The organism is Microbacterium sp. ARD32 (genome assembly GCF_031844385.1).
Taxonomy (GTDB): domain Bacteria; phylum Actinomycetota; class Actinomycetes; order Actinomycetales; family Microbacteriaceae; genus Microbacterium.
The window spans coordinates 337,123-562,921 of sequence record NZ_JAUZVD010000002.1 but is presented as its reverse complement, the minus strand read 5'-3'; the positions used below and the strand labels follow the sequence as shown (position 1 = coordinate 562,921).

Genomic DNA, 225,799 nt, shown 5'->3' with positions numbered 1-225,799 from the left:
CCTTCTCACTCGGCTTGAGGATGACGGCGTTGCCGGCGGCGATCGCGACCGGGAAGAACCACATCGGCACCATGGCGGGGAAGTTGAACGGACTGATGATGCCCACCACGCCCAGCGCCTGCTTGATCGAGTAGACGTCGATGCCGGTGGAGGCGTTCTCGCTGAACTCGCCCTTGGTCAGGTGCGGGAATCCGCAGGCGAGCTCGACCACCTCCTGCCCGCGCAGGATCTCGCCCATCGCATCGGAGAGCACCTTGCCGTGCTCGGACGTGATGATGGCCGCGAGCTCGTCGCGTCGCGCGTTGAGCAGCTCGCGGAACGCGAACATCACCGTCTGCCGCTTCGCGATCGAGTAGCGGGACCACTCCTCGAAGCCGCGCTGCGCGGTGCTGATAGCCTGCTCGATGACGGCCTCGTCGGCGAGGGCGAGCCGACTGGTGACCTCGCCCGTCGCCGGGTTGAACACGGGTGCGGTGCGGGCGCCCTCCGGCACCCGCTCCTCGCCCTGGATCCAGTGTCCGGTGGTGCGCAGTGCGGTGTCTGTGATCGTCATACTCTCTCCTTCAGTGTGTGCTCGCCGAAGCTGTCGGCGGAGGGTGCTGACGCGGATGCAGGATGGACCAGGCGCGCCGCCGCGTCGACGGCTCCCCAGACGTCGCCGTCGGCGGGGAACAGCAGGGTCCGTCCCACCGTCAGCCCGCGGACGCCCGGGAGGGCGAGGGCGTGCTCCCAGGAGGCGAAGCGCGCGTCGGCATCGCCGCCGTCGTCGCCGCCCAGCAGCAGCGTGGGAAGCGTCGTGGCGGCCATGACGCGCTCCATGTCGGCCACCACCGGGATCTTCAGCCAGGTGAACGAGCTGTCCGCGCCGAGCGCCGACGCGATCGAGATCGAGCGGATCACCGCGCCGGCGCTGAGGTCGTTGACCACGCGACCGTCCGTCCGGACGCTCATGAACGGCTCGAGCATGATGGGCAGGCGCGCGGCGGCGGTGGCGGTCACGGCATCCGCCGTCGCGGCCAGCGTGCGCACGGTGGCCGGATCCTCGAGATCCATGCGGATCAGCGCCTTGGCGAAGTCGAGTCCGCGGTCGATCATGCTGTCGACGTCGTACGCGGTGCGGCGATCATCCATCTCGAAGGATGCGCCCTGCAGGCCCCCTCGGTTCATGGAGCCGACGACGACCTTGTCGTCGAGCAGGCCGAGCACGGCGAGGTCGTCGATGATGTCGGCGGTGGCGAGCACGCCGTCAACGCCGGGATGACTGAGGGCCGTCGCCAGCCGCTCCAGCAGCGTGTACCGATCGGCCATCGCCATGCTGTCCGTGCCCACGCCCAGTGCACCTCGCGCGGGATGGTCGGCGGCGACGATGAACAGCCGGCCGTCGCCGCGCAGCACCGGGCGGCGGCGGCGCGAGCGCAGCGCCGACGAGAGCGACTCCGGCTCGCCGGCCCGCGTGTCGCGCAGCCGGGCGAACTCGTGCGGTGTGATCGCGGGCATCTCAGGCTCCCTGCAGCAGTGCGTTGACTTCGGAGGCGTCGGGCATCGCCGTCGAGCACTCCCGGCGACCGGCGACGAACGCGCCGGCGGCGTTGGCGAAGGTGATCGTCCGCTCCAGGCTCCACCCTTCGAGCAGACCGTGACACAGTGCCCCGCCGAAGGCGTCGCCTGCGCCGAGGCCGTTGACGACGTCGACGTGGCGGACGGGAACCTCCACGATCTCCTCGCGGGTTCTGGCCAGCACGCCCCTGGGCCCCTGCTTGACCACCGCCAGCTCGACGCCGCGCTCGAGCAGGGCATCCGCCGCGCGCAGCGGCTCGTCCTCGCCGACCGCCACGCGGCACTCCTCCCTGTTGCCGACCGCGACGGTCACCTGGCCGAGCACCTTCTCGAGCTGCGCCGTCGCGTCGGAGGCGCGCTCCCAGAACATCGGGCGGTAGTCGAGGTCGAGGATGGTCTGCCGGGTGCGGTCCCGCACGTCGAGGGCCCGCAGGTGCGCCGCCCGGCTGGGCTCATCGCTGAGGCCGGATGCCGTGACCCAGAGGATGCGGGCATCGCGCACCGCCTGCAGGTCGAGCTGCGCGGTGTCGATGTTCATGTCGGGAGCCTTCGGATCGCGGTAGAAGTACAGCGGGAAGTCGTCCGGCGGGTAGATCTCACAGAACGTGATCGGCGTCTTCAGCTGAGGATCCGTGGAAACCAGACGATCGTCCACACCCAGCCGCCGCAGCTCGCGGCGCACGTACCGACCGAACGGATCGTCGCCGACGCGCGAGATCAGGGCGACGTCGTGCCCGTACCGCGCGTTCGCCACCGCCACGTTCCCGGCGGTGCCGCCGAGGTACTTGCCGAAGGTGCTCACATCCTCCAGGCCCACACCGCTCTGAAGCGGATAGAGGTCCACGCCGAGCCGTCCCATCACGAGAACCTCAGGACTGTCGCCCATCATCACGCTCCATTGCCATTGCCGATCTTTGTCCTGACAATATCACATACAATCGTTCGGGCGGCAAGTCCTGCGGGTCGATTCCCTTCGCATCCCCGGTTTCGGGCGGCATGGCGATACGATTGTCCTGACAAATCAGGACGCAGGGTCCGTAGACGGAGGGGAAGCCGCATGGCGAGCGACGAGACGGTCTGGCCCGACGAGTTGTTCCGCGATCTGGATCGGTCCGGCCCCGTGCCGCTGTACTTCCAGGTGTCGCGTCGGCTCGAAGGCGCCATCCAGTCCGGGCAGATACCCCCCGGTGCCAGGCTCGAGAACGAGATCGAGATCGGCAGACGACTGGGGCTGTCCCGCCCGACCGTCCGGCGCGCCATCCAGGAGGTCGTCGACAAGGGCCTGCTCGTCCGTCGGCGCGGCATCGGCACTCAGGTCGTGCAGGGACAGGTCACCCGGCAGGTGGAGCTGACCAGCCTGTACGAGGACCTGCGCAGCACGAAGCACGAGCCCACGACGCACGTGCTCGCTCATGATCTGCGTCCCGCCACCGAGGAGATCGCGCAGCACCTCGGCGTCGCCGTCGGGTCGCCGGTGCTCTATCTGCGACGACTGCGGAGCACTGACGGCATCCCGGTCGCCGTGATGGAGAACTACCTGCCGGAGCCGCTGTCGGACATCTCCCGTGAACTGCTCGAGGAACAGGGCCTCTACGGCATTCTGCGCAGCCGCGGCGTGACCATCCGGGTGGCCACCCAGCGCATCGGCGCACGCAGCGAGCACGGCGACGAGGCGGGACTGCTCGATGTCCCCCCCGGCAGTCCGCTGCTGACCATGCAGCGCACCGCGTACGACGCCGCCGGCAGCGCGGTCGAGTTCGGCGTGCACTGCTATCGGCCCGACATGTACAGCTTCCAGACCACTCTCGTCGCCAAGTGACGCGAGCAGCGGACAGCGAGACGGCGGGCGCACGGAGCGAATCCGCCCGCCCGCCGTCTCGACGGGACTAGCTGCACATCTAGCGCTTGTCGGCCAGGCAGCTGGAGAGCTCCTCGGCCGTGTAGAAGAAGCTGCCCTCGCTCATCGGCTCGCACGCCCCGCCGAACGCGGTCTCCTGCTCGTTGTACAGCATTCGCACGATGATGTCGTCGTCGGATGCCCCGCGGAAGACGTCCCACTGGATGTTGGCCGCCATCGGCGCGACCTGGGCGCCGCGCCACGGGTTATCGTCGTAGGTGAACAGCTGGTCGTCGGGCTGCTGCTTCGTACTGCCTGGCAGCTCGAGCAGGGCAGCCAGCGGCACGATCTCCTCCGCGTGGGCGAACCGGAACTCCGCCGCGGGCGCGTCCTCGCCTGCGGCCACCGCCTCGACGGAGCTCAGGAACGCGTCCACGAGCACGTGCGACATCCGGTACGTGACGTCGGATCCCTCGAAGGCGGGACCCTTCTTGTAGAAGTCGCCACCGTCGGAGAGCAGCGCGAACGGCGCGGCATCCTCGTCGGACATGTAGGCGCTCATGTCGACGTCGGCATCCTGAGCCATCCCCGGCGCGATCACGTAGAGCTCGTACACGTAGGAGCCGGCATCCACGACGCTCTCCAGGTGCTTCTTGCCCTTCCCGCTGTCGACCAGGTCGAACTCGCCGTCGTCGATCCGCTTGACGAACTCGGGGGTGAAGAGCTTGCCCACCACGTCGCGTGCGGCGGTGGCGATCTCGGGAACCTCCTCCAGCGCGTCCTCTGCGGACTCCAGCTGCTCCGAGTCCTCGTACTCGAGATACGCCGGATCGGAGTCGTGGAAGTACAGCAGCGCCTTGTCCTCGGCCTGCGGCTGGATCACAGATGCGAGGTCGGGGTCCTCCTGCTCCAGGCCGGCGACGAAGCTGTCTGCGCTGTCGACGGCACGGTCGACGCCGGACGAGACGATGCTGATCGGGTTGCCGTCGGCCACCGCGCTGTCGAACAGGGGCCGCATCCGGTCGACGACTCGACGGGCGATGCCCTTGTGCTCCTCCGCGCCACGGGCGCTCAGCGAGCCATAGCCGATCTTCTCGTGCACGGCGATGACCTTCTGCAGGTCGGCACCGAACTTCTCACCCAGCTCCGTCAGTCCGCCGTCCTTCTCGGCGATCTGCCACAGCTGCCACAGCAGGTCGTCGTACTTCTTGCTGGAGAGCAGCCGGGATCCGTGCCGCCCGACGTGCTCGACCAGCACCGGCTCATACCCCTCGGGAGCCTGCTGGTAGGTCGAGGCGTCCTGGAACGGCTCGTACACAGCCTTCGTGCCGAGAAGGTTGCCGTTCGTGCGCGCAGTCGGGCTGGGGCTGGGGTCGGGCGTGCCGGGATCCGCTTCCGCCGCAGGCGTCTGCACCGAGCACCCCGCAAGCGCGACACCCACCAGCATCACCGCCGCTGATCGTCCGAGCCTTCGCGATCGAGTGGACATGGGACTCCTGTTCTCCGCCTCAGCGGATCTGTGCGTCCGCCCGGACACAGCATCGTGCCCCGTGATACGAACGCTACATGTCAGGACAATAGGATGTCAGAAGTTTTCTGTCAAGAGATGCCGATGCGCATGACGAGCCCCGCCCGCGACCCACCGGGTCGAGGACGTGCGGCCAAGCGGGTCACCCCAGCGGGTCGGCGAGCAGGCGCTCGAACGCGGCGTCGGCGGCGCCGATCAGCAGCCGGTCGGCGCCGAGCGCGGCCGAGGACAGCTCCAGGCGCTCGGCGATCACGTCGAACGCGCGGCGTCGCACCTCGTCATCGAACGCGTCGCGGTCTGCGTCGCGGAGGATGCCGAGAAAGCCGCCCAGCACGATCATGGACGGGTTCAGCACGTTGGCGGCGTTGCCGAGAGTCGCGGCCAGGATGCGGCGCTGACGCCGCACCTCGACCGCCACCGCGGGGTCGGTCGCCGCGGCGAGCGCGGACTGCAGAGCGTCGTCATCCGCGGCGTCCAGACCCGCGACGTCGAGGAGCCGCTGGCGGTTGACCTCGTTCTCCAGGACCCCGCCCTCCACCCGGCGGTCGGCGGCGTCGGCCATGCTGGCGGCGGTCTGCCCCCACTCGCCGGCGTAGCCGCCCGCGCCGCCGATCAGCTGGCCGTGCAGCACGAGCCCCCCGCCGATGCCGCTCGCGCCGCCGTTGAGATACACCACGTCGCCGTGCTCGCGCGCCGCTCCGAACAGGCGCTCCGCCCTGGTTCCGTACGAGGCGTCGTTGCCGACCGCGACCGGAAGCGCGAGCGCCTGCCGCAGCGGACCGGCGATGTCGGCATCCTGCCAGCCCAGATGGGGCGCCAGCCGCACCACGCCGTCCTCCGCGCGCACGAGTCCGGGCACGGCGACGCCGGCGCCCACCAGACGGCATCCGCGCAGAGCATCCGACCGCCACCTCTCGACGGTGCGCGCGACGATGCCCACGACCTCGGCGACACCGGGCGAGGAGACGGCGATGCGCTCCCGCACGCGCACCGTGCCGCCGAGCGACACCGCGCCGATCTCGATCGCGTCGATCTCGGGGTTCACGCCGACGGCGATCACCTTGTCGCTCGCGGCGACGATGGGCGACGGGCGTCCCACCCGGCGAGTCGGATCCGGGTCGTGCTCGCACACGAGTCCGGCGTCGGTGAGCCGCGACACCAGGTCGGACACGGTGGAGCGGTTCAGCCCCGTCTCGGCCGTGATCACCGCGCGCGAGCGCGGTCCGCCATGGTGCACCAGACGCAGCACCGCGCCGAGGTTCGTGCGGCGCACCCCCTCCACGGTCGTCGCGCGCTCGCTCATCCCCTCAGATTACCGATCGCCGACGCCGACGCCGGTTCATCCGCGATCACTCGAACGACACCGACACCAGCCGGGCGTCGGCGCCGGTCACCTCGTGCACCGCGCCGGTCAGCTGCACGCTCGCCGGCGCCGTCGCGGAGCCGGGCAGCGCGCGGTGCGCGCGCGCCTTCTCGTTCGAGATGGCTCCTCCGGTGGTGGACGACAGGTCGGACTCCGGCGCCTGCGCCTCGGCGTGCGAGGCCGCCCACACCAGTACCTCGCCCGGCTCGACCACGCGCACCAGCCGGCGATCGCTGAACGCGAAGCGCGTGGCCGGAACGTCGAAGCGCACACGACGGCTCTCGCCCGGTGCCAGCTCGACGCGCGCGTAGCCGAGCAGCTGCGCCACCGGCCGCGTGACGCTCGCCACCGGGTCTCGCCCGTACAGCTGCACGACCTCGGCCGCGGCGGTTCCGCCGGTGTTGCGCACCGTGACCGCCGCCGTGAACCGGCCGTCGGTCGCCGCCTGCTCGGACACCTCGAGATCGTCGTAGGCGAAGGTGGTGTACGTCAGCCCGAAGCCGAACGGACGCAGCGGGGTGGGGTCGGTCGCCGTCACGTCCGACGGGCCGCCCAGGATCGGATGCAGGTAGCTGTACGGCTGCGAGCCCGACGAGCGCGGCAGGCTCACCGGCATCCGCCCCGACGGCGCCACCGCACCGGTGAGCACGTCGGCGATCGCCTCGCCGCCCGCCTCACCGGGGAAGAACGACTGCAGCACGGCCGCCGGTCGCGCGCCGTCGCCGTCGAGCGCCCAGTCGATCGCGTAGGGGCGCCCGGTCAGCAGCACCATCACGACGGGCGTGCCCGTCGCCGCCATCGCCTCGACCAGCTCGCGCTGCACGCCGGGCAGCTCCAGCGACTCGACGTCGTTGCCCTCGCCGACCGTCCCCCGGCCGAACAGCCCGGCCTGATCGCCGACGACCACCACTGCGACGTCGGCGTCCGCCACCGCCTCGACGGCGGCCGCGATGCCGGAGCGGTCATCGCCCTCCACCTCGCAGCCGGCGACGTGCACGATCTCGGCCTCGGGCAGCGCGGAGACCAGGGCCTCGCGCACCGTCGGGATCTCGAAGCCGAGCTCGTAGCCCGGGTGATGCGCCAGCACGTGGTTGGCGAACGAGTAGCACCCCTGCAGAGCGGCTGCGCGGTCGGCGTTCGGCCCCACCAGCGCGATGCGCTCGGCGGACGCCGCCAGCGGCAGCGCCCCGTCGTTGCTCAGCAGCACGAGCGACTCGGCCGCCAGCCGGCGGGCCGCGGCTCGATGCCGAGGCGTGTCGAGGTCGATCGTCGCGGGCGGCTCGTCGTCGAAGGCATCCGGCTCGAGCAGCCCCAGCTGCTCCTTCTGCAGCAGCACGCGGGTGACCGCGCGATCGAGGTACGCCTCGTCGAACACGCCGTCCCGCACGCGCCGCAGCAGCGGCTCGAGGTAGGCGTCACCGGAGGGCAGCTCCACGTCGATGCCGGCCGTGAGGGCCAGCTCGGCGGCCTCGCCCCGGTCGGCGGCCACCGCGTGCATGACCTCGAGGAACGCGACGGCGAAGTAGTCGGCCACCACCACCCCGTCGAAGCCGAGCCGCTCCCGCAGGATGCCGGTGAGCAGAGCGGGATCGGAGGCCACCGGCACCCCGTCGATCTCGGCGTAGCTGTTCATCACGCTGCGCACGTCGCCGTCGCGGATGGCCATCTCGAACGGCGGCAGGAACACATCCGCGACCTCGCGCGGCCCGGCGGAGACCGGAGCGTGGTTGCGCCCCGCCCGCGACGCGGAATAGCCGAGGAAGTGCTTGAGCGTGGCGTGCACCCCAGTCGACTGCAGACCCCGCACGTAGGCGGTGCCCACCGTGCCCACCAGATAAGGGTCCTCGCCGATGCACTCGTCGACCCGGCCCCAGCGCGGGTCGCGCACCACGTCCAACACCGGGGCCAGGCCCTGGTGCACCCCCAGTTCCCTCATCGACTCGCCGATCAGCGCGCCCATCTCGGCGACCAGCTCGGGGTCGAACGACGCACCCCAGGCCAGCGGCGTGGGGAACGTCGCGGCCTTCCAGGCGGCGAGCCCGGTGAGGCACTCCTCGTGCACGAGCGCGGGGATCCCGAGCCGTGTCTCGCTCTTCAGCCGGCGCTGCTCCCGCCACAGCCACGCCGCGCGGTCGGCCGGGTCGACCGGACGCGTGCCGTAGACGCGCGTGTAGTGGCCGATCCCGTGCCGGGTGATCTCGGCCAGGGCATCCGGACCGCCCTTCTCACCGGACATCTCGTTCTGCATCGGGGCGACGACCTCGCCGCCCTGGTCGAGCCAGTAGCCCACCAGCTGCGCGGCCTTCTCCTCGAGCGTCATCTCTGCCAGCAGCGCGCTCACCCGCGGCGAGGCCTGCGGGAAGGCGGGGATCTGCGAGGTCATGGCGGCCTTCTCCGTGATCGTGTCGTACGTCATCCCTCAGCCCTTCACCGCACCGGTCAGACCGCCCACGATGCGGCGCTCGAACAGGCTGAAGAAGACCAGGGCGGGCAGCATCGACAGCGAGGTGTACGCGAGCACGCGAGCCGTGTCCACCGAGTACTGCGAGGCGAAGTTCTGCACGCCCAGCGGCAGCGTGAACAGTCCCTGGTCGCTGAGGATGAACAGCGGCAGGATGTACCCGTTCCAGGCGCCGACGAAGGCCAGGATGCCGACGGTGATGACTCCGGGGAGGCTCAGCGGCACGACCATGCGCCAGAAGAAGCCCAGGCGCGAGGCGCCGTCGATGGATGCCGCCTCCTCCAGCTCCTTCGGTATCGCGCGCAGGAACGGCACCAGGATGATGATCGTGGTCGGCAGCGCGAAGGCGATCTGCGGAAGGATGATGCCCGCCAGGCTGTTGACCAGTCCGAGGTTGCGGATCAGGATGTACAGCGGCGTGATCGCCACGGTCACCGGGAACATCAGCCCGGCGGCGAACAGCGCGTACATGACGCCGCGTCCGCCGAAGTCGTAGCGCGCCAGCACGTAGCTGGCCATCACGCCGAGCACGACCGCGCCCGCCGTGGTGCCGACCGCCGAGATGGTGGAGTTGAGCATGGCCGTCCAGAACTCGGAGCTGGCCAGCACGTCGCCGTAGTTGCCGATCTGCCAGGGCGTCGGGAACCCGGAAGGATCGAGCGTGATCTGCGAGTTCGTGCGGAACCCGCCGATGATCACGTACAGCACCGGGGTGATGCAGACGGTGACCAGCACCAGCGCGACCAGGTAGACGGCGGGGCTGCCCCACTTCACGCCCGTCTCGCGCACGCGGCGAGGCCGCTTGGGTCCGATCGCCTGGATGGCGACCCGCGTGTTCAGACTCTCGGCGCTCACTTGCGCCTCCTTCCGCCGTCACCGGTCAGGGCGCCGTCGGTGTCGCGACGCAGCACGAAGCGCTGATAGATCAGGGCCACGATGAGGGTGATGATGAACAGCATCACCGCGACGGCGTTGCCGTAGCCGTAGCTGCCGGCCAGGTGGCCGTTCTGGTACATGTAGGTGGCCATGGTGGAGGTGCCGGCGGTCGCGGCGATGTACTGGCCCCAGATGATGTTGACGAGGTCGAACAGCTGCAGCGATCCGATGATCGACAGGAACGCCCAGATCCGGATCGTCGGCCCCAGCAGCGGCACCGTGATGCTCCACTGGATCTTCCAGAAGCCGGCGCCGTCGATGGCGGCGGCCTCGTAGAGCTCCTCGGGAATCGACTGCATGCCGGCGAGCATGAGGATCACCGCGAAGCCGAGGTACTTCCAGGTGATGATGATCATCAGCGACCACATGGCGATCGCCGGGTCGGCGATCCAGGACTGCTGCAGGAAGCCCAGGCCCCACTTCTCCAGCAGGGAGTTCAGTGCGCCGGCATCCTGCAGCATCAGGCTCCAGCCGATGCCGACGATGACCTCGGAGATCACGTACGGCACGAAGATCAGCACCCGGATGAGCGAGCGCCCGCGGATCTTCTGATTCAGCAGCAGGGCGAACAGGATCGCGATCGGGCCCTGCAGCAGCAGCGAGAGCACGACGATGATGCCGTTGTGCAGCACGGCCGCGCGGAAGGTCTCGTCCTCCCACATCATCCTGTAGTTGTCGAGTCCGATGAACTCGGTGGGCCAGCCGAAGCCGTTCCACTTGAAGAAGCCGTAGAACGCGGCCATCGCCACCGGCAGGATGACGAAGCCGACGAACATGATGAGCGCGGGTCCCGAGAGGAGCGCGATCTCGCCGCGCTTGCGCCAGTCGGCCCGCGGCGAGCGCCGCTCCGGGGCGGGCGTCGCGCCCGCCCCGGAGACGGTGTCCCTCTCAGGCACCGACGTGCTCTGCAGTGCCTGGGTGTCGTGCATGGTGCGGGTCAGCCCCTCGCCTGCGCCTTGGTGACGGTGTCGACGAGCTTCTCCGGGCTGCCCTGGCCTGCGAGCATCTCGACGACGCTGGTGTTCAGCGCGTTGCCGACGTTCTGGCCGAGAGCGGTGTCGAGCCACAGCGCCACGTACGGCGCCTTCTGGTAGGCCTCCATCAGGGGCTTCAGCGACGGGTCGGTGACCGCACCGGTCGCCTCCTGCGAGGCGGGGATGGTCTGGAACGCCACCGCGTACTTCTCCTGCCATTCCTTGGAGGAGACGAAGTTCAGGAACTTCTCGCACGCCTCCGGCGAGTCCTTCGAGCAGGAGTAGCCGTCCATGCCGCCCATCATCGCGCCGGGAGCACCGTCACCGCCGTCGACCTCCGGGAAGGGGAACCAGCCCAGGTCGGGCAGCGGCTGCTCGTCGGGCGTCAGGCTGGCGATCACGCCCACGTCCCAGGCGCCCATCAGCTCCATCGCCGCCTTGTGGTTGGCGATCAGGCCGGCGGAGGAGTTCGCGCCCTCCTGCGGGTCGGTGGTCAGGAAGCCCTTGTGGAACGGCTCGGTGCCGGCGAAGTCCTTGAAGTTCTGCGCGGCCTCCAGCCAGCACGGGTCGGAGAAGTCGGCCTTGGTGGCGAGGTTCTCGATCAGCCCCTGATCGCAGGCGCGCAGGGCGAAGAAGTAGTACCAGTGCGCTGCCGGCCAGGCCGCCTTCGCGCCGAGGGCGATCGGCTGGATGCCCGCGGTCTTGAGCTTGGCGACCGCGTCGTCCAGCTCGTCGAACGTGGTGGGCTCGGACGTGATGCCGGCCTGCTCGAACAGGTCCTTGCTGTAGAAGAAGCCTCCCGGCAGCACGGCGCTGGGCATGCCGTAGATCTTGCCGTCGACCGTGAACGCGCTGAACGGCGCATCGCCGAACGCCTTCTTCACGTCGTCGTCGATCAGGCCGGTGAGGTCCTTGACCTTGTCGGCGCTGACGATGTCGGCGAGCTTGCCGCCGCCGCGAGCCATGAAGATGTCGGGCATGTCGCCGGAGTTCACGGCGGTCTGCAGCTTGCCGTCCATGTCCTCGTTCTGGATCGACGTGACCTTGATCTTCACGTAGGGGTTCTCCTTGGTGAACGCCGCTGCGGCATCCTCCCAGTACTGCTTGCCGGGGCCGGTGGTGGAGTTGTGCCACATCGTGAGCGTGGTCTTGCCACCGGCGCTCGGGTCGTCGCCGCCGCCGGAACAGGCGGTCAGTCCGAGCATTCCCAGCGTCGCCACGGCCGCCGCGGCGGCGACCCATGCTTTCCGGATCTTCATGCTGTGTGTCTCCTCTTCGAGTGTTCAGCCGCCGGTCACCCATTTGTTGCCGACTGCACCGAATGTGCTTCGCGCCTACTCTGACATCTTCACGTCGGCCTGTCAATCGTTATCGATAACGTTTTCCACCGATACAGTGGATGCATGACGCCTCGCCCCACGATTCACGATGTCGCCCGCACCGCCGGCGTCTCGGTCGCCACGGTCTCGAAGGCGATCAACGGCCGCGATGGCGTGGCGCCGGCGACGCTGGCACACGTGCTGGGCGTCGTGGAGGAGCTCGGCTACGCCAGCTCGCTGGTGGCGACCTCGATGCGCCGGCGCCGCACGAACGTGATCGGGGTGCTGGTCGCCGAGTTCGAGCCCTTCGCGCTGCAGCTGTTGCAGGGCGTGTCCACAGCGCTGCAGGGCACGCAGTACGACGTGCTCGCCTACGCGGGAAGCGTCTCGGCGGGCGAGCACCGGGGCTGGGAGCAGCGTTCGCTGTCGCGCCTGGGCGGCACCCTGATCGACGGGGCGATCGTCGTGACGCCCACCTCCACCCCGGCCGACGCCTCGGTGCCGATCGTCGCGATCGATCCGCACGAAGGCCCGGACGGCCCGTCGACCGTGAGCGTGATCAACGTCGACGGCGCGCGCGCCGCCACCGAGCACCTGATCGCGCTCGGCCACCGCCGCATCGGCCATCTGCGCGGGCGCAACGACCTGATCTCGGCGCAGCAGCGCGAGCAGGGCTACCGCAGCGCGCTTGCCGCCGCCGGCATCCCGTTCGACCCCGCGCTGGTCGCCGAGGGCGGCTACCGCGCGGCCGACTCCACCGCCGGTGCGCACGCGCTGCTGGACCTGCCGCATCCGCCCACCGCGGTGTTCGCCGCCAATGACCTGTCCGCCCTCGAGATGATCCGGGTGGCCGGCGAGCGGGGCCTGCGGGTGCCCGCCGATCTCTCGGTGATCGGCTTCGACGACATCCCCGACGCCGCCTCGCACGTGCCCCAGCTCTCCACGGTGCGCCAGCCGCTGACCGAGATGGGTGCCGCGGCCGTGCGCGTGCTGCTGAGCATGCTGGACGGCGGCGACCGCGAGGACGTGCGGATGCCGGCCGAGCTGAAGGCGCGCGAGTCGACGGCCGCGCCCGGCCGGTGACCGGCGCCGGAGCGACCGGCTCCGGTGTGGAGGTTCGGCATTGCATCCAGCATCCCCTCCTGATATGTTCTTGCCTACAACATTTCACCGACGTCGCTGAAGGCGGACCATCATGACACTCACCCCCACCAAGGCCGACCGGTTCTCGTTCGGACTCTGGACCATCGGTTACAACGGCACCGACCCGTTCGGCGGCCCCACCCGTCCCGCACTCGACGTCGTGCACGCCGTCGAGAAGCTCGCAGAGCTCGGCGCGTACGGCCTCACCTTCCACGACGACGACCTGTTCGCGTTCGGATCGACGGATGCCGAGCGGCAGAAGCAGATCGATCGCCTGAAGGGCGCCCTGGCCGACACCGGCCTGATCGTGCCGATGGTGACCACCAACCTGTTCAGCGCCCCGGTCTTCAAGGACGGCGGCTTCACCTCCAACGACCGCCAGGTGCGCCGCTACGCGCTGCGCAAGGTGTTCCGCCAGCTCGACCTCGGCGCCGAGCTGGGCGCCAGGACCTTCGTCATGTGGGGCGGCCGCGAGGGCGCCGAGTACGACTCCGCGAAGGACATCCAGGCGGCGCTGGAGCGCTACCGCGAGGCCGTCAACCTGCTCGGCGACTACGTCACCGACAAGGGCTACGACATCCGCTTCGCGATCGAGCCCAAGCCCAACGAGCCCCGCGGCGACATCCTGCTGCCGACCCTCGGCCACGCCATCGCGTTCATCGACTCGCTCGAGCGTCCCGAGCTGGTGGGCCTGAACCCCGAGGTCGGCCACGAGCAGATGGCCGGCCTGAACTTCACGGCCGGCATCGCCCAGGCGCTGTACCACGGCAAGCTCTTCCACATCGACCTGAACGGCCAGCGCGGCATCAAGTACGACCAGGACCTGGTGTTCGGACACGGCGACCTGAACAACGCGTTCTCGCTCGTCGACCTGCTCGAGCACGGCGGACCGAACGGCGGCCCCGCCTACGACGGCCCGCGTCACTTCGACTACAAGCCCAGCCGCACCGAGGACGAGGCCGGTGTGTGGGAGTCGGCCGCCGCGAACATGCGCATGTACCTGCTGCTGAAGGAGCGCGCGGACGCGTTCCGCGCCGACCCCGAGGTGCAGGAGGCGCTTGCCGCGGCCAAGGTGGGTGAGCTGTCGCAGCCCACCCTGAACGAGGGCGAGAGCTACGACGACTTCCTCGCCGACCGCAATGCGTTCGAGGACTTCGACGCCGACGCGTACCTGGGCGGCCACGGCTTCGGCTTCGTACGCCTGCAGCAGCTGGCCACCGAGCACCTGCTGGGCGCTCGCTGAGTTTCACCCGCTTCCTTCGCCGAGACCCCTCCGGGTCGCCGAGACCCCCTCGTGTCGACGCGACTGCGGAGGGGTCTCGACAAGGCGGAGGGGTTTCGGCGACAAGACGAAGTGAGAGGATGCCGGACATGGCACTCGTGATGGGCGTCGACTCGTCGACGCAGTCCTGCAAGGTCGTGATCGTGGATGCCGGCACCGGCGCGGTCGTGCGCACCGGCAGGGCATCGCACCCGGAGGGCACCGAGGTGGCCCCCGATGCCTGGTGGACTGCACTGCAGGCGGCGATCGCGGATGCCGGCGGCATGGACGACGTCGAGGCCTGGTCGATCGGCGGTCAGCAGCACGGCATGGTCGTGCTCGACGAGCACGGCGCCGTCATCCGCGATGCGCTGCTGTGGAACGACACCCGCTCGGCCGGCGCGGCGGCGGACCTGATCGACGAGTTCGGTGCGGCCGCGCTGGCGGAGCGCACCGGACTGGTGCCGGTCGCGTCGTTCACGATCACCAAGCTGCGCTGGCTGCGCGACGCCGAGCCGGAGCACGCCGGGCGCGTCGCCGCGGTGGCGCTCCCGCACGACTGGCTCACCTGGCGACTGCGCGGATACGGACCATCTGGCACTGGCGAGAACTCGCCGCTGGACGAGCTGATCACGGATCGCTCGGACGCCTCGGGCACCGGCTACTGGAATCCGCGGACCGGCGAGTACGACCGGGAGCTGCTGGTCGCCGCGCTCGGGCGCGATGCCGTGCTGCCGCGCGTGCTCGATGCATCCGAGTCCGTGCGCGACGCCGACGGGCGCGCGGTGGGCCCCGGTGCCGGTGACAACGCCGGAGCCGCACTGGGCGTGGGTGCCGGCCCCGGCGACGTGGTGGTCTCGATCGGCACCAGCGGCACGGTCTTCGCGGTCAGCGAGCAGCCGGTGCACGACGACAGCGGCGCGGTCGCCGGGTTCGCCGATGCGGCGGGCGGCTTCCTGCCGCTGGTCGCGACGCTGAACGCCGCGCGGGTGCTCGACGCCATCGCCCGCCTGCTCGGCGTCGACCACGCCGAACTCTCCCGCCTGGCCCTCGACGCGCAGCCGGGCGCGGGCGGCCTGACGCTGCTGCCCTACTTCGAGGGCGAGCGCACGCCGAACCTGCCGGATGCCACCGCCGAGCTCACCGGCATGACGCTGGGGTCCACCACCCGCGAGAACCTCGCCCGTGCCGCGGTCGAGGGCATGCTCTCGGGCCTGGGCGCCGGCCTGGACGCGCTGCGCGACCAGCAGGTGCCGCTCGCGCGCGCGCTGCTGATCGGCGGCGGCGCGCAGTCCGAGGCGGTGCGGCGGATCGCGCCGGCAGTGCTCGGCATCCCGGTGGAGGTGCCGGCCCCGGCCGAGTACGTGGCGCTCGGCGCAGCCGCGCAGGCGGCCTGGGCGCTCAGCGGGTCGCGCCCCGCGTGGTCGTTCGCGAAGGACTGATCAGCGCGCGGCGATGGTCCACGAGGCCGTGTGCTGCTCGCCGGGCTGCAGCACGATGAGTCCTGCGCCCGAGTTGAACGCGTCGGGTGCGCACGTCATCGGCTCGACGGCGAGCCCCACGCGGTGGGTGGCGTCGTCGGCGGGCGTGTCGGCGGTGTGGATCTGCACCCACGGGCACGCCTGACCCCAGCTGACCGTCGTGGCGGTGCCGTCGGCGTCGCGCACCTCCACGACCGTGCGCCCGTCGGTGCGGGTCAGCCCGGTGAACGCGTGGTCGATGAACGTGGCGCCGATCGTGCGCGGCGATCGGAAGTCCCACTGCGGGTGCGCGTCGACGGATTCCACCGCCAGCGGGATCAGCCGGTCCTCGGTCACGGTCAGCACCTCGGATGCCGGAAGGGTGAGGGTCCAGCGGTCCACCGCGCCCGTGCCGTGGCCGTCGCCGGCGACGATGTAGGGATGCGGACCGGTCCCCCACGGCGCGGCGTCGGCACCGAGGTTGCGGCCGGTCACCGACTGGCTGAGTCCGTCGGCGTCGATCCGGTACTCCACCTGCACCTCGACGCGGAACGGGTACCCCGCCTGCGGCGGGACGACGGTGCTGAGCACCACGCGGTCCGCCTGGGCCGTGCGCACCTCGAACTCCGCCCAGCACACCAGCCCGTGCAGCGCGTGCCCGCGGGAGGGCTCGGTGAGCGCCAGCTCGTGCTCGGCGCCGTCGAACGCGTAGCGTCCGTCGACCACCCGGTTGGGCCAGGGTGCGAGCGTGCTGCCCCGGTAGGCGGGGCGCACGTCGTCGGCGGCGAAGGGCACGACCAGATCGCGCCCGTCGTGCGTGAGCGTGCGCAGGGTCGCGCCGATGCCGGCGATCTCGGCGCGGTACCCGTGCCCCTCGATCACCAGCTGCCGCCCCGACCGCGGAGTCATCACAGCCCCTGCGCCAGGCGGTAGTAGGCCTGGTTCCAGCGGACCCGCTGCTGGAACTCCGGCAGCGTGGTGGACTCGTCGATGACCAGCAGCTCGAGCTCGGCCATCTCCGCGAAGTCGCGGAATGCCTCGATGCCGACCGCCGTCGACATCACCGTGTGGTGCGCGGCGCCGGCGGTCAGCCAGGCGGCGGCGCTGGTGGTGAAGTCGGGTGCGGGCTTCCAGACCGCACGGCCCACCGGGAGCTTCGGCAGCGCGGCGCGAGGCTCGACGTTCTCGACGACGTTCGCCGTGAGGCGGAACCGGTCGCGCATGTCGCTCAGCGCGACGACCACCGCGGGGCCGGGGTGGGCGGTGAAGACGAGCCGCACCGGGTCGTCCTTGCCGCCGATGCCGAGCGGGTGGATCTCGAGGGTCGGCTTGGCGGCGGTGAGCGAGGGCGACACCTCCAGCATGTGCGCGCCGAGGATCAGCTCGTCGCCCGGCGTCATGTCGTAGGTGTAGTCCTCCATCAGGCTCGCGCCACCCGGCAGGCCTGCGCCCATCACGTTCGCGATGCGCACGAGCACCGCGGTCTTCCAGTCGCCTTCGGCGCCGAAGCCGTAGCCTTCGGCCATCAGGCGCTGCACGGCGAGTCCCGGCAGCTGCTTGAGTTCGCCGAGGTCCTCGAACGAGGTGGTGAAGGCGCCGAAGCCGCCCTCCTCCAGGAACGAGCGCAGCCCGATCTCGATCGCGGCGCCGTCGCGCAGCGACTGGTGCCGCTCCCCGCCGCGGCGCAGCTCGGGGGCGACCTCGTAGAGCTCCTCGTATTCGGCGACGAGGGCGTCGATGTCCGAATCGGATGCCGCGGCGACGGCATCCGCGAGGTCGTTCACGCCCCAGGTGTTCACCTGCACGCCCAGGCGCAGCTCGGCCTCGGTCTTGTCGCCTTCGGTCACCGCGACGAAGCGCATGTTGTCGCCGAAACGCGCGAGCTTCAGCGAGCGGGACGCCGCAAGTCCTGCCGCCGCGCGCTGCCAGGTGCCCAGCTCCTGCCGCACGCGCGGGTCGCTGACGTGGCCCACGACGGTCTTGCGCGGCACGCCCAGCCGGGTCTGGATGTAACCGAACTCGCGGTCGCCGTGCGCGGCCTGGTTCAGGTTCATGAAGTCGAAGTCGATGTCGGCCCACGGCAGCTCGACGTTCGCCTGCGTGTGCAAGTGCGCGAGCGGCTTCTGCAGCGCGTCGAGCCCGGCGATCCACATCTTGGCGGGGCTGAAAGTGTGCATCCAGGCGACCAGACCGATCACGCGGTCGTCGGCGTTGGCCTCCAGCGCGATGCGCTTGATGGCCGCGGAGTCGGTCACCACCGGCTTCCAGACGATCTTCACCGGGAGCTCGGATGCCGCCTCCAGTGCATCTGCGATGGTGCGGGACTGCTCGGCGACCTGCGCGAGCGTCTCTGGCCCGTACAGGTGCTGGCTGCCGGTGAGGAACCAGACCTCGTAGCCGTCGAGGGAGGTGGTGAGCGGGGTGCGGGTCATGAATCGTCCTTCAGGCTGTGGGTCAGATGGCGGCGACGGCGGCGGCCTCGGCCGCCAGGCCGGCGTGGTAGCGGTCGAGATAGGTCGCGTAGCCGGCGACATCGGCGGGGTCGGGCTCGGCGATGCGGATGTCGGCGTCCGCGAACACCCGCTCGTCGAGATACGCGGTGAGATCCTGGTCGGGGCCGGTGCCGGTGCCGGTGCCGAGGTAGGCCGCGAGCACCGCGATGCCCCACGCCCCCCCCTCGGATGCCGTGTCGCCGACGGCCACGGGAGCATTCAGCGCTCCGGCGAGGAAGCGCTGCGCGACCCCGGCCGTGCGGAACATCCCACCGTGCGCGAACATGCGCTCCAGCGCCACGCCCTCGCCCTGCAGCACGCGCATGCCCAGGCTCAGCGTGGCGAACACGCCGTACAGCTGCGCGCGCATGACGTTGGCGAGCGTGAACCGGCTGTCGGGCGTGCGCACGAACAGCGGCCTGCCCTCGTCGAGTCCGACGATCGGCTCGCCGGCGAGGTGGTTGTAGGCCAGCAGCCCTCCGGCATCCGCCTCGCCCTCCAGCGCCTCGCGGAAGAGGGTCTCGAACACGGCATCCGCCGAGCCCGCGTTCCCGGATTCGCGGCTTCCGGACGCCTCGGCGAACCGCGCGAACATGCCCACCCACGCCGCCAGCTCGCTGGCGCCGTTGTTGCAGTGCACCATCGCGACGGCGTCTCCGGCCGGGGTGGTGACGAGGTCGAGTTCGTGATGCACCTCGGCCAGCGGCCGCTCGAGCACGACCATCGCGAAGATGCTGGTGCCGGCGCTGACGTTGCCGGTGCGCGGCGCGACGGCGTTGGTGGCGACCATGCCGGTGCCGGCATCGCCCTCGGGAGGGCACAGCGGGATGCCGGGGCGCAGTGCACCGGTGGGGTCGAGCAGCGCGGCGCCGGCGGCGGTGAGGGATCCGGCGTCCGCGCCGGCCACGAGCACCTCGGGCAGCAGGGCGCGCAGGTCGCCTGCGGTGTGGGCGTCGTAGCGGGCGATGAGGCCCTGGTCGTAGTCGCGTGCCGCCGAGTCGATCGGGAACATGCCGGAGGCGTCGCCGATGCCCAGCACCCGCCGGCCGGTGAGCTGCCAGTGCACGTATCCTGCGAGCGTGGTGAGAAAGCGCACGTCGGCCGCGTGCGGCTCGTGATCCAGCTGCGCCTGCCGCAGATGGGCCACCGACCAGCGCAGCGGGATGTTCACGCCGAGCAGCTCGGTGAGCTCGGCGGCGGCGGGCCCCGTATTGGTGTTGCGCCAGGTGCGGAACGGCGTGAGCAGGTCGCCCGCGCCGTCGAAGGCCAGGTAGCCGTGCATCATCGCCGAGACGCCGATGGCACCGAAGGTGTCGGGGCGGATGCCGTGCCGGTCGTAGGCGTCGGAGACCAGGCCCGCGTACGCCCCCTGCAACCCTGCCCAGATCGCATCGACCGGATAGGTCCAGAGCCGGTCCTCGAAGCGGTTCTCCCAGTCGTGGAAGCCGGTGGCCAGCACCTCGTGGGTCTCGGCGTCGATCAGGCAGGCCTTGATGCGGGTCGAGCCGAGCTCGATGCCCACCGCCGTGCGGCCCGCGCGGATGGCGTCGGCGGCCGTGCGGGTACCCTCTGCGGCCGTGCTCATCGCCGCGCGTCCGTGCTCTGCCCGTACACGTTCTGGTACCGGTCGTACAGGCTGTCGATCGCCTCCTGCGGGATCGGGATGAGCGGTCCGGCCTCGCGGGCGTGATGCACGGTGCGCGCGACGTCCTCGACCATGACCGCGGCCTTCACGGCATCCTTGGCATCCGTCCCGATCGTGAACGGGCCGTGGTTCTGCATCAGCACCGCGCGGCTGCGGTGACCGCTGAGGGTCTCGACGATGCCGCGGCCGATCGAGTCGTCGCCGATGATGGCGAACGGGCCGACCGGGATCGGTCCGCCGAACTCGTCCGCCATGGCGGTGATCACGCACGGGATCTCCTCGCCGCGCGCGGCCCACGCCACCGCGTAGGTGGAGTGCGTGTGCACCACGCCGCCGACCTGCGGCATGTTGCGGTACACGTAGGCGTGCGCGGCGGTGTCGCTGGAGGGCGAGCGGTCGCTGCCGGGCGTGCCGGGGATCACGTTGCCGTCCAGGTCGCAGAGGATCATGTTCTCGGGCGCGAGGTCGTCGTAGCTCACGCCGGAGGGCTTGATGACGAACAGATCGGCGTTCGGGTCGTCGCCGGTGCGCACGCGCCCGGAGACGTTGCCGCCGGTCCAGACGACCAGGCCGTAGCGCACCAGCTCGCCGTGCAGGCGGGCGACATCGGCGCGCACGGCGGCGATGGCCGCCTCGATCTCAGGAGTGAAGGTCGTCATCGGATCCTCTCGGGTCGTGTCGTCGCGGGGACGGGCGTCGTCGCGGAGACGGCTGCCGTCCCGACGACACGTGTGACCGGTCACAGTCATTGTGACATCGAGCCGCGCCGCCCGTCAACAGCGCACGCTCGTCGAGTGCACAGCATCGCCTCACCGCGCGGGCGGCGCGACGGACGCGCGCTGCACGAGCACCGGAGCGACCGGCTCGACGGCGTCGTCCGCGTCGCCGACCAGCCGGGCGACCGCCAGCCGGGCGAGCTCGGCGAAATCCTGCCGCACCGTGGTCAGCGCGGGCGCGTAGTACTCGGCGTCCGGAACGTCGTCGAAGCCGACCACGCTGATGTCCTCGGGAACGCGGATGCCGAGCTCGCGCAGCCCTCCGAGCAGCCCGAGCGCCATCTGATCGTTCGCGGAGAACACCGCGGTGACCTGGGATGCCGCGACGGCCGCGGCCGCACCGTGCCCGGAGCGCGCCGTCCAGTCCCCCGCCAGCACGGGCCCCGGTGCGAGACCCCGCCCGGCCAGCTCCTGCGCGAAGCCCGCCTGCCGGGCCTCGGCCTCGAGCCAGTCCGCCGGCCCGGCGAGGTGGGCGATGCCGCGGTGCCCGGCATCCGCCAGGCATCCCGTCGCCAGCCGCGCACCGGCGACCTGGTCGACGGCGAGCCCGCGCCGGTCGTGGCCGGCGCTGTCGCGTCCGGCACTGTGCAGGGTGACGGTGGGGATGCCGATGTCCATTGCATCCAGCGTCCGCAGCGTGCGCGCGTGCGGGGCGACGACCACCAGCCCGTCCACGCCCTGACCGAGCAGGTGCTCGATGGCCTCGCGCACGGTGTCGTCAGCGGCGGAGTCGGCGAAGACGGCCGAGACCCAGTATCCGGCGGCTCGCGCCGCGGACTCGATGGCCTCGATGCTGCGGGAGGGCCCGTAGTGCAGCGCGGCCTGGGCCAGCACGCCGATGGTGCGCGAGCGGCGGGTGCCGAAGGCGCGGGCCACGTTGTTCATGCGATAGCCCAGCTCGGCCACAGCCGCCAGCACGCGCTCACGGGTCTCGGGGGCGACATCGGGATGCTCGTTCAGCACGCGCGACACTGTCTGACGCGAGACGCCGGCACGGGCGGCGACATCGCGCACCCCCACGGCGCGTGCACTGAGACCGGTCACGCGCACGAGTCTAGACCCCTGCGAGGGGGCGTCTGGGAACATGATGGCTCTCGGACTTGCATCTCAAGCCGCTTGAGGTCCCAGGGTGGAGCACATGACCCAGACACACGAAGAACTGCATCTCATCGGCGACGTCGCGCGCCGCACCGGACTCAGCGTCAGCGCCATCCGCTACTACTCCGACGAAGGTCTGGTCGTGCCCGCCGACCAGACCGACGGCGGGCACCGCCGCTACGACGCGGCGGCGATCGCCCGGCTGGAGTACATCCGCACCCTGCGCGATCTGGAGACCGGACTGGACCAGGTGCGCCGGGTGCTGACCGGCACCGTCGAGCTGCGGGATCTGCTCGCCGAGCACCTCGAGGTCGTCGAGACCCGCACGCACGACCTCCAGGCCAAACGAGCGGTGCTGCGCGCCCTCGTGCGCAGCGAGAGCACCCAGGAGCGCGCGCGGCTGCTGCAGCGGCTCGTGACGATGTCCGACGCGCAGCGCCAGAACCTGGTCGACGACTTCCTCACCGAGGTCTCGCAGGGGATGCCGGCCCACGTCGCCGACCGGCTCCGCGAGGCCCATCCTGAGCTTCCCGCCGATCCGTCACCGGAGCAGCTGGATGCCTGGATCGACCTCGCCGAGCTGCTGCAGGACGACGACTACCGCGCGGTGACGCGGGAGTATCTGCGGGAGACCTACGCCTCCGAGATCGGACGGCGGATGGCGCAGCCGGACATCCAGGACTTCGTCCGCAGCGCCGGCGACGAGCTGATGCCGAAGCTCGCCGCCGCCTGCTCCGCCGGTCTCTCCCCCGAGGATTCGCACGCGACCGACCTGGCGGAGCGGTTCGTGCAGCAGGCGGCCGCCGCAGCAGGGGTTGGCGCCGACGACGACCTGCGCAGCCGGCTGGCGGCGCGGTACCTCGAGGTCGACGAGGTGCTCACGCAGACGCTCGAGCACGACGGCTATCGGGCATCCGAAGGACGTTATCTCGAGCTGGTCGCCGTCATCAACGGCACGCCAGCGCCCGAGGCATCCGTGCGCGGCGACCTCGACCTGAGCGGCTTCGGCGCCTGGCTCTCCCGGGCGATCCTCGCCGGCCCGGCCCGCCGGGCCGGCGAGTGAGCCGCCGGGCTACTCCTTCTTGCGGGTCACCGCGCGCTGCAGCAGCACGAACACCAGCAGGATGCCGCCGGTGATGATCGTGGTCATCTCAGGCGGGATGCCGCCGTCGCGGGTGATCAGCACGTTCATCAGGCCGAGCACCAGCGCGCCCACCACCGAGCCGAGCACGTACCCGTACGCGCCGGTGAGCACCGTGCCGCCGATGACGGCCGCGGCGATCGCGTCGAGCTCCCAGCCGATGCCGGTGATGTTCTGCGCGGTGCCGAGCCGCGACGTGTACAGCACGGCCGCCAGCCCCGACAGCGCACCGCTGATGACGTAGACCAGCACCTTGGTGCGGTGCACCGGCAGGCCCATCAGCAGCGCCGAGCTCTCGGAGCCGCCGATCGCGTACACCGTGCGGCCGGTGCGCGTGCGGTGCAGCACGAAGAACGCCGCGAGCACGACCAGCACGGCCATCACGACCGCCGGCGTGATCGTCAGGTCATTCACCTTCGGACCGTCGATGATCTTGATCTTGTCGCCGATCCAGCGGATGGGCGAATCCGCGGCCAGACGCTCGGGCTTGGTGCTCAGCAGCGAGGCCAGCCCCCTGCCCAGGAACATCATGGCGAGGGTCGCGATGAACGGCTGCACGTTGAAGTAGCGGATCAGGATGCCCGAGACCAGGCCGAACGCGGCGCCGATCACGATCATCGTGACGATCACCAGCAGGGGGTTCCATCCCGCCTCGGCCAGCATCACCCCCGCCACCGACGAGAACGCGATGATCGAGCCGACCGACAGATCGATGCCGCCGGTGATGATCACGAAGGTCAGCGCGACGGCCAGCACGATCAGGTGCGTGTTGTTGATCAGAAGGTTCGACAGCGTGCTGGCCTGCACGATGCGCCCGTACGCGGTCTCCCCGTAGACGATCATGCCCACGAAGATGATCACCGATGCGACGGTGGGCAGCACCGACGGGTTCGCCGTGATCAGGCGGCGGACGCGCGTGATCGCGCTGGGCGTCGCGGTGCTCGCGGGGGTCATGGTCGCGGTGCTCATGCCGCCACCTCCTCTCTCGCTGTCGTGGCAGACGGGTCGGCCTGCCTGCGTCGGCGCCGCTGGAACCAGGCGCGCACCCGCTGGGACTGCAGCAGGCAGATCGCGATGATCACGAGCGCCTTGAACGCGGGGGTGGCCGACGAGGAGACGCCCAGGAACAGCACGGTCTTGTCGAGCGTGGCGATCAGCAGGGCGCCCACGAAGGCCCCCGAGAGCGAGAACTTGCCGCCCATCAGGGATGCGCCCCCGATCACGACGGCGAGGATCGCGTCGAGCTCGAGCTGGTAGCCGGTGCGGGAGATGTCCACGGTCATCACGCTGCCGACCGACATGATCCCGGCCACGCCGGCCAGCACGCCGCTGAGGATGTACGCCGTCAGCAGCAGCCCCTTGGGCTTGATGCCCGCCATCCGGCTGGCGCGCGGGTTGATTCCGATGGCCTCGATCATCAGGCCCAGCGCGCTGCGCCGCACCACCCAGCCGACGGCGATCACCACGGCGAGCGCGAGCAGGAACACCACCGGGATGCCGACCAGGTAGCCGTTCGCGATCCAGCGGTACGGGTCGTTGGAGGCGGCCGTGTTCTGCCCGCCGGTGATCACCTTGGCGATGCCGCGCCCGGCGAGCATGAGCACGAGCGTCGCGATGAACGGCTGCAGCCCCACATAGGCGACGAGGATGCCGTTGACGGCGCCCAGGATGCCGGTGATCAGCAGCGACAGACCCACCGCGGCCAGTGCGGCGCCGAGGGAGGACGAGTCGCCCGCGCTGCGCAGGAACTCCATCGACACCGCGCCGGAGACGGCCATCAGCGATCCGACCGAGAGGTCGATGCCGGCGGTGGCGATCACCAGCGACATCCCGATCGCGATCATCATGATCGGGGCGGCCTGGCGCAGGATGTCGATCAGGTTCCCGACCAGGTTGCCGTTGTTCGGGTTGATCGAGACGGCGAGGTAGCCGGGATCCTTGATCACGTTCAGCACGAGCAGCGCGGCGATGGCCACGATGCCCCAGAAGAACGGCTTGTGGATCACGTCCCGCCAGAAGGACGAGGTGTTCGCGGAGGTCATCGCGTCTCCTGCTCTGCGGTCGTGTGCTCTGCGGTCGCAGCGTCGTCTGCGATCGTATCGGGCAGCGCTCCGGGGGTCTGCTCGAGGTCGTCAGCGGCCGCGCCGGCGCCGTGCGCCGCGATGACGTCGACGATCTCCTGCGCGGTGACGCCGGGACCGTTCTGGATCTCGCCGATCTTGCTGTGGTCCTTCAGCACGACGATCCGCTCGGAGAGGCGCACCACCTCCTCGAGCTCGGAGGAGACGAACACCACGGCGACGCCGTCCTCGGCGAGCTGCGCGACGGCCTCCTGGATCTCGGCCTTGGCCCCGACGTCGATGCCGCGCGTCGGCTCGTCGAGGATGAGCAGCTCGGGCTCGGTGGCCAGCCAGCGCCCCAGCAGCACCTTCTGCTGGTTGCCGCCGGAGAGGTTCTTGATCATGCGGTTCGGGTCGGCCGGTCGCACGTTCAGCTCGGTGATGTACTTCCGGGCGATGGCATCCTGCTCCTTGCGCGGGATCGGCCGGGCCCATCCTCGCTCGGCCTGCACCGCCAGGATGATGTTCTCGCGGATGGTGAGGTCGCCGACGATGCCCTCGTCGCGCCGGTTCTCGGTCGAGAACGCGATGCGCTTGGCCAGTCCGTCGGCCGGCGAGCGCAGGTCGGCGCGGCGGCCGCGCAGGGTCATGGAGCCCTCGTCGAGGCGGTCAGCGCCGTACAGCAGCCGGGCCAGTTCGGTGCGACCGGAGCCGAGCAATCCGGCGAAGCCGACGACCTCGCCGGGCCGGATGTCCAGATCGGTGGCCTCGACCGCGCCTCGGCGCGCGATGCCGGATGCCGACAGCAGCGGCTCCTCGTCGGCGTCGCGCGGCGTGGTGCGACGGTTGCCGCCGAGGGAGGTGAGCGAGTCGAGGTCCTTGCCGATCATCTTCGAGATGAGCGCGTGCCGGTCGAGCTCGCGGGTGAGGTACTCGCCCTCGTAACGACCGTTGCGCAGCACGGTGAGCCGGTCGCTGATCGCGTAGATCTGGTCGAGGAAATGCGAGACGAACAGGATCGCGACGCCCTGGTCGCGCAGCGACCGCATGATGGCGAACAGGCCCTCGACCTCGGCGGCGTCGAGGCTGGAGGTCGGCTCGTCGAGGATGAGCACCTTGGCCTGGATCGCCATCGCGCGGCTGATCGCCACGAGCTGCTGCAGGGCTATGGAGAGGGTCGAGAGCGGCTTGTGGGTGTCGAGGTGCTCGAGGCCGAGCCTGGCGAGCGCCTCGGTGGCGGCACGGTGGGTGGCCCGCCAGTTCACGCCGAACGGCCCGCGCACCTCGTGCCCGAGCATGACGTTCTCGCCGATGGACAGGTTCGGCGCCAGGTTGACCTCCTGGTACACCGTCGAGATGCCGGCATCCTGGGCATCCCCCGTCCCGCCGAAGCGGCGCTGCTGGCCGGCGACGACGATCTGCCCGGAGTCGATGCCGTACACACCGGTGAGCGCTTTGATGAGCGTGGACTTGCCCGCGCCGTTCTCGCCCATCAGGGCGTGCACCTCACCGGGGAACAGCCGGAAGTCGACGCCGTCGAGCGCCTTCACCCCCGGGAACTCGATGCAGATGCCGCGCATCTGCACGATGGGCGCTTCTTCGGTCATCGCCGTCTCTCTCGTCGTCGTGGGACGCGGATGCCGGGTGGCACGCGAGGCGCCACCCGGCCGCCGATCAGTACTTGCGGTCCGCGAGCACGGCCTGGGCCGCCTCGGCGGAGTCGAAGGCCTCGCTGGGGACGATGATGTACGGGTCGACCTTCTCGCCGTCCAGCGCCTTCTTCACCACGTCGAGCGCGGTCTCGCCGAAGAGCGGGTTGTACTCGTGCACGTAGCTGAGCTTGCCGTCGGCGAGCGCCTGGATGGCGTTCTTGGTGCCGTCGATGGTGGCGATCTTGATGTCGGTGCCGACCTTCAGCCCCGCCTCCTCGGCGGCCTGCGCGGCGCCGAGCCCCATCTCGTCGTTCTGCGCGAACACGAACTGGATGTCGTTGCCGTTGGCCTTCAGCATGGTCTCGAGCACGCTCTTGCCCTCTTCGGTGGACCAGTTGGCCGTCTGCGCGTCGACCTTGGTGAGCTTCGAGTCGCCCAGGCCCTCCTCGAAGCCCTTGTTGCGCTCGTTGACGACGCCGACGCCGGCCGGCCCCTCGAGCACGACGTAGTTGCCGCCGTCGGGGAACGTCGTCGCCGCCCACTCGCCGACCTCCTTGGCGACCTCGACGTTGTCGGGGGCGATGCGGGTCACGTACAGGCTGCTGTCGTCGGGCTCGATGCCGCGGTCGAGCAGGATCACGGGGATCTCCGCCTCCTGGGCGAGCTTGAGGGAGTCCTCCCAGCCGGTGGCCTCGGTCGCCGACAGCAGGATCACGTCGACCCCCTCGTCGACGAAGGCGGTGAAGCTGTCGATCTGGGACTTCTGGTCGAGGTTGGCCGCCGGGGCGTAGCTGAGGTCGTAGCCGGCGTCCTCGGTGAACGTGTCCTTGATGTTCTGCTCGTTCGCCTGACGCCAGCCGCCCTCGGGGCCGACCGCGACGAACCCGACACTGATCAGGTCGCCGTCGGATGCTCCGCCGTCGCCGCCCTTGTCGCCGGTGTCGGCGCTCGAGCATGCGGCCAGGCCGAGCGCGAGGGCGCCGGCGGCTGCGAAGCCGAAGACCGTGCGGATGTGCTTCTTTGCAGACATTGTTCTCCTCCTTGAGAGACCGGGGCGCGTGCCCGGATGGACCTCGGGGCGGTCCGTGCAGTTCGATCGCAGGACTCACGGGAGTGTGTCCTGCGAGGGATGTTACCGGGAACATTTTTCGGAACACAACCCTTCCTGGAACAACAGCCTCCTCCGTTACCCAAACGTTGTTACCGCGCACACGCGGTCAACCAGCGTCCGACTGCAGCTCCGCGGCGATCATCTCCACGACGGTGTCGACGGTGACGCCGGGGCCGTTGCTGAGCTCGCCGATCTTCTCGCGGTCCTTCAGCACCACGATGCGGTCACTGAGCCGCACGACCTCCTCCAGCTCCGACGAGATGAAGACCACGGCCATGCCCTCCCCCGCGAGCTGGCTGATGCGCCGCTGGATGTCGAGCTTGGCCGCGATGTCGATGCCCTTGGTCGGCTCGTCGAGGATCAGCACGTGCGGGCGGACGGCGAGCGCGCGGGCCAGCAGCACCTTCTGCTGCGTTCCTCCGGAGAGCTGCTCCACCGGGCGCTGCAGATCGGCCGGATCCAGGTGCAGTGCGTCGACATAGGTCTCGATGAGCGCCGCCTGCTCCGCCTGGGAGATCGGCCGCGTCCAGCCGCGCAGCGCCTGCAGGGAGAGCACGATGTTCTCGCGCGCCGTGAGCTCGGGGACGATGCCGTCCCGGCGACGGTTCTCGGTGGTCATGGTGACCCGCCGGCGCAGCGCCGCGGACGGGGAGCGCAGCGACACGCGGTCACCGGCCACCCACAGCTCCCCGCCGTCCGCGTGGCTGTCCCCACCCATCAGCGACGCCAGTTCGGTGCGTCCCGAACCCCGAAGGCCCGCGAAGCCGACGATCTCGCCGCGATGCACCTCGATGTCGGTGGCCGCCAGCACTCCGCGCCGGCTCAGTCCCTCGGCGCGGAACGCCGGCTCACCGTCGGCAGCGTAGTGGTGCGCCTTGCGCTCGGAGCCGAGCGCACGCAGGCTCTCGATGTCCTTGCCCAGCATCTGCGAGATCAGGTCGGCGCGCTCCAGGTCGCGCGTCGCGGTCTCGTCGACTCTGCGGCCGCCGCGCAGCACGGTCATGCGATCACTGATCGCGAACGCCTGCTCGAGGAAGTGCGAGACGAACAGGATCGCGACCCCGCGGTCGCGCAGCCCGCGGATCACCCGCATCAGGGTGCCCACCTCCGCCTGGTCCAGGCTCGAGGTCGGCTCGTCGAGCACGAGCACGCGCGGATCGTCGACGACCGAGCGCGCCAGCGCCACCAGCTGCTTCTGCGCGGGCGAGAGCGCCGACAGGTGCGTGCGCGGGTCCAGGTCGTGCAGCCCCAGACGACCCAGTGCCTCGGCGGCATCCGCTCTGGTGCGGCGCCAGTCGATGCCGACGCGGCCGCGGCGCTCCCTGCCCAGCATGACGTTCTCGCCCACGCTGAGGTTGGGGCTCAGCTGCGCCTCCTGGAACACCGTGGCGATGCCGGCCGCACGGCTCTCGGCCACGCCCGAGAAGCTGCGCTCCTCGCCGTCGACGATCACCGTGCCGGCGGCGGGCCGGCACGTGCCGGTCACCACGCCGATCAGCGTCGATTTGCCCGCGCCGTTCTCGCCCATCAGCGCGTGCACCTCTCCGGGGAACAGCCGGAAGTCGACGTCGTCGAGAGCGCGCACCCCGGGGAACTCGACGACGATCCCGTCGAGCCGGACCAGCGGGGGCACCGGATCGGTCGTCATGACCGCTCCCTCGGACGGGCGCTCGACTCGCGCACGACCAGCTCGGTCGGGATGCGGGTGAACGATGGGATCTCGCGCTGCTCGATGGCCGCACGCAGCATCTCCACCACGGCGACGCCGAGCGCCTGGAAGTCCTGCCGCACCGTGGTCAGCGGCGGCAGGAAGTGCCGGGCCAGCGGAACATCGTCGAAGCCGGCCACGCTGATCTCGCCCGGCACATCGAAGCCGCGCTCCCGCAGCCCGTGGATCAGGCCGATCGCGGTGTCGTCGTTGGCCGCGAACACCGCCGTGTACTCGGGGAGCCGCGTGATCCCCCGGGCGAAGTCGTAGGCGAAGTCGGCCGACCAGTCGCCGACGACGATCGGCCGCTCGCGGATGCCCCAGGATCGCGCCCTGGCGTGGAAGGCGCGCTCCCGAGCGCGGGCATCCAGCCAGTCCAGGGGCCCGGAGATGTGGAGGATGTCACGGTGGCCGAGCGCCACGAGGTGATCCACCAGGAGGGTCGTGCCCTGCTGCTGATCGATCGAGACGGTCAGGAAGGCGGGATCGGCGTCGGCCTTGACCACCAGCAGCGGCACGCTCAGCGCCACCCGGCGCAGCGCCGCGATCGACGACGAGCGGGGCGCGACCACGCAAATCGCGTCGACTCCCTGGGTGAGCAGGCTGTCCACGGCATCCGGCGGCGTGAGCGCGTCGCCGTCGTGCAGGGCGATCGGCGTGACGGAGTATCCGGCCGTGCGGGCCGCCAGCTCGACCGCGCGCAGGATGCTGATGGGCCCGAACGCGACAGCGCTCTCGACGATCACGCCGATCCGCTGGCTGCGCTGGGTCGCGAGCGCCCTGGCGACGAGGTTCGGGCGGTAGTCGAGCTCTTCGATCGCCTCGAGCACGCGTCGTCGGGTCTCGGGCTTGATGTTCGGGTGATCGTTGAGCACCCGCGACACCGTCATGTGCGAGACGCCGGCGATCGAGGCCACCTGCCGGATGTTGGGCTTGTCGGATCCGACGTTCGCCACCTGCACCTCCGTCGGTCTCGCGTCGCGTCATGTTACCGGGAACCGCGCGAGCGCGGCAATGCGCAGCCCGGCCGCGCGCCGGTGCCGACGCGTCGAAGCCCGCTCAGAGGCCGAGCCGCTCCACGTACTCGTTGACGAACCGGCGCTCGGGATCGTACCGAGCGCGCAGCGCCGCGAAGTCGTCCCAGCGCGGGTAGCGGCTGCGCACCTCGGCGCCGTCGAGCGTGAACACCTTGCCCCAGTGCGGGCGGGCGGATGCCGGCAGAGCCGCCTCCAGATCGGGCAGCAGGGCGCGCACGGCCTGCTCGTCGGGCTTCCATGTGAAGTGCAGGGCGACGGCATCCCGCTCGTGAGCCATGCTCAGCCACAGGTCGTCCGCACGCATCGTGCGGATCTCGTTGACGAACAGCAGCGGCGCGATGCGGTCGGCCAGTGACCGCACGGCCTCGATCGCGGCGACGGCGTCGGAGCGCGGCACGAGGTACTCGCTCTGGATCTCCGCTCCAGCCGACGGCGTGAACGCCAGGCGGAAGTGCGGCAGCCGCTCGAACCAGGCGCCGGGGACCCCGCGCTGCTCGGTGCACGCCACGGGATCGACGCCCAGGATCGGATGCCGTTCGCCGTCGGCCGGCACCGCGCCGAGTGCGCCGGCGAGGGCGGCCCGCTCGCCCGCCCGCTCCTCGGGAACGCGCTGCTTGACCCAGAGCAGGTCCGCCGCGTCGGTGCGCTGCCAGTTCGAGAACAGGCTCACGCTGGTGCCGGCGCCGGTCACGGCATCCAGGTCGGCGAGGATCGCGTCCCAGCCGGGATGGTCGTACACGTGCTGCGCGACGGCGTAGGCGGGCTCGACATCGAGGGTGACGTCGAGCACGACCCCGAGCGCGCCGAGTCCGACGACGGCGCCGGCGAAGTCGGCATCCCCCCGGCGCAGCCGCCGGATCTCGCCGGATGCGGTGAGCAGCGTGAGTCCGCGCACCGCGGAGGCCAGGGTTCCGATCGCGTCGCCGGATCCGTGCGTGCCGGTGGTGACGGCGCCGGCGACGGAGATGTGCGGCAGCGAGGCCAGGTTCGCCAGGGCGAGCCCGTGCGCTTCGAGCACCGGGGCGATGTCGCCGTAGCGCAGCGCGCCGCTGACGGTCACGGCGTCGCGCTGCTCGCTGACCTCGATGACCGCCGGCATCCGGTCCAGGACGAGCTGCGTGCCCGCCGTGTCGGCGATGTCATTGAAGCAGTGCCGGGTGCCCAGCACCCGTACCGGCCCACCGGCGGCGAGCGCGTCGCGCACCTCGTCAGCTGAGGTCGGATGCACGACGGATGACGCCCGATATGCGAGGTTGCCCGCCCAGTTGCGTTCGATGCCCATGCAGTCATGATGTCACCTCCGGATTACATCGATGTACAGCGGACGACGGCGCCGTCCGCGCGACCCTGCCCGCGCTGAGCTGGTCGGTGATCGAGCTGGGCTAGGCGCTCGAATCGCGCGAATTGCTGCATCCGCGTGCCGGATAGAGCGATTCGCGCGATTCGAGAGCTCAGCGGGTGACCTGCGCCGCGCTCCGCTCCACGGCCGGCACGAGCACCTCGCGGCACCAGGTGCGGAAGTCCGTGGGTGCGAGGGTCGCCCGGGGCCAGTCCGCGTCGTAGATGCCCTCGTCCTGCGAGGCGAACATCTCCACCGTGTCACGGACGGCCTGCTCGCTCGCGCCGCGGCTGCGCAGCATCGCGGCGAAGTCGGCCATGGCGACCTGCCGATACTCGACCGACCGGCCCAGCTCGTCGCCGATCACCCGCGCGATCTCGGCAGGTGTGAGCCGGTCGGCGCTGAACACCGGGACGTTCTGCTGGCCGGTCCACGACAGGTCGGTCAGCAGACCCGCCGCCTGCGCGGCGATGTCGCGGGTGGCGATCATCGCCAGTGGCCGGTCGGCCGCACATGTCAGCGACAGTGCGCCGGTCCGGACGATGGCATCCGCCTGACCGACGAGGTTCTCCATGTAGAACGGGAGCGAGACCGCACGGTAGGCGGCTCCGGATGCCTCCAGCTCGGCATCCATCTCGAACGCGGCCGACAGCAGCCCGGCCGGCTTCGCCCATCCGTGCCCGGCGCTGGTGACGGCGACGACGTGACCGACGCCATGGCGGCGGATCGCGGCAGCTCCCGCGCGCGCGAAGTCGAGGTAGTGCTCCTCTGCGCTGGGAGCGGACGGGTTCGGCGGAACGAGCCAGAACAGCGCTTCGGCGCCGACCAGCGCGCGGTCGAGCACTGCAGCATCCGCGTGCGACCCCTCGACGATCTCAACCCTGTCGCGGACGTTCTCGTCGAGGTGCGCGGCGTCGCGGACGATCACGCGAACGGCGCTGCCCTCCTCGAGCAGCTGCGTGACCAGCTGACGGCCGATCCGGCCGGTGGGTGTGGTGACGACGATCAAGCTTCCTCCATAAAGTGAACCCGAATTCCGGTTCCGAATATAGCCGAGGCGGCTCTCTCGGTCAACTACAGTGAAGACATGGCCGCTGCTGAACGCTCTCTGCGCGCGGACGCGCGACGTAACCGCGAGGCGGTGCTCGATGCGGCGGCCGAGCTGTTCGCCCAGGACGGCGAGAACGTGCAGATGGACCAGATCGCGGCGAGGGCCGGCCTGGGTGTCGGCACGCTCTACCGGCACTTCGCCGACAAGCAGGCGCTGCGCGCGGCGATCATCGGCCGCCGGTTCGAGACGGTGACACGGCTGGCGCGCGAGGCCGAGGAGGAGGATGACGCCTGGACGGCGTTCGAGACGCTGCTCGTCGGCTATCTGGAGTCCGTCGAGCCGGACACGGCGTTCCGCTTCTCGATCCTCTCCGCCGAGGAGCCCACCTGGGCCGACATCGAGAGCGAGAAGGACGCGTTCCGCACGATCATGACGCGCATCTGCCGTCGCGCCGTCGAGGCCGGGCACCTGCGAGCCGACTTCGACGCCGACGACTTCATCCTGATCACGCGCGGCGCGATGGCCAACATGTCGGGGCACGGCGGCTGGCGCCGGCATCTGACGCTGCAGCTCGAGGGCATCCGCGTCGTCTGAGCCCCCAACGTCTCGAGTCGCTCGGGTTGGCGCCTTGCGGTGCCGAATGCAGCGACTTGAGCGATTCGAAACGGCTCACGACAGCGCGATCGCCGACCACGACACCGGCGGGAGGGTGACGGTGAGGACGCCGCCGGCGAGCGCCGCGCCGTCGAGCTGCTTCAGCCCCACGCGGTTCTGGTCGGCCAGGGTGTTCTTCGCGTACACGTCGTCGTCCCACAGCGTGACGGCCTCGTCGATCGCGGAGACGCCGAGTGCGGACGTGTCGATCGTGACGGTGATCGCCTCGGTGCGGCTGCGGTTCACCAGGAAGACCGCCGACTGCGAGCCATCGGTGGTGGCGACCGCGTCGACCAGCGGCGCGTCACCGTAGACCTTCGTCTGGTACATCCCCGCCTCGATCCGGGGCGTGAGGATCTCGCCCTTGGCCAGGCGCGAGGTGACCGAGAACGGGAAGAACGTGGTCTGCCGCCAGGCGTCACCGCCGGGCTCGGTCATGATGGGCGCGATCACGTTGACCAGCTGCGCGAGCGAGGCGGAGGCCACCCGGTCATGGTTCTTCAGCAGGGTGATCAGCAGGTTGCCGAGCACCACGGCATCCGCCACCGAGTACACGTCCTCGAGCTGTCGCGGCGCGTACCGCCACTCGTCGTTGACCTCGTCGGAGGCCTGGTGCTCGTCGAGGTACCAGATGTTCCACTCGTCGAAGGAGAGCTTGATCTTCTTCTTGGAGCGCAGCTTGTTGCCCACGTGGTCGGCGGTGGCGACGACCGTCTCGATGAAGTACTGCATGTCCAGCGACGACGCCAGGTATGAGTCCAGGTCGCCGCCGCGCTCCTGGTAGTAGGCGTGGCAGGAGATGAAGTCCACGTGCTCGTAGGCGTGCTCGAGCACGGTCCGCTCCCAGTCGCCGAAGGTCGGCATCGACGAGCCCGACGATCCGCAGACGACGAGCTCCAGGGAACGATCGGCCGCCTTCATGGCCTGGGCGGTGCGCGCGGCCAGCTTGCCGTAGTCGTCGGCGGTCATGTAACCGGTCTGCCACGGCCCATCCATCTCGTTGCCCAGGCACCACATGCGGATGTCGTGCGGCTCGGGCGTGCCGTTGGCGATGCGCTGGTCGCTGAGCGCCGTGCCGGAAGGGTGGTTGCAGTACTCCAGCAGGTCGAGCGCCGCCTCGATGCCGCGGGTGCCCAGGTTCACGGCCATCATCAGCTCGGATCCGATGAGCTTGAGCCAGCGCGAGAACTCGTCCACACCGACCTGGTTGGTCTCCAGCGAATGCCAGGCGAGATCGCGCCGCACCGGGCGGCTCTCGCGCGGCCCGACGGAGTCCTCCCAGCGGAAGCCCGAGACGAAGTTGCCGCCCGGGTAGCGGATCGTGGTCGTGCCGAGCTCGCGCACCAGGTCGACGACGTCCAGGCGGAAGCCGTCCTCGTTGGCGGTGGGGTGGCCGGGCTCGTAGATGCCGTCGTACACGCAGCGGCCGAGATGCTCGACGAAGGAGCCGAAGATGCGGCGGTCGATGGGGGCGACGACCGCGGTGCGGTCGATGGAGATGCGCGCAGTGGTCATGGTCGTCCTCTCCGGGCCCTCTGAGGAGACCGCGTGGCGCCGCTCTCGGTCGGCGGGCTATACAACGTTGTAGACATTCAAGTCCAGAGATCAGGAGCCTGTCAACATCGGCATCTCTCCCGCTGTTCTCGCGTCAGACGGCAGATACGGATTCGCGCTCGACGACGCGGAAATCGGCCAGCAGTGTGCGCGGCGCGGCAGTCGTCCGGCCCGCGATGCGCTGGAGAAGTGTCGTGACAGCGGTCTTCGCTATCCAGCCTCGACCGGGATCGATCGTGGTCAGCGCCGGAAAGGAGAACTGCGCTTCGTCGAGATCGTCGAACCCGATCACCGAGACGTCGTCGGGAACCCGAAGACCCGCCTGTCTCAGCGCCCGCATCGCACCGAGCGCGAGCGTGTCGTTGAAGCCGAACACGGCATCGAGAACCGCCCCGCGCGCCAGAAGCTCGCGCATGGCGTCCGCCCCGTTCGCGCGATGCCAGAACGTGGTGCGACCGACGATGTCGTCGTCGTAGGGTATGCCGGCAGCTTTCAGCGCTTCGCGGTATCCGCGCATCCGCAGCGTCGCGGAGCCCATGCGCTCGCCGTCGTGCGCGCCGATGACGGCGATGCGACGGCGACCGCGGGCGATCAGGTACTCGGCGGCGGCACGCGCGGCCTCGACGTTGCGCATGGTGATGTGGTCGGCGGGTCCTTCGAAGACCCGCTCTCCCAGCAGGACCATCGGATACGGCACGTCGAGCGCCCCGACATCCTCCGGCCCGACGCCCAGCGGACTGAAGATCAGTCCGTCGGTGAGTTTGAGTCGCGGACTGCGCAGCAGATCGAGCTCGCTGTCCCTATCCCCGCCGGTCTGCTCGACCACCACGACCAGTCCGGCCGCCTCGGCCTCGCGGATGACCTGTGCGGCGAGCTCGGCGAAGTAGGCCAGACTCAGATCCGGCACAGCGAGAGCGATGACACCCGTGCGCCCCGAGCGCAGGTTGCGGGCGGTGAGGTTGGGAGTGTAGCCGAGCTCGGCGATCGCGGCCTCGACCCTCGCGCGCGTGGCCGGACGGATGTGGGGGTAGTCGTTGATGACGTTCGACACGGTCTTGATCGAGACCCCGGAGAGCCTCGCGACGTCGTGCAGCGTCACGGCCATGCGACTCTCCCCGTCTCCCGGTCACAGTCACCCTATAACGTTGCAGAGCAGGCTCCCGACGGAAAGCAGGACACTCATGCGCATCGCCCTCACCGGATCGTCCGGCAAGCTCGGCAGCGTCGTCGCCCGCGAACTGCGCGCGAACGGATGGGACGTGGTCGGCATGGATGCCGTCGGCACGCGCGGCCCGGACTTCGTGCAGGTCGACCTCACCGACTACGGGCAGGTCGTCGACGCGCTCACCGCGGTGGGCGACCGCCACGACGGCATCGACGCCGTCGTGCACCTCGGCGCGATCCCCGCTCCCGGCATCCGCAGCGACGTCGCCACGTTCTACAACAACATGCCGGCCACCTTCAACGTTTTCTGGGCCGCCGCGCGACTCGGTATCCGCCGCATCGTGTACGCGTCCAGCGAGACGGTGCTGGGTCTTCCGTTCGACGTGCCGCCGCCCTACATCCCGGTCGACGAGGAGTACCCGCCCCGGCCGGAGTCGGTGTACTCGCTGGTGAAGACGCTCGAGGAGCAGCTGGCGCGGGAGCTGGTGCGCTGGCATCCCGACCTCTCGATCACGGCCCTGCGTTTCTCGAACGTGATGGTGCCCGAGGATTACGCCGAGTTCCCGTCCTTCGACGCCGACGCGCGTCAGCGCAAGTGGAACCTGTGGGGCTACATCGACGCGCGCGACGGCGCGCAGGCCGTGGAGCGCGCGCTGCAGGTCGCAGCCCCGGGCTTCGACCGCTTCATCATCGCCGCGGCGGACACGGTGATGTCGCGCCCGAACACCGAGTTGATCGCCGAGGTCTTCCCCGATGTGCCCGTGACGCGGGACGTGGGCGAGCACGAGACGCTGCTCTCGATCGATCACGCCCGGGAGGTGCTGGGGTACGAGCCTCGGCACTCCTGGCGCGACCACGTCTGACGGCGGCAACCAGCGAGAACTCTCGCGAGTCATCCGCGACCACGAGACCTTTTGGGTCGGCAAGGCCCCGTTACGCGATCGTGACCTGTCGCGCGCGCAGGGTCTGCGACGCCCCGACGCGCGACTCAGTCAGCCGCCTCTTCGGGGCGCTCTTGCACGTCGATCGCGGCGGTGTCGGGCTCGTACTCCTGGATGTGCCGCTCGTCGGGGCCGTTGTAGGCCGACAGCGGACGGATCAGCGCGTTCGAGGCCTGCTGCTCGAGGATGTGCGCGGTCCAGCCGGTGATGCGGGCGGCGATGAACAACGGCGTGAAGGTGAGCGTGTCGAAGCCGATGAGGTTGTACGCCGGCCCCGAAGGGTAGTCGAGGTTCGGGTAGATGCCCTTGCGCTCGACGAACTCGCTCTCCAGCTTCTCGTACAGCTCGGCGACATCGGGCCGGTCGTAGTGTTCGACCAGCGAGTCGAGCGCCGCCTTCATCGTCGGCACGCGCGAGTCGCCGCGCTTGTACACGCGGTGCCCGAAGCCCATGATCTTGCGCTTCTCGGCCAGCGCCCGCTCCAGCCACGGCACGACCTCGTCGGCCGAGCCGATCTCGTCGAAGATGTGCATGACGGCCTCGTTGGCCCCGCCGTGCAGCGGTCCCTTCAGCGCGCCGATGGCGCCGACGACCGCCGAGTACAGGTCGCTGAGCGTCGAGGTGATCACGCGCGCCGTGAAGGTCGACGCGTTGAACGAGTGCTCGGCGTACAGGATCATCGAGCGGTTGAAGGCGTCGACGACCTCCTGCTGCGGCTCCTCGCCGAACGTGAGCCACAGGAAGTTCGCCGCGTAGTCGAGGTCGTCGCGCGGCTCGATCATCGCCTGCCCGCGCCGGCGGCGTTGACCGTAGGCGACGATGGCGGGCAGCACGGCGAACAGCTTCAGGCTGCGCTCCAGGTTCTGCTCGGGCGTGCCCACGGCATCCAGCACATTGCCCGTGCCGGCCGTCTCGATCGCGCCGATCACGCTGACGGCGGTGCGCACCTCGTCCATCGGATGCGAATCCAGCGGCAGCGCGTCGATGGCATCCTTCACCTTCGGTGACAGCGCCCGGTGCGCGCGTTCGGTGGCGCGGAAGTCGGCGAGTTCGGATGCCGTGGGCAGCTCGCCGTGCCAGAGCAGGTAGGCGACCGCCTCGAAGGACTGGGTGGCGGCGAGCTCCTGAACCGGGTAGCCGCGGTAGAGCAGGCTGTTCGTCTCGGGGTTGACCTTGCTGATGGCGGTCGCATCGGCGACGACGCCGGCGAGGCCCTTCTTGATGTCCTCGGTCATGCTGTGCTCCCTTGCGTTGCGTTTCGACTCGCCTCCGGCTCGCTCAACGACCGGTGGGCTTGGTGATCTCGAAGTTGAAGACTCCGGAATCGAAGTGGTTGTACGACTCGTAGTCGATGAGGTCGTACAGGTCGGCCCGGTGCTGCATCTCGCCGAGCCGGGAGGTCAGGTGCCCCTCCTCGTTCAGGGTATCCAGTGCACGGCCCGCCGCGCCCATCGCGATGCGCAGCAGCGACACCGGCCAGATGACGATGTTCACGCCCACGTCGCGCAGCTGATCGACCGAGAACAGGTCGCTCTTGCCGAACTCCGTCATGTTCGCCAGGATCGGCACGTCCACGGCATCCCGGATCGCAGCGAACTCGTCCAGCGACCGCATCGCCTCGGGGAAGATCGCGTCGGCACCGGCATCCACCAGTGCCTTCGCCCGGTCCTTCGCCGCTCCCAGGCCGTCGACGGCGGCGATGTCGGTGCGCGCCATGATCAGGAAGTTCTCGTCGCGGCGGGCATCGACCGCGGCGCGGATGCGCTTGACGGCCGTGTCCGAATCGACCACGGCCTTGCCGTCGAGGTGCCCGCAGCGCTTCGGGTTGACCTGGTCCTCGATGTGGGCGCCGGCGATCCCGGCATCCTCCAGCGTCTGGATGGTGCGCGCGACGTTCATCGGCTCGCCGAACCCGGTGTCGGCGTCGATGATCGCCGGCAGCTCGGTCATCCGGGCGATCTGCTGCCCGCGGCCTGCGACCTCGGTGAGCGTCGTCAGGCCGATGTCGGGCAGCCCCAGGTCGGCCGAGAGCACGGCGCCCGAGATGTAGACGCCCTCGAAGCCCTTCTGCTCGATGAGGCGGGCCGACAGCGGGTTGAACGCGCCCGGGAACCGCAGCAGCTCGCCGGACGCGAGCCGTTCGCGGAACCGCCGCCGCTTCTCGTGGGCCGGAGTGGATGAGTACAGCATGTGAATTCTCCTTCACACCCGTCTATGTGGCGCTAATGGCCCCGGAAAGGCTGGAATCGGGGCCATTCGCGACACATAGACGGGTAGGTAGGCGGGTCAGAACAGGCCGCGCGGAGCCTCGGGAGCGGATGCCAGCACCCCGGCCTTCGCGATGATGGAGAGCTCCCCCACCTCGGCGGCGGTCAGCTCGGGCAGGCGCTGCACGAGCTCCAGGAAGCGTTCGATCTCCTCGGTGTCGAGCACCGGGTCCGCGAGGATGCGGAACTTGCGGATGTACTGCTCACGGCCGAACGGCCGGGCGCCGAGCGGGTGCGCGTCGGCGACGGCGATCTCGTCGACCACGGTCTCCCCGTCGGTCAGCGTGATCTCCACGCGACCGCCGAACGCCTTCTCGGCGGGATCCGTGGAGTGGTAGCGGCGGGTCCACTCCGCATCCTCGGCCGTGCTGACCTTGTGCCAGAGCTCCACGGTGTCCTCGCGCTGGGCGCGCTCTGGCAGGTAGGAGGACACGTGATCCCAGGTGCCGTCCTGCAGGGCGACGGCGAAGATGTACGGCACCGAGTGGTCCAGCGTCTCGCGCGAGGCGGTGGGGTCGTACTTCTGCGGATCGTTCGCGCCCGAGCCGATCACGTTGTGGGTGTGGTGGCTGGTGTGCAGCACGATGCTCGCGATGTTCGCGGGGTCGCGCAGCTCGGGGCGCGCGGTGCCCAGCCTGCGGGCGAGGTCGATGATCGCCTGCGCCTGGTACTCCGCGGAGTGCTCCTTGGTGTACGTGTCCAGGATGCCGCGCTTCGGCTCGCCGGATGCGGGCAGCGGCACGTCGTACGACGCGTCCTTGCCGTCCAGCATCCAGGCGATCACGCCGTCCTCGCCCTCGTAGATCGGGCTGGGACTGGTCTGTCCGCGCATCGCGCGGTCGACCGCCTCGACGGCCATCTTGCCGGCGAACGCCGGGGCGTGCGCCTTCCAGGTGGAGATCTCGCCCTTGCGGCTCTGGCGGGTGGCTGTGGTGGTGTGCAGGGCCTGCCCGATGGCCTGGTAGATGGTCTCGGCGTCCAGGCCCAGCATGGTGCCGATGCCGGCGGCGGCCGAGGGACCGAGGTGGGCGACGTGGTCGATCTTGTGGGCGTGCAGCGAGATCGCGCGCACCAGGTCTACCTGGATCTCGTAGCCCGTGGCGATGCCGCGCACCAGAGCGCGCCCGTCGCATCCGACGTGCTGGGCGACCGCGAGGATCGGCGGGATGTTGTCGCCGGGGTGCGAGTACTCGGCGGCCAGGAACGTGTCGTGGTAGTCGAGCTCGCGCACGGCGACGCCGTTGGCCCACGCCGCCCACTCGGGGCTCGTGCGCTCATCGAGCGCGGCGCCGAAGACGGTCGCCCCCTTTCCGCCGGTGGAGACGGGATGGCTGAAGGCCTGCGCGCGGGCGGCGACGATCGGGCCGCGGGTGAGGGATGCCGCGGCGACGGACGCGTTGTCGATGATGCGGTTGATGATCATCTCGACCACCTCGGGCTCGACCTCGACGGGGTCGACGGCGACCTGGGCGATCTTCCATGCCAGCTGCTCCTCGCGGGGCAGCTCCTCTTCGGAGCGGTAGACGCGGACGTGGTGGGTGATGGTCATGAGGTTCCTTCGTTCCGGAGCGATTCGAGGATGCTGTCGAGGGCGTTGTGCAGGTGGACATGGGTGGCGTGCGCGGCGAGTTCGGCATCGCCGGATGCCAGCGCCCGGGCGATCAGGAGATGCTCGGATGCCGAGGCCGCCAGGCGCTCCGGCTTGTCGCGCGCCATGCGCCGCACGCGCACGAGGTGGGTGCGCACGGTGCGCAGAGCGGAGGTGAGGTAGTCGTTGCCGTGCGATGCGTCGACCTGGGCATCCAGCCGCGCGATCAGCGCGTAATAGGCGTCCCGCCCGAGATCCCCGGACAGCTCGACCCGCGAGAACTCGGCGGCGAGCGCGGCGAAGGCCGACGCATCGCCGCGCTGGGCGGCGAGCCGCGCGGCGGTCTCCTCCAGCGCGCGGCGGATCTCGAACAGGGAGCGGATGTCGTCGGCATCCAGATCCGCGACCACCGTGACGCGCGGCGACTGCTGCACGGCCAGGCCGTCGGCGGCGAGCCGGCGCAGCGCCTCACGCAGTGGCGTGCGGCTGACGCCGAGGCGCTCCGCCTGCTCCACTTCGGCGAGCACGGCGCCGGCGGGAAGAGCGCCGGATTGGATCTCGTCGAGCAGGATCGCGTAGGCGCGGTCGCTCGCGCGAACGGACTCCACGGTGATGCTCATGCGCTCAGCGTATACACAAAAGCGTCCCGTCGCGAGCATCCGCTGTTCTGAACGCATCTGCGTATACATAAAGATCCTCGAATCTCCACTTGCGCGCCAGCTACTCAGTGCTACTATGTACCAGTAATAAGTGACACTGAGTAGTGAGAGGAGGGCGTGATGGGAAAGCAGCTGACCGAGATGCTCAAGGGCACCCTGGAAGGCATCGTGCTCGCACTCCTGTCGGACAGACCGGCGTACGGATACGAGATCACCACCCAGCTGCGCGAGCGCGGCTTCGAGGAGATCGCCGAGGGCACCGTGTACGCGCTGCTCGTGCGCATCGAGCAGAAAGGGCTCGTCGACGTCGAGAAGGTGCCGAGCGAGAAGGGTCCGCCGCGCAAGGTGTTCACCCTCAACACCCGGGGCGAGCAGGAGCTCGCCGAGTTCTGGACGACCTGGAGCCTGCTCGCGGACCGCATCGCACGGCTCCGCATCCCCGCATCCGAGAACCCGTCCGACGGAGAGAACTGACATGGCCATGAGATGGATCGAAGCGCTCACTGGATCGCTCGAGCAGAAGAAGCAGTACCGGCATGACAGGGCGCGCATCGACGGGCTCCCCGAGCCCTACGGCAGCGCCGCCAGGGCGATGCACCGCTACCTGCTGAGCACCAGCGGCATCGTCGACGGCGACATCATCATCCGGATGCTCACCGACCTCGCCGATCTCTGGGAGGCCGCCGCCGTCGACAGCACGCCGGTGCACGACATCGTCGGAGACGACCCGGCCGACTTCGCGGACACGTTCGCCAAGGCGTACGCGGCCAGGGAATGGCAGGACAAGGAGCGGGCACGCTTCACGCAGGCGATCGAGGATGCGGAGCGGGGGACGGAGTCATGACGGCGTCGCCCGGAGAGACGGCGATCAGCGTCCGCGGCATCGAGAAGTCCTTCCCAGAGCTGCACGTGCTGCGCGGCGTGGACTTCACCGTCGAGCGCGGCAGCATCTTCGCCCTGCTGGGCTCGAACGGCGCGGGCAAGACCACGCTGGTGCGCATCCTGTCGACGCTGTCGAAAGCGGATGCCGGCACGGCCACCGTGCACGGCTTCGACGTGGCATCCGAGCCGCTCGGCGTGCGCCGGTCGATCAGCCTGACCGGGCAGTTCGCCGCGGTGGACGAGATCCTCACCGGCCGCGAGAACCTCGTACTGGTGGGTCGTCTGCGTCATCTCGCGGATCCCGGAGCGGTGGCTGACGCGCTGCTGGCGAGGTTCCGGCTGACGGATGCCGGGGGCAGGCGCGCCGGCACGTACTCGGGCGGCATGCGCCGCCGGCTCGACATCGCGATGAGCCTGGTCGGCGACCCCGAGGTGATCTATCTCGACGAGCCGACGACGGGTCTCGATCCGGAGGCGCGCATCGAGGTGTGGAGCGTGGTGAAGGAGCTGGCGGATGCCGGTCGCACCGTGCTGCTGACCACGCAGTACCTCGAAGAGGCCGAGCAGCTGGCCGACCGCATCGCGATCCTGCACGAAGGGCGCATCCTCGCGAACGGCACGCTCGCCGAGCTGAAGCAGCTGCTGCCCGCGGCGAAGGTCGAGTACATCGAGAAGCAGCCCACGCTCGAGGAGATCTTCCTCGCGCTGGTCGGGCCGTCATCTGACAGGGCTGCAGCATGAACGCCATCGCGGACACGGCCACCCTCACCGGCCGGTCGCTGCGGCACATCCTGCGCAGCGCCGACACGATCATCACCACCGCGGTCACCCCGATCGCCCTGATGCTGCTGTTCGTGTTCGTCTTCGGCGGGGCGCTGCGCCAGAGCATCGGCGACGGCAGCTACGTGAACTATCTGCTGCCCGGCATCCTGCTCATCGCCATCGCCTCCGGCATCGCCTACACGGCGTTCCGGCTGTTCACCGATCTGCAGAGCGGCATCTTCGAGCGGTTCCACTCCATGCCGATCTCGCGATCGAGCGTGCTGTGGGCGCACGTGCTCACCTCGCTGGTCGCGAACGGCATCACCCTGGCGATCATCTTCGCGGTCGGCCTGCTGATGGGCTTCCGCACCGGCGCGAGCGTGTGGGCATGGCTCTCTGTGATCGGCATCCTGGCCCTGTTCACCCTGGCGCTGACCTGGCTGGCCGTGATCGCGGGGCTGTCGGCGAAGACCGTCGACGGCGCGAGCGCGTTCAGCTACCCGCTGATCTTCCTGCCGTTCATCAGCTCGGCCTTCGTGCCCACCGAGACCATGCCCGGACCAGTGCGCTGGTTCGCCGAGCACCAGCCGGTCACCTCGATCGTGAACAGCATTCAGGCGCTGTTCGCCGGCGAGCCGGTGGGGTCGGACATCTGGGTCGCGCTGGCCTGGTGCGTCGCCATCCTGGTCGTGGCGTACCTGTTCGCGATGCGCGCCTATCGGCGGCGGATCGGCTGAGGGTCGACGGGTGACGGCTCCACCGAAGCGGATGCCTCGACCGCAGCCGGCTCGCCGAGCTTGACGACCACGACGCCGACGAGCACCAGCACACCACCGATCAGCTGGATCGGCGCGGGGAGCTGGCCCAGCAGCATCCAGCCGAACAGCAGCGCGGCGACGACCTCGGCGAGCGCGACGAAGGATGCCAGTCTCGAGCCCAGTATCCGGGTCGAGGCGATCCCGAGCACATACGCGAGCGCTGTGGCGAGCAGCCCGATGGCGACGACCGGGACGAACCAAGGGACCGTTCCGAAGCGGTAAGCGACGTCGCCGAAGGTGAACGCCATCGGCAGGATGCCGACCACCCCCGCGACGGTCAGGCCGACGGCACCCAGCAGCAGGCCGACCCCGGCGAGCGCGATCGGCGGCAGGCCGGTTTCCGCGCGCGCCGAGAGCACGAAGTAGGCCGCCGCGCCCACCATCGCCGCCAGAGCCCAGAGGATGCCGCGCGCGTCGACCCGCGCACCGGTGAGGACGTCGAGCATCAGCACGAGTCCGGCGAACGCGATGACGGCGCCCAGGATGCTGCGCCCGGTGGGCTTCTCGCCGCGGCGCACCCAGAGCCACAGCACCACGGCGACCGGGGCGGTGTACTCGATGAGCAGCGCGATGCCCACATCCATCACCGCCACCGCCTGGAAGTAGCACAGCTGCGTGGCGGTCACGGCGAGCAGTCCGTAGGCGAGCACCATCCCGGCATTGCGGCGCAGCACGGACCAGCGGCCGCGCAGCGAGATGATCGTGGGCACGAGCAGGATGAGCGCGGCCACCCAGATGCGGGCGGTCACGGCGGCACCGGGCGTCCAGCCGGCATCGATCAGCCCGCGCGCCCAGGGCCCTGACATGCCGAAGGAGAGCGCTGCGCCGAGCGCGACGAGAAGGCCGACGCCGACACGCGAGCGCACCGCGTCATGTGCAACATGCTTCATGGGAGATGACACTATTCTCGACGCATGTAAGATGTCAACATGATCTTCACCAATGACACGGAAGAGGCGCTGCGCACCGCAGTGGCACTGGTGAACTCCGCGGAGGATCCCGACACCCTCGTCAGCCGGGACGACTACGAGACCTTCCTGGCGGAGAATCCGTACACCGGCCGCATCGACCGCGACGAGGTCGAGCTGCACAGCATCCGCGCCCTGCGTCCGCGCCTTCGCACCATGCTGCTCGCTCCCCGCGACGAGATGGTCTCCCACGTCAACGCAGCCCTGGCCGACGTCACGCTCACCCCTCGGCTGGCCCGCCACGACACGATGGACTGGCACCTGCACGCCGTCGCCGACGACCACCCGCTGGCCGAGCGCGTGCTCATCGAGACCACGATGGCGCTCATCGACGTCATCCGCGCCGACGAGGGCAGCCGTCTGGCCGTGTGCGACGACGCCGAGTGCCAGGCGATCGCCCTGGATCTGAGCCGGAACCGCTCCAAGCGCTACTGCTCCACCACCTGCGCCAACCGTAACGCCGTGGCCGCGTACCGTGCGCGGCAGGCGAAGGGCTGATTCGTACGCCCCGGTACCCTCGAAGCATGAGTGAATGGGTCAGTTCCGCCATCCGCGTGCTGGAGGCGGACGGCAACCGCTCCGCCGACACGCACCTGCACCTGTTCCCGCTGCCGGCCGACTGGGGCATCGACCTGTACCTGAAGGACGAATCGGTGCATCCGACAGGATCGCTCAAGCATCGCCTGGCGCGCTCGCTGATCCTGTACGGGCTGGTCAACGGGCTCATCGACGAGGGCACCACGCTGGTGGAGTCCTCCAGTGGCTCGACCGCGGTGAGCGAGGCGTACTTCGCGCGCATGCTCGGGCTGGAGTTCATCACCGTCGTGCCGCGCTCCACCAGCCAGGAGAAGATCGACCTGATCGAGTTCTACGGCGGGCGCTGCCACTTCGTCGACCACGCCTCGGAGATCTCCGCCGAGGCGCGCCGGCTGTCCTCCGAGTGCGGCGGCCACTACCTCGACCAGTTCACCTTCGCCGAGCGCGCCACCGACTGGCGCGGCAACAACAACATCGCCGAGAGCGTGTTCAGCCAGCTGGTGCAGGAACGGCATCCGATCCCCCGCTGGATCGTCGTCGGTGCGGGAACCGGCGGCACCAGTGCCACCTTCGGCCGCTACGTGCGCTACCGCCGGCACGCCACGCAGATCGCCGTCGTCGACCCGGAGGGGTCGGCGTTCTACGCCGGGTGGAAGGGCGAGACGGATGCCGTGGGCGAGCCCTCCCACATCGAGGGCATCGGCCGCCCGCGCGTGGAGCCGTCTTTCGTTCCGAGTGTGATCGACGAGATGATCCAGGTGCCCGACGCGGCATCCGTGGCCGCCGTGCGGCTGCTGCGCGAACGCACGCTGCACTGGGCGGGCGGCTCGACGGGCACGAACCTGTACGGCGCATTCGAGCTGATCGCACGGATGCGGGATGCCGGTGAGACCGGCAGCGTCGTCACCCTGATCTGCGACAGCGGAGTCCGCTACGCGCAGACGTACTACTGCGACGACTGGGTCGCCCGGCAGGGCTGGGACCTCGCCCCGCATCGCGACCGGATGGAGCGGTTCCTCGCCGGCGGGAGCTGGGCCTGAGCCGACGCGCCGCTGGATCCGAGCCGGCGCGCTGCCATAACTCCGGAGATCCGAGCCGGATTCCGGCCGCAGAGACCAGATCGCACCCCGAGCGGCAGATTTCTCCGGAGTTGTGGCGCAGTCGCGATCATCACCCGGCTACAGTGAGCGCATGACCACGCTCATCCTCACGGTCGCGGGAGCGGATCGCCCCGGACTCGTCTCCGCCGTCGCCGATCTCACGGGCGCCTACGGGTGCAACTGGGAGAACAGCAGCCTCGCCGAGCTCACCGGCACCTTCGCCGGCGTCATCCAGCTGACCGTCGCGGACGACCGCGTCGACGAGCTGCGCGACGCCCTGCGCGGGCTCGACGGGATGCTGGCGGTGACCGTGAGCACCGGATCCGACACGAGCCCGGCGCTCGAGGAGCGGCACGTGTCCGTCACGGTGCTGGGCGACGACCGCCCCGGCATCGTCCGCGAGGTCTCCGGCGTGCTCAGCGCGCACGCGCTCAGCATCCGCAGCATGACGACCGAGACGCGCGACGCGGCGATGGCGGGCGGGCGCCTGTTCGAATCGTCCGTGACGGCGTCGGCACCGGCATCCGCCGATCTGGACGCGCTGCGCGCCGACATCGAGCACCTCACGCACGAACTGCAGGTCGACATCAGCATCCTGTGACGCCGACTCCGGATCTCGGGATCCGGAACACCCGCACCGGCGACCGACCCCTGTGCCACAGTGGGGAGTGCGCTGCCGCCAGACGCAGCCGGAATGCCGAGGATGTCCATGTCCGATGACCGCGACGCACGCGTGATCTCCGCCCTCACCGCTGAGCTGCCGGAGGGCTCCGTCGTCACGAACCCCGACTCGCTGCAGGCCTACCGCCGCGATCGCGCCGAGGACCCGGATGCCGGCACTCCGCTGGCCGTCGTGCGGGCGACGAGCACCGAGGACGTGCAGGCGGCGGTGCGCATCGCCGCGCGCGAGGGCGTGGGGATCGTGCCGCGCGGAGCCGGCTCAGGACTGTCCGGCGGCTCGTCCGCGGTGGACGCGGCGATCGTGATCTCGCTGGAGCGGATGCGGGAGATCACGATCGACCCCGCGCTGCAGATGGCCGTCGTGCAGCCGGGGGCGTTCAACGGGCAGGTGAAGGCCGCGGCATCCGAGCACGGCCTCTGGTACCCGCCCGACCCGTCCTCGCAGGAGTTCTGCTCGATCGGCGGGAACATCGCCACGAACGCCGGCGGCCTGTGCTGCGTGAAGTACGGGGTGACCACGGACTACGTGCTGGGACTGACGGTCGTCCTCGCGGACGGGCGGGCGGTGAAGCTCGGCGGCCCGCGGCTGAAGGACGTCGCCGGACTCTCGCTCACCAAGCTGTTCGTGGGCAGCGAGGGCACGCTGGGCATCGTCACCGAGGCGGTGCTGCGGCTGGTGCCGGCGCAGCGCACACCCACCACGCTGGTCGCGATGTTCCCGACCGTGGAGGGCGCGATCCGGGCCGTGGTCGACATCAAGGCGGCGATGCGGCCGTCGATGCTGGAGTTCATGGACCGGATCACGATCAACGCCGTCGAGGACCTGATGCGCATGGAGCTCGATCGCGAGGCGGCCGCGATGCTGATCGTGCAGTCCGACGAGCCGGTCGAGGTGGCCGCCGCGCAGATCGAGGCCATCGAGCAGACCTGCGGGCTGCACGGGGCATCCGAGGTGTACGCGACCAGCGACCCGGTCGAGAGCGAGGCGCTGATCGAGGCGAGGCGACAGGCGATCCCCGCGGTCGAGAGACGCGGCGCGCTGCTGCTGGAGGATGTCGGTGTTCCTCTGCCGCGCCTGGGCGACCTGATCGACGGGATGCGAGCGATCGCCGAGGCGCGAAGGGTCGAGATCGCCGTGGTCGCGCACGCCGGCGACGGCAACACGCATCCGCTGATCGTGCTGGATGCGGCGGATGCCGCACAGCGGGCCGCGGCCGAGGTCGCCTTCGGCGAGGTGATGGCGCTGGCCATCGAGCTGGGTGGGACGATCACCGGCGAGCACGGCGTGGGGCGGCTCAAGCAGCCCTGGCTCGCCGACTACCTGGGCGAGGACGTCCTGGAGCTGAACCTGCGGATCAAGAAGGCTCTCGACCCGCAGAACATCCTCAACCCCGGCGCCGTCTTCGGCTGAGTCCTCGCCGCTCCTGGTCACCCCGGCATGCTGAGCCGGAGCCCCAGGGGTCTCGCGGTCTCAGACCAGCCGCGCCTTCGGCGAGACCGAGTACGTGTCCTCGGGGTCGCTGTTGACGACGCCGTCGAGGGCGGTGTCGATGGCCGCCATGGTGTCGGCATCCAGCTTCACGCCGGAGGCCTTCACGGTCTCCGCCAGCTGCTCGGGACGCGAGGCGCCCACCAGCGCGGCGGCGACGTTCTCGTTCTGCAGCACCCACGCGATCGCCAGCTGCGGCATCGACAGCCCCGCCTCGGCGGCGATCGGCTTCAGCCGCTGCACGGCCTCGAGGATGTCGTCCTTCAGCAGTCCCTCGATGAAGTGCGCACCCGAGTGCGGATCGGTGGCACGCGAGCCGTCGGGCACCGGCTGCCCCGGCAGGTACTTGCCGCTGAGCACGCCCTGCGCCATCGGCGACCAGACGATCTGCGAGATGCCCAGGCTCTGAGCGGTGGGGACGACCTTGCTCTCAATCACGCGATGCAGCATCGAGTACTGCGGCTGGTTCGAGATCAGCTGGAAGCCCAGCTGCTTCGACAGCGCATGCCCCTCGCGCAGCTGCTCGGCCGTCCACTCCGAGACGCCGATATAGAGCGCCTTGCCCGCGCGGACCACGTCGGCGAACGCCTGCATGGTCTCTTCGAGCGGGGTCTCGTGGTCGTAGCGGTGCGCCTGGTACAGGTCGACGTAGTCGGTGCCCAGGCGCTGCAGCGAGCCGTCGATCGACTCCATGATGTGCTTGCGGCTCAGTCCGGTGTCGTTCGGACCCTTCGGGCCGGTCGGGAAGTAGACCTTGGTGAAGATCTCCAGGCTCGCGCGGCGCTGACCGGCGAGCGCCTTGCCGAGCACGACCTCGGCGGCGGTGTTGGCGTAGGTGTCGGCGGTGTCGAAGGTGGTGATGCCGGCATCCAGCGCCGCGTGCACCGTGGCGACGGCCGCCGAGTCATCGACCTGCGACGCGTGCGTGACCCAGTTGCCGTAGGTGATCTCCGAGACCTTGAGACCGCTGTTGCCGAGATAGCGATAGTTGACCATGGTTCCACGCTAGTGGCCCGCAGCGGCCTGCGGGCCCGCGACGACCGCCGCCCTGTCGCGGAACCCGTCGGCGGTCACCCGATCGAGCTCGACCTGCTTGCGGATCGCCGCCGTCCGCTCGTACAGCGACGGGTCGCCGTAGCTGGTGAGCACCTTCACGAGCACGGGCAGCAGCTCGATCATGAAGAACAGCGCCGCGATCAGCCAGTGCGCCCACAGGATCGCCGGCTCCTTGTCGGACAGCCGGTTCAGCCCGGTGATCTGGCTGAGCAGCCCCACGGCGCCGGCATTGCCCTGCGCGACCGCGTCGGCGCGCGCGTTGTACGCGGCGAGCGCGGACTCGTAGGTCTTCTTGGCCGCCGGAAGCTGATCCTTCGCCTGCTCGCGGTTGGTGGATTCGGATGCCGAGGTGTTGGCCTTCTCGGCGGTCTCGGCGGCCGACAGGTCGTCGTTGGCGTCACGCAGCTGAGCGGCCAGTGCGTCGTAGGTCTGCTGGGCCTGGGCGAGCTGCGCCTTGGCGGCATCCGAGCTGGAGCCCTGCCCATGCACGCCGGTGCAGCCGGGCACGGTGCCCGCGCCCTCGCCGGTCAGCTCGCACTGATACAGCGCACGGGCCGAGTCGATGACCTTCTGCTGCTCGGCCATCTTGGCGGTGATGCCCTCGACGGTGGACTGTGCGGCCGTGGTGGACGCGGATCCGGAGTCGGTGCCTGCGACGATGCCGGTGGCCGCCTGGTTCTCGAGCGCGGAGACGCGCTCGGTGGCCGCATCCAGGGCCTTCTTCTCGGGCCCCTTCTCGAGGGCGGTCTGGTCGGACTGCGACCGGGTGATGTTGGTGGATGCCACCTCGCGGGCGATGTCGTTGTGGAACACCTGCAGCACCAGCGGCTCGGCCACCAGGAAGCCGATCAGCGCAGCCATCGCCACTCGCGGCGCCGCCAGCGCGATGAGCCGGCCGATGCTGCGCGACGACGACATGGTCGAGGTCAGGAACCGGTCGAGGTTGAAGATGATCGCCGCCCACACCAGCGCCAGCGGTACGGCGACCCAGATCGCCACCTGCACGCCGGTGGTCAGCGCGAACAGCATCGAGATGGCCGAGACGAGGGCGGTGCCCAGCAGCACGAAGAACATCTGCACGAAGCGGGGCGTCTCGCCGGGAACGCGGTCCAGGATGAGGCCGTCGGCGCCGCCGAGGATCGCGAGCGTGCGCAGCCGGGAGCCGGGTGCGCGCGGGGTGCGCTCCGGCTTCGGTCGGTCGCGGCGCTTCGACGGGCCCAGCGACCCGTCGTCCAGCGACCCCTCCTCGGGCGACGCATCGCCGAGCGACCCGTCCTCAGGCGACCCGTCCTGCGCGGGTGCGCCGGTGGGCTCGAACGTGCGCAGGAAGTCGAGGTCGTCGTCGGTCACGGTGCCTTCCGGGGAGCCGGTCTCGAACGAGATCCGCCCCTGGGAATCCATCCGACCAGGGCGATGCGCGGAGTAGGACATCCTTCGAGAGTAGGAAACAGCGGCTGTGGGACTGCCGCACGAAGCCTGCGAGCCGCTCACAGGTAACGCGTGCGCGGGCCTCCAGGATGCGGAGATGCGGATGCCCTGTCAGGCTGGTGGCCATGAAGACTCTCCTGCTCGCGCGACACGCGAAGTCCGACTGGGGGCTGCCGGGCGTCACCGATCACGACCGGCCGCTGAACTCACGCGGCCTGCGGGACGCTCCGGCCATGGCCGCACGGCTCGCCGAGGAGGGCGTCCCCCTGCGGCGCATCGTGTCGAGCACCGCCGCCCGCGCGCGCGGCACGGCCGGGGAGTACGCGACGATCTTCGGCCTCTCGGTGGTGGAGGAGGAGGCGCTGTACGCGGCATCCGCCCGCACTGTTCTCGAGGTCGCCGCCGCGATCCCGGACGACGTCGACGTGGCGATGATCGTCGGCCACAATCCGGGCATGACGGATGCCGTGACCGAGCTGACCGGCGCCTCCGTGGAGCTGCCCACCTGCGCGGTCGCCGAGTGCGCCGTCGACATCGGCTCCTGGGCGGAGCTGATCGAGGGGTCGGGGCGGATGCTGCGCCTGCGCACCCCGAAGGACGCCTGAGCGGCGCGAGGACCGACCTCAGGCCATCGCCGCGGCGGCGACCTCGTCCTCGGTGGTGGCGACCAGCTGACCGCAGGCCCCGTCGATCTCCTTGCCGCGGGTGTCGCGCAGCGTGGTGGGGATGCCGGCGTCGTTCAGCCGGCGCACGAACTCGTCGGTCACCTCGCGCGTCGAGGCGGTCCACACCGACTCCGGCGTGGGGTTCAGCGGGATCGGGTTCACGTGCACCCAGCCGCGGCCGCGGGCGTTGAGCTTCTCTGCCAGCAGGTCGGCGCGCCAGGCATGGTCGTTCATGTCCTTGATGAGCGCGTACTCGATGGACACGCGACGGCCGGTCTTCTCGTAGTACTCGCGCGCCGCGTCGAGTGCCTCGTCGACCTTCCAGCGCGAGTTGACCGGGATCAGCTCGTCGCGCAGCTGGTCGTCGGGCGCGTGCAGCGACAGCGCGAAGGTGACCGGGATGTTCTCATCGGCCAGCTTGCGGATGGCCGGCACCAGGCCCACCGTCGACACGGTGATGCCGCGCGCGCTCATGCCCAGTCCGTCGGGCTGCGGCGCGACCATGGTGCGCACGGCGTCCATCACGCGCTTGTAGTTGGCCAGCGGCTCGCCCATGCCCATGAACACGATGTTGCTCACGCGCTCCATGGAGTGATCGTCCGACCGCTTCCCGCCGAGCTCGCCGTTCGCGATCGCACGGTTGGCGCGCACGATCTGCTCGATGATCTCGGCGGTGGACATGTTGCGGGTCAGGCCCGCCTGCCCGGTGGCGCAGAACGGGCAGTTCATTCCGCAACCGGCCTGCGACGAGACGCACAGCGTGATGCGGCCCGGGTAGCGCATGAGCACCGACTCGACCAGCGCTCCGTCGTGCAGCCGCCAGAGGAACTTGATGGTGTCGCCGCGGTCGGTCTCCAGCCGGCGCACCTCAGTGAGCAGCGGCGGCAGCATCCCGCCGACCAGCTCCTCGCGCTGCGCGGCCGGCAGGTCGGTCATGTGCGCGGGGTCGGAGGTGTAATGCGTGAAGTAGTGCGTCGACAGCTGCTTGGCGCGGAAGCCAGGCAGGCCCAGCTCCTTCACCTTCTCGACGCGCTCGGCCGGGGTCAGATCGGCCAGGTGCACGGGCGGCTTGCCGCGCTTGGGGCTGGCGAACTGCAGCAGCGGACGACCCTCGGCATCCTTCTTCTGCGTCCATCCTTCCGTGCGCGGACGCGTCTGGCGGACGCCGGTGTTCGCGGGGCGCACAGGAGAAGTCTCGGTCATCCTTCCAGGGTACGGGCTGGCTGGTGGGAGGAGGCTGGGGCGCCGGTGCGGTGCGCCGTTGACCCGCGCACCACCAGCGCGGTGGGAAGCTCGACCCCCTGCGCGGCGGGCTCCTTCCCCTCGATTCCCCGCACCAGCATCCGCACCGCCGCCGCACCCATCTCGCGGAGGGGCTGTCGGATGGTGGTCAGCGGCGGATGCAGCCAGCGCGCACCGCGCACGTCGTCGAACCCGACCACCAGCACGTCCCGCGGCACCTCGAGGCCCGCATCGGCGATGGCCCGGTACGCGCCGGCGGCCATCTCGTCGTTGCACGCGAAGAGCCCGATCGGTCCGTGGCCGTCCAGGTCGCGCAGCGCCCGTGCGGCGGCCCGCGCCGCCGCCGCTGCGCCCCAGTCGCCGTCGACCCGCAGCACGCGCGCGTCCGGAGCGCGCCTGCGCACCGCGGACGTGAAGCCGTCGACACGGGCACGGCCGAACCGGTACGACGGGGTGCCGCCGATCAGGATGAAGCGTCGCGCGCCGCAATCGATGAGGTGGTCGGCGGCCGCCGCGCCGCCGACCCGGTCGGTCGTGCGGATGCTGGGAAGCGGGGCGTGCGCTTCGCTGGGCGGATCCAGCAGCACCAGGCGGATCCCCGCCTCCCGCATCAGCGCGAGCTGCGCAGTCGTCGGCGTCATCAGCCCGACGATCACGCCGGCCGAGCCCCGGGTGCGGATGCGGTGCGGCCAATCGTCCTCGGCATCCGAGCGGTCGGTGGTGAGGACGAGGTCGTGACGCAGGACGGCGGCCGCGGTGCGCGCTCCCGCCACCACCTCGTCGGTGTACGGGTCGTGGAAGTGTCCGAAGACGAGATCGATCACGCCGGCGGCCGAGTCGCGCGGCCTTCCACGCGACTCGCCCGCGAACGTGTAGCCCAGCGCCGCCGAGGCGCGCAGCACGCGCGCACGGGTGTCGGCGGACATGTCGCCGCGCCCGCGCAGCGCCCGCGACGCGGTCGAGACGCTGACACCTGCTTCCTCGGCGACGCGAGCGAGGGTGACGCGGCGCGGGAGAGGCATGCGATTATTTTGCGCAATTTCTGGCCCATCCGCTACCGCACGTGGCAGTGTTTCCTGCGATCCGCACACGGTGCCGCATCCGACAGCCGACGCACCGAAGTGGAAGGAGCACGATCATGACTGCGACCCGAAAGGCGCTCGTCGTTCGAGGAGGATGGGACGGACACCATCCCGTTGAGGCGACGGACATCTTCATCCCCTTCCTGCAGGAGAACGGGTTCGAGGTGCGCGTCGAGGAGTCGAACGAGGTCTACGCCGACGAGTCCGCGATGGCCGGCACCGACCTCATCGTGCAGTCGGTGACCATGTCGGAGATCTCCGACGATGCTCTGAAGGGGCTGCGCCGGGCTGTGGAGCGTGGCACCGGAATGGCCGGCTGGCACGGCGGGATCGCCGATTCCTACCGCAGCAGCTCCGATTATCTGCAGCTGATCGGCGGGCAGTTCGCCACGCATCCCTCGAAGCATCCGGATGCGCGTGCAGGCGACGAGTCCGACAATTTCCTCCCCTACACGGTCGAGCTGACCGAGCTCGGCCGCCGGCACGAGATCATGGCCGGCCTCGACGACTTCGCGCTCAACACCGAGCAGTACTGGGTGCTCACCGACGATCTCAACGACGTGCTCGCCACCACGACCCACCCCGTGCAGCCGTATCACCCGTGGCACCGCCCGAGCACCTCGCCGGCCGTCTGGACCCGCGAATGGGGTGCAGGACGCATCTTCGTGGCGACGCCGGGACACAGCCCCGAGGTGCTGCGCGATGACAACGTGCGCATGATCATCGAGAGAGGAATGCTGTGGGCGAGCCGCACGGTATCGGAATAGTCGGACTCGGAGTCATCTCCGCGCAGTACCTGGAGACGCTCGGCACCCACCCCGGAGTGCGCATCGCCGCGACCGCCGATCTGGACGTGGCCAGGGCGGCGGCGGCCGCGGAGCGGTTCGACGGATGCCGTGCGCTGACCGTCGACGAGCTCGTCGCCGATCCGAGCGTGCAGACCGTGCTGAACCTGACCATTCCCGCCGCTCACGCAGAGGTGGCGCTGGCCGCGCTCAGCCATGGCAAGAACGTGTTCGGCGAGAAGCCGCTGGCTCCCAGCATGGCGGCGGCGAGTGAGATCGTGGCGGCTGCCACGCCTTCGGCGTGGGTCGGCTGCGCGCCGGACACCGTGCTCGGCACCGGCATCCAGACCGCACGCGCCGCGGTGGACGCCGGCGAGATCGGGCGTCCGGTGTCCGCGGTCGCCACCTGGGTCTCCTCGGGGCACGAGGCCTGGCATCCGAACCCCGACTTCTACTACCGCGAGGGCGGCGGACCCCTGCTGGACATGGGGCCGTACTATCTGACCTCGCTGTTCCACCTGCTCGGCCCGGTCAAGCGCGTCTCGGGCGCCTCGTCGAGGCCGAAGACGGTGCGCCGGATCGGTTCGGGACCGCGAGCCGGTGAGGACATCCCCGTCGAGATCGATACCCACGTCACCGGCGTGCTCGAGCACACCGACGGGGCGATCTCGACCGTGACGTTCAGCTTCGACGCCGCCGCCACGCAGGCCGCGCCGATCGAGGTGCACGGCGAGACCGGCACGCTCTCGCTGCCCGACCCGAACATGTTCGACGGCGAGGTGCGGCTGCGCCGGCCCGGAGAGGGCGGCTGGAGCACGGTGCCGACGAACGCCGGCTACGAGAACGGCGGGCGCGGCATCGGCCTGCTCGACTTCGTGGCAGGCGGTGCGCGCTCCGAAGGGTCGATCGCCCTGCACGTGCTGGAGATCATGACCGCACTGCTGGAATCGGCGCGGATCGGCGAGCGCATCGAGCTCACGACCACAGCCGCGCGGCCTCCGCTCGTGCCGCTGATCGCCGAGCGGAAATGGCGGATGCTGAGACCGGCGGCCCGCACGCGGTGAGGCCGGCATCCGGCGACCCGGCGACCCGGCGACCCGGCGACCGTGCGAGACTGATCAGCGCCCCTGACGCGCGGGCACGCCCGCAGGGCGCCGACTCGACAGGAGGCCCGGATGCTCGACCTCGCGCCGTGGGCCTGGATCCTGCTCGGCCTCGCCGCGCTCCTCGCGGGCCTCGGCAAGACCGCGATCCCGGGCAGCGGCACCCTGGTGGTGGTGATGATGGCCGCCGTGCTGCCTGCCCGCACGTCGACGGCGGCGACCCTGCTGCTCTTCATCGTCGGTGACGTGTTCGCGCTGATCGCGTACCGGCGGCACGCGCACTGGCCCACGCTGCTGCGGCTCGCTCCGGCGGTGGTGGCGGGACTGGTCGCCGGATTCCTGTTCCTGGCGTGGAGCGACGACGCGATGGTGCGCCGCACGATCGCGGTCATCCTGCTGGCGATGATCGCGATCACGCTGTGGCGGCGCCGACGGGCGCGCTCGACGACCGTCGGTCGCACCGCTGCCGTGGGCTACGGCACGCTCGCGGGCTTCACGACCATGGTCGCGAACTCCGGCGGACCGGTGATGTCGATGTACTTCCTCGCCACCCGCACGCCGGTGAAGGTGTTCCTGGGCACCTCGGCGTGGTTCTTCGCCATCGTGAACCTGGCGAAGGTGCCGTTCCTGGCCGGCATCGGGCTGATCACGCCGTCGGTGCTGCTGGCGGATCTGGTGCTCGCGCCGCTCGTCGTGGCGGGGGCGCTGATCGGCATCCGCCTGGCGAAGCGGATGCCGCAGCACCTGTTCGACCGGATGGTGATCGTGCTGACGATCGCCGGCTCCCTCTACCTGCTGTTCTGACGCTCAGTCCAGGAAGATGTCCGGGAAGAGCCGGTCGTCGGGGGTGCCGGGTACGGCCGCGTACTTCGAGAAGTCCGTGACCCCGGCATCCGAGAGCACGTCCTCCACGATGAGCGTCTGGCCGGTGCGCTCGCGCGCCGGCGTGGTGAGCACCTCGTAGGCGGCGTCGGCGTAGATGTCGGCGGTGCGGCTGGCGGCCATCACCCGCTCCCCGCCGAGCAGGTTCTGCACGGCGGCGGTGGCGATGGTGGTGCGCGGCCACAGCGTGTTGGCGGCGATCCCGGCATCCGCGAACTCGGCCGCCAGGCCCAGCGTGACCATCGTCATGCCGTACTTCGCGAGCGTGTAGCCGGTGTGTGCGCCCAACCACTTGGGGGTGAGGTTCAGCGGCGGCGACAGCGACAGGATGTGCGGGTTCTCGGCCTCCTGCAGCTGCGGGATGGCGGCGCGGGAGAGCATGAACGTGCCGCGCACGTTGACGTCCTGCATCAGGTCGTACTTCTTGGCGGCCAGGTCGGCCGAGGGCGAGAGGTCGATGACGCTGGCGTTGTTGATCACGATGTCCACGCCGCCGAACTCCCCCTGCGTCTTCAGCACCGCCTCGGTGATGTCGTCGTCGTCGCGCACGTCGCCGACGATCGGCAGCGCCTTCCCGCCGGCGGCGCGGATCGCCTCGGCCGCGGTGTGCACGGTTCCCTCGAGCTTCGGATGCGGGGTGTCGGTCTTCGCGAGCATCGCGACGTTCGCGCCGTCGGCGGCGGCACGCAGCGCGATGGCGAGACCGATGCCGCGGCTGCCGCCCGACATCAGGATGGTCTTTCCTGCGAGAGTCATGGGTTCTCCTTGCTGACTTTCGAATCGCTCAAATGGCTGTATCTCAGCGCGAGATGGAGCCATTTGAGCGATTCGAACGAGATGGGGGTCACTTCGGGGCCATGCGGATGGCCCCGTCCAGGCGGATGGTCTCGCCGTTGAGGTAGCCGTTGGCGACAATGTGCTCCACGAGAGCGGCGTACTCGTCGGGCCTGCCGAGACGGGACGGGTAGGGCACCTGCTGCCCGAGGGAGTCCTGCGCGGCCTGCGGCAGGCCGGCGAGCATCGGCGTCTCCATGATGCCCGGGGCGATCGTGCACACGCGGATGCCGTAGCGGGCCAGTTCGCGTGCGATCGGCAGGGTCATCGCGTGCACGCCGCCCTTGGAGGCCGAGTAAGCGGGCTGCCCGATCTGCCCGTCGAAGGCCGCGACGCTGGCGGTCGAGACGATCACGCCGCGGTCGCCGTCGTCGGTGGGCGAGTTCTGCGCGATGACGGCGGATGCCTGGGAGATGACGTTGAACGTGCCGACCAGGTTGATGCGGATGATGCGCTCGAACGCCTCGAGGTCAGCGGGGCTGCCGTCCCGGTCGAGCACCTTGGCCGGCGGGGCGATGCCCGCGCAGTTGACCACCACGCGCAGGGGAGCTGCGGCCTGAGCGGATGCCACGGCTGCGGCCACCTGCTCGACGCTGGTGACGTCGGCCGGTGCGAACGTGCCGCCCAGCTCGGCGGCGAGCTCGTCTCCCGCTGAGCTCGGCAGATCGACGATGGTGACCTGCGCTCCGGCGGCGGCGAGGCGGCGGGCGGTCGCGAGTCCGAGGCCGCTGGCGCCGCCCGTGATCAGCGCGCCCTGTCCTGTGATCTGCATGTGTTCTCCTTCGAACGGCACTCCGCACGCGGGAGGGTCGCCCCGCGCTTGCGACTGAGTCTCAGCATACGTGGTTCTGAGTTCCCTCGCTGGCGGGATCGCCGCCGCGAGGGGGATGCTGAGCACATGGAACTTCGTCGCAAACGAGCCTACGACACCGCCTCTGCCGAGGACGGGTTCCGCGTGCTGATCGATCGGCTGTGGCCGCGCGGCGTCTCAAAGGAGCGCGCCGCGATCGACCTGTGGGCCAAGGACATCGCCCCGAGCACCGAGCTGCGGCACGACTGGCATGCGGCGCCGGATGCCGATTTCGAGACCAACGCCCAGCGCTACCGCGACCAGCTGGCCGACGAGAGCGCGCCCGCCCTGAAGGCGCTGGTGCGGGAGCTGACCGGACGCCCGGTCGTGACGCTGGTGTATGCGCTGCACAACACGGAGCACAACCACGCCGTGGTGCTGGAGGGCGTGCTCAGGCCGCTGCTGGAGTGAGCGTCCCGCACGGACGACACGTCAGGATAGGAGCATGTCCATCCCTGCAGCGCCCGTCGACATCCCCGCCCGCGTGCACGAGCTGGCCGACGGCGCCACGCTCGAACCGGTGTGGGCGAACGACATCGGCGGTCTGACGTTCCGCGCGCGTCCGGCCACCGGGCATCCGTTCTACATCAAATGGGGGCCGCGCAACGACGAGTGGAATCTGCGCGACGAGGCGGAGAGGATGAGCTGGGCAGGACGCTGGATCCGCGTGCCCGAGGTGATCGACCAGGGCCAGGACGCCACCCACGAGTGGCTGGTCACCAAGGCGATCGACGGGCAGAGCGCCGTGCATCCGCTCTGGGAGGCGCGCCCTGAGATCTCGGTGCGCGCAGTCGGCGAAGGGCTGCGAGCGCTGCACGATGCGCTGCCCGTCGACCAGTGTCCCTGGGACTGGGCGGTGGAGAGTCGCATCGCGAACGCCGCGGCCCGCGGCATCCGCGTCCCCGAGCGGTTCCACGACGCTCCGCCGATCGACCGGCTGGTCGTCTGCCATGCGGATGCCTGCTGCCCCAACACTCTGCTGGACGACGAGGGACGGTGGGTCGCCCATGTCGATCTCGGCCTGCTGGGCACCGGCGACCGCTGGGCCGACCTCGCCGTGGCATCCATGAGCACGGAGTGGAACTACGGCCCCGGCTGGGAGGACGCGCTCATCGACGCCTACGGGGTCGACCCCGATCGCGAGCGGCTGGCGTTCTACCGCGACCTCTGGAACGCCACCTGAGTCGCATCCGCGCCTGCGGCAGCACCGAATCGGCTACCTGAGCAGCCCGTCCCAGGCCGCCTCCAGCGCCGGATCGACGCGCTGCAGCTCGGGGTGCGCGTCGTGCCATGCGATGATCTCGTCGGCGGCACGGTGGAAGGCGATCACGGGGTTGAAGTCCGGCACCAGCCGCCGGATCTTCGCGTTGTCGAAGACGACCGAGTGCGCCATGTCGCCGGTGAGCTGCCCGGCGCGGTCGGGCAGCGCCTGCTCGATCGCGGCGCTGGTCGCGTAGCGGAGCTTCGGCTCGGCGCCGGCGGCGCGGCCGAGGATGCCGTAGATCTCGTTCCAGGTGTAGGCGAAGCCGCTGGTGATCTGGAAGGTGTCGCCGTAGGCGAGCGGGTTGCCCAGCAGCCCGACGAACCCGACGGCGAAGTCGTCGGCGTGCGTGAGGGTCCACACCGATGTGCCGTCGCCGTGCACCACGATCTCCGCACCGCGCCGGATGCGGTCGATCGCCGTCCAGCCCCCGAACGCCGGGATCGACCACTTGTCGTACGTGTGCGACGGACGCAGCACGGTCACGGGGAGGTCGCGCTCGCGGTAAGCGGCGGTGAGCAGCTCCTCACAGGCGATCTTGTCGCGCGAGTACTGCCAGAACGGATTGCGCAACGGAGTGGACTCGGTGATCGGCAGGTGCGCGACCGGCTTCTGATAGGCGGATGCCGAGCTGATGAACACGTACTGGCCGGTGCGGCCCTCGAAGCGGTCGATGTCGCGCTGCACCTGGTCGGGGGTGAAGGCGATCATGTCGACCACGACGTCGAACTCACGGCCGGCGAGCGCGGCGTCGACGGCGCCGGCATCCGCGATGTCGGCCGTCAGCGCCTCCACGCCTTCAGCGGGCGGGCGGCGGGATCGTCCCCGATTCAGCAGCGTCACCTGCATGCCGCGCTCGGCTGCGAGCGTGCTCGCAGCCGAGGAGATCGTTCCCGTCCCGCCGATGAACAGCACCGTCACAGTCATGCACTGCACTCTATCCGCGCTGCGGCGGTCGAGTGGCGGATCGGCGTGCGCGATCGCCGGTTCAGCTCCAGACGAATCGGAAGACGCCGGATGCCACGGCCGCGGCGATCGCGATCGCCATGATGGCCGTCCCCCCGCCCAGCGCCACCGCATCGCGTCGGTGCAGCCGGGACTCGCGCGACCACGTGCGCGGGATGCCGGAGCCGAACCCGCGCGCCTCCATCGCCATCGCGAGTTTGGTGCCGCGCCGCACGGCGAACACGAGCAGCACGAACGCCATCGAGAAGAATCGCCGCACCGCACCCCGGTCGCCCACTCCCCTGGCGCGCCTGGCCAGCCCCATGGTGCGCCAGTCGTCGAGGAACAGCCCCAGCATCCGTGCTCCGGCCAGCACCCCCAGCACGAACCGGCTGGGCAGGTGCGCGACCTGCGCGAGCGCGTCGCCGAGCTCGGTGGGGTCCGTGCGCCCGAACAGCAGGATGGTGGGCAGTCCCAGCGCGACCACCCGCAGCATCACAGCCACCGCCAGCGCGACCGAGCCCTCGCTGATCGCCGCGATCCCGAACCGCCAGAACACCTCTCCCTCGGGGGCAGCGTACAGCAGCATGCTCAGGCCGGCGATCGGCGACAGCAGCGCGATCGGCAGCAGCCGGCGCAGCACGGTGCGCACGGTCAGGCCGGTGAGCGGCAGGCACATCAGCTGCAGTGCGATCGCCACCAGCGGGCTGACCGGGTCGATCGACGCGAACAGCGGCACCGACAGCAGCAGCGCGAGCACGAGCTTGGTGACGGGGTTGACGCCGTCCAGCCAGGCGCGGGCCTGCGTCGGGACGGTGGATGCCGCGGTGCGCGCCCGCATGTCGGTCATCTCGTCCCTCCGGGGCCGACGGGGGCCAGCTCGAGCCGCTGCCCGCCCAGGTGCCGAACCACCGCCGCATCGTGGCTGACGGCGACCACCGTGCGGCCCGCGGCGACCTCCTGCTGCAGCAGCTCGACGATGCCGATCCAGCCGCGCCGGTCCTGCCCGAAGGTGGGCTCGTCGAGCACGATCACCTGCGGCGCGGAGGCCAGCACCGTGGCCACCGACAGCCGGCGCTTCTGCCCGCCGCTGAGCGTGAACGGGTTCGCGAGCGCGAGGGGTGCCAGCTGCAGCCGCTCGAGCAGGTCGTCGGCGATGGCGCGGGCCTGCGCCTCGGTCTTCCTCAGCGCCCGCGGACCCACGGCCAGCTCGTCGCGCAGGGTGCGCGCGAGGAACTGGTGCTCGGGCTCCTGGAACACCGTGCCGATGCGAGTGAGCAGCTCGCGCGAGGTCCAGCGCGACGGGCGGCGTCCGGAGCGACCCTCCAGGTCGGATGCCGCGGTGACGACGCCCTCGAGCTCGGGCAGGAGTCCGGCGAGCGTGAGCGCGAGCGTGGATTTGCCGGCACCGTTCGGCCCCGTGATCACGGTGGCGGCGGCCCTGAGTACCCGCAGCTCCAGCCCCTGCTGCACGGCTGTGCGCCCGTCACGGGAGACGGCGAGCGCGTCCGCCGCGAGCACGGCATCCGCGCCCGAGGGCGCCGGCCCGAGCTCCGGAAGCGGGATGCTCCGATCGGGCACCCACACGCCGGCCTCGGCCAGCGCGTCGCCGTGGCGCCCGAACACCTCGGCGGGCGAGCCGTCTGCCAGCAGCCCGCCGTCGGCGGCCAGCACGATCACGCGGGTGAGCAGATCGGCCCAGACCTCGGTGCGGTGCTCGACCACCACGAGGGTGGCGCCCGTGGCATCCAGCACGCGCCCCACGCTCTCGCGCACCTCGCGCACGCCCTCCGGGTCGAGGTTGGCGGTCGGCTCGTCCAGCAGCAGCAGGCCCGGCCGCATCGCGAGCACCCCGGCCAGCGCGAGTCGCTGCTTCTGCCCGCCGGAGAGCGCCCCGGTGGGCTGCGTCAGCGGCACGTCCAGCCCGACGGCGTCGAGCGCCTCGGTCACCCGGCCGGGGATCTGCTCGGCGGGTACGCCGAGGTTCTCGCATCCGAACGCCACGTCGTCGCCGACCTTGGAGAGCACGACTCCGGCATCCGGATCCTGCAGCACCAGGCCGATCGTGCCGCGACGCGACGCGGGAGCGACGCCGTCGACGAGCAGTGAGCCGGTGCGCTCCCCCTCGTCGGCGTCGCCGAGCACGCCGGCGAGCCCCGCCAGCAGCGTGGACTTGCCCGCCCCGGATGCTCCGAGCAGCAGCACCCGCTCGCCGGGTTCGATCGTGAAGTCGACGTCGCTCACGGCCGGCAGGCGACGCCCCGCGTAGCGCCAGCCCCATCCGTTCGCGGTGACGCGAGCCGGGGCAGTCACTCTCAGACCTCCTGGCGCGCTTCCCGGCCCGCGGCGAACCGGCTGAGCGCACCGGTGGCGGCCAGCGCGCGCACCAGCAGCCAGCCGACCACGCCGGCGAGCACGGCACCGGAGATCGCCACGGCGCCCAGGTAGATGGCGTTGAACTCGAACGACTTGAGGAAGTTCGGCGACGAGCCGTAGAACATCTCGAAGATCCATGCCGCCACGCCCGCGCCGACGCCCGCGAGCATCGCGACGGAGACCGTGAAGCGGCGGTACAGGAACAGCGCGAAGATCAGCTCGGCGCCCAGGCCCTGCACGAGGCCCGACAGCACGGTCGAGACGCCCCACACGTTGCCGATGAGCATGGAGATGATCGCTGCGACGACCTCGACGACCAGCGCCGCACCTGGCTTGCGGATGACCAGACCGCCGATCACGCCGCCGATCAGCCAGATGCCCACCGCGATGCCGCCCAGGCCGGGGGTCACAGCGTCGGCGGCGCCGAACCACGCGCCTCCGACGAAGTTCCAGCCCGCGAAGATCAGGCCGGTCGCCACACCGAGGACGGCGGCCACGACGATGTCGACGACCCGCCAGCGCGAGCTGCGGGCGGCGGGTGCCATGGTGGCCCCGGTGACGGATGCGGATGCAGACGTACTCATAGGAACTCCTCCCTGCGCCGGCATGATCCGGATCAGGTTCGACGGTCGAAGCGCGGTTCGCTTCCTCTCAGCCCGGCACACCGGACTCCCGTGGTTGTGCCACCGATTCTAGTCGGAATCTTCGGGGTGTTGGTTGGTAGCGTGTATCGGGTGACTGCCTCCCCCGAGTCCACGCGTCCGGCCACGCGCCGCTCCCTGCGCGAGACCGCGCGTACTCGAGCGATTCTGGCCGCACCCGCTCCCGTCGCCGACGAGCGGGACACCGGCGCGGAGGAGCCCGGACTCGACGAGCTCGCCCCGGCTCTCACGTGGGCCGATGAGCAGCATCCGACCACCGCGCTGGCGTGGCTGGATCCCGAGTCGGTCACGGCCGCTCCCGGTTCCGTCTCGGTGGCCGCGAGCGCCCCGCCGCTGTTCGCCGGCTCGCACCTCACCCCCGCCTGGCGGCGGGCGCGGGTCGCGATCCCGCTCAGCGTGATCGTCGCGCTGTGCGCGACCTACGCCGGGGGCACGCTGCTGGCGCCGCTCGACAACGTCGCCCCCGTCCTGCGGACCACGCCGGTGCAGATCGCCGCCGCGCCGGTCGCCACGGTCGCCTGGCCCGAGATCGGCAGCGCTGCGGTGGCGGTGCAGGGCATCGCGCCGGTCTCGTCCACGACGGAACGGGATCAGATCGCGAGCATCTCCAAGATCGCGACCGTGCTGATGGTGCTCGACAAGCTGCCGCTCAAAGTGGGTGAGCAGGGCCCGGAGTTCGCGTTCACCTGGCAGGACCAGCGCGACTACCAGCGGTACCGATGGCGCAACGAGTCGTCCCTCGACGTGCCCGTGGACGGAACCCTCACCGAGTACCAGATGCTGCAGGGCGTGCTGCTGGGCTCGGCGAACAACTACATCGACCGCCTGGCGGATGAGCTCTGGGGCTCGAAGCAGGCCTTCGCGGATGCCTCGGCGATCTGGCTGCGCGACCACGGCATCGACGGCATCTCCCTGGAGTCGCCGTCGGGCTTCGACACGGACAACGTGGCCTCGCCCGAGGCGCTGCTGCGGCTGGGCGAGCTGGCGATGCGCAATCCTGTGCTCGCCGAGATCGTCGGCACGCGCTCGGCCGAGATTCCCGGCGTGGGCCTGGTGCAGAACACGAACCGGATGCTCGACGACCCCGGCGTGATCGGCATCAAGACCGGCACGCTGGACCACTGGAACCTGCTGACGGCCAAGGAGGTGACGGTCGGCGACACCACGGTGCGCCTGTTCACCTCGGTGCTCGGGCAGGACAGCAACGACGACCGTCTTGCCGTCACGCGCGGGCTGCTCGCCGGCGTGGAGAAGACGCTCGCCGAGCAGCCGGTGTCGGTACCCAAGGGCACCGTGGTGGGCAGCGTCACGACCGAGTGGGGTGACGACGTCGAGGTGGTGACGGATGCCGCGGTGCGGGTCGTCCTGTGGAACGGCGCGACCGCGAGTGCGAGCACTGACCTGAAGCTCGGCGACGAGACCACGGCGGGTTCCGCGGCGGGCACGCTGACCGCGAAGGGACCGATCGACAGCGCCGAGACGCCGGTTTCGCTCGCGAAGGATGTCACCGCGCCCAGCCCGTGGTGGCGCCTCACGCATCCGCTCGAGCTCTTCGGCGTCGACGAGCAGTAAGCGCCGGGCAGGATCCCGCGGCTACTTCAGCAGTGAATCTCATGCAGGACGACGACTGATACAGATTCCCGTCGAAACAAGAATTGTTGTTCCATTCGTTTCGGCTGTTATTGATGGCCGTAGACCACGGGCCCTCTGCCAATCACCTCAGTCGCAGAACGCCCGCCCCGTTGTCTCGGGGCGGGCGTTCTGCGAGGTGGGATCGGCCGTCAGGCGCGGTCGGGGTCGGATGCTGCGGACTCCGCCGCGCGCACGGCCTCACCCAGCTGCTCGGCATCCGGCGCTTCGGCGATCGCCTCCTCGGCGGCATCCGCCGCATCCCCGGCGACGATGACCGGCGTGGCGCCAGTGAGCGCCTCCTCGGCATCGATGTCGGTCGCGGCCTGCTCGAACTGCGACTGGTACAGCCGCCAGTACGCGCCCTGCTTGGCGATCAGCGTGTCGTGGTCGCCCTGCTCGACGATGTCGCCGTGCTCCATCACCAGGATGAGGTCGGCGTCGCGGATCGTCGACAGACGGTGCGCGATCACGAACGACGTGCGGCCCTGACGAAGCGCCGCCATGGCGTGCTGCAGCAGCAGCTCGGTGCGGGTGTCGACCGCACTGGTCGCCTCGTCGAGGATGAGGATCGACGGCTTGGCCACGAACGCGCGGGCGATCGTGATCAGCTGCCGCTCACCGGCCGACACGTTGGACGCGTCCTCGTCGAGGACGGTGTCGTAGCCCTCCGGCAAGGAGTGCACGAACCGGTCGACATAGGTCGCCTCGGCCGCGGCGACGATCTCGTCGTCGGTGGCGTCCTCCTTGCCGTAGCGGATGTTCTCTCGGATGCTGCCCGCGAACAGCCACGGATCCTGCAGCACCATCCCGGTCCGGCGACGCAGATCCTTCCTGGACATCGCGGCGATGTCCTGCCCATCGAGCAGGATGCGTCCGGAGTCGAGCTCGTAGAACCGCATGATCAGGTTGACCAGCGTCGTCTTGCCCGCACCGGTGGGACCCACGATCGCGACTGTCTGCCCGGGCTCCACCCGGAACGACAAGTCGGTGATCAGCGGGCGGTCCTCGCTGTACGAGAACGCCACGTGATCGAACTCGATCACGCCTCGGCCGCCGTCGACGGTGGGGGCGTCCTCGGCATCCGGCTCCTGCTCATCGGCATCCAGGAAGTCGAACACCCGCTCGGCCGAAGCTGTGCCCGACTGCACCACCGCGGCCATGCCGCCCAGCTCGCTGAGCGGCTGGCTGAACTGCTGCGAGTACTGGATGAACGCCTGCACGTCGCCGAGGCGCAGCCCGCCGTTCGCGACCATCAGCCCGCCGAGCACCGCGATGCCGACGTACTGCAGGTTCCCGATGAAGGTCATGGCGGGCATGATGATGCCCGACAGGAACTGCGCCTTGAAGCTCGCCTGGAACAGCTCTTCGTTCTCGGCGTTGAAGCTGTCCATCGCCTCCTGCTCGCGACCGAACACCTTCACCAGCGCGTGGCCCGAGAACGCCTCCTCGACGCGGGCGTTCAGACGGCCCACCTTGCGCCACTGGATGCCGAACGCCTTCTGCGAGCGTGGACCGATGACGCCGAAGATGACAGCCATCAGCGGCAACGAGATCAGCGCCACCAGCGCCAGCTGCCACGAGATGGAGAACATCATCACCAGCACACCGACCACGGTGAGCACGGAGGTCAGGGCGCCCGAGAGCGACTGCTGCATGGTCTGGGTGATGTTGTCGATGTCGTTGGTCACGCGCGAGATCAGCTCACCGCGCTGCACCTTGTCGAAGTACGACAGCGGCAGTCGGTTGATCTTGGCCTCGACGTCCTCACGCAGGCGCCACATGGTGCGGACCATGATCACGTTGATCACGTAGCCCTGCAGCCAGCTGAGGATGGACGAGAGCACGTAGATCGCCAGCACCGCGACGATGATCCAGCGCAGCGCCTCGAAGTCCACGCCGTCGCCGACCTTGAACGGGTCCATGGCCGCGATCATGTCGGCGAACTCGTCCTGCTTCGCCTGACGCATCAGCTCGACGACCTGGTCCTGCGGCATGCCCTTCGGCAGCGCCTGCTCGCCCTCGCCGAGCGAGCGCGAGGTGAAGCCCTCGTAGACGATGTTCGTCGCCTGACCGAGGATCTTCGGCGCCGCGACAGACAGCACCACGCCGATGGCGCCGAACAGCGACACCAGCGCGAACCACCAGGCCGACGGCCTGAGCAGCCCGATCATGCGCCGGAAGCTGGGCCCGAAGTGATCGGCCCTGCCCGGCGCGGGGCCGCCGAACATCCCGCCACCGCTCTGGCGCGCCTTCTCCGCCTGCTCGGATTCCTCCCGCTCGACGTCCGTCACTTCCGCGCTCATGCGTCCACCCCCAGCTGCGACTCGACGATCTCCTTGTAGGTCTCGCTGGATGCCAGCAGCTCGTCGTGCGTTCCGACACCGACGACCTTCCCGTCCTCGAGCACGACGATGCGATCGGCATCCGTGATGGTCGACACGCGCTGCGCGACGACGATCTTGGTCACGTCGGGCAGCTCCCGCCAGAGCGCCTGCCGCAGGCGGGCGTCGGTGGTCAGGTCCAGAGCCGAGAACGAGTCGTCGAAGACGAGGATCCGCGGCCGGTGCACGATGGCCCTCGCGATGGCCAGACGCTGACGCTGACCGCCCGAGACGTTGGTGCCGCCCTGCGCGATGTGCGAGTCCAGCCCGTCGGGCATCGCCTCGACGAAGTCACGACCCTGCGCGATCTCGAGCGCGTGCCAGAGCTCCTCGTCCGTGGCGTCCTCGCGGCCGTAGCGCAGGTTCGACGCCACCGTGCCGGTGAACAGGAACGGGCGCTGCGGCACCAGGCCGATGCCCTGCCACAGTGTGTCGAGGTCGGCCTCGCGCACATCCACGCCTCCCACGCTGACCGCGCCGCCGGTCACATCGAACAGCCGCGGGATCAGCGAGACCAGCGTGGTCTTGCCTGCTCCCGTGGAGCCGATGACCGCGACCGTCTCGCCGGGCTCGGCGTGGAAGCTGACGTCGGTGAGCACCGGCACCTCCGCGCCGGGATAGGTGAACTCGGCGTGGTGGAACGCCACCGCGCCGGGAGCCGGGAACTCCTTCGCGCCGTCGGACGGACGGGTCATCGACGACTCGGCGTCGAGCACCTCGCCCACGCGCTCGGCGGAGACCGCCGCACGCGGGATCATCATGGCCATGAAGCTGGACATGATGATGCCCATCATGATCTGGCCGATGTACTGCATGAACGCGAAGATCGTGCCGACCTCAGCATGCCCGGCGTTGATCTCCACGCCGCCGAACCAGATCACCGCCACGACGGTCACGTTCAGCACCAGCATGAACAGCGGGAACATCAGCACGAACAGCGATCCGATGTTGCGGCCGAGCACCATCAGGTCGGTGTTCACCTCGCGGAAGCGCCGCTCCTCGATGCGCTCACGGACGAAGGCGCGGACCACGCGCACGCCCGTCAGCTGCTCGCGCATGATGCCGTTGATGCCGTCGAGCTTGCGCTGGTTGGCGCGGAACAGCGGCACCATGCGGCCGATGATCAGCACGGCGATGATCAGCAGCAGCGGCACCGACACCGCGATCAGCCAGCTCAGGCCGACATCGGTCTGGATGGCGTAGATGATGCCGCCGATCGCCAGCAGGGGCGCGGTGACGAACATCGTCGCCCCCATCATCGCCAGCATCTGCACCTGCTGCACGTCATTGGTGTTGCGGGTGATCAGCGAGCCGGCGCCGAACTGCGACACCTCTCGCTCGGAGAAGCCGCTCACACGCGCGAACACGTCCGAGCGGATGTCGCGTCCGACGGCCATGGCCATGCGCGCCGCGAAGAGCGTGGCCAGGATCGAGGCGACGATCTGGCCGAGCGAGACGAGCAGCATGAAGGCGCCGCGACTCCAGATGTAGTCGATGTCGGCCACGGAGACGCCCTTGTTGATGATGTCGGCGTTGATCTGAGGCAGGTTGAGGGAGGCCATCACACTGGCGAACTGCAGCACCACGACGATGAACAGCAGCCACCAGTATCTGGACACGTATCTGACGAGGAGTTTTCCCAGCACAGGCGGACTTCCTTTTGGGATCGGGGCCGAGATTCGGCCACATAGTAGAGTGCCACGGCTCACCGACATCCGTATCCCCCGCAAGGGGGACTTTCACTGAAAGCGAAACTTCGTCGGGATCGGGGCGTCCTGCTCTTCGCGGGTCCCGACTCGCGGCCTCACGGCGCGTGAGCCCGCGAAGTGGGACCCGCGAACACCGCTCAGCGTGCGGACGCGATGATCTCCCGGAGCCTGGCGACGTGGGCGGCGGCGACGCGCTCGCTCGCATAGGTGACGGCGCCGGCACGCGGGGCATCCAGCAGCGAGCGGTCGGCCTCCAGGCGCAGTATCAGCTCGGCCAGGCCCGCTGCATCCGGCGTCGGCGTGCCCAGCGCGGCATCCCCGAACTCGGTGGCCAGCACAGGGTCGCTCACGATCACGGGGCGGCCGTGCGCGAACGCCTCCAGCGCCACCATCGGCTGATTGTCGAAGCCCAGTGAGGTGATGAGCGCGGCATCCGCGGCATCCATCAGCTCCGCCACGCACTCGCCGGACACCGGCCCGTGGAACGTCACACCCGGCACCGCCCGATGCGTGCCGCCGGCCACGTCCAGGTGCACGCGGCCCTCGCCGAGGCGCGACACGACCAGGCTCATGGCATTCAGCGCTACCTCCACGCGCTTCTCCGGCGCGAAGCGCGCCACCCACAGCAGCCGCAGCGGACCGCCGGGCGCGGGCTCGCTGATCTGCAGCGGCTGCGCCACGTTCGAGAACGCCTCCACCCGTCCGGCTCCCGCAGCGCGCAGCGCGTCGGCCTGATGGCGAGAGGGGGAGAGCACGACGTCCGCGCGCTGCGCGATGCGCAGGGTCATGGTGCGCAGGGCGTTGTTCAGCGCATGGCTGCCGGTGAAGCGATCACCGGCGCGGATGCCGGTCAGCGCACCGTGCACGCGGGAGACCACCGGCGCGAATGGCGCGAGCATCGCGGGTGCCCGCCAGAAGAACGTGTGCACGGTGTGCAGCACCGGGATTCCGAGCCGCTCACCCGCAGCGAGCGCGGCCGCCGCGAGGGCGAATTCGGAGTGCACGATGATCGCACCCACATCGTGTCGGCGCGCCGTCGCGGCCACCAGCGGCTCGAGGTCACGGGCCCGGCCCAGCAGCGGCAGGTCCAGAACCGGGACCGTCCCGCGGCGAGGAAGCGCGACGGTCACCACACCGTCGGCCGTGAGCCCATCGGCATCCGGAGCCAGCACCACGACGGGCACGCCCTCGTCGGCCAGCGCCCTGGCCTGCCGCACGAACGCGGTCTGCGCGCCGCCGAGATAGGCCAGCGAATAGTCGCACACCAGCAGGACAGCAGAACCGGATCGCATGCCAGCGAGTCTATTCGCGGCTTCGCGGGGCCCATACTGCGGGCTCATGCGGCCGGCCACCCTTCCTCTGCCCGTTCGCGGGTCCCGCTTCGCGACCTCACCCACGTCGAGACCGCGATTCGGGACCCGCGACGTGGATGCGGGCGGCGCTCAGTCGAACAGCGGCACGTCCGGCACGAACTCGCGGGCGAGGGCGCCGGCGTCCTCGGGCAGGTCGGCGATCGTCGCGGGGTTCCACTTCGGGTCGCGATCCTTGTCGATCAGCTGCGCCCGGATGCCCTCGACCATGTCCGGGTGCGTGGCGAACCACATGATCCGGCGGTACTCGCCCTCCAGCGCGTCGCGCACACTGCGCATCTGGCGCGCCTCGCGCACGGCATCCAGCGTCACCGCCAGTCCGGTCGGGGCGAGCTCACCCAGCACGGCGAGCGCCGCCGCGGCATCCGGCTCATCCGACGACCGCAGGCGCGACGCGATCTCGCCCACGGTGCCGGCCGAGAACGCAGCGTCGACCCAGCCGCGCGCGGCGAGCGCCGGTGAGGGGTCGGGTGTCTCGTCGAACAGCAGCACCAGCTCGTTCGGCGTGCCCGGATCCGCGCGCCAGGCCAGCGCCTCGCGCAGGGCGTCCAGGCGGTCGGAGGGCACGTAGTGATCGGCGAAGCCGAGCTGCACGGCATCCGCTCCGGTCATGCTCTGCCCGGTCAGCCCGAAGTACTCGCCCAGCCGGCCAGGGGCGCGACCCAGCAGCCAGGTGCCGCCGACGTCGGGGGTGAAGCCGATGCGCGTCTCGGGCATCGCGAGCTTGGAGCGCTCGGTGACGATCCGCACCGCCGCGTGACCGGCCAGGCCGATGCCGCCGCCCATCGTGATGCCGTCCGCGAAGGCGACCACGGGCTTGGGGTACTCCGCGATCAGTGCGTTCATCGCGTACTCGGCACGGAAGAACTCCGCCACCCCGCCCGGATGTCCGCCGAGCAGCTGCTCGTACAGCGCCCGCACGTCACCGCCCGCGCAGAGCCCCCGCTCACCCTCTCCGTCGATCAGCACGGTCTCGATGTCGGGGTCGTGCGCCCACGCCTTCAGCGCCTCGGTGATGCGCATGATCATGTCCAGATCGAGTGCGTTGATCGCCCGCGGGCGGTTCAGCGTCACCCGTCCGAGCGAGTTCTCGGTGCGGACCAGGACAGTGGCGGCTTCGGCATCAGTCACGTCCGTCAGGCTACTCCGAGTGGAGCATCTACCCGATCTCTGCGCGGGAAACCCTGATTCACAGGGTTTTCCGAGACAATGGAAGGAACCGTCCGCGACAGGGAGAGGACACCATGCCCGAAGGACAGGTGCTCGAGTTCAACGGCGTCACCAAGCGCTTCGGCGCCGTGACGGCGGTCGCCGACCTCTCCGTACGCGTCGAGCCGGGTGCGGTCACCGGCTTCCTCGGCCCCAACGGCGCCGGCAAGACCACGTCGCTGCGGATGCTGCTCGGCCAGGTGCGCCCCACGAGCGGCACCGCCACCATCGGCGGCTCCGCGTACTCCGACCTTCGTCAACCGCTGCGCACCGTGGGCGCCGTGCTCGAGGAGGCCGCCTACCGTCCCCGCCGCACCGCCACCCGCCAGCTGCTGGCGGCGGCGAAGGCCAACGGCATCCCGACGTCCCGCGTGGACGAGGTGCTGCAGCTGGTCGGCCTGCAGGACGACGCCGACACCCGCCTGGGCAGCTATTCGCTGGGCATGCGGCAGCGCCTGGCCGTGGCATCCGCGCTGCTGGGCGACCCGGGCGTGCTCGTGCTCGACGAGCCGGCCAACGGGCTCGACCCCGAGGGCATCCGCTGGATGCGCCTGCTGATGCGGCGCCTGGCCGATGAGGGGCGCACCGTGCTGGTCTCGTCACACGTGCTGAGCGAGATCGAGCAGGTCGCCGACGACGTGGTGGTGCTCTCGAAGGGCCGGGCGGTGTTCTCCGGCTCGATCGAGAAGCTCGCCGACCCCACCGGCGGCGCTGTGATCGTGGATGCCGAGAACCGGGCGCAGCTGATCACCGCGCTCTCCGCCGCCAAGCTGAACTTCGACGTGCTGCGCTCCGGCGTGACCGTGCGCGACTCGGATGCCGCCGCCGTCGGCGCCATCACCGCGGCGGCCGGTGTGCCCCTCACGCTGCTGCAGCAGCGCGGCCCCAGCCTGGAGGACGTGTTCCTCGATCTGGTGTACGGGCGCCGTGCGGACAGTCCGCGACTGGATCAGGTGGCCAATCGCGTCGCGCATGCGGAGGATGCCCCGGCCGCGCCGGCGCCCGAAGGTGATGACACCGCGAGCGTGGTCGCTGAGGACTCGCACGCCGCCGCGGACGCTCCCGTCGAAGAGGTCGCCGTCGCCGAGGACGTGAGTGCCGACGCGGATGCCGTGGCCGACCCGGATGCCGTGGCCGACCCGGATGCCGTGGCCGACCCGGATGCGGTGGTCGACGCGGGCGCCGAAGACGCGGATGCCGACGAAGAAGCGACGGTCGACGGCGCCGAACCCGATCAGGACGCCGAGCCCGGTCAGGGCGCTGAGGCCGGTCAGGCCGCCGAGCCCGACACGGAGGAAGCCCAGCACCACGAGCCCGAGCCCGAGTCCGAACAGCAGCGGCCCGGCATCCTGCCGCACGCCACCGGGGCGCTGCGGATCTCGCCGCTCAGCGACACCGCGACGTTCACCGAGCTGATCACCGGCATCCCGGCATCCGCCTCCTCGCCGGAGGCGGCGAGCGCTGCCCCGCCGACCGAGGCGATCCCGGTGTCCACGCCCTCGCTGTCCTCCGACCCCGATGACGACGATGTGGTCGACGACCTGCCGGCGGACGACCCGCGTCTCGCCGCTATGCGCGCCTCGCTCTCCAGCGCGGCCAGCCGCTTCTTCAGCGGTCCGGCGCCGGACTATCCCTACGGCAGCGGGGCGGATGCCGCTGACGAACAGGCTCAGACCGAGGCATCCGTGCGCGACGACGACCAGCACCGCGACTGACCGCAACGCGACTGACCCGACCGGCGACTGACCCGCCGCGCGTCGGTCAGGCCGGGCGGGGACGGATGACCGGCCGCTTGCGCGGCGTGGCCACCGGCACGGATCCCGTGGCGATCTCGGTGACGTCGGCGGGCTCGGCGCTCACTTCCAGGCGCAGCGCCTGCATCAGCGCCAGCCCGTGCCGTGTGGTGAGCACCAGTCGCTGATACTTGTCGTCGCCCTCGAGGTCGACGACCACGCTCGGCCGCCGCTTGCGGATCAGCACGAAGTCGGTGGTGCCCGCGCCCTTCCAGGTGCCGGCCGCCAGGATGCCGGGGATGTACGTTCCCGGCCCCGGCACACCGCGCAGCCACGTCCACGCGTCGTCGGTGAGCTGCACGCGGGTGATGTGCTCGCGCTCCACGCGCACGTTCTCGCGGTGGAACGTCGACGCGCGCTCGATCGGGGACAGGACCACTTCGAGTCGCGTCTGATCCAGCAGCAGCGTCACCATTCCCCCAGTCTGCCAGCGCACTCCGGCAAGTTGACGGCGACTTGCTCACAAGGCGGCAACGATCCCCGATCCGTCTTCGAGATCAGGCGACGGCGGATGCTGCGGCGGCCGCCGCCGCGGGCAGCGCGGCCTCGATCGCGGCGAGCTCCTCGTCGCCATGCGCGGCGGTGAGGAACCAGGCCTCGAACACGCTCGGCGGCAGCGCTATCCCCTGCTCGCGCATGGCGTGGAAGAACGGCGCGTAGCGGAATGCCTCCTGGGCCTGCGCCTCCGCATAGGTCGTCGGGGCCTCGGCGGCGAACGCGACGCCGAACAGATTCCCGGCGCGCGGCACGGAGTGCGCCACCCCGGCATCCGTCAGCGCCGCGTCGAGGGCATCGGCCAGGCGGGATGCCGCGGCATCCACCTTCGCGTAGACCTCGGGCGTCGCGAGTCTCAGCGTCGCGAGTCCCGCCGCGACCGACAGCGGGTTCCCCGACAGGGTGCCCGCCTGGTACACCGGACCGACCGGGGCCAGCAGCTCCATGATCTCGGCCCGTCCGCCGAGCGCGGCCAGCGGCATCCCGCCGCCGACGACCTTGCCGAAGGTGACGATGTCGGGCAGGTACTGCTCGCCGGCATCCTGCTGCAGGCCCCAGTACCCGGCCGGATGCACACGGAACCCGGTGAGCACCTCGTCCAGGATCATCAGCGCGCCGTGCGCGTGCGCGGTCTCGGCGACCAGCCGGTTGGAGCCGGGCAGTGGCGCGACCACCCCCATGTTCGCGGACGCCGCCTCGACGATCACCGCGGCGATGCGGTCGCCGTGCTCATCGAACACCGCCGCCAGGGCATCTGGGTCGTTGTAGTCGATCACCAGGGTCTGGGCCGCGATCGCAGCCGGCACGCCGGCCGAACCGGGCAGCGCGAGCGTGGCGACGCCGGAACCTGCGGCGGCCAGCAGGCCGTCGGAGTGGCCGTGGTAGTGACCGGCGAACTTCACCAGCAGGTCCCGGCCGGTGGCGCCGCGGGCCAGGCGGATGGCGGTCATCGTGGCCTCGGTGCCCGTCGACACCAGGCGCACGCGCTCCACAGGGCGGGCGTCGCCGACCTGCACGCGGTCGGCGATCAGCTGGGCCAGCTCGACCTCTCCCCCGGTGGGGGCGCCGAAGGACAGACCGCGGGCCGCGGCATCCTGTACGGCCCGCACGATCTCCGGGTGCGCGTGTCCGAGGAGCGCCGGGCCCCAGGACGCCACCAGGTCGATGTACTCCGCGCCCGCGGCATCCATCACGTGCGCGCCGTGGGCGGATGCCAGGAAGCGAGGCGTCCCGCCCACGGAGCCGTACGCGCGCACCGGCGAGTTCACCCCGCCCGGGATCACCGCGCGGGCAGCGTCGAACAGAGTGTCATTGCGGTCGGTCATGCGGTTCAGCCTACGGATGTCGACTATGCGCACGCCCCAGGTCGGCCTGCGCGGGTCGAACTGCCAGCGCTTTCCATCCGACAGCACCTGGGCGCGATGGAAAACGTCGGCCCGCACACCTCCGCACCAGCGCTTTCCATCCGGTAACACTGGGACGAGATGGAAAACGTCGGCCTGCACACCTCCGCACCAGCACTTTCCATCCGGCAACACCCGGGCAAGATGGAAAACGTCGGTGGGAAGGCGTGCGCACCGGCGAAAAGCATCTCGCGGACCGCAGACCGCGGCACAGCAGGCGACGCGCCCGCAGCGCCCGACGCGTGCGTTCAGAGACCCTGGAGGTACCGCGCGGCCTCGACAGCCCAGTAGGTGAGCACGGCGTCGGCGCCGGCACGGCGGATCGACAGCAGCGATTCCAGGATCGCGGCGCGACGGTCGATCCAGCCGTTCGCGGCGGCGGCCTCGATCATCGCGTACTCGCCCGAGACCTGGTACGCCCACACCGGTACGTCCACGGCGTCGCGCACCTCGCGCAGCACATCCAGGAACGCCATCGCAGGCTTCACCATCACGATGTCGGCGCCCTCGTCCACGTCGAGCAGCGCCTCGCGCACGCCCTCGCGACGATTTCCGGAGTCGAGCTGATAAGTGCGGCGGTCGCCGGTGAGCTGGGAGTCGACGGCCTCGCGGAACGGCCCGTAGAAGGCGCTGGCGTACTTGGCCGCGTAGGCGAGCAGCAGCGTGTCCTGGAAGCCCTCCGTGTCGAGCGCCTCGCGGATCGCGGCGACCTGGCCGTCCATCATGCCGCTCAGTCCGAGCAGCTGCGACCCCGCGCGCGCCTGCGCGAGCGCCATGGAGCGGTAGCGGTCGAGCGTCGCGTCGTTGTCGATGCCGCCGTCGGCGCCGAGCACCCCGCAGTGCCCGTGGTCGGTGAACTCGTCCAGGCACAGGTCCGTCTGCACGACGAGCGCGTCGCCCACCTCGGCCGCGACCGCCTCGGTCGCGACGTTCAGGATACCGGCCGGGTCGTCCGCACCGGTGCCGTCGGCGTCGCGCACCTCGGGGATGCCGAACAGCATGACCCCGCCGATGCCCGCGTCCGCGGCATCCGCCGCCGCCCGTCGCAGCGAGTCCAGCGAGTGCTGCACCACGTCGGGCATGGAGCCGATCGCGGCGGGCTCGGACAGGTTCTCCCGCACGAACATCGGCAGCACCAGCTGCCGCGCCTCCAGCGAGGTCTCCCGCACCAGCGCGCGCACCGGGGCGGACTGCCGCAGCCGGCGCAGCCGGGTGCCGGGATAGCCGGTCACGACGTGAACTCGTCCGCGGCGAACTCGTCGGCCGCGTGCGGCAGCGTGAAGTGCGAGACGGTCTCGATCAGGGCGTCGACGGTCTGCTTGTCGGCCACGACCGAGATCGGCAGGCCGGCCTTCTGCGCGTCCTTGGCGGTGCGCGGGCCGATCGCGGCCAGCAGCGTCGAGTCGGGGATCTCGGGGAACTGCTCGCGCACCTGGCTGGCGACCGAGCCGCTGGTGATGAGGATCGCGTTGATCCGGCCGTTCTCCACGTCGCGGCGGATGCGATCGGTGACCGGCACGCCCACGGTGCGGTACGCCACCACGCTGTCGACGTCATGACCGGCCTCGCTGAGCATCACCGACAGCACCGGCTTGGCGATCTCGCTGCGCAGCGACAGGACGCGGCGCGGCTCGGGCTCGAGCGCGATCATCTGCTCTGCCATTCCGGCCGCCGAGTTGTCGAGCTCGGGCACCAGCGCCACGTCGTAGCCGACGGCGAGCAGAGCGGCGGCGGTGGTCTCGCCGACCGCGGCGATCTTCGTGCGGCGCGGGACGTCGACCCGGTGCGCGAACAGCACGTCGACGGTGGTCGCGCTGGTGACGGTCAGCCAGTCGTAGTGGCCCTCCTGCAGGCGCTCGAGGGCGGCATCCAGGGCATCCTGGTCGGTGGTGGGGGCGAAGTTGATCAGCGGGGCGACCACGGGAACTGCTCCCTGCGTGCGCAGGCTGGCGGCGACGCTGTCGCCCCAGGGCCCCCCACGGGGCACCAGAACTCGCCAGCCGTCCAGCGGCCGGTGCGTTTTCGTTTCGGAAGCAGTCATCAGGATCACTCTCGCGGGAGAAGGTCGGCCGCTCCCTGTTCGAGCAGCCGATGGGCCGCAGACATGCCGATATCGCGGATCGCGTGCATCGGGTCTGCACCATCGGCAGCACTTGCTCCGTTGCCACTGCCGTTCCGACGAATATACCCCCCGTTCAGGGACTCCGTGACGTCGAGTCCGATCCGACCGGTCCCGTTCGGGTCGTAGACGGCGCTGCGAACGCGGATGCTGTCGCCCGTCACCTGTGCGTGAGCGGCCATCGGCGCCTGGCATCCGGAGTCCAATCCGGCCAGGATCGCGCGCTCCACGGTCACCGCGATGCGAGTGTCCTCGTCATCCAGCTCGGCGAGAGCCGCCAGAAGCTCGGCCGGCGCATCCGTCCGCGTCTCGACCGCCAGCGCGCCCTGTCCCGGCGCGGTCGGCCATTCCGCCAGTCCCAGGTACTCGCGCTGCAAGGTCGATTCCGAGCCGAGTCGGCTCAGCCCGGCGGCGGCCAGGATCACGGCGTCCAGTTCGCCCGAGGCGACGCGCTCCAGACGCGAGTCCACGTTCCCGCGGATGTCGACGATCTCGGCGTGCGGCGCACGGCGGCGCACCTGCGCGATGCGTCGCGGAGAACCCGTGCCGACCTTCGCACCACGCGGCAGCTGGTGCAGCGGCGTGCCGTCGCGGGTGATCGCCACGTCGCGCGCATCCGCCCGCACCGGGGTGGCGGCGATCACGAAGCCGTCGGGCTGCTCGGTCGGAAGGTCCTTCAGGGAGTGCACCAGGATGTCGCACTCCCCCGCCGCGAGCGCCTCGCGCAGCCGGTTGGCGAAGACGCCGGTCCCGCCGATCACGGAGAGGGATGCCCGGTTCGTGTCCCCCTCGGAGACGATCGGCACGAGTTCCACGGGGCGGCCGGCGACCTTCGCGAGGGCGTCGGCCACGTGCCCGGACTGCGCCTGCGCGAGCGCACTGCGGCGGGTGCCGAGACGGATCGGGGCGGTCACTGCAGCACGTCGGCGATCTCGTCGAGCCGCAGGCGGCGCCCGGTGTAGAAGGGCACCTCCTCCTTCACGTAGCGGCGGGCCTCGGTGTAGCGCAGGTCGCGCATCAGATCGACCAGCTCGGTCGGATCGTCGGCCTCGAGCGGCAGCAGCCACTCGTAGTCGCCGAGCGCGAAGGCCGCGACCGTGTTCGCGGTGACGCCCCGGTGCGCGGCGCCCTTGCGTCCGTGATCGGCGAGCATGCGGCGACGGTCGTCGTCGGAGGCCAGGTACCACTCGGGCGTGCGCACGAACGGGTACAGGCACAGCCAGCCCTTGGCGGGAACGCCGCGCAGGAACCCGGGCACGTGCGCGCGGTTGAACTCGGCGTCGCGATGGATGCCCATCACGTTCCACACCGGCAGCAGCGGGCGCAGCAGGTCGGTGCGGCGCAGCCGGCGCAGCGCGCGCTGCAGCTCTTCTGCGGTGTCGCCGTGCAGCCACACCATCAGGTCGGCGTCGGCCTTCAGCCCGCTGACGTCGTAGAAGCCGCGCACCGCGACGCCTGACGCCTCGATGTCGGCGACGATGGTCTCCAGCTCGACGGCATCCGTGGCCGTCACCGGCGAGGCGGGGTTCCGTCCCCAGACGGCCCACAGGGTGAAACCTGCGGCGGCGGATTCGGAGGGGGTCACATCACGAGCTTCCGGCATGCCTCCAGTCTGCCCCCTTCCGCGGGGCAGGGCGTAACCGCCGGAGCGCCGACCCGGACTACCGCGAGATCGCGCGGGCGATCACCCAGACCAGCCCGCCGACGACGGCGGCGGCGCCCGTCACGGCGGCGGCCGCCCCGATCGGGTTGCGCTGGGCGAAGGCGCGGGCCCTGCGGATGCCGCGCTGCGACGCCTGCTCGACCCGGCGGGGCACGTTGCCCTTGATCTCGATCGCGGCCAGTGCCGCCTTCAGCTCGGCGCGAGCGGATGCCACCGGATCGACGATCCCCGACGGGACCACGGTGCGCGACAGCGGGGTGCCCGGCAGCGGGGTGCGGTTGGGTTCAGCGGTGGTCATCGTCGGACTCCTTCATCAGCCGGACGTCGGTGGCGATGGCCTGCCCCGGGTTCTCGCGCTTCACGACCTTGCGGAAGCGCAGCACGCCCAGCACCGCGAACACCGCGATCGCCAGGAGCAGAAAGACGAACACGGCGAGCGCGGCCAGCCAGGCCGGCCACCACGAGGCCAGGCCGATGATGCCGAAGGCGAGCAGCACCGGGATCGCCCAGAACAACAGGAACAGCACGATGACGAACCACAGGCTGCCCATGCCGGCATCCTTCGCCGTGCGCGACACCCACGCCTTGGCGGCGTTGATCTCGGCGGTGACGAGATTGCGCACCAGCTCGGGCAGGTCGCCCAGCAGCGTCAGCAGGCTGTCATCGGCTCGGTCGCGGTATCCGCGGGTCATATCACTCCGCCTCTGACGTCGTCTTCTTCGCAGCGCCCGAGGCCTTCGCCGTGCTCTTGCGCGCGGCGGGCCTGCTCGCCGCGGGCTGCGTCGCTGCCGTGGTCGTGTCGGCCTGCTCGACGCCGCGGGCGGTGGCGTCGGATGCGGCGTCGACGACATCTCCGGCGGCCTGCTTGACCGCATCCACGCCCGAGTTGAACCGCTGCTCGGCCGTCCCGGCGTTCGAGACCGCCTTGACCACCTTGACAGCGCCGGTCCACAGGGCGCCGGGCACGGCGGCCGCCTGGGCCTTGGCGATCTCCTGCACGCGGACGACCTGCTTCTGCACCGGATCGAGGTGCCACAGCTTCAGCCACTGCGTCTTGATCTGCTCGTAGCGCTCGCGCCCCGCGCGCGTGCCGAGCACGTATCCGGCGCCGAGCCCGACGACGAGTCCGATCTTCCCCTTCATGGGAGCCTCCTGACCTTGTTGCGGCGTCTTCGCCAGAGGCGGAACCGTCTTGCCCCCGAACGATCGTGTTCCAGGGTAGTCGCATATTCCCGATTCGGCATCTACCCTTGCGCGCACCGCGGTGCTGGAGTATGGCGGTGTCTGTCAGCGCGCCCAGAGCAGCTGCCCGCGCAGCCGTTCGGCCTCGGCGATCGCCTCCGGCACGACCTGCGCCAGTCCGGTGCCCGACAGCCACGCGCCCACCACTGCCAGCCGCGGCGTCTCGCGCACGCGCTCGCGGACCGCCGCACGACGTGCGGCCGCCCCGATCAGCGAGGTCGGCTGGGACTGCACGAAGCGCGCCCGATGGGCGGCGCGCAGCTGCTCGGGCCGCAGCGTGACACCGAGCAGGGCGGATGCCTCGGACAGGGCCAGCCGGGCGGCCGCAGCGTCGTCGAGCGAAGCGGTCGCCGCGTCCTCCCCCTGCGCACCGAAGGAGACCCGCACGATGTGCCGGCCGGCGGCGGCCCTGCGCAGCCAGCCCCACTTCGCCGTGGAGTGCGTGAGGGCCTTGGCCGTGCGGCTGCCCGGCACCGTCAGCACGCCGCTGCCTCGCGGGGCGGAGTCGAGCTCCGGAGCATCCAGCAGCAGCGTGACGATCTCGATCTCCGGTGCGGCGCCCGGGTCGCTCAATCCCGCGAGATGAGGTGCGAGCAGCTCGCGTGCAGCGGGTTCGGCAGTCGCCACCACCACGGCCGTCGCCGCCAGCGGGTCGGATGCGGGCGGCTCCTGGGGTGCCGACGGCGGGGTCGCAGACGGCAGCTCGCCCTCCGCGTCAGGCGCAGGCGCAGCCCCGGCGGCATCCGCAGCGCTCGCAGCCAGCTCGACCGTCCATCCCTCCCCGTCGCGTGCCAGTCGCACGGCACGGGAGCCGGTGCGCACGTCGCCGCCGAGCTTCTCCAGGTCGGCGCGGAGGGCGTCGACGAGACGGCCCATGCCGCCGTCGATTCCGAGCACGGCGGCTCCCGGCGCCTTGCCTGCCCGCTCGCCCTGCAGGCTGAGCACGGCGCCGCTGAGCGATCCGACCCGGGTGAGAGCAGCGCTCAGCCCCGGGGCGGCCGCGTCGACGTCGACGTCTTCGGGCTGCGCCGAGTAGACGCCGGCTGTGACGGGGGCGACCAGGCGGTCGCGCACGCGCGCGCCCATCCGCGTGGTGACGAGCTTGCCGAGGCTGCGCTCGTGGCCGATGGTCAGCGGCGGGCGCAGCCGATCGAGGTGCGCGCGCCAGGCACCGCGCCAGCCGATGATCGCGCGGACGTCCTCCTGGAACGGATTGCCCGGGATGCCGAGCAGTCCGCCCTTCGGCAGCGGGGCATCCGGGGCGTCCGGGATGCCGCTCAGCCAGGCACCGCCGCCTTCCGGAGCGACGACCGCGTCGGAGAGGCCGAGGTCGTCGACCAGCGTGCGCACATGACCGCCGCGGGTGGCGAAGCTCTCGGCACCGGCGTCGACGACGATGCCGTCGAGTTCGGCGGAGCGGATGCTGCCGCCCAGCTGCGCCTCGGCCTCGAGCAGGGTCACTCGGATGCCGAGCTTCGCGCACTCACGCGCTGCGACGAGTCCGCCGATGCCGCCGCCGATCACGACGACGTGCTGTTCGGCGGCGCGGGCGGCGAGGTCGGCCGGATGCTCGGAGCTCATGGATCCATCATTTCATCCGGTTCTCGGGCGTCGCCCTGGCGCCGGGATCTCAGAGCTCGCCGTGGGCGAGGCGCACGATGCGGGTCAGCTGGTCGGGATCGGTCTCGGGCGGGACGCCGTGTCCGAGATTGAGGATGTGCCCCCTCGCGCCGCGTCCGCGAGCGATCACGTCGCGCACATGCCCCGCGAGCACCGGCCACGGGGCCTGCAGCAGCGCGGGATCGATGTTCCCCTGCACGGCGACGTCGGGTCCGAGCGCGGCGACCGCGTCGTCCAGCGGCATCCGCCAGTCCACCCCGACGGCGGATGCTGCGCCGTCGAGCTTCATATCCGCCAGGAACGGGCCAGTGCCGACGCCGAAGTGGATGCTGGGCACGCCGATCCCGTCCAATGCGGCGTGCGAGTGCGGCGCGACGTGCGCGCGGTAGTCGGCCGGGCTGAGTGACCCGGCCCAGGAGTCGAACAGCTGCACGACCGATGCCCCGGCGTCGCGCTGGATCTCGAGGAACCGCCTCGAGACGCGGGAGAGCCAGCCGGCCAGCTGCGCCCAGGACTCCGGGTCGGCGTGCATCATCGCGCGGGCGCGCAGATGCTCCTTGGACGGGCCGCCCTCGATCAGGTACGCGGCCAGCGTGAACGGCGCCCCGGCGAAGCCGATCAGCGGGGTCTCGCCCAGCTCGGTCGTGACGATGCGCACCGCCTCGGCGATGGCGGTGCCGTCGAGGTCGGCGGGGTCGATCGCGGTGATGCGCGCCACGTCGCCGGCGGTGCGCACGGGGTTCGCGAACACCGGTCCGCGGCCGGGCTCGATCTCCACCTCGACGCCGGCCAGGCGCAGCGGGATCACGATGTCGCTGAAGAACACCGCGGCGTCCACGCCGTGCCTGCGCACCGGCTGCAGGGTGATCTCGGCTGCGAGGTCGGGGGTGAGGCAGGCATCCAGCATCCGCGTGCCGACCCGCAGCTCGCGGTACTCGGGCAGCGACCGCCCCGCCTGCCGCATGAACCAGACGGGGGTTCGCTCGACGGTCTCACCGGCGAGCGCGCGCATCAGATCACTCATGCTCCGATTCTTCCAGCGCAGGCTATGCACGCGGTCAGCGACGCTTCGACAGGCTCAGCGACCCAGGCACGCGGGCACCGCCTCGGAGGTCGTCCATAGCGACGAGGCGTACTCTGTCAGCGTGCTGCTCTGCGTCACGGCGAGTCACAAGACCGCCACCTTCGACCTGCTCGAACGCCTCAGCCGCAACCCCGACACCGTCGCCCCGACCCTGGTCGAAGCCGGCGCGCAGGGAGCCGTCGTGCTCGCCACCTGCAACCGCTTCGAGACCTACGTCGAGACCGACGGGTTCGACGCGGGTGCGGTGCTGAATGTCGTCGCGCAGGCCACCGGCATCCCCTCCGCCGACCTCGACGGCTCGTACCGCGTGATCGAGGACCGTCGCGTCGCCGAGCACCTGTTCGCGGTGGCATCCGGTCTGGAATCCGTCGTCTCGGGCGAGGGCGAGATCGCGGGTCAGGTGCGGCGCGCGCTCACCAGCGCCCGCAAGCAGGGCACCACCTCGCCCGCGCTCGAGCGCCTCTTCCAGCGCGCCAGCCAGGCGCAGCGCAAGGTGAAGAACGTTACGGCGCTGCAGCGCGCCGGCCGCTCCCTGGTGCGGCTCTCGCTGGAGCTCGCCGACAGCCGGATCGCCGACTGGGACGCCGAGCGGGTGCTGCTGGTCGGTACCGGCGCCTACGCCGCGGTCACGCTCGCCACGCTGCGCGAGCGCGGCGCGTCCGACATCTCGGTCTACTCGCCCTCGGGGCGGGCCGAGCTGTTCGCCAAGAAGCACGGCATCCGCGCTGTGCTCGCCGACGACTATGCCGCGGTCGCGCGGCGCTCGTCTCTGCTGATCACCTGCACGACCGCCACCGAGCCGGTGCTGGGCCCGGCGCAGCTGGAGCGGCCGGCGGGCGGTGCCGCCTCCGTCGGCTCAGCCACCCAGGTGACCTGCCCTGTCGCACATTCGTCATCGCAGCTGGTGATCGATCTGGGGATGCCGCGCAATGTCGATCCCGCCGTCGCCCAGCTGGAGGGCGTCGCGCTGCTGGATCTTGAGACCATCCGCCTGCACGCGCCGCTCGAGGAGCTGCAGGCGACGGATGCCGCTCGCGCTATCGTGCGCGAGGCGGCCGAGGACTTCCACACGGTGGGCTCCCGCGCCGCCGTGACGCCTGGTGTCGTGGCGCTGCGCACGCACATCTTCGGTCTGCTCGAGGCCGAGATCGAGCGTGCACGGAACCGTGGCGACGAGGACGGGCTGGTCGAGCAGGCCATGCGGCACCTGGCCGGCGTGCTGCTGCACACCCCGACCGCCCGCGCCCACGAGCTGGCCGCCGACGGTCGCGGCGACGAGTTCCTCTCCGCGCTGCAGACGCTGTACGGGCTGGTTCCGGATGCCGCGGGCGCGACGTCATCGGCATCCGAGATCGCCTGACCGCCGGACCTCTGCCTTTCGGTGCCCTGGCCCGTGGCCGTGCGCTTCCCGCGGAGAAGTGCTCCTGCCGCGGAGGATTTCCCGGATTCTCTCCGCGCGAAGCGCACATCTCCGCGGCAGGCGCACACGACGATGGTCTCGGCAGGCGACACTGGATGCATGCCGCCGAGATCGCGGCTGTCAACGGCGACCCGCATGTCAGAACGCAATCGTCGGCTTCGGCAGCCGCCACTACCGCTACCCCACCGGCACCGAGGGCGACATGCCGCTGCTGGCATTCGCGCCGCGCAGGGCGGCATCGACGATCTACCTGGAGTCGACGGCCACCCACGCCGACGAACTCGCCGCCCTCGGGCCGCACACCACCGGCGTCGGATGCCTGTACATCAAAGACCTCGACGAGATAGATCTCCGGCTGACCGCTCACTGCCCGGAACTGTAGACCCGCGTCGTCCCACGCACCGGGCGGGCGGCCAGCACGATCGCGAGCACGCCGAGGAATCCGACCGCGCAGACCCCGAGGAAGCCGAGCAGGCTGAGAATTCCGACAAGCGCGTTCTGATCGACCGCCTCGATGGGACCCATCAGCAGTCCCACGCTCAGCAGCCGCATGGCCACGACAGCGGCCAGCGCCCACAGCGGAGCCCACCTCCACGCATGCGGAATCACTCCGATCCGGCCGATCTGCACCACGGCGATCAGCGCCAATCCCAGCGAGACGACCTCGGTGCTGATCCCGACCATCCCGATCAGCTGCGCCCCGGCGTTCCCGTCGACCATGTCGCCCATCGGGTTCGACGGCACGATGAGCTCCTGCAGCAGCGGCGCGGCCGGCAGCCACACCGCGAGAGCGATCAGCGCGACCGTGCCGAGTGGTCGTCGCGCGGTGACGCTGCCCGATGCGCCGAGTCCGATCGCGAAGACGACCAGTCCGGCCGTGAAGAGCAGGTCGGGCACGAACTCGAAGCCGCCGGCGCCGGGCACGGAGGTCGCCCACAGGTGCAGCAGAGCGGATGCCGTCAGCAGCCCGCCGCCGAGCATCCAGGTGCGCCTGCGTGACGCAGCATCCGAGACACCTGCATCCACATCGACCATGCCCGCCACCCTACCCGCGGGCGCCGTCGCGCATCCGAAAGAACGCGTCAGCCGCGAGCGACGCGCTCTGCCTCTTTGGCGGCGACGATCTTGCGCAGACCCGAGCTGGAGAAGCGGTGGTTGCGGCTGTTGAAGTACAGCTCGATGCCGGCTTCCTCGCAGTACTCGCGGCCGGTGAAGTCGCGGTTCTCGTACTCGTCGCCGACGATGCGCACGTCGAGCTTGAAGGAGCGCAGGATGTCCTCGAGATCCTGCTCGGTGGAGTACGGGACGATCTCGTCGACGTACTCGCAGCCGCGCAGCTGGATGTAGCGCTCCACGACGGTCTGCGTCGGGGCGTTCTTCTCGGGGCGGTCGAGCGTCGGATCCATCTGCAGGCCGCAGATCAGATAGTCGCACTGCCGCTTGGCCTCGGCGAGCATCATGATGTGCCCGGCGTGCAGCAGATCGAAGGTCGAGAACGTGATCCCGATCCGCGGTCCGGGGTTGTAGTCCTGGTGCTTCTTCACAGCGGTATCCGTCATCCTGCATCCCTTCGCCGCGCCCCCACAGCGCATCACAAGGATTCTATCGGGCGTGGATGCGCACACACCTCCCCGCCCACGCACCCGCAGGTACGATGCCAGCATGCCGACCACGCTCGACCCCGGCGCCCCCGTGCGCTTCGGCGCCAATTACACGCCGTCGAAGGACTGGATGCACTCGTGGCTGTCTCTGAACCTGGACGACGTCCGCCGCGACTTCGCCGGTCTGGCAGAGCTGGGTCTGGATCATGTGCGCATCTTCCCGCTGTGGCCAGTGCTGCAGCCCAACCGCACGCTGATCCGCGAGCAGGCCGTCGCCGATGTGCGCGCCGTGGTGGATGCTGCGGCCGAGTTCGACTTGGACGCCAGCGTGGACGTGATCCAGGGGCACCTGTCGAGTTTCGACTTCATCCCGTCCTGGCTGTACACCTGGCACGACAAGAACATGTTCACGCACCCGGAGGCGCTCAGCGGTCAGGCGGCTCTGGTCGAGCGGCTGGGTGCGGCGCTGGCGGATGCCGACAGCTTCCTGGGCTTCACGACCGGCAATGAGACCAACCAGTTCTCGGCCTCGGTGCACCCGTCGCCGTGGCCGCTGACCACCGCTGACGCCGAGAACTGGATCACGACGCTGCTGGATGCCGCAGAGCGCAGCGCCCCCGATCGGCAGCATGTGCACAGCGAGTACGACGTGGCCTGGTACCTGGATGGCCATGCGTTCACGCCGGCCCTCGCCGCACGGCTGGGGGCGATGACGACCGTGCATTCCTGGATCTTCAACGGCACCGCACAGCGCTACGGAGGGCGCTCCACGGCATCCGATCGTCACGCCGAGTACCTGATCGAGCTCTCTCGCGCGTTCGCGACCGACCCCGGACGCGTCACCTGGCTGCAGGAAGTGGGGGCGCCGTCGAACTGTCTTGCGGATGCCGAGACTCCGGACTTCCTGGAGGCGACGGTGCGCAGCGCCGTGCGCACCGAGAACCTGTGGGGCATCACCTGGTGGTGCTCCCACGACGTGAGCAGGGCGCTGGCCGACTTCCCCGAGCTGGAGTACTCGCTGGGGCTGATCGAGAACGGCGGTGCCGCGAAATCCATCGGCCGTCGCTTCGCCGAGATCATCCCCGAGCTGCGCGAGCGCCGTCCCGCCCCGGCGCGCACGCTGGGCATCGTCATCGAGGTGGACGAGACGGACCTCCCCGTCAGCCGCGCCGCGATGAGTCCCGGCGGCGCGATCTTCCAGAGTTGGGTGGACGCGTGCGAGGCGGGTGCGGATCCGGCTTTCATCACCTCGACGGATGCCGCGGATGCCGCCATGCTCGCGAACCGGGGCATCACCGAGCTGATCCGCCCCGACCTGGCCACCGGATCGCGCACCTACGCGTCGAGCAACACCGTCGTCGGCCCCTCCGCCTCCGCCTGAATCGCAAGGAGCGCCACCGTGCACGAAGAGACCTCGCTCACCGTCGGCCGCGTGAACCGCGTCCTCACCGAGCGCGTCCGTCCCGCCATCCACTCCGTCCGAGTGCCGCTGGAGATCTCCGCGCACGCACTGCCCGGCGAGCCGATCACTCCCGCCGAGGGCCTCGCACTGGAGTACCAGCCGTTCGAGGCCGGCAGCATGTGGGGCCCCGCCTGGGGCACGACGTGGTTCCGCGTGCGCGGTGAGGTCCCGGCCGAATGGGCCGGCAAGCGCGTCGAGGCGATCATCGACCTCGGCTTCGACATCAACATGACCGGGTTCCAGTGCGAGGCTCTCGCCTACCGCCCCGACGGCACGCCGCTGAAGAGCATCAACCCGCGAAACCAGTGGCTGCCGATCGATGCCGCCGCCGGACATGCGGTGGAGTTCTACCTGGAGGGCGCCTCGAACCCGGTGCTGCTGGACTACCACCCGTTCCTGCCGACGCAGGAGGGCGACATCCGCACCTCCTCCCCCGAGCCGCTGTATCGCGTGCGGCACATGGATCTGGCCGTGTTCGAGGAGGCGGTGTTCGACCTGTCCCTCGACCTGGAGGTGCTGCTCGAACTGCAGGCCGAGCTGCCCGAGACCTCGCCCCGGCGCATGCGCATCCTGCAGGCGCTCGACGACGCGCTCGACGTGCTCGACCTGCAGCGCATCGTCGAGACCGCGCCCCTCGCCAGCCAGCAGCTCGCCGATGTGCTCGCCGCGCCGGCGGATGCCAGTGCCCACCGCATCGCCGCGATCGGCCACGCGCACATCGACTCAGCCTGGCTGTGGCCGGTGCGCGAGACGATCCGCAAGGTGGCTCGCACCACGTCGTCCATGACCACGCTGATCGACGAGCAGCCCGAGTTCCTGTACGGCATGTCCAGTGCGCAGCAGTACGCCTGGATCAAGGAGCACCGCCCCGAGGTCTTCGCCCGGGTGAAGGATGCCGTGGCCGCCGGGCGCTTCCTGCCGCTGGGCGGCATGTGGGTCGAGTCCGACACGGTCATGCCCACCGGCGAGTCGCTGGTGCGCCAGTTCTCGTACGGCCAGCGCTTCTTCGAGCGCGAGTTCGGCATCCGCTCCAAGGGCGTCTGGCTGCCCGACAGCTTCGGCTACTCGCCCGCCCTGCCGCAGCTGATGCGCCGGGCCGGCTTCGAGTGGTTCTTCACGCAGAAGATCTCGTGGAACCAGCGCAACGTGTTCCCGCACCACTCGTTCCTGTGGGAGGGCATCGACGGCTCGCGCATGTTCACGCACTTCCCGCCGATGGACACCTACAACTCCCAGCTGAGCGGGATGGAGGTCGCCAAGGCCTCCCGCCAGTTCAAGGAGAACCGGGTCGCCACCATGTCGATAGCGCCGGTCGGCTGGGGCGACGGCGGCGGCGGCACGACCCGCGAGATGACCGGCAAGGCCGCGCGCATGGCGTCGCTGGAGGGCGCCGCGCAGGTCGAGTGGAAGCATCCGGATGCCTTCTTCGACGACGCCAAGGCCGAGCTGACCGACCCCGCGGTCTGGGTCGGCGAGCTGTATCTGGAGCTGCATCGCGGTACCCTCACCAGCCAGCACGCCACCAAGGCGCTGCACCGCTGGGCCGAGCAGGCGCTGATCGAGGCCGAGCTGTGGGCGACGACAGCATCCGTCCGGCTCGGCTCCGAGTACCCCCACGACGAACTGGACCGGCTGTGGCAGCTGGTGCTGCTGCACGAGTTCCACGACATCCTGCCCGGCACGTCGATCGCGTGGGTGCACCGCGAGGCTGTCGAGGTGCTCTCGGATGTGCTGTCGGATGCTGAGAAGCTGTCGACCGCGGCACGTCAGGCGCTGGCGGGCGAGGGCGAGCGCGAACTGGTGTTCACGCCGACCTCCGTCGGCGGCGGGCAGGCGCTCGGTGCGGCGTTCGTCGACGGTTCCCCGGTCATTGAGCGAGCCGCAGGCGAGACGAAACGCGTTGAGCGCCCTTCGACTCGCTCCGCTCGCTCAGGACCCGCTACGCGAGTCGGAGCGACCCTCACCGAGGCGCCTGACGGTTTCATCCTCTCCAACGACCTCGTCACCGTCACGATCTCGCCCGAGGGCCTGATCGCCTCGGCGATCGACACGGCATCCGGCCGCGAGACGATCCCTGCCGGAAAGCCCGCCAACCTGTTCCAGCTGCACCAGGACTTCCCGAACATGTGGGATGCCTGGGACATCGACCGGTACTACAAGAACCGGGTCGAGGATCTCACCGCGGTGTCGTCGATCGAGGCATCCGTCGTGGACGGCACCGCCGTCGTGACGGTGAAGCGCGCGTTCTCCGAATCCGAGATCACGCAGACGATCATGCTGCCCCCGGGCTCGCGCACGGTGCTGCTGCGCTGCGACATCGACTGGCACGAGACCGAGAAGCTCCTCAAGCTCGCCTTCCCGCTCGACCTGTTCGCCCGCGAGACCCTGGCCGAGACGCAGTTCGGCTTCCAGCGCCGGGTGACGCACGTGAACACCAGCTGGGAGGCCGCGAAGTTCGAGACCTCGATGCACCGTTTCGTGCTCGCGCAGGAGGATGACGGCTTCGGCGTCGCGCTGGTGAACGACTCGATCTACGGCTACGACACCAGCCGCGACGTGGACGGCGACGACGTCACCACCACCATCCGCCTGTCCCTGCTGCGCGCGCCGCGGTTCCCCGACCCCGACACGGATCACGGCCACCACGAGATCGAGGTCGGTCTGGTGATCGGAGCGGATGCCGAGATCGCCACCGCCGAGGGCATCCGCCTGAACGCTCCCGCACACGTGGTGCGCGGCGGGAACGAGGTCGAGCCGCTGGTCTCGGCGACCGGCAAGGGCATCGTCGTCTCGAGCGTGAAGCTGGCCGACGACCGCTCGGGCGACGTGATCGTGCGCGTGTACGAGTCGCTGGGCCGCCGCACGCGCGGCGCACTGGACGTCGGGTTCGAGCACAGCGGCATCCGCGAGGTGAGCCTGATCGAGGACGAACTGGAGTCGCCGCGCACCGGCGGTGAGCTCACGCTGCACCCGTTCGAGGTGCGCACGCTGCGCATCGCGCGCGACTGAGCCGCAGCACCCGCTCCCCTCTCCCTGAGTGACGCTGCCCGGAACAGGAGAACAGCCGAGAACCGGAAGATTCTCGCCGGAATTCTTCGGTTCCGGGCCGTTCTCCTGTTCTCAGCCTCAGGTCGGAGGGGCGGCGCCGCGCGACGGAGTCGCGGTGATCAGGCGCCGCGCAGGCGCTCGGCGAGGTACGTCTGCAACTCGGCCAGCGGCACGCGCTCCTGGCCCATGGTGTCGCGGTCGCGCACGGTCACGGCGTCGTCGTCGAGCGAGTCGAAGTCGACGGTGACGCAGAACGGGGTGCCCACCTCATCCTGGCGGCGGTAGCGGCGGCCGATCGCGCCGGCGTCGTCGAAGTCGACCGTCCACTGCCCCCGCAGGCTGTCGGCCACCGACCGTGCCAGCGGCGAGAGGCGCTCGTTGCGCGAGAGCGGCAGCACGGCCACCTTGACCGGTGACAGGCGCGGGTCGAGCTTGAGCACCGTGCGGGTGTCGGTGCCGCCCTTGGCGTTGGGCACCTCCTCCTCCACGTAGGCGTCGACGAGGAAGGCCATCATCGCGCGCGTCAGTCCGAACGACGGCTCGATCACGTGGGGCGTGTACCGCTCGCCGGATGCCTGGTCGAAGTACGTCAGCGACTGACCGGACGCCTCGGTGTGACTGGACAGGTCGTAGTCGGTGCGGTTGGCGACGCCCATCAGCTCGCCCCACTCCGAGCCCTGGAAGCCGAAGCGGTACTCCACATCGATGGTGCCGGCGGAGTAGTGCGCGCGGTCCTCCTTCGGCACGTCGAACTGCCGGATGTTCTCGGGGTCGATGCCCAGATCGATGAACCAGTCCCAGCACGCCTGTACCCAGTGCTCGAACCACTCCTTCGCCTCGGCCGGCGGCACGAAGTACTCGATCTCCATCTGCTCGAACTCGCGGGTGCGGAAGATGAAGTTTCCCGGCGTGATCTCGTTGCGGAACGCCTTGCCCACCTGGCCGATGCCGAACGGCGGCTTCTTGCGCGACGCGGTGAGCACGTTCGAGAAGTTCACGAAGATGCCCTGCGCGGTCTCGGGGCGCAGGTAGTACAGGCCCGTCTCGTCGTCGACGACGCCGAGGTACGTCTTCACCAGACCGGAGAACGACTTCGGCTCGGTCCACTTGCCGCGCGTGCCGCAGTCGGGGCACACGATGTCGGCCATGCCGTTCTCGGGCTGACGGTTCTTCTTGGCCACGAAGGCCTCGATCAGGTGGTCCTCGCGGTGGCGCTTGTGGCACTGCAGGCACTCCACCAGCGGGTCGCTGAAGGTGGCGACGTGGCCGGATGCCTCCCACACGCGCTTGGGGAGGATGATCGACGAGTCCAGGCCCACCATGTCGCCGCGTCCGCGCACGAAGGTCTGCCACCACTGCCGCCGGATGTTCTCCTTCAGCTCGGTGCCGAGGGGCCCGTAGTCCCATGCCGAACGGGAACCGCCGTAGATCTCACCCGCTTGGAACACGAACCCGCGGTGGCGGGCGAGGGCGATGACCTTGTCAAGACGGGACTGTTCGGCCACGGTGGCTCCAATGGTCGCATGCTGCGGGGTGTGGTGCCCGTGAACACGGGCGCCACCATTCTATCCGCGGCGCTGCGAGCGCGATCTCCTCACGCGACGCGTCGCCCGCGTCGCGATGAGGGTCACGCAGTGAAGAGGTAGCCCCGGTCGGTGTCGAAGCCGGCGATGCGCCGGCCCTGATCGAGCTGCTCCTCGATGTCGGCGCGCAGGCGCAGACGCCACTGGTGCGCGGCATCCGGATCCGAAACCCGCATCGACTCGACGTCGGAGGGGATCTCGACGGTCGCGACCACGGCATCGGATGCCGGGGGCCTGGCGATGTCGGCGAGCGCCCACTCCACGTCCAGCCGGTCGCTCTCGTCGCCCGCGTCTCCACCGCCGAAGATGCCGTAGCGGTTGACCGAGTAGCCGGTCACGCGGGCGCCGAGCACGGTGAGGAAGAAATGGGCGTTGCGGGCGACGAGCGGGTCGTAGGTCCAGGTGACCCGGCCGACCTCGCGCGAGAACGCCCACTGCCGCTGGTGCTCCTTGAGCTCGCGCCCCCAGCCGCGGCCGCGGTACTCCGGCAGCAGCGCCGTGATGTGCGAGTGCATGGTGCGGCGGGCGGGCACGCCGAAGAACGCGACGGACGCCCCGACCATGCGCTCCGCGCCCTCGGAGTCGTCGAACAGCCCCACGACGTAGTTGCCCGACTGCTGCAGCGCGCGCAGCGTGCCGGCGTCGATGACGCGTTCGGGGCCGCGGATGGAGTCCAGCAGCTCCTGGGCATCGATGATCAGTTCAACAGTGTCGAGATCTCGAATCGTGCGCACGAACCCAGTCTGCCTCAGCTGAAGAACTTGATCGACATCGGGTACTGGTAGAACTCGCCGTTGCCGGCCTTCACGGCGGCGATGACGCTGAAGACGACGTTCAGCACGGCGGCCGCGATGATGATCAGCACGCCGATGCCGACGATCGCCAGCACACCGCCCACGACGAAGGCGATCAGCAGCGTCAGCTGGAAGTTCAGTGCCGTGGCGGTGTGCGCCCGCACGAACGGCCCGCGATCCTTGAGGAGCAGATAGCCGATCAGCGCTGCGAAGAACTCCAGGAAGATGCCGCCGATGTGCACCAGCACGGACCACATCTTCTCGTCGGAGGGGCTCATGGGCTGCGGCGCGGCGTAGTACGGACCGGGCGGCGGCGGTGGCACGTTGCTCATGCGCTCACACTAGCGGTCCGGCCCGGCGGCTCGCCCGAATGCTCAGCGATGCGGGAACGTCTCGCCGCCGCCTGCGGCGAGCGCGTCGGCGACGATGCGCAGGTGCTCCTCCCCCATCTCCACCGGGATCGGCGGCAGCATGTCGTCCCAGAACGCGAGCGCCGCGCCCCGGCCCTGCATCATGCCGGCGGGACGGGCCAGCGCCCACAGGTGCAGGTGCGCGGAGCCGTCGTTCCAGCGCGCGAAGTGGCAGCGCGCGACGCCGGGGATGCTCTTGACCGCCTGCGAGATGCGCTGCATGAGCGGACCGTAGGCGGCCAGCACCTCGTGCGGCGCGTTCTCGAGCAGCCAGTGCTCACGGGGCGCGATGGCGCCGAGGAACGGCAGCCCGCTGAACTCCCACCCGGCACTGACCTTCCAGTGCTCGTCCTGCCAGATGATGTGCGGGCTGGGCTTGCAGGTGTTGCAGCTCTGCGGGTCGACCTCCCCGCCGCGCGGCTGCTCGGGCACGAGCATCGGCTCCAGCGGGCGCATCGTGATCTGCTCGAACGCCCACGGCAGCCCTTCGGTGAGAGCCGTGGCATCCATCCGCTCGCCGATGGGAAGTCGGGCGTGGTAGGCGGATTCGACCGGATGCTGCTCCTGCTCACGCGCGTCGCTCATGCCTCCATGGAATCACGTCCGGGCATGCGGGCTGGGATGTTCGCCTTACGCGCCTCGTCACACATGCGGACGTCGTAGCTCCACAGCTCGTGCGCGGCCAGCGCGGTCGCTGTCGCCAAGTGCACGGCGTCGAGTGAGCGCAGCAACGGTGTTCCGATCGAACGCGCGAACTCGATGACGAGCTCCGTGATCGGAGCCTGGCCGATGCCGTCCATGATGTTCGTGAACGCCTCCGCAGGATCTGCGATCAGCTCGACCGAGCGTCTCTTCAGCGCACGTGCGATCTCGACTCTCGTCAACTGCGAAGTCACGAACAGCACTCCGTTCGAACTGGCGCCCGCCATCTCGCGGACCAGCGCACGGGACTCCGGCTCGGGCAGACCTCGCTTCAGCGCAGCACTCGTGTCGACGTAGATGAGCCTCATCAGACCCGATCCTCTCGATCGATCAGATCCAGGACGGTCATCCCTTCAGCCAGGCGGAACTGCGGTTCGATGACTCGAGGCGGGTTGTCCGGGGGAATCACCCAGTCCGGGTACGCCACGGCGTGCCGATTCTCCGCGAGTCCGAGATGCTCATCCACCGCGCGACGCAGGATCTCCTGCTGGCTGAGACCGGTGCGCTCGGATTCCGCCTTCAGCGCGGCCGCCGCTTCGGGCCGCAGTCTCAGATTCATGGCCATGCGATCATGGTACCGATCGGAGCCGACAGTGGTACCGAAGTCCGGCGCCCGCCCTCGCGCGGCAGCTCATCCCGCGCGGCGCAGATATCCGCCGCGCGGGAGGATCCGAGCAGCGCGAAGCCTCAGCCGAGCGTGCGGCCGTCCGGATCGCCGGGGCGCGCAGGCCGCAGGCGATCCGGCGCCGGCCACGGCAGCGTGAAGCGCGCCGAGGGCGGGCGCTGCATGTCGCCGAAGTCGTCCACCTTCACCACGACGCGTCCGGGTGTCTCGCCGTCGGACGGCGTCACCTCCACGAAGCGCACGCGAAGCGGATCGGGGGCCTCGCCCTCCAGCATCCAGACGTCGGCGAGCCACGCCAGTCCCACCTCGTCGAGGGCTGCCTCGGCGTCGAGCCAGTCGACCGGGGCGGATGCCGTGCGGCCGAGCACGTCGATCGCGACCCAGTCCTCACCCTCCGGGCTGATCCAGCCGAGCAGCTCGCCGTCGTCGCGGCGGTGCGGGGTCCAGTCTGCGGGAAGCATGCCTCGACGCTATCCGAGACACCGGTCCCTCGACAGGCTGTGGCCACAGGAGAGCGGGAGGTCACACTACAGAGGGATCCCTGATCGATACCGCAGGGTGATCCCCCGGTGACGTCGCGCTCTCTACTGTGACCTCACACCCACGAACGAGGAGCACGACCTTGCACACCACACTCTCGACCCACGCTCCGGCACGACGCGCGCGGCGCGATGCCCCTGCCCCGCGCTCGCACGCCCGGCTGCGCACGACCGCACTGATCGTCGCAGGCGCCGTGGCGATGCTCGCCGTCAACGCCGTGGCATCCGCCGTGCGGCATCCGGTCGCGAGTCTCCTCGTGGGCGGCGTGCTGGCGGTGGGCATGATCGCGCTCTACGTCTGGGCCGGCATCCGCTTCGAACGACGCACCGTCACGGAGTTCGCACGGCGCGGCGGGCTGCGTCACGTGCTGACCGGGGTGGCGATCGGCGTGGGCCTGGCCGCCGCGACGATCGGCATCCTCGCCCTGTTCGGTGCGTACCGGATCACCGGCTGGGGATCGATCACGGGCGCGCTCGTCGCGGCGGGCACGATGATCGCGGTCGCGGTCTCCGAAGAGGTCTTCTTCCGTGGCATCGTCTTCCGTCTGCTGCACAGCAGGTGGGGAGCGGTGATCGCGCTCATCGTCTCCTCGGGCCTGTTCGGGCTGATCCATCTCCTGAACCCGGGCGCCACGCTCGCCGGCGCACTGGCGGTCGCCGTCGAGGCCGGTCTGCTGCTGGGCTCCGCCTACCTGCTCACCGGCTCGCTGTGGCTCGCGATCGGCCTGCACTTCGGCTGGAACGTCGCGATCGGCGGCATCTTCGGCGCCGTGGTCTCCGGCTCGGCCGCCTCGGGATCGGGCTCCTCGGACTCACTCGTCGCGGCGACGACCGCCGGCCCGGACTGGCTCACCGGCGGCGGCTTCGGCCCTGAGGCGAGCATCGTCGCGGTCATCGTGTGCGTCGCGGCGACCGCCGGGATGCTCGTCACCGCGCGCCGCCGTGGTCGCATCTGACGGTCAGGTTCATGAGGCCGGGTCCCGCCTGCGGCGGCACCCGGCCTTCGCGGCTACGCGGTCAGGGCGATGTACTTCTCCTCCAGGAACTCCAGGATTCCCTCGGAGCTGCCCTCGCGCCCCAAGCCGCTCTGCTTCACGCCGCCGAACGGTCACGGCCGGCACGACCACGGAGGTCGGCGACACGGTCGCATGGCTGCTGAGCGACCGCTCGACTCACCTCAGCGGGGTCGTGCTCCCGATCGACGGCGGGTTCGTCGCCTGATGGAGGAGCCGACGATGATGTCAGGTGCGAGCGACGACACCGCCGACCGCTCGGCGATCTTCGACCTCGTCAGGCGGGAGCGGTTCGCGCGCGACCAGCGGCGGTTCGACGTGATGAGGGACTGCTTCCACGACAACGCCTGGGTGCGCACCACCTGGTACGACGGCATCGGCGGACAGGCCTACGTCGATTCCACCCGGGAGCTGCTCGGCGATGTGAACGCGCAGACGTACTCCGGCAAGCACTGGGTGCTCCCCGCCCTCGCTCGCGTCAACGGCGATCGCGCGCTCGTGGAGAGCCCGGCGAAGATCTTCAGCCGCTATGACGACATCGGCGGCATCCCCGCTGACATCCACAGCTACTGCCGCTTCTTCTCGCGCGTGGTGCGACAGCACGGCACGTGGAGGCTGCTGACGTTCCACGTGCTGTTCGAATGGGACGAGCTGCGCCCGGTGGTGCCGGGCCAGGTTCCTCAGCTCGACACCGATCTGCTCGGCTCGATTCGTCCGTCGTACCGCTACCTCGGATACGCGCAGACCCTGCGCGGCGTCGACGTGAACGACCGTCTTCTCGGGGACGACCGCTGGGCCGACCTGGTGGCGTTCCATCGCGGTGAGGACGAATGGCTCGGCGGGGCCGGCGCGATCGATCAGCCGCGGTGATGCCCCTTCAGTGGGTGTACTCCATGAGGTCGGTCCCGAGCACGCGGAACGCCTGGTGCGCGCGCAGGCGGTGGCTGATCGACAGGTCGTCGAAGCACACCGTCAGCGCGTAGGCGACGCCCGCGCGCGGACCGGCGAGCACGCCCGCCTCGGCGCGCACGCCGCGGTCGCGGCCGGTCTTGTTGATGAACAGCAGTCCGTGGGCGTCGTGCTCGTGCGCGAACGGGTCCAGGCCGGTGGCCGCCGCGACCAGGCTGAGGTCCTGGTTCAGGCTCAGCCACTCCGACACCTGCGAGCTGACGCTCGCGTCGACGACCTTCGAGTTGACCAGCGCCGAGAACAGCTGCGCGAACTCGCGAGTGGTGCCGACGGCCACATGCGGGGCGTCGTCGGGTCCGCGCGTGTCGCGGAAGCGATCGAGCAGCGCACTGCGCGGCATGCCCAGGCTCACCATGCGGGCGCGCACCTGATCGTGCCCGACCGCATCGAGCAGCGCGTTCGCGGCGTTCGGGTCGCCGGTGGCGGCTGCCAGCACCGCGAGGTCGATCAGCGGCAGCGCCGGCGCGCGCAGGCTGCGCCACAGTCCGGAGCCGGTGACGAAGCCGTCGGTCGTGCGATCCACGATGCGCAGCGCGTCGAGCGCGCCGGCATCCAGCGCCGCCGCCGCCTCGACCAGCACGGGCACGACTCCCAGCCCCGCGATCGGAAGCGGAACGTGGTCGTCGCCCGAGACGATGGTGCGGCCGGTGTCGAGGTCGGTCGCATGCACCGACACCTGGGCACCCGAGGTCGCCAGCTGCTCGAGTGCGCGCAGCGTGGAGCTGAACGACCGGCGGCCGACCGCAGCGCGCCGCGGCATGCGCCGGCCGGCGCGCTGCGACCTGTGCGACGCGGCGACGAGCCCCTCGGCGGCGCGGCGCGCACCGTCGGAGGGCTCGGGGACCGAAGCAGACGCGGAATTCACCCAGGATTCCTCACGGCAGGAGTGGGCGTCGGTGACCGGAGGCCCGCGCGGGGGAGCTGGGGAATCCGACCGACTCGGCTATCGTAGCCCCGCCCGCCGCTTGCGCGGCAGGCGGGGTCGATGCGTTCACCAGATCGTGACGCGGCGGTCCTTCGGCAGGTGCAGCCGGTCGCCCTCGTTCACGTCGAACGCGTCGTAGAACGCGTCGACGTTGCTGAGGATCTGGTTGCAGCGGAACTCGTTGGGCGAGTGCGGGTCGACCGTCAGCAGGCGGATCGTCTCGGCGTCGCGGCTCTTCTGCTGCCACACCTGCGCCCAGCTCAGCAGCAGGCGCTGGATGCCGGTGTAGCCGTCGATCACCGGCGCTTCGCCGCCTTCGAGCGAGAGCTCGTACGCCTTCAGCGCGATGCCCAGGCCGCCCAGGTCGCCGATGTTCTCGCCGATCGTGAGCGCGCCGTTGACGTGGTGCTCGTCGCTCAGCCCGAGCGGCACGAGCGCGTCGTACTGCGCGATGAGCGCCTTGGTGCGCTGCTCGAAGGCCTCGCGATCGGCATCCGTCCACCAGTCCTGCAGCCGGCCGTCGCCGTCGTAGCGGCTGCCCTGGTCGTCGAAGCCGTGCCCGATCTCGTGGCCGATCACGCCGCCGATGCCGCCGTAGTTGGCGGCCGCGTCGCGCTCGGGGTCGAAGAACGGGTACTGCAGGATGGCCGCAGGGAACACGATCTCGTTCATGAACGGGTTGTAGTAGGCGTTGACCGTCTGCGGAGACATGAACCACTCGTCGCGGTCGATGGGCTGCCCCACCTTCGCCAGCTGGCGGTCGTGCTCGAACACCGTCGCGCGCCGCGCGTTGCCGACCAGGTCGGCGGGGTCGATCTCGACGCCGTCGTAGTCGCGCCACACGTCAGGATGCCCGATCTTCGGGCGGAACGTGGCGAGCTTGTCCAGCGCCTTCTCCCGGGTCTCCGGGCTCATCCACTCCAGGGTCCGGATGCTCTGCCGGTACGCCTCGATCAGGTTGCCGACCAGCTCGTCCATGGCGGCCTTCGCGGCCGGCGGGAAGTGCCGCTCGACGTAGATGCGGCCGACCGCATCGCCGAGCGAGCCCTCCACCAGCGAGACGCCGCGCTTCCAGCGCTCGCGGATCGACGGAGTGCCGCTGAGCTCGGTGCCGTAGAACGAGAAGTTCTCATCGACGATCTCGTCGGTCAGGTAGCCGGCCAGGCCGTGCACGATCTTGGCGCGCAGCCATGCCTTCCAGTCGTCCAGGCGCTCCTCGGCCAGCAGCGCGCCGAGACCCTCGAAGAAGCTGGGCTGGTAGACCACGAGCTCGTCGAACGGATTGGATCCCTGCGCCTGTCGGAGGGCGGCCGGGGCCACGGCATCCCGCCACGGGGACAGGTCGACGCCGACCAGCTGCTGGAACTCGTCCCACGTCTTCAGGTTGTAGGTCTTCACGGCGTCGCGGGAGGCGACGTTGTCCCAGTGGTGCCCGGCGATCTCGTGCTCCAGGCCGAAGGCGCGGTCGGCGGTGCCGCCGGCATCCGCCACCCCCGCCAGGGCGAGGATGCGCTCGAGGTGGGCGCGATACGCGGCGCGGGTCTCGGCGAAGCCGTCCTGGCGGTAGTAGCTCTCGTCGGGAAGGGAGAGACCGGCCTGCACGACGAACGGCACGTAGCGCTCGGGGTCGCCCGGGTCGGGCTCGACGAACACGCCGATCAGCGCGGCGACGCCTTCGCGATCGAGGTTGCCGATCGCGGAGAGGAAGGAGCGGATGCTGTCGATGGCGTCCACCTTCGCCAGCTGCTCGTGCAGCGGAGCCAGCCCGAGCGCGGCGATGCGCTCGGTGTCCATGAAGCTGGTGTACAGGTCGCCGACCTTGCGGTTCAGGGTGCCGGCCTCGGCATCCTGCGACTCCTCGATGATGGCGCGCACGTCCTTCTCCGCCTGCTCGGCGAGCAGGTGGAAGGACCCCCAGCGCGCCTTGTCGGCGGGGATCTCGGCGCTCTCCAGCCATGCGCCGTTGACGTGGCGGTAGAGGTCGTCCTGGGGACGGATGTCGGAGCGGAACTCGCTGATGGCAAGGCCCGAAGGCAGAACGTCAGTCATGGGTTCAACCCTATGCGCCGCCGCCGACGCGGACATAGGATTGCGGCAGGCGTTCACCGGGATGGGAAGTCCGTGCGGGGCGGGAGGCGACGTCGGAAGGGGCGTCTGCCGTGCGCGGACTTGGACAGTATCTGGTGCTCTCCGGTGCGGCTCGCGCGGAGGATCTCGCAGCGACCATCGAGGCGGTCGGCGACGGAGAGGCGCTCGCCCGACGTCTGCTGCAGGAGCGTCGGGTCACCGAGCAGCAGGTGGCCGAAGCGGTGTCGATGGCGACCGGGCACCGGTTCATCGACCTGAGCGAGTACGAGTTCGATCCCGAGGTCATCGCGCTGGTCCCCGAATCGCTGTGCCGTCGGTACCGGCTGCTGCCGCTGCGCCTGCGCCGGCAGCGACTGATCGTCGGGATGGTCGACCCGACCGACATCATCGCGCTCGACGATGTGGCCAGCGTGACCGACCTGCGCATCGTCCCGGTCGTGGTCGCCGAGGACGCCCTGGGCCGCGCCTTCGAGCGCTTCCTGCGCTCGGACAGCGAGCTGACCGACCTGTCGGAGCAGATGGGCGAGTCGTCGACGACGTCGCAGGTGAGCTTCACCGAGCAGCTGGATGACCAGGATGCCGATGCCCCGATCGTGCGCTTCGTCAATCTGCTCATCACCCAGGCGATCAACGATCGCGCCAGCGACATCCACATCGAGCCCGGCGAGCAGCACCTGACGGTGCGCTTCCGCATCGACGGCGTGCTGCACGAGATGCAGCGAGCCGACCGCAGCACGCAGGACGGCGTGATCTCGCGCCTGAAGATCATGTCGTCGATCGACATCGCCGAGAAGCGCGTGCCGCAGGACGGACGCATCTCGGTCATGCACGATGGGCGGGCCGTCGATCTGCGCGTGGCGACGCTGCCGACGGTGTGGGGCGAGAAGATCGTCATGCGCATCCTCGACAACGGCGGCCAGAACGCCACCATGAACGATCTGCTGTTCTCCACGGTCAACGAGCGCACCTTCAAGGCCGCGATCACCCGTCCGCACGGCATGGTGCTGGTCACCGGGCCCACCGGGTCGGGAAAGTCCACCACGCTGTACACGGCGCTGCGCGAGGTGGCGAACCCGCGCGTGAACGTGATCACCGTCGAGGACCCGGTGGAGTACCGCATCCCCGACATCAACCAGGTGCAGGTGAACCCGCGGGCGGGCCTGACCTTCGCCGCGGCGCTGCGCTCGATCCTGCGCGCCGACCCGGACGTGGTGCTGGTCGGCGAGATCCGCGACCGGGAGACGGCGCTGATCTCGGTGGAGGCGGCGCTGACCGGGCACCTGGTCATGTCGACCCTGCACACCAACGACGCGCCCAGCGCGCTGACCCGGCTCACCGAGATGGGCACCGAGCCGTTCCTGGTGGCCACCGCGCTGACGGCCGTGGTCGCGCAGCGACTGGCCCGGCGCCTGTGCACGCGGTGCCAGATGCCGCTGGAGACCGACGAGGAGTCGCTGCGCGCCGTGGGGATGCCCGAGCACCTGCTGCGCGGAGCCAGGGTGAGCCGCGCGGTGGGCTGCTCGTCGTGCTCGAACACCGGCTATCGCGGCCGGGTGGCGGTGCACGAGGTGATGAACGTCACCGAGCAGATCGAGCACGCGCTGGTGACGCACGCGACCGGCGGCGAGCTGCGCGAGATCGCGATCTCGCAGGGCATGGTGCCGCTGCGCGAGGACGGCTGGGCGAAGGTGGCCTACGGCATCACCACGATCGAGGAGATCCTGCGCGTCACCGTGTGACGGATGCGGGCGCGGCGAGCGAAGCGGCGTCAGCCCTGCTTGGCCATGTCGCCGTAGAGGGTGAAGATCGGCATGTACAGCGAGATCACCATGCCGCCGATGATCACGCCGAGCCCCACGATCAGCACCGGCTCGATCAGCGACGACAGCTGCTCGGTGGCGGACTCGACCTCGTCCTCGTAGAACTGGGCGATGCTGGCGAGCATCTCGGCGAGCGTGCCGGACTCCTCGCCCACGGCGACCATCTGCGCCACCATCGGCGGGAACACCTCGGCCTTCGCGAGCGGCCCGGCGAACGAGCGCCCGGCGCGGATCGAGTCCTGGATGTCGCGCACGGTCTGCTCGATGCGCCAGTTGTTGGAGGCCTGCCCGACGATCGCGAGCGCCTGGATGATCGGCACACCGGCATCCAGCATCATCGACAGATTGCGGGCGAACCGGGCGACGGCCATCTTCGTGACCAGCGGGCCGAAGATCGGCAGCCGCAGCTTGATCGGATCGACCACGCGCCGGTACGCGTCGGTGTACCTGTTGCGGCTCCACCACACCAGCCCGGCGATCACCAGCACCGCCAGGATCGGCAGGATCCACAGCATGTTCTCCGACAGCGTCACCAGGATCTGGGTGGGCAGCGGCAGGGCGCTGCCCAGCCCGGCGAACATGTTCTTGAACACCGGCACGACGAAGGTGATCATCGCCAGCACGCCGAGCACGGCGATGATCAGCACCACCAGCGGATAGGTCGTCGCGGAGCGGATCTTGCCCTGCAGGTCGGCCTGCTTCTGATAGTTCTCGGCGACCGAGTCGAGCGCCTTCCCGAGGAATCCGCCGGTCTCGCCGATCTGCACCAGCGAGACCATCAGCGGCGGGAAGATCTGGGAATGCCGGGCGAGGGATGCCGACAGCGACGAGCCGCTCTCCACGTCGGCCTGCACCAGCACCAGCACGCTCTGCAGCTCTTTGTCGTCGGCCTGCTCGGCCAGCACGGTCAGGGTGCGCAGCAGCGGCAGGCCGGCGTTGACGAGCGCGGCCATCTGCCGCGAGAACACGGCCAGCGTGGAGGCCGGCACCCCCTTGCGCAGCCGCGGGAGGGTGATCTCCATGTGCAGGCCGGTCTTCGAGACCAGGCCGACATGCAGCGGCGTGAGCCCCTGCGCGCGCAGCTTGGAGACCACGACGGCGTCGCTCGGGGCATCCATCGTGCCCTTGACCGTGCGCGAGGTGGCGGGGTCAAGCGCCTGGTACTCGTACTCCTGGACGACGGCCATCACGAGCCCCATTCACTGAGCTGGGTGCCGCCGGCGAAGCTGGACCACGACTCGGCATCCAGATCGGCGGGGCGCACGCGCACGCCCTCGAGCGAGCTGGGATCGGTGGCGAAGGTGCGCGCGACCGGGGCGGCGATGGCGCCCTCCGCGACCAGGCGACGCAGATCCTGGTCGAGTGTGTGCATGCCGACCGAGGCGCCCGCCTGCATGGTGGAGTACAGCTGCGACACCTGCCCCTCGCGGATCAGGTTGGCGACGGCGGGCACGTTCATCATCACCTCGGTGGCGATCACCCGACCCTGCGACTGCGCGCGCGGCAGCAGCGTCTGGCTGATGATGCCCTGCAGGGTGTCGCCGAGCTGGGTGCGCACCTGCGCCTGCTGGTCGGCGGGGAACGCGTCCACCAGCCTGTTGATGGACTTGGCCGCTCCCTGCGTGTGCAGCGTGGAGAGCACCAGGTGGCCGGTCTCGGCGGCCGAGAGCGCGGTGGAGATCGACTCGCGGTCGCGGAGCTCGCCCACCAGGATCACGTCGGGGTCCTGTCGCAGCACGCGCCGCAGCGCCTCGGAGAAGGATGCCGTGTCGCTGCCCACCTCGCGCTGGTGGATGAGCGCGCGCTTGGACTCGTGGTGGAACTCAATCGGGTCCTCGATGGTGACCACGTGCACCGGACGCGTGCTGTTGATCACGTCGACCATGGCGGTGAGGGTGGTCGACTTGCCGGATCCGGTGGGGCCGGTGACCAGCACCAGGCCGCGGGGCCGCAGCGCCAGGTCGCGGGCGACGGCGGGGGCGCCCAGCTGCTCGATGGTGAACACGCCGCCGGGCACGAACCGCAGCGCCATGGCGATGTCGCCCTGCTGCCGGAACACGTTCACGCGGAAGCGGCCGATCCCGGGGGTGGCGTAGGCGAGGTCGACCTCCTGCCGGGTCTCGAACTCCTCGCGCTGGGGCGCGTTCATCAGCGCGAGCGCCGCCGCCTCGGCCCACTCGCGGCTGAGTCGCTCGCCGTACCCGGGAATGCCCGTCAGGTCGCCGTCGACGCGCATCAGCGGCACGGATGCCGCCGTCAGATGCACGTCGGACGCTCCGGCGCGGGCGGCGGTTCCGAGCAGTTCGCCGAGCTGGTCCAGGATCATCGTGCACTCCCATCGGTCTGCAGGAACGTGATCGCCTCGACGCGCACGTCGAAGCCGCCCGACCCGTCGGTGACGGTCGTCTTGTCCACGGCGAGCAGCCGGCCGGAGCCGCGCAGCCCGTCCAGGAACGTGGTCACGGCGTCCATGGTCGGCGCGGTCACGGCGATCGTGATGCGCACCTGCTGCCGTCCGGATGCCGCGGGCGCGGGCGCCGACGCGGCGCCGCCGCCGGCTGAGGACGGGTCGGTCGCGGCATCCGGCGTGTTCATCGACGCGGTGCCGCCGGCCGCGGCGGGATCGGTGGTGTCGGATGCTTCGGCATCCGCTGCCGCATCCGCCGGGGCCGAGGGCTGCTCGGCGACGAGCCCCGCGCGGGGCGGCGTCGGCCGCGGTTCGAACGCGGTCAGTTCACCGCGGCCGATGCTGGTGATCTGGGCCTCGGCGCGGGTCGCGGCGGCGTCCACGATCGCGAAGGCCTGGTCCAGCAGCGGGGCGGTCGGGATCTGCGCGCGCAGGTCGGCGACGGATGCCTCGGTCTGCGGCATCCGCTCCTTCGCCTCGGTGAGCGACTGCACCTGCTGCTCGTACGTGCGGTTGGTCGCCTGGGCCTGGCCGGTCTGCTCCAGCGCGGTGGTGCCGCCGCTGATCAGCGGGAGCACGCCGAGCAGGATGCCGAGCGCGAACACGGCCGCGCACACGAGCCCTCCGATCAGGGCGACGAGCTGCTTGGTCATCGGTCGGCCTCCTTCTTCTCCGCGAAGCTGCCGGAGTACACCGTCTGGTCGAAGGTGATGTCGATCGTGTACAGGTAGCCGTCGGCGCCGCTGGTGGCGACGGAGCTGGCATCCGCTCCCGCCACGCCCTCCACGGCCCGCAGGGCCCGGGCGTACGGGGCCATCTCGCGCGGCGTGGGGCTGGCGAGGGTGATGGTGCCGGTGAGCCCCACGGCCTGCTGCGCGGCCTCCTTCGCGGCCTCGGCGTCGGCGCCGCCGCCCTGCGGCACGGCGCCGACCGTGAGGTCGAAGCCGACCAGCTGCACGTCGGCGGGCAGGGCGCCGCTGATCCGGTCGAGCACGGCTGTCCAGCCGAGGTCGGACCCCATCGCGTCGGCCCGGTACGCGATCAGGTCGCGTTCGGTCTGCAGCGTGCGGCTGACCTCGGACAGCTCGCCGATCTCGCCGATCAGCGCGGTGGTGCGCTCCTGCTCGCCGGTCAGCCCCTGCTGGGTGTACAGGTTCCAGGCGTAGGCGCCGCCGATCAGGGCGGTGGTGAGCATGAGCGTCGCGATGACCGCGCGCCCCCACACTCCTGTCAGCCGCTCGCGCTCGCGGCGCTCGAACTCCGAGCGCGGCAGCAGGTTCACCTGGGGGATGTCGCCCACCTGAAGGGCCGTTGCGCGCGCCATCACTTCGCCTTTCCGAGGGCCAGCCCGAGCGTGCCGACCAGGTTGAGCGCCATGTCTCCGACGGGTTCGGCGCCGCGCACCTCGGCGACGTCGCCGAGCCCGATCTGCCGGATCGGCACGGGGAGCGCGTCGGCCAGGCCCGAGGTCACGCCGCGCACGGTCGAGCCGGCGCCGCAGAGCAGCACCTGGTCGACGGATGGCGCCTGCGGGCGGTTCGCGTAGAACGCGAGCGTGCTGCGGATGCGGCCGACCAGCTCGGTGACGGTGCGGTGGCCCAGGTCGCCGCGCAGCTGCCCGCGCAGCGCGCTGCCGGCCGGGGCGGGCGAGGCGGCCGGGGCGTTCAGTGCGCTGGCCGCGACCCGTGCCGGGTCGAGCAGGTCGGCCGCGTCGTACTGCAGCGGAGCCGGTTCGTCGGAGGCGGATGCCCCGGCATCCGACGCCACCAGCGCGCGGCGGCGCACCACCGCGTTGGTCTCGAGGTCGACCGGGGTGATGCGCACGAACTCAGGGATGCCGTCGCGCAGGATGAGGATCTGGGTGGTGTGGTCGCCGATGTGCACGACGGCGACGGTGCCCTGCGGCGCCACGCGGGCGGCCGCGCGGGCCAGGCCGAACGTGGTCAGGTCGACGTTCATGATGCGCACCTTGGCGCGGTCGAACGCCGCCATCATCCCCTCGACGGTGTCGGCGACGGCGGCCACGAGCAGCCCGTGCATGCGCTCGCCGTCCTGCGCGGTGGGGTAGTAGTCGAGCACCGCCTGGCTGACGGGAACCGGCAGCAGGTCCTGCACCTGGAACGGCAGCGCCTGGCGCAGCAGCTCGGGCGCCATCACGGGCGTGGTGTACTCGCGCACGAGCACCCGCCGGCTGGCGACGCCGAGGGTGGCGGTCTTGGCCTTGATGCCGGCGGTGCTCCACAGCTGGCGGATCGCGATGGCGACCGCGCCCTCGTCGAGCACCTCGGAGTCGCGGGCGGAATCGGGCAGCAGCGGCACCTCGCCGTACGCGATCACGTGCGGGTTGCGGTCCAGGCTCACCTCGACCGCGCGCACGCTCTCTTCGGTGATCTCCACCCCGACTTGACTCTTCGCCATCGTTCTCTTCCCTCTTCGCCTCAGTGCGGGCCTCAGCCCAGCAGCCCCACGTACCAGCGGCCGATCGGCTCTCCCACGAGCAGTCCCACCCAGGCGCCGGCCAGCATCCACGGGCCGAACGGGATGCCGCTGCCGCGCTTCGCGCGGCCGATCGCGATCAGCGCGATGCCGAACGCCCCGCCCAGCGCGAACGCGGCGAACGCGCCGACGGCGAGCGCGCCCCAGCCGAACCAGCCGAGCACCGTGCCGACGAGCCCGGCGAGCTTGACGTCGCCGCCGCCCATGCCACGCGGGCTGATCCACCGCACCAGCGCGTACAGCAGGTACAGCGCCGTGCCGCCGATCAGCGCCCGCACCAGTCCCCACCACTCCCCCGCCTCTTGGGTCGCGGACTGGGTCGCTGAGTCTGTCGAAGCGCCGCCCCACACCCCCAGCGCGGTCGTCGCCACGATCAGCACCGCCACCGCCGCCCACCCGGGCAGCACGATCGCGTTCGGCAGCCGCTTCACGTCCAGGTCGATCAGGGTCAGCACCACGCTCAGCGCGGCGAACAGCTCCAGCACCGCGAGCACTCCCCAGAACCGCACGGTTCCCAGGTCGTTCGTCGCAGCCACTCCCACGGCGACGCCGGCGAACAGCATCCCGGTGCCGAGTTCGACCAGCGGGTAGCGGATGCTGATCGGCATCCGGCAGTCGGCGCACCGACCCCGCAGCGTCAGCCACCCGATCACGGGCACGTTGCGCCACCACGCGATGGGCGCGTCGCAGCCCGGGCAGCGGCTCTCGCGCGTGAGCGGGATGCCGGCGGGCACGCGGTACGCGACCACGTTCAGGAACGACCCGATGGCCAGCCCGAACACGCCCGCCCACACGGCGACGAAGGTGGTGGTGGGGGTCACGGCACGTCCGTCTGCGAGATCCGCTCGCCGAGCACGGCATCCGCGGAGCCGCCACCGGATTCGGGAGTGGTCCCGGCGACCTGACCGGGCAACGCGATAGGAGCACCCCAGAACTGCAGGCCTCCGCCGTAGTCGAAGCTGCCTCCGTAGAAGGTGCCGCGCCACGCGTCGTTGTTCATGCCGGCCACGTCGATCTTCCCCGGTGTGTACGCCATCGCTGTGACGCCTTCGCCGATGACCGTGCCGTTGATCTTGATGCTGCCGGCGTGCGAGGGGATGTCCGGGATCTGGTTCTTCGTGCAGTTCGTCGAGCAGAACGGGCTTCCGGGGGTCTTGGCGTCGTCCACGATCACCCACACGTGGGGGGTGGTACCGGGTGCCGCCTTGATCGTGAGCTGGGTGAGGTCGAAGGTCTTGGCCGCCAGGACCAGGTCGTGCGAGAGGGTGATCGTCGGGGTGATCCCCATGTTGGTGCTCAGCTCGTTGCAGGCGCGAGCGTCGATCGCGACCGTGCCCGCTGCGGACCGCGCGGTCAGGTCGGTCCATCCGGTACCGGGCCAGGCGTTGAAGGAGTTGCACGTTCCGGCGCCCGAGCCCGAGTTCACGAGCTTCGTCTCGGCGAAGCCCCAGTCCGCGCTGTCGTATGCGTAATCGAACCACGAGAAGCCGAGGGCCTTGAAGTCGAGGGCGTCCGGCTTGTCCGAGTTCTGCGCGATCGTGCCGCCCACGGGGCCGCTGCGCGTGATGACACCGCCGGTCGTGACGTCTCCTCCGACGCTCCCGTTCTGCAGGTTCAGGTCGCCGCCGACCCACAGGTCCTTGTCGATCCGCCCGTCAGCGCGATAGGTCGTTCCCGCCTTGGCTGCCGTCACGTTCCCATGCACGTGCGTGTCGTTCTGCTGAGAGTTGTAGAGCCCGTTCACGTGCACGTCGCCGGCGATGTCGCAGTTGCCCGAGGTCTTGAAGTCGCCCGAGGCGATGATGTTGCCTGGAACGGTCGCCATGCAGGTGAAGCCGCCACCGGGGATGACCAGGCTCAGCAGATCGTCGTTGACGCCGGCGTGCGAGACCACCTCTTTGGTGAAGGTCGTGTTGGCGAAGAAGATCATGTCGGCACCGGTGCCCGGCGCGGTGGTGACGATGTACTTGTACGTGGCGTCGGTCACCGTTCGACCGGAGCCGGCTTCGCCGGTGGCCCGGAAGGTCACCTGGTCTCCGGGTCCGCAGATCGTCTCGACCTTGTAGGTCGCTGCGCTACCCGTCGCGACGGGCGCCTTCGCCACGTAGCCGGGCTTCGACGGGCAGTACCCGCCGTCGGCGATCGCCTGGCTCACGGCGACGGCGAGACCGGCATCCGCCGCCGCGCGCGACTCGGCGGTGCTGCGCGAGCCGACAGCGCTGGTCATGGTGTTCAGCACCAGCGCGGCGACGGTCACCGCGACGGTCATGAGCACGAACATCACGATCATCACCACCACGAGGGTGGCGCCGCGATCATCGGCGGTGGCGCGCTCGCGGGCGCGTGCGAAAGTCAGCATGTCACTCCTGCCGGATCGCCGTCGACCTGCCCCTGAGGGGCGAGGCCCCCGGCGATGGTCACGGACTCCTGAAACCTGATCGTGTAGTCGACGCTCTTGGTCGGCACGTCTTCGACAGCCGGGGCAGCCGGGGCGAAAGTCGCCGACTCGACGTCGGCCAGCGTCGTCCATTCCCCATCGAGATCGAGCGGGGCGCTGTCAGAGGTCGTGTACTGCAGTGCATCGCCGCTCACGCGCCAGGCGCGGCACTGGATAGTGGTGGCGCTGGTGACGACGGTCGCGACGAGCGTGTGATCGCCGACCGTCCGCAGGGCGACGGCGTTGCGCGCGCTCTGCTGCAGCGACGCTGAGACGGCGTTCGCGCTGCCGGTGGCGCGGTCGCGGTCGGCCGTGGCGGTCTGCGACTGCCAGCCGTTGATGAAGATCGCCGAGACGAGCAGCAGGAACACGGCCGCCAGCGACATGTAGATGATCAGCTCGACGAGCGTGATGCCGCTCTCGTCGTCGTGAAGCCGCTGCCTGCTGGTCATCCGCGCACCATCACCTTCGTGACGATCTTGACGAGAAGCTCGTCGTCGGACTCGCGGAAGACCTTCACGGTGACCGTGCCCGTTCCTTCGCCTGCGCAGTCGATCTCGCGCGTTGCCGACAGTCCGGCCGAGCGCAACTGCTCATCGTGGTGATAGCCGCTGAGGTCGTCGCAGGTCTTCGCGTTGGCGGGGCTGTTCGGGAAGTCGGCGCGGATCGGAGCCAGCTCGGCGGCGGCGACGTTGTTGGCCGCGACGAGGTCGCGGTTGACGACGCTGGTGCCGGTGGCCTGAATGAGCAGCGGGAGAACGCCGAGCGCCAGCACTGCGAGCAGCAGCATGGCCACGACGATCTCGATCAGACCCACACCGTCGTCGTCTCGGGTATCAGACGACATTGCGGTCCTTGTTGAAGGGTGTTGCGGTCCCCGTGGGGAAGGTGCGAGCGGAGGCCCGAGAGTACGGGCCTCCGCTCAGGAGAGTTCAATCAGTCGTCGGCGGCGCAGCCGGGACCGGCGGTACCGGAGGCTGTCGTGTCCTTAATCGACGTCGCTGTGACGCACAGCGTCTCCAGCTTGTCGACGGTGCCCGTGAATGTGTACTTCTTGGAAATTTCGTCTGCCTCGACCGGCAGAGCACCGGTCCCGCCCTGGGCGAGGTCGGACGCAATCTGTGTCGCGACGTTTGCTGCAGCCGCCTCAGCTGCGCTCTCCTCGGCCGCGTGCTGCAGGTTTCCAACCAATGGGATCGCGACGGCCACCAGGATGCCCAGGATGACGACGACGATGATGAGCTCGATCAGAGAGAAGCCGGCTTCGCCGCTCTCCTCGCGCTCGCGCTTCTTTGCCTCGATGAGACGACGGATGGTACGCATGACTAAGTCAGCTCTCCGGGATGACGCAGACGGGTAGCCCTGATTGCGAGCAGGCGCAGTCGACGGGGGATCCGACGGCGTTTCCCAGCCCCAGGTCGGAATCGCCGTCACCCCTCAGTTGGTGCGATTCCTGAACAAATCTTGGCGGCTGCTGTGGATGTTCGCAAGTGTGCGATCATCACGTTCGGATCACGACTGTCCGGCCCACCTTGCCCGCCGGCCCTCACGCTGTCATGGACCGGTGCTCGATCCCACGGCGCAGCCGCTGTGCGGCGCCGTGCCCGCCAGCTTGTCCTCGGTCCACGCGAACGCGTCGGCGATCGCGGGCGAGTTCGGCTGGACGAGACCCAGATGATCCACGCCCCGGTACGCCCGGTAGTCCACCGCACTGCCCTCGGCGCACAGCTTCTGCGCGAACACGGTCTGCATGTCGGAGCCGACCAGCTCGTCGGCCGTGCCCTGCCCGACGAGCACCGGCACCTCGGCCGACGCTGCGGGCGGGATGTTCTGCGTCAGCCGGTTCGCCAGCGGGCCGCTCGCCGGATCGGCGCGGGTAGATCTCGCTGTACGCCGAGACGACGAACGAGGCGAAGATGCTGCCGCCGCGCGACCGGCCCAGCCCGTCGACGAAGTCGTTCACGTCGCTGACCGGCGCGAGCGCGACGGCTCCCGCCAGCGGAACGTCGGGCGCGTAGTCGTCCGCGATCGCCTCCGACCAGAGCGCAGCGCCGCCGCCCTGCGAATGCCCCCACGCGACGGTCTGCTGCGACAGCCGCGCGTTCTCGAGCCCGCGCGCGGCGCGCACGGCATCCAGCTCGGCGCGCGCACTGTCGGCGCCGACCAGATACGGGTGCGGCCCCTGCGTGCCCAGCCCGATGTAGTCGGTGGCGACCAGCGCCCACCCGTGCTCGATGATCCCGTCGAGCACGAACAGCGCGCCGGAGCCGAAGGGGTCGGCCGCCAGCGACGGCGCGCAGCGCCGGTCGAATCCGGTGGTGCCGTGATGCCACGCGATCACCGGATGCCGTTCCCCCGCCCGCGGCACCACGACCAGCCCGCTGGCGACAGCCGCACTGCCGTCGCCGTGGGTGGTCGTGTACAGGATGCGCCAGGCCCGGGCATCCTCGGGCACGCCGCGGGTGAACGGCTCGGCGCGGATCAGCTCGCCGGCTTCGCCGGGAACGCTGCGCGGTGCGACGTAGAAGTCGTCCACCACCGGCGCGCCGCCGCGCAGCGCCACGCTGACGATCACGGCACCGGCCGCGAGCGCGACCACGCACACCGCGCCGATCGTGCGCATCCACCGGCGCGCGATCGTGTCGCGACGCGTCTTGCGGTCTGCGTCGTGTTCGGGCGAGCGCCTGCCGCGCAGCATCCGCCACAGCGCCGCGACGCCCGCGAACGCGAGCGCCGAGCCGAACACCGCACCCACCACCAGCAGCGTGACGTCGGGCCAGACGAGGCCGAGGATGCCGAAGGCGACACCGGCCACGCCCAGCAGCGCCTCGGCGATGCGGCGGTCGAGCGGCCGCGGGGCGGTGTGGATGCCGGCGGTGCCGACGGGGCGGATGCTGACGGCGACGCTGATCGCGCCGCGGACGATCAGGGCGACGCCCGCGATGACGGCGAGCCCGCGGACGGTGAGATCCGGCAGCAGCAGCACGACCCCGCCCGTGATGATCAGCAGCGCGCCGACCGGCACCCGCACCGCCGCGCGGAGGATGACGGGGAGCATCAGCTCGAGCAGGCCGGCCAGCACCAGCCCCGCGCCGATCAGCAGGGCGAGCACGTCGAGCGCCGTGGTCGGATGCACGATCAGCACCGCACCCACCAGGACCGCCGCAGTCGCGAGCACGGCCGTGACCGGCTTCGGCAGCCGCCGCACCAGCCGCAGCCACGGCCGCTCGGTCGCGGGAGAGGGCGTGGCGGGAGTCACGGCGTCAGCCTACCCAGCGGTGCTGCGGGCGGTGCGTGCAGTGCGTGCGGTGCGGCGCGTCAGGGGTGATGCGGATGCCGAACCGGATTCAGCGTCGGAACCACCGGCGCGGGCGGGTGCGTCTTGTCGGCGATGCGGATGCCGATTCTGTGCGCTCCGAAGATGCAGCATCCGGTTGCCGTGTCTGCGCGACCCGGCGGCGCTCGCGCCAGGCGACCACCTCCGCGTCGACGTCGCGGGTGCTCGTGACCACCGGCGGGCCGCCGAGCAGCTGCCGGCGCGCGTCGATCACGCGACGATTGAAGTCCTCGACCACCTGCCGCACGTCCTCCTCGCGGCCGAGCAGATCGAGCTCGTCGTTCAGGCCGCGATCCTCCACCCGCAGCATCAGCGCGGGCGGGCCGAGGCCGGACAGGTTCTCGGTCTCGATCTTGCGGCGGATCCACCAGTCCGGATCGTCGTGCGTGCCCAGGCCCTGCAGCGGCTTGCCCGCGCCGGGCAGGTCGTCGAACGCGCCCTGGCGGATCGCGAGCTGAATGGCCGTCTCGACGAACTCCTCCTTGTTCTGGGCGTTCAGCACCATCGGCGCCTCGGCAGGGGTCTCGGCGGGCTCGGTCTCGCCGGCATCGCGGCGCGCACGGTACCGCGCGGCGCTGCTCATCGCATCGGACATCGGATCACCTCCGGTGGTTCCAGGGTACGGTGTCGTGGGTGGGATGGCATGAGTCGTATTTTTGTTCGGTAGTTTGTTGGTTGGTGGCGGTTCATTTTCGTATAAATGGTTGACAGGCGTCGAGATCGCTCGTATCGTTGAGGCATGTCAGCCGCCCTGGACAACCTGCACGAGGCCGTGTCGGCCGTCGATGCGGTGTGGGCGGATGCTGATGGTCCCGACGCATTCGAACGGACAGACCTCCTGAGCCTGAACGCGACGCTCGCCACGGCCCGGCATGCCCTGGAAGCCCTGCAGGCCGAGGTCGCCGCCGGTATCGCACACGAGTCCCGCTCGGAGCTGGGCGCCGACTCCCTGGCGAAGCAGAACGGATATCGCAACGCTGCCGCGCTGATCGCCACGACGACCAGCGCCTTCACGCGAGAGGCGTCTCAGCTGGTCAAGGTCGGTCAGGCGGCTGCCCCGCGCACCAACTTGGTCGGCGAGCGTCTGCCGGCCAAGTACCCCGCCGTGGCGTACGCCCTCGACGCGGGCAACCTGAGCGCTGCCGCACTGGCCATGATCGTCGAGTTCCTCGATCGCATCCGCATCGGGCACGGAGATGCTCTCGTGGCCGAACTGGAGCAGGTGCTGGTCGAGCGGGCCGTGGGGCTGTCTCTCGACGAGGTGCGTCGCATGATCAAGCACGCCGAAGCCGTCGTCGAAGAGGACAAGCTCGAAGAGCGCGAGCAGCAGCGCCGCGAACGCCGAACTCTGAGCATGTTCGAACGGGATGGCAACCTGCACGTCAACCTCATCACGCCTGTCGAAGAGGGTGCGGCGATCCGCGCCGCCATCGACGGGTACGTCAGCGCTCAGTTCCAGGCTCGCAGGGATGCTGAGCAGTCATCCTCTCCCGACGATCCGGACGCGCTCGACGCCGATCGGCGCACGGTCGCCATGATGCGCGCGGACGCCATCGCCCTGTTCTGCGAGCACGTGCTCGGCTGCGAGAGCAGCAACGTCCCGGTCTCCGGTGCCACCGTGATCGTGCGGGTCGACGCCGACGACCTGCAGACCGGCACGGGCCACGGAACCATCGACGGAATCGACCAGCCCATCAGCATCGCTGCGATCCGGCGAATGGCCGCCGCGGGCGGCGTGATCCCGTGCGTGCTCGACGGCGAGGGCGAGATCCTCGACTGGGGGCGCGAACGGCGCCTGTTCACTCGCCCCCAGAAGCTGTCCCTCGTCGAGCGGGACGGCGGATGCGCCAGATGCGGACTCCCGCCCCACATGACCAAAGCCCATCACATCGAGTGGTGGAAACGCGATCAGGGTGCGACCGACCTTGCCAACGGGATCCTGCTCTGCGAGTCCTGTCACCACCGCATCCACGACAACGGGTGGGAGATCCGCATCGACAACCCGCCCGGCGCCGGCACACGGCGGCGACGAGGGACCGGATTCAACGTGAAAGCGAAGGTGTGGTTCATCCCGCCTGCGCATGTCGACCCCGCTCGCACCCCGCAGCTCGGTGGCCGGGCCCGCTACGACATCGCGGCCTGACCGCCCCTGCGTCGCTGCCCAAACCCCTGCGTCGCTGAGCTCGTCGAAGCGTCGCGGCCACGCCATAGGCTCTTGTCGTGGCATCCTCCGCATCCGCTCCCCCCACGCTCAACCGCGAGATCCTGCACCTCGCGGTGCCCGCGCTGGGCGCGCTCGTCGCCGAGCCGCTGTTCCTGATCCTCGACGCGGCGATGGTCGGCCACCTCGGCACCGTGCCCCTCGCCGGCCTCGGCATCGCGAGCGCGGTGCTGCAGACGATCGTCGGGCTGATGATCTTCCTCGCGTACTCCACCACGCCCGCCGTCGCCCGCCGATTCGGCGCCGGCAAGCCGGGAGACGCCGTGTCGGTCGGCATCGACGGCATGTGGCTCGCCCTCGGCCTCGGCGCCGTGCTCGCCATCCTCGGCGCCGTGTCGACCGGACCGCTGGTCGCGCTCTTCGGGCCCGCCGACGCCGTCGCGGCCGAAGCGCGCACCTACCTGACGATCTCGATGTGGGGTCTGCCGGCCATGCTCATCGTCTACGCCGCCACCGGTCTGCTGCGCGGCATGCAGGACACCATCACCCCGCTGTGGATCGCCGGACTCGGCTTCGGCGCCAACGCGCTGCTCAACTGGATCTTCATCTACGGCTTCGGCTGGGGCATCGCCGGCTCGGCCTTCGGCACCGTCACCGCGCAATGGGGCATGGTCGCCGCCTACGTGCTCGTGATCCGACGCCTGGCCATCCGCCACGGCGCCTCCATGAAGGCGCAGAGCGCCGGGCTGCGCGGCTCCGCCCTCTCCGGCGGCTGGCTGTTCCTGCGCACCGTCAGCCTGCGCATCGCCCTGCTCGCCACCGTGGGCATCGCCACCGGCATCGGCACGCGGGAACTCGCCGGATGGCAGATCGCGTTCACCATCTTCTCCACCGCCGCGTTCGCGCTCGACGCGCTGGCCATCGCCGCGCAGGCGCTGATCGGCAAGAGCCTCGGCACCGGCGATCTGGCGCAGGTGCACCGGGTGCTGCGGCGCACCACGGCCTGGGGAGTGTGGTTCGGCGTGCTCGTCGGCGCCGCCATCGCCGGCCTCTCCGGCGTGCTGGGGATCCTGTTCACCGGGGATGCCGCTGTCGCCGCCCTCGTGCAGCCCGCCCTCATCGTCCTCGCGATCGCGCAGCCCGTCGCCGGCGTCGTGTTCGTGCTCGACGGCGTGCTGATGGGCGCGAATGACGCGCGCTACCTGGCCGTGGCCGGCCTGCTGAACCTGGTGCCGTTCCTGCCCGCGCTGTGGATCATCTCGGCCACCGGCGTCGACGCGGCCGCCGGGCTGCTGTGGCTGGCCATCGCGTTCTTCGGGATCTACCTGCTCGCGCGGCTCGCCACCCTCGGCTGGCGCGTGCGCACCGACCGGTGGACCACGATCGCCGCCTGACCCAGCACCGCCCGCCCGCCGCGCCCTCCCGCCGTGGAAGCACCGTCGAGACCCCCTCTGATTGCCGAGACCCCCGCTGCACACGTCAACAGCAGGGGGTCTGGACAACACGAGGGGGTCTCGATGAATGACGAGACAGGGTGAATGATGAGGCAGCGCGTCAGCCCACCTCGCCGGCGGCGACCGTCTCGGCCAGCATGTGCACGCGCGGCAGATGATGGGCGCCGTAGAAGTCCGCGGAAGTCAGGCGCGCAGCATCCGACTCATCCTGCGTCGCGTGGCGCAGCACCGCGACCACCGCCAGCCCGTGCATCCAGCCACCGGCCAGCGTGCCCAGCAGCATCAGGTACGGCACGCTCACGCCATACGCGTCGCGCGACGGGCCGAACTCGAGCACGGAAGCCGTCGCCGCCCGCGCCGAGGCCACCGCACGCTCCAGACGGTCGGCCGTGCGCGCGGCGACCGGGTTCGCGAGCGCGCGCAGCTCGGACACCGTCGACGAGATCTGCCCGAACAGCTGCTCCGCGACCGCACCGCCGTCACGGAGCACCTTGCGGCCGATCAGATCGTTCGACTGGATCGCCGTGGTGCCCTCGTAGATCGGCATGATGCGTGCATCGCGGTAGTGCTGCGCGACCCCGGTCTCCTCGATGAAGCCCATCCCGCCGTGCACCTGGATCGCGTCGCTGGTCAGCGCCACGGCATCCTCCGTCGCCCAGCCCTTCAGGATCGGCACGAAGAACTCGGCCAGCGCCTGCGTGCCGTCGGCGTGCGCCCGGTCGAACAGGTCGCCCAGGTACACGCCCAGCGCGCGCATCGCGAACAGGCGGCTCTGCATCGACAGCAGCAGTCGGCGCACGTCCGGATGCTCGGCGATCGGCGCGCCCGCCGGACGGCCCTGCACCGCGCCCTGCAGGCGCCCGTCCGCATACGCACGAGCCTGCTGGTAGGCGCGGTCGGAGATGCCGGTGGCCTGAAACCCCATGCCCGCCCGCGCGGAGTTCATCATCACGAACATGCCCGCGAGGCCGCCGCCGACCTCGCCGACGAGATACCCGGTGGCGTCCTCGTAGGAGAGCACGCAGGTGGGGCTGCCGTGGATGCCGAGCTTGTGCTCGATCGCCACCGTCGTGACGGCGTTGCGCTCCCCCGGGTTCCCGGCGGCATCCGGCAGGAACTTCGGCACCACGAACAGCGACAGCCCCTTCGCACCGGCCGGCGCATCCGGCGTGCGCGCGAGCACCAGGTGCACGATGTTCGGCGCGATGTCGTGATCGCCCCAGGTGATGAAGATCTTCTGTCCTCTGACGCCCCACGACCCGTCGTCGCGCGGAGTGGCCATGGTGCGGATCGCACCCAGGTCCGTTCCCGCGTCGGGCTCGGTGAGGTTCATCGTGCCGGTCCACTCGCCCGAGACGAGCTTGGTCAGGTAGGTCTCCCGCAGCTGGTCGGATGCCGCGGCATCCAGCGCATGGATCTGACCGGCCGTCAGCAGCCAGCACAGCGCGAACGCCGCGTTCGACGCGTTCCAGAGCTCGCCGAGACCGGCGCGGATCGAGCCGGGCAGGCCGTCGCCGCCCGCGGACTCGGGCGCCTCGGCGCTGATCCAGCCCGCCTCGACGAACGCCCGATACGCCTCGGCGAACCCGGCGGGCAGGTGCACCTGACCGTCTTCCAGGCGCGCGCCCTCCTGGTCGCCGACGGTCTCGAGAGGGGCCAGGACGGATGCCGCGAACTCGCCGGCGCCCGCGATGATCTCGGTGGCGTCCTCGGCGCTGAACGCGCCGCCGGTGCCGCGCGCGACCAGGTCGAGGCCGAACGCCTCGCCGAACAGGAAGCGGTAATCGTCGACCGGGGGGACGTAGTCGGATGCCATGGCGGACTCCAATCCGTGTGAGACTGAGCGTCAGTTTACGCGAGACTGCGTTTCAGTGGAACGAGGCGTTCATCAGCGCCTCGACCGGATAGACGGCGACATCAACGCGCTGATGAAGCACACCTTCGGCATCCAGCGCGATTGACCCGCGCGGCAGCGCTCAGGCGTACCGGCGGCACCACTCGTACATGACGACGGCCGCCGCCGCGCTCGCGTTGATCGAGCGCGTCGATCCGTACTGGGTGATCTCGATGTGGCCGGATGCGACGGCGAGCGCCTCTTCGGAGAGCCCGGGCCCCTCCTGGCCGAACAGCAGCGCGCAGCGTTCCGGAAGCTCGGCCCGATCGACCGGCACGGCCTCGCCCACGTTGTCGACCGCGATGATGGGGATGCCCTCGCCGGCAGCCCACGCCGCGAAGGACTCCACATCCGGGTGATGCACCACGTGCTGGTAGCGGTCGGTGACCATGGCCCCGCGCTTGTTCCAGCGCCGCCTCCCGATGATGTGCACCGTGTCGGCGAGGAACGCGTTGGCGCTGCGCACGATCGAGCCGATGTTCATGTCGTGCTGCCAGTTCTCGATCGCGACGTGGAACGGATGCCGCTGCAGATCGAGGTCGGCGACGATGGCATCCATCCGCCAGTACCGGTAGCGATCGATCACGTTGCGAGTGTCGCCGCGCTCCAGCAGCTCGGGGTCGTACCAGCCGCCCTCCGGCCACTCCCCCTGCCACGGGCCGACCCCATGGGTCGTGCGCTCGGGAGTCGGTTCGGGTGCCTGCTCTTCCACGTCGCAAGGCTATCCCGCGCCGCCCTCCCCCTGCCGAGAACCGGGGAACGGCCCAGCGCGACGGTTCGACATCTTTAGGCATGCCGAAAACTCGGCTAGGGTTTCGGTGTGCCGAAATCATCGCGGATGCCGGGGCGCGGGCTCAGCCTGCTCGGACCGGCGCTCGTCGCCGGCGTGGCGTACCTCGATCCCGGAAATGTCGCCAGCAACATGACCGCGGGCGCCCGCTACGGGTATCTGCTGGTGTGGGTGGTGGTGGCCGCCAACGGTATGGCCTGGCTGATCCAGTACCTGTCGGCGACGCTGGGCATCGTCACCGGCCGCAGCCTGCCCGAGGAGCTCGGCGCCCGCATCCGGTCGCCGTGGGCCCGCCGCGCGTACTGGCTGCAGGCCGAACTCGTGGCGATGGCCACCGATGTGGCCGAGGTGCTCGGCGGCGCCGTCGCGCTGAGTCTGCTCTTCGGCATCCCTCTGCTGCTCGGCGGTGTCATCACCGGGGCCGTGTCGATGGTGCTGCTGGCCGTGCACTCCCGTCGCGGGCCCCGGCACTTCGAGTTCGTGATCATCGGGCTGATGGCGACCATCGTCGTCGGCTTCATCGCCGGACTGTTCGTCGCGCCGCCGGATCCGGCGGGGGTCATCGGAGGGATGCTGCCGCGCTTCGCCGACAGCGGCTCAGTGCTGCTGGCGGCATCCATCCTGGGCGCGACGATCATGCCGCACGCCATCTACGCGCACAGCGCGCTCGCGAGGGACAGGTTCGCCTCGACGGGCTCAGCGCGCCAGGGCACCGGCCCGACCCACCGCATCCGCACCCTGCTGACCGCGACCCGCTGGGACGTGACGATCGCCATGGTCATCGCCGGCTCGGTGAACCTGGCGATCCTGCTGCTGGCCGCTGCGAATCTCGCGGGCCAGACAGGCACCGACTCGCTCGAGGGTGCGCACGCGGCGATCACCGCGAACCTCGGCGGGCTCATCGGCACCCTGTTCGCGGTGGGACTGCTGGCATCCGGCCTCGCATCCACCTCGGTCGGGGCATACGCCGGCGCCGAGATCATGCACGGCCTGCTCACCATCCGCATCCCGCTGCTGGTCCGCCGGCTGATCACGCTGATCCCGGCGCTGGTGATCCTGGGCGTCGGTTTCGACCCCACGCTCGCACTGGTGCTCAGCCAGGTGGTGCTCTCGTTCGGCATCCCGTTCGCGCTGATCCCGCTCCTCTCTCTGACCGCCCGCCGCCGCACGCTCGGCGAGCACGCCAACCGGCTGTGGACGACGGTCCTCGGCATCCTGTTCTCGGCGCTGATCATCCTCCTGAACGCGGTGCTGCTCTGGCTGGTGCTGACCGGCTGAACGGTCAGCGCAGGGCGGCGGAAGGTAGGCTCGAAGCCATGCCCGCCACCCCCGCCCGCACGCACCGCGACGACTCTCAGGCTCGTCGCGCGATGCGGCTGTGCACCTGGTTCGCGCTGATCGCCGGTGCGCTGGGCGTGGTGCTCATCGCCTGGCCGCACCTGCTGCCGGCAGGCGGCCCGTGGGTGCAGCTGGTGCTGGGAGCGCTCACTCTGTTCCTCGCGTTCCGCGCCCGCGCGATCGGCACCCGCGGCGTGAACGACTACGACGGGCGGCTGTCGCTGCTGGCCGCGATCGCCGGCTTCGCCATCCTGTTCTTCGCCGGGAACGCCGCCTTCACCGTGCTGGCGTCACTGGGATCCTGACATGCCGTCCCCCGCTTTCGACGACTACCTCAAGACCGTCTACTCGCACACCGAGTGGCAGGACGCTCCGATCACGCCGTCGCAGCTGGCAACCGCGCTGGGCATCGCGCCGTCGAGCGTGACCGAGATGGTCAAGAAGCTCGCCGCCGCTGGGCTGGTCTCGCACCAGCCGTACGGCGCGGTGCGGTTGACGGATGCCGGTCGCGACCGCGCCCTGCACATGCTGCGCCGTCACCGGCTGATCGAGACCTGGCTGGTGCGCGAGTTCGGCTACGCCTGGCACGAGGTGCACGACGAGGCCGAGGTGCTCGAGCACACGATCAGCGACCGGCTGCTGGAGGGCATCGACCAGCGCCTCGGTCGTCCGCGCTTCGACCCGCACGGCGACGCGATCCCGGATGCCGAAGGCCGCGTCGACCGCGAGCCGTTCGTGCTGCTCGCCGATGCGCCCGCCGGGCACACCGGCCGGGTGCTGCGCGTGAGCGACCGCGACCCCGAGCTGCTGCAGTCGCTCGAGGACGCCGGGATCGGCGTGGGCGTCGAGCTGACGGCATCCGAGACCGGCATCCACCGCGATGGCGCGCCCGCAGCGCTTCCCGACGGCGCCGATCGGGTGATCTGGCTCAGCGCATAGCTGCGCGATCTAGGCTGTCACCGTCGCGAGAGGAGTCCGATGACACAGCAGGACCTGTTCTTCATGGTGATCGTCGTCATCGGCCTGGGATCGTTGAGTCTGCTGACCATGCAGCTGCTCAAGCGCCCCCGACGCGACGATCGCGGCGAGTGGTACCGGGGCCCCTGGGACGACGACGACCGGCGCCCGCGCGGCCCGGGGAACCCGCGCGACCCGAGGAACCCGCGCGGGAAGCGCTGACCCGGGCCGCGCCCCGTCAGGACTTGACCGACCCGCTCATCAGACCGCCCACGAAGTACTTGCCCAGCACGATGTAGACGATCAGCGTCGGAATCGACGCGATCAGCGCACCCGCCATCGATGCGCCGTAGTTGGACAGCTGCGCGCCCTGCGACAGGTTCACCAGCGACAGCGAGACCGGTCCCTGATTGGCATCCGAGAGGAACAGCGCGAACAGGTAGTCGTTCCACGCCGAGGTGAACTGCCAGATGATCGTGACCACGAACCCGGGCAGTGACAGCGGCAGGATGATGCGCCAGTACGAGCCGAGCATGCCGGCGCCGTCCATGCGCGACGCCTCCATCAGCTCCTCGGGAACGCCCTCGTAGTAGTTGCGGAAGATCAGCGTGCAGATCGGCAGACCGTAGATGATGTGCACGAACAGCAGCGTGATGATGCTGGACGGCAGTCCCAGCGAGGTCTTCAGCTGCACCAGCGGCACCATGATCGCCTGATACGGGATGAACATGCCGAACAGGATCAGCGTGAACACGACGTTGGCGTAGGGGAACTTCCAGCGCGAGAGCACGAACCCGTTCATCGAGCCGAGCATGGCCGAGACGAGCGCGGCGGGGATGGCCAGCAGGAACGTGCGGCCCAGGGGAGCTGCCAGCGCCTCCCACGCGGTGGCCCAGTTGCCGAAGCCGGTGTTGCCATCGGCATCCGCCTGCCACGGCCACAGCGACGGCCACACCCACGACGTCACGGCGCTGACGTCGGACGGCGGCTTCAGGCTGGTGACCACCAGCACGTACACCGGCATCAGCACGATCACGATGAACAGCAGCAGCAGCACGTACTTGGTGGTGCGGCCGACCCGGGCGCGGGTGCGGTGCGCGGTGGGGATGCTCGCGCCGGTGCCGGCGCGGCGCTCGATTCCGGTTGCGACGCTCACTTGCGCGCCCTCCTCTCGGCGCGGGCCGTGGAGATCAGGTACGGCACGATGAAGATGCACACCAGCAGCAGCAGGATGGTGGCGATGGCGGATGCCTTGCCGTACTCGCCGCCGGTCAGCGCGGTCCACATGTACGTCGCGGGCACCTCGGTGATGTACACCGGGCCGGTGACCGCCATGATCAGGTCGAAGACCTTCAGCGACATGTGCGCGACGATCACAAGGGCCGACAGGGCCACCGGATGCAGCTGCGGGAAGACGACGTGGCGGTACAGCTTCCATTCGCTCGCGCCGTCCATGCGGGCGGCCTCGCGCAGCTCGTCGGGAACGCCGCGGAAGCCCGCCAGGAACAGCGCCATCACATAGCCGGCCAGCTGCCAGATCGCGGGCAGCGCCATGGCGGCCATGCCCCACAGCGGCTGGTTGTACCAGTCGTTCTGCAGGCTGCCGAGACCCACCGACTGCAGCAGGCGGTTCAGTCCGCTCGCGCGATCGCCCTGAGCCGAGCTGAGCAGCCAGCGCCAGACCACGCCGGATGCCACGAACGAGACGGCCATCGGGAACAGGTAGATGGAGCGGAAGACGCCCTCGGCGGTGACGCCCTTGTCGAGCATCCAGGCCCACAGGAAGCCGAACACCATGGTCCCGACCATGAAGCACACCGTGAAGATGCCCAGGTTCGCGAGCGAGTGCAGGAAGCGCGGCTCGGTGAGCAGGTCGGTGAACTGCTGCAGGCCCACGAACTCGGATGCCGTCAGGGCGGAGTCCTTGGTCATGGCCGTGTAGAAGTTCTGGCCGATCATCACGTACACGAAGATGCCCAGCAGCACGATCGTCGGTGAGATCAGCAGCAGCGGCGGTCCCCAGTTGCGGATGCCCTTGCGCATCGGCGCCCTCCTTCAGACGGGAATGTCCGAGGGGCGGCGCCGACGCGCCGCCCCTCGGATGCTGTGGATGTTACTCGCCCAGGCCCTTGGCCTGCGCCTGCACCAGTGCGTCCTGCAGCGTCTTGCCGTCCTGGGTGGAGACGAACTGACCGATCGCCGAGGTGATGTCGTTCAGCCACGAGACCTTCACGGCCGCGCCGTGGGCCAGCGAGCTGACCACGGTGTCCTTGGCGAAGGAGTCCATCGCACCCTGCTGGTACTCGGGGTAGTCGGCGGCGTCGGCATCCGTGCGCGCCGGGATCGAGCCCTTGGCGAGGTTGAACGCCTTCTGCCCGTCGGCCGAGCTGATCGTCTTCAGCCAGTTCTTCGCGCCGCCGGCGTGCGGGGCGCCCACCGGAAGGGTGAACGAGTCGGCCAGGAAGTCGAACGTGCCGTCGGTGCCCGGGGTCGGCCAGGTGGTGTAGTCGGTGCCGTAGGTCTTGCCCTTGGCGTCGAACTCGGCCAGGGCCCAGTCGCCCATCACGTTGTAGGCGGCGGTGCCGTCGATGACCATGTCGGTCGCGACCGGCCAGTCCTGACCGGTGCCGTCGGTGTTGGCGTAGGAGAGCAGCTCGGTGTAGTCCTCGATCGCCTTGGTGACCTTGGCGTCGTCGAACTTCGTGGAGCCGTCCCACAGACCCTGGTAGCCCTCGGCGCCGAGGTCGGCGAGCAGCACGTTCTCGAACAGCTGCACCTGCGTCCAGTCGGTCGCCACGGACAGCGGCGTCTCGACACCGGCATCCTTCAGCTTCTTCATGTCGGCCAGCCAGGCGTCGATGTCGGCGGGAGCCGTCTTCGGGTCGATGCCGGCCTTGGCCAGCACCTCGTTGTTCACCCACACGACGTTGGCGCGGTGGATGTTGCTGGGCACCGAGTAGATCTTGCCGTCCACCGTGAGGCGGTCGATCAGCGTCGACGGGAACACGTCGTTCAGGCCGTTGTCCTTGTAGAACGAGCTGAGGTCCTCGATCTTGTTCGCCTCGATGTAGTCGGTCAGCTCCGCACCGGCGTGCGCCTGGAACGAGTCCGGCGGGTTGTTCGCCTTCAGGCGCGACGCGAGGGCGTTCTTCGCGTTGGAGCCCGCGCCGCCGGCCACGGCCGCGTTGACGAACTTCGTGTCGGGGTACTGCTCGCCGAAGACCTTGACGAGCGCGTCGAGGCCGGTCTTCTCAGAACCGGATGCCCACCACGTGAACACCTCGACCTGGCTGGCGTCGTCGGAGCCGCCCTTGTTGCCGTCGCCGCCGTCGCCCGCGTTGCCGGAGCAGCCGGCGAGCGCGAGAGCCGCGACGCTGAGACCCGCTACTGCTGCGAGTGCCTTGCGCATGTGATCCTCCATCGGATGAAGACGGCCTGCCGTCCGCGGGCCTTGTGCCATCGAATATGAAAACGTTGCCAAATGCAACCGGAGCGCGGTCACAACCCGGTAACGCCGCCTGCCGGAGCCTGTTCCCCGGAGCCGCGCTCGACCAGCCGGGTGCCCAGCACGATGCGGCGGTCCGGGCCCACCAGTCCCGCGATGCGATCCAGCAGCAGGTCGGCGGCCGCCTCTCCGATCGCCCACGGATCCTGCGCGATGCTCGTCACCGGCGGGGTCATCAGCTCGGCCAGATCGAAGTCGTCGAAGCCCACCATCGCCGGATGCGCGTCCAGCAGCCGCAGCGCCTTGAGCACCGCCTTGGTGGTGCGGCTGTTGGTGGTCACCAGCGCGGTCGGCGGGTCATCCAGCGACGCCAGCTCGCGCAGCGCCTCGACGCACACGTCCACGTCGTCGTCGACGGCCACGATCAGCTCGGGCCGCGTCGGCAGCCCGGCATCCCGCACCCCCTGCCGGAACCCGGCCTGCCTGCGCTCGGAGGTGAACCTCCCCGCCGTGTGCGCCAGGCACGCGATGCTGCGATGCCCCGCCCGCGCGAGGTGCGCCACCGCATCCGCCGCGCCGCGCTCGTTGTCGACGATCACCAGGTCGGCGCTCAGCCCGTGCGGCGGCCGGTCGATGAACACGATGCGCGTCCCCGCGGCCTTCTCCGCGGCGAGGAACGACACGTCGGCCTCCTCGTGCGCGACGACGATCAGCCCGTCCAGGCGCCTGCTCAGCATGCGTCGCAGCACGCGCTCGCCCTCGGCCGGGTCGTCGCCCGTCGAGGCGACCAGCACGAGCAGGTCGCGCTCCTGCGCGCGCTGCTCGATCGCGAAGACCACCTCGGCGTAGAACGGGTCGGAGATGCGCGTGACGACCACGCCGATCGTGCGCGCCGAGCCGGTGCGCAGCGTGTGCGCGAAGTCGTTGCGGCTGTACTCGAGCTCGGCGATGGCGCGCTCCACCGCCCGCGTCCTGGTGCGGCTCACCCCGCCCTTGCCCGCGACGACGCGCGACACGGTCGACAGGCCGACGCCCGCTCGGGCGGCCACGTCCTTCATGGTCGGCCGGCCCGCGGCGTCGACGCTCTCGTCGTTCGACCTCGCCACACAGAGAACCATGGCATGAAAACGTTGCCAAGTCCATGTCCCCAGTCGCGTCTACGCTCGTCACGACGACCGACGCGGAGGTGACACGGAGGTGACACGGAGGTGCGGATGGGTGCTCTCGACGACGGCGAGCGTGTGAGTGCGGCGGATGCTGCCGCCTGGCGCGACTGGCTACAGACCCACCACGCGTCGGCGAGCGGGGTCTGGCTGCTGAACGTGCGCGGCGCGGTCACCGACGGCGTCGGCTACGAGGATGCCGTGCGCCAGGCGCTGTGCTTCGGCTGGATCGACGGGCCGGTGCGCACATTCGCCGAGGGCTCGGTCGGCCAGTGGTTCTCACCGCGCCGGCGCGGCAGCGGCTGGGCGGCGACGAACAAGGCCCGGCTGGCCGAGCTCGAGGCGGCGGGGCTGCTGGCGCCCGCCGGCATCCGCGTGATCGAGGCGGCGAAGGCCGACGGGTCGTGGACAGTGCTCGACGGTCCCGAGGCCGGCATCGAGCCGGACGATCTCACAGCGGCGCTGGACGCCGTGCCCGCCGCGCGTGCGGCGTGGGATGCGTTCCCGAAGTCGGCCAAGAAGCTCGGCCTCACGCAGATCGCCACCGCCAAACGTGCTGAGACGCGTGCCGCGCGCATCGCGAAGATCGTGGCGGATGCCGCGGTGGGGCGCAGGCCCTGACGATTCATCCCGCCACGCGCTGATCCATGCGATGCTGCGGCGAGGAGGACTCACGCGCAATCCGACAGTGCCGGTTTCCGCCGGCCTGCTGCACGACCCGCGGGCCTACTTCCAGGCGCTGACCGACTATCGAGCGGGCGATGTCGATGCCATCGTGCACGCGGTGACGAACGCGATGTTCGCGGCGATCCGCAACGGCCGCAGACTGGCGAGCGATCTCGCCGACATCCGCGACGAGTGGGCGGCCACCGTGCGCTCCCGCAGCGGCTCCTCCGCGCGGCGGCTGATGGATGCCCTGCTAGCCCAGCCCGTCATCACGACGAAGACCGCGGCGGACGCCCTGAGCGTCAGCGAAGTGGCGGCGAGTACAGCGATCAATCGTCTCGCGGATGCAGGCGTGCTCACCAAAGCATCCGGCAGAGCCCGCTATCGCATCTGGCAGGCGCCCGAAGTCATCGCCGCCCTCGACGATTTCGCCGAACGCGCACGCCGGGGACGGATCTGACTACTGCGGGTCCAGGCCCAGGTCGTCCAGGTCGTACGCGGCCAGCCACTGCAGGCCCTCCGCCTCGATCGCGGCCTGCGCGCCGGTCTTGCGGTCGACGATCACGGCGACGGCCACGACCTCGGCGCCCTCGCGGCGCAGCACCTCGACGGCCTTCAGCGCGGACTGACCGGTGGTGGAGGTGTCCTCCAGCACGATGACGCGCTTGCCCTTGACATCCGCGCCCTCCACCTGGCGGCCGCGGCCGTGGTCCTTGGGCTCCTTGCGCACGACGAACGCGTCGAGCGGACGGTCGGATGCCACCGACGCGTGCAGCACCGAGTTGGCGATCGGGTCCGCACCCAACGTCAGCCCGCCGACGGCCGAGATGTCGTGGTCCTTGATCAGGTCGAGCATGATGCGCCCGATCGCGGGTGCGGCCCGGTGGTCGAGGGTGAGTTTGCGCATGTCGACGTAGTACGTCGCCTTCTTGCCACTGGAGAGCGTGAAGTCGCCGTGGAACACCGCCTCGGCGGTGATGAGGTCGAGCAGGGCCTGGCGGTCGGCGGCGAGATCGGTCACGGCATCCAGTGTATTCGGGACTGGTCACCGCCCCCGCGCGCGGTTAGCGTGGCAGCAGGAGGTCAGAAATGTTCTCATACGATCCCTACGCCGCACTCGCCGAGTTGCGCCCCGTCGCCCCGCTGGAGCTGACCAGCCCCGACTTCGCCGCCGGAGGCTCCCTGCCCGTGTTCGCCTGGTCGTCCGACCGGGGCGGGGAGGACCGGCATCCGGCTCTGGAGTGGTCGCAGCCGCCCGCGGGCACCCAGAGCTTCGCGGTCTCGTGCTTCGACCCGGACGCCCCGACCGGCTCCGGCTTCTGGCACTGGGCGGCGTACGACATGCCCGCTGACACGCGCCGGCTGGAGTCCGGCGACGGCAGGGCCGCGAGCCTGCCGGAAGGCAGCCGGGTGCTGCCCAACGAGGCCCGGCTGGAGCGCTACATCGGCGCCGCGCCACCCGAGGGCACGGGCGTGCACCGGTACTTCTTCGTGGTCGACGCGCTCGACGTCGATCACCTCGACCTCGAACTCGGTGCGACGCCGGGCGTGCTGGGGTTCAACCGGCACTTCCACACGCTGGCCCGCGGCATCCTGATCGGCACGGCCGACCCCGGCGAGCGGTGATGCGCGGGCCGGCTCTGTCTGCCGCCCCGAATAGGCTGGACGCATGCGTCTGGCCACCTGGAACATCAACTCGATCCGCACCCGCGTCGGGCGCGCCGTCGACTTCGCCGTGCGCGAGGACATCGACGTGCTGGCGCTGCAGGAGATCAAGTGCACGCCCGAGCAGTTCCCGTACGCGCCCTTCGAGGAAGCCGGGTACCAGGTCGAGGTGCACGGCCTGAACCAGTGGAACGGCGTCGCGATCGCCAGTCGCGAGCCGATCACCGACGTGTCCACCGCGTTCGCCGGCATGCCGGGGTTCGCCAAGGGGCACGACGGGCCGGATGCCCCGCTCGAGGCGCGCGCGCTGGGCGTGACCGTCGGCGGCGTGCGCGTATGGAGCCTCTACGTGCCCAACGGCCGCTCACTCGGCGACCCGCACCTGGCGTACAAGCTGCACTGGCTCGAGGCGCTGCGCACCTCGACGGCCGCTGAGATCGCGGCGGATCCGAACCGCCCGCTGGCCCTAGTCGGCGACTTCAACATCATCCCCTTCGACGTCGACAACGGCGACCCCGGCATCGTGATCGGCCGCTCCACGCACGTCTCCCCCGAGGAGCGCGCGGCGTTCTTCGCGCTGGAGACCGCCGGCGTGCGCGACGTGGTGCGCCCGCTGATCCCGGAGGGCTTCACCTACTGGGACTACCAGCGCCTGAAGTTCCCACGCAACGAGGGCGTGCGCATCGACTTCATCCTCGGCTCGGATTCCTTCGCGAGCGCCGTGACCGCAGCATCCATCCACCGCGACGAGCGCAAGGGCGCACAGCCCAGCGACCACGTCCCCGTGGTGGTCGATCTGGACCTCGGCGACGATGACGGTGACGACCTGCCGATGATCTTCGCGTGACCCGTCGTCTCGCTTCGCTTGCTCAGGGACCGGTGAAGCTGATCGCCACCGACCTCGACGGCACGCTGCTCGGAGTCGACGGGGTGGTGTCGACCCGCACGCGTGCCGCATTGGATGCCGCGAGGGATGCCGGGATCGCGACCATCCCCGTCACCGCGCGTCAGCCGATCGGGCTGCGGCCCATCGCGGCGCAGGCGGGGTTCTCGGACTGGGCGCTGTGCGGAAACGGAGCGTACGGGGTGCATCTGACCACCGGCGAGCACCTGTTCGCCGAGGAGATCCCGCCCGCCGTGCAGCAGGAGCTCGCCGCGGCGCTGAACGAGGTGCTCCCCGGCCTGGTGTTCGCGAGCGTGCGCGATGCGGGCGAGCTCTTCGTCGCGCAGGAGGGCTACGCCGATCTCGCGCACGTCAGCGACCACAAGCGCGCCCCTGAGACCATGGGCGGCGTCCCGCTGGCCGATGTGCTGACCGCCCCCAGCCTGAAGCTGGTGATCCGGCATCCGTCCGTCCCGATCCCCGACGTGTTCGCGGCGCTTCAGTCGCTGGGCCTAACGGGTTTCGCAGCGACACTGTCCGGGGCGCCCTTCGTCGAGGTGATGGCGCAGGGCGTCAACAAGGCGACCGGCGTCGCGCAGGTGTGCACACGGCTCGGCATCGAACGCTCGGAGGTGCTCGCCTTCGGCGACGCGCTGAATGATCTGGAGCTGCTGCAGTGGGCCGGTCACGGCGTCGCCGTCGGCAATGCCATGGACGTGGTGCGCGAGGAGGCCGACGAGGTGGCGCCGTCCAACCTGCAGGACGGCGTCGCGCAGGTGATCGAGCGGATGCTGGCCGGCTGACGCACACGCCGTGCAGCATCCGCCACGCGACGGATGTGCGCCCGCGGCATCCGCTCTACGGTGGGAGGATGCCGGAGAGAACCTTCACGCGCACGCCGACCGAGCGCGAGCTGCGCCAGGATCTGCTGCTCGCGGGCGTGATGCTCGTCGGAGGCGTGATCAGCGCCGGACTCTCGACGGTGGCCGGCGTGTACGGCGACCAGCAGGCGCCGATGTGGTCAGCGCTCGTGCTGGTGCTCGTGGTCTCGGCCCCGCTCGCGCTGCGCCGACGTCACCCCGCCGTGGTGGCCGTGATCGTCGCGCTGGCGATGTTCACGGGAGTGACGCTGCACGTGCCAGAGACGTACGTCATCAACATCGCGCTGTTCGTCGCGCTGTACACGGTCGGTGCGTGGATGCGAGACCGGCGCGCGGCGGCCCTGGTGCGCATCGGCATCATCTCGGGGATGTTCATCTGGCTGATCATCGTGATGTACCGCGACGCCATCGCCGAGGCGGGCAAGGCCGACATGGCAGCGGGGCTGTTCTCCCCCTATGTCGCGTTCATGATGATCCAGCTGCTGCTGAACATGCTGTACTTCGGTGGCGCCTACTACTTCGGCGAGCGCTCGTGGCAGTCCGCGGCGCAGCGTCATGCGCTCGAGCAGCGCACGCGCGAGCTCGAGGCCGAGCGCGAGGTCACGGCCGCGCAGGCCGTGGCGCTGGACCGGGTGCGCATCGCGCGCGAGCTGCACGACGTGGTCGCCCATCACGTGTCGGTGATGGGCGTGCAAGCGGGTGCCGCGCGGCTGGTCGTGGAGCAGGATCCGGCGCAGGCGAAGCGGATGCTGGCGGGCATCGAGGATGCTTCGCGCGAGGCGATCGGCGACTTCCGGCAGCTGTTGGAGACGCTGCGCGCCCCCGGTGACGGTATCGCGGACGACGCCCCCTCCACCTTCGGCCTCGACGACATCGAGCGCCTCGCCCAGGCGTCTCGGGATGCCGGGCTGCCCACCGACTACACAGTGGTCGGTGAGCCGGTGCCGGTCTCGAGCACCGTAGGCGTGAACCTGTACCGCATCGCGCAGGAGGCGCTCACGAATGCCCGTCGGCACGCGGGTGTCGGCGCGACCGCCGATGTGCGGGTGCGGTACGACCCGGCCGCCGTGGAGCTGGAGGTCGTGAACACCGGCCGCGCGATCGGCGCGCTGCGCCCGGGGCTGGGCCAGCTGGGCATGCGTGAGCGCGCTGCCGCATCCGGCGGCACGATCGAGCTGCTGCCCCGCCCCCAGGGCGGATTCCGGGTTCGGGCGAACGTGCCGCTGGGGGCCTCCTCCGCAAACCGGGAGGTGGTCGGATGATCCGGGTGCTGCTGGTCGATGACCACGCCATGCTGCGTGCGGGTTTCCGCACCATTCTCAGCACGCAGCCCGACATCGAGGTGGTCGGCGAGGCCGGCACAGGCGCCGAGGCGGTGCAGCTCGCGGCGCGCGTGCACCCTGACGTCATCACGATGGACGTGCAGATGCCAGACATGGACGGCATCGAGGCCACACGGCGTATCCTCGCGGACCCGGCGATCACGGCATCCATTGCGATCGTCACCACCTTCGACCGCGACGAGTACCTGTTCCAGGCGCTGGATGCCGGTGCCGGCGGCTTTCTGCTGAAGAACGCCGGCCCCGAGGAGCTGATCACGGCCGTGCGCGCCCTCGCCGCCGGCGACGGCATCCTGGCCCCGGAGGTGACCCGTCGCGTGCTGGCACGCTTCGCGAGCCCTCCACGCCGACTCGCCGACGATCCCCCGGCGCAGACGACCGGCTCAGCAGCCCAGGACGGTGCGGACTCGGTGGCACGGTGGCGTCACGGCTCATCCATCCTCGCCGAACCGCTCACCGAGCGGGAGGGCGAGGTGCTGACGCTGATGGCGGATGCCCGCAGCAACGCGGAGATCGCGAGCGAGCTGTTCATCGGCGAGGCCACCGTGAAGACCCATGTCTCGCGCGTGCTGCAGAAGCTGGGCGCCCGTGACCGCGTGCAGGCCATCGTGCTGGCGCACCGGCACGGCCTGACCTGACCCCGCGACGCCGCGATCAGACGTGCTTGCGGGCGGCTTCGACGCGGGCGATGAGCGTGAGGAACGACTGCAGGTAGAAGCTCAGGAACTCCTTGGTGCTCGGGGCCGTGACATCGCCGTCGGCGTCGATGAGGCCGGGCGTCAGTTGGATGAAGCCCTCGGGCTGCCCCATGGTCACGGCGTTATAGTGGCCGAGGATGGCGCGCAGGTGCTGCTGCGCGGCCGCGGTGGCGATGCCGCCGCCCGAAGCGCCGATGACGGCGACCGGCTTGCCGTCGAACGAGGCCTGACCGTAGGGGCGCGCCGACCAGTCGAGTGCGTTCTTCAGCACACCGGGGATGGAGCGGCTGTACTCGGGGGTGACGATCAGCACGCCGTCGACGTCGGCGATGGCCTGCTTGAAGTCGAGCGCGACCTGCGGGAAGGCGCCGTCGAGGTCAGGCGAGTAGAACGGCAGGTCCTTGATCGCGATCTCACGGAACTCCACGCCCTCCGGTGCGAGCTTGGCCAGTGCCGCAGCGAGCGTGCGGTTGATGGAGGTGCTGGAGAGGCTGCCGACGATGTAGCCGATGGTTGTCATGAAGGTCTTTCTCGAGAGATTCGGGGTACGGCGTGGTTCAACCCACCGGAAGTCGATTCTATTCCCGCGCATACAAATTTCTGATCCTCCCCCGCGCGGGGCTCGCGAATCCGCCGCAAGGGGGATGTCGGACACGGCGCTGGTTCGTAGCGTGGAGACATACGCCGTGCTGGGCGAAGGCCGCACTGAGCGAACGCCGCACTGAGCGAACGGAGAGACCAAGTGACCACAGGCGAACTGCACCTGAAGGGCATCACCAAGAGCTACGGCTCGCGGCTGGTGCTCGAGAACATCGGATTCGACGTCGAGCCGGGCCGGTTGACCGGCTTCGTCGGCGGCAACGGCGCGGGCAAGACCACCACCATGCGCATCATCCTGGGGGTGCTCGCGGCCGACGCCGGCGAGGTGACCCTCGACGGCGCCCCGGTCACCTCGGCCGATCGCCGTCGCTTCGGGTACATGCCCGAGGAACGCGGCCTGTACCCGAAGATGAAGGTGCTCGAGCAGGTGGTCTACCTGGCCCGGCTGCACGGCTTCGGCAAGGCGGATGCCACCAGGCGCGCCACCGCGCTGCTTCAGGAGCTCGGGCTCGGCGAGCGCCTGGACGATCTGATCGAGTCGCTGTCGCTGGGCAACCAGCAGCGCGCGCAGATCGCCGCGGCTCTCGTGCACGACCCGGAGGTGCTGATCCTGGATGAGCCGTTCTCGGGGCTGGACCCGCTGGCGGTCGACGTGGTGGCCGACGTGCTGCAGCGGAGGGCTGCGCAGGGTGCTGCCATCCTGTTCTCCTCGCACCAGCTCGATGTGGTGGAGCGGCTGTGCGATGACCTGATCATCATCGCCGGCGGCACGATCCGCGCCGCCGGCACCCGTGACCAGCTGCGGGCTCAGCACTCCACGCTGCGCTACCAGCTCGACTCCGCGGGAGATGCGGGCTGGCTGCGCAGCGAGTCCGGCGTGACCGTGATCGACTTCGAGGGCGGGTCGGCGCTGTTCGACGTCGACGCGCCGGAGACGGCTCAGCGCGTGCTGCGCGAGGCCGTCGGCCGCGGCGAGGTCACGAACTTCGCCCCCCAGCATCCGTCCCTCGCCCAGATCTTCAAGGAGGTCATCCGATGAACGCTTCGATTCCCACGCCGCAGCCGAGCAAGAACACGTCCTCGCTGGTCTGGCTGGTCGCCGAGCGCGAGATCGGCTCCAAGCTGCGCAGCAAGGCGTTCATGATCTCCACCGGCATCCTGCTGCTGATCGCGCTGGCCGGCGTGCTGATCGGCGGCTTCATGAGCAAGTCGCCCACGCCGGACGAGATCGCCACGACCGCGCAGACGACCCAGACCGTGCAGGCGCTGCCGAATGTGAACGTGACCGAGGTCGCCGATCGGCAGGCCGCGGAGAAGCTCGTGCGCAATGAGAAGGTCAGCGCGGCCGTGCTTCCCTCCGACGACGACCCGACCGGCGTGGTGATCCTGGCCAAGAAGGATGCGCCGACCAATCTGATCATGTCACTGTCCGTCTCCCCCAAGGTGGAGATCCTGGAGCCGGCGACGACCAACGCGCTGCTGCGCTACCTGGTGGCGATCGGCTTCGGCGTCGTGTTCCTGATGGCGGCGTCCACATTCGGGTCGACCATCGCGCAGAGCGTGGTGGAGGAGAAGCAGACCCGCGTGGTGGAGCTGCTGATCTCTGCGATACCGACACGCGTGCTGCTGGCCGGCAAGGTGATCGGCAACACCATCCTGGCGATGGCGCAGATCGTGCTGCTGGCGGCGATCGCGGTCATCGGGCTGATCGTCACCGGGCAGAACGAGGTGCTCGCCGGGCTCGGCGCGCCGGTGCTGTGGTTCGCGATCTTCTTCCTGTTCGGGTTCGTGCTGCTGGCATCCCTGTACTCGGGCGCCGCCGCGATGGTGTCGCGGCAGGAGGACATCGGCTCGACGACCATGCCGCTGATGATGCTGGTGATGGCGCCGTACATCCTGGTGATCATCTTCAACGACAACCCGCTGGTGATGACGATCCTGTCGTACATCCCGTTCTCGGCCCCGGTGGCCATGCCGGTGCGGCTGTTCGTCGGCGAGGCGATGTGGTGGGAGCCGCTGCTCTCGCTCGTGATCCTGCTGGCCTCGTGCGTCGGCGCGATCCTGGTGGGCGCGAAGATCTACGAGAACTCGCTGCTGCGGATGGGGGCGCGGGTGAAGCTTGGCGAGGCGCTGCGCGGCTGAGGGATGCTTCGACCGGCTCAGCAACCCAGAACGCGCCGGGTCGCTGAGCCGGGCCCACGCGCCCCCGAGGGTCCGGCCGACGCGGAGCGGCGGTCGGAGTGGGGCGTGGGGATCGAAGCGCCGGGAATATGCACGTGCATACACCTGTTGACGTATCAGGACGATGAGGTCCGGCAGCATCCGCACCACTGAAAGGCCTCATCCGATGAGCATCCCCGTCCTCGACCGCACCGCCCAGACCGAGCACCCCGTCCTCGACGTGCTCGCCGACCGGTGGAGCCCGCGCGCGTTCGACGCCGAGACCCCGATCGACGAGGCCAAACTCGCCTCCGCGCTCGAGGCCGCCCGCTGGTCGCCCAGCGCCAACAACTCGCAGCCCTGGCGCTTCGTCGTCGCCCGCCGCGGCAGCGCGCTGCACCACGGCATCCACTCCGCGCTGATGGGCTTCAACCAGGCGTGGGCGGGCAACGCCGCCGTGCTGATCGTGGCCGTCGCCGAGACCGCCACCGAGGACGGCACCCCGGTGCACTACGCGAACTACGACCTCGGCCAGGCGGTCGCCCACCTGTCGGTCCAGGCGCACCACGACGGCCTGGTCGTGCACCAGATGGGCGGTTTCGACCGCGAGGCGATCCGCCCGCTCCTCGGGCTGGACGAGCGCTTCGCGCCCGTGAGCGTGATCGCCCTCGGCGAGCTCGGCGACGTCGACGCGCTGCCCGAGCCGCTCGCCCAGCGCGAGGTGGCGCCGCGCGTGCGCCGCTCGATCGACGAGACGGTGCTGCTCAGCGCCTGACCCGCTTGCTGGGGAGCCCTCATTTCACGAGGCGAGCGTCGACACGCTGTTTCGCGACGCCCGCACCCTCTCGGTGGACGCGATGCACGACGGCGCCGTCGATCTCGGTCAGGAACTCGACCGGGGTCGCACCCGAGTACAGGACTGCCGTGCCCTCTTCGAGACCGAATCCGGTAGGCAGAGCGCCTGACGCGACTGCCCGCTGCAGAGCCGGTCGGCGATCGGGCTGCGAGTCGTAATGGACGCCGAGCGCGTACGGCACGAGAGCAAGCCCGTCATCGATGACCGACACGGGCCCGAAGGTCGACGTCGGCCCGCCAACGTGCCAGCAGAGCGCGCCCGCCGACGTGCCGGCGAGGAGGATCCCCGACTCCCACGCCTCTCGCATCACCTCGTCGAGCCGGTGCGTGCGCCACACCGCCAGCAGATTGGCCGCGCTGCCGCCGCCCACCCACACCAGATCGCTGTCGAGCACGGCCTCGCGCAGGTCGGGCTGATTGCGCCCGAAGAGCCGGACATGGACGGCATCCACTCCCGCTCGCGTCGCGGCGGCGAGCTCGCGGCCCTCGTCGACGCGCTGGTCGCCCGAGGCCGTGTTGACGAACGCCACGCGGATGCGGCGCCCGCTGACGCCGGTCAGCTCGAGCGCATGCCGCTGCAGCGGGCTGAACTCGACATCTCCCCAGCGAGCGGCGCTCCAGCCGCCGCACGTGGCGAGGATCCGCCGCTCGGTCATGCCGGCCGCACCGCGTCGGCGTTCCAGGCACGCACCGAGATTCCCTCGAGCGACGCCCCGCCCGCATCGAAGGCCACGCGCCGCGTCGCGCCGGCCGCGAGGCCGAACGCGTTGTCGTCGAGCACGTGCCCGACGTCGTGCGGAAAGCCGTCGATGAGCACGAGCGGCGCAGGATGCGGGCCGAGGTTGCTCACCACGAGCGCGTCGCCCTCGATCCGCGCGGCGAGCCGTGTGCGCGGCAGGTCCCGCAGCGGGGAGGTGCCGTCGGCGTACGGCGCGAGCAACTCCGCCACCGTCCGGTCGGCCAGGCTGTCGAGCGGCTGTTCCTCGAGCTCTCGCACCGCGGCGCTCTTGGGCTGGTGGTTGAACGGGTACCAGGCCGACGAGACGAAGGCTCCGTCGGCCGCTGTCAGCTCGACCGAGAGCACGAGGGGATCAAGACGCACGCCCGCGAGTCCGACGGCGAGCTCGAAGGCGTCCACGCGGCCGTCGGCGCCGATGTCGGTCTGTTCCGCACGCGTCGCGATCACCCGCAGGTCGGCGTCGTACAGCCGGACCTGCAGCCGCAGACCGGGCACCTCGGCGGGGGTGTCATTGGACACGTGGATGCCGGCGCGGAAGGTGTCGCCGGCCGCCCAATCGAGCCGGTCGTACACCGCGTATGCCGACAGCGGGGCCCCGAACTGCTTCGCGCGGTAGTACGAGAGCTTCGGCACGCCGTAGTAGTCGATGACGGCCCACGACGCACCGGGGAACGCCTCGCCGACCTTGTAGAACCAGTACGCCGACGTGTCGGTGCCGCTGTGGGCGCGGATGCGCTCGGACGCGAACCTCAGCGCGTCGCCCTGGGCCAGCTGCGAGTACTCGATGAAGGTCGGCCAGTCGCGGATCGGCCCGAAGTGCGCGTAGCGCGCCTGCTTGAACAGGTCGAAGAGGGAGAACTGCGCCTGGTGCTGCAGGATCGCACCGTGCTCGAGCGGCGGCCACTGCTCGAGCAGCGCCGGGTCCAGAAAGCGGTGCATGCTCGGGAGATCGCACTGGCTCGACAGGCCGTACTCGCCGAAGACGGGCGGCACGTGATCGCGGTACGCCTCGATCGGCATCCCCTCGTGGTAGACGCCGTAAAAGTGCTCGCTCCCGCCCCACGGGTCGGTCCGGTGGAACGGCCGCGACGGGTCGTATTGCGCCGCGCGGCGCCCGATGACGGTGAGCAGGTCGTCCGACGTGATGGTCGCGGGCTGCTCGTTGCCGCCGCCCCACATCACGAGCGAGGGGTGGTTGCGCAGCCGGCGCACGATGCGTCCGGCCTGCTCGTCGATCGTCGCGAGGTCCGCGCCGGTGGAGTCGAGTCCGAACGTGAGGGGGAACTCCTGCAGCACGAGGATGCCGCGTCGATCGCACTCCTCGTAGAATTCGTCGCTCTCGACCGTGCCACCGCCCCACGCGCGCAGCATCTGCAGGTTCGCACGCACGACGAGGTCGAGGATGTGCCGGTCCACATCGAACCCCCGCCGGGCCATGGGATCGGTCCAGCACCAGTTCGCGCCCTTGAGGAACAACTCGCGCCCGTTGACGACGAACTGCCAGTCGTACGTGTCGGGACCGCTGCGCGCGGCGAGCGCGCGCATGTGGACCGTGCGGATGCCGAACGCGGCGTCGACCGACTGCCCGGCGCCCGAGATCTCAACGGAGTACAGCGGCTGCTCGCCGTACCCGAACGGCCACCACGGCTGCGGCGAGGTGATGTCGAGCTCGACCTCGTGGCGCGTGAGCGGCGCGCGTGCCGCGACCTCGACATCCGCGCGGGCCACGACGACACCCGCGGGATCGCGCACGACCACGCGCAGCGGCAGATCGCCGTCACCCTCGTCGTGGCGCGCGACGTCCCACTGCACGCCGACGCGGGCTGCGGTATCCGTCAGCTCACGCGTGGTCACGAACGGATCGGCCAGCTCGATCCTGGGGACGGTCTCCAGGCGCACGCCGCGCCAGATTCCGATCGAGATGAGGTGCCCGTAGTGCCAGCCCCAGCCGGGCGACGGCTTCATCACGCCGTGCCAGTCGCGCGGCGGCGGGTCGATGCGCACCACGACCTCGTTCTCGGCGTTGATGCGCACGAGAGCTGTCACGTCGACCTCGGGCCCACCGTACATACCGGTGTGCCGAGCGACCGGCTCGCCGTTGAGGTACACCGAGGCCGCGTAGTCGATGCCGTCGAACGCGAGGCGGATGCCGCGTCCGGCCCAGTGCGCCGGCACGGTGAACCTGCGGGCGTACCACCACTCCTGCTGCTCGACGCGCGTGCGGCGGAAGAACCACGGCCACTCGGAGGGCTCCCCATGCTCGACGAGCTCGGCGTGGGTGTTGTCGTCGAGGAGCGGATCGGGAATGACGCCGGCCGCGACGAGGGCGCCCTGCACAGTGCCGGGCACGGTCGCCGCGATCCAGGCGGAGCGATCGGTGTCTTCGCGGTGCCAGCCGACCGGCTCGCGCCGTGCCGCCTCCGACCGGTCGCCCGCCCACCGAGCGATCGAGAACTCACGTCCCGGGTGCGAGCCGGCGAGCAGCCACTCGCCGTCGAGCGAGAGCGTCTCTCGCGCGGCATCCCCCACCGGCGCAGGGTCGCGCGAGACGTCGCGCGCCACGACACGTGCGCGCCGCGGGATGACGGCAGCGTGCACGTCGGTGAACCGGTCGCCGAACAGCGGGGAGGCCCGCCAGCGTCGGCGTTCGGCGTCTTCGAGTGACGCGTCCACGCGCTACTTCACCGCACCCGCGTACAGACCGCTGACGAAGTAGCGCTGCGCGAAGGTGAAGATCAACAGGATCGGCAGGCTCATGATGAGCACGGCCGCCATGATGTTGCCCCAGTCCGCGAGGTACTGCGCCTTGAAGTACAGCACGCCGGTGGTGAGCGTCCGCTTTCCGGGGTCGGTGAGGAACAGCTGCGGCACGAGATAGTCGTTCCAGACTCCGACACCCTGCAGCACCCAGAACGTCGCGATCGCGGGACGGGCCAGCGGCAGGAAGATCTTCCAGAAGAGCTGGAAGTAGCCGGCACCGTCGATCGTGGCCGCCTCGACGATCTCTTTGGGGACCTGGCGCATGAAGGCCGCCATCAGGAAGACGCCGAACGGGATCGCGCCGGCGATGTAGATGAGGATCACACCTGCGTAGTTGTTGATGAGCCCGAGGTCGCGCACGACGCGGAACTGCGGCACCAGGGCGAGCTGCATGGGCAGGAAGATCCCCGCCGCGATGAGCAGGTACACCCCGGAACCGATGCGCGTGGCCGCACGGACGATCGCGTACGACGCGAGGGCGGCGACGATCGTCGCGATCGTCATGCTCACGACGGTCAACAGGATCGAGTTGGCGAACAGGTTAGTGAAGTCCGCCTCGACCCATGACGTGATGAAATTGTCGAACGTCGGCTGCTGCGGCAGTCCCGTCGGGTTGGTCAGCACTTCGAGGTTCGGCTTGAACGCCGTGATGACGATGATCACGATCGGATAGATCATCAGGATGCTGAGCACGATCAGCAACAGGTTGACCGGCACCCGCCGCGCCACCCGAAGCACGTTGCGGTTGGTCATCGGTCATCCTCCGCGATCTTGTTGTTGAGCTTGTTCTGCAGGGCGGCGATCACGATCAGGACGATCAGGACGAGCACCGCCATCGCCGACGCATAGCCGAAGTTGTTGTTGACGAGTCCCTCTTGGAAGACCTGCGTCATGTAGAGCTGCGTGGAGTTGCCCGGCCCGCCCTTCGTCATGAGATACACCGTGTCGAACGCGCGCAGGGCCCCATTGATCGCCAGCACCAGCACCAGGCCGATCGACGGGATCATGAGCGGCAGCGTGATGTAACGCAGCGTCTTCCACCCCCGCGCGCCGTCGACACGAGCGGCCTCGAGGATCTCGGACGGGATCGTGCTCAGGCCGGCAAGGAAGATCACGATGTTGAAGCCGAGACCGCTCCACAGGTCGACGAGGATGACGCTGTACAACGCGAGGTCGTAATTGCCGAGCCAGTCCTGTGCCAGGGCGCCCAGCCCGATGTTGCGCAGGATCGTGTTGAACGTCCCCGAGGTGGGGTCGTACATGAAGCTCCATGTGAAGACGATCGCGACGGGACTGATCACCATGGGCGCGAAGAAGATCGCGCGGTAGATGTTGCCGAGCATCAACTGCCGGTGAAGCAGCACCGCGATGAGGAACGCCAGGATCGTCTGCACCACGATCTTGAAGAAGGCGTAGATCGCGGTGTTCCCGACGGCCTCCATCAGCACCGGATCGCCCGAGAAGATGCGCACGAAGTTGTCGAGGCCGACGAGCTCCCACGGCCGATTGAAACCTCGCGCATCGGTGAAGCTCGCGACCGCGACCTGGATCATGGGGTACACCGTGAACAGGAGGTAGAGGATCAGCGCCGGAGAGACGGCGATCCAGAACTTGCCGGCCGAACTGCGGTCGGTCCAGAGCCAGCGCTTCAACGAACGCGTGGTTCCAGGATCGTCGACCGCGAGTACGCGAACGTCGTCTACGCGTGTGCTCATGTTCGATTCCGTTCGTCTGCGGGCCACCGCGTCATGGCATCGTCCTATCGTCCTCGACCGGGGGTTGTGTAGCGATACTACACGATTGGGTCCGCTCGGACGAATCGAGCTGCTTACAAGTGCCGATGTAGTGGAGGTAGCTGCCTTCCAGCCACGTCAGGCGCTAGTTTCGCTACTTGAGCACGGCGACGGACCGCCCGGGCAGCGAGATTCCGGAGGCGTGGGCGGACGCCGCTGCACCGTCAGGACGACGGACCTCGACCTCCTGCGCGAGCCCGGCGACGGAGATCGTGCAGGCGTCCTCGGCGTAGTTCGCGACGACGAGGCAGGGCGCGCCCGCCGCATCCCGCCAGACAGCGGTGCGCAGGTCGCCGACGCCCTCCGCGACCCGAGCATCGATGCCGGTCCCCGTGGTGATCGTCCCGTTCCAGAGCCATTCCGCGAGCTCGGCGCGCAACGCGTCCACCGCGGTGCCGTAGGCGACAGTCGCGGGCATGTCGCGCGGGCGCCCCTTGAAGTTGAAGGCCTCGAAGCTCAGGGCGTACCCGTACAGCAGGCTCTGGTTCACCATGTTGCGATCGTCGGACCCGATGAGGGCGGTGACGATGCGGGCATCGGGGCGAAGCATCCTCCCCAGTGGCACGTGGCTCGCAGAGAAGCTGCGGAAGTACGACACGTCGTAGTGCTCGAACTGCTCGTCGTAGGCACCTTCGGCGGCGATGACGAACTCGTCCGCCCCCTCGCCGATCGCCGCGCGGAGTTCTTCGACGAACTGTCCGTCCCACAGGAACGAGCTCGCTCCCGGAGCATGGCCGTGGTCTTCGGCGAAGCACATCAGCGACCGCCCGTGGTACAGCGACTCGTCGGCGAGCACGCCGTCCGCGCCCCATGACTGCAGCTCGGCGACCTCGCGCGCGAAGCGGTGGCGCACGGCTTCGACGCCGAAGCACAGCGGAACGTACCAGGGCGTGCTGATGCCGTACCGCTTTCGTGACGAGTGGTACACGGGCCCGGGCTGCGCGTACGGCTGACCGTTCGGATCACGGGCGACGGATGCCTCGAACTCCGCCCAGTACGGCCCGGGCTTCTCGACCCACACGTACTTGACGTAGAGCACGGTCTTGACGTCGAGCTCCCGGGCGCGCTCCAGCGCACGGCGCAGTCCCGAGAGCCCGCCGAGCTTATCGGCAGGGCGATGCACGGGGACGAGGCCGTCCTGACCGCCCTCGTTCCAGCCCGTGATCTGGATGACACCGATACCGGTCGCCGCGCACTCCTCGATGATGTCGACGAGCGCGTCGAAGTCGTATCTCGGCTCGCCCTCGGTCGACATGAGCTGCACCTGCAGCCACGAGCGGGGCTCGTCGAGCCACGCGGCACGCGAGCGCCGCGTGGGCCCCTGTGTCGCGCGGTACACGTCGGTGCCCGCGGTCCATTCGCCGCGGTACGGCGCCACCCGCATCGCCGGCAGTTCGCGCTCGTGAGCGGAAGGCGTCGGGAAGTGGATGGCCTCGAAGGTAACGGTGGCATCCTCCGCCGTCGTACGGGAGAGGCTGTCGCGGTATCCCGGCTCGAGCGAGGTGCGCCACCCGATGAACTCGAGGGTGGGTGCCGCCGGGAGCACCGTCAGGCCGGCCTCGTCTCCGCCCAGGACCACGAACGGCGAAGTGGGATTCGCGATGACCTCGGGCCGCAGGTTGCCGCTCGCGTGATCGGGGAACGTGGTGCCCCAGTACGGGGAGTTGTTGTCGAACACCGGCAGCAGCCGCACCCGGGTGCCGGTGGAGTAGTCCACGCCGCGATACTCGAGCCCGCCCTGCGCCGGCCTGATCCCCCGGACCGCGGGGAAGCGGACCGCCTCGACGTCGGCATCCGGGATGGCGAAGCGCAGCGTCAGCTCGAGCGCTCCGTCGTCGACGACGGCGTGCACCTCGATGCGACCCCCGAGACGCTCCCCCGTGGACGTCGTGAGCCCGTCCCACGTCAGCTGGGCGGTCCGCCCGTCCGGCGATACCGTGCTCGCGCTCAGCGTCTGGGCGGCCGTCTCGACGACCACCGTGCGGTCGCCGTGTCGAGGCACCTCGAATACGAACAGTGACCCGCCCGCAGGGGATCGCAGCCACTGTCCGACCCCCTCCTGCGACACGGCGACGATGCCGCCCGTCGCGGCGTCGAACGTGATCGAGATCCGGTCGTCGGCAATGGTGATCGAGCGGGGCATGCGGCGTTCCTCTTCGGTGCGGGAACGCGCACGCCCCGCCGGAGACGAACTCCGGCGGGGCGAGCGCGAGTCGTCCTACTTGTTGTTGGCGATGTACTGGTCGAGCGCGAGATCGAGGTCGGCGAGGACCTGCTCCGTCGTCTTCTGGCCGCTGATGACGTTCTGCAGGCCGACGAGCAGTGCGTCCTGAATGCTCGGGTCGGTCGGCGAGAACGCGGCGATGAACTGCTTGCCCTCCCACGACTGCTGCATGTCGGGGAACAGCGGGTCGACATCCTCGCCGATCTGCACGGTGGTCGTGGTCGGGAAGAGCTTCACCTTGCCCAGGAAGTCCGCGTAGACGTCGTCCTGCATGAAGAAGTCCAGGAACTTCTGCGATGCCGCGAGCTTCGCGTCGCCGTTGTTCGGGTTGAGGCCGAAACGCACCTGGTACGTGCCCCAGATCGCGTCCGTGGGTCCGTCGGTCGTCGGGAAGTTCATGTAGCCGACGTCAAGACCCGCGTCACGGGCGTCCGAAAGTATCCACGTCGCGGGGAACATCGCCGACTGCCCGGCGAGGAAGGCGGACTGAGCAGCCGTCTGGCTCGTGCCGACCGGATTGGGCATGTAGAACGGAGTGAGCTCGCGGACGATGTCGAGCGACTCCTTCCACGGCTTGCTGTCGGAGAACGTCGCCTCGCCGGCGGCCATCTCGGCGCCGAGCTCCTCGTTCGCGCCGTGCTCGGCGAGCGGGTAGTAGACGATGAACTGGGGCCACCAGTTGTCCTGCGCGCTCATCGCGAATGGGATCGTGCCCGAGTCGGACAGCTTCTGAGCATCCTCGAGGAGCTCGCTGTAGGTGGTGGGCTCTTCGGTGATGCCGGCCTTCTCGAACAGCGCCTTGTTGTAGATGATGCCGTTGCCGGAGAGCGAGATGGGCAGGTTGTAGGTGCCGCCCTCGCGCTGGCTGTCTTCAGCGGCCTCGGGCGTGAGCTTCTTCAGGTAGCTCTCGCCGCCGTCCGACAGGTCCGCGGCGAAGCCGTCGGCCACGAAGCTCTCGATGTTGCCCAGGTCGAAGCCGTAGACGTCCGGGCCGGCGCCGCCTGACAGGCGGGTCTTGAGGATGTTGTCGTAGTCGTTCGTGTTGAAGAACTCCGCGTTCACCGAGATGTCGGGGTTCTCTTCTTCGAACGCGGCGATGACGTCTTCGTACGCCTTCTGCGTGTCACCGCCGTCGCCCCACATCATGAAGCTGATCTCGGTCGTGCCGTCACCGGCGCCGCCCGCGCATGCCGACAGCGCGCCGATCGTGACGATCGCGACGCCGGCGGCTGCCGTGCCCTTGAGCCACTTCTTCATGGCCTCTCCTATCTCCGTCGATGGTCACGGAGGTGCGCCGTGACTCGGGAATGTGATGCTGTAGCGATACTACACAGAATCCCTTGAAATGCCACTCGCATGTCGACCTCGGGACCACTTTGTGGCCAATCTCGCTAGTGCGACTACTTTTTCTGTCGTCCGCACCGGTACATTCGACAGGGTGACTCCCTCATTCGAGCCTCCCACCTTGGGCCGGCGCCTCACGCTCAACACCGTCGTCCGCCGCCATCAGATCGAGGCCACTCGCACCCGCTCGCTGTGGGACGACGAGTCGGAGCTGCACTCGGCGCAGCTGGTGGAACGATTCTCCCGCGCCGTGCGCGAGGCGATCCCCGGCGCACGTCTCACGTGGGCGCTCTCGTGGGGCGCCCTGACCGACGAGTCGGCGCGCTACCGCGACATCAGGCGCCTGCTCGCCGAGATCGTCCGTGAGACCGGCGACGACGTCACCTTCGTGCCGGGAGGCTTCTTCGCCAACCTCTATGGCACTCGCGACGAGGTGGCCACCGACATCGCCGACGCGCTGGAGCGGGTCGCCGACGAAATGGGCGTGCAGCCGGGGTCGCTGGTCGCCGGATTCCTGTCGGCCGACAACATCGCCCGTGCGCGCGAGCGGGGCGTCCGCACGGTCCAGGGCAACATCTGGAGCCAGTTCGACATCGACCTTCAGGACGGCGACGGGTCGATCGCGTACCCGTACTACCCGTCGCGCCGGCACTTCCTGGTACCGGGCCGCGGCACCGATCGGGTCGATGCCGTGCAGCTCGACGGCTGGACGGTCGACCTCGTCGCCGCACGCAGCGCCGGCATGTCGTCGGACTACAACTCACGCCTCGGCCTCGGTCCCATCGAGACGCTGCATCGACTCCCGCGGGCGGACGCGCTGCGGGAGCTGGAGGCGACGAGCCGGGCCCACCTCGACCACCGCAACGTAGAGCGCAACGGTCTGGGCTGGCTGACGGTCAACTATGAGATCAGCGAAGTCGCGCGCGGACTCGAGACGGACGCCGGGATGCTGGGCGCCTGGGCCGGATGGCTCCGGTGGCTCGCAGCCGAGTGGCCCGACCTCGAGGTGCCCACCATCGGCGCGTTCGGCGAGCAGTGGCGCAGCACCCACGCCGACAACGAAGACCTCGCCTACCTGCTGCAGCAGGAGGGGAGCGGCATCCAGGCTTCGCGCGCGGGCGAGACGGTTACCTGGTTCATGACCGCCGACTTCCGCCTGGGTGTCGCCGAAACGGAGGGGCGGGCCGAGGTGTTCGACTTCACCCCGTACACGACGGATGCGAGGGAGCCCGTCGAACTCGGTGATCGGCGGTGGAGCCTCTTCGGCGAGATCAATCAGAAGCGGACCCGGCCGCAGGACGAGCCCGTCCCCTTCGGCCGCTTTCTCACCACCCACCAGGATGTCGACGTCGCGCTCGCGCAGCGGTACGGTGCTGCGCCCGAGCTCGCCCGCCTGCGAGCCCTCGCATGATCGCGCTCGAGGCACTCACGGTGGAGCATCAGGCTGACCCGGTCGGCGTCGACGTGACGCCCCGGTTCGGCTGGAACGTCGTGAGCGACGTCGCCGGCACGGCCCAGACCTCGTGGCGCCTCACCGTCACGGGCCCGGAGGGCGCGGTGTGGACGATGGATGCCGCGGACGAGTGCTGCGTCGACATCGAATACGCCGGCCCGCCTCTGGAGTCGCTGCGCCGCTACCGCTGGAGCGTCGAGGTCGAGACGACGGCGGGCGCGGCGACCGGCACGGGCACCTTCGTCACCGGCGTGCTCGACGGCGACTGGCACGGCGCCACCTGGATCGGCACGCCCGGCCCGACCGCCGCCGCACCGCTGCTGCGCACGACGTTCGCCATCGAGGAGCCGGTCGCCGAGGCGTACCTCGTGGTCGGCGCGGGCGGCTACGCCCACGCAGAGCTGGATGGCGCGCCGCTCGGCCCCGGGGTGCTCGCGCCCGGCTTCACCGACTACGACGTCACCGCGCAGTACACCGTCGTCGACGTCACCGAGCGGCTGACGCCCGGCGCGCACGCCCTGGGCCTCGAGCTCGGCCGCGGGTTCTTCGGCATTTGCGGCCGCAACACGTGGAACTGGGAGACGGCGCCCTGGCATGCCTACCCCTGCGCGCGCCTGTTGCTCCTGATCCGCAGCGCCGAGGGCGTGCGTACGCTCGTCAGCGGCGCCGACTGGCGGGTGGCCGACGGCCCCACGACGTTCGACGACCTCTACGCCGGCGAGGACTACGACGCGCGTCGTGCGCGGCCCGGATGGAGCCGGCCCCGATTCGACGACGAAGCCTGGCAGGCGGCCTCCGTCGTGGCGGGCCCGCGTGGCACCGCCGTGGCACAGCGGCAACCGCCGATCGAGATCGCCGCGGTGCTGGAGCCGATTGCCGTGACCGAGCTCGACGCCGGTCGCTGGGTGGTCTCGTTCGAGCGCGTCATCGCCGGCTGGGTCGAGATCGACGCGGACGGTGAAGCCGGGGACGTCATCGAGCTGCGCTTCGGCGAGGCCCTCCGCGATGACGGCACGCCGAACTGCGTCGACGAGAAGGGGTACTTCGACGGCCGCTTCCAGACCGACACCCTGACGCTCGCGGGCGGCCCGGTGACGTGGCATCCCCGGTTCACGTGGCACGGGTTCCAGCACGTCGAGGTGCGCGCGGCGCGGCTGCCCGGCATCCGTGCGCACGTCGTCCACACCCGCGCACCTCGCATCGGCGCGTTCTCGTCGTCGTCGCGCCTGCTCGACACGGTGCACGAGCTCACGGTGCGCACCGTGCTCAACAACCTGCACGGCATCCCGACCGACACCCCCAAGTACGAGAAGAACGGCTGGACCGGCGACGGGATGCTGGGCGCGAGGCTCATGCTGCAGAACCTCGATGCGCATGAGCTTCTCGCCAAGTGGTCCGACGACATCGCGGCCTCGCGCCACGGCGAGGGCGCACCGCAGGTGATCGCGCCGCACGGCGGCTGGACGATGGACTGGTCGCCGGCACCGACGTGGCACTCCGCGCTGCTGCTGGTGCCGTGGGAACTGTACCTCCAGCGCGGCGACGAGCGCGTGCTGCGCGACGTCTGGCCGGACGCGCAGTCGTACCTGCGCTTCGAGCTCGCCCGCACGGTCGACGGCATCGCCGACACGACGCTGGGCGACTGGGTGAGCCCCGAGACGGATCCCGGCGGCGGGAACGCGCCGGAAGACCGCCGCATCGCAGCGACCGCGTACGTCATCGCGATGTGCGACACGGCCGCCGCCGTGGCGCGCGTCCTGGGCGAGCCGGCGACGGAGTGGACGGATGCCGCCTCCCGCTGCCGCGCGGCGTTCCTCGAGCGGTTCTGGCACGAGGCGTCGGCCGAGGTGTGCGGCGAGGGCGATGAGGGCTACCGCCAGGCGCACGCCGTGCTGGCGCTCGCGTTCGACCTGCTGCCGGCGGCGGCGCGTCAGCGGGCTGCGGACCGCCTGGCCCGAGACGTTGCGGAGCGGGGCGATCACCTCAGCACCGGCGCGCTGGCGACGAAGTATCTGCTGCCCGTGCTCACCGAGTGGGGCCATGCCGACCGCGCCGCGGCTGTGGCGCTGCAGACGACGTTCCCGAGCTGGGGCTACTGGGTCGAGCAGGGCGCGACGTCGCTGTGGGAGCACTGGAAGCCCGAGTCGCGCTCGCGCGGGCACTACTTCCTCGGGACGATCGACGACTGGCTCTTCTCGCACCTGGCGGGCCTCGAACCCGTCGAGCCCGGCTGGCGGCGGGCGCGCATCGCGCCACGCGTCGTCGGGCACGGGATCGAGCGGGCCGCGGCATCCGTCGTCACTCCGTACGGAGAACTGGCGACGACCTGGCACCTCGACGAGGACGAGATCGTGCTCACCTGCCGTGTGCCGGTCGGGGTGACCGCCGACGTCGAGCTGCCCGGCAGGCGAGTCACGCTCGGCTCAGGCCCGCACGAGCTGCGGTCAGCGGCTCACCAGGCCGAGTAGCCGCCGTCGACCAGCACGATCGAGCCGGTCATGTACGACGCGGCGTCCGAGACGAGGAACGCGACGAGCGACGCGATCTCTTCGGGGCGGCCCAGGCGCGCCATCGGCGTGCGGCGCACCCAGTCGTCCCACCAGTCCGAGGGCACGCCGTCCTTGGTGAGCTCGGTGCCCACGTAGCCGGGGGCGACGGCGTTGACGCGGATGTTCTGCTCGGCGAACTCGATCGCCAGCGACTTCACGGCCAGGTGCACGGCGCCTTTCGACGCGTTGTACGCCGCCTGGCGCTGCGGCGCGTTCGCGAGCTCGCCCGACATCGAGCCGATCGCGACGATCGAGCCGCCGCGCGGCCCCATGTGCCGCGCGGCCTCGCGGGCGCACCAGAATGTGCCGGTCGCGTTGACCGCGAGCACGCGGTCCCACGTCTCGCGCTCGAGCTCGAGCGACGGCTGGTGGTTGGCGATCCCCGCCGACGTCACCAGGATGTCGACGGCGCCGTGGCGCTCGGCGATGCCGGCGAACGTCTGCTCGACCGAGGCCGCGTCGGTGACGTCGAGGTGGGAGTATTCGACGCGTCCGGGGAAGGATGCCGCCGCCGCCGTGCCCGCATCGTCGAGCAGATCGGCGATCACGACGTGGGCGCCGAACTCCTCGAGGGCGGTGACGACAGCGAGTCCGATGCCTCGCGATCCCCCGGTCACGACGGCGATCCTGCCGGTCAGATCGAGCAGTTCTCGGTACATCGAGGGATCCTTCCGCGGGGCGTGCGCTATGGTATGTAGCGATACTACATGGAGGGGAGTCGACCATGACGCTCGAGGTGGAGCAGGCCGAAACCGGTGCCGAGGACTCGACCGACACGCTGCTGGAGCGCATCACGCGGCAGCTGCCGCACCTGCGTCGATCCGAGCAGCGCGTCGCGGCGATCGTGCTCGACAATCCCGTCGGCGCCGTGCATTTCACCATGGCGGGGCTGGCCGAAGCCGCCGAGGTCAGCGAGCCCACCGTCATGCGCTTCTGCGCGTCAGTCGGCTGCGAGGGCTTCCAGGACTTCAAGATCCAGCTCGCGCAGACCCTCGCTCTCGGGCTGCCGGTGACGCACTCCTCGATCAGCGCCGAGGACTCGAGCGCCGACCTCGCCGAGAAGATCTTCGACCACACCATCTCGAGCCTCGACCGCGCGCGCCGCACCCTGGACGCCGACGCCGTCGAGCACGCGATCACGTCCCTCCTCGGCGCGAGCGACATCCTCTTCGTGGGATTCGGGGCGAGCGGGATCATCGCCCAGGACGCGCAGCAGAAGTTCCCGCTGTTCGGAGTGCCGTGCCAGGCGCCCGAGGACTTCCACCAGCAGTTCATCGCCGCGACCATGAGCGGGCCGCGCAGCGTCACCGTGGCGATCTCGAACACCGGGCACACCGAGCAGACGCTCATCGTCGCCGAGGCGGCGAGGAAGGCCGGCGCGACGGTGATCTCGCTCACCGGCCGCACGAGCCCCCTGTCTGACCTCGCCGACATCGCTCTGGTGGCGCGCACGTTCGAAGACACCGACGTGTACACGCCGTCGACCAGCCGGCTGGCGGGCCTGGTCGTGGTGGACGTGCTCGCCACCGGCGTCGCACTCCGCCGGACTCCCGAGCACACCGCGGCCGTGCGACGGATGAAGAGCGAGCTGGCGAGCATGCGCCAGGGCGTGGCGGTCGCCGTCGACGGGGCGGAGTCCGCCGGCACTCCCGAGGCAGCTGCGTCGTGAGGGGCACGGTCCTCGTCACCTCGCGCTCGTTCGGCTCGGGCGGGCTCGATCTCGAACGCCGCATCTCGGATGCGGGGTTCCACGTCGTGCGCGCCGGCGCGGCACACGAGCTCGACGAACTCGCCCCGGTGCTCGGCGACGCCGTCGGGTGGATCGCCGGCACGGGTCCGGTGACCGAACGCCACCTCTCGCTCGCCCCGCATCTGCGCGTCGTCGCACGCTACGGCGTCGGCTACGACAAGGTCGACGTCGGCGCCGCCGCACGGCGCGGCATCGTGGTGACCAACACCCCCGGCGCCAACACCTCGGCCGTCGCCGAGCACACCGTCGCCCTGTTGCTCGCGGCGCTCCGCGGCATCCCGGCGGCGGACCGCCGCGCCCGGCGCGGCGACTGGTCGGCCTGGTACGCCCGAGAGCTGTCCGCCCTCACCGTCGGCGTCATCGGCCTCGGTCGGATCGGGCGCTCGGTGATCGAGCGGCTCGACGGCTTCGCGCCGCGCGTGCTGGGCGCCGACCCCTGGGTCGCCGCCGACGACCCGCTGTTCGCACGCATCGAACGCTCCGACGCCGGGGCGTTCGCGACCGAGTGTGACATCGTCACCCTCCATGCGCCTGGCGGGCAGACGGTTGTCGACGAACGTTGGTTGGCGGCATCCGATCGCCCGGTCATCATCGTGAACACCGCACGCGCGGATCTCGTGGACGAAGCCGCCGTCGCCGCTGCGTTGCGAAGCGGACGTGTCGCCGCCTACGCCGCCGACACCCTCGCGACCGAGAACCACGGTGACGGTGCGTCGCCGCTGCTGGCCGACGATCTCGCCGACCGCATGATCGTCACGCCGCACCTGGCCGCCCAGACGCGTGAAGGCGTCGACGGCATGGGAGGCATGGCGACGGACAACCTCCTCGCCGTGCTGGCCGGACGGTCGCCCGCCAACCCCGTGCCGATGGCATGACCGGGTTCGTCCGCACCGTCACGGGCGACGTCGATCCGGTAGATCTCGGCCGGGTGAACTACCACGAGCACCTGTTCCAGGTCTCACCGCTGCTGCCGGGCGACGATCTCGACGACGAAGCCGCGAGCGCCGACGAGGCTGCGCAGCTGCGCGCCTCGGGCTTCGAGACGATGGTGGATGCCACGCCCCTCGGACTCGGCCGGCGCCCGGCGGCGATTCGCCGCATCTCGGCATCGACCGGCCTCCGGGTCGTGATGACCACGGGTGTACACCGACGTGAGCACTATCGCTCGAACCATCCGCTTCTGCAGGCCCGGCCTGAGGAGCTGGCGGAGGCGTTCGTGCGCGACCTCACCGCCGGCGCCGTCGAGCCCGACGAGGCAGCGCCGGAGGCCATGACGGCCCGTGCCGGCGTGCTCAAGGCGGGCCTCGGCTACTGGCGCATCGATGCCGCGGCTGGGCGCACGATCGAGGCGATCGGGGCGGCGCATCGCGCGACAGGTGCACCGGTCATGGTGCATCTGGAACACGGCACCGCCGCGTTCGAGGCCCTGGAGGCGTTCGACGGCGTCGGCGTGGCCGCGGACCAGGTCGCTCTCGCGCACATGGACCGCAATCCAGACCCGGGCCTCCACGCCGAGCTCGCCGCTGCCGGGGCCTACCTGGGCTACGACGGGGCGGCTCGCGCCAAGGACTGGCCCGACTCGGTGCTGCTGGACTGCCTCGTCGCGACCGCAGAGGCAGGGGGCGCCTCACGCATCCTCCTCGGCGGCGACGTCGCCCGCCGCACCCGCTACCGCGCGTATGGCGGGCTGCCCGGTCTGCGCTACCTCGGCGAGCGTTTCGTCCCTCGCCTGATGGTGAAGGCGGGCGCAGATCTGACGGACGCGGTGCTGCGGCGGAACCCCGCGATGTGGCTCACCTGGCGGCGATGACGCACTGATCCGCGTCGTCCATCGCATCGCGACGCACGAGGGCCATCCACCCACAGTGCGGCGGGTTCCATCAGCCGCTGACCCCGCGTGAGGACGTCCTGGAGCGGGATCCCATCCGATGCGCACCAGGCGGAGCGACTGCTCCGCCTGGTGCTGTCTCGGCCTACGGCACCAGATCGTTGGCCGACCGCAGCACGAGGGGCCCGATGAGCGCCTCCAGATCCAGTCCTGCCGGCGCGGCGACCCGGAACTCGATCTCCTCGCCGGCCAACAGAGTCACGAGGCCACGGTCGACGCGCGCCTGGGAGTGTGCCCGATCCACGAGCAAGGTGACGTCCTTCGCCAGAGACGCAGCGCGAACGCGCACCGCGTAGCCGCCGTCGACGGCTCGAGCGGTCGCGGTCGCAGCACCGGGATCCAGGCGCAGCCGGGGGTCCTCGTCGAAGTACCACAGCGCCCGCTCACCCGTCGACAGCTCCGCCACCACGAGTTCTCCGGTGGGATCGTCCGTCGGTACGTCGAGCGGCAGCGAAATCGCCGAGCGCGCGGCAACGCGGACGCCGTCGTCCGAAGACGATCTGACGTCTCCGGCGAACGCGGCCACGCGAACAGAGACCGATGCCTCCCACATGGAGTCGGAGTCGTTGTGCAGCACCAATGCCAGACCGCCGTCGCGCGGCTGGATGGTAGCCAGGCGGTCAGCATAGCCGGCTCGAAGCGCATGCCACAGCGGCTTGCGGATGCCGTGTCCGTCGACCGCCGCCCACGAGATCACGGGCCAGCAGTCGTTGAGCTGCCACACGATCGCACCCTGGTTGAGCGGGTGCAGCGAGCGGAAGTGTTCGATGCCGGACCGTACCGCACGGGCCTGGTTCAGCTGCGTGGCCCAATGCCAGTCGTCGATCGACTGCGGAGCGGCGATGTGCGCGCCCAGACCGCGCTCGAGCTTGCCATTGCCGTCGTTCGCCTTCTGGTGCACGAGCATGAGGGGGCCGTACGGGTCGGCCGGCTCGTCGTGCACCACCGAGAAGAGGGTCGTCCAGGCCGGCGGCCCCTGGAAGCCGAACTCCGACACGAAGCGCGGCCGGTAGTCGCGGTACACGTCGTAGTCGACCTGGTTCCACACGTCCCAGATGTGCACGGTGCCGTGTTTCGGATCGTTCGGGTGCACGAAACGACTGAAGCCGTAGGGGCTGCCGGCGGAGTACGGGGTCGTCGGAGCAAGCTCGTCCACGACACGCGGAAAGAGCTCGAGGTAATAGCCCTCACCCCACGTTGCGCCGTCGAGCCGGGGACGCCAGTTCCAGTCCACCCATCCCCAGATGTTCTCGTTGCCGCCGTTCCACACCACCAGGCTCGGATGGCTCGACAGCCGCGCCACGTTGTCACGGGCCTCGGCTTCGAACTCGTCCCACATCTCGGCGTCCTCGCTGTACGCGGCGCACGCGAGGAGGAAGTCCTGCCAGACCAGCAGGCCGCGTTCGTCGGCGAGCTCGTAGAAGTCCTCGGACTCGTAGATGCCGCCGCCCCACACGCGCAGCAGATTCATGCCCGACTCCTCCGCGTCAGTGAAGCGTTCGGCCAGCCGCTCGCGGCTGATGCGCGGATAGAGGGTGTCTTCGGGGATCCAGTTCGCCCCGCGGATGTAGATCGGTGCGCCGTTGACGATCACCGTGAACGGGCTGCCGTCGGCATCCGCCGCCACCTCGATCTCGGCCGTGCGGAAGCCGATGCGCCGCGACCAGTCTGCGTCGCCCGCACGCACCGTCAGCTCGTACAGCGGCTGCGTTCCGTGCCCGCGCGGCCACCAGAGTTCGGCGGCGGCTGCGGTGATCGGCAGAATGACAGAAGAAGTGCCGTTGGATGCCGCGACCGCGGCGCGTTCGCCGGCCACCTGGGCGACCACCTCGATGTCGACGGCGTCGTCGCTCCAGTCCAGGTCGACGTGCACGTCGACCTGGCGGGCATCGCCGTCGACACCGACCACGGGACGCACCGACGCGATGCGCACCCCGCTCCAGCTCTCGATGCCGATACGGCGCCAGATGCCGCTCGTGACGAGAGCCGGGCCCCAGTCCCAGCCGAAGTTGCATGCCGTCTTGCGGATCGTGTTGTACGGGTGCACGTAGCCGTGCGGTCGCTTCCCGAGTACGGCTTCGCGCTCCTCGGCGTAGGCGATCGGCGACCGGAACGTCACTTCGAGCCGATTGCCCTCGGGGCGCAGCAGGGCGTCGACGCGCCACCGGTAGGTGCGGTGCTGGTTTCGGGTGGTCGCCACCTCGACGCCGTTGAGTACGATGCGCGCCACGGTGTCGAGTCCTTCGGCGACCAGGTCGTGGCGATCGCCCCGTTCTTGCGGCGCGTCGAACGTGAGCTCGTACGTCCAGTCGCAGCGTCCGATCCACGCGAGCAGCGACTCGTTGTCATCGACGTACGGGTCTGGGATCAGACCGGCGCCGAGCAGGTCGGTGTGCACCACCCCGGGGACGGTCGCGGGAACCGTCAGGGCGGCGATCCCTTCGAACTCGGAGGGAATGTCGCCACCGTCGAGGCGCAGCGTCCAGCCGTCATGCAACTCACGGAAAGTCATAACCCTAGAAGTAGCACAACTACCTGTTCAGCGCCGTTTCACCCGAATTGCCGCGGAGATTTCCCCGCTTTGGCATCAATGTTGTAGTCTTACTACCCTGTCTACCGACGAAGGGATGCCCATGCGCGCCGCCACACCAGTCGCGGAACCCGCTCTGCTCCAGGTCGACGCGGTCACGGGCCTCTTCACCGGACGCTCCGAGCGCTACGAGAAGCACCTGGCCGACCTCGAGGGGATCTACCGCGACACCGCGGCGTTCCAGACGGCCCTGCAGGCAGACTCGGGCGAGCCTGTCTACTGGGTGGAGAGCAGCACCCCCGAGCAGGGGCGCGGCGCGCTCACGATCGGCCTGAGCGTGCTGAAGCCGGGCCGCATCGGCGACGAGTTCGCGATGACCCGCGGGCATCTGCACGCGCAGGCCGAGTTCGCCGAGCTCTACTTCGGCATCGCGGGCAGCGGAGTGATGCTGCTGGAGAGCATCGATGGCCAGTCCCGCGCCGTGCCCATCACGCCCGGTGTGGCCGTGCACGTGCCCGGGGGCTGGGTGCACCGCAGCGTCAATGTCGGCGGAGACAAGCTCGTGACGCTCTTCGCATACGCGACCGAGGCCGGCCAGGACTACGGCATCATCGAGCGGGCGGGCGGTATGCAGCAGCTCGTCGTCGCCGACGGCGACGGTTGGACCACCCGGCCGAATCCCGACCACGGAGGCTACGTTGCCTGAGCAGGACATCCTCGCCGATCTCGCGGCGCACATCGACATCAGTTGCGTGCAGGCGCGCCACGCACGCGCCGACCTCGAAGAGCTCGCGCAGCGCGCCGTCGCCGGCGGCTTCGTGAGCGCTCACGTGCTGCCGAACTGGCTGTCCGTCATGCGCGAGCTGCTCGACGGCTCGTCGGTGCTGGCCGGTTCTCCGGTCGGCTTTCCGAGCGGCGGAGCCACTACCGCGACCAAGGTCGCAGAGGCGCGCGAGCTGCTCGACCTCGGCGCGCAGGAGCTCGACGTCGTCGTCGCGATCGGCAGGCTGCGCTCGGGCGAGACGGAGTTCGTCACGCGCGAGCTCGCCGCTGTCGTGGAGGTCGTGGGCGACCGCGTTCCCCTTCGCGCGATCCTCGAGGTCGGCTACCTCGACGACGACCAGATCCGCGCGGGCGTCGACGCCGCGATCGCGGCGGGCGTGCCCTGGATCAAGACCGGCACCGGATGGTCCGGCATCCCGACCACCGTCGACCACATCCGCGTGATCGCCGACCAGGCCGCGGGCCGCGCGGCACTCAAGGCGGCGGGCGGCGTGCGCGATCTCGCCACGGTGCGCGAGATGGCGCGCCTGGGCGTCACCCGATTCGGAATGAACGCCGATGCCGCCGTCGCGGCGGTGGCTGCGGCATCCAGGAGCGAAGCATGACTTTCCCCACGATGAACGCGCACGATCTCCGACCCGCCGTCGTGCCGACGCTCTACTTCATCGGCGTGACCACCGGACGCTCGTCGATCCAGTACGTCTTCCCCCGCTGGGCGGACGAGCTGGGGCTCGACGGCGCGGTGCTGCAAGGCATCGACCTGCCGCTGCACGCGCCCGCCGACGACTACCGCCGAGTTGTCGAGTTGATCGCCGGCGACCCGCTCAGCCTCGGCGCGCTCGTGACGACCCACAAGATCGACCTCTTCACCGCCTGCCGCGATCTCTTCGACGAGATCGACCCGTTCGCGCTGCTCATGGGCGAGACGAGCTGCATCTCCAAGCGCGACGGCAAGCTGATCTGCCACGCCAAGGACCCCATCTCGAGCGGACTGGCGATCGACGCGTTCCTTCCCGACGCGCACTGGAGCCGTACCGGCGCCGACGCGCTGTGCATGGGCGCAGGCGGCTCGACCATCGCGATCAGCTGGTACCTCTCGCGCCTGGAGCGCGGGCTCGAGCGCCCCGGCCGCATCATCGTGACGAACCGGTCGCCGCAGCGCCTGGAGCACATCCGCGAGATCCACAGGCAGCTCGACACCGACACCGCGTTCGAGTACGTCCTCACGCCGACCTCCGCCGACAACGACCGCGTCATGGCCGGGCTCGCCTCCGGATCGCTCGTGGTCAACGCGACCGGCCTCGGCAAGGATGCACCCGGCTCGCCCCTCACGGACGCCGGCGTCTTTCCCGAGCGCGCCATCGCGTGGGACCTGAACTACCGCGGCGACCTCGTGTTCCTCGATCAGGCCCGCGCACAGGAGGACGCGCGCCGTCTGCAGGTGGAGGATGGTTGGATCTACTTCGTGCACGGATGGACGCAGGTGATCGCCGAGGTGTTCCATATCGACATCCCCACCCGGGGGCCCTCGTTCGAGCGTCTGAGCGAGCTCGCCCTCGCCACCCGGTGACGCCGTGACCGCACTCGCGCTGGCCTTCGACCTCGGCACGGGCGGCTGCAAGGCCTCCCTGTGGGACGAGCACGCGCACATGCTCGCCGAGACCGTCAGCGAGTACGCCACCACGCATCCGGCACCCGGCCGCAACGAACAGCGTCCCGAGGACTGGTGGCGCGCCATCGTGGCATCCACGCGCGAGATCATCGAGAGGGTCCCGGACGCCGCGACCGCCGTCGCCGGCATCGCGCTGTCGGGCCAGAGTCTGGGCGCGGTGCAGCTCGACGGCGCGCTGGAGCTGGTGCGGCCGACGACGCCGATCTGGTCTGACGCCCGCGGTCGCACCGCGCGCGTGTTCACGGCGCTGCCCGAACCGGAGTGGTACCGGCGCACCGGCAACGGATTCGGGGCGGCGCTCTACCCCGTCTTCAAAGCCGCCGCGTTCGCCGCCGAAGAACCCGGGGCGTGGTCGCGCACCCGGCACCTCGTCGGCTCAAAGGACTGGATCAACCTGCGGTTGACCGGGCGCCTCATGACCGACCACTCGATGGCATCGGGGTCCGGCGCCTACTCACTCGAGCACGGCGGCTACGACGACGAGATCCTCGATGCCGCAGACCTTCCGCGCACGCTCTTTCCCGAACCTGTCGAGTCCGCCCACGCCGTCGGCGCCCTCACGCGCGACGCCTCCGATGCGCTCGGCCTGCGGGCCGGTATTCCGGTGTTCGCGGGCGCCGTCGACAACGCGGCGATGGCTCTCGGCTCCCGCGGCACCGCTGAGGGCCGCCTGTACGCCGCCCTCGGCTCGTCGAGCTGGATGACCGTCACGAGCGCTCGCCCCGTGCTCGACGAGCACTCCCGGCCGTACGTCTTCCGCCATGCGATCCCGGGCCTGCACGTGAGCGCGCTGTCGACGTTCTCGAGCGGCACCACGATCGGCTGGTTGCGCGACCTGCTCGCACCCGGCGAGCCCATCGGCACCTTCGTCGAGCGCGCGGCGGCGAGTGCGCCCGGTGCTGGCGGTGCTGTCATGCTTCCGACGCTTGCGGGCGGCACCCCCCTTGAGGGCGGCTCCGGCGTGCGCGGCGGACTGGCCGGGCTCGAGCTCGGCACCACCTCCGCCGACCTCGTGCGCGCGTGCCTAGAAGGTATCGCCTTCGCGCTCGACCGCAGCCTGCGGCTCATGCGCGAGCTGAGCGGCAGCGACGACGAGCTGCTCATCTCGGGCGGCGGCAGCCGGTCGCCCGTCTGGAACCGCATCTACGCCGACATCCTGCAGACGACACTCGTGCGCACGAGTGTCGACCAGCAGGCGGCGACACTCGGCGCGGCCGCGATAGCGTTCGTCGGCATGGGCGCGTGGAGCGACTTCCGCCGCACCGACCACGCCCACACCGTGATCGAGCGCGTCGTGCCCGCTGAGGACGCCGGCCCCGCGTACGACGCCGCCCGCCTTCGCTTCGATGCGGCGTCTGCCGCCTTCGCCGCCTTGCCCACTCAGACCCCGTCTCACACCCTGGAGTCCTCATGACCACGAAGCCCCTGGTCGTCATCACCGGAGCCAGCTCCGGCATCGGAGCCGCCACCGCGCGCGCCTTCTCCGCCGCCGGGCATCCACTGCTGCTCATCGCCCGGCGCCTGGAGCCCATGCAGCGGCTGGGGCTTCCCGAGGCCGAGCTGGCCGCTGCCGACGTCAACGACACTCCCGCCGTCGCCGCGGCGCTCAGCCGCGCCGAGGAGCGGTTCGGTCCTGTCGATCTGCTCATCAACAACGCCGGCCTCATGGCTCTGTCGTCGGTCGCCGAGCAGGACCCGGCGCTCGTACAGGAGCAGTTCGACGTCAACTGCGTCGCCCTCATGAAAAACAGCCAGCTGGTGCTGCGCGGCATGCAGGACCGCAAGCACGGCACGATCGTCAACATCGGATCGATCGCCGGCAAGCAGCTCTACACCGACCACACCGTCTACAACGGTACCAAGTACGCCGTGCACGCCATGACCGAGGGCCTGCGCCGCGAGAACGCCGCGCACAACGTTCGCGTGCTGCTCGTGGCGCCCGGCATGGTCGACACCGGCCTGCTGGGGAACACCGGCGAGGGCGATGTGCTCGACGGCTACCTCGACTACAAGAAGAGCATCGGCGGCGGCCTGGTTCCCGACGACATCGCCCGCGCCATCCTCACCGCCTACCAGCTGCCTCAGCACATCTCGTTCCGCGAGATCGTCGTGGCGCCCACCTCGCAGGACGCCTGATGAAGACGAGCGGAATCCTCCACGCCGACCTCGCCGGGCACCTGGCCCGGCTCGGTCACACCGACCAGTTCCTCGTCGTCGACTCGGGCTTCCCCGTGCCGCCGGGCCTACCCGTGGTCGATCTGAGGGTCGTCTACGGCCTGCCCGCATTCGCCCCCGTGCTGACGGCGATCGCCGACGAGGTCGTCGTCGAGCATGCCCTCGTCGCGACCGAGCTCGCCGGCGCCAACCCCGTGGCGCACGATGTCATCGCCGACCGGTTCGGCGAACTGGACACCGTCGACCACTCCGAGCTCAAGCGCCGTGCTGTCGCGGCGCGCTTCGCCGTGCGCACCGCAGAGAACACCCCGTACGCGAACGTCCTCCTCACGGCGGGCGTGGGGTTCCCGGTGTGATGGCGGCGCCTGCCGTTCTCGGCGCCAACCGCATCGTGCCGGTCGTGGTCATCGACGACGCCGGCCATGCGCCCGACCTCGCCGACGCCCTCGCCGCAGGACGCATCCGCTGCGCCGAGATCACCCTGCGCACACCGGCCGGCCTCGACGCCATCCGCGCGGTCGCCGGGCGCCCCGGCTTCGCCGTGGGCGCGGGAACCGTGCTCACCCGCGATCAGGTGGACGCCGCCGCCGACGCCGGCGCACAGTTCCTCGTATCACCGGGGCTCGACGACGCCGTGATCGCGCGCGCCGCCGAGCGCGGCATCCCGATCGTTCCGGGTGTCGCGACGGCCACGGAGATCCAACGCGCCCTGAGCCACGGCATCCATCATCTGAAGCTCTTTCCCGCGGGACTTGTCGGAGGTCTCGCGGCCGTGCGCGCGTTCGCAGGGCCCTTCCCCGACGTGCAGTTCCTTCCCTCGGGCGGTGTCTCGGTCGACAACGCCGCGGAGTACCTCGCGTCTCCGTCGGTGTTCGCAGTGAGCGGGTCATGGATGGTGCCCCCCGCTGCCATCGCTGCGGGCGATTTCGACACGGTGCGCGCACTGTCTGCAGCCGCGACGGCCACTATCGACAGCTCGGCAGAATAGTAGCTGCACTACCTCTACTACCTTTGCCGGAGGCCTTGCGTGGCCTGTTTGCGCCCGTCTAGCCTAGCTTGCACCACGATATGCGTAGTGTCACTACATCTGGATGACCATCGGCGGTCACACCGGCGACGCTGCGCTCTATCGACGTCGATAGGAGAAATGGAATGCGACGACGGCGAATCGGCACCGCGATCGCGGCGGCGACGGCCTTGGCGGTGGGGACGCTCGTGCCCGCACTGCCCGCTTTCGCGGCGACAACGGATGCACAGCGAACAGTCACGGTGAACCTGGACGAGGTGGTCCAGGACGACTACCTCGGCATCGGGGTCAATGTCATCCCGTGGAGCCTCATGGGCGACACCGCCGCCTACGGCTACGACGACGCCGACTGGGAGATCGATGTCGAACGGATCCTCACCGTGCAGCCCAAGGTGGCCCGCGTGTGGTTCCAGATCGACTGGATGGAGCTCGAGAAAGGGCAGTACGACTTCGAGAGCCCCGAGATGAAGGCGTTCTACCGCTACCTCGACGCCTTCCAGCAGGCGGGCACCGAGGTGCTGCTGAACTTCGGGTGGAAGGTCGGCGAGCGCGTGCACGACTGGTTCCTCTACCCCGGCGTGCAGAAGCCGTACGAGAGCGCTCCCGGCGATCTGGTGGCGTACGGGCACTCCGCCTCCGCCCTCCTGAACGAGCTCATCAACAACCGCGGCTACGACAACGTCGACTACCTGACGTTCTACAACGAGCCCAACGGCAGCTGGGACTTCGAGGGTCCCGCCGACCAGAAGGCGTACTACGCCGAGATGGCGCGCAAGGTGCACGAGCAGCTGCAGGCTGATGGTCTGCGGGATGACGTGCAGATCTGGGGCCCGGAAGAGGTCAACGCCCCCGACTGGACGAAGTACATGGCAGAGAACGCCGGCGACGTGTTCGACCAGTACTCGTTCCACCTCTACGGCGAGTCGTACGACTTCATGAGCCAGGCGATCGACCAGCGCCGTGCCTCCATCGGCGAGGCCCCGCTGAACCTGTCCGAGATGGGCTGGACCAATCCCGGCACAAGCGTCTGGGAGACCGGGTACCCGAACTACATCATCCGCAGCGCCAACGGCGGCGTGCACTCGAACCTGGTGTGGCAGCTCAACGGCGTCATGACCGACGACCCCCGCGGTGACACCAACGGCTCGTTCAATATGTGGGACTCGCTCGTACTCGGCCCGAAGCCGACCGCCGCGTTCTACGAGGCCGGGTTGCTCATGCGCTACATCCCCGCCCACAGCACGGTGCTCGGCACGGAGGTGTCGGACGATGACATCCGTGCGACCGCGTTCCGCGACGCCGACGGCGAGCTGACCGTGCTGGTGGAGACGGCTGAAGGGCGACCGAAGGACGTCAAGGTCCAGTTCACCGGGGGCAAAGTCAACGACCGCTTCAACCGCTTCGTCTTCGATGACTCGGTCGCCCAGCCCGAGGCCAACGCCCTGCTGCCGGCAACCACCGGCCAGTTCAAGCCCAAGAAGTCGGTAACCCCCGGCCAGCCCAAGCACAAGGCGTGGGCGTTCACCGATGGTGAGATCGGCGCCGCACACACCTTCGTGATCTACACGACATCGCCGGCCGAAACCCAGGTCGCAATGACCCCGGCGCAGTCGACCGTCGCTGGTGGCGGACAAGTCGATCTGGATGCCTCGATCATCGATGGCAAAGGAAAGTTGGCGTGGTCGGTGGTCGGCGACGGCAACGGCGTGGTCGACGCGAACGGCCTCTTCACGGCTCCAGCCGTGAAGACCGAGCGCACCGTCGCAATCCGCGCGACTACCAAGAGCGGCGCGTACGGCGTCGCGCAGGTGCTCGTCACTCCGGCGTCGCGCGCCGGCATCGCGGACGCTCCCGTATTCAGTCTCGAACCAGGGCTATACCCCTCGGTCGAAGGCGTGACGATCACGACCGGCACGCCCGGCGCCGAAATCCGGTACACGACCGACGGCAGCATTCCGACCGCCACATCGACGCTCTACACGGGCCAGATCATCCTGAACCCGCTGCAGACGACGTACCTTCGCGCAATCGCGGTCGCACCCACACTCGAACCGTCCGGCGTGACCTCGCGACTGTACAAGGTGCTCGACGTGCAGAACGCCCCCGACGGCTACGAGTTCTGCCAATACGCCGACCGCGGGATCTGCGAGTTCGACGGGGAGGCGAGCGTCGCGTTCGGCTCGGACGGTCTGTTCCACTTCGGCACCTTCGCCGACGGCGTCGACTGCACGGCGGCGTCGTTCGGCGGCGACCCGAATCCGGGCGGCGACAACCGGTGCTTCGTGAACCCCGAGATCCCGGACGAGGAGCCGGTCGTCACGATCTTCAACGCCGGCTTCGAGAGCCCGGCGACGAACGGCACGGCCAACGGTCCGATGGTCAACGGCTGGACGTTCAGCGCTCGCGCCGGCATCCAGCACAACGACAGCGTCTTCAACCCGGCGTTCCCGGCGCCGGAGGGCGAGCGCACGGCGTACCTGAAGACCGACTCGGGCCTGAACAGCCGGATCGACCAGACGGTCATCTTCCCGGCGGGCACGTACGCGATCACGTTCTACGCCGCGAACCGCGCCGATTTTGGCGGGCTTCAAGAGATCGACGTGTTCGTCGACGACCATCTCGTCGGCCACGCGGCACCGGACGACAGCGGCGCGTACGAGTTCCATCAGACGGACTCGTTCACCGTCGAGTCGGGCCAACACACCATCTCGTTCGTCGCCACGACGTTCGAGGGTGACAACACCGGCTTCGTCGACGACGTGAAGGTCATCGTCGCGGAGTGACTCCCGAGACGGCGCGTCGGCTTCGGCCGGCGCGCCGTCTCTGTGTCGTGGCTCAGCCGCCCGCGGCGGGAGGCGTGCGCTTGGAGTCGGCGAACTCGTCGACGTAGAGCCCTGTCTCGTCGATCGTGCCGTTGCGGTAGGCCTCGCGCCCGACCATGTGCGCAGAGAGGGGCGCCGTCGCCAGCTCGATGAGCACCACGGGCACGAGGAACGCGACGACCGGCCACGACCGCAGCGACAGTGCGATGGCGAGACAGATGAGGATCAGCACCTGCACCTGCTCCACGGCATCCACTCCGCGCTGATGGGCTTCAACCAGGCGTGGGCGGGCAACGCCGCCGTGCTGATCGTGGCCGTCGCCGAGACCGCCACCGAGGACGGCACCCCGGTGCACTACGCGAACTACGACCTCGGCCAGGCGGTCGCCCACCTGTCGGTCCAGGCGCACCACGACGGCCTGGTCGTGCACCAGATGGGCGGTTTCGACCGCGAGGCGATCCGCCCGCTCCTCGGGCTGGACGAGCGCTTCGCGCCCGTGAGCGTGATCGCCCTCGGCGAGCTCGGCGACGTCGACGCGCTGCCCGAGCCGCTCGCCCAGCGCGAGGTGGCGCCGCGCGTGCGCCGCTCGATCGACGAGACGGTGCTGCTCAGCGCCTGACCCGCCTCACCCTAGGCCCCCTGGGTGACGTGACTCAGCAGGGGCGGTAGCGCGAGGCCGCGGACGGCACCCGCGTCACCGCGGCCGGTGCTCGGTCCGGGTCAGGGCGTCCGCCGCGCGCACGAGCGCCAGGTGGGAGAACGCCTGCGGGGTGTTCCCCACCTGGCGCTCGTTCACGGGGTCGTACTCCTCCGAGAGCATCCCCACGTCGTTGGCGAGATCGCACAGCCGCGCCATCAGGGCTTCGGCGTCGTCCTGCCTGCCGGTGGCCGCGTACTGCTCCACCAGCCAGAACGAGCAGGCCAGGAACGGGCTCTCATCGCCCGCGAGCCCGTCCACGCCGGTGCCGGTGCGGTAGCGGTGCAGCAGCCCGTCGCGCATGAGGGTCTTCTCGATGCGCTCGACGGTCTTCAGCATCCGCGGATCATCCGACGTGCAGAAGCCCACCTGCGGCAGCAGCAGCAGCGAGGCATCCACCTCGCTGGTGCCGTAGTACTGGGTGAAGTACCCGTCGGTGACGCCCTCGCGGTCGATCTCGTCGCGCACCCGGTCGCGCAGCTCGCGCCAGGTGTCGACCGGTCCCTCGAGACCGAACTGCTCCACGGCGCGCACCCCGCGATCGAACGCCGCCCACGTCATGGCGCGGGAGTGCGTGAACATGTGCGGGTCGCCGCGGATCTCCCACAGTCCCTGATCGGGGCGCTGCAGCTGCTCGGCGGCGTAGCGCAGCAGCTGCCGCTCCAGCGGCCACGAGAACTTCGAGTCCTCCAGGCCCTGGGCACGGGCCGCGGAGAGGGTGACCAGCACCTCGCCCACCACGTCGGCCTGGTACTGGGATGCCGCGCCATTGCCCAGCCGCACCGGCACCGAGTCGGCGAAGCCGGGCAGCGAATCCAGCTCGCGCTCGGTCAGATCCCGCTCCCCGGCCAGCCCGTACATGATCTGCAGGTCGGCGGGATCCCCCGCGACGGCGCGCAGCAGCCACTCCCGCCAACGGCCGGCGAGCATGAGGAATCCGTGGTCGAGCAGCGCCTCGAGAGTGAGAGCGGCGTCGCGCAGCCAGACGTAGCGGTAGTCCCAGTTGCGCTCGCCCCCGAAGTCCTCCGGCAGCGCCATGGTCGCCGCGGCGGCGATCCCGCCGGTGTCGTGGCTGGTGAGCGCGCGCAGGATCAGTAGCGACCGCACGACCGACTCGTGGTACGGCCCGGTGTGCTCGATGCGGTCGGCCCAGCCCTGCCACCACGCCCGCGTGCGCTCCAGCTCGGCGTCCACGTCGAGCGGGTCCGGCACCGAGATGTGCGAGGGGAACCAGGCCAGCTGCAGGTCGCGCGTCTCGCCCTGGGCCACCGACAGATCGCCCTGGTGCTCATGACCGGTCGCGTGCAGCGCCGCACCGCGCACCACCAGCGCGTCGGGGCCGGCCATGGCTACCAGGCGGGGTTCGTGCGAGGTGCCGGTCTGCCGCACCCACGGCATCGCCCTGGCGTAGTCGAAGCGGATGCTGAGGCGCTGCTCGAACCGCATCGTGCCGCTCACCCCGATCACCCGCCGCACCAGGTCGGCTCGCGCGATCCCCACGCTCGGGTCGGGGTCGATCGGCATGAAGTCATGCACCTCGGCGACGGCATCCCCGGCCTCCCAGCGGGTGATCAGCACGAAGGTGTCGGCGTCGTAGCGGCGCGTGGCCACGGCATCCGGATCCGCCGGCCGCAACGACCAGCGGCCGTGCGACTCGTCTCCGAGAAGGGCGGCGAACGCGCTGGCCGAGTCCAGTCTCGGCAGACAGAGCCAGTCGATGCTGCCGACTTTCGACACCAGTGCCGCAGTGCGGCAATCGCTCAGAAGTGCATAGTCCTCGATTCGCATGGCCACGTCCGGCAGTCTCGCACTCCGCGCGCTCTCCGTCGAGGGGGGTCGCCCCGAGCAGGGCACGGGCATATCGTGAGGAGATGGCTCAGGAGACGACACTTCTCATCCTCGGCGCCTCGGGCGACCTCACCTCACGACTGCTGCTGCCCGCGATCGGCCAGCTGCTGCAGCGCGAGCCGGGCAGACGGCTCACCCTGCGCGGAGCCGGCTCCGACCCGTGGAGCGATGCGAGGTGGCGCGACGCCGTGCAGACCTCGTTCGCCTCGTCCGGCGCCGAGGACCAGGTCGACCGGGTGAAGGGGACCACGTACACGCAGGCGGACGTGACCGACCACGACGCGCTCGCCGCCCTGGTGCAGGATGTGCCCGGCCGGCTGGTGATCTACTTCGCCCTGCCGCCGGCGGTCACCGTCGCCGCCTGCGAGGTTCTGAAGTCGGTGACGCTGCCGCAGAACACCGTGCTGGCCATGGAGAAGCCGTTCGGCGACGACGAGCAGAGCGCCCACGAGCTCAACGAGCTGGTGCAGCAGCTGGTTCCGGAGCACCGGATCTTCCGCGTCGATCACTTCCTGGGGCGCTCCACGCTGCTGAACGTGCTGGGCGTGCGCTTCGCCAACCGGCTGATCGAGCCGGTGTGGTCGGCCGACCACGTCCAGTCGGTGCTGGTGCGCTACGACGAGGCGCTGGCGCTGGAGAACCGCGCCCGCTACTACGACAGGGCCGGCGCCATGATCGACATGATCCAGAGCCACCTGCTGCAGGTGCTCGCCGTGCTGGCGATGGAGCAGCCGCACGACCTGGACGAACAGGATCTGCGCGACGCGATGACCGCGGCGCTGCGCGCCACCCGCATCTGGGACGACAACCCGGTGCGCTCCTCGCGCCGGGGCCGCTACACGGCGGGGATGCTGGCCGTGAAGGACGACCTGCACCAGCTGCAGAAGCCGCGCGAAGTGCCCTCCTACGTCGAGGAGGACGGCGTCGACCCGGCTCGCGACACCGAGACGCTCGCCGAGATCACCTGCGAGGTGCACACCGCCCGGTGGGCCGGGGTGCCGTTCACGCTGCGCAGCGGCAAGGCCATGAAGGAGCGCCGCGCCGAGATCGTGGTGACGTTCAAGCCGGTGCGTCACATCCCCGACGGGCTCACCGGCAAGCCCTCCGACGGCGGCGTGCTGCGGTTCGTGCTCGGACCCGACCGGATCGATCTGGAGCTGAACGTCAACGGCGGGGACGACCCCTTCGCGCTGCGGCGCGACGTGCTCTCCAGCCATCTGGGCGAGGGCACCCTGCTGGCCTACACCGAGGTGCTCAGCGAGATCCTGGACGGCGAGGTGACGCTGTCGGTGCGGGCGGATGCCGCGGAGCAGTGCTGGCGCATCATCCAGCCGGTGCGCGACGCCTGGGCCCGCGGCGACGTCCCGATGGACGACTACGCCGCGGGCTCCACGGGTCCGGCGGAATGGGCGACCTCGCAGGACTGAGGCGCCCGACGGCCCGCCGCCGCGCACAGATGTCAGCCGAGATCACGGATGTCAGCTCAGAAGGCCCATCTCGTCCGACATCCGTGATCTGAGCCGACACCCGTGCACGCTTCAGTCGGCTGTGGTCAGCACCAGGCCCGAACCGTCGGCCGCCACGTCCACGCGGACGGTGTCGCCGTCGTGCACGGCGCCCGCCAGCAGCGCGGTCGCCAGGCGGTTCTGCACCTCGGTCTGGATGAGCCGGCGCAGCGGCCGGGCGCCGAACACCGGGTCGTAGCCGCGCTCGGCGAGCCAGGAGCGGGCATCCGGGGTGACCGCCAGCGTGAGACGGCGATCGCCGAGGCGCCGCTGCAGGGCATCCACCGACAGCTCGACGATCTGCGCCAGGTCGTCCTGCGACAGCGCGGAGAACATCACGATGTCGTCGAGCCGGTTCAGGAACTCGGGCCGGAACGACTGGCGCACCAGCGTCATCACGGCATCCCGCTTGTCATCCGCCGACATGACCGGGTCGATCAGGATCGGCGAGCCGATGTTGCTGGTGAGGATCAGGATGACGTTCGAGAAGTCGACCGTGCGGCCCTGGCCGTCGGTGAGGCGACCGTCGTCGAGCACCTGCAGCAGCACGTCGAACACCTCGGGGTGCGCCTTCTCGACCTCATCCAGCAGCACCACGCTGTACGGGCGCCGGCGCACGGCCTCGGTGAGCTGTCCGCCCTGCTCATAACCGATGTACCCGGGAGGGGCGCCGACCAGCCGCGAGACGGAGTGCTTCTCGCCGTACTCGGACATGTCGATGCGCACCATGGCGTGCTCGTCGTCGAAGAGGAACTCGGCGAGCGCCTTGGCCAGCTCGGTCTTGCCGACGCCGGTGGGGCCGAGGAACAGGAACGATCCGGTCGGGCGGCCGGGGTCGCTGATGCCGGCGCGGGAGCGCCGCACGGCATCCGACACCGCCTTCACGGCGTCCTTCTGGCCGATCAGGCGCCTGCCCAGCTCGTTCTCCAGGTGCAGCAGCTTCTCGCTCTCGCCCTGCAGCAGACGCCCGACCGGAATGCCGGTCCATGCGGCGATCACGGCGGCGATGTCCTCGTCGGTGACCTGCTCGTTGACCATCCGACCCTCGGACGCGGTGGCTGCCTCGGCCTGCTCGGCCTCGGCGATCTCGGCCTGCAGGCGCTTGATGGTCTCGTACTCGAGCTTGGACGCCTTGGTGTAATCGGCCTCGCGCATGGCGAGGTCGCGCTGCGTCACCGCGTCGTCGAGCTGCTTCTTCAGCTCGCCCACGCGGTTCAGGCCGGACCGCTCACGCGCCCAGCGCTCCTCGAGCGCGGCCAGCTCCTTCTCGAGGCCGGCCAGCTGCTCGCGCAGGGTGGACAGCCGCTCCTTGGACGCGGCATCCTTCTCCTTCTTCAGCGCGAGCTCCTCGAGCTTCATCCGGTCGACCTGGCGCTTGAGCTCGTCGATCTCGACGGGCGAGGAGTCGATCTCCATCTTCAGGCGCGACATGGCCTCGTCGATCAGGTCGATGGCCTTGTCGGGCAGCTGCCGGCTGGGCAGGTAGCGGTTGGAGAGCGCGGCGGATGCCACCAGCGCGCTGTCTGAGATGGTCACCCCGTGGTGCGCCTCGTAGCGGCCCTTGAGTCCGCGCAGGATGGCGATGGTGTCCTCGACGGTCGGCTCGCCGACGTACACCTGCTGGAAGCGGCGCTCGAGCGCGGCATCCTTCTCGATGAACTCGCGGTACTCGTTGAGCGTGGTGGCGCCGATCATGCGCAGCTCGCCGCGGGCGAGCATGGGCTTGAGCATGTTGGATGCCGCCACCGACCCCTCCCCGCCGCCCGCGCCCATCAGCACGTGCAGCTCGTCGATGAAGGTGATGACCCTGCCGTCGGACTCGGTGATCTCCTTGAGCACGCTCTTCAGGCGCTCCTCGAACTGCCCGCGGTACATGGCGCCGGCGACGAGGGCGGAGATGTCCAGGGAGACGAGCTCCTTGTCCTTCAGGGATTCGGCGACGTCTCCCGCGACGATGCGCTGCGCGAGCCCCTCGACCACGGCGGTCTTGCCGACGCCGGGCTCCCCGATCAGGACGGGGTTGTTCTTGGTGCGCCGGGTGAGCACCTGGCTCACGCGGCGGATCTCGCTGTCGCGGCCGATCACCGGATCGAGCTTGCCCTGGCGGGCGCGATCGGTGAGGTTGATGCCGAACTGCTCGAGGGCGCTCTGCTGCTCTTCATTGCTCTGGGCGGGGTTGGTCATTCGATCCTCCTGAGGAGACTCCTTCAAAGTTGAGTGGTGTTGACTCAAGTTTAGCCACACATCCCCTTTTCAGGCAAAGCCTTCCCTTTCTGCCATACGCGCGTATAGTGATGGTCATACACTCGTATGGAGGAATCATGTCGAAGATCATCGGACTCGTCGGGATGCTCGCCCCGCTCGCCGCCCTGGCCGTGCTGATCGTGCACCGCCGCCGCGCGCCCATTCCGGCCGCGATCGGCATGGCCGGCGCGGCGCTCGCGAGCCTCGGCACCGTCGCGGAATTCCTCAGCGAGCGGGCCGCGTGGTTCGGGAGCGACGGGATGGAGGGTGTGCTCGAACGTCTGGAGGGATGGGGGCTGCTCCGCTTCGGACTGGTGGCGGGCGGTCTCGTCCTGCTGCTCGTCGCCGTCTGCGTCGGCCCCGGGCGTGCCGTTCCCCGGTTCCCTCTCGCCCTCGGGGGCGCGACCGCCGCCGCCCTCGGCATCGCGATGCGTCTCATGCCGCTCGACCTCGGCGACCTCGAGGGCGCCACGCGCTTCTTCGCCGTGATGGCACTCGACACCCTGCAGTTCGGCCTGCTCGGCGCCGGAATCCTGCTGGTGGCGATCGCGGTCGTCAGTGGCCGCGATGCCGACCCGGAGCCGCTGCACGGCGTGATCCGCATCGCACGGAGGGCGTACGGCGAACTGCGGCGCCCGCGTGCCGAACAGCATCCCGGCCGGCGAGACGACGCTCGTCGGTAGCATCGAAGGATGTCCCGCGAGAGCATGCTCGATCACGTCGTCGACGTCATCGCCGCCGACGGGATGGCGGGGCTCAGCATCCGCACCGTCGCCGCCCGAGCCGGAGTCGCGATCGGCACCGTGCAGCACTGGTTCCCGACCAAGCAGGCCATGCTGCTGGCGGCGATGGACCGCACCGCCCGGATCGCGGAGCAGGCATCGGCCGCACGGCTCTCGCTGGCGGATCCCGCCGACCGGGTGCGCGCCGTCGCCGAGCTGCTCGTCCCCGCTGACCCCTCCAGTCCCGTCTCCCGCGTCTGGATCGCGTTCGCCGCGCACGCGGTGGCGGACGCCGAGGTGCGCGCCCGCTACGAGCAGCTCTGGGCCCGGACCCACGCCGGAGTCGTCGGGCTGCTGGCATCCGCAGCCCCGAGCGCTGCGGCATCCGCCCTGGACGACGCGGCCGGCGAACTGCTGGCCCTGGCCGACGGCCTGACCATCGCCGTGCTCGACGAGCCCGGCCGGATGCCGCCGGCACGCGCCGCGGCGCTCATCCGCCGCCGGGTCGACGCGTTCCTCGCCGAACTCGGCGGCTGAGCTCAGCCGAGGTTCGCGGCGATCACGTCCCAGATGTCGTCGGCGACGGCGCGCTTGGAGCCGGAGGACTTCGCCACGATGGCTCCCGCCTCGCCGATCACCTGCACGGCGTTCTCGGAGGTCTCGAAGCCGCGCCCCCAGCCCACCTCGTTCACGACCAGCAGGTCGACGCCCTTGCGCTCGCGTTTGCGGCGAGCGCGGGCGATCATCTCCTCGCCGTCCTGCGGGGTCTCCGCGGCGAACCCGACGACGATCTGGCCGGGATGCCGGCGGGCAGCCAGCGACGCTGCGATGTCCTCGTTCTGCACCAGCTCGATGCTCTCCAGCGCTCCGGACTCCTTGGTGAGCTTGCGCTCGGCGACCTCCGCGGGCCGGTAGTCGGCGACCGCGGCGGCCATCACGATCACGGCGGCGTCCTCGGCCGCCCGGCGCATCGCGTCGCCGAGCTCGGCGGCGGTGCCGGCGTGCTCGATTCGGATGAGCGGATGATGCCCGGCATCCGCCATCACACCACCATCGATGTGCGCGGCGACCAGCACGACCTCCGCGCCTCGATCCGCCGCGGCGAGCGCGAGCGCGACACCCTGCCTGCCGCTGGATCGGTTGCCCAGAAAGCGCACCGGGTCCAGCGGCTCGCGGGTGCCCCCGGCCGAGACGACGACGCGCAGACCGTCCAGGTCGCGGTCGCCGATCAGCGCGAGCGCCCGCTCCGCGATCTGCTCGGGCTCCAGCATCCGCCCCGGCCCGGAGTCGCCGCCGGTCAGCTCACCCTCAGCGGGGCCGAGGATCGCGACGCCGCGCTCGCGCAGCACGGCGATGTTCGCCTGCGTGGCCGGATGCCGCCACATCTCGGTGTGCATCGCGGGGGCGATCGCAACGGGCGCGGTGGTGGCGAGCAGCGTCGTGCCGAGCAGGTCATCGGCCAGGCCGGCGGCCATCTTGGCGATCGTGTTCGCGGTCGCCGGCGCGACGATCACCAGCTCGGCCGCTTGGCCGAGGGCGACGTGCCGCACCTTCGCGACGTCGTCGTGCACGCTGGTGGTGACCGCGTTGCGGCTGATCGCCTCCCAGGTGGGCAGGCCGACGAAACGCAGCGCGTCGTCGGTGGGGATCACGGTCACGTCGTGCCCGCCTTTGATCAGCAGGCGCACGAGGTGCACCGTCTTGTACGCGGCGATGCCGCCCGTGACTCCGACGACGATGTTCACGGTTCGATTCTGCCCCAACGGCACGCGGCAAGGTCGGTCGGCCGCCATAACTCCGGAGAACCAGCCCATTTGCGAGCATTCCGGCCCGTAATCACCCCAGAACCGTGCAGATCTCCGGAGTTATGGCGCAGGCTCGCGTATGACCGCCGCGTGCGCACCGCCCTAGACTGGCGCCGTGTGCACGGTGGTGATCGATGTGTCGGAGGCCGGTGCGCGGCTGCTGGCCGTGCGCGACGAGGACCCGTCGCGCCCGTGGGACGATCTGGGCGCTTGGTGGCCGAACCAGCACCCGGGTGTGGTCGGCATTCGGGATCGCCGAGCGGGCGGTGCCTGGCTGGCGATCGACCCGGGCACCCGCCGGCTCGCCGTGCTGCTCAACCGTGCCGACATCCTGGATCTGCCGGAAGCGGACGTGCTCTCACGCGGCTCGCTCGCGCTGGAGTCGGTGGTGGGGCGGTCGCCGCGTGCACCGCTGCGGATGCACGGCTTCAACCTGCTCGAGGTCACGCCGTCCGCCTCGCGGGTGCTGCACTGGGACGGCGCGACGCTGCGCGAGACCCCGGTGCCGCACGGCGTGCACATGATCGCCCACGACGACCTGGACGACCCGCGCACGGCACGCATCGGAATGTGGCTGCCGCGCTTCACCGCCGCCGCCACGGATGCCGGCGACTGGGCCGAGCGGTGGGTCGCGCTGCTCGCCGAGAGCGCCCGCCTCTCCCCCGCGGATGATCGGGCGATCATCCGCGACAACAACGCGCACGGCTACCCGACCGAGTCGCTGCTGTACTGCACGGCTGAGGTCTCGGCGGATGCCGTGGACGTGCACTCCCACGTGCTCGCCGAGCCCGGCCACTGGAACTGAACCGCGACCGGTTCGGCGGGTTCGCCCGCGGAGGTTCTGCCGTAGTCTCGATCGCATGAGCGACCCCCAGCAGGCCCAGCCCGAGCAGGCCCAGCCCCAGCAGCCGCACCAGACCGAGTACGCGCAGCCGCCCTACGTGCAGCCGGCGCAGCAGGGCTACCCGCAGCAGTCCTACCCTCAGCAGACGTACGCGCAGGGCTACCCGCAGCAGGGCTACCCGCAGCAGTCGTACCCGCAGCAGGGCTACGCCGCGCCCGCATCCGCCGGGTCACTGGGGCGCACCGCCTTCATCATCGCCCTCGTCGCCGCGGGCATCGGACTGATCTTCACGCTGATCACGCCGATCGTGATCATGAATCTGCGCGGGCAGTACGGCCTGTACGAGACGGTCTCGATCGCGCGGTCGCTGCTGGGGCTGGTGCTCGGCGCAATCGCACTGATCCTGGGGCTGATCGCGGCCCGCCGCGGCGCTCAGCCCGTGCTGGCCGGGGTCGCGATCGGCATCGGCGGCATAGAGGTGCTCAGCACCGTGCTCGGGTTCGTGACGAACCTGATGTACGGCCTGCTGTGATCACCCGCAGCGCCCGTCACTGCGGAAGCGGCTCGTCGCGGTAGAGCGCCTCGAAGGTGTCGAGGGTGCGGGTGATGTCGTGCACGGCCACACCGTCCAGTGAGGCGCGCTGCATCCGCTCGTACTCCTCGGGCGCGGCCGTGAGCACGCGGGTGAGCTTGTCGACGAGGTCGTCGACGTTCCCCGGCTCGAACAGGTAGCCGTTCTCGCCGTCGTGCACGAGGTGCGGCAGGGCGACGGCATCGGCTCCGACGACGGGCAGGGCGGATGCCATGGCCTCCATCGTCACGATCGACTGCAGCTCGGCGATCGACGCGATGGCGAACACGGACGCCTGCGAGTACAGCTCGCGCAGCTGCTCGTCGGTGACCCGCCCGTGGAAGGTGACGCGGTCCTCGAGGCCCAGCTGCGCGGTCAGTGCCTCCAGCGCCTTGCGCTGGTCGCCACCCCCTGCGATGTCGAAGTGCGCGTCCAGCGCCGGGTCGAGCTTCGCCAGGGCGTGCAGCACGACGTCGACCTTCTTCTCGCCGGTGAGGCGCCCGACGAACAGGATGCGATTGCGCTCGCGCGGGCCGATGACCGGGGTGTAGTTGCGGCGGTCGATGCCGCAGCTGACCGGCACCACCCCGGAGATGTCGATCGTGCGCTCGAGGAAGTCGGCGGCCTTGCGGGTGGGGGTGGTCACCGCGCGGGTGAGGCCGAAGGTGCGCTCGGCGTCGTCCCAGGCGAGCTTGAGCACGATCCGGTTGATGAAGTCGGGCATGGTGGTGTGGTCGAGGATGTTCTCGGCCATGACGTGATTGGTCGCCACCACCGGGATGCCGCGCTGGTGCGCGATCCGCGCGAGACCACGGCCGATCACGATGTGCGACTGGATGTGCACGACGTCCGGCTGCACCTCGTCGAGCACCTTGCGGGCGTAGTGCTTCGAGCGCCACGGCCACACGAACCGCAGCCAGTCGTGCGGCAGCCAGCGCACGGCCGGCAGGCGGTGCATGGTCAGCGGCTCGCCCTCGATGATCTCGGTGTGCGTCGCGGAGCGCCGGTAGGCGGTGTTCGGCGCCACGACGTGCACGTCGTGACCGCGCTCGACCAGGCCTGCTGCGAGGCGCTCGGCGAACCGGGCGGCGCCGTTGATGTCGGGCGCGAACGTGTCGCAGCCGATGAGGATCTTCAACGGCCGGCGATCGTCGGAGGATGTCACGGAGGGGCTGCCTATCTGTAGCGCTCGGAGAGACCTCGTGGGGCGTTTCGGGCGCTGGCAACTCTACCCGAGCGCACCCGGTCGAGCGCGGAGGCGGCGGGCTGGGAATCCGCTCCCAGCGCTTCCTGGGCGAGCGGCCGTACCGTGGTGGCATGCGCCTGATCTCCTCCGCCGACCCGTCGCTGTGGATCCCGGTCACCGGCTCGCTCGGATTCACCGGACGACGCCACCGCAAGGCCGCGATCCGGATGCTGATGGCCCAGGCCGGCGCCGGCATCGGACGCGACTCGCTCCCGGGAGCCCGGTTCGGCAGCTGGCTGGCCAGCCAGGCCATCCCGCTGGCGATGCGCCGAGCGGACGGCCGGGTGCTGGCGTGGACCTGGAGAGCCGAGCCCGAGCTGGTCGTGGCGATGGCGACCGCGCAGGAGCTCACCCCGCACCTGCGCATGGCGCGCGCGTCGATGCCGATGGAGTACGACGACACCGAGGACTTCCCCACCCCGCTGGGCGTGGGAGAGAAGCTGCTCATGGCGATGCCGGCCCGACCGGCATCCCCGCCGTCGGCGACGTACACGTGGGACACCGGAACGCATCTGATCACGCTCACCGCCGTGTGCGGCGACCGCGAGCGCTTCGGAACGCTCGAGCGTGCGCTGGATGACCTCGCCCGCAGCATCCGCATCGCCGACGACGTCACCGGCGGCGAGTCGAACGTGCTGCGGCTGCCACCCGCCTGAGCGCGGCGTTCAGGCGTCGGGTGCGGCCAGCGCCCGCTGGATCAGCTCCGCCAGCAGCGCCGTGCGCCCGGGGATCTCGCCGACGATGACGTGCTCGTCGTCGGCGTGCGCCCCGCCGCCAACGGCGCCCAGTCCGTCGAGCGTGGGAACCCCCATCCCGGCGGTGAAGTTGCCGTCGGACGCGCCGCCGACGGTCACGTCGTGCAGCGCGGGCAGACCCAGCCGCTGCGCCGCCGCGGTCGCCTCGGACCACAGCCGCTGCGACGACGCCGGCTCCAGCGGCGGACGGTTGATTCCGCCCTGCACCTCGATCGTGCATCCGGCCGCGGGCGGGAGGGCGCGGATCGCGGCATCCACCCGACGCTGCTCGGCGGCGGTGAGGGCGCGCACGTCCACGCTGAACTCCGCGCCGTCGGGCACCGTGTTGGTCGTGCGGCCGCTGCGGGCCACCGTCGGGGTGACGGTGGTCTCCGCCTCGGCATCCGCCAGCGCGGCAACGGCGAGCACCTGATGCGCGAGCTCGACGGTGGCGTTGCGACCGCGCAGCGGCTCCAGGCCGGCGTGCGCCGCCCGGCCGGTGATCCCGATCCGGTACAGCGATACGCCCTTGCGGCCGGTCTTGATGGCACCGCCGTCGCCGGATGCCTCGAGCACCAGGGCCGCACGGCATCCGGCCGCCTCCTGCTCGATGAGCGCGCGCGAGCTGGGCGAGCCGAGCTCCTCGTCACCGGTGACCAGCAGGGTGATCGCCGCGTCCGGCCGCGCGGCGAACCCGGCCGCGACGTGCGCCGCCGCGTGCAGGGCCATCACCAGGCCGGTGAGCATGTCGAAGCATCCCGGTCCGCGCATCACGCCGTCAGCGATCCCGAAGGGATGCGTCTGCAGCGAGCCGATCGGCCACACCGTGTCGTGATGCGCGAGCAGCAGCACCCTGGCTGCACCCGGGTCGCGCGCACCGAGCCGCCAGCGCAGATGCACGCAGCCGTCGATCACGATGCGCTCGGGCTGCACACCCAGGAGCCGCGCGCCGATCGCCGACACGACGCCGGCCGAGCGCTCCACCGCCTCGGCATCCGCGGACGGCGACTCGCAGCGCACCAGCCGCTCGATGTCGGTCAGCATCGTCGGCAACGCGTCGCGTGCCCAGGCCACCGTGGGATGCACGCTCACCGGACTCGCCCGCGCAGGCCGCGCCCCGGATAGGCGTCCCCCACGAGGTCGCCGTCGCGCACCACGAACTCGCCGTCGACGAGCAGCTGCTCGATGCCGACGGACGTGCGCGTCGGGTCCTGGAACGTCGCGCGATCGCTCACGCGCTGCGGATCGATCACCACCAGATCGGCGTCGGCTCCCACCGACAGCCTTCCCTTGCGCGTGAAGTCGGGCACCAGGTCGGCCAGCACCCCGGCCGGCAGCAGGCTGCAGCGCCGGAACGCCTCCGTCCAGCTCCACAGCCCGTGCTCGCGCACCATCACCCGCAGCGACCGAGCGAACGTGCCCGCCGTGCGCGGGTGGGTCTGCCCGCCCTCCGGCAGCGGCCATTCGCGCGACTCCGTGGCGCCGTCCGGCCACTCCACGTGCATGGCGTCCGAGGCGACGATGCCGTCGGGGTACTCCAGCGATCGGCGCAGCAGCTCGGCATCCGCGTCGTCGCGCTCGTCGAGGAACTCGACCACGCACACCGCACCGGGATCGACCGCCCGCAGCTCGCGCAGCCGTGCGGCGTCGGCGACCCGTTCCCCCGTGCCCAGCAGCACGAGGTTCTGCGGGCGCACCCCCCAGGCGGGAAGCCGCTCGGGGGCGAGGAAGGCCGCGCCGATGCCGGTGCTGCCCGCCCCGTAGGGATACGTCTCCACCGTGATCGCCGCACCGCCGCTGCGCGCGGCGTCGATGGTGCCCAGCGTGCGCTCGATGTGCCGGCGCGACGTGCTGTTGACGTGACAGTGGTGCACGCGGCCGCCGAAGTCCATCGCCGCCTGCGCGGCCTCGAGCGTTCCGTCGATCGGGGTGGACGGGTCGGCCTCGACGATCTCGCGCACGTGCGTGAAGGTGGGTGCGCCCATCGCCGCGGCCAGGCGCGAGGTGGCGCGGTACTCCTCGGGATCGGTGCCGGGTGCGTATCCCATCAGGATGCCGATGCCCAGCGCGCCGTCGGCGAGCTCGCTCTCCAGCCGTCCCAGCCAGCCGCGCAGCTGCGCGGGCGTCGAGTCCGACTGCCACGCCGCCTCTCCGAGCATGGCGAGGGATCCGGCCAGGTCGGCGCCGTCGAAGCGCCAGCCCAGCAGCTCCTCGGCCCTGGCCAGCCCCCACGACGCGGAGAAGCCGTAGTTCAACGGCCGTCCCTCATCGGCGGCGCGCTCGTACGCGCGAGCGACCGGCAGCAGGCCGGCCTCCAGCTCCAGCGCCGTGGTCACGCCGTCCATCGCCTGCAGACGCTGACCGGCGATGCTGTTCACGTGGCTGTGCAGGTCGATGAAGCCCGGCCCGACGACGCGGCCGCTCACGTCGACGACCGTGTCGGCGGCATCCATCGGCAGGTCGCCGATCGCGGTGACCGTGCCGTCGCGCACGAGCACGTCGGCGACCTCGTCGCGGCCGGATTCCGGATCGATCACCCGCCCCCGCGAGAGCAGCACGGACCCCACGGTCAGGAGACCTTCGGCGTCGCGCGCGCCCCGAAGTGCACGTACTCCTCGCCGGTGGGCAGCGTGTAGAACTTCACGCCCATCCAGGTCTCCGTCCCCGGTGCCCGCGTGGCGAACAGGCCGGGCTCGACGGCGTGCAGCGGGAAGTCGGTCACCTCCGACTCGCCGTCGTCGATGCTCCAGGTCGAGATCGCGCGCAGGATGGGCTGCTCGCCCGGCTCCTGCGCGGGGAGCACCTCCATGCGCACTGACGCGCGCTCGTAGGCACCGAGGTACGGCGTGACGTCGGCCACGGCATCCGGCGAGGGCTCGAGCGTGCCCGCCATGCGCACCCCGGCGAGCTCGTCGAAGATCTCGCGATACAGGTCCATGTACAGGTCGCGGGTGTGTCCGCCGTTGGTGAGCAGCGTGACCGCCAGGCCCTGCTCGGGGAGCAGGCGCAGGAACGCCGCCTGCCCGATCGTGTTGCCGTCGTGGCCGATTAGGCGGTCGCCGTTCCAGCCGAAGCGGATCCAGCCCAGCCCCCACGAGTCGCCCAGCGAGTGCTTCTCGGGAACGTCGGCGTGCAGCGCCTGCATGTCGGCGACCAGCGCGTCGGACAGCACCCGGGTGCCGTCCGCGGCGACACCGCCGGCCAGGTGCATCCGGGCGAACGCGAGCACGTCGGAGGCACGGCTGGTGATCAGCCCGGCGGGGCCGAGCGGGCGGGGCAGCATCCACGCCGGTGCCACCTGCGGCGGGCCGTCCGGGCCGTCGGGGCCGTCGACGTGCCCGACCGCCACCGGGCGCAGGATGGCATCCTCGGGCAGGGTCACCGTGTCGGTGAGTCCCAGCGGCTCGTACAGGCGCTCGCGCATCGCGGCATCCCACGTCTTGCCGGTGAGCACCTCGATCAGCCGGCCGACGACCACGAACCCGGCGTTGCAGTACGACCAGGTCGCGCCGATCGGATGGTTCTGGGTCTGCTGCTCGAGCAGCCCCACGTACTTCTCGATGGTGTCGTCGCCGCGGCCGGTGTCGGTGAACACGTCGCCGTCGAGCCCGCTGGTGTGCGTGAGCAGGTGGCGCAGGGTCACCTGGGCTGCCACGTCCATGTCGGCCAGGCGGAAGTCGGGGAGCACCTCGATGATCGGCTGGTCGAGGCCGATCAGGCCCTCGTCCACCAGCTGCATGGCCACTGTGGCGGTCCACACCTTCGAGATCGAGCCGATCTGGAACACCGCGTCGTCGCGCACGGGGATCTGCGCGGGCACGTGCAGGTGGCCGGTCGAGACCACCACCTGCTCGTCGTCACGGCCCTGCGCGCCCACGCGCAGGATGCCCAGCTGCGCCCCGGGCACGCCGTGCGCGGCGGCGAGCTCGGCGAGCCGCTCTCGCCAGTGGTCGGCGTCGATGCGGACGGCGTCGGTGCGGACGGCGTCGACAGTGGTGTCGGTCATGATGCACTCCTCAGGGATTCGGGCACGGCGGCCAGAAGCTCGCGCGTGTAGGGGTGTTCGGGGGATTCCAGGATCTGCTCGACGGGGCCCTGCTCGACGATGCGCCCGCCGCGCATGACCGCGACGGTCGAGGCGACGTAGCGCACCACGGCGAGGTTGTGCGAGATGAACAGCATCGACAGGCCCAGCTCGCGCTGCAGGTCGCGCACCAGGTTGAGCACGGCGCCCTGCACCGACACGTCCAGCGCCGAGGTGATCTCGTCGGCGATGATCACCTCGGGCCGGGCGGCGAGGGCGCGGGCGATCGCCACGCGCTGGCGCTGGCCGCCGGACAGCTCGCTCGGCCGGGCGGCAGCACGGGCGGGGTCCAGGTGCACCAGCTCCAGCAGCCGCGAGATCTCCGCCGGGCGATCGGCGCGCGGCACCTCGGGCCCGAACGCCTCGGCGATCGACCGCGCGACGCTCATCCGCGGGTCGAGCGAGGACTGCGGGTCCTGGAACACCATCTGCACGCTGCGGCGCCCGCGGCGCGGCACGGGTGCGCCGTTGAGCAGGATGCTGCCGGATGCCGGCCTGGCCAGCCCCACGATGGCCCTGGCCACCGTGGACTTGCCCGACCCGGACTCGCCCACCAGGCCCACGACCTCGCCGTGCGGCACGGTCAGGCTCACGCCGTCGACGGCCACGGTCGCGTTCGCTCCGTGCCCGTACCGGACCACGAGGTCGTCGATGCTCAGTGCGCTCATCGGGTCGCGCTCCCCACACGGTCGGTCTCGGTGGTGGATGCCGTGGTCGCCGGCCGCACGGCATCCGAGATGCGTCCGGCATCCACCTGCCCGGGGAGCACGGGATTCCAGCACGCGACGCGGTGGCCGGGCGCCGCCTCGGCGAGCGCCGGATCCTCGGTGCGGCAGCGGTCGGTGGCGAACGGGCAGCGGGCCGCGTACGCGCAGCCGACCGGCACCTGCGACGGGTCGACCGGACGGCCGGGGATCGTCGCCAGCGGCAGGGTGCGGTCGGTGCGCATGTCGGGCACGGCGGCGATCAGCGCGCGGGTGTACGGATGCTGTGCGTCCTCGGCCAGCCGATCGGCCCGGAGCTCCTCCACGATGCGGCCCGCGTACATCACGACGATGCGGTCGCACACCGCTCTGACAACGGCCACGTCGTGGCTGATCAGCAGCAGGGCAGCGCCGTTCTCCGCCCGCACCCGGCCCAGCAGCTCGAGCACCTGCTTCTGCACGGTCACATCCAGCGCCGTCGTGGGCTCGTCGGCGATCACCAGGCGCGGTGCGGCCATCACGCCCATCGCGATCATCGCGCGCTGGCGCATGCCGCCCGAGAACTCGTGCGGGTACTGCCTGGCGCGGCGCTCGGGCTGCGAGATGCTCACGGCCCCCAGGCGCTGCACGGCCCGCTGCAGCGCCTGCTTCCACGACATCCCGCCGTGGAAGCGCGACACCTCCGCCAGCTGCACGCCCATGCGCATGGTGGGGTTGAACGAGGTCATCGGATCCTGGAAGACCATCGCGAGCGCGGTGCCCAGCAGCGCGCGTCGCTCGGCCGCCTCGCGAGGCGTGCGCGGTGCGACGGCGAGATCGGCGCCGGCGAAGCGGATCGCGTCGGCCTGCACGCGCAGCGGCTCCTCGACCAGCTGGGCGATGGCGAGCGCCGTGAGCGACTTGCCCGACCCGGACTCGCCGACGATGCCGACGGCGTCCTGCACGCCGATCCGCAGATCGACGCCGCGCACCGGGGCGGCGCCGCCCGGCAGCTCCACCCGCAGGTCGCGCACGTCGAGCACGGCTTCGGCGGCATCCGCGGCGGCAGCGGCGTCGGGGGCCGCATGGGTGCGCCTGCGCGCGGCCTGGCGGCGGACGCCGAGCAGAGCGCCGGGCATCGCGGCGACCGAGTAGACCTTGGCGAGCGCCTCGCCGGTGAGGTTGAACGCGAGGCCGGCGATGACCACCGCGATCCCAGGCGCGAGCGCAGCGAGCGGGTTGACGTAGATGCGGCCCAGGCCCTCGAGCATGAGACGGCCCCAGTCGTAGGCCGGCGCCTGCACGCCCAGCCCCAGGAAGGACAGGCCCGCGAAGGCCAGCAGGCAGCTGCCGGCGGCGATCGTGGCGTTGACGATCAGCGGCTCGGCGATGTTCGGCAGCACGTGACGGGTGAGCAGGCGCACCCGGCCGAGGCCGGAGATCCGCGCGGCGGCGATGTAGTCGCGATCGAGGATGCCGGCGATCAGGGTCTGGCAGAACCGGCCGAACGACGGGGCGCCGGCGATGCCGATCGCCCACATGGTGGACCACTCGCCCACGCCCAGCACGGTCGCCAGGAACAGTGCCAGCAGGATGCCGGGGAAGGCCACCGCGATGTTCACGACGGCGATCACGAGGCGCCCGCCGGCCCGCCCCAGCAGCAGCGGGGCCGCACCCAGGATGACGCCGATCACGAGGGCGATCCCCGTGGCGCCGAGCGCCAGCACGACCGTGAGCCGGGTGGCCACCAGCGTGCGCAGCAGCAGATCGCGCCCCACCGCGTCGGTGCCGATCGGATGCTGCGCCGACGGCGCCGCGTTGATGTCGGAGGTGTCCGTCTGCACGGCCGCCTCGCCCCACAGCAGCGGCGCGAGGACGGCGACCAGCAGCACGACGACGAGAGCGATGATCGCGCCCGCGGCGAGCGGACTGCGCAGCACGGCCAGACGGCGGGTCATGAGACGCCTCCCGCCTCGTCGAGGATGGTCGAGCGCGGATCGAGCACCGCCAGCGCGATGTCGACGACGGTGTTGGCCAGCAGCACGCCGACCCCGTAGACGAGCACGATGCCCTGCACGAGCTGATAGTCCTTGCCGAGGATGGACCCGGCCACCGTCGACCCGATGCCCGGCCAGGCGAACACGTTCTCGACCAGCACGGTCCCGGCCACCATGGAGCCGAGCAGCAGCCCGCCCAGCGTGAGCGAGGCGGTGACGGCGTTGGGGACGGCGTGCCGCAGCACGACCCGTCCCGGGGACAGTCGCTTGGCGCGCGCGGTGCGCACGTAGTCGGCATCCAGCGCGGCCAGCAGCTCGACCCGCACGATCCTGGCCAGGACGGCCGCCGGACCCACCGACAGGGCGATCACGGGGAGGATGTACGACTCCGCGCCGTCGGCGCCGGCCACCGGCAGCCACTTCAGTGTGACCGAGAAGATCCACACCAGGGCGACGCCGACCAGGAAGTCGGGAATGGTGCCGACGACCACGCTCGTCGACGCGAATCCCAGCTCCAGCCCCCGGCGGCGACCGCGGCGGGTGGCCACGGCGACGAGGGCCCCGAGCGGGATGGCGATGAGCACGGCGACCACGAAGCCTGCGACGCCCAGCGTCACGGTGGCCGGCAGCCGGTCGCCGATGATGTCGGCCACCGGCAGGCGGTACTGGATCGACATCCCGAGGTCGCCGGTGAAGATGCCGCCGAGAAAGCGGAGGTACTGCTCCCAGAGCGGATCGGCGAGCCCGAAGTTGCGCCTGGTCTGCTCGATGAGGGCGGGGGTCGCGGTCGGGCCGAGCGCGGCCCGCACCGGGTCGCCCGGCACCAGGTGGATCATCAGGAACGCGGCGGTCGCCAGCACCCACAGCGAGACCAGCAGCCGCCCGCCGCGACGGCCGGCGAACCGCAGCCACCGGTTGTGCAGCAGGGGCTGACGCGGCGTCCGCATGCCGGATGCGGACGCCGTCGTCTCGCTGAGGATCGCCACGTGGTTCCGATCAGCCGATGAGTCGGATGCTGGTCGGGACGATGGTATCGGCACCGGCGAACTCCGCGCCGGATGCGTACATCGGCAGCACGTTCAGACCGAAGGGCAGCACGTCGAGATTCTTCACCAGGGCCTTCTCGGCCTCGAACCAGGTGTCGCAGCCATCCGTGCCGGGCAGCGTCATCGCCTCAGCCGTCAGAGACGCGTACTCGTCGTTGCTGATCGAGGCGAAGTTCGTGCCGCCGTCCGCGGGCCCGGGCCCGGCGAGGAAGCCGAGCAGCTGATCGGGGCTGTTCACGTTCAGCGGCTCCCAGACGACATCCCAGGCTCCGCCGCCGAACAGCACGCCGGAGAGCTCGTCGGTCGGCATCGTGCGCACGTCCAGGTCGACGCCGAGCTTCTTCCACGCGGCGGTGACCAGTTCGGCGGCAGCGGCACCGCCCTGACCGAGCGAGGAGTCGTGGATGAACGCGATCGAGAGCGGCTGGCCGTCCTTCTGCCACCCGTCGCCGGAGCGCTCCCAGCCGGCCTGCTCCAGCGTGGCCGCGGCGTCATCGGCCGAGAACGCCGGGATCTCCGAGGTGAAGTCCCCGCCCACGCACGCTGCGGGCGCGGCGACGGCGAGCTGCGTGGCGCGCTTGCCCTTGCCCGACGAGATGACGTTCGCGAGCTCGTCCAGGTCGAGCGCCTGCGTGAGCGCGGTGCGCACGGCCAGGTCGGCGGTGAGGCGGCCGTCGGCCTGGTTGAACCACGTCTCGCCGATGACGGCCTCGCTGGAGACCGTCTCCTTGCCCGCCAGCCGATCGGCGTCGGGGCCGATGATCCGCGCGGCATTGATGTCGCCGGCCACCAGCAGGTTCGCCGCCGTGGTCTCGTTGGGGATCACCTTGAGGTCGACCACCGCCGGGGTGCCCGCCTGATCGGTGCCGGCGCCGTCCGGCCCCCACGCGTAGTCCTCGCGCACGGCGTAGGAGTAGTGGTCGTTCGACACGGCCTCGTCCAGGGTGAACGGTCCGGTGCCGTCGGTCGCCGTGACCAGTGTGCTGCGGTCGGCCAGGCCCGCGTCGCAGACCAGGCCGACGTTCGACAGCCCCTGCAGCACGAACGGCGAGGGCGAGGCCAGGGTGAGCGTCACGGTGCGGGCCGCGTCGTCGGCCGCCACCGTGACGCCGCCCGGCACGAATGCGCCCAGCAGCGGGCTCGCGTTGGCGGGGTCGGCGATGAAGTCGAGGTTGCCCTTGACGGTGGATGCCGTGAACTCGCTGCCGTCCGAGCAGGTGACGTCATCACGCAGGGTGAAGGTGACGGTCGTGCCGTCGACGTCCCACTTCTCCGCCAGCCCCGAGACGATCTCGCCCTCCTCGGTGGTGTTCACCAGCGGGTCGTACGCGAACCGCGACGCCGCGAGCGACGCGCTGGTGGCGCTGAGATGCGGGTCGAGCGAGCCGATGTCCGTCGAGATCGCGAGCACGAAGGTGCCGCCGTCGACGAAGTCGGTCTTCGGTGACCCGGCGTCGCCGGAGCAGGAGGTCAGCACCAGTGCGCCGGTCAGGGCCAGGCCGCTCAGAGCGAGGCCGCGCGTGCGGAGTCGGGCGATCATGATGTCTCGATTCGGGCTCGTGGTTCGGGTCAGGCCGAGCGGGGCAGCGCCCGCCCGCAGTGCAGGAAGCCGTAGCGGCCGTCTTCGCCGGGTTCGAGGAAGGCGTAGACCATCACCGGTCCGCCGTCGCCGCCGGTGGGGATGAGTCCGTGCTCGCCGTACGGGGCGACGCGCTCGGGCGGCTCCGTGCCGGCCAGTTCCGCCATCGCGTCCTTGGGCACGGTCTGCACCCACAGTGCGCCGTCGTCGTCACGGCTCACGATGAGGTCCATGACCGAGGCGGAGTAGGTGCCGACGAAGGCCGCCGCGCGCTCGGCATCCGGATCCGGGCCGGCATCGGCGGCGTCGGCGATGGCGGGGAGCACGTCGGCGTGTCCGGTGAGCCTCTGCAGGAGCTCTCCGAACAGGGCGCGCGCCAGGCTGTAGGAGTCGCCGCCGTTGCCCAGGAGCGCCACGGCGATGCCCATCGAGGGGATCACGCGCAGGTACGCGTTCTGCCCGATCGTGCTGCCGTCGTGCGAGACCATCGGTCCGGCCGGGCTCGGGTCGAGCTCCCAGCCCAGCCCCCACGACTCACCCAGCAGAGCGACGTAGGGAACCTTCACCTGCGGCTGCTGCATGTCGACGACGGACTTCTCGGAGAGCACGCGGGTGCCGTCGGCGGCCGTGCCGCCGTCGATGTGCATGCGCGCGAACGCCAGCAGGTTCGCTGCGCTCATGGCGAGGGTGGCTCCGGCCGGACCGTTCGAGCGGGCGAGCGACCAGACCGGAGCCGGGACGAGAGCACCATTCTCGCCGGCCGGGATGTGGCCCTGGGCGACCCGGTGCATGATCGCCTCGTACGGGCCGGGGGCGGCATCCGTCAGCCCCAGCGGCGCGAGCAGGCGCTCGGTGAGCACCTGCTCCCACGGGGCGCCGCGCAGCACCTCGATGAGCCGGCCGAGCACGATGTACCCGGCGTTGTTGTAGGAGAACTGGGTGCCGGGCTCGAACAGCTGCGGAGCGACGGACAGGGTCGCGACGTACTTCTGCACGCAGTCGTCGCCGCGGCCGGTGTCGGTGAAGTAGTCGCCCTCGAAGCCGGCGCGATGCGTGAGCAGCTGACGGACGGTGATGACCGCGGCCGCCTGCTCGTCGGCGATGACGAACTCCGGCAGGTAGGTGCGGACGGGCTCGTCCAGATCGACGAGGCCCTCATCGACGAGCTGCATCACCAGTGTGGCGGTCCACACCTTGGTGATCGAGCCGATCTGGAACAGCGAGGCGGTGTCGGCCTCGACGCCGGTGCCGAGGTGCAGCGTGCCGGCCGCGGCGTCGACGATCTCGCCGTCCATCAGCACACCGGCCGACGCAGCAGGCACGCCGTGCTCCTGCAGCAGACGGGGAAGTTCGGAGCGCATCCAGTCGCGGATCTCCGCGGCATCCGCTCGAGTGAGTGTAGGGGTTGCCATGGCTTGAAGCTACGCGGGACCGGCGGCACGGGGTTAGTGCTTCGCAACGAAGAAGACGTCGCGGTTTGGCCGATCGCACAAACTACAAGACGGCGCGGATGAGAATGCTGGACGACATGGACACGATCCTCGGCGCCCAGGCCGCACGGCGCACCGACACCGCTGCGTCGACTGCGCGCGCGCTGGCCGACGGCGCATGCGCGGCCGCGGGCATCCGGCTGGTCCCGGCCGACGACGCCGCCGCGTGCGAGCGCGTGCTGCAGGTGATGGGCAGGATCTGGGGGTGGGAGCGCCCGCAGTTCGAGACGCCGGTCGCCGTGGCCCTCGCTCACGGGGGCAACCTGATCGCCGTCGTGGAGACCGCGGACGGCGAGCCGATCGGCGCGACGATGGGCATGTGCGGTCCCCCGGGACGACCGTTCCACTCCCACATCGTCGGGCTGCTGCCCGCGGCCACCGGCCGCGGCGTGGGCCGCGCGGTCAAGCTCGCGCAGCGGGCGTGGTGCCTGGAGCGCGGCATCGAGACCATGACGTGGACCTTCGACCCGCTCGTGGCGCGGAACGCGTTCTTCAACATCCGCCGACTCGGCGCCCTGCCGGTGGAGTACCTGCCGGACTTCTACGGCCCGATGACCGATGCCATCAACGCCGGTCAGGGCTCGGACCGCCTGCTCGTGGAGTGGGACCTGACCGCGGCGCCGCCCTCCGCCACCCGCCCCGAGCCGGCTGTACCCGGTGCGGCCACGGTGGTCGCCGACGTCGCGGGCGCGGCATCCGACTACCTCCCGCCGCATGACGACGCACCGCTGGCGCTGATCAGCGTGCCGGGCGACATCGAGGGCATCCGCCATGACGATCCGGCGCGGGCGCAGCGGTGGCGCGAGCAGACCCGCCGCGCCCTGGGAGATCTGACCTCGCGCGGCTGGACCGTCGACGGACTGGCCCGCCGCGATCGCACAGGAGTGCAGTACGTGCTGCGCAGAAGGGAGCCGCAGTGAAGCTCGAGCGCCTGCTGCTGCACCACATCGAGATGCCTCTGGTCGCGCCGTTCACCACGTCGTTCGGCACCCAGACCGTCAAGCGCACCTTCCTCGTGGAGGCGCGGCTGCGGACCGCCGACGGTCGCACCGCGATCGGCTGGGGCGAGAGCGTCGCGCTGCCCGATCCGGTGTACTCCCCCGAGCACCTGGCCGGCGCGGCTCTCGTGATCGAGCGGTGGCTCGCCCCCGCCCTGATCGCCGCCGGCGAGGTGACCGCCGAGACGGTCGGGCACCTGCTGCGGCACGTGGTGGGGCATCAGATGGCCAAGGCCGCGCTGGAGATGGCCGTGCTCGACGCGCAGCTGCGTGCGGAGGGCCGCTCATTCGCGTCGTACCTCGGCGCCGTGGCGCCGACGGTACCGTCCGGTGTGTCGGTCGGCATCCAGGACTCGGTGCAGGAGACCGTGCGCGTCGTGGGCGGCTACCTGGAGCAGGGGTATGCGCGCATCAAGCTCAAGATCCAGCCGGGCGCCGATCTGGCGCCGGTCGCCGCGGTGCGGCGAACGTTCGGCGACGACCTGCCGTTCCAGGTGGACGCGAACGCCGCCTACACCCTGGCGGATGCCGCGCACCTGAGCCGGCTCGACGAGCACGGACTGCTGCTCATCGAGCAGCCGCTCGGCGAGGCGGACATCCGCCAGCACGCCGAGCTGGCGCGACGCATGAGCACGCCGGTGTGCCTGGACGAGTCAGTCGTGTCGGCCGAGGCCGCCGCCGACGCGATCGCGCTGGGCGCGGCATCCGTCATCAACATCAAGCCGGGACGCGTGGGCGGGTATCTCGAGGCCCGCCGCATCCACGACATCTCCCGGGCGCACGGCGTCGCGGTGTGGTGCGGCGGGATGCTCGAGACCGGCATCGGCCGAGCCGCCAACGCGGCCCTCGCGGCACTTCCGGGCTTCACCCTGCCCGGCGACATCTCCGGCTCGGACCGGTTCTACACCGAGGACGTCGTCACCGAGCCGATGCGCATGCACGACGGCGTCGTCGACGTTCCCACCGGACCCGGATTCGGCGTCGAGGTCGATCCGGAGCGGCTGGAGCGGTTCCGCACCGGCGTGACCGAGGTCGAGTCGGCCGCGCGCTGACGCGGCTCAGCGGCTGTGCGGGGACAGCCCGGGCAGCACGCGCAGCTGCACCTGCGCGGCGAAGCGCGCCTCGGCATCCGTCAGATCCAGTCCGCTCACCTCCGTGATCCGCCGCAGCCGGTAGCGCAGGGTGTTCGGATGCACGTGCACGGCCTCCGACGCCTCGGCCACATCGCCCATGGCATCCAGCCAGGCGCGCAGCGTCTCGACGAACTCGGTGCCGTTCGCGCGATCGTGCGCGAGCAGGCGGGCGAGCGGTCCCGCCGGCCGCTCGCCGCGCGCGGCCACCCGGTCGCGCAGCTCGAGCAGCAGGGCCTCGACGTGCACGTCGCCGAACATCACCAGCCGGGACTGGGTGGGATGCTGCTCCCGCAGCACTCGCAGGCCGCGGTCGGCGCCCTCGCGCACCAGTGGCAGCGCCTTGCCGCCCACGGCCACCGCGCCGATGCTGATCAGCAGCGGCGTGCGGCGCCCGACGCGGGCGAGGAACTCCTCGGCGAGGCGCCGGGCATCCGCCTCGCCGTCGTCCGCCGAGCGCACCGGCAGCAGCCCGTAGACCGTGTCGCCCACCAGTGCCGCGCAGGCCTGCGGATGCACGGCGGCCAGATGCACCGAGATCGCATCGGCGATGCGCTGGCGCTGCGCCTCCCTGGCGCTCTCCACGCCCAGACCCTCGCCCTCGAGAGCGGCGGGCTGCATCGCGAGCACCGCGACGTCCGCACCGTGCAGGCCGAGACGCTCCAGCGCGTAGTCGGCGCCCTCGCGCCCCTCCAGCGCGGTGCCGAGCAGGTCGGCGCGCAGCCGCCGCTCGATGTCGCCTCCGGCGCGCACCCGCAGCAGGTGCAGCGCGACGAGCTTGGCCGACTCGCGCAGGGCGCTGGAGCGCTCCGGCGAGAGCGCCTGCGGAGTGGCCGCCCAGATGGAGCCGAGGATCTCGTCGCCGGCCCGCACGGCGATCGCGGTGCGCGGCACCGAGGCATCCAGCAGGTCGTCCATCAGGCCGTCCAGCGGCAGGAAGACGGGTTCGTCGCTGGCATACAGCCGCCGGAACACGCCCGCCTCGGCGAGCACGCGCGAGTACGGCTCGGGCACCTGCCGCTCCAGGATCGTGGCGATGCGGCCGGCGTCGGCCTGATCCTGACTGCCCGAGAACGCCAGCACGCGGGAGTTGCGGTCCTCGATCGTGACGGGGGCGTCCAGCAGCGCGGCGATCGCGTTGGCCAGGGTGAACAGGTCACCGGAGGGCACACCGCCGATCGCGCCGTCACCGGCCGCCTCGCCGCCGTGCGCCAGGATCGACGAGAGCATCGCCCCCAGCTGCGTCCAGGACGCGCCGCGCGCGAGCCCCAGCAGCACCACGCCCGCCTGCGCGGCCTGGGCCTGGGTCGCCGGGTCGAGAGTGACCGGTTCGCGCAGCACGAGCGCGGATGCCCCGGCCGGGGCGATCCGCTGCAGCAGGGACCGCACCTCGGCATCCGCCCGCAGACCCACGCCGAGCACGATCGCGCCGCGCGGGATGACCTGCTCGTCGAGCGGGTCGTGCATCGCGATGCCGCCGACGCGCGCCGACAGGTCCGCCCCGGCGGCGAGCGGCCGCAGGAACGTGGTGCCCAGATCCTGCAGCACCCGCGCGAGGGTCGCCTCCGGCCTCTCGCCCTCGCCCGCCTCTCGCATTCTCCCACCTTAGGCGGGGGGTGTGCGCCGGTGCATCACTCCCCGGTGGCCGGGGCGGGCGGCTCCGCCAGCCGACGCGCGATCTTCGTCGCATTCCGGCGGTCGGGCTCGGCGACGGTCGCCATGACCGTCAGCTCTCCCCGCGCGCTCGCAGGAGACCGGCCAGCCAGCGGAACGACGCCTTCGGCGTGCGCTCCAGCGTCTCGAAGTCGACATGCACCAATCCGAAGCGCTGGGTGAAGCCGGCGGCCCACTCCCAGTTGTCCATCAGCGACCACACGAACAGGCCGCGCAGGTCGAGCCCCTCTGCCGGCGCGCCGGGCGTCACCGCCGACAGCGCCGCGTCCAGGTGGCCGGCGAGGTAGTCGATGCGCTCCTGATCGTCGACGGCGCCGGTTGCAGCATCCACAGCATCCGCGAAACTCGCTCCGTTCTCGGTGATGTACACCGGCGGCAGCACCTGGCCGTAGCGCTCCTGCACCTCGGCGAGCGCGCGCGTGAACGCCTCCGGCGCGATCGGCCAGCCGAACCCGGTGCGGGGATACTCGTCGAACTCCTCCAGCCGGAAGGGGAGATCGGCCATCGCCTGGCTGGTGCCGTCGGGGCTCTCGCCGGTGCCGGCGCCGGCGGCCACCCGGGTGGGCATGTAGTAGTTCAGGCCGTAGAAGTCCAGCGGTTGCGAGATCACGACGAGGTCCTCGACGGGGACCTCGGCGAAGGCGCCGAACAGCGGGGAGAGCTCGTCGGGCACCTGCGGGTAGTGACCCAGCAGCACGGGGTCGGCGAAAACCCGGTTGTGCACGACGTCGAAGAGTGCGGCCATCATGGCGTCCTCGGGGCTGTCGCCGGCCGGGACGACCGGGGTGTGCACATTCGTGATGCCGATCCGGCCGCGCACGCCGGTGGCGCGCAGCGCCTGCACCGCCAGCCCGTGGCCCAGCAACTGGTGGTGCACCGTGGGAAGCGCGTCGAAGAGCAGTGCCTGCCCGGGAGCATGGAGGCCGAGTGCGTAGCCGTTCAAGGTGACCGTGGCGGGCTCGTTGATGGTGATCCAGGAGTCCACGCGGTCTCCGAACCGTTCGCCGACCAGGCCCGCGAATTCTCCGAGTCGCGCGGCGGTGTCCCGGTCCAGCCACCCGTGCTCGTACTCCTCGGGCAGGTCCCAGTGCGAGATGGTGACGAAGGGCCGGATGCCGGCGGCCTGCAGCTCATCGAGCAGCCGCTCGTAGAAGGCGACGCCGTCGGTGGCGAGCGACCCGCGCCCGTTCGGCTGCAGCCGGGTCCAGCTGAGCGAGAACCGATAGGCGTCGACGCCGAGATCGGCCATCAGCCGGACATCCTCGGCATGCCGGTGGAAGTGGTCGGCGGTGACCGCGGTGGAGCTGCCGTCGATGATGCGCCCGGGCTGGTCGCTGAAGCGGTCCCAGACGCTGGGGGTGCGTCCCCCGGCTGCGACGCCGCCCTCGATCTGGGCGGCGGCCGTGGCCGTGCCGATCACGAATCCCGGCGGCAGGCGGAGGCCGGTCTGCTGCATGCCGGACTGCTGAGGGGTCATCGTCGTCTCCCGTGTGCGGACCGCTGTGTCCGCGTCTGCGTGGCGCCAAGTGGGACAGTCGTCCCACTGCCGCTACCTTAGGAGCAGGTTCGACGAAGAGCAAGCGGAAGGATGCCATGGCGCGCACGCCGGTCGAGGAGCGCCGCAGGGCCCTGATCGCCGCCGCGCTGCGGGTGATCGCGGGCTCGGGGTAAGATCGACGCAGATCCCTCCCCGAGCACCAGGAAGCGAGGTGGTTCATCATGTCCAGTGACAGTCACAGTCGCAGACACGTCATCCCCTCCGCTTCCGCACCGCTCGGCTGAGCGGCGGCGTCTGCTGCGACGCACGCCCCGGCGCTCCGCGCCGAATCCGCTCTCCGCGGTGCCTTCCTAAAGGCACGCGCATGACTCCCATCCAGCTTCAGACCGTCTCCGAGGCCGCCGACGACATCCGCCGGCTCATCGCCCAGGGTGACCTGCCCGGCGCCTCCGCCGTGCTGACCCCGCTCTCCGTTCCCGAGGTCGTCGAGCTCGTCGACCGGCTCGGCATCGAGGATGCCGCGATCGTGTACCGCCTGCTCACCAAGGCCCGCGCCCTCGAGGTGTTCGAGGCGCTCTCGCCCGGCACGCGCGGTGAACTCGTGCAGGCACTGCGCAACGCCGAGATCACGGCGCTGTTCGCCGAGATGGACCCGGACGACCGGGTGTGGCTGCTCGACGAGCTGCCGGCATCCGTCGCCCCTCAGCTCCTGCGCGGCCTGACGCGCAGCGAGCGCGAGCTCACCGCGGGCATGCTCGGCTACCCGCAGGACTCCATCGGGCGCCGCATGAGCCCGGAGTTCGTCACCACGCATCCGAGCCTCACCGTCGCCGAGACGATGACCCGCGTGCGCGGCGCACTCGACAGCGCTGAGACCGTCTACACCCTTCCGGTGACCGACGGCGGACGACGCGTGGTGGGCGTGGTCAGCCTGCGCGATCTGATGTCGGCATCCGACGACGATCTCGTCGGCGCGCTGATGAACGACGCGCACGTCGTCGAGGTGACCGAGGATGCCGAGAACGCGGCCCGCCGCATGACCGACTACGGCCTGCTGGCGCTGCCGATCGTGGACAGCGAGCAGCGTCTGGTCGGCATCCTGACCATCGACGACGCGGCCCGCATCCTGAAGCAGGAGGAGAGCGAGGATGCCGCCCGCCAGGGCGGCGTGGAGCCGCTGCGCCGCTCGTACCTGTCCACGCCCATCCGGCGCCTGGTGCGCTCGCGCGTGGTGTGGCTGCTGGTGCTCGCGGTCGGCGCGACGCTGACCGTGCAGGTGCTGGACGCCTTCGAGGCGACCCTCGCCCAGCTCACCGTGCTGGCGCTGTTCGTGCCGCTGCTGATCGGCACCGGCGGCAACACCGGCAACCAGGCGGCGACCACGGTGACCCGCTCGCTCGCCCTGGGTGAGGTGACCCCGCGCGACGTGCTGCGGGTGCTGTCCCGCGAGGTGCGGGCGGGATTCTGCCTGGGGCTGCTGCTGGGACTGTTGGGCTTCGCGCTGGCCGGGGCGATCTACGAGTGGCACATCGGCCTGGTCATCGGGCTCACGCTCGTCGCCGTGTGCACGGTGGCGGCATCCATCGGCGGCATCATGCCGCTCGCCGCGCGGGCGATCAAGGTCGACCCGGCGGTGTTCTCCAACCCGTTCATCACGACGTTCGTCGACGCCACCGGCCTGATCATCTACTTCCTGATCGCGAAAGCCGTCCTGGGCCTCTGACCCCGCTTGCCCCGTCTATATGTCACAAAGCCGCGGAATTCGGGCCGAATAGGGGCGTTTTGTGCCAAATAGACGGGAGAGACCGGGTCATCCGGGGCCGGGGCCGGGGCCCGGGCCGGGGTCCGGGTCGGGGGTGATCGTGCGGGGGCGCCAGAGCACCACCTCGGTGGAGCGGCGGATGCGGCGGCCGGAACCGACCGAGAACACCTGGCCCGATGCCCCGGCGGCGAACACGCGCACGCCGGGGCGGCTCTCCCGTTCGGCGCGCAGCGCGCCTTCCAGCTCGGTGACGCGGGAGCGCAGCATCCGCACCTCGTCCTCCAGATCGAGCAGCCGCGCGATCGCGGGCAGGCTCATCCCCTCGCTCGAGAGCTGCGCCACCTCGCGGAGCTGCTCGATGTCGCGCATCGAGTAGCGCCGCGAGCCGCCGCGCGTGCGGCCGGGCACCACCAGGCCGATGCGGTCGTACTGCCGCAGCGTCTGGGGGTGCATGCCGGCCAGTTCGGCAGCGACCGCGATCGCGAAGACGGGGGATTCGGCATCCATGTCAGGCCTTGGCCTTCGCCATCATCTCGGCACGCGGGTTCTCGGCCGGCTCGAGCTCGTGGAAGCGCTCGAGCGCCTCGCGCGCGGCGTCGTCGAGGTGCGACGGCACGGCCACCTGCAGCTCTGCGAGCAGATCTCCGGTGCCCTTCTTCGCCGAGGCGATGCCCCGGCCCTTCACGCGCAGCACGCGACCCGACGGGGTGCCGGGAGCGACCCGCAGCTTGACGGTGTCGCCGCCCAGCGTGGGCACCTCGATGGTCGCGCCGAGCGTCGCCTCGGTGAACGTGACGGGCACGGTCAGCCGCAGGTTCAGTCCCTCTCGGGTGAACACCGGATGCGGACGCACCGTGACCTGCACGACGATGTCACCGGACTCCCCACCGTCGGGCGAGGGGCGGCCCCGGCCGCGCAGCCGGATCTTCTGCCCGTCTGCGACGCCGGCCGGCAGCTTCACCTTGAACGGCTTGCCGTCCTCGGCCTGCAGCGTGATGGTCTCGCCCTGCGCCGCGGTGACGAAGTCGAGCGTGGTGCGGGCCGTGACGTCGGCCCCCTTCTGCGGGCCGCCGAAACCGCGGAACCCGCCGGACTGTCCGAACCGTCCGCCGCCGAACGATCCCCCTCCGCCCTGATTGAACATCGAGAAGATGTCGTCGAAGTCGGCCTGGCGGCCGCCGCCCTGCCCGAATCGGCTGAACACGTCCTCGAAGCCGCCCGCTCCGCCGCCACCGGGCGCTGTGAAGCGCGCACCGGAGCCCATCGCACGGATCTCGTCGTACTCGCGGCGCTGATCGGCGTCGCTGAGCACGCTGTACGCCTCGCTGATCTCCTTGAACTTCGCCTCGGCCTTGGCATCACCCGGGTTGGAGTCCGGGTGGTACTTGCGGGCGAGCTTGCGGTACGTCTTCTTCAGCTCCGCATCGGAGATGTCCTTCGAGACGCCCAGCGTCTTGTAGAAGTCCTTGTCGAACCAATCCTGGCTGGCCATCGATCACCTACTCCGCGGGGACGGCGACGACGACCTTCGCCGGTCGCAGCTCGACGTCGCCCAGACGGTAGCCCACCTCGACGACGTCGAGGATGGTCGAGCTCGTCGCACCGGGAGTCGGCTGCTGGAAGATGGCCTCGTGCTGCTGCGGGTCGAACTCGTCGCCCTTCGCGCCGTAGGCGACGACACCCAGGCGCTCGACCACCGAGCGCACCTTCTCGGCGATCACGGCGAAGGCCGAGCCCTCGGTCAGATCGCCGTGCTGCTGCGCACGGTCGAGGTCGTCCAGCACGGGCAGCAGCCCCTTGGCCGCCTCGCCCTTGGCGCGCGCGATCTCGATGTGGCGCTGCTCCTCGGTGCGGCGCCGGTAGTTGGCGTACTCCGCGGTCAGGCGCTTGAGATCGTGCAGGTGGTCGGAACCGGCATCCGCGTCGTCGGCGTCCTCGCTGGATGCCTCGGGCGTCTGCTGCGCGTTCAGGATGTCGTCGACCGTGAGGTCGTCGTCCGACCCCTCGGCCGCGGCGGCGTCGGTCGAATCCTGCGGAACGTCCTGCTCCTGCGGCGCGGGGCCGGATGCCGCAGCATCCGACCCCTCGTCCTCAGGAACTTCATCGAAGTTCTTGTCGGTCATCTCTTACTTGCTCTCCTCGTCGTCGACGACCTCGGCATCCACCACATCCTCGTCGGATGCGGCGTCGGCGGGAGCGTCGCCCTCGGGGGCGGCGGATGCGGCATCCGCCTGAGACTGAGCGTAGATGGCCTCGCCCAGCTTGCCCTGCGACTCGTTCAGCTTGTCGAACGCGGTCTTCACCGCGTCGTCGTCCTCGCCGGCCAGTGCCGTCTTCAGGGCGTCGACGTCGGCCTGCACCTCGGACTTGACGTCCTCGGGCAGCTTGTCCTCGTTCTCCTTGATGAGCTTCTCGATCGAGTAGGCGAGCGACTCGGCCTGGTTGCGCTGCTCAAGGGCGTCCGCGCGCTTCTTGTCCTCAGCGGCGTTCTCCTCGGCCTCGCGGACCATGCGCTCGATGTCATCCTTCGACAGCGACGAGCCGCCGGTGATGGTCATCGACTGCTCCTTGCCGGTGCCCTTGTCCTTGGCGGACACGTGCACGATGCCGTTGGCGTCGATGTCGAAGGTGACCTCGACCTGGGGGATGCCGCGGGGAGCCGGAGCGATTCCGGTGAGTTCGAAGGTGCCCAGCGGCTTGTTGTCGCGAGTGAACTCGCGCTCGCCCTGGAAGACCTGGATCGCAACCGACGGCTGGTTGTCGTCGGCGGTGGTGAAGGTCTCGCTGCGCTTGGTCGGGATGGCCGTGTTGCGGTCGATGAGCTTGGTCATCCGGCCGCCCTTGGTCTCGATGCCGAGGCTCAGCGGGGTGACGTCGATGAGGAGGACGTCCTTGCGCTCGCCCTTGAGGACACCGGCCTGCAGGGCGGCGCCGACGGCGACGACCTCGTCCGGGTTCACGCCCTTGTTGGCCTCCTTGCCGGTCTCGCGCTTGACGAGCTCGGCGACGGCGGGCATGCGGGTGGAGCCGCCGACCAGCACGATGTGGTCGATGTCGCCGACCTTGATGCTCGCCTCGCGGATGACGTCCTCGAACGGCTTCTTGGTGCGGTCGAGCAGGTCCTTGGTGAGGTCCTCGAACTTCGCGCGGGTGAGGGTCTCGGACAGGGAGACCGGACCCGAGTCGGTCAGCGAGAGGTAGGGCAGGTTGATGCTGGTGCTCGTCGAGGACGACAGCTCCTTCTTGGCCTGCTCCGCGGCCTCCTTGAGGCGCTGCAGGGCGATCTTGTCACCCGAGACGTCGACGCCGGAGGTCTCCTTGAACTGCTTGATGAGGTAGTCCACGACGCGCTGATCCCAGTCGTCGCCGCCGAGGCGGTTGTCACCGGCGGTGGCGCGCACCTGGATGGTGGAGAAGTCGTCGTCCTTGCCCACCTCGAGCAGGGACACGTCGAAGGTTCCGCCACCGAGGTCGAACACCAGGATGAGCTCGTCCTCCTTGCCCTTGTCCAGGCCGTACGCGAGGGCCGCGGCGGTGGGCTCGTTGATGATGCGCAGCACGTTCAGGCCGGAGATCTCGCCCGCCTCCTTGGTGGCCTGGCGCTCGGCGTCGTTGAAGTACGCGGGGACGGTGATGACGGCATCCGTCACGGTGTCGCCGAGGTACGACTCGGCGTCGCGCTTGAGCTTCATCAGGATGCGCGCGGAGATCTCCTGCGGCGTCCACTTCTTGCCGTCGACGTCGAAGGACCAGTCGGTGCCCATGTGGCGCTTGACCGACGAGATGGTGCGATCGACGTTGGTGACGGCCTGGCGCTTGGCGGTCTCGCCGACCAGCACCTCGCCGTCCTTGGTGAAAGCGACCACCGAAGGGGTGGTGCGGAAGCCCTCGGCGTTGGCGATGACCTTGGGCTCGCCGCCCTCGAGGACGCTGACGACGGAGTTGGTGGTTCCGAGGTCGATTCCGACAGCACGTGCCATGTGATTCTCCTTGTGGTTGAAGTCTGATGCGACCCAAACCTGAGCCGCGATGACTCAAGTGTAAACAAGCGAGAGGGGGCTGTCAAGAAAGTTGATATGAGTGGACTCAGGTTTATCCCCCAGCCTCAATCCCGGCCCTGGGTCGGTGGGCAACGCGCGGGAACCCGCTATCGCGTGATTGTGATCGGCAGGGGATCCGTGATGCCGTCGAGCTCATGCCCGCTACCTGGTGCCCCGACGAACGCAAGCATCACGGACTCGCCCGACCGATCGCGGACGATTCGCCCCGCATACAGCGGGGCGGCAGCGATCAGCCGCGCGTCATCTACGCAGACCTCGTCGAGCGCACCGTCCACCCCGACCATCCAGACGCCGCTCTCGGCGCCGTCGCTCCGAGGCCCGTCGCCGTGACGCGATCCGCAGAAGACGAGCACAGTCTCCCCCTCGATCTCCGCCGTCTGAAGCACCTCGAGGTGAGCGAACCTCGAGGACTGGGTGCCCAGTGGGGGTTTCACCACCCACGTCTCGAGATCCTGCGACCAGGCGTAGCCGATGACCCCGCCGCTGGTGAACGTCCCACCCGCGCCGCGTGCCGTGATGAGCATGTGCCAGCCGTGCTCCTGCTCGTCTCGGAACACCCACGGATCACGCCAGGCCTCCTCCGGCCAGGCGGTGTCCCCCAGTTTCTCGTAGTGTGCGGGGTCCGCGCGCAGCACGAATCCCGCACGCTTCGTCCATGTGTGCAGATCCTCGGAGAACGCCATCCCGATCGCCTCGATGTTCGCGTTCGCATCCGGCGCGAGGAAGGAGGCCCCCGTGTAGAACATCCGCCAGAGACCGTCATCCCCCCGGACGACCGAGCCCGTCCACGTCGATGTCTCGTCGAAGCTGCCCCCGGACCCGGGCGCGAGGACCTCGCCGTGATCGGTCCAATGCGTCAGGTCCGCCGAGGTCGCATGCCCGATACGGGCGTGACGATGCCGAAGCTCCGGGTCGCCCAGAGACCTCGGCGCTCGCAGGTAGAAGAGGTGAAATCTCTCGCCGTCGTCGGCGACCCAGAAGTCCCAGACCCAATGCGTATCCAGGCTGAAAGCCACCCCGTACCCCCTCTCGATGCCGACGTCGACCGCGACGCGCAGCACTCAGCCCTTGAGCGATCCCTGCATCAGGGCGGCGACGAACTTGCGCTGGAAGACCAAGAACACGATCAGCGTCGGCGTGAGGATCAGCAGCGACCCTGCGCACAGCAGCGGGATGTCGGTTCCGTATCGCCCCTGGAACGCCCCGAGAGCCCCGGCCATCGTGCGTTTGGCGGGATCGTCGACCAGCACGATCGCCAGGAGGAACTGGTTCCAGGTCCACAGGAAGAGCAGGATCGACAGCGACGAGATCGCCGGCACGGACAGTGGCATGTGTATACGCCAGAACAGCTGCGCCGTCGTTGCGCCGTCCATCCGCGCGGCTTCGGAGAGCTCCTGCGGCATGGTGACGAAATGCGCCCGCATCCACATCACCGCGAACGGCATGAACAGACCGATCAGCGGCAGGACGATCGCCCAGCGGGTGTTGAGAAGCCCGAGTTCGCGCATCTGGTAATACAACGGGGTGATGATCCCCTCGAACGGCAGCGTCAGCCCGAGCAGGAAGACGATGAAGACGATCCCGCTTCCTGTGGGCCTCAGATGTCCGAGGGCGAAGCCGGCAAGGGTGGCTATCAGCACCGCGATGGGGACGACCCCCAGTTCGATGAGCATGCTTGACCACAGCAGGGCGAGCATGTCCGCGGACTGGAAGGCCAATGCGAAGTTCTCCCAGTGCGGGGTCTCCGGCCATTCGAGACCGCGTGGATACGTCCCCGGCGAGTGCAGTGCGGTGACGAACAGGCTGATGAACGGCAGCAGCGTGATGAGCATGAGGATGACGAGGATGACCCGCCCCATCAACTTCTCGCGGGCATGGACGATCATGATTCCCTCCCCCGGAGGATGCGCTGGAGCGGGAGGACGATGATGAGGACGAGTGCCATGAGTACGATCGCGAACGCGGATGCCGTGCCGATCTCGCGCTGATAGAAGGCGAGGTAGAAGATCTGCAGGCCTGGCACGAGCGTGCTCTCCCCCGGGCCACCCTGCGTGGAGATGTAGATGATGTCGAAGCTCGCGAGCGCGGAGATGACCGTGACGGTCACGCAGACCGCGATCTCCTGCCGCACCCCGGGAATCGTGATCGAGAAGAACTCGCGGATGGGGCCGGCGCCGTCTATCCGCGCGGCCTCGTACAGGGCCGGGTCGACCTTCGTCATGCCTGCGAGGATGAGCACGAGGCACAGCCCGACCTGCACCCACGCGCCGATGACGCCCACGGCGGGCAGGGCTGTGTTGAAGTCGCCGAGCCACGCCCGGGTGACGGCGTCGAGACCGACCAGGCGGAGCAGTTGGTTCACGACGCCGTCGGTGGAGAGCTGCCAGCTCCACATGATGCCCGCGGCGACGAGCGGGATCACCTGCGGGAGGAAGAGGACGGTGCGCGCCACGCCGGCGAGCCTGCTCGCTGCGACGGCACGGATCACATTTGCCGCCAGTAGCGCGATCGCGACAGGGATTACGGAGAAATAGATGATCAGCTCGAACGCGTTCAGGATCGCACCGACCAGCTTCGGGTTGGTGAACACCTCGACGTAGTTGTCCATGCCGGACCAGGTCGCCGCTCCGATCCCATTCCAGTCGTAGAGCGAGTACTGCGCCGAGAGCGCGATGGGACGCAGCACAAAGGAGACGTAGAAGACGGCAGCGGGCAACACCAGACCGTAGGCCGCGAGGGTTCGGGTGATGCGGCCCACGCGGCGCCTGCGAGCGCGCTCCGACAGCGCTGCTGCGCCGGAGACCTGCTCCGGCGCAGCAGCCGTTCGACGTTGTGCCATCGGCTAGCTTCCGACCTGGCTCTCGTAGTCGGATTGCACGGACTCCAGCAGACCGGCGGGCGTCTGCTCCCCCGCCACCATCTTCTGCAGGTTCGGCGTCCAGCTCTGAGCGTAGATCGCGCCGGTCGCGTTCGCGATGAAGTCCATGGCTCCGTTCACTTCGCCGATCACGTCGCCGGCGCCAAGCGTCGCCGCGGTGGTGGTCCCCTCTTCGACGGGAGGCATGTAAGCGCCCACCGCGCCCATGGGGCTCGAACCGCCGACCTCGACTGTCAACGCACGCGCCTTCTCATTCGTGGCCGTCCAATCGAGGAAGAACGCCGCGCAGTCGGGGCTCTTCGCCGTGGCGGAGACCCCATAGGTGTTCGGTGCGGACATCGCGCCGATCTGGCCGCCCTCCTCCAGCGGAGGCATGAGGAAGAATCCGGCGTTGCCCGGCATCTGCGCGTCGAGGTTGCCGGCCTCCCAGTCCCCGTTGAAGCTGAACAGCGTCTCTCCGCCGATGAAGCGGCTCATCATCTGCGCATAGTCAAGCGAGTTCACATCCGGCTCGAAGTAGCCGGCGTCGATCCAGCGCTGCAGGTGCTCTGCTGCGGCGAGGTTCTCCGGTGTGTCGATCGTGGCCCCGGGCTTCTGGAAGATCCAGTCGTTGATCGCCGATGGATCCCCGTAGGAGGCCATGAGCGCCTGCAGCGGGAACGCCAGGCCACCCGTCGCGCCGCCGTTGAACTGGCCGATCGGCGTGATGCCGGCATCCTTCGCCTTCTTCAGCGCCGCATCGAACTCATCGAGCGTCTTGGGAGCCTCGGTAAGGCCGATCTGGGCGGCGAGCTCCTTGTTGTAGTAAACGCCGGTCATCGAGTAGCTCAGGCCCATCGCGTACAGAGGGCCGTCGCCGCGGCGGCCCTCGTCGTCCACGCGGAGCTGCACGAGCTGCGACTCCGGCCATTCCGACCAGCCGTAGGCTTCGGCGTAGGGGTCGAGGTCGAGCAGCAGTCCGTCTGAAGCCAGTTCCGACATCTGCGGGAGCCGCATCAGGTCCGGCGGCGAGTCCTGCAGCACACGCGGCGCATTCTGCGTGATGACGGCGAACTGGTCCTCGCGGATGTCGAACGTCACGTTGGGGTACTGCTTCGTGAACTCTTCGGTCAGCGCTGTCGGCAGCGGGAAGCCGGTCTCGAAGTACGCCTGGAGGACGACGTCCTCGGCGCCGCAGGTCAGCGCGACGTCGCCGGTGGCGGGCGCGTCATCGGAGTCCTGCTTGGCATCGCCACCGGGAGGAGCGCAGGCGACGAGCCCCAGAGCCATCGCCGCAATGGCGCTCACCACAAGTGGACGGATAGGACGCTTATCGCTGTGAGACACCGGTGTCCCCTTTCATGAAGACTCATCAATCGAGCCGATCTGGTGCTTTGATCGGTTGCTAAATCGGGTTAGCATCTCCATGATGCGTCACCCGACGCGACCGTGTCAACCCCCGAGGGACAGTGCCCTATGACGCCCTCGCTAAGATCGGCCAGGACGGAGAGGCCCCCATGGCAGCCAAGCGCATCACGCTCGCGGACGTCGCGCGCGCCGCTGACGTGTCTCGTTCGACCGCCTCGCTCGTCCTCTCGGATCGCGGCGACGAGCTGCGCATCTCGGAGGCCTCGCAGCAGCGCGTGCGGCAAGTGGCCACCGAACTCGGGTACCGTCCCAACATGGTCTCCGCGAGCCTGCGGAAGGGGACCAGCGGCACCATCGGCTTCATCTCCGACACGGTTGCGACCTCGCAGTTGGCGGGCGACATGATCAAGGGCGCTCTGGAGGGGGCGCGCAAGCACGGCTACATGCTGTTCATCGGCGAGTCGGAAGGCGACGAGAGCCAGCAGGAGCGTCTCGTCGAGGCCATGCTCGATCGCCAGGTCGACGGCCTGATCGTGGCCTCCATGTTCACCCGCGAGCGGTCCGTGCCGTCCGCTGCCGCAGAACGGAACGTCGTCCTCCTCAACACCGTCCCGCCCCCGGACGAGGCACCCGTCAGGGCGGTGATCCCCGACGAGTACGCAGCGGGACGCGCGGCCGCCCGGCTGCTGCTGGATGCCGGACACCGTCAAATCCACCTGATCGGGGGCGGGCCCGGCCGCGATGACGTCGCGCAGGACAGCGTCGCGGGCAAGGAGAGACTCGCAGGCATCCTCGACGAGCTCACCAGTGCGGGGCTCTCACCGGCGAGCGGCGCCGAATGCCGGATCTGGCTGCCGTCGGAGGGCTGGCGTGCGACGTCGGCGCTGATCGCATCCGGCGTCGCACGAGGGGCGCTGATCACCTTCAACGATCGCCTCGCCTTCGGCGCCTATCAGGCGATCGGCGAGGCCGGCGCGACGATCCCTGGCGACTTCTCCATCGTCTCGTTCGATGATCACCAGCTCGCCTCCTGGCTGCATCCGAACCTCACGACCTTCGCCATCCCCCACCACGAGCTGGGCCTGCGCGCGCTGGAGACGCTGCTCGACCCGGCGACGATCGCGCGCCCCGGGATCGATCGCATCACAATGCCGCTACGTCGGCGTGGTTCGGTGGCGGAGTTCGGGACCATTTGACTTCTGACCGCCCTCTGCCACACGATGAGGATGCTAACCCGGTTTAGCCATCCGATTCGAAAGAAGGCTCCCGTTGTCCGACCCGCACTCCAAAGCGCCCTCCGAACCGGTGCGGCCGCCGCGCCCGCCGTTCGATCACGACATCTGGCGCGCGCTGGAGAGCCAGGGAGACGCCGTCGTCACCGACATGCGCCCCGAAGACGTCCCGCATCTGCGAGCCAAGGCGATCGCCCCTGACGAAGCGGCCTGCACGCGTGACGGCGAATTCACGCTCAGCCGTCATTCGACCGTCGCTCCGGACGGCACGCGGATCCGGATCGTGCTGCTGCGACCACACGGACGCGAGGCCGCCCTGCCTGTGGTCTTCCACATCCACGGCGGCGGGATGGTCGTGGGATCGGCATACGACAGCCTTCCCCAACTGACAGAACTCGCGCACGAGGTCGGAGCCGCGGTCGCCTCCGTCGAGTACCGGCTCGCACCGGAGCACCCCTACCCCGCAGCTGTGGAGGACTCCTACGCAGGTCTCGCCTGGCTCTCAACGAACGCCGCATCGCTCGGCCTGGACCCGGCGCGGATCATCGTCCACGGAGTGAGCGCCGGCGGGGGGCTCGCTGCGGCCGTCGCTCTGCTCGCCCGCGATCGCGGGACCCCCCATCTGCTCGGACAGATGCTGATCTGCCCGATGCTCGATCATCGCAACAATTCCGCCTCCGGACGGCAGATGGCCGGAGTCGGCGCGTGGGATCGCACCGCGAATGAGACGGGCTGGAGCCTCTACCTGGGCGACATTCCGCATGACGAGGTGCCGATCTACGCCTCACCCGCGCGCGCCGACGACCTTTCGAACCTACCGCCCGCGTTCATCGACGTCGGATCGGCCGAGACGTTCCGCGACGAGGACCTCGGGTACGCATCGAAGATCTGGGCTTGCGGTGGGGATGCGGAGCTGCATGTGTGGCCGGGCGGCGTGCACGGCTTCGACGACCTCGCCCCCGATGCCCCGCTCGCGCGCGACGCCCGTCGCGCTCGAGAACGCTGGCTCACCCGCCTGCTCGATCGAACGCGTCGCTGACCGGCCCGGTCATCCAGGCTGCGGTCAGTTCCGTCGCATCCTCGGACAGCAGGAAGCCTTCGTCGATGAGCGCACGGGAAGCATCCTCGTACCCGCGCCGGTACTCTGCGGAATTCTGATACCTCGCGCGAACAACCTCGGGCGGGAAGGGCGCCATCGTATCCTTCAGGTCGAAGGGCTCATATCAGGGCTCATATCCGTGGTGGGCATCGCCGGATGCCGCACGGGCGATCGCCTCGTGGTCGGCCGGGCAGCCGGCTACGGCCGCTGCTCGAGCTTCGGTGGGTGAGAGTGCCACGACGATTCCCTCGTGTCTGCCTGTGGCTTTGGGTTCCGCAGCCACTCAGGCTCTGGAACTGTGACCATCTAACGTCGGAGCCCCGCCGGACGGGTCAGGCTACTTCTGTCCACTGGAAGCCACTTGCCGCAGCGCGTTCAGCGAAAGGGAACCGACGCTCGCCTCGATCCGCCGGGCTATGCCGCGCATGTCGGGCAGGTGGCGCTCGATCGTCGCCGCCCCGTCAGTGGTGGTGACTAGACCCAGAGCGGAACTGACGACACCGTGCTGGAGGATCGGAACCGCGATCGAGGTCGCGCCGACCCTCATCTCGTCGAGCGTCGTCGCGAATCTGCGCGAGGAATCCCTCCCGCACCAGGGCTCTTCGAACGCGAGCAACATCTTGCCGACAGCGGTGGCGTGCAGCGGCAGTCGACCGCCGACACGAGAGGCCTCCGGCACACGGCGCGTGCCGTATATCCGGACGATGTAGAGCACCTCCGCGTTCTCGCGCACCGCGATGCGGACGGTCTCCCGGGTGAGCGTGAACAGATCCTGCAGCCCCCCTCACACCCTTCCCGGTGAGTGGGAGCCTAGCGCGGTCGGAGCGTTATGGATCGACGAGCATCATCGGATGACCACGTGACCACCGATCCCGCCGCTGAGCGGATGCCCGTTACCGTCTCAGGCGTGGGCACGGGTCAAACCGGCCGGGCCCCTCCCCCGTCGCCAGGGCCGGCACCCACTGGCTGCGCGTGCAGCGACACCGCACTCACGTGCCCGATGGCGCCCAACACCGTCCGCGCAGCCTCGTGCACGTGGAGAGTAGCCGCTGCGCGTGCCGACTCAGCGTCGCGGCGCCGAATGGCATCGACGACGACGGTGATCTCCTCCACGCTCCGGACGGGGCGTCCGGGTTGCGCCAGCGTGAGCGCCCGAAACTGAGTGACCCTACGCTGCAGGATCCCGACCATCTGCGTGAGGATCGGATTCCCCGCCCCCTGAAATAGAATGCCGTAGAGGCGGTCCTTCGCGTGCATCACATCGTGGATAACGTCCAGGTTTTCCGTTCTTGCAGCGAGTTCTACCTGCCCGAAGGCAGCCACGAGCTTTGCGACTTCCTCGTCGGAGGCATACCGAGCGAACATCTCAGCCGCAAGCCCCTCTAGCTCGGCGCGAACCACGGCACCGAACTCATCATCGAGGCCGATTTCGTCGTGGGCGCCGACGGTTCCCGTTCCGTCGTCCGCCCCGCGGTCACCGGCGCCTCACGCAACGGATACTTCCGGGAGTACCCGTTCGCCTGGTTCGGTATCCTGTGCAAGGCGCCGGAGAGCGCACCCGAGCTCATCTACAGCAACTCAGACAACGGCTTCGCGCTGATCAGTCAACGCAGCCACGACGTACAGCGGATGTACTTCCAGTGCGACCCCGATGCCGACCCGAACACCCTGAGCGAGGCCGGGATCTGGGAGACGCTGCAATCGCGCGTACCGGGTGTCACCCTGAAGGAGGGGCCGATCTTCCAGCGCGACGTGCTGCGGTTCCGCAGCTTCGTCGCCAGCGAGCTGCGCCACGGCCGCGCCGCACTGGTGGGCGACGCCGCGCACACCGTGCCGCCGACCGGCGCGAAGGGCATGAACCTCGCCGTCGCCGACGTCGTGCTGCTGGCTCGCGCGCTGAGGACGATGCTGAAGGAGAACGACGACCGACTGATCGATGCCTACCCCGACGATGCGATGAAGCGCATCTGGAAGGCGCAGCACTTCTCGTGGTGGATGACGAGCATGCTGCACCAGCTGCCCGAGCACAACGACTTCGACCAGCGTCGTCAGCTCGGCGAACTGCGCTCGGTGGTCGATTCCGAGGCCGGTCGCACATACCTCGCCGAGGCATACACCGGCTGGCCGTTCGACTGAATCCGACTCACTGTCCCGGCAGCTGCGGCGGGCCGAGCTGTAGCAGGATGCTGAAGATCGCGACGATCGCGATCAGGATCAGCACTGCGAGCACCCACGGCCGGTGCAGGAACCAGCGCATGGTGCGGTCGTACCAGGTGCGGTCACGCGGGTCGTCGGTCTCTGTCATCCGCCAGTCGCCCTGCAGGCGCCCGGTGCGGTGCAGCCAGATCTCCATCGGGATGGTGGCGTAGGGGATGATCGCGCTGGCGACCGTGATGACGGCGACGCCCACATGCCAGCGCTGATGGAACGCCAGCAGCACGGCCGTGGCGCCGTAGGAGAGGAACACGAATCCGTGGATTCCTCCGGCGATGGTCACCAGCGCGGGCGCTGCGCCTACGGCACGGGCGATCAGTGCGCCGATCAGCAGCGTCCAGGTGATCGCCTCGGCGACGGCGAGCACGCGGAACAGGCGGGCAGGGCTTCGGAACACGGTTCTCCTCGGTTCGGTCTGCATCCACGCTAGGCGACCGATGCCTTCCGTCCCCTGGGATTCCCGTCCTGAGCGGCCACTGGGACGGGAAGATCATCCGAAAGGTGGAGACCGCCGCGAAGTTATCCACAGGCCGAGAACGCGGCATCCGCTGATCCTCCTATCCTTGCGGGCATGTTCCAGAAACCCCTTGGCCGGATCTTGCCCGCCGCGATCGCGGTCGCCTGCGTCGCTCTGACCACGATTCTGCCCGGATGCAGCGCCGCGACGCCGCCGCCTTCCGGCTCGGCCCCGCCCGCCGCTGCGCCCACGCCGACGCCCACGCGGACGGGATCCGGATCGGATGCCGATGAGCCGGAGACCATTCTGATGAGTCCCGCGCCGGCCGACGCGCCGCCGACGACCTTCACGTTCGCCGATGGCGAGTCGATGTCGAGGGACTCCGACATCGGATGGGGCGACGGCTTCGGCCACGACCCGGGCTGGGCCCGAGATGAGTCGCAGTCGAGCCCTGGCCGGTGGACCTATGTGAATACGGCCGGCACCTGCACCGCGGCATTCCGGATGGGCCGTCTCGGCGATGCCGGCGACATGAACGATCGGCAGGCCTCGGCCGCGCTGGTGGCGGTCTCGCTGCAGGAGGATCTGCGATCCTTCGACGACGTCGCCCAGGACGGGAGGTTCTTCCTGAATCAACTCGGGAACTCCTGGGTCGAGCACAGCCAGTTCACCATCACGATCAACGACACCAGCTACTTCACCGCGGCGCGTGCGTTCGTCAAGGCCGACTACGACGTGAGCGTGTTCGTCACCTGTCGCGGCGAGGACATCAGCTCGGTCGCCAACGAGGTGCTGTCCAAGAACGTCGTCACCATCGATCTGGAGTGACCAGCCGCACCGTCGCGCATGCGGCGCGAGTGCCGTACGATCGACCATGCATCCGGGAAGCGCCCGGAGGATGCGAGCGGAAGGAGCCCCCGATGAACACCGTCATTGTCGCGCCCACCGCCACCGACATCCTCATCCTCGAGGCCGCCCGCTCCTGATCCGCGAGCGGCCTCCCATCCGGAGCCGCTCCCGTGAACACTCAGAATCCCGCGTCGTCCGACGCGACCTCCTTCGATCCGTCTCCCTTCGACGTGACCCTCACCTTCGCCGACACCGTGCTGGGCGAGAACCAGCGCTGGTCGACCTGGCCCGCGATCACCCCCAGCGAGCGCGGCCCGCTGCCGTGGCCGGACTGGGTGGTGACCAGTGCAGCCGCGGTCGACACCGAGCTGGGCATCCTGAAGACCGGGAAGGAGGCGGACGTCTTCCTGATCGAGCGCGCCGTTCCCGGTGCTTCGACAGGCTCAGGAACTCAGGTGGCGCAGCGCACGCTGCTCGCCGCCAAGCGGTACCGCGACTCGGATCACCGCAGCTTCCAGCGCTCGTCTACCTACACCGAGGGCCGCAGCACGCGGAACACGCGCGACACCCGCGCTCTGGCCAGGAAATCGGCGCATGGACGCGAAGTGGCGGCGGCGCAGTGGTCGTTCGCCGAGTTCGCGGCGCTCAGCCGGATGCATGAGCTGGGCGCGCCCGTTCCGTACCCGGTGCAGGTGAACGGCACCGAGGTGCTGATGGAGTTCATCGGCGACGGGCAGTCGGCCGCGCCTCGCCTGGCGCAGATCAGAGCGGATGCCGCGCAGCTGACCGACCTGTTCGATCAGGTCGTCGACATCATGCGCATCTTCGCAGCGGCGGGCTTCGCGCACGGCGACCTGTCGGCGTACAACCTGCTCGTGCACGACGGGCGGGTGCGGGTGATCGACCTGCCGCAGATCGTCGACACGGTGGCCAACCCGCAGGGGCTGGATCTGCTGCACCGGGACTGCGTGAACATTTGCGACTGGTTCACCAGGCGCCGGGAGCCTCGTGACCCCGAGGAGCTGTTCGCCGAGCTGCTCGCGGCATCATTCGGGTGAGGCCGCGCGCACAGATGTCGGTCGATTTCACGAATGTCGGCCGAGATCGCGGATCTGAGCCGACATCTGTGATCTGAGCCGACATCTGCGGCATCGGGGCGGTTGCGCACGGCGCGCCGCCACCGGCCGTTCACCCGTCCCGGCCAGACTTCGACCATGAGCGACGATCACTCCGCGGCGCAGACGCCGATCAGCACCGCCGCACTGACGGCCTTCGGGCGCGAGCACGACGGGGCACCCGAGGCGCCCCGCAAGCAGGTCGTCTCGTGGGCGATGTGGGACTGGGCGATGCAGCCGTTCAACACGGTCATCCTCACGTTCGTGTGGATCGCGCTGTACCTGACCTCGCGGATGTTCCTCGACCCCGAGGTGCGCGATTCCGGTCTGATCGGCCCGGACAAGTACATGAGCTGCACCGACTCCGCCTACATCGGCTCGGAGTACTGTCGCGGCCTCACCGATCTGTCGGAGTGGTGGGGCTGGGCGAACTTCGCCGCCGGCATCCTGATCCTGCTGCTGGCACCGGTGCTCGGTCAGCAGGCCGACGCGCGCGGCAGCAAGAAGAAGTGGGTGATCGGGGCGACGATCGGGATCGCGCTGATCCAGTTCGCGCTGTTCTTCGTCGAGGCCGACCCGAAGTTCTTCTGGTTCGGCGCGTTCGCCGTGGCGATCGCGGCCGTGGTCAGCGAGATCGGCAACGTCAGCTACTACGCGATGCTCTCCGAGGTGTCGACGCCGAAGAACGTGGGGCGCATCTCGGGCCTCGGCTGGGGACTCGGGTACATCGGCGGCGTGGTGGCGCTGATCGTCTGCATCCCTGTGCTGTTCCTGGTGGGGCAGGACAATCCGCTCTCGTTCAAGCTCGTCGCGGTGATCTGCGCGGTGTGGACCATCGTGTTCTCGATCCCGATGCTCCGCAACGTGCCCGAATCACCCGCCTACGCGTCCTCGCAGCGGGTGGGCTTCTTCCGTTCGTACGTCGTGCTGTGGCACAACATCGTCACGCTTTTCCGCACGAACCGCCCCACCTTCTGGTTCATGCTGTCGGCGGCCGTGTACCGCGACGGCCTGGCGGGCGTGTTCGCGTTCGGCGCCATCCTGGCCGCGCAGGGGTTCGGGTTCTCGTTCCTCGAGGTCATCATCTTCGGCCTGGCCGCGAACCTGGTGGCCGGCGTCTCGACGCTGCTGGCCGGGCGCATCGACGATGCGATCGGGCCGCGGCGGCTGATCGCGATCGCGCTGGCCAGCCTGGTGGTGATGGCGTTCGTCGTGTTCGCACTCAAGGATCTCGGCACGATCGTGTTCTGGGTGTGCGGCCTGCTGCTGTGCGCGTTCGTCGGCCCGACTCAGGCATCCAGCCGCAGCCTGCTCACGCGACTCACGCCGCCCAGCCAGCAGGGCGAGATCTTCGGCCTGTACGCCACGACGGGCCGGGTGGCATCGTTCCTGTCGCCGCTGGCGTGGTCGCTGTTCCTCGCCTGGTTCGGCGGGATCGTCTACGGCGTGCTCGGCATCGGCCTGATCCTGCTGATCGGCCTGGTGCTGCTGCTGCTGGTGCGGTTCCCGAAGGACGTCGGGGCCTGACGCGCGAAGGTCAGCTCTCGAGCGACCGCAGCGCGGCGTCCGCAGCCCCGGCACGCAGCAGCAGCTCGCGCATTCCGCGTGCAGCGACGACGTAGGGCCGCTGACTCCCCCACAGCAGCGAGCGTGCGTTGGCCTGCTCGTACAGTGCGGGCAGCGAGAACGACAGGAGCTCGATGCCGTCGTCGTCCAGGCTCAGCTGCCCGCTGTCGACGGCCGCGCGGGTCTGCGCTTCGACATAGCCGTACCAGTCGTGCATCGCGGTGCGCACCGCCTCGCGCACCGGCCCCGGTTTGGAGTCGTAGTCGGCGGAGACCGCGGCGAAGAAGCATCCGCCCTCGAACACGCGGTCGCGTGAGTAATCCAGCAGGTTCCGCATCAGCGCGACCAGCCGCGGCAGCCCGCGCTCGTGCTGCCGCGCGGGTTCGACGACCACGTCCATGAAGATGGCTCGTCCCGCAGTGACGGTGGCCAGCTGCAGCCCCTCCTTGTTGTGGAAGAGCCCGGCGATGCTGCTCTTCCCGTAACCGGAGCGCGCGGCGAGCCGCCCGATGCTCAGTCCGTCGAGTCCTTCCACGGAGACGAGATCGGTCGCGTGGCGCAGCACGGCTCTGCGCGACGCATCCCCGCGCGCCCGGCGCCCGTCGAGGACGCCCTCTGCACTCGCATCCGACATGACCCCTAGTCTACGAACGATCGTTCGGATATTCTGTGTACGATCGTTCGTATTGATTGGAGTCCGCATGCCCGCCCTGATGAGCACCGTCGCCACCGGCATCCGCATGGTCGGCGCCGTCTCGCCTGCTCTCGCCGGCCGCCTGGCTGTCGCGGCATTCTTCTCCACCTCGCCGCGCATGCCCGTGCGCGGCGACGATCGGCACACGCATCACGCCGCCGAGCGCGGCCAGATCGAGGTGGACGGGCAGCGCGTCACGACCTATCAGTGGGGCCGCGGCACCCGCACGGCACTGATCATGCACGGCTGGAACTCACGCGCGGCGCAGTTCGCGACGCTGGTGCGCGAGCTGGTGAGCGAGGGCTTCCGCGTCGTCGGATTCGACGCTCCCGCCAACGGCGACTCGACCGGCCGTCGCACCGACGTGCGCGACTGGGTCGCCGCCGCGCGGATCCTCGGCGACGCACAGGGACCGTTCGACCTGATCGTCGGGCACTCCTTCGGCGGGTTCGCGGCGCTGGCAGCGGTGCGCGACGGGGTCCACGCGCCGCGGGTGGTCATCATCTCGGCGGCCGGAACCGTACAGGCCTTCCACGATCAGTTCCAGCGGATGCTGCGACTCTCACCGCGCACCGCGACCGCGTTCGAACACGCCTTCTACCGGCGGATGCGCATGGATCGAGCGGATGCCGAGGCCAGGTACGACTCGCTACGGCATCCGCTCCCCCACGACGTCGAGCTGCTGATCGCGCACGACGCCCTCGACCATCGACTCGACCCACGCCACTCGCACGACCTGCACGCCGCGCACGACGGACACTCCCGGCTGGTGGTGACCGAAGGATTCGGGCACAACCGCACACTGCGCTGCGACCCCGTGCTGGATGCCGTGCTCGAGTTCGTGCGCGCACCCCGCGGTGCCGCCTCATCTCCCGCGCGGTGACCACTCCCGCGCGGTGACCACTCGGGCGCGGTGAGGCTCAGGCGCCCCAGTTGTCGGCGAGCTTGGTCAGCAGCCGGGCCAGTTCGGCGCTCTCGTCGTCGGTGAAGGCGGCGAGCGCGCGGGCGAGCGCCTCCCGTCGTTCTCCGCGCATCCCCCGGAAGGTGCGGGCACCATCGTCGGTGAGCGCGATCCGGGTGCGGCGAGCGTCGTCCGGGTCGGCCTCGCGTCGCACCCAGCCGCGGTCGACGCCCTGCTGCACCAGACGGGACGCGCGCGGCTGATCGACGCCGACGGCCGCGGCCAGATCGCTGACGCCGAGCGGAGCGGATGCCGTGGCCAGCGCCTCCAGCATCCGGATCACCGCGGGCGCGCCGGAGCGGTCCGCCGCCCACGGGCCCATCCCGCGGCGCCCGTGCGGGCCGTGGGGCCCGCGACCGTGCGGATGCTGGTGACCGTGCGGCCCCGCGCCCCGGCGGCCGCGCAGGCGGAAGAGCGCCGCGGCGATGGCGTCGGCGGCGTCGTGAGGCGAGTCGGTCATGCATCGATTTTACATGCGACTTGACATGTATATGCACTCCATGTCACACTGCATGTACTTGCTAAATGACATGTAAGGGATTCCCATGAACAGCACTGACACCAAGAACGACACGCCCCGCCCCTTCGGCTACTGGATCACCGCGGTCGACCGCCTGATGCGCGCCGAGTTCGCCACCGTCTTCGAGGACGAGGGCATCACCCGCCGCGACTGGCGGATGCTGAACCGCATCGACGGCACCGTCTCGGACGGCCGTCCCGTGCATCCGCGCAAGCTGCGCCGGCTCGTCGAGCTCGGCTGGATCGAGCGCGCCGATGGCGGCTGGGCGCTCACGGATGCCGGCACGCTCGCCAAGCAGCGACTCGGCGCCTCCGTCGACGACCTGCGCGCCCGCGTGGCCGGGGCGGTCACGCCCGAGGAGTACGCCACCATGACCTCCGCGCTCGAGAAGATCGCGCGCGAGTTCGGCTGGGAGGAGGGCACGCGAATGCCGCGGGGCCGCGGTCATGGCCACCGGTTCGGCCACCGCCACGGCTTCGGCGGCCGCGGGCACGGGCACGGCTTCGGCGGTGGCCATCGCCGTCATGGCGCCCCGGGCACCCACATCCACATCCACACGCACGGCTGAGCACTGCTGCCGCCCGCGAAAAGCATCCGCGCCTCACCGGCCGGATGCTTTTCGCTGTTCCAGGGCGCGCCCACCGGACGTTTTCCATCTCGCCGCTGTGGAGCGGGATGGAAAACGTTCGGTATCCGGCATCCTGAGCCGACATTCTCCATCCCGACGGGTCGCGCACGATCCCGCAGGGCCGCACCTCAGGAGTTCGCCGCCGGAATAGCGGCAGGCGGCAGGGGGTTGCTGTGTTCATGAGCACCCCCGTCCTGGATCGCCCACCCGCAGCACCCGCGGCACCTGCAGCACCTGCAGCACCTGCAGCAGCCTCCGCACCGTCAGCTGCTGTGGCGAACGACGCGCTGGAGCACCTGCTCGATGAGGTCGCCATCAGCATCCGCTTCCAGCACCGCGTCATCGCGGATGCCGATCAGGCGATCGCCCTCGGCTCCGACGGCCTGTCGCTGGTCTACATCCTGTCGGGAGAGGTCGCGCTGCCGGCGTCCGGCCACCTGCCGACGACTCTTGCCGCCGGCGACGCACTGCTGGCGAGCCGCCGGCTGATGCTGCGCGTTCCCGCCGGCTCCGCCGTGCTCGTCTCCGAGCTCGACTGGGCCGACAGCGCCGCTCATCTGGCGGCGCTGCTGCCCTCCGTCGGCTGGATCCGCAGCTTCGACCGGCTCGAGCCCGGCGCTGCCGCGCTCGCCCAGCACATGGGCGGCGACACGTGGGTCAGCGGCGAGCGCAGCGGCGACCTCGTCATCTGCCGCATGATGGCGACCACCGTGCTGCAGTCCGTGATCCGCGCCTGGTCCGACGTCGGGTGCGCACCGCAGGGGTGGCCGGCCCGCTCGAACGATCCGTTCCTCAACCGGGTGGTGCAGGCGATCGACGCCGACCCCGGCCGGGACTGGAGCGTCGAGGCGATGGCATCCGTCAGCGCACTGTCGCGCTCGGTGTTCGCCGAGCGGTTCCGCCTGGCCTTCGGCGTCTCCCCGGCGCAGTACGTCGCGGAGGTGCGGATGCGGGCGGCGCGCGCCCTGCTCACCGACGGCCGCGGCGTGAGTGAGGTCTCCCGCGAGCTGGGCTACGGCTCCGACGAGGGCTTCAGCCGCGCGTTCCGCCGCCACACCGGCATGACGCCCTCCGCCTTCCGGCGGCGCCGCACTCCGGCATCCGCCTGATCGCAGAGCCGGCGACGCGTCAGTGCGTCCGGCGGCCGGAGATGCCGAACAGCAGCGCGCCGAGCGCCAGCATCGCAGCGCCCACGGGGTAGGCGAGCTCGATGCCGATGGCGTCCACCAGCATCCCGCCGACGCCGGCCGCGAGCATGATCGCCGCCTGGAATCCGACCACGACCAGTCCGCCGCCGGCCTCCAGCCGGTCGGGCATGCGGTGCCCCACCCAGGTGTTCACGATCAGCAGCCACGAGGCGAAGAAGAAGCCCCATACGAACACCACCACGCCGACGGTCCACAGCGAGCCGGCCTCCAGGATCACCGCCATCAGCGTCACGGCGATCACGAGCGGTGTGACCACGGCCAGCACCCGGTGGGTGCGATCGATGCCGGCGCCGATCACGATGTTGCCGATGAACCCGCCGATGCCGAACACGGCCAGCAGCACGATGATCGTGCCCTCATCCACGACCGCGCCGCCGGACTGCACGCGCTCCAGCGCGAGGCGGATGTACGTGTACGCCAGCGCGTGCCCGAAGATCACCAGCACGTGGCCCACCACCCCCAGTCCGATGCCCGGGCGCCGCAGCGTCTCGACGAGCACCGAGATGCGTGCGGCGTTCTCGGCGGGAACCGCCGGCAGCAGCGAGCGCAGCGCGACGGCGAGCAGCGCAGTGGCGGCCGCAGCGATGCCGAACACGCCGCGCCAGTCGAGCAGCTCGCTGAGCATGACGCCCACCGGCACTCCGGCGACGGTGGCCAGCGACGTTCCCGCCGAGGTGAACATCACGGCCCGTCCGAGCCGCTCCGGCCCCGCGATGCGCGCGGCGACCGTGATCGACATGGTCCAGAAGCCCGCCAGCGCCGCGCCCAGCAGCACGCGCGCCACCAGCATGAGCGGCAGGCTGGGCGCGATCGCGACGACCGCGTTCGACATCGCGGCGAGCACCGCCATCCACACCAGCAGTGAGCGCCGGTCCAGCCGCGGCAGCGCGAGGCCGATGGTCGGCGCCACGACCAGTCCGGCGAGGGCCGTGACGGTGACGAGCTGTCCCGCCTGCCCCGGGGTGACACCCAGCTCGGCGGCGATGTCGGTGAGCACGCCGTTGGGCAGGAACTCGGCGCTGACGAGCAGGAAGCTCATCGCCATCATCGTCAGCAGAGCGGCGTAGGGCATGCGGCGCACCGTCGCTTCGACGGTGGGCAGGGGTGCGGTCGTGGTCATGTCTCCAGCGTGCCGTGCGGGTGGATGCCGCACCCGACCGTGCGTCCGCGGCATCCGACCGATCGTCCGGACGTGCGGCGGTGAATCAGCAGGCGCGACGGCGGGCGCGGCGGGTCAGGAGACCAGCACGCCGATCGTGACGACGGCGCCGACCAGCAGCACGCCGAGAAAGCCGTAGATCACGGCGGTGAGCACCCGATAGCCGCCGCCGGTCGCGCCGTCCGGCGGCGGGACGACCGTCGGGGCGGGTTCGGGAGCCGTCAGTCGTGGATCGGATGCCGGTGCCGCGGGTGCCCCCACGATGCCGGATGCCGTCCGCCGCGCCGCTCGCGTGACGGGCGACGCACTCGATACGGCGCTGTCGGATTGGGCGCTGTCGGATGCCGCGCCCTCCTGCGCCGGTGCGTGGTCCTGCCAGCTCTCTCGCCAGTCGGCGCCGGTCACCGGAGTGTCCGGCGGGGGCGGCGGGATGACCGGCTCGGTCAGGAAGGATTCCGGCAGCACCGCCTCCGGGACGACCGGGTCGGACTGGTCCAGCTCGGGCACGTCGGCCGCCGGGATGTCCAGATCGGGCACGTCCTGCGCCACAGCATCCGGCACCGCGGCATCCGGCTTCTGCACGTCGTCGGGATCAGCCATGTCAGCCTCCGATCGCTCCCGCATCGGTCGTGCCCACGTCGGTGCGGTGGAAGTTCAGGAACGAGCGGGATGCCGTGGGTCCGCGCTGCCCCTGGTAGCGGTTGCCGTACGGGCCGGAGCCGTACGCGTTCTCGGTGGGAGAGGACAGCCGGAAGAAGCAGAACTGGCCGATCTTCATCCCCGGCCACAGCTTGATCGGCAGGGTGGCGACGTTCGCCAGCTCCAGCGTGACGTGCCCGGTGAATCCGGGGTCGACGAACCCGGCGGTGGAGTGCGTGATCAGGCCGAGACGCCCCAGCGACGACTTGCCCTCCAGGCGGGCGGCGACGTCGTCGGGCAGCGAGACCTGCTCGAAGGTCGCGCCCAGGGCGAACTCGCCGGGGTGCAGGATGAACGGCTCGTCGGGAGCGACCTCGATCAGGCGGGTCAGCTCGGGCTGCTCCACAGACGGGTCGATGAAGGGGTACTTGTGGTTGTCGAACAGCCGGAAATAGCGGTCCAGGCGCACGTCGACGCTGGAGGGCTGCACCATGTCCTCGTCGAATGGGGAGAGACCGATCCGGCCCGATGCGAGTTCTGCTCTGATGTCGCGGTCGCTGAGAAGCACGTGTTCAGCGTACCCGCGACCCGTCGTCGGTACCCGCGATCCCGAGCCGGTGCGCGAGGATGACCGCGTGGATGCGGTCGCGCACCTGCAGCTTGGCGAGCACCCGGCCGACGTGCGTCTTCACGGTCGACTCGCTGAGGAACAGTCGCTCGGCGATCTCGGCGTTGTTCAGCCCTTGGGCGATCGCGAGGAACACGTCGCGTTCGCGCTCGGTGAGATCGGCCGCGGGATCGTCGTCGGATGCCTCGGATGCGGATGCCGACGCCGCGGCGGGCAGCGAGGCGACGTGATCGAGCAGCGCCCGCGTCACGCGAGGCGCGAGCACGGCGTCGCCCCGGTGCACGGCGCGCACGGCACTGACGAGCTCGTGCCGCTCGGCATCCTTCAGCAGGAACCCGCTGGCGCCGGCGCGGATCGCACCGAACGCGTACTCGTCCAGATCGAAGGTGGTCAGCACGAGCACGCGGATGCCGGGATGCCGCTGCACGATGGCATCCGTCGCGGCGATGCCGTCGACGCCGGGCATCCGCACGTCCATCAGCACCACGTCGGGCTGAACGGCGGTGGCCTGCGCGATCGCATCGGCGCCGTCGGCGGCCTCGCCGACCACCTCGATGTCCGGCTCGGCCTCGAGCACCAGCCGGAAGCCGATGCGGATCAGGGACTGGTCGTCGACGAGCAGGACGCGGATCCGAGCTGTCATGAGTGGTCCTCCGCGGTCGGGCCCGGTTGGGTCGCTGCCTGCTTCTTGGTCGTTGAGCCCGCCTGAGTCGTTGAGCCCGCCTGAGTCGTTGAGCCCGCCGAAGCGCCCTGCGCCGTGCGCTCCGAGGCATGCGGCAGCTCGGCGCGCAGCATCCATCTTCCCTTCCCGACGGGAGCTGAGCTCAGGCTGCCGCCGAGCAGCGCGACGCGCTCGGCGAGGCCGCGCAGGCCGAAGCCGCCCTCGGAGGCGGCGGCCGGAGCGCCGTCGTTGACGATCTCGACGACGAGCGGGTCGGCGTCGTAGTCGATACGCACCTCGATCCCGTGGGTCGACGGCGCGTGCCGCATGGCGTTGGTGACGCCCTCCTGCACGATGCGGCCGATGGCGAACCGCAGCGCCGGCGTGGCATCCGCTTCTCCGCGCACGGCCAGCGAGGCCGTGAAACCGGCCCGCTGCGCCGCGGCGACGGTCTCGGCAGGGCTGGCGGGCTCGAGCGGCGCGAGCGGCGCGTCGGCGTCGCCGTCGCGCAGCACGCCGAGCATCGTGCGCATCTCCAGAAGCGCGTTGCGGGCGGTGGCGGCTGCCGCGGTCGATGCGTCGCGGGCGCGGTCCCGGTCGGAGGTTGCGGCGGCGCCCTCCGAGAGCGCGACCACGACGGTGAGCGAGTGCGAGACGATGTCGTGCATCTCGCGGGCGATCCGGTCGCGCTCTGCGGCGGCCGCCAGGCGCCCCTGCTGGTCGCGTTCGACGAGCAGCTGCCGGGAGCGGTCGATGACGGCCTCGATGTAGCGCTTCCGATTGCCGACGTTGATGCCGATCAGTGCGCCGATCAGGCCGGGGATCGCCACCCCGAGAGCGGCATTGGCCATGTCCTGAACCGACGCGGCGCCGCTGGTGGCCATGACCAGGGCGAGCGCGCCGATCAGCCCCACACCGATCCCGAGGCCGGTCCAGCAGGCGCGCGTCGACCGGTGCACTGCGAGCGTGTACACCGTGAGCGGGAACATCAGAGTCCCGGTCGATGCCGTGATGGCCAGCAGCATCAGCTCCACGACGACCCCGGTGGCCAGCAGCGCCTCCGGCCAGCGGCGGCGCCACATCAGCAGCACCGAGGAGCCGACGATCACGACGCTGATCGCGACCGCTGCACCGGCCGAGACGATGCGGCCGGCGTGCGCGGCCACGCCGTGGGTGGCCACTGCGGTCGTCCCCACCGAGCCGAGCAGGCAGATCAGGGCGATCAGGGCGTCGGCGAGACGCGGATGCCGTGCCCAGAACTGCCGGATGACCCCGGGCGGACGCGGCAGCAGCAGCTCCTCGTCCCGAGGGACGGAGAAGCTGCTGCTGTGCGTTCCGGACACGGTCTCGACCCTACTCACCCACCGGGGGTGCGGTGCTGCGCGTCGGGGGTCATACGTCGCGGGCGCGCAGCGCGCCCCACGCGCCGAGCAGCGCCGCGGCGGGCCAGGCGCCCAGCGTCACCCAGGCGATCGGCGCGTCGAGCGGCATGCCGTCCTGCGGCAGGATCGCGTACTGGGTCGCAGTGGAGGGCAGGTAGTTCGCCAGGTCGATGATCCATTCGGCCTGCATCAGCGCTCCGACCACGTTCACCACCATGGGCAGCACGAACAGGATGCCGACGGTCACCGCGATCGCGCCGGCGCCCGAGCGCAGCAGGAATCCGAGCCCGACGCCGAGCAGCGCGAACAGCGCCATGGCGGCGGCTGCGGCGAGGATCGGCAGCACGGTGCGGGTGGGGTCGGCCCAGTCCAGCGCCATGTCCTTCCCTGCCGCGATCGGCGTGATGCCGATGGCCGCGATGAGGAAGATGATCAGCGAGACGACGAACATGAACGCCGCGAGCACGGCCGCCTTGGCGAGCAGCACCGCGCCGCGCACCGGGTTGGCGGTGAAGGTCGAGCGGCTCATCCCCGTCGAGTACTCGCCGGTGACCGAGATGACGCCCAGGATGCCGGCCAGCATCATCGTGAACTGCACGGGAGAGATCACGGCCATGATCATGTTGTCCACCGGGGGCGACATCGTCGCCGTGATCAGGAAGGCGAGGCCGATCGTGAGCACGCCGACGATGGCCACCGACCACCACGTGCCGCGGACGGTCATCAGCTTGATCAGCTCGCTGCGCAGCTGGCGCACGAAGGTCAGCCGGTGCACGGTGGTGGGGACGTGGGTGGCGCGGGCCTGGATCGCGGTCATGCGACTGCTCCTTCGAGCTGGGTGCCGTCCTGCGGAACGGCACGAGTGCGGTATTCGACGGACTCCCCGGTGAGGGCGAGGTAGGCATCCTCGAGCGAGCCGCTGGTGGGGGTGAGCTCGTGCACGGCGATGCCGCGCTCGGCGGCGATGTCGCCGATGCGGGATGCCGGGAGCCCGGTCACGTCGAGGGTGAAGGAATCGCTGCTGACGACTTCGACGTCGCGGCCGGCGACGGCATCGGCGAGCTCCGCCGCGCGCGGGCTGCGCACGTGCACGCGCTCGGTGGTCCAGGCGCGCACCAGATCGGGCAGGGCGGCGTCGGCGAGCACCTTGCCGCGGCCGAGCACGATGACGTGGTCGGCGGTCTGCGCCATCTCGCTCATCAGGTGGCTGGAGAGCAGCACGGTGCGCCCCTCGGATGCCGCGTGGCGCACGAACTGGCGCACCCAGCGCACCCCCTCGGGGTCGAGGCCGTTGACCGGCTCGTCGAGGATGAGGGTGTGCGGGTCGCCGAGCAGGGCAGCCGCGATGCCGAGGCGCTGGCCCATGCCGAGCGAGAAGCCGCCGGCGCGCTTGCGGGCGACCGAGCCGATGCCGGTGATGTCGATCACCTCGTCGACGCGGGAGGAGGGGATGCCGTGGGTGGCAGCCATGGCACGCAGGTGATTGCGGGCGGAGCGGCCGGTGTGCACGGCCTTGGCGTCGAGCAGCACGCCGACCTCGGTGAGGGGTGCGGTGAGGTGCTTGTAGTCGGTGCCGTTGACCGTGACCGTGCCCGTGGTGGGACGGTCCAGCCCCACGATCATGCGCATGGTCGTGGACTTTCCTGCGCCGTTGGGTCCGAGGAACCCGGTGACGCTCCCCGGTCGCACGGTGAACGACACGTCATCCACCGCGAGCTTGTCTCCGTACCTCTTGCCGAGGCCCTCTGCTGTGATCATGCCTACGACGCTACGGCCGCGGGTGGGGCCACCGCGTCCGCCTGCAGGATGAACCTGCACGGCCCCCATGGCACCGCGGTGCCATGCCCCGCCCACCGGTCGTTGAGCGAGCGCAGCGAGACGAAACGCACACCCCCGCCCCCGGTCGTTGAGCGAGCGCAGCGAGACGAAACGCACGCCTCCACCCGCCCCCCGGTCGTTGAGCGAGCGAAGCGAGACGAAACGCACACCCCCACCCCCACCGGTCGTTGAGCGAGCACAGCGAGACGAAACGCACGCCCCCCACCCCCACCGGTCGTTGAGCGAGCACAGCGAGACGAAACGCACGCCTCCGACCTTTGTTATGCTGGCCAAGCGCCGTCAGGCGCAACGGGGCTGTAGTTCAATGGCAGAACTTCTGCTTCCCAAGCAGACAGCGCGGGTTCGATTCCCGTCAGCCCCTCCATGATCGGGAACCTCATGCACGGGATCGATCCGCAGAAGCTCGGACGCTGGAGCCTGCGGCTGGATGCTGCGTACTGCGCCGTGCTCGGCATCGCCGTGGCGGCATGCTCGGGCATGCTCGCCGACAGCATACGTCTTCCCGCGCCGCTCATCGCGGCGGTGGGAGTGGCCGTGATCCTGTGGGCTGCGCTGGTGGCGTGGATGCTGGTGCGCTTGCAGCTGCGCGCCGCGCTGCGCGTGGTGCTGATCGTCAACATGATCGCGGTGGCGGCTGTCGCTGCCGCGTCGATGCTGGCGAGCACTCCGCCGGCCGGACTCGGCGTCGTCACGGTCGCCGTCGATGTCGCGCTGTTCGCCGTCAGCCAGGCGATCGCCCTGCGCGCCGGCTCAGCCGCATCCCACCGACGCGCACAGCCGTAGGGGCTCCGTACGACGCGCGACACCGAGTCGGATGCCGCAGGAAGCATGGTGCCCTGGATGAATGTCTGAGGCCTGCACCACGCTGGCGATATGTCGCCCTCCATCTTCTCTGCGCTGAGTGCCACGGCACCCGATCCGACGCCAGGCGAGTTCATCGGCCTGCTCCTGTGGATTCTCTGCACCGCCGTCGCAATCTGCGTCGTCGCGATCCACGTCTGCGTCGCTGCAGTGCTGCCTCCTCCGCGCCCCCTCGCTGAGACGTCTGTGCTGGGTCGGCACATTGTCGGTCTGTCGAGAATCGTTGTGGTGTTCCTGGGCTTTCTGGGTGGTCTCCTCCTGACAACCATGATCACGCTGGGAGGCGACTACTGGTCGGCCAGCGGGGGCATGGACAACCTGATGGGCCAGCTGTGGAGCGTGCTGTCCATACTCGCCGCAGGAGCGGCATTCGTCTTCTGGTTCTGGGCCGCCGTGGACCTCATCAGGCTCGGGCCCTCCCGGCGGCTCGCCGCAGTCGACTGGTGGTACAAGCGGCGCCTCAATCGGATTGGCGTGCGCTGGGTGGAACGGTCGATACGCGCACTCGGGCAGGGCGTCGTCGGCGGCCCGTGGTGGGCCATTCTGCTCACCTTCTACCTTGCTCCTCCAGTCGCTATCCTTGGAATCGCCGAACTGCTCCGGATCGTCCCGCCAATACTCCATGCCTGATAACGCGCGCCGGACCCAGGTTGAAAGTTCAGAGGAACGCGACCCCGCCCGCGACATCGAACCCGCGCAGCCGTGCGTAGTCATCCAGCGCCCGCAGCGCGGCCCAGGCCACCACGGCGCTCGATCGCGGCCGCTCGGGAGACGGGTCGTTCTCGACGACGACGCGCACCTCACCCAGCTCCCCCACCGCGTGGACTTCGTGGCGGGTCCGCAATGCCGCAGGATCGGCGACGATGCGCGCGGTCGCGAGATCCCAGGCATCCGCGGCGAGCGCGAGGGACGCAGCGACGTTGGCGGATGCCGGGAATCGCTGCGCGACCTCTCCGGCCGGCCCTTCCGCGAGGATGATCTCCGTGGCCCCGGCGCGCAGCTCGTCCTGCAGTGCGTCGGCCATCCATGGCTGAATCAGCGCAGTCGGCAGCTTGCGACTCTCGATCGACACCTGGCGCAGCGGACCCTGCGCGCGCAGCGCGCGCACCTGATCCAGGCCGCCGATCGCACCGGTGCAGGCGATCAGCCGGCCGGGGCTCGGCCCCAGCAGACGGCTCCGAAGCGCAGCATCCGCCAGCGCCCCGACCGAGAGCAGGATGACGTCCAGCCCCGCCGCGAGCAGGCCGGGCACGCGCTCCCGCACGGCGCGCTGCGTGGCCGCCTCGACGATGACGTCGACGTCCGTGGCATCCGGGAGCGCGGCATCCCGCCCGAACGACCCGACCACACGATACGGGCGCGACTCCTGCACGGCCCGGCGCAGCACGCCGTTGATGTGCCCGTCGCCCAGCAGGCCGATCCTCAGCTCGGTCATGACCCCGAGCCTACGACGACCGCCTCCTCGAGCAGCTCCCGGCTCACCTCGGACAGCTCCCGTCGCCCACCCCGCCAGAGCGCGGTGATCGGCCGCTGCACGGGCTCGCCGCGCAACGGCACCTGCACCAGTCGCCCCAGGCGCACGTCGTCCGCGACGGCGAGCTGCGACAGCACTGCCGGGCCGATCCCCTCAGCCACAGCGGATCTCACCGCGGCCGAGGTCGACAGCACGGCCAGCGCCTCGACGGGCTCGCGTCCGAGCCGCGCGACCACCGCGTCCTCCCAGGTGCGTCGCGTGCCGCTGCCCTCCTCTCGCACCACCAGCGCGGTGTCCGCCACCTCGGACATCCCGACCTCGGCGCGCGACGCCCACGGGTGCTTCGGCGCGACGACCACGGCCAGCGCATCCAGGCGGATCGTCGTCCTCGACAGACCGTCGGGCAACGCGGTCGACTCGATGAACCCCAGGTCCGCCGCGCCCGACCTCACGAGCGCCTCGACCTCCGCGCTGTTCGCGTTCAGCATCCGCACCTGTGTGGGCGTGCGGCGGGCGCGCACCTGCCGCTCGCGCAGCGCCAGCAGCCACCGTGGCAGCAGATGCCCGGCGACCGTCTGGCTCGCAGCGACCGTGAGCGCGCGACTGTGCTCGCCGCGCAGGGTCTCGATGCCGGTGCGGAAGCGCTCCGCAGCCGCGAGCACCTCCTCGGCCCACGCGGCGATCGTCTCGCCGGCGGAGGTCGGCTGCACGCCACGCGGTGAGCGATGCAGCAGCTCGAGTCCGAAGCGCTGCTCGAGCCCCTGCAGCCGTGCCGACGCGGTCTGCTGGGTCACACCCGCCTCCCGCGCCGCGGCCGAGATCGATCCCTCCCGCACGGCGGCGGCCAGCAGCCGCAGAGCACCGATGTCGGGGTCGTCGATCATGGGCATCCTCACAGTTCTGGCCTGTAGCCCTACCGACGATATCCTCTACCGCCGCCGCACGGGGACTGACCAGGATGGAACCGTGCAGTTCTCTCCCGTGCAGACCCTCTCCTCCCGCCTCACCCGCCGCGGCGCCGACGTGCTCCCCGGCGTGCTGGTCACTGCGGCGATCGCGCTGCTCGCCTCGGGCGTCGGTGCGATCGTGCCCGTGCTCGGCTCGGCGGTCCCGGCGATCGTCATCGGCGTGCTGCTGTCGCTGATCCGACCGCGCGTGATGACGGGCCGTGAGCACGCCGACGCCCGCATCCAGCCCGGCATCGCCTACTCAGGCAAGTTCCTGCTGCAGCTGGCCGTGGTGCTGCTGGGTGTGCAGCTGTCGATCGGCGCGATCGCGAAGGTCGGGCTGGAGTCGTTGCCGATCATGCTGACCACCCTCGCCGTCTGCCTGGTGGGAGCATGGCTGCTGGGACGGATGCTGGGCACCGAGCGGCGGCTGACCACGCTGATCGGGGTGGGAACGGGCATCTGCGGGGCATCCGCCATCGCCGCGGTATCGCCCGTGATCGGCGCAGCGAGCGCCGAGATCGCGTACGCGGTGTCGACGATCTTCCTGTTCAACATCCTGGCCGTACTGGCCTTCCCGCTCATCGGCCACGCCCTGAGCCTGGACCCGCACACCTTCGGCCTGTTCGCCGGCACCGCCGTCAACGACACCAGCTCGGTGGTCGCCGCGGCGAGCGTGTTCAGCACGGCGGCCCTCGGCTTCGCGGTGGTCGTCAAACTGGTGCGCACGCTGATGATCATCCCGATCAGCATCGGACTGTCGGTCATGGAGGCGCGGCGCAGCGCGGACGGCCAGAAGCTGACCGGCCGCCGGATCGCGAAACTCGTGCCATGGTTCCTGGTCGGCTTCATCGTTGTCGCGCTGATCAACTCCACCGGGCTGATACCGGATGCCCCGCGGGAGGTGCTCGTGCAGGTGAGCGTCTTCCTCATCGCCATGGCACTCGCCGGCATCGGTCTCTCCACCGACATCCCGGCCCTGCGTCGCGCCGGGTGGCGCCCGCTCGCACTCGGCGGGATGCTGTGGGTGCTGGTCACCGTGACCGCGCTGGCGACGATCGCCGTGACCGCGGCGCTGCGAGGCTGAGCGGTCCGGCTCGGGAGGAGACGTGAGCATCCCCTCCCGAGCCGGCACCTGTCAGCCTGCGGCGCTCGTCAGCTGCGGCGCTTGCGGGCGGTGAACA

213 protein-coding genes, 1 tRNA gene, 1 pseudogene and 1 riboswitch (2 of these 216 running past the window's edge) are annotated in these 225,799 nt (G+C 70.2%); of the genes and pseudogenes, 82 read left to right on the top strand and 133 right to left on the bottom strand.

Features of this window, described 5'->3' with window-relative positions; genetic code table 11:
* The 3 genes in view from Q9R19_RS10890 to iolC are tightly spaced (at most 1 nt apart) and all read right to left on the bottom strand, a layout consistent with a single transcriptional unit that may run on beyond the window.
* Positions 1–553, bottom strand: the 5' end (the start) of a protein-coding gene (locus Q9R19_RS10890; RefSeq protein ID WP_311256407.1) for a CoA-acylating methylmalonate-semialdehyde dehydrogenase. It extends 989 nt beyond the left edge of the window; only the first 553 of its 1,542 coding nucleotides appear in the window; it begins with the start codon at positions 551–553; the stop codon falls past the left edge of the window.
* Positions 550–1,497, bottom strand: coding sequence for a deoxyribose-phosphate aldolase (locus tag Q9R19_RS10885; RefSeq protein WP_311256406.1), 948 nt, complete (start codon positions 1,495–1,497; stop codon positions 550–552). The genes Q9R19_RS10890 and Q9R19_RS10885 overlap by 4 nt, the downstream gene beginning before the upstream one ends.
* Position 1,498: 1 nt before the next feature.
* Complete coding sequence (gene iolC / locus Q9R19_RS10880; RefSeq protein ID WP_311256405.1) at positions 1,499–2,416, bottom strand: 5-dehydro-2-deoxygluconokinase; 918 nt, start codon at positions 2,414–2,416, stop codon at positions 1,499–1,501.
* Between the two features lie 198 nt (positions 2,417–2,614).
* On the opposite strand from iolC, the gene Q9R19_RS10875 reads away from it, so the two are divergent.
* Positions 2,615–3,376, top strand: coding sequence for a GntR family transcriptional regulator (locus Q9R19_RS10875; protein ID WP_311256404.1), 762 nt, complete (start codon positions 2,615–2,617; stop codon positions 3,374–3,376).
* 79 nt (positions 3,377–3,455) lie between these two features.
* Here Q9R19_RS10875 and Q9R19_RS10870 read toward each other — a convergent pair whose 3' ends face one another.
* The 6 genes from Q9R19_RS10870 to Q9R19_RS10845 all read right to left on the bottom strand — a co-directional run bounded on the left by Q9R19_RS10870 (position 3,456) and on the right by Q9R19_RS10845 (position 11,915).
* Positions 3,456–4,883: a histidine-type phosphatase gene (locus Q9R19_RS10870; protein ID WP_311256403.1), complete on the bottom strand. Its 1,428-nt coding sequence runs from the start codon at positions 4,881–4,883 to the stop codon at positions 3,456–3,458.
* 181 nt (positions 4,884–5,064) lie between these two features.
* Complete coding sequence (locus tag Q9R19_RS10865) at positions 5,065–6,225, bottom strand: ROK family transcriptional regulator (RefSeq protein WP_311256402.1); 1,161 nt, start codon at positions 6,223–6,225, stop codon at positions 5,065–5,067.
* A 46-nt stretch (positions 6,226–6,271) separates the two neighbouring features.
* Entirely contained in the window at positions 6,272–8,668 is a 2,397-nt protein-coding gene (locus Q9R19_RS10860) for a glycoside hydrolase family 3 N-terminal domain-containing protein (protein ID WP_311256539.1), read from the bottom strand.
* A 36-nt stretch (positions 8,669–8,704) separates the two neighbouring features.
* On the bottom strand, positions 8,705–9,601 hold the full coding sequence (locus Q9R19_RS10855) for a carbohydrate ABC transporter permease (RefSeq protein WP_396653478.1): 897 nt from the start codon (positions 9,599–9,601) through the stop codon (positions 8,705–8,707).
* Positions 9,598–10,611 (bottom strand): sugar ABC transporter permease, encoded by a 1,014-nt coding sequence (locus Q9R19_RS10850; protein WP_311256401.1) that lies wholly within the window; start codon positions 10,609–10,611, stop codon positions 9,598–9,600. Before Q9R19_RS10850 ends, Q9R19_RS10855 begins: the two co-directional genes overlap by 4 nt.
* 8 nt (positions 10,612–10,619) lie before the next feature.
* Positions 10,620–11,915 (bottom strand): extracellular solute-binding protein, encoded by a 1,296-nt coding sequence (locus Q9R19_RS10845; RefSeq protein ID WP_311256400.1) that lies wholly within the window; start codon positions 11,913–11,915, stop codon positions 10,620–10,622.
* Positions 11,916–12,059: 144 nt separating this feature from the next.
* Between Q9R19_RS10845 and Q9R19_RS10840 the strand changes: the two genes are divergently transcribed.
* The 3 genes from Q9R19_RS10840 to xylB all read left to right on the top strand — a co-directional run bounded on the left by Q9R19_RS10840 (position 12,060) and on the right by xylB (position 15,821).
* The gene (locus Q9R19_RS10840; protein ID WP_311256399.1) at positions 12,060–13,058 is read left to right on the top strand and encodes a LacI family DNA-binding transcriptional regulator; all 999 of its coding nucleotides are present in this window, start codon (positions 12,060–12,062) and stop codon (positions 13,056–13,058) included.
* A gap of 112 nt (positions 13,059–13,170) precedes the next feature.
* Positions 13,171–14,361, top strand: coding sequence for a xylose isomerase (xylA, locus tag Q9R19_RS10835; RefSeq protein ID WP_311256398.1), 1,191 nt, complete (start codon positions 13,171–13,173; stop codon positions 14,359–14,361).
* Positions 14,362–14,489: 128 nt separating this feature from the next.
* A complete protein-coding gene (gene xylB / locus Q9R19_RS10830; protein ID WP_311256397.1) occupies positions 14,490–15,821 on the top strand; it encodes a xylulokinase in 1,332 nt (443 codons plus the stop codon).
* Here xylB and Q9R19_RS10825 read toward each other — a convergent pair whose 3' ends face one another.
* The 5 genes from Q9R19_RS10825 to Q9R19_RS10805 form a co-directional block, all read right to left on the bottom strand.
* Positions 15,822–16,748: an aldose 1-epimerase family protein gene (locus Q9R19_RS10825; RefSeq protein WP_311256396.1), complete on the bottom strand. Its 927-nt coding sequence runs from the start codon at positions 16,746–16,748 to the stop codon at positions 15,822–15,824.
* Positions 16,748–18,271, bottom strand: a complete 1,524-nt coding sequence (gene araA, locus Q9R19_RS10820; RefSeq protein WP_311256395.1) for an L-arabinose isomerase — start codon at positions 18,269–18,271, stop codon at positions 16,748–16,750. The genes Q9R19_RS10825 and araA overlap by 1 nt, the downstream gene beginning before the upstream one ends.
* Positions 18,272–18,293: 22 nt before the next feature.
* Entirely contained in the window at positions 18,294–19,916 is a 1,623-nt protein-coding gene (locus tag Q9R19_RS10815) for an FGGY-family carbohydrate kinase (RefSeq protein WP_311256394.1), read from the bottom strand.
* A complete protein-coding gene (locus tag Q9R19_RS10810; RefSeq protein ID WP_311256393.1) occupies positions 19,913–20,635 on the bottom strand; it encodes an L-ribulose-5-phosphate 4-epimerase in 723 nt (240 codons plus the stop codon). Before Q9R19_RS10810 ends, Q9R19_RS10815 begins: the two co-directional genes overlap by 4 nt.
* 150 nt (positions 20,636–20,785) lie before the next feature.
* Positions 20,786–21,796 carry a LacI family DNA-binding transcriptional regulator gene (locus Q9R19_RS10805; RefSeq protein WP_311256392.1) on the bottom strand — a complete coding sequence of 337 codons (1,011 nt, stop codon included), beginning with the start codon at positions 21,794–21,796 and terminating at the stop codon, positions 20,786–20,788.
* Positions 21,797–21,890: 94 nt separating this feature from the next.
* Here Q9R19_RS10805 and Q9R19_RS10800 point away from each other — a divergent pair, with 94 nt between their 5' ends.
* Positions 21,891–22,913 (top strand): MerR family transcriptional regulator, encoded by a 1,023-nt coding sequence (locus tag Q9R19_RS10800; RefSeq protein ID WP_311256391.1) that lies wholly within the window; start codon positions 21,891–21,893, stop codon positions 22,911–22,913.
* Between the two features lie 9 nt (positions 22,914–22,922).
* Here Q9R19_RS10800 and Q9R19_RS10795 read toward each other — a convergent pair whose 3' ends face one another.
* From Q9R19_RS10795 to Q9R19_RS10760, 8 genes are all read right to left on the bottom strand, one after another.
* Positions 22,923–23,960 carry an ABC transporter permease subunit gene (locus Q9R19_RS10795; RefSeq protein WP_311256390.1) on the bottom strand — a complete coding sequence of 346 codons (1,038 nt, stop codon included), beginning with the start codon at positions 23,958–23,960 and terminating at the stop codon, positions 22,923–22,925.
* Positions 23,957–25,033: an ABC transporter permease gene (locus Q9R19_RS10790; RefSeq protein ID WP_311256389.1), complete on the bottom strand. Its 1,077-nt coding sequence runs from the start codon at positions 25,031–25,033 to the stop codon at positions 23,957–23,959. The genes Q9R19_RS10795 and Q9R19_RS10790 overlap by 4 nt, the downstream gene beginning before the upstream one ends.
* Positions 25,030–26,658 (bottom strand): sugar ABC transporter ATP-binding protein, encoded by a 1,629-nt coding sequence (locus Q9R19_RS10785; RefSeq protein WP_311256388.1) that lies wholly within the window; start codon positions 26,656–26,658, stop codon positions 25,030–25,032. The genes Q9R19_RS10790 and Q9R19_RS10785 overlap by 4 nt, the downstream gene beginning before the upstream one ends.
* A gap of 67 nt (positions 26,659–26,725) precedes the next feature.
* Entirely contained in the window at positions 26,726–27,733 is a 1,008-nt protein-coding gene (locus Q9R19_RS10780; protein ID WP_311256387.1) for a substrate-binding domain-containing protein, read from the bottom strand.
* 187 nt (positions 27,734–27,920) lie between these two features.
* Entirely contained in the window at positions 27,921–29,462 is a 1,542-nt protein-coding gene (locus tag Q9R19_RS10775) for a sugar ABC transporter ATP-binding protein (RefSeq protein ID WP_311256386.1), read from the bottom strand.
* Complete coding sequence (locus Q9R19_RS10770) at positions 29,459–30,478, bottom strand: LacI family DNA-binding transcriptional regulator (RefSeq protein ID WP_311256385.1); 1,020 nt, start codon at positions 30,476–30,478, stop codon at positions 29,459–29,461. The genes Q9R19_RS10775 and Q9R19_RS10770 overlap by 4 nt, the downstream gene beginning before the upstream one ends.
* 103 nt (positions 30,479–30,581) lie before the next feature.
* Complete coding sequence (locus tag Q9R19_RS10765) at positions 30,582–31,841, bottom strand: D-arabinono-1,4-lactone oxidase (RefSeq protein ID WP_311256384.1); 1,260 nt, start codon at positions 31,839–31,841, stop codon at positions 30,582–30,584.
* A gap of 169 nt (positions 31,842–32,010) precedes the next feature.
* Entirely contained in the window at positions 32,011–32,907 is an 897-nt protein-coding gene (locus tag Q9R19_RS10760) for an NAD(P)H-binding protein (protein ID WP_311256383.1), read from the bottom strand.
* A gap of 78 nt (positions 32,908–32,985) precedes the next feature.
* Here Q9R19_RS10760 and Q9R19_RS10755 point away from each other — a divergent pair, with 78 nt between their 5' ends.
* Positions 32,986–33,543, top strand: coding sequence for a helix-turn-helix domain-containing protein (locus Q9R19_RS10755; protein WP_311256382.1), 558 nt, complete (start codon positions 32,986–32,988; stop codon positions 33,541–33,543).
* Positions 33,544–33,618: 75 nt separating this feature from the next.
* On the opposite strand, the gene Q9R19_RS10750 is transcribed toward Q9R19_RS10755, so the two are convergent.
* Both Q9R19_RS10750 and Q9R19_RS10745 read right to left on the bottom strand, forming a co-directional pair.
* The gene (locus Q9R19_RS10750; RefSeq protein ID WP_311256381.1) at positions 33,619–35,118 is read right to left on the bottom strand and encodes an alpha-N-arabinofuranosidase; all 1,500 of its coding nucleotides are present in this window, start codon (positions 35,116–35,118) and stop codon (positions 33,619–33,621) included.
* Positions 35,119–35,251: 133 nt separating this feature from the next.
* Positions 35,252–36,262 (bottom strand): LacI family DNA-binding transcriptional regulator, encoded by a 1,011-nt coding sequence (locus tag Q9R19_RS10745; RefSeq protein WP_311256380.1) that lies wholly within the window; start codon positions 36,260–36,262, stop codon positions 35,252–35,254.
* Between the two features lie 76 nt (positions 36,263–36,338).
* Here Q9R19_RS10745 and Q9R19_RS10740 point away from each other — a divergent pair, with 76 nt between their 5' ends.
* On the top strand, positions 36,339–37,184 hold the full coding sequence (locus tag Q9R19_RS10740) for an NAD(P)-dependent oxidoreductase (protein ID WP_311256379.1): 846 nt from the start codon (positions 36,339–36,341) through the stop codon (positions 37,182–37,184).
* Positions 37,185–37,309: 125 nt separating this feature from the next.
* On the opposite strand, the gene Q9R19_RS10735 is transcribed toward Q9R19_RS10740, so the two are convergent.
* The 4 genes from Q9R19_RS10735 to Q9R19_RS10720 form a co-directional block, all read right to left on the bottom strand.
* Complete coding sequence (locus tag Q9R19_RS10735; RefSeq protein ID WP_311256378.1) at positions 37,310–38,497, bottom strand: bifunctional 2-methylcitrate synthase/citrate synthase; 1,188 nt, start codon at positions 38,495–38,497, stop codon at positions 37,310–37,312.
* Between the two features lie 43 nt (positions 38,498–38,540).
* Positions 38,541–39,452: a methylisocitrate lyase gene (gene prpB / locus Q9R19_RS10730; protein ID WP_311256377.1), complete on the bottom strand. Its 912-nt coding sequence runs from the start codon at positions 39,450–39,452 to the stop codon at positions 38,541–38,543.
* Between the two features lie 96 nt (positions 39,453–39,548).
* Positions 39,549–41,078, bottom strand: coding sequence for an MmgE/PrpD family protein (locus tag Q9R19_RS10725; RefSeq protein WP_311256376.1), 1,530 nt, complete (start codon positions 41,076–41,078; stop codon positions 39,549–39,551).
* A complete protein-coding gene (locus Q9R19_RS10720; protein ID WP_311256375.1) occupies positions 41,075–41,737 on the bottom strand; it encodes a GntR family transcriptional regulator in 663 nt (220 codons plus the stop codon). The genes Q9R19_RS10725 and Q9R19_RS10720 overlap by 4 nt, the downstream gene beginning before the upstream one ends.
* A gap of 159 nt (positions 41,738–41,896) precedes the next feature.
* Between Q9R19_RS10720 and Q9R19_RS10715 the strand changes: the two genes are divergently transcribed.
* Genes Q9R19_RS10715 through Q9R19_RS10700 form a run of 4 tightly spaced genes read left to right on the top strand, consistent with a single transcriptional unit; the run spans position 41,897 to position 44,157 of the window.
* Positions 41,897–42,250 (top strand): PadR family transcriptional regulator, encoded by a 354-nt coding sequence (locus tag Q9R19_RS10715; RefSeq protein ID WP_311256374.1) that lies wholly within the window; start codon positions 41,897–41,899, stop codon positions 42,248–42,250.
* Between the two features lies 1 nt (position 42,251).
* A complete protein-coding gene (locus tag Q9R19_RS10710; RefSeq protein ID WP_311256373.1) occupies positions 42,252–42,620 on the top strand; it encodes a DUF1048 domain-containing protein in 369 nt (122 codons plus the stop codon).
* Positions 42,617–43,399, top strand: a complete 783-nt coding sequence (locus Q9R19_RS10705) for an ATP-binding cassette domain-containing protein (RefSeq protein WP_311256372.1) — start codon at positions 42,617–42,619, stop codon at positions 43,397–43,399. The genes Q9R19_RS10710 and Q9R19_RS10705 overlap by 4 nt, the downstream gene beginning before the upstream one ends.
* Entirely contained in the window at positions 43,396–44,157 is a 762-nt protein-coding gene (locus Q9R19_RS10700) for an ABC transporter permease (RefSeq protein WP_311256371.1), read from the top strand. Before Q9R19_RS10705 ends, Q9R19_RS10700 begins: the two co-directional genes overlap by 4 nt.
* Here the strand turns inward: Q9R19_RS10700 and Q9R19_RS10695 are convergent.
* On the bottom strand, positions 44,136–45,128 hold the full coding sequence (locus tag Q9R19_RS10695) for an EamA family transporter (protein WP_311256370.1): 993 nt from the start codon (positions 45,126–45,128) through the stop codon (positions 44,136–44,138). The two genes, Q9R19_RS10700 and Q9R19_RS10695, sit on opposite strands and share 22 nt — an antisense overlap.
* A 39-nt stretch (positions 45,129–45,167) precedes the next feature.
* On the opposite strand from Q9R19_RS10695, the gene Q9R19_RS10690 reads away from it, so the two are divergent.
* The 4 genes from Q9R19_RS10690 to Q9R19_RS10675 all read left to right on the top strand — a co-directional run bounded on the left by Q9R19_RS10690 (position 45,168) and on the right by Q9R19_RS10675 (position 48,935).
* A complete protein-coding gene (locus Q9R19_RS10690; RefSeq protein ID WP_311256369.1) occupies positions 45,168–45,704 on the top strand; it encodes a CGNR zinc finger domain-containing protein in 537 nt (178 codons plus the stop codon).
* A 26-nt stretch (positions 45,705–45,730) separates the two neighbouring features.
* Positions 45,731–46,783: a PLP-dependent cysteine synthase family protein gene (locus Q9R19_RS10685; RefSeq protein ID WP_311256368.1), complete on the top strand. Its 1,053-nt coding sequence runs from the start codon at positions 45,731–45,733 to the stop codon at positions 46,781–46,783.
* 151 nt (positions 46,784–46,934) lie between these two features.
* On the top strand, positions 46,935–47,444 hold the full coding sequence (locus Q9R19_RS10680; RefSeq protein ID WP_311256367.1) for an ACT domain-containing protein: 510 nt from the start codon (positions 46,935–46,937) through the stop codon (positions 47,442–47,444).
* A 108-nt stretch (positions 47,445–47,552) separates the two neighbouring features.
* Positions 47,553–48,935 carry an FAD-linked oxidase C-terminal domain-containing protein gene (locus Q9R19_RS10675; protein ID WP_311256366.1) on the top strand — a complete coding sequence of 461 codons (1,383 nt, stop codon included), beginning with the start codon at positions 47,553–47,555 and terminating at the stop codon, positions 48,933–48,935.
* A 60-nt stretch (positions 48,936–48,995) separates the two neighbouring features.
* On the opposite strand, the gene Q9R19_RS10670 is transcribed toward Q9R19_RS10675, so the two are convergent.
* Positions 48,996–50,009 carry an aldo/keto reductase family protein gene (locus Q9R19_RS10670; RefSeq protein WP_311256365.1) on the bottom strand — a complete coding sequence of 338 codons (1,014 nt, stop codon included), beginning with the start codon at positions 50,007–50,009 and terminating at the stop codon, positions 48,996–48,998.
* A gap of 9 nt (positions 50,010–50,018) precedes the next feature.
* Complete coding sequence (locus tag Q9R19_RS10665) at positions 50,019–51,500, bottom strand: DUF4407 domain-containing protein (protein WP_311256364.1); 1,482 nt, start codon at positions 51,498–51,500, stop codon at positions 50,019–50,021.
* Positions 51,501–51,622: 122 nt separating this feature from the next.
* On the opposite strand from Q9R19_RS10665, the gene Q9R19_RS10660 reads away from it, so the two are divergent.
* Positions 51,623–52,102, top strand: coding sequence for a histidine phosphatase family protein (locus Q9R19_RS10660; protein ID WP_311256363.1), 480 nt, complete (start codon positions 51,623–51,625; stop codon positions 52,100–52,102).
* An 18-nt stretch (positions 52,103–52,120) separates the two neighbouring features.
* Here the strand turns inward: Q9R19_RS10660 and rlmN are convergent, their stop codons facing one another.
* Positions 52,121–53,365: a 23S rRNA (adenine(2503)-C(2))-methyltransferase RlmN gene (rlmN, locus tag Q9R19_RS10655; RefSeq protein WP_311256362.1), complete on the bottom strand. Its 1,245-nt coding sequence runs from the start codon at positions 53,363–53,365 to the stop codon at positions 52,121–52,123.
* Positions 53,362–54,426, bottom strand: a complete 1,065-nt coding sequence (locus Q9R19_RS10650; RefSeq protein WP_311256361.1) for a LacI family DNA-binding transcriptional regulator — start codon at positions 54,424–54,426, stop codon at positions 53,362–53,364. Before Q9R19_RS10650 ends, rlmN begins: the two co-directional genes overlap by 4 nt.
* Before the next feature lie 116 nt (positions 54,427–54,542).
* Here Q9R19_RS10650 and Q9R19_RS10645 point away from each other — a divergent pair, with 116 nt between their 5' ends.
* From Q9R19_RS10645 to Q9R19_RS10635, 3 genes are all read left to right on the top strand, one after another.
* A complete protein-coding gene (locus tag Q9R19_RS10645) occupies positions 54,543–55,253 on the top strand; it encodes a ThuA domain-containing protein (protein WP_311256360.1) in 711 nt (236 codons plus the stop codon).
* Positions 55,226–56,335 carry a Gfo/Idh/MocA family oxidoreductase gene (locus Q9R19_RS10640; RefSeq protein WP_311256359.1) on the top strand — a complete coding sequence of 370 codons (1,110 nt, stop codon included), beginning with the start codon at positions 55,226–55,228 and terminating at the stop codon, positions 56,333–56,335. Before Q9R19_RS10645 ends, Q9R19_RS10640 begins: the two co-directional genes overlap by 28 nt.
* Positions 56,336–56,446: 111 nt before the next feature.
* Positions 56,447–57,178 carry a sulfite exporter TauE/SafE family protein gene (locus Q9R19_RS10635; protein ID WP_311256358.1) on the top strand — a complete coding sequence of 244 codons (732 nt, stop codon included), beginning with the start codon at positions 56,447–56,449 and terminating at the stop codon, positions 57,176–57,178.
* 3 nt (positions 57,179–57,181) lie between these two features.
* On the opposite strand, the gene Q9R19_RS10630 is transcribed toward Q9R19_RS10635, so the two are convergent.
* Both Q9R19_RS10630 and Q9R19_RS10625 read right to left on the bottom strand, forming a co-directional pair.
* Complete coding sequence (locus Q9R19_RS10630) at positions 57,182–58,012, bottom strand: NAD(P)-dependent oxidoreductase (RefSeq protein WP_311256357.1); 831 nt, start codon at positions 58,010–58,012, stop codon at positions 57,182–57,184.
* An 88-nt stretch (positions 58,013–58,100) separates the two neighbouring features.
* Positions 58,101–58,862 (bottom strand): SDR family NAD(P)-dependent oxidoreductase, encoded by a 762-nt coding sequence (locus Q9R19_RS10625; protein ID WP_311256356.1) that lies wholly within the window; start codon positions 58,860–58,862, stop codon positions 58,101–58,103.
* A 126-nt stretch (positions 58,863–58,988) separates the two neighbouring features.
* Here Q9R19_RS10625 and Q9R19_RS10620 point away from each other — a divergent pair, with 126 nt between their 5' ends.
* A complete protein-coding gene (locus Q9R19_RS10620; protein WP_311256355.1) occupies positions 58,989–59,351 on the top strand; it encodes a DUF488 family protein in 363 nt (120 codons plus the stop codon).
* A 34-nt stretch (positions 59,352–59,385) separates the two neighbouring features.
* Entirely contained in the window at positions 59,386–60,123 is a 738-nt protein-coding gene (locus Q9R19_RS10615) for an aminoglycoside 3'-phosphotransferase (protein WP_311256354.1), read from the top strand.
* Between the two features lie 33 nt (positions 60,124–60,156).
* Here the strand turns inward: Q9R19_RS10615 and Q9R19_RS10610 are convergent, their stop codons facing one another.
* The 4 genes from Q9R19_RS10610 to Q9R19_RS10595 all read right to left on the bottom strand — a co-directional run bounded on the left by Q9R19_RS10610 (position 60,157) and on the right by Q9R19_RS10595 (position 64,106).
* Complete coding sequence (locus Q9R19_RS10610) at positions 60,157–61,128, bottom strand: NAD-dependent epimerase/dehydratase family protein (RefSeq protein WP_311256353.1); 972 nt, start codon at positions 61,126–61,128, stop codon at positions 60,157–60,159.
* Positions 61,129–61,189: 61 nt separating this feature from the next.
* Positions 61,190–61,996, bottom strand: coding sequence for an energy-coupling factor transporter transmembrane component T family protein (locus tag Q9R19_RS10605; RefSeq protein ID WP_396653476.1), 807 nt, complete (start codon positions 61,994–61,996; stop codon positions 61,190–61,192).
* Positions 61,993–63,459 (bottom strand): ABC transporter ATP-binding protein, encoded by a 1,467-nt coding sequence (locus tag Q9R19_RS10600; protein ID WP_311256352.1) that lies wholly within the window; start codon positions 63,457–63,459, stop codon positions 61,993–61,995. Before Q9R19_RS10600 ends, Q9R19_RS10605 begins: the two co-directional genes overlap by 4 nt.
* 2 nt (positions 63,460–63,461) lie before the next feature.
* Positions 63,462–64,106, bottom strand: coding sequence for an ECF transporter S component (locus Q9R19_RS10595; protein WP_311256351.1), 645 nt, complete (start codon positions 64,104–64,106; stop codon positions 63,462–63,464).
* A riboswitch (TPP riboswitch) is annotated at positions 64,099–64,208 on the bottom strand. Its footprint overlaps the gene before it by 8 nt.
* A 48-nt stretch (positions 64,209–64,256) precedes the next feature.
* Here Q9R19_RS10595 and Q9R19_RS10590 point away from each other — a divergent pair.
* The gene (locus Q9R19_RS10590) at positions 64,257–65,756 is read left to right on the top strand and encodes a D-alanyl-D-alanine carboxypeptidase (protein ID WP_311256350.1); all 1,500 of its coding nucleotides are present in this window, start codon (positions 64,257–64,259) and stop codon (positions 65,754–65,756) included.
* Between the two features lie 209 nt (positions 65,757–65,965).
* Here Q9R19_RS10590 and Q9R19_RS10585 read toward each other — a convergent pair whose 3' ends face one another.
* From Q9R19_RS10585 to Q9R19_RS10570, 4 genes are all read right to left on the bottom strand, one after another.
* Complete coding sequence (locus Q9R19_RS10585; protein WP_311256349.1) at positions 65,966–68,119, bottom strand: ABC transporter ATP-binding protein; 2,154 nt, start codon at positions 68,117–68,119, stop codon at positions 65,966–65,968.
* Positions 68,116–69,843 carry an ABC transporter ATP-binding protein gene (locus Q9R19_RS10580; RefSeq protein WP_311256348.1) on the bottom strand — a complete coding sequence of 576 codons (1,728 nt, stop codon included), beginning with the start codon at positions 69,841–69,843 and terminating at the stop codon, positions 68,116–68,118. The genes Q9R19_RS10585 and Q9R19_RS10580 overlap by 4 nt, the downstream gene beginning before the upstream one ends.
* A 200-nt stretch (positions 69,844–70,043) precedes the next feature.
* Positions 70,044–71,198, bottom strand: coding sequence for a glycosyltransferase family 4 protein (locus Q9R19_RS10575; RefSeq protein WP_311256347.1), 1,155 nt, complete (start codon positions 71,196–71,198; stop codon positions 70,044–70,046).
* 150 nt (positions 71,199–71,348) lie between these two features.
* On the bottom strand, positions 71,349–72,407 hold the full coding sequence (locus Q9R19_RS10570) for an enoyl-CoA hydratase/isomerase family protein (protein WP_311256346.1): 1,059 nt from the start codon (positions 72,405–72,407) through the stop codon (positions 71,349–71,351).
* A gap of 113 nt (positions 72,408–72,520) precedes the next feature.
* On the opposite strand from Q9R19_RS10570, the gene Q9R19_RS10565 reads away from it, so the two are divergent.
* Positions 72,521–74,200, top strand: a complete 1,680-nt coding sequence (locus tag Q9R19_RS10565; RefSeq protein WP_311256345.1) for an ABC transporter ATP-binding protein — start codon at positions 72,521–72,523, stop codon at positions 74,198–74,200.
* A 46-nt stretch (positions 74,201–74,246) separates the two neighbouring features.
* On the opposite strand, the gene Q9R19_RS10560 is transcribed toward Q9R19_RS10565, so the two are convergent.
* The 11 genes from Q9R19_RS10560 to hemE all read right to left on the bottom strand — a co-directional run bounded on the left by Q9R19_RS10560 (position 74,247) and on the right by hemE (position 83,844).
* Positions 74,247–74,693, bottom strand: coding sequence for a hypothetical protein (locus Q9R19_RS10560; protein WP_311256344.1), 447 nt, complete (start codon positions 74,691–74,693; stop codon positions 74,247–74,249).
* Positions 74,694–74,775: 82 nt separating this feature from the next.
* Positions 74,776–76,098, bottom strand: a complete 1,323-nt coding sequence (locus tag Q9R19_RS10555) for a glutamate-1-semialdehyde 2,1-aminomutase (RefSeq protein WP_311256343.1) — start codon at positions 76,096–76,098, stop codon at positions 74,776–74,778.
* Positions 76,099–76,424: 326 nt separating this feature from the next.
* Positions 76,425–77,408 carry a porphobilinogen synthase gene (gene hemB / locus Q9R19_RS10550; RefSeq protein ID WP_311256342.1) on the bottom strand — a complete coding sequence of 328 codons (984 nt, stop codon included), beginning with the start codon at positions 77,406–77,408 and terminating at the stop codon, positions 76,425–76,427.
* A complete protein-coding gene (locus tag Q9R19_RS10545; RefSeq protein ID WP_311256341.1) occupies positions 77,405–78,217 on the bottom strand; it encodes a uroporphyrinogen-III synthase in 813 nt (270 codons plus the stop codon). The genes hemB and Q9R19_RS10545 overlap by 4 nt, the downstream gene beginning before the upstream one ends.
* Positions 78,218–78,222: 5 nt before the next feature.
* The gene (gene hemC / locus Q9R19_RS10540) at positions 78,223–79,209 is read right to left on the bottom strand and encodes a hydroxymethylbilane synthase (protein ID WP_311256340.1); all 987 of its coding nucleotides are present in this window, start codon (positions 79,207–79,209) and stop codon (positions 78,223–78,225) included.
* Positions 79,206–79,898, bottom strand: coding sequence for a hydrogen peroxide-dependent heme synthase (gene hemQ, locus Q9R19_RS10535; protein ID WP_311256339.1), 693 nt, complete (start codon positions 79,896–79,898; stop codon positions 79,206–79,208). The genes hemC and hemQ overlap by 4 nt, the downstream gene beginning before the upstream one ends.
* A gap of 58 nt (positions 79,899–79,956) precedes the next feature.
* Entirely contained in the window at positions 79,957–80,256 is a 300-nt protein-coding gene (locus tag Q9R19_RS10530; protein ID WP_311256338.1) for a hypothetical protein, read from the bottom strand.
* Entirely contained in the window at positions 80,243–80,650 is a 408-nt protein-coding gene (locus Q9R19_RS10525; protein WP_311256337.1) for a phage holin family protein, read from the bottom strand. Before Q9R19_RS10525 ends, Q9R19_RS10530 begins: the two co-directional genes overlap by 14 nt.
* 1 nt (position 80,651) lies before the next feature.
* Positions 80,652–81,101 (bottom strand): hypothetical protein, encoded by a 450-nt coding sequence (locus Q9R19_RS10520; protein WP_311256336.1) that lies wholly within the window; start codon positions 81,099–81,101, stop codon positions 80,652–80,654.
* Between the two features lie 144 nt (positions 81,102–81,245).
* Positions 81,246–82,781, bottom strand: a complete 1,536-nt coding sequence (locus tag Q9R19_RS10515; RefSeq protein ID WP_311256335.1) for an FAD-dependent oxidoreductase — start codon at positions 82,779–82,781, stop codon at positions 81,246–81,248.
* Positions 82,782–82,830: 49 nt separating this feature from the next.
* Positions 82,831–83,844, bottom strand: coding sequence for a uroporphyrinogen decarboxylase (gene hemE, locus Q9R19_RS10510; RefSeq protein WP_311256334.1), 1,014 nt, complete (start codon positions 83,842–83,844; stop codon positions 82,831–82,833).
* A gap of 121 nt (positions 83,845–83,965) precedes the next feature.
* Between hemE and Q9R19_RS10505 the strand changes: the two genes are divergently transcribed.
* Together Q9R19_RS10505 and Q9R19_RS10500 are read left to right on the top strand one after the other, a co-directional pair.
* Positions 83,966–85,264: a glutamyl-tRNA reductase gene (locus Q9R19_RS10505; protein ID WP_311256333.1), complete on the top strand. Its 1,299-nt coding sequence runs from the start codon at positions 83,966–83,968 to the stop codon at positions 85,262–85,264.
* A gap of 262 nt (positions 85,265–85,526) precedes the next feature.
* The gene (locus tag Q9R19_RS10500; RefSeq protein WP_311256332.1) at positions 85,527–85,706 is read left to right on the top strand and encodes a hypothetical protein; all 180 of its coding nucleotides are present in this window, start codon (positions 85,527–85,529) and stop codon (positions 85,704–85,706) included.
* Here Q9R19_RS10500 and Q9R19_RS10495 read toward each other — a convergent pair.
* Positions 85,688–86,359, bottom strand: a complete 672-nt coding sequence (locus tag Q9R19_RS10495) for a hypothetical protein (RefSeq protein ID WP_311256331.1) — start codon at positions 86,357–86,359, stop codon at positions 85,688–85,690. The genes Q9R19_RS10500 and Q9R19_RS10495 overlap by 19 nt on opposite strands.
* Before the next feature lie 47 nt (positions 86,360–86,406).
* The gene (locus tag Q9R19_RS10490; protein WP_311256330.1) at positions 86,407–86,883 is read right to left on the bottom strand and encodes an adenylyltransferase/cytidyltransferase family protein; all 477 of its coding nucleotides are present in this window, start codon (positions 86,881–86,883) and stop codon (positions 86,407–86,409) included.
* A gap of 103 nt (positions 86,884–86,986) precedes the next feature.
* Here Q9R19_RS10490 and Q9R19_RS10485 point away from each other — a divergent pair, with 103 nt between their 5' ends.
* Complete coding sequence (locus Q9R19_RS10485; protein WP_311256329.1) at positions 86,987–88,306, top strand: glycosyl hydrolase; 1,320 nt, start codon at positions 86,987–86,989, stop codon at positions 88,304–88,306.
* A gap of 18 nt (positions 88,307–88,324) precedes the next feature.
* Positions 88,325–91,396, top strand: a complete 3,072-nt coding sequence (locus Q9R19_RS10480; protein WP_311256328.1) for a glycoside hydrolase family 38 C-terminal domain-containing protein — start codon at positions 88,325–88,327, stop codon at positions 91,394–91,396.
* A gap of 158 nt (positions 91,397–91,554) precedes the next feature.
* Here Q9R19_RS10480 and Q9R19_RS10475 read toward each other — a convergent pair whose 3' ends face one another.
* From Q9R19_RS10475 to Q9R19_RS10445, 7 genes are all read right to left on the bottom strand, one after another.
* The gene (locus Q9R19_RS10475) at positions 91,555–92,940 is read right to left on the bottom strand and encodes a glycine--tRNA ligase (protein WP_311256327.1); all 1,386 of its coding nucleotides are present in this window, start codon (positions 92,938–92,940) and stop codon (positions 91,555–91,557) included.
* A 122-nt stretch (positions 92,941–93,062) separates the two neighbouring features.
* Positions 93,063–93,752 carry a GNAT family N-acetyltransferase gene (locus Q9R19_RS10470; RefSeq protein WP_311256326.1) on the bottom strand — a complete coding sequence of 230 codons (690 nt, stop codon included), beginning with the start codon at positions 93,750–93,752 and terminating at the stop codon, positions 93,063–93,065.
* A gap of 14 nt (positions 93,753–93,766) precedes the next feature.
* A complete protein-coding gene (locus Q9R19_RS10465) occupies positions 93,767–94,144 on the bottom strand; it encodes a DUF4870 domain-containing protein (protein WP_311256325.1) in 378 nt (125 codons plus the stop codon).
* A 42-nt stretch (positions 94,145–94,186) separates the two neighbouring features.
* Positions 94,187–94,807: a hypothetical protein gene (locus tag Q9R19_RS10460; RefSeq protein ID WP_311256324.1), complete on the bottom strand. Its 621-nt coding sequence runs from the start codon at positions 94,805–94,807 to the stop codon at positions 94,187–94,189.
* The gene (locus Q9R19_RS10455; RefSeq protein ID WP_311256323.1) at positions 94,804–95,232 is read right to left on the bottom strand and encodes a PIN domain-containing protein; all 429 of its coding nucleotides are present in this window, start codon (positions 95,230–95,232) and stop codon (positions 94,804–94,806) included. Before Q9R19_RS10455 ends, Q9R19_RS10460 begins: the two co-directional genes overlap by 4 nt.
* Positions 95,232–95,489: a CopG family transcriptional regulator gene (locus Q9R19_RS10450; RefSeq protein ID WP_311256322.1), complete on the bottom strand. Its 258-nt coding sequence runs from the start codon at positions 95,487–95,489 to the stop codon at positions 95,232–95,234. Before Q9R19_RS10450 ends, Q9R19_RS10455 begins: the two co-directional genes overlap by 1 nt.
* Before the next feature lie 122 nt (positions 95,490–95,611).
* Positions 95,612–96,010, bottom strand: coding sequence for a hypothetical protein (locus Q9R19_RS10445; protein WP_311256321.1), 399 nt, complete (start codon positions 96,008–96,010; stop codon positions 95,612–95,614).
* A 161-nt stretch (positions 96,011–96,171) separates the two neighbouring features.
* Here Q9R19_RS10445 and Q9R19_RS10440 point away from each other — a divergent pair, with 161 nt between their 5' ends.
* The gene (locus tag Q9R19_RS10440; RefSeq protein WP_311256320.1) at positions 96,172–97,044 is read left to right on the top strand and encodes a type II CAAX prenyl endopeptidase Rce1 family protein; all 873 of its coding nucleotides are present in this window, start codon (positions 96,172–96,174) and stop codon (positions 97,042–97,044) included.
* Positions 97,045–97,097: 53 nt separating this feature from the next.
* Here the strand turns inward: Q9R19_RS10440 and Q9R19_RS10435 are convergent.
* Positions 97,098–97,196 (bottom strand): annotated as a pseudogene (locus Q9R19_RS10435) (aldehyde dehydrogenase family protein); the annotation flags it as partial.
* 127 nt (positions 97,197–97,323) lie between these two features.
* Here Q9R19_RS10435 and Q9R19_RS10430 point away from each other — a divergent pair.
* Positions 97,324–97,971 carry a nuclear transport factor 2 family protein gene (locus tag Q9R19_RS10430; protein ID WP_311256319.1) on the top strand — a complete coding sequence of 216 codons (648 nt, stop codon included), beginning with the start codon at positions 97,324–97,326 and terminating at the stop codon, positions 97,969–97,971.
* Positions 97,972–97,978: 7 nt separating this feature from the next.
* Here the strand turns inward: Q9R19_RS10430 and Q9R19_RS10425 are convergent, their stop codons facing one another.
* Positions 97,979–98,935: a serine hydrolase gene (locus Q9R19_RS10425; RefSeq protein WP_311256318.1), complete on the bottom strand. Its 957-nt coding sequence runs from the start codon at positions 98,933–98,935 to the stop codon at positions 97,979–97,981.
* A 126-nt stretch (positions 98,936–99,061) separates the two neighbouring features.
* A complete protein-coding gene (locus Q9R19_RS10420) occupies positions 99,062–101,044 on the bottom strand; it encodes a M13-type metalloendopeptidase (RefSeq protein ID WP_311256317.1) in 1,983 nt (660 codons plus the stop codon).
* A 110-nt stretch (positions 101,045–101,154) separates the two neighbouring features.
* Between Q9R19_RS10420 and Q9R19_RS10415 the strand changes: the two genes are divergently transcribed.
* Positions 101,155–102,822, top strand: a complete 1,668-nt coding sequence (locus tag Q9R19_RS10415) for an ATPase, T2SS/T4P/T4SS family (RefSeq protein WP_311256316.1) — start codon at positions 101,155–101,157, stop codon at positions 102,820–102,822.
* Positions 102,823–102,851: 29 nt separating this feature from the next.
* On the opposite strand, the gene Q9R19_RS10410 is transcribed toward Q9R19_RS10415, so the two are convergent.
* From Q9R19_RS10410 to Q9R19_RS10355, 12 genes are all read right to left on the bottom strand, one after another.
* Complete coding sequence (locus tag Q9R19_RS10410) at positions 102,852–104,090, bottom strand: type II secretion system F family protein (protein WP_311256315.1); 1,239 nt, start codon at positions 104,088–104,090, stop codon at positions 102,852–102,854.
* Complete coding sequence (locus Q9R19_RS10405; protein WP_311256314.1) at positions 104,090–105,229, bottom strand: type IV pilus twitching motility protein PilT; 1,140 nt, start codon at positions 105,227–105,229, stop codon at positions 104,090–104,092. Before Q9R19_RS10405 ends, Q9R19_RS10410 begins: the two co-directional genes overlap by 1 nt.
* Entirely contained in the window at positions 105,226–105,963 is a 738-nt protein-coding gene (locus Q9R19_RS10400) for a hypothetical protein (RefSeq protein WP_311256313.1), read from the bottom strand. The genes Q9R19_RS10405 and Q9R19_RS10400 overlap by 4 nt, the downstream gene beginning before the upstream one ends.
* On the bottom strand, positions 105,960–106,634 hold the full coding sequence (locus Q9R19_RS10395; protein ID WP_311256312.1) for a hypothetical protein: 675 nt from the start codon (positions 106,632–106,634) through the stop codon (positions 105,960–105,962). Before Q9R19_RS10395 ends, Q9R19_RS10400 begins: the two co-directional genes overlap by 4 nt.
* Positions 106,634–107,728 carry a pilus assembly protein PilM gene (gene pilM / locus Q9R19_RS10390; protein WP_311256311.1) on the bottom strand — a complete coding sequence of 365 codons (1,095 nt, stop codon included), beginning with the start codon at positions 107,726–107,728 and terminating at the stop codon, positions 106,634–106,636. Before pilM ends, Q9R19_RS10395 begins: the two co-directional genes overlap by 1 nt.
* Positions 107,729–107,760: 32 nt before the next feature.
* Positions 107,761–108,627 carry a prepilin peptidase gene (locus tag Q9R19_RS10385; RefSeq protein WP_311256310.1) on the bottom strand — a complete coding sequence of 289 codons (867 nt, stop codon included), beginning with the start codon at positions 108,625–108,627 and terminating at the stop codon, positions 107,761–107,763.
* Positions 108,624–110,165, bottom strand: coding sequence for a hypothetical protein (locus Q9R19_RS10380; protein WP_311256309.1), 1,542 nt, complete (start codon positions 110,163–110,165; stop codon positions 108,624–108,626). Before Q9R19_RS10380 ends, Q9R19_RS10385 begins: the two co-directional genes overlap by 4 nt.
* A complete protein-coding gene (locus Q9R19_RS10375) occupies positions 110,159–110,695 on the bottom strand; it encodes a hypothetical protein (protein WP_311256308.1) in 537 nt (178 codons plus the stop codon). Before Q9R19_RS10375 ends, Q9R19_RS10380 begins: the two co-directional genes overlap by 7 nt.
* Positions 110,692–111,090 carry a prepilin-type N-terminal cleavage/methylation domain-containing protein gene (locus tag Q9R19_RS10370; RefSeq protein WP_311256307.1) on the bottom strand — a complete coding sequence of 133 codons (399 nt, stop codon included), beginning with the start codon at positions 111,088–111,090 and terminating at the stop codon, positions 110,692–110,694. The genes Q9R19_RS10375 and Q9R19_RS10370 overlap by 4 nt, the downstream gene beginning before the upstream one ends.
* An 89-nt stretch (positions 111,091–111,179) precedes the next feature.
* Positions 111,180–111,566, bottom strand: a complete 387-nt coding sequence (locus Q9R19_RS10365) for a prepilin-type N-terminal cleavage/methylation domain-containing protein (RefSeq protein WP_311256306.1) — start codon at positions 111,564–111,566, stop codon at positions 111,180–111,182.
* A 223-nt stretch (positions 111,567–111,789) separates the two neighbouring features.
* A complete protein-coding gene (locus tag Q9R19_RS10360; RefSeq protein WP_311256305.1) occupies positions 111,790–113,502 on the bottom strand; it encodes a lipase family protein in 1,713 nt (570 codons plus the stop codon).
* 88 nt (positions 113,503–113,590) lie between these two features.
* Positions 113,591–114,175, bottom strand: coding sequence for a DUF1992 domain-containing protein (locus tag Q9R19_RS10355; protein ID WP_311256304.1), 585 nt, complete (start codon positions 114,173–114,175; stop codon positions 113,591–113,593).
* Between the two features lie 144 nt (positions 114,176–114,319).
* Here Q9R19_RS10355 and Q9R19_RS10350 point away from each other — a divergent pair, with 144 nt between their 5' ends.
* Together Q9R19_RS10350 and Q9R19_RS10345 are read left to right on the top strand one after the other, a co-directional pair.
* Positions 114,320–115,723 carry a DUF222 domain-containing protein gene (locus Q9R19_RS10350; RefSeq protein WP_311256303.1) on the top strand — a complete coding sequence of 468 codons (1,404 nt, stop codon included), beginning with the start codon at positions 114,320–114,322 and terminating at the stop codon, positions 115,721–115,723.
* Between the two features lie 77 nt (positions 115,724–115,800).
* Entirely contained in the window at positions 115,801–117,135 is a 1,335-nt protein-coding gene (locus Q9R19_RS10345) for an MATE family efflux transporter (protein WP_311256302.1), read from the top strand.
* 160 nt (positions 117,136–117,295) lie between these two features.
* Here the strand turns inward: Q9R19_RS10345 and Q9R19_RS10340 are convergent, their stop codons facing one another.
* Entirely contained in the window at positions 117,296–119,011 is a 1,716-nt protein-coding gene (locus Q9R19_RS10340) for an acyl-CoA dehydrogenase (protein WP_311256301.1), read from the bottom strand.
* 160 nt (positions 119,012–119,171) lie between these two features.
* The gene (locus Q9R19_RS10335; protein WP_311256300.1) at positions 119,172–119,801 is read right to left on the bottom strand and encodes a TrmH family RNA methyltransferase; all 630 of its coding nucleotides are present in this window, start codon (positions 119,799–119,801) and stop codon (positions 119,172–119,174) included.
* 126 nt (positions 119,802–119,927) lie between these two features.
* Here Q9R19_RS10335 and Q9R19_RS10330 point away from each other — a divergent pair, with 126 nt between their 5' ends.
* The 4 genes from Q9R19_RS10330 to Q9R19_RS10315 are packed head-to-tail and all read left to right on the top strand — an operon-like array spanning position 119,928 to position 122,396.
* Positions 119,928–121,157, top strand: a complete 1,230-nt coding sequence (locus tag Q9R19_RS10330) for an Nramp family divalent metal transporter (protein WP_311256536.1) — start codon at positions 119,928–119,930, stop codon at positions 121,155–121,157.
* Between the two features lie 38 nt (positions 121,158–121,195).
* Positions 121,196–121,522: a hypothetical protein gene (locus tag Q9R19_RS10325; RefSeq protein ID WP_311256299.1), complete on the top strand. Its 327-nt coding sequence runs from the start codon at positions 121,196–121,198 to the stop codon at positions 121,520–121,522.
* 1 nt (position 121,523) lies between these two features.
* Positions 121,524–122,156 (top strand): metal-dependent transcriptional regulator, encoded by a 633-nt coding sequence (locus tag Q9R19_RS10320; protein WP_311256298.1) that lies wholly within the window; start codon positions 121,524–121,526, stop codon positions 122,154–122,156.
* Positions 122,157–122,195: 39 nt separating this feature from the next.
* Positions 122,196–122,396, top strand: a complete 201-nt coding sequence (locus Q9R19_RS10315) for a hypothetical protein (RefSeq protein WP_311256297.1) — start codon at positions 122,196–122,198, stop codon at positions 122,394–122,396.
* 16 nt (positions 122,397–122,412) lie between these two features.
* On the opposite strand, the gene Q9R19_RS10310 is transcribed toward Q9R19_RS10315, so the two are convergent.
* The 4 genes from Q9R19_RS10310 to Q9R19_RS10295 form a co-directional block, all read right to left on the bottom strand.
* Positions 122,413–123,330, bottom strand: coding sequence for a carbohydrate ABC transporter permease (locus tag Q9R19_RS10310; protein ID WP_311256296.1), 918 nt, complete (start codon positions 123,328–123,330; stop codon positions 122,413–122,415).
* Positions 123,327–124,217, bottom strand: a complete 891-nt coding sequence (locus tag Q9R19_RS10305; protein ID WP_311256295.1) for a sugar ABC transporter permease — start codon at positions 124,215–124,217, stop codon at positions 123,327–123,329. The genes Q9R19_RS10310 and Q9R19_RS10305 overlap by 4 nt, the downstream gene beginning before the upstream one ends.
* Positions 124,218–124,287: 70 nt before the next feature.
* Complete coding sequence (locus tag Q9R19_RS10300) at positions 124,288–125,583, bottom strand: extracellular solute-binding protein (RefSeq protein WP_311256294.1); 1,296 nt, start codon at positions 125,581–125,583, stop codon at positions 124,288–124,290.
* 89 nt (positions 125,584–125,672) lie between these two features.
* Positions 125,673–126,725, bottom strand: a complete 1,053-nt coding sequence (locus tag Q9R19_RS10295; protein WP_311256293.1) for a LacI family DNA-binding transcriptional regulator — start codon at positions 126,723–126,725, stop codon at positions 125,673–125,675.
* 108 nt (positions 126,726–126,833) lie between these two features.
* On the opposite strand from Q9R19_RS10295, the gene Q9R19_RS10290 reads away from it, so the two are divergent.
* A complete protein-coding gene (locus Q9R19_RS10290; protein WP_311256292.1) occupies positions 126,834–127,403 on the top strand; it encodes a YdeI/OmpD-associated family protein in 570 nt (189 codons plus the stop codon).
* A gap of 67 nt (positions 127,404–127,470) precedes the next feature.
* A complete protein-coding gene (locus tag Q9R19_RS10285; RefSeq protein ID WP_311256291.1) occupies positions 127,471–127,908 on the top strand; it encodes a hypothetical protein in 438 nt (145 codons plus the stop codon).
* Here Q9R19_RS10285 and pyrE read toward each other — a convergent pair whose 3' ends face one another.
* Entirely contained in the window at positions 127,909–128,469 is a 561-nt protein-coding gene (gene pyrE, locus Q9R19_RS10280) for an orotate phosphoribosyltransferase (protein WP_311256290.1), read from the bottom strand.
* Between the two features lie 68 nt (positions 128,470–128,537).
* Here pyrE and Q9R19_RS10275 point away from each other — a divergent pair, with 68 nt between their 5' ends.
* From Q9R19_RS10275 to Q9R19_RS10255, 5 genes are all read left to right on the top strand, one after another.
* Positions 128,538–129,074 (top strand): YbhB/YbcL family Raf kinase inhibitor-like protein, encoded by a 537-nt coding sequence (locus tag Q9R19_RS10275; protein ID WP_311256289.1) that lies wholly within the window; start codon positions 128,538–128,540, stop codon positions 129,072–129,074.
* 43 nt (positions 129,075–129,117) lie between these two features.
* The gene (locus Q9R19_RS10270) at positions 129,118–129,960 is read left to right on the top strand and encodes an exodeoxyribonuclease III (protein WP_311256288.1); all 843 of its coding nucleotides are present in this window, start codon (positions 129,118–129,120) and stop codon (positions 129,958–129,960) included.
* Positions 129,957–130,799, top strand: coding sequence for an HAD family hydrolase (locus Q9R19_RS10265; RefSeq protein ID WP_311256287.1), 843 nt, complete (start codon positions 129,957–129,959; stop codon positions 130,797–130,799). The genes Q9R19_RS10270 and Q9R19_RS10265 overlap by 4 nt, the downstream gene beginning before the upstream one ends.
* 68 nt (positions 130,800–130,867) lie before the next feature.
* A complete protein-coding gene (locus Q9R19_RS10260; protein WP_311256286.1) occupies positions 130,868–132,139 on the top strand; it encodes a sensor histidine kinase in 1,272 nt (423 codons plus the stop codon).
* Complete coding sequence (locus tag Q9R19_RS10255; protein ID WP_311256285.1) at positions 132,136–132,855, top strand: response regulator transcription factor; 720 nt, start codon at positions 132,136–132,138, stop codon at positions 132,853–132,855. The genes Q9R19_RS10260 and Q9R19_RS10255 overlap by 4 nt, the downstream gene beginning before the upstream one ends.
* Before the next feature lie 16 nt (positions 132,856–132,871).
* Here the strand turns inward: Q9R19_RS10255 and Q9R19_RS10250 are convergent, their stop codons facing one another.
* Positions 132,872–133,435, bottom strand: coding sequence for an NADPH-dependent FMN reductase (locus Q9R19_RS10250; protein ID WP_311256284.1), 564 nt, complete (start codon positions 133,433–133,435; stop codon positions 132,872–132,874).
* A gap of 222 nt (positions 133,436–133,657) precedes the next feature.
* Here Q9R19_RS10250 and Q9R19_RS10245 point away from each other — a divergent pair, with 222 nt between their 5' ends.
* The 3 genes from Q9R19_RS10245 (at position 133,658) to Q9R19_RS10235 (ending at position 136,450) form a co-directional block, all read left to right on the top strand.
* Entirely contained in the window at positions 133,658–134,554 is an 897-nt protein-coding gene (locus tag Q9R19_RS10245; RefSeq protein WP_311256283.1) for an ATP-binding cassette domain-containing protein, read from the top strand.
* Positions 134,551–135,657 carry an ABC transporter permease gene (locus tag Q9R19_RS10240; RefSeq protein WP_311256282.1) on the top strand — a complete coding sequence of 369 codons (1,107 nt, stop codon included), beginning with the start codon at positions 134,551–134,553 and terminating at the stop codon, positions 135,655–135,657. Before Q9R19_RS10245 ends, Q9R19_RS10240 begins: the two co-directional genes overlap by 4 nt.
* A gap of 205 nt (positions 135,658–135,862) precedes the next feature.
* On the top strand, positions 135,863–136,450 hold the full coding sequence (locus Q9R19_RS10235; protein ID WP_311256281.1) for a nitroreductase family protein: 588 nt from the start codon (positions 135,863–135,865) through the stop codon (positions 136,448–136,450).
* Positions 136,451–136,469: 19 nt separating this feature from the next.
* Here Q9R19_RS10235 and Q9R19_RS10230 read toward each other — a convergent pair whose 3' ends face one another.
* The 6 genes from Q9R19_RS10230 to Q9R19_RS10205 form a co-directional block, all read right to left on the bottom strand.
* Entirely contained in the window at positions 136,470–137,186 is a 717-nt protein-coding gene (locus Q9R19_RS10230; RefSeq protein WP_311256280.1) for a peptidase E, read from the bottom strand.
* The gene (locus Q9R19_RS10225; RefSeq protein ID WP_311256279.1) at positions 137,183–139,942 is read right to left on the bottom strand and encodes a glycosyl hydrolase 2 galactose-binding domain-containing protein; all 2,760 of its coding nucleotides are present in this window, start codon (positions 139,940–139,942) and stop codon (positions 137,183–137,185) included. The genes Q9R19_RS10230 and Q9R19_RS10225 overlap by 4 nt, the downstream gene beginning before the upstream one ends.
* Positions 139,943–139,945: 3 nt before the next feature.
* The gene (locus Q9R19_RS10220) at positions 139,946–140,782 is read right to left on the bottom strand and encodes a carbohydrate ABC transporter permease (RefSeq protein ID WP_311256278.1); all 837 of its coding nucleotides are present in this window, start codon (positions 140,780–140,782) and stop codon (positions 139,946–139,948) included.
* Positions 140,779–141,744 (bottom strand): sugar ABC transporter permease, encoded by a 966-nt coding sequence (locus Q9R19_RS10215; RefSeq protein ID WP_311256277.1) that lies wholly within the window; start codon positions 141,742–141,744, stop codon positions 140,779–140,781. The genes Q9R19_RS10220 and Q9R19_RS10215 overlap by 4 nt, the downstream gene beginning before the upstream one ends.
* Before the next feature lie 172 nt (positions 141,745–141,916).
* Entirely contained in the window at positions 141,917–143,965 is a 2,049-nt protein-coding gene (locus Q9R19_RS10210; protein ID WP_311256276.1) for a DUF6259 domain-containing protein, read from the bottom strand.
* 75 nt (positions 143,966–144,040) lie between these two features.
* Positions 144,041–145,303, bottom strand: a complete 1,263-nt coding sequence (locus Q9R19_RS10205; RefSeq protein ID WP_311256275.1) for an ABC transporter substrate-binding protein — start codon at positions 145,301–145,303, stop codon at positions 144,041–144,043.
* 181 nt (positions 145,304–145,484) lie between these two features.
* Here Q9R19_RS10205 and Q9R19_RS10200 point away from each other — a divergent pair, with 181 nt between their 5' ends.
* Positions 145,485–146,801 (top strand): DUF3863 domain-containing protein, encoded by a 1,317-nt coding sequence (locus Q9R19_RS10200; protein WP_311256274.1) that lies wholly within the window; start codon positions 145,485–145,487, stop codon positions 146,799–146,801.
* Positions 146,798–149,311: a family 78 glycoside hydrolase catalytic domain gene (locus tag Q9R19_RS10195; RefSeq protein ID WP_311256273.1), complete on the top strand. Its 2,514-nt coding sequence runs from the start codon at positions 146,798–146,800 to the stop codon at positions 149,309–149,311. Before Q9R19_RS10200 ends, Q9R19_RS10195 begins: the two co-directional genes overlap by 4 nt.
* On the opposite strand, the gene Q9R19_RS10190 is transcribed toward Q9R19_RS10195, so the two are convergent.
* The gene (locus Q9R19_RS10190) at positions 149,296–150,051 is read right to left on the bottom strand and encodes an SDR family oxidoreductase (RefSeq protein ID WP_311256272.1); all 756 of its coding nucleotides are present in this window, start codon (positions 150,049–150,051) and stop codon (positions 149,296–149,298) included. The two genes, Q9R19_RS10195 and Q9R19_RS10190, sit on opposite strands and share 16 nt — an antisense overlap.
* Positions 150,052–150,116: 65 nt before the next feature.
* Between Q9R19_RS10190 and Q9R19_RS10185 the strand changes: the two genes are divergently transcribed.
* The 3 genes from Q9R19_RS10185 to Q9R19_RS10175 are packed head-to-tail and all read left to right on the top strand — an operon-like array spanning position 150,117 to position 152,952.
* Positions 150,117–151,061, top strand: a complete 945-nt coding sequence (locus Q9R19_RS10185) for an SIS domain-containing protein (protein ID WP_311256271.1) — start codon at positions 150,117–150,119, stop codon at positions 151,059–151,061.
* On the top strand, positions 151,058–152,017 hold the full coding sequence (locus tag Q9R19_RS10180) for an NAD(P)-dependent oxidoreductase (RefSeq protein ID WP_311256270.1): 960 nt from the start codon (positions 151,058–151,060) through the stop codon (positions 152,015–152,017). Before Q9R19_RS10185 ends, Q9R19_RS10180 begins: the two co-directional genes overlap by 4 nt.
* Positions 152,014–152,952, top strand: a complete 939-nt coding sequence (locus Q9R19_RS10175) for an aryldialkylphosphatase (RefSeq protein ID WP_311256269.1) — start codon at positions 152,014–152,016, stop codon at positions 152,950–152,952. The genes Q9R19_RS10180 and Q9R19_RS10175 overlap by 4 nt, the downstream gene beginning before the upstream one ends.
* A gap of 163 nt (positions 152,953–153,115) precedes the next feature.
* Here the strand turns inward: Q9R19_RS10175 and Q9R19_RS10170 are convergent, their stop codons facing one another.
* Positions 153,116–155,542, bottom strand: coding sequence for a glycosyl hydrolase 2 galactose-binding domain-containing protein (locus tag Q9R19_RS10170; protein WP_311256268.1), 2,427 nt, complete (start codon positions 155,540–155,542; stop codon positions 153,116–153,118).
* 115 nt (positions 155,543–155,657) lie between these two features.
* On the opposite strand from Q9R19_RS10170, the gene Q9R19_RS10165 reads away from it, so the two are divergent.
* The 8 genes from Q9R19_RS10165 to Q9R19_RS10130 all read left to right on the top strand — a co-directional run bounded on the left by Q9R19_RS10165 (position 155,658) and on the right by Q9R19_RS10130 (position 164,000).
* Positions 155,658–156,266 (top strand): glucose-6-phosphate isomerase family protein, encoded by a 609-nt coding sequence (locus Q9R19_RS10165; RefSeq protein ID WP_311256267.1) that lies wholly within the window; start codon positions 155,658–155,660, stop codon positions 156,264–156,266.
* Positions 156,259–156,948, top strand: coding sequence for a deoxyribose-phosphate aldolase (deoC, locus tag Q9R19_RS10160; protein WP_311256266.1), 690 nt, complete (start codon positions 156,259–156,261; stop codon positions 156,946–156,948). Before Q9R19_RS10165 ends, deoC begins: the two co-directional genes overlap by 8 nt.
* Positions 156,945–157,913, top strand: a complete 969-nt coding sequence (locus Q9R19_RS10155) for a shikimate dehydrogenase (protein ID WP_311256265.1) — start codon at positions 156,945–156,947, stop codon at positions 157,911–157,913. Before deoC ends, Q9R19_RS10155 begins: the two co-directional genes overlap by 4 nt.
* A 4-nt stretch (positions 157,914–157,917) precedes the next feature.
* Positions 157,918–159,429, top strand: a complete 1,512-nt coding sequence (locus Q9R19_RS10150; RefSeq protein WP_311256264.1) for an FGGY family carbohydrate kinase — start codon at positions 157,918–157,920, stop codon at positions 159,427–159,429.
* The gene (locus Q9R19_RS10145; RefSeq protein ID WP_311256263.1) at positions 159,426–160,151 is read left to right on the top strand and encodes an SDR family oxidoreductase; all 726 of its coding nucleotides are present in this window, start codon (positions 159,426–159,428) and stop codon (positions 160,149–160,151) included. The genes Q9R19_RS10150 and Q9R19_RS10145 overlap by 4 nt, the downstream gene beginning before the upstream one ends.
* Positions 160,151–160,546, top strand: coding sequence for a D-ribose pyranase (rbsD, locus tag Q9R19_RS10140; RefSeq protein WP_311256262.1), 396 nt, complete (start codon positions 160,151–160,153; stop codon positions 160,544–160,546). The genes Q9R19_RS10145 and rbsD overlap by 1 nt, the downstream gene beginning before the upstream one ends.
* The gene (gene eda / locus Q9R19_RS10135) at positions 160,546–161,178 is read left to right on the top strand and encodes a bifunctional 4-hydroxy-2-oxoglutarate aldolase/2-dehydro-3-deoxy-phosphogluconate aldolase (RefSeq protein ID WP_311256535.1); all 633 of its coding nucleotides are present in this window, start codon (positions 160,546–160,548) and stop codon (positions 161,176–161,178) included. Before rbsD ends, eda begins: the two co-directional genes overlap by 1 nt.
* Before the next feature lie 164 nt (positions 161,179–161,342).
* Positions 161,343–164,000, top strand: a complete 2,658-nt coding sequence (locus Q9R19_RS10130; RefSeq protein WP_311256261.1) for a chitobiase/beta-hexosaminidase C-terminal domain-containing protein — start codon at positions 161,343–161,345, stop codon at positions 163,998–164,000.
* Positions 164,001–164,052: 52 nt separating this feature from the next.
* Here Q9R19_RS10130 and Q9R19_RS10125 read toward each other — a convergent pair whose 3' ends face one another.
* On the bottom strand, positions 164,053–164,295 hold the full coding sequence (locus Q9R19_RS10125; protein WP_396653475.1) for a hypothetical protein: 243 nt from the start codon (positions 164,293–164,295) through the stop codon (positions 164,053–164,055).
* A 9-nt stretch (positions 164,296–164,304) separates the two neighbouring features.
* Between Q9R19_RS10125 and Q9R19_RS10120 the strand changes: the two genes are divergently transcribed.
* Positions 164,305–164,658, top strand: coding sequence for a nitroreductase family protein (locus tag Q9R19_RS10120; protein WP_311256260.1), 354 nt, complete (start codon positions 164,305–164,307; stop codon positions 164,656–164,658).
* Positions 164,659–164,733: 75 nt separating this feature from the next.
* Here the strand turns inward: Q9R19_RS10120 and Q9R19_RS10115 are convergent, their stop codons facing one another.
* Complete coding sequence (locus Q9R19_RS10115) at positions 164,734–166,524, bottom strand: glycoside hydrolase family 15 protein (protein ID WP_311256534.1); 1,791 nt, start codon at positions 166,522–166,524, stop codon at positions 164,734–164,736.
* Positions 166,525–166,607: 83 nt separating this feature from the next.
* On the opposite strand from Q9R19_RS10115, the gene Q9R19_RS10110 reads away from it, so the two are divergent.
* On the top strand, positions 166,608–168,011 hold the full coding sequence (locus Q9R19_RS10110; protein ID WP_311256259.1) for a glucose-6-phosphate dehydrogenase: 1,404 nt from the start codon (positions 166,608–166,610) through the stop codon (positions 168,009–168,011).
* A gap of 111 nt (positions 168,012–168,122) precedes the next feature.
* Here Q9R19_RS10110 and Q9R19_RS10105 read toward each other — a convergent pair whose 3' ends face one another.
* Positions 168,123–170,273 carry an AAA family ATPase gene (locus Q9R19_RS10105; protein WP_311256258.1) on the bottom strand — a complete coding sequence of 717 codons (2,151 nt, stop codon included), beginning with the start codon at positions 170,271–170,273 and terminating at the stop codon, positions 168,123–168,125.
* A gap of 137 nt (positions 170,274–170,410) precedes the next feature.
* Here Q9R19_RS10105 and Q9R19_RS10100 point away from each other — a divergent pair, with 137 nt between their 5' ends.
* Complete coding sequence (locus tag Q9R19_RS10100; protein WP_311256257.1) at positions 170,411–171,016, top strand: hypothetical protein; 606 nt, start codon at positions 170,411–170,413, stop codon at positions 171,014–171,016.
* A 9-nt stretch (positions 171,017–171,025) separates the two neighbouring features.
* Positions 171,026–171,592: a TetR/AcrR family transcriptional regulator gene (locus Q9R19_RS10095; RefSeq protein WP_311256256.1), complete on the top strand. Its 567-nt coding sequence runs from the start codon at positions 171,026–171,028 to the stop codon at positions 171,590–171,592.
* Positions 171,593–171,594: 2 nt separating this feature from the next.
* Here the strand turns inward: Q9R19_RS10095 and coaBC are convergent, their stop codons facing one another.
* Positions 171,595–172,800, bottom strand: coding sequence for a bifunctional phosphopantothenoylcysteine decarboxylase/phosphopantothenate--cysteine ligase CoaBC (gene coaBC, locus Q9R19_RS10090; protein ID WP_311256255.1), 1,206 nt, complete (start codon positions 172,798–172,800; stop codon positions 171,595–171,597).
* A gap of 175 nt (positions 172,801–172,975) precedes the next feature.
* Between coaBC and Q9R19_RS10085 the strand changes: the two genes are divergently transcribed.
* Both Q9R19_RS10085 and Q9R19_RS10080 read left to right on the top strand, forming a co-directional pair.
* Positions 172,976–173,665 (top strand): NRDE family protein, encoded by a 690-nt coding sequence (locus Q9R19_RS10085; RefSeq protein WP_311256254.1) that lies wholly within the window; start codon positions 172,976–172,978, stop codon positions 173,663–173,665.
* Positions 173,666–173,720: 55 nt separating this feature from the next.
* Positions 173,721–174,236 carry a hypothetical protein gene (locus Q9R19_RS10080; protein ID WP_311256253.1) on the top strand — a complete coding sequence of 172 codons (516 nt, stop codon included), beginning with the start codon at positions 173,721–173,723 and terminating at the stop codon, positions 174,234–174,236.
* 16 nt (positions 174,237–174,252) lie between these two features.
* On the opposite strand, the gene Q9R19_RS10075 is transcribed toward Q9R19_RS10080, so the two are convergent.
* Positions 174,253–175,440, bottom strand: a complete 1,188-nt coding sequence (locus Q9R19_RS10075; RefSeq protein WP_311256252.1) for a glycosyltransferase — start codon at positions 175,438–175,440, stop codon at positions 174,253–174,255.
* Between the two features lie 152 nt (positions 175,441–175,592).
* Between Q9R19_RS10075 and Q9R19_RS10070 the strand changes: the two genes are divergently transcribed.
* Positions 175,593–176,177 (top strand): hypothetical protein, encoded by a 585-nt coding sequence (locus tag Q9R19_RS10070; protein WP_311256251.1) that lies wholly within the window; start codon positions 175,593–175,595, stop codon positions 176,175–176,177.
* 9 nt (positions 176,178–176,186) lie between these two features.
* On the opposite strand, the gene Q9R19_RS10065 is transcribed toward Q9R19_RS10070, so the two are convergent.
* From Q9R19_RS10065 to Q9R19_RS10030, 8 genes are read right to left on the bottom strand one after another with little or no spacing between them, the layout of a single operon-like run.
* Positions 176,187–177,347, bottom strand: a complete 1,161-nt coding sequence (locus tag Q9R19_RS10065; RefSeq protein WP_311256250.1) for a M20/M25/M40 family metallo-hydrolase — start codon at positions 177,345–177,347, stop codon at positions 176,187–176,189.
* Positions 177,344–178,813 (bottom strand): amidohydrolase family protein, encoded by a 1,470-nt coding sequence (locus Q9R19_RS10060; RefSeq protein ID WP_311256249.1) that lies wholly within the window; start codon positions 178,811–178,813, stop codon positions 177,344–177,346. Before Q9R19_RS10060 ends, Q9R19_RS10065 begins: the two co-directional genes overlap by 4 nt.
* A gap of 11 nt (positions 178,814–178,824) precedes the next feature.
* Complete coding sequence (locus tag Q9R19_RS10055; RefSeq protein WP_311256248.1) at positions 178,825–180,261, bottom strand: serine hydrolase domain-containing protein; 1,437 nt, start codon at positions 180,259–180,261, stop codon at positions 178,825–178,827.
* Positions 180,258–181,007 (bottom strand): ABC transporter ATP-binding protein, encoded by a 750-nt coding sequence (locus Q9R19_RS10050; protein ID WP_311256247.1) that lies wholly within the window; start codon positions 181,005–181,007, stop codon positions 180,258–180,260. The genes Q9R19_RS10055 and Q9R19_RS10050 overlap by 4 nt, the downstream gene beginning before the upstream one ends.
* Positions 181,004–182,980, bottom strand: a complete 1,977-nt coding sequence (locus Q9R19_RS10045) for a dipeptide/oligopeptide/nickel ABC transporter permease/ATP-binding protein (RefSeq protein ID WP_311256246.1) — start codon at positions 182,978–182,980, stop codon at positions 181,004–181,006. The genes Q9R19_RS10050 and Q9R19_RS10045 overlap by 4 nt, the downstream gene beginning before the upstream one ends.
* Positions 182,977–184,005, bottom strand: coding sequence for an ABC transporter permease (locus Q9R19_RS10040; RefSeq protein ID WP_311256245.1), 1,029 nt, complete (start codon positions 184,003–184,005; stop codon positions 182,977–182,979). Before Q9R19_RS10040 ends, Q9R19_RS10045 begins: the two co-directional genes overlap by 4 nt.
* Positions 184,006–184,015: 10 nt before the next feature.
* Positions 184,016–185,605, bottom strand: coding sequence for an ABC transporter substrate-binding protein (locus Q9R19_RS10035; protein WP_311256244.1), 1,590 nt, complete (start codon positions 185,603–185,605; stop codon positions 184,016–184,018).
* 29 nt (positions 185,606–185,634) lie between these two features.
* On the bottom strand, positions 185,635–187,056 hold the full coding sequence (locus Q9R19_RS10030) for a serine hydrolase (protein ID WP_311256243.1): 1,422 nt from the start codon (positions 187,054–187,056) through the stop codon (positions 185,635–185,637).
* Positions 187,057–187,154: 98 nt separating this feature from the next.
* Between Q9R19_RS10030 and Q9R19_RS10025 the strand changes: the two genes are divergently transcribed.
* Positions 187,155–188,054, top strand: coding sequence for a hypothetical protein (locus Q9R19_RS10025; RefSeq protein WP_311256242.1), 900 nt, complete (start codon positions 187,155–187,157; stop codon positions 188,052–188,054).
* Positions 188,051–189,184, top strand: a complete 1,134-nt coding sequence (gene menC / locus Q9R19_RS10020; RefSeq protein ID WP_311256241.1) for an o-succinylbenzoate synthase — start codon at positions 188,051–188,053, stop codon at positions 189,182–189,184. Before Q9R19_RS10025 ends, menC begins: the two co-directional genes overlap by 4 nt.
* Before the next feature lie 6 nt (positions 189,185–189,190).
* Here the strand turns inward: menC and Q9R19_RS10015 are convergent, their stop codons facing one another.
* Both Q9R19_RS10015 and Q9R19_RS10010 read right to left on the bottom strand, forming a co-directional pair.
* Entirely contained in the window at positions 189,191–190,858 is a 1,668-nt protein-coding gene (locus Q9R19_RS10015) for a helix-turn-helix domain-containing protein (RefSeq protein ID WP_311256240.1), read from the bottom strand.
* A 130-nt stretch (positions 190,859–190,988) separates the two neighbouring features.
* The gene (locus Q9R19_RS10010; protein WP_311256239.1) at positions 190,989–192,413 is read right to left on the bottom strand and encodes a GH1 family beta-glucosidase; all 1,425 of its coding nucleotides are present in this window, start codon (positions 192,411–192,413) and stop codon (positions 190,989–190,991) included.
* Between the two features lie 385 nt (positions 192,414–192,798).
* On the opposite strand from Q9R19_RS10010, the gene mgtE reads away from it, so the two are divergent.
* Positions 192,799–194,157 (top strand): magnesium transporter, encoded by a 1,359-nt coding sequence (gene mgtE, locus Q9R19_RS10005; RefSeq protein WP_311256238.1) that lies wholly within the window; start codon positions 192,799–192,801, stop codon positions 194,155–194,157.
* Positions 194,158–194,244: 87 nt separating this feature from the next.
* Here mgtE and Q9R19_RS10000 read toward each other — a convergent pair whose 3' ends face one another.
* The 8 genes from Q9R19_RS10000 to Q9R19_RS09965 form a co-directional block, all read right to left on the bottom strand.
* Positions 194,245–194,703, bottom strand: coding sequence for a heat shock protein transcriptional repressor HspR (locus Q9R19_RS10000; RefSeq protein ID WP_311256237.1), 459 nt, complete (start codon positions 194,701–194,703; stop codon positions 194,245–194,247).
* A 1-nt stretch (position 194,704) separates the two neighbouring features.
* On the bottom strand, positions 194,705–195,688 hold the full coding sequence (locus Q9R19_RS09995; RefSeq protein WP_311256236.1) for a DnaJ C-terminal domain-containing protein: 984 nt from the start codon (positions 195,686–195,688) through the stop codon (positions 194,705–194,707).
* A gap of 7 nt (positions 195,689–195,695) precedes the next feature.
* A complete protein-coding gene (locus Q9R19_RS09990; protein WP_311256235.1) occupies positions 195,696–196,319 on the bottom strand; it encodes a nucleotide exchange factor GrpE in 624 nt (207 codons plus the stop codon).
* Between the two features lie 3 nt (positions 196,320–196,322).
* Positions 196,323–198,176, bottom strand: a complete 1,854-nt coding sequence (dnaK, locus tag Q9R19_RS09985; RefSeq protein WP_311256234.1) for a molecular chaperone DnaK — start codon at positions 198,174–198,176, stop codon at positions 196,323–196,325.
* 167 nt (positions 198,177–198,343) lie between these two features.
* The gene (locus tag Q9R19_RS09980) at positions 198,344–199,273 is read right to left on the bottom strand and encodes a glycosyl hydrolase family 32 (RefSeq protein ID WP_311256233.1); all 930 of its coding nucleotides are present in this window, start codon (positions 199,271–199,273) and stop codon (positions 198,344–198,346) included.
* A gap of 45 nt (positions 199,274–199,318) precedes the next feature.
* A complete protein-coding gene (locus Q9R19_RS09975; RefSeq protein ID WP_311256232.1) occupies positions 199,319–200,143 on the bottom strand; it encodes a carbohydrate ABC transporter permease in 825 nt (274 codons plus the stop codon).
* Positions 200,140–201,096, bottom strand: a complete 957-nt coding sequence (locus Q9R19_RS09970; protein ID WP_311256231.1) for a sugar ABC transporter permease — start codon at positions 201,094–201,096, stop codon at positions 200,140–200,142. The genes Q9R19_RS09975 and Q9R19_RS09970 overlap by 4 nt, the downstream gene beginning before the upstream one ends.
* A 3-nt stretch (positions 201,097–201,099) precedes the next feature.
* Positions 201,100–202,422 carry an extracellular solute-binding protein gene (locus Q9R19_RS09965; protein ID WP_311256230.1) on the bottom strand — a complete coding sequence of 441 codons (1,323 nt, stop codon included), beginning with the start codon at positions 202,420–202,422 and terminating at the stop codon, positions 201,100–201,102.
* Between the two features lie 209 nt (positions 202,423–202,631).
* Between Q9R19_RS09965 and Q9R19_RS09960 the strand changes: the two genes are divergently transcribed.
* Positions 202,632–203,678, top strand: coding sequence for a LacI family DNA-binding transcriptional regulator (locus tag Q9R19_RS09960; RefSeq protein ID WP_311256229.1), 1,047 nt, complete (start codon positions 202,632–202,634; stop codon positions 203,676–203,678).
* 73 nt (positions 203,679–203,751) lie between these two features.
* Positions 203,752–204,753, top strand: coding sequence for an alpha/beta hydrolase (locus Q9R19_RS09955; protein WP_311256228.1), 1,002 nt, complete (start codon positions 203,752–203,754; stop codon positions 204,751–204,753).
* Here the strand turns inward: Q9R19_RS09955 and Q9R19_RS14480 are convergent.
* The 3 genes from Q9R19_RS14480 to Q9R19_RS09945 all read right to left on the bottom strand — a co-directional run bounded on the left by Q9R19_RS14480 (position 204,722) and on the right by Q9R19_RS09945 (position 206,214).
* Positions 204,722–204,910, bottom strand: a complete 189-nt coding sequence (locus Q9R19_RS14480) for an alpha/beta hydrolase domain-containing protein (protein ID WP_396653474.1) — start codon at positions 204,908–204,910, stop codon at positions 204,722–204,724. The genes Q9R19_RS09955 and Q9R19_RS14480 overlap by 32 nt on opposite strands.
* A 240-nt stretch (positions 204,911–205,150) precedes the next feature.
* The gene (locus Q9R19_RS09950; protein WP_311256227.1) at positions 205,151–205,528 is read right to left on the bottom strand and encodes an IclR family transcriptional regulator C-terminal domain-containing protein; all 378 of its coding nucleotides are present in this window, start codon (positions 205,526–205,528) and stop codon (positions 205,151–205,153) included.
* Positions 205,529–205,731: 203 nt separating this feature from the next.
* Entirely contained in the window at positions 205,732–206,214 is a 483-nt protein-coding gene (locus tag Q9R19_RS09945; RefSeq protein ID WP_311256226.1) for an FCD domain-containing protein, read from the bottom strand.
* 33 nt (positions 206,215–206,247) lie between these two features.
* Between Q9R19_RS09945 and Q9R19_RS09940 the strand changes: the two genes are divergently transcribed.
* Positions 206,248–206,949 (top strand): FAD-dependent monooxygenase, encoded by a 702-nt coding sequence (locus Q9R19_RS09940; RefSeq protein ID WP_311256225.1) that lies wholly within the window; start codon positions 206,248–206,250, stop codon positions 206,947–206,949.
* A gap of 7 nt (positions 206,950–206,956) precedes the next feature.
* On the opposite strand, the gene Q9R19_RS09935 is transcribed toward Q9R19_RS09940, so the two are convergent.
* Positions 206,957–207,424 (bottom strand): DUF3817 domain-containing protein, encoded by a 468-nt coding sequence (locus tag Q9R19_RS09935; RefSeq protein WP_311256224.1) that lies wholly within the window; start codon positions 207,422–207,424, stop codon positions 206,957–206,959.
* A gap of 174 nt (positions 207,425–207,598) precedes the next feature.
* Here Q9R19_RS09935 and Q9R19_RS09930 point away from each other — a divergent pair, with 174 nt between their 5' ends.
* The 3 genes from Q9R19_RS09930 to Q9R19_RS09920 all read left to right on the top strand — a co-directional run bounded on the left by Q9R19_RS09930 (position 207,599) and on the right by Q9R19_RS09920 (position 210,975).
* Entirely contained in the window at positions 207,599–208,312 is a 714-nt protein-coding gene (locus Q9R19_RS09930) for a hypothetical protein (RefSeq protein WP_311256223.1), read from the top strand.
* Positions 208,313–208,503: 191 nt separating this feature from the next.
* Complete coding sequence (locus tag Q9R19_RS09925; protein ID WP_311256222.1) at positions 208,504–209,391, top strand: RIO1 family regulatory kinase/ATPase; 888 nt, start codon at positions 208,504–208,506, stop codon at positions 209,389–209,391.
* A gap of 156 nt (positions 209,392–209,547) precedes the next feature.
* Entirely contained in the window at positions 209,548–210,975 is a 1,428-nt protein-coding gene (locus Q9R19_RS09920) for an MFS transporter (RefSeq protein ID WP_311256221.1), read from the top strand.
* A gap of 10 nt (positions 210,976–210,985) precedes the next feature.
* Here Q9R19_RS09920 and Q9R19_RS09915 read toward each other — a convergent pair whose 3' ends face one another.
* Positions 210,986–211,648 carry a TetR family transcriptional regulator C-terminal domain-containing protein gene (locus tag Q9R19_RS09915; protein ID WP_311256220.1) on the bottom strand — a complete coding sequence of 221 codons (663 nt, stop codon included), beginning with the start codon at positions 211,646–211,648 and terminating at the stop codon, positions 210,986–210,988.
* Between the two features lie 67 nt (positions 211,649–211,715).
* Between Q9R19_RS09915 and Q9R19_RS09910 the strand changes: the two genes are divergently transcribed.
* On the top strand, positions 211,716–212,591 hold the full coding sequence (locus tag Q9R19_RS09910; protein ID WP_311256219.1) for an alpha/beta hydrolase: 876 nt from the start codon (positions 211,716–211,718) through the stop codon (positions 212,589–212,591).
* 37 nt (positions 212,592–212,628) lie between these two features.
* Here Q9R19_RS09910 and Q9R19_RS09905 read toward each other — a convergent pair whose 3' ends face one another.
* Positions 212,629–213,129 carry a MarR family winged helix-turn-helix transcriptional regulator gene (locus Q9R19_RS09905; RefSeq protein WP_311256218.1) on the bottom strand — a complete coding sequence of 167 codons (501 nt, stop codon included), beginning with the start codon at positions 213,127–213,129 and terminating at the stop codon, positions 212,629–212,631.
* Positions 213,130–213,214: 85 nt separating this feature from the next.
* On the opposite strand from Q9R19_RS09905, the gene Q9R19_RS09900 reads away from it, so the two are divergent.
* Together Q9R19_RS09900 and Q9R19_RS09895 are read left to right on the top strand one after the other, a co-directional pair.
* On the top strand, positions 213,215–213,757 hold the full coding sequence (locus Q9R19_RS09900; RefSeq protein ID WP_311256217.1) for a hypothetical protein: 543 nt from the start codon (positions 213,215–213,217) through the stop codon (positions 213,755–213,757).
* A 332-nt stretch (positions 213,758–214,089) separates the two neighbouring features.
* The gene (locus tag Q9R19_RS09895; protein WP_311256216.1) at positions 214,090–214,926 is read left to right on the top strand and encodes an AraC family transcriptional regulator; all 837 of its coding nucleotides are present in this window, start codon (positions 214,090–214,092) and stop codon (positions 214,924–214,926) included.
* A gap of 19 nt (positions 214,927–214,945) precedes the next feature.
* On the opposite strand, the gene Q9R19_RS09890 is transcribed toward Q9R19_RS09895, so the two are convergent.
* The 7 genes from Q9R19_RS09890 to Q9R19_RS09860 form a co-directional block, all read right to left on the bottom strand.
* Positions 214,946–216,145 (bottom strand): MFS transporter, encoded by a 1,200-nt coding sequence (locus Q9R19_RS09890; protein ID WP_311256215.1) that lies wholly within the window; start codon positions 216,143–216,145, stop codon positions 214,946–214,948.
* A gap of 114 nt (positions 216,146–216,259) precedes the next feature.
* Positions 216,260–216,784: a hypothetical protein gene (locus Q9R19_RS09885; RefSeq protein WP_311256214.1), complete on the bottom strand. Its 525-nt coding sequence runs from the start codon at positions 216,782–216,784 to the stop codon at positions 216,260–216,262.
* A 1-nt stretch (position 216,785) separates the two neighbouring features.
* Complete coding sequence (gene dcd, locus Q9R19_RS09880; protein WP_311256213.1) at positions 216,786–217,391, bottom strand: dCTP deaminase; 606 nt, start codon at positions 217,389–217,391, stop codon at positions 216,786–216,788.
* Between the two features lie 4 nt (positions 217,392–217,395).
* Positions 217,396–218,094: a response regulator transcription factor gene (locus tag Q9R19_RS09875; RefSeq protein WP_311256212.1), complete on the bottom strand. Its 699-nt coding sequence runs from the start codon at positions 218,092–218,094 to the stop codon at positions 217,396–217,398.
* On the bottom strand, positions 218,091–219,455 hold the full coding sequence (locus Q9R19_RS09870; RefSeq protein WP_311256211.1) for a histidine kinase: 1,365 nt from the start codon (positions 219,453–219,455) through the stop codon (positions 218,091–218,093). The genes Q9R19_RS09875 and Q9R19_RS09870 overlap by 4 nt, the downstream gene beginning before the upstream one ends.
* Before the next feature lie 49 nt (positions 219,456–219,504).
* Positions 219,505–220,311: an ABC transporter permease gene (locus tag Q9R19_RS09865; RefSeq protein WP_311256210.1), complete on the bottom strand. Its 807-nt coding sequence runs from the start codon at positions 220,309–220,311 to the stop codon at positions 219,505–219,507.
* On the bottom strand, positions 220,308–221,252 hold the full coding sequence (locus Q9R19_RS09860; RefSeq protein ID WP_311256209.1) for an ATP-binding cassette domain-containing protein: 945 nt from the start codon (positions 221,250–221,252) through the stop codon (positions 220,308–220,310). The genes Q9R19_RS09865 and Q9R19_RS09860 overlap by 4 nt, the downstream gene beginning before the upstream one ends.
* A 371-nt stretch (positions 221,253–221,623) precedes the next feature.
* Between Q9R19_RS09860 and Q9R19_RS09855 the strand changes: the two genes are divergently transcribed.
* From Q9R19_RS09855 to Q9R19_RS09845, 3 genes are all read left to right on the top strand, one after another.
* Positions 221,624–221,697 (top strand) — tRNA-Gly (locus Q9R19_RS09855).
* Between the two features lie 14 nt (positions 221,698–221,711).
* Positions 221,712–222,116, top strand: a complete 405-nt coding sequence (locus tag Q9R19_RS09850; RefSeq protein WP_311256208.1) for a hypothetical protein — start codon at positions 221,712–221,714, stop codon at positions 222,114–222,116.
* Between the two features lie 90 nt (positions 222,117–222,206).
* Positions 222,207–222,824 (top strand): hypothetical protein, encoded by a 618-nt coding sequence (locus Q9R19_RS09845; RefSeq protein WP_311256207.1) that lies wholly within the window; start codon positions 222,207–222,209, stop codon positions 222,822–222,824.
* A gap of 28 nt (positions 222,825–222,852) precedes the next feature.
* Here the strand turns inward: Q9R19_RS09845 and Q9R19_RS09840 are convergent, their stop codons facing one another.
* Both Q9R19_RS09840 and Q9R19_RS09835 read right to left on the bottom strand, forming a co-directional pair.
* Entirely contained in the window at positions 222,853–223,629 is a 777-nt protein-coding gene (locus Q9R19_RS09840; protein ID WP_311256206.1) for an aspartate dehydrogenase domain-containing protein, read from the bottom strand.
* Complete coding sequence (locus Q9R19_RS09835) at positions 223,626–224,552, bottom strand: LysR family transcriptional regulator (RefSeq protein ID WP_311256205.1); 927 nt, start codon at positions 224,550–224,552, stop codon at positions 223,626–223,628. The genes Q9R19_RS09840 and Q9R19_RS09835 overlap by 4 nt, the downstream gene beginning before the upstream one ends.
* An 82-nt stretch (positions 224,553–224,634) precedes the next feature.
* On the opposite strand from Q9R19_RS09835, the gene Q9R19_RS09830 reads away from it, so the two are divergent.
* Positions 224,635–225,702, top strand: a complete 1,068-nt coding sequence (locus tag Q9R19_RS09830) for a YeiH family protein (RefSeq protein ID WP_311256204.1) — start codon at positions 224,635–224,637, stop codon at positions 225,700–225,702.
* Between the two features lie 68 nt (positions 225,703–225,770).
* On the opposite strand, the gene Q9R19_RS09825 is transcribed toward Q9R19_RS09830, so the two are convergent.
* Positions 225,771–225,799 carry the 3' end of a copper resistance protein CopC gene (locus tag Q9R19_RS09825; RefSeq protein WP_311256203.1) on the bottom strand. It continues 553 nt past the right edge of the window, so 29 of the gene's 582 nt are visible here — the last part of the coding sequence; its start codon lies beyond the right edge, outside the window — the gene reads right to left on this strand; it ends in the stop codon at positions 225,771–225,773.

Coding starts and splice junctions, on each gene's coding strand:
- Q9R19_RS10560 (WP_311256344.1), bottom strand. CDS start 74,693: ATGGTGACGCTGCTGCTGGATCAGACGCGACTCGAAGTGGTCCTGTCC.
- Q9R19_RS09860 (WP_311256209.1), bottom strand. CDS start 221,252: ATGATCACAGCAGAGGGCCTCGGCAAGAGGTACGGAGACAAGCTCGCG.
- Q9R19_RS10620 (WP_311256355.1), top strand. CDS start 58,989: ATGGAACTTCGTCGCAAACGAGCCTACGACACCGCCTCTGCCGAGGAC.
- Q9R19_RS10055 (WP_311256248.1), bottom strand. CDS start 180,261: ATGACCGACACCACTGTCGACGCCGTCCGCACCGACGCCGTCCGCATC.
- Q9R19_RS10365 (WP_311256306.1), bottom strand. CDS start 111,566: ATGCGTACCATCCGTCGTCTCATCGAGGCAAAGAAGCGCGAGCGCGAG.
- xylA (WP_311256398.1), top strand. CDS start 13,171: ATGACACTCACCCCCACCAAGGCCGACCGGTTCTCGTTCGGACTCTGG.
- Q9R19_RS09990 (WP_311256235.1), bottom strand. CDS start 196,319: ATGACCGACAAGAACTTCGATGAAGTTCCTGAGGACGAGGGGTCGGAT.
- pilM (WP_311256311.1), bottom strand. CDS start 107,728: ATGGCGAAGAGTCAAGTCGGGGTGGAGATCACCGAAGAGAGCGTGCGC.
- Q9R19_RS10595 (WP_311256351.1), bottom strand. CDS start 64,106: ATGAGTACGTCTGCATCCGCATCCGTCACCGGGGCCACCATGGCACCC.
- Q9R19_RS10500 (WP_311256332.1), top strand. CDS start 85,527: ATGCCGCTGCTGGCATTCGCGCCGCGCAGGGCGGCATCGACGATCTAC.
- Q9R19_RS10030 (WP_311256243.1), bottom strand. CDS start 187,056: ATGGCAACCCCTACACTCACTCGAGCGGATGCCGCGGAGATCCGCGAC.
- Q9R19_RS09915 (WP_311256220.1), bottom strand. CDS start 211,648: ATGTCGGATGCGAGTGCAGAGGGCGTCCTCGACGGGCGCCGGGCGCGC.
- Q9R19_RS10545 (WP_311256341.1), bottom strand. CDS start 78,217: ATGACTGCTTCCGAAACGAAAACGCACCGGCCGCTGGACGGCTGGCGA.
- Q9R19_RS10190 (WP_311256272.1), bottom strand. CDS start 150,051: ATGTACCGAGAACTGCTCGATCTGACCGGCAGGATCGCCGTCGTGACC.
- Q9R19_RS10095 (WP_311256256.1), top strand. CDS start 171,026: ATGTCCCGCGAGAGCATGCTCGATCACGTCGTCGACGTCATCGCCGCC.
- Q9R19_RS10735 (WP_311256378.1), bottom strand. CDS start 38,497: ATGACCGAGGACATCAAGAAGGGCCTCGCCGGCGTCGTCGCCGATGCG.
- prpB (WP_311256377.1), bottom strand. CDS start 39,452: ATGCTGTACTCATCCACTCCGGCCCACGAGAAGCGGCGGCGGTTCCGC.
- Q9R19_RS10025 (WP_311256242.1), top strand. CDS start 187,155: ATGAGAATGCTGGACGACATGGACACGATCCTCGGCGCCCAGGCCGCA.
- Q9R19_RS10070 (WP_311256251.1), top strand. CDS start 175,593: ATGCGCCTGATCTCCTCCGCCGACCCGTCGCTGTGGATCCCGGTCACC.
- Q9R19_RS10340 (WP_311256301.1), bottom strand. CDS start 119,011: ATGGCATCCGACTACGTCCCCCCGGTCGACGATTACCGCTTCCTGTTC.
- Q9R19_RS10695 (WP_311256370.1), bottom strand. CDS start 45,128: ATGAAGCATGTTGCACATGACGCGGTGCGCTCGCGTGTCGGCGTCGGC.
- Q9R19_RS10530 (WP_311256338.1), bottom strand. CDS start 80,256: ATGACCACCGCTGAACCCAACCGCACCCCGCTGCCGGGCACCCCGCTG.
- araA (WP_311256395.1), bottom strand. CDS start 18,271: ATGACCCGCACCCCGCTCACCACCTCCCTCGACGGCTACGAGGTCTGG.
- Q9R19_RS10045 (WP_311256246.1), bottom strand. CDS start 182,980: ATGACCCGCCGTCTGGCCGTGCTGCGCAGTCCGCTCGCCGCGGGCGCG.
- Q9R19_RS10800 (WP_311256391.1), top strand. CDS start 21,891: ATGACCCAGACACACGAAGAACTGCATCTCATCGGCGACGTCGCGCGC.
- Q9R19_RS10395 (WP_311256312.1), bottom strand. CDS start 106,634: ATGGCGCGCGCAACGGCCCTTCAGGTGGGCGACATCCCCCAGGTGAAC.
- Q9R19_RS10525 (WP_311256337.1), bottom strand. CDS start 80,650: ATGACCCGCGGATACCGCGACCGAGCCGATGACAGCCTGCTGACGCTG.
- Q9R19_RS10195 (WP_311256273.1), top strand. CDS start 146,798: ATGATCGCGCTCGAGGCACTCACGGTGGAGCATCAGGCTGACCCGGTC.
- Q9R19_RS09960 (WP_311256229.1), top strand. CDS start 202,632: ATGGCAGCCAAGCGCATCACGCTCGCGGACGTCGCGCGCGCCGCTGAC.
- Q9R19_RS09865 (WP_311256210.1), bottom strand. CDS start 220,311: ATGACCGCGATCCAGGCCCGCGCCACCCACGTCCCCACCACCGTGCAC.
- Q9R19_RS10460 (WP_311256324.1), bottom strand. CDS start 94,807: ATGAGCGACGCGCGTGAGCAGGAGCAGCATCCGGTCGAATCCGCCTAC.
- Q9R19_RS10465 (WP_311256325.1), bottom strand. CDS start 94,144: ATGAGCAACGTGCCACCGCCGCCGCCCGGTCCGTACTACGCCGCGCCG.
- Q9R19_RS10405 (WP_311256314.1), bottom strand. CDS start 105,229: ATGATCCTGGACCAGCTCGGCGAACTGCTCGGAACCGCCGCCCGCGCC.
- xylB (WP_311256397.1), top strand. CDS start 14,490: ATGGCACTCGTGATGGGCGTCGACTCGTCGACGCAGTCCTGCAAGGTC.
- Q9R19_RS10485 (WP_311256329.1), top strand. CDS start 86,987: ATGCCGACCACGCTCGACCCCGGCGCCCCCGTGCGCTTCGGCGCCAAT.
- Q9R19_RS10710 (WP_311256373.1), top strand. CDS start 42,252: ATGGCCATGAGATGGATCGAAGCGCTCACTGGATCGCTCGAGCAGAAG.
- Q9R19_RS10585 (WP_311256349.1), bottom strand. CDS start 68,119: ATGAGCGCGGAAGTGACGGACGTCGAGCGGGAGGAATCCGAGCAGGCG.
- Q9R19_RS10755 (WP_311256382.1), top strand. CDS start 32,986: ATGGCCGCTGCTGAACGCTCTCTGCGCGCGGACGCGCGACGTAACCGC.
- Q9R19_RS10205 (WP_311256275.1), bottom strand. CDS start 145,303: ATGAAGAAGTGGCTCAAGGGCACGGCAGCCGCCGGCGTCGCGATCGTC.
- Q9R19_RS10670 (WP_311256365.1), bottom strand. CDS start 50,009: ATGGTCAACTATCGCTATCTCGGCAACAGCGGTCTCAAGGTCTCGGAG.
- Q9R19_RS10605 (WP_396653476.1), bottom strand. CDS start 61,996: ATGACCGACATGCGGGCGCGCACCGCGGCATCCACCGTCCCGACGCAG.
- Q9R19_RS10865 (WP_311256402.1), bottom strand. CDS start 6,225: ATGAGCGAGCGCGCGACGACCGTGGAGGGGGTGCGCCGCACGAACCTC.
- Q9R19_RS09850 (WP_311256208.1), top strand. CDS start 221,712: ATGCACGGGATCGATCCGCAGAAGCTCGGACGCTGGAGCCTGCGGCTG.
- Q9R19_RS10450 (WP_311256322.1), bottom strand. CDS start 95,489: ATGGCCATGAATCTGAGACTGCGGCCCGAAGCGGCGGCCGCGCTGAAG.
- Q9R19_RS10210 (WP_311256276.1), bottom strand. CDS start 143,965: ATGCCCCGCTCGATCACCATTGCCGACGACCGGATCTCGATCACGTTC.
- Q9R19_RS10325 (WP_311256299.1), top strand. CDS start 121,196: ATGCCCGCCACCCCCGCCCGCACGCACCGCGACGACTCTCAGGCTCGT.
- Q9R19_RS10320 (WP_311256298.1), top strand. CDS start 121,524: ATGCCGTCCCCCGCTTTCGACGACTACCTCAAGACCGTCTACTCGCAC.
- Q9R19_RS10675 (WP_311256366.1), top strand. CDS start 47,553: ATGTCCGATGACCGCGACGCACGCGTGATCTCCGCCCTCACCGCTGAG.
- Q9R19_RS10740 (WP_311256379.1), top strand. CDS start 36,339: ATGCGCATCGCCCTCACCGGATCGTCCGGCAAGCTCGGCAGCGTCGTC.
- rlmN (WP_311256362.1), bottom strand. CDS start 53,365: ATGACCGAGACTTCTCCTGTGCGCCCCGCGAACACCGGCGTCCGCCAG.
- Q9R19_RS10700 (WP_311256371.1), top strand. CDS start 43,396: ATGAACGCCATCGCGGACACGGCCACCCTCACCGGCCGGTCGCTGCGG.
- Q9R19_RS10680 (WP_311256367.1), top strand. CDS start 46,935: ATGACCACGCTCATCCTCACGGTCGCGGGAGCGGATCGCCCCGGACTC.
- Q9R19_RS10155 (WP_311256265.1), top strand. CDS start 156,945: ATGACTTTCCCCACGATGAACGCGCACGATCTCCGACCCGCCGTCGTG.
- Q9R19_RS10375 (WP_311256308.1), bottom strand. CDS start 110,695: ATGACCAGCAGGCAGCGGCTTCACGACGACGAGAGCGGCATCACGCTC.
- Q9R19_RS10275 (WP_311256289.1), top strand. CDS start 128,538: ATGTTCTCATACGATCCCTACGCCGCACTCGCCGAGTTGCGCCCCGTC.
- Q9R19_RS10870 (WP_311256403.1), bottom strand. CDS start 4,883: ATGTCCACTCGATCGCGAAGGCTCGGACGATCAGCGGCGGTGATGCTG.
- Q9R19_RS10145 (WP_311256263.1), top strand. CDS start 159,426: ATGACCACGAAGCCCCTGGTCGTCATCACCGGAGCCAGCTCCGGCATC.
- Q9R19_RS10875 (WP_311256404.1), top strand. CDS start 2,615: ATGGCGAGCGACGAGACGGTCTGGCCCGACGAGTTGTTCCGCGATCTG.
- Q9R19_RS10645 (WP_311256360.1), top strand. CDS start 54,543: ATGACTGCGACCCGAAAGGCGCTCGTCGTTCGAGGAGGATGGGACGGA.
- Q9R19_RS10520 (WP_311256336.1), bottom strand. CDS start 81,101: ATGAAGGGGAAGATCGGACTCGTCGTCGGGCTCGGCGCCGGATACGTG.
- Q9R19_RS09970 (WP_311256231.1), bottom strand. CDS start 201,096: ATGGCACAACGTCGAACGGCTGCTGCGCCGGAGCAGGTCTCCGGCGCA.
- Q9R19_RS09995 (WP_311256236.1), bottom strand. CDS start 195,688: ATGGCCAGCCAGGATTGGTTCGACAAGGACTTCTACAAGACGCTGGGC.
- Q9R19_RS10720 (WP_311256375.1), bottom strand. CDS start 41,737: ATGAGCATCACCGTGGAGTCCGTTCGCGCGAGCGACCGCGCCTACGCG.
- Q9R19_RS09840 (WP_311256206.1), bottom strand. CDS start 223,629: ATGACCGAGCTGAGGATCGGCCTGCTGGGCGACGGGCACATCAACGGC.
- Q9R19_RS09885 (WP_311256214.1), bottom strand. CDS start 216,784: ATGGCTGATCCCGACGACGTGCAGAAGCCGGATGCCGCGGTGCCGGAT.
- Q9R19_RS10015 (WP_311256240.1), bottom strand. CDS start 190,858: ATGCGAGAGGCGGGCGAGGGCGAGAGGCCGGAGGCGACCCTCGCGCGG.
- Q9R19_RS10240 (WP_311256282.1), top strand. CDS start 134,551: ATGAACGCTTCGATTCCCACGCCGCAGCCGAGCAAGAACACGTCCTCG.
- Q9R19_RS10010 (WP_311256239.1), bottom strand. CDS start 192,413: ATGACCCCTCAGCAGTCCGGCATGCAGCAGACCGGCCTCCGCCTGCCG.
- Q9R19_RS10780 (WP_311256387.1), bottom strand. CDS start 27,733: ATGTCTGCAAAGAAGCACATCCGCACGGTCTTCGGCTTCGCAGCCGCC.
- Q9R19_RS10775 (WP_311256386.1), bottom strand. CDS start 29,462: ATGACGACCGATCCGGTGCCCCCGCTGGTCCGGCTCGACGGGATCGTC.
- Q9R19_RS10850 (WP_311256401.1), bottom strand. CDS start 10,611: ATGCACGACACCCAGGCACTGCAGAGCACGTCGGTGCCTGAGAGGGAC.
- Q9R19_RS10410 (WP_311256315.1), bottom strand. CDS start 104,090: ATGGCCGTCGTCCAGGAGTACGAGTACCAGGCGCTTGACCCCGCCACC.
- Q9R19_RS10810 (WP_311256393.1), bottom strand. CDS start 20,635: ATGACGACCTTCACTCCTGAGATCGAGGCGGCCATCGCCGCCGTGCGC.
- Q9R19_RS10765 (WP_311256384.1), bottom strand. CDS start 31,841: ATGGGCATCGAACGCAACTGGGCGGGCAACCTCGCATATCGGGCGTCA.
- Q9R19_RS10370 (WP_311256307.1), bottom strand. CDS start 111,090: ATGTCGTCTGATACCCGAGACGACGACGGTGTGGGTCTGATCGAGATC.
- Q9R19_RS10215 (WP_311256277.1), bottom strand. CDS start 141,744: ATGAGCACACGCGTAGACGACGTTCGCGTACTCGCGGTCGACGATCCT.
- Q9R19_RS09900 (WP_311256217.1), top strand. CDS start 213,215: ATGAACAGCACTGACACCAAGAACGACACGCCCCGCCCCTTCGGCTAC.
- Q9R19_RS10230 (WP_311256280.1), bottom strand. CDS start 137,186: ATGACCGAGCGGCGGATCCTCGCCACGTGCGGCGGCTGGAGCGCCGCT.
- Q9R19_RS10130 (WP_311256261.1), top strand. CDS start 161,343: ATGCGACGACGGCGAATCGGCACCGCGATCGCGGCGGCGACGGCCTTG.
- Q9R19_RS10080 (WP_311256253.1), top strand. CDS start 173,721: ATGAGCGACCCCCAGCAGGCCCAGCCCGAGCAGGCCCAGCCCCAGCAG.
- Q9R19_RS10120 (WP_311256260.1), top strand. CDS start 164,305: ATGGGCTTCAACCAGGCGTGGGCGGGCAACGCCGCCGTGCTGATCGTG.
- Q9R19_RS10690 (WP_311256369.1), top strand. CDS start 45,168: ATGATCTTCACCAATGACACGGAAGAGGCGCTGCGCACCGCAGTGGCA.
- Q9R19_RS10260 (WP_311256286.1), top strand. CDS start 130,868: ATGCCGGAGAGAACCTTCACGCGCACGCCGACCGAGCGCGAGCTGCGC.
- Q9R19_RS10305 (WP_311256295.1), bottom strand. CDS start 124,217: ATGCGCAAGGGCATCCGCAACTGGGGACCGCCGCTGCTGCTGATCTCA.
- Q9R19_RS09890 (WP_311256215.1), bottom strand. CDS start 216,145: ATGACCACGACCGCACCCCTGCCCACCGTCGAAGCGACGGTGCGCCGC.
- Q9R19_RS09920 (WP_311256221.1), top strand. CDS start 209,548: ATGAGCGACGATCACTCCGCGGCGCAGACGCCGATCAGCACCGCCGCA.
- Q9R19_RS10185 (WP_311256271.1), top strand. CDS start 150,117: ATGACGCTCGAGGTGGAGCAGGCCGAAACCGGTGCCGAGGACTCGACC.
- Q9R19_RS10050 (WP_311256247.1), bottom strand. CDS start 181,007: ATGAGCGCACTGAGCATCGACGACCTCGTGGTCCGGTACGGGCACGGA.
- Q9R19_RS10860 (WP_311256539.1), bottom strand. CDS start 8,668: ATGACCTCGCAGATCCCCGCCTTCCCGCAGGCCTCGCCGCGGGTGAGC.
- Q9R19_RS09930 (WP_311256223.1), top strand. CDS start 207,599: ATGTTCCAGAAACCCCTTGGCCGGATCTTGCCCGCCGCGATCGCGGTC.
- Q9R19_RS10380 (WP_311256309.1), bottom strand. CDS start 110,165: ATGCTGACTTTCGCACGCGCCCGCGAGCGCGCCACCGCCGATGATCGC.
- Q9R19_RS10705 (WP_311256372.1), top strand. CDS start 42,617: ATGACGGCGTCGCCCGGAGAGACGGCGATCAGCGTCCGCGGCATCGAG.
- Q9R19_RS10845 (WP_311256400.1), bottom strand. CDS start 11,915: ATGAAGATCCGGAAAGCATGGGTCGCCGCCGCGGCGGCCGTGGCGACG.
- Q9R19_RS10615 (WP_311256354.1), top strand. CDS start 59,386: ATGTCCATCCCTGCAGCGCCCGTCGACATCCCCGCCCGCGTGCACGAG.
- Q9R19_RS10110 (WP_311256259.1), top strand. CDS start 166,608: ATGGCTCAGGAGACGACACTTCTCATCCTCGGCGCCTCGGGCGACCTC.
- Q9R19_RS10350 (WP_311256303.1), top strand. CDS start 114,320: ATGTCAGCCGCCCTGGACAACCTGCACGAGGCCGTGTCGGCCGTCGAT.
- Q9R19_RS10300 (WP_311256294.1), bottom strand. CDS start 125,583: ATGCGCAAGGCACTCGCAGCAGTAGCGGGTCTCAGCGTCGCGGCTCTC.
- Q9R19_RS10255 (WP_311256285.1), top strand. CDS start 132,136: ATGATCCGGGTGCTGCTGGTCGATGACCACGCCATGCTGCGTGCGGGT.
- rbsD (WP_311256262.1), top strand. CDS start 160,151: ATGAAGACGAGCGGAATCCTCCACGCCGACCTCGCCGGGCACCTGGCC.
- Q9R19_RS10105 (WP_311256258.1), bottom strand. CDS start 170,273: ATGACCAACCCCGCCCAGAGCAATGAAGAGCAGCAGAGCGCCCTCGAG.
- eda (WP_311256535.1), top strand. CDS start 160,546: ATGGCGGCGCCTGCCGTTCTCGGCGCCAACCGCATCGTGCCGGTCGTG.
- Q9R19_RS09835 (WP_311256205.1), bottom strand. CDS start 224,552: ATGATCGACGACCCCGACATCGGTGCTCTGCGGCTGCTGGCCGCCGCC.
- Q9R19_RS10235 (WP_311256281.1), top strand. CDS start 135,863: ATGAGCATCCCCGTCCTCGACCGCACCGCCCAGACCGAGCACCCCGTC.
- Q9R19_RS10650 (WP_311256361.1), bottom strand. CDS start 54,426: ATGCCTCTCCCGCGCCGCGTCACCCTCGCTCGCGTCGCCGAGGAAGCA.
- Q9R19_RS10750 (WP_311256381.1), bottom strand. CDS start 35,118: ATGACCACTGCGCGCATCTCCATCGACCGCACCGCGGTCGTCGCCCCC.
- Q9R19_RS09905 (WP_311256218.1), bottom strand. CDS start 213,129: ATGACCGACTCGCCTCACGACGCCGCCGACGCCATCGCCGCGGCGCTC.
- Q9R19_RS10625 (WP_311256356.1), bottom strand. CDS start 58,862: ATGCAGATCACAGGACAGGGCGCGCTGATCACGGGCGGCGCCAGCGGC.
- Q9R19_RS10825 (WP_311256396.1), bottom strand. CDS start 16,748: ATGACTCCGCGGTCGGGGCGGCAGCTGGTGATCGAGGGGCACGGGTAC.
- Q9R19_RS10430 (WP_311256319.1), top strand. CDS start 97,324: ATGATGTCAGGTGCGAGCGACGACACCGCCGACCGCTCGGCGATCTTC.
- Q9R19_RS10725 (WP_311256376.1), bottom strand. CDS start 41,078: ATGACCATCACCCACCACGTCCGCGTCTACCGCTCCGAAGAGGAGCTG.
- Q9R19_RS10290 (WP_311256292.1), top strand. CDS start 126,834: ATGGGTGCTCTCGACGACGGCGAGCGTGTGAGTGCGGCGGATGCTGCC.
- Q9R19_RS10495 (WP_311256331.1), bottom strand. CDS start 86,359: ATGGTCGATGTGGATGCAGGTGTCTCGGATGCTGCGTCACGCAGGCGC.
- Q9R19_RS10565 (WP_311256345.1), top strand. CDS start 72,521: ATGCCCGAAGGACAGGTGCTCGAGTTCAACGGCGTCACCAAGCGCTTC.
- Q9R19_RS10420 (WP_311256317.1), bottom strand. CDS start 101,044: ATGACTGACGTTCTGCCTTCGGGCCTTGCCATCAGCGAGTTCCGCTCC.
- Q9R19_RS10250 (WP_311256284.1), bottom strand. CDS start 133,435: ATGACAACCATCGGCTACATCGTCGGCAGCCTCTCCAGCACCTCCATC.
- Q9R19_RS10885 (WP_311256406.1), bottom strand. CDS start 1,497: ATGCCCGCGATCACACCGCACGAGTTCGCCCGGCTGCGCGACACGCGG.
- Q9R19_RS10790 (WP_311256389.1), bottom strand. CDS start 25,033: ATGACCTCCGCGAACACCTCGTCCTTCTGGCGGGACGTGATCCACAAG.
- Q9R19_RS10035 (WP_311256244.1), bottom strand. CDS start 185,605: ATGATCGCCCGACTCCGCACGCGCGGCCTCGCTCTGAGCGGCCTGGCC.
- Q9R19_RS10165 (WP_311256267.1), top strand. CDS start 155,658: ATGCCCATGCGCGCCGCCACACCAGTCGCGGAACCCGCTCTGCTCCAG.
- Q9R19_RS10445 (WP_311256321.1), bottom strand. CDS start 96,010: ATGCTTCCCGCAGACTGGACCCCGCACCGCCGCGACGACGGCGAGCTG.
- hemE (WP_311256334.1), bottom strand. CDS start 83,844: ATGAGTGATCTGATGCGCGCGCTCGCCGGTGAGACCGTCGAGCGAACC.
- Q9R19_RS10315 (WP_311256297.1), top strand. CDS start 122,196: ATGACACAGCAGGACCTGTTCTTCATGGTGATCGTCGTCATCGGCCTG.
- Q9R19_RS10175 (WP_311256269.1), top strand. CDS start 152,014: ATGACCGGGTTCGTCCGCACCGTCACGGGCGACGTCGATCCGGTAGAT.
- Q9R19_RS09910 (WP_311256219.1), top strand. CDS start 211,716: ATGCCCGCCCTGATGAGCACCGTCGCCACCGGCATCCGCATGGTCGGC.
- Q9R19_RS10630 (WP_311256357.1), bottom strand. CDS start 58,012: ATGACTCTCGCAGGAAAGACCATCCTGATGTCGGGCGGCAGCCGCGGC.
- Q9R19_RS10715 (WP_311256374.1), top strand. CDS start 41,897: ATGGGAAAGCAGCTGACCGAGATGCTCAAGGGCACCCTGGAAGGCATC.
- Q9R19_RS10270 (WP_311256288.1), top strand. CDS start 129,118: ATGCGTCTGGCCACCTGGAACATCAACTCGATCCGCACCCGCGTCGGG.
- Q9R19_RS10490 (WP_311256330.1), bottom strand. CDS start 86,883: ATGACGGATACCGCTGTGAAGAAGCACCAGGACTACAACCCCGGACCG.
- Q9R19_RS10455 (WP_311256323.1), bottom strand. CDS start 95,232: ATGAGGCTCATCTACGTCGACACGAGTGCTGCGCTGAAGCGAGGTCTG.
- hemQ (WP_311256339.1), bottom strand. CDS start 79,898: ATGCCGGAAGCTCGTGATGTGACCCCCTCCGAATCCGCCGCCGCAGGT.
- Q9R19_RS10685 (WP_311256368.1), top strand. CDS start 45,731: ATGAGTGAATGGGTCAGTTCCGCCATCCGCGTGCTGGAGGCGGACGGC.
- Q9R19_RS10610 (WP_311256353.1), bottom strand. CDS start 61,128: ATGACTGTGACGGTGCTGTTCATCGGCGGGACGGGAACGATCTCCTCG.
- Q9R19_RS10785 (WP_311256388.1), bottom strand. CDS start 26,658: ATGACCGAAGAAGCGCCCATCGTGCAGATGCGCGGCATCTGCATCGAG.
- Q9R19_RS10795 (WP_311256390.1), bottom strand. CDS start 23,960: ATGAGCACCGCGACCATGACCCCCGCGAGCACCGCGACGCCCAGCGCG.
- Q9R19_RS10745 (WP_311256380.1), bottom strand. CDS start 36,262: ATGGCCGTGACGCTGCACGACGTCGCGAGGCTCTCCGGGGTCTCGATC.
- Q9R19_RS10355 (WP_311256304.1), bottom strand. CDS start 114,175: ATGTCCGATGCGATGAGCAGCGCCGCGCGGTACCGTGCGCGCCGCGAT.
- Q9R19_RS10815 (WP_311256394.1), bottom strand. CDS start 19,916: ATGAGCACGGCCGCAGAGGGTACCCGCACGGCCGCCGACGCCATCCGC.
- Q9R19_RS10115 (WP_311256534.1), bottom strand. CDS start 166,524: ATGCGAATCGAGGACTATGCACTTCTGAGCGATTGCCGCACTGCGGCA.
- Q9R19_RS09975 (WP_311256232.1), bottom strand. CDS start 200,143: ATGATCGTCCATGCCCGCGAGAAGTTGATGGGGCGGGTCATCCTCGTC.
- Q9R19_RS10170 (WP_311256268.1), bottom strand. CDS start 155,542: ATGACTTTCCGTGAGTTGCATGACGGCTGGACGCTGCGCCTCGACGGT.
- Q9R19_RS10000 (WP_311256237.1), bottom strand. CDS start 194,703: ATGGATGCCGAATCCCCCGTCTTCGCGATCGCGGTCGCTGCCGAACTG.
- Q9R19_RS10220 (WP_311256278.1), bottom strand. CDS start 140,782: ATGACCAACCGCAACGTGCTTCGGGTGGCGCGGCGGGTGCCGGTCAAC.
- Q9R19_RS10635 (WP_311256358.1), top strand. CDS start 56,447: ATGCTCGACCTCGCGCCGTGGGCCTGGATCCTGCTCGGCCTCGCCGCG.
- Q9R19_RS10840 (WP_311256399.1), top strand. CDS start 12,060: ATGACGCCTCGCCCCACGATTCACGATGTCGCCCGCACCGCCGGCGTC.
- Q9R19_RS10665 (WP_311256364.1), bottom strand. CDS start 51,500: ATGTCCTACTCCGCGCATCGCCCTGGTCGGATGGATTCCCAGGGGCGG.
- dnaK (WP_311256234.1), bottom strand. CDS start 198,176: ATGGCACGTGCTGTCGGAATCGACCTCGGAACCACCAACTCCGTCGTC.
- Q9R19_RS09845 (WP_311256207.1), top strand. CDS start 222,207: ATGTCGCCCTCCATCTTCTCTGCGCTGAGTGCCACGGCACCCGATCCG.
- Q9R19_RS10555 (WP_311256343.1), bottom strand. CDS start 76,098: ATGACCGACCGCAATGACACTCTGTTCGACGCTGCCCGCGCGGTGATC.
- Q9R19_RS10400 (WP_311256313.1), bottom strand. CDS start 105,963: ATGACCAAGCAGCTCGTCGCCCTGATCGGAGGGCTCGTGTGCGCGGCC.
- mgtE (WP_311256238.1), top strand. CDS start 192,799: ATGACTCCCATCCAGCTTCAGACCGTCTCCGAGGCCGCCGACGACATC.
- iolC (WP_311256405.1), bottom strand. CDS start 2,416: ATGGGACGGCTCGGCGTGGACCTCTATCCGCTTCAGAGCGGTGTGGGC.
- Q9R19_RS09875 (WP_311256212.1), bottom strand. CDS start 218,094: ATGACAGCTCGGATCCGCGTCCTGCTCGTCGACGACCAGTCCCTGATC.
- Q9R19_RS10515 (WP_311256335.1), bottom strand. CDS start 82,781: ATGAGCTCCGAGCATCCGGCCGACCTCGCCGCCCGCGCCGCCGAACAG.
- Q9R19_RS10575 (WP_311256347.1), bottom strand. CDS start 71,198: ATGCGATCCGGTTCTGCTGTCCTGCTGGTGTGCGACTATTCGCTGGCC.
- Q9R19_RS14480 (WP_396653474.1), bottom strand. CDS start 204,910: ATGGCGCCCTTCCCGCCCGAGGTTGTTCGCGCGAGGTATCAGAATTCC.
- Q9R19_RS10660 (WP_311256363.1), top strand. CDS start 51,623: ATGAAGACTCTCCTGCTCGCGCGACACGCGAAGTCCGACTGGGGGCTG.
- Q9R19_RS10100 (WP_311256257.1), top strand. CDS start 170,411: ATGTCGAAGATCATCGGACTCGTCGGGATGCTCGCCCCGCTCGCCGCC.
- Q9R19_RS10330 (WP_311256536.1), top strand. CDS start 119,928: ATGCCGGGGCGCGGGCTCAGCCTGCTCGGACCGGCGCTCGTCGCCGGC.